General features: G+C 61.3%; 213 protein-coding genes, 13 tRNA genes and 1 pseudogene (1 of these 227 cut by a window edge). 151 read left to right on the top strand and 76 right to left on the bottom strand.

The features are described 5' to 3' along the window. Positions 1–537: 537 nt before the first annotated feature. From ACYQ2T_RS13560 to gpt, 9 genes are all read right to left on the bottom strand, one after another. Positions 538–1,020, bottom strand: coding sequence for a GNAT family N-acetyltransferase (locus ACYQ2T_RS13560; protein ID WP_459901276.1), 483 nt, complete (start codon positions 1,018–1,020; stop codon positions 538–540). 240 nt (positions 1,021–1,260) lie between these two features. Beyond that, positions 1,261–2,409 carry a tRNA guanosine(34) transglycosylase Tgt gene (tgt, locus tag ACYQ2T_RS13565; protein WP_459901278.1) on the bottom strand — a complete coding sequence of 383 codons (1,149 nt, stop codon included), beginning with the start codon at positions 2,407–2,409 and terminating at the stop codon, positions 1,261–1,263. After that, a complete protein-coding gene (nth, locus tag ACYQ2T_RS13570; protein WP_459901280.1) occupies positions 2,409–3,047 on the bottom strand; it encodes an endonuclease III in 639 nt (212 codons plus the stop codon). Before nth ends, tgt begins: the two co-directional genes overlap by 1 nt. Before the next feature lie 257 nt (positions 3,048–3,304). After that, positions 3,305–5,053: an ARMT1-like domain-containing protein gene (locus ACYQ2T_RS13575; protein WP_459901282.1), complete on the bottom strand. Its 1,749-nt coding sequence runs from the start codon at positions 5,051–5,053 to the stop codon at positions 3,305–3,307. A 191-nt stretch (positions 5,054–5,244) separates the two neighbouring features. Next, positions 5,245–6,747, bottom strand: a complete 1,503-nt coding sequence (locus tag ACYQ2T_RS13580; RefSeq protein ID WP_459901283.1) for an ABC transporter ATP-binding protein — start codon at positions 6,745–6,747, stop codon at positions 5,245–5,247. Positions 6,748–6,753: 6 nt separating this feature from the next. After that, positions 6,754–7,680 (bottom strand): ABC transporter permease, encoded by a 927-nt coding sequence (locus ACYQ2T_RS13585; RefSeq protein ID WP_459901284.1) that lies wholly within the window; start codon positions 7,678–7,680, stop codon positions 6,754–6,756. Then, complete coding sequence (locus tag ACYQ2T_RS13590) at positions 7,680–8,750, bottom strand: ABC transporter permease (protein ID WP_459901286.1); 1,071 nt, start codon at positions 8,748–8,750, stop codon at positions 7,680–7,682. The genes ACYQ2T_RS13585 and ACYQ2T_RS13590 overlap by 1 nt, the downstream gene beginning before the upstream one ends. Before the next feature lie 17 nt (positions 8,751–8,767). After that, a complete protein-coding gene (locus ACYQ2T_RS13595) occupies positions 8,768–9,835 on the bottom strand; it encodes a BMP family ABC transporter substrate-binding protein (protein WP_459901288.1) in 1,068 nt (355 codons plus the stop codon). 110 nt (positions 9,836–9,945) lie between these two features. Next, the gene (gene gpt, locus ACYQ2T_RS13600) at positions 9,946–10,437 is read right to left on the bottom strand and encodes a xanthine phosphoribosyltransferase (RefSeq protein ID WP_459901290.1); all 492 of its coding nucleotides are present in this window, start codon (positions 10,435–10,437) and stop codon (positions 9,946–9,948) included. Between the two features lie 478 nt (positions 10,438–10,915). Between gpt and glnD the strand changes: the two genes are divergently transcribed. The 3 genes from glnD (at position 10,916) to ACYQ2T_RS13615 (ending at position 15,918) form a co-directional block, all read left to right on the top strand. Further along, positions 10,916–13,525: a [protein-PII] uridylyltransferase gene (glnD, locus tag ACYQ2T_RS13605; RefSeq protein WP_459901292.1), complete on the top strand. Its 2,610-nt coding sequence runs from the start codon at positions 10,916–10,918 to the stop codon at positions 13,523–13,525. A 223-nt stretch (positions 13,526–13,748) separates the two neighbouring features. Beyond that, positions 13,749–14,120, top strand: a complete 372-nt coding sequence (locus ACYQ2T_RS13610) for a TraR/DksA family transcriptional regulator (RefSeq protein ID WP_459901293.1) — start codon at positions 13,749–13,751, stop codon at positions 14,118–14,120. 148 nt (positions 14,121–14,268) lie between these two features. Further along, the gene (locus ACYQ2T_RS13615; RefSeq protein WP_459901294.1) at positions 14,269–15,918 is read left to right on the top strand and encodes a gamma-glutamyltransferase family protein; all 1,650 of its coding nucleotides are present in this window, start codon (positions 14,269–14,271) and stop codon (positions 15,916–15,918) included. A 68-nt stretch (positions 15,919–15,986) separates the two neighbouring features. Here ACYQ2T_RS13615 and lhgO read toward each other — a convergent pair whose 3' ends face one another. Continuing rightward, positions 15,987–17,183, bottom strand: a complete 1,197-nt coding sequence (gene lhgO / locus ACYQ2T_RS13620; protein WP_459901296.1) for an L-2-hydroxyglutarate oxidase — start codon at positions 17,181–17,183, stop codon at positions 15,987–15,989. A gap of 195 nt (positions 17,184–17,378) precedes the next feature. Between lhgO and ACYQ2T_RS13625 the strand changes: the two genes are divergently transcribed. From ACYQ2T_RS13625 to ACYQ2T_RS13640, 4 genes are all read left to right on the top strand, one after another. After that, entirely contained in the window at positions 17,379–17,915 is a 537-nt protein-coding gene (locus tag ACYQ2T_RS13625) for an OmpH/Skp family outer membrane protein (protein WP_459901298.1), read from the top strand. Positions 17,916–18,024: 109 nt separating this feature from the next. Next, positions 18,025–19,284: a DNA polymerase IV gene (locus ACYQ2T_RS13630; RefSeq protein ID WP_459901300.1), complete on the top strand. Its 1,260-nt coding sequence runs from the start codon at positions 18,025–18,027 to the stop codon at positions 19,282–19,284. Further along, positions 19,281–20,687: a class II fumarate hydratase gene (locus ACYQ2T_RS13635; protein WP_459901302.1), complete on the top strand. Its 1,407-nt coding sequence runs from the start codon at positions 19,281–19,283 to the stop codon at positions 20,685–20,687. Before ACYQ2T_RS13630 ends, ACYQ2T_RS13635 begins: the two co-directional genes overlap by 4 nt. 127 nt (positions 20,688–20,814) lie before the next feature. After that, positions 20,815–22,629: a DegV family protein gene (locus tag ACYQ2T_RS13640; protein WP_459901303.1), complete on the top strand. Its 1,815-nt coding sequence runs from the start codon at positions 20,815–20,817 to the stop codon at positions 22,627–22,629. Between the two features lie 86 nt (positions 22,630–22,715). Here the strand turns inward: ACYQ2T_RS13640 and ACYQ2T_RS13645 are convergent, their stop codons facing one another. The 4 genes from ACYQ2T_RS13645 to ACYQ2T_RS13660 all read right to left on the bottom strand — a co-directional run bounded on the left by ACYQ2T_RS13645 (position 22,716) and on the right by ACYQ2T_RS13660 (position 26,976). Beyond that, positions 22,716–24,110, bottom strand: coding sequence for an NAD(P)(+) transhydrogenase (Re/Si-specific) subunit beta (locus tag ACYQ2T_RS13645; protein ID WP_459901305.1), 1,395 nt, complete (start codon positions 24,108–24,110; stop codon positions 22,716–22,718). A gap of 4 nt (positions 24,111–24,114) precedes the next feature. Further along, entirely contained in the window at positions 24,115–24,396 is a 282-nt protein-coding gene (locus tag ACYQ2T_RS13650) for an NAD(P) transhydrogenase subunit alpha part 2 (RefSeq protein ID WP_404843249.1), read from the bottom strand. Between the two features lie 11 nt (positions 24,397–24,407). Further along, positions 24,408–25,598: a Re/Si-specific NAD(P)(+) transhydrogenase subunit alpha gene (locus tag ACYQ2T_RS13655; protein ID WP_459901306.1), complete on the bottom strand. Its 1,191-nt coding sequence runs from the start codon at positions 25,596–25,598 to the stop codon at positions 24,408–24,410. 151 nt (positions 25,599–25,749) lie between these two features. After that, positions 25,750–26,976: an EAL and HDOD domain-containing protein gene (locus ACYQ2T_RS13660; RefSeq protein ID WP_459901308.1), complete on the bottom strand. Its 1,227-nt coding sequence runs from the start codon at positions 26,974–26,976 to the stop codon at positions 25,750–25,752. A gap of 461 nt (positions 26,977–27,437) precedes the next feature. On the opposite strand from ACYQ2T_RS13660, the gene ACYQ2T_RS13665 reads away from it, so the two are divergent. Next, on the top strand, positions 27,438–29,261 hold the full coding sequence (locus tag ACYQ2T_RS13665) for a methyl-accepting chemotaxis protein (protein ID WP_459901310.1): 1,824 nt from the start codon (positions 27,438–27,440) through the stop codon (positions 29,259–29,261). 63 nt (positions 29,262–29,324) lie between these two features. Here ACYQ2T_RS13665 and ACYQ2T_RS13670 read toward each other — a convergent pair whose 3' ends face one another. The 3 genes from ACYQ2T_RS13670 to ACYQ2T_RS13680 form a co-directional block, all read right to left on the bottom strand. Further along, positions 29,325–30,056: a tetratricopeptide repeat protein gene (locus tag ACYQ2T_RS13670; protein ID WP_459901312.1), complete on the bottom strand. Its 732-nt coding sequence runs from the start codon at positions 30,054–30,056 to the stop codon at positions 29,325–29,327. Between the two features lie 130 nt (positions 30,057–30,186). Further along, positions 30,187–30,262, bottom strand: a tRNA-Asn gene (locus tag ACYQ2T_RS13675). A gap of 332 nt (positions 30,263–30,594) precedes the next feature. Further along, a tRNA-Asn gene (locus ACYQ2T_RS13680) sits at positions 30,595–30,670 on the bottom strand. Positions 30,671–30,959: 289 nt separating this feature from the next. Here ACYQ2T_RS13680 and lysS point away from each other — a divergent pair. The 9 genes from lysS to ACYQ2T_RS13725 all read left to right on the top strand — a co-directional run bounded on the left by lysS (position 30,960) and on the right by ACYQ2T_RS13725 (position 40,860). Then, positions 30,960–32,477, top strand: coding sequence for a lysine--tRNA ligase (gene lysS / locus ACYQ2T_RS13685; RefSeq protein WP_459901627.1), 1,518 nt, complete (start codon positions 30,960–30,962; stop codon positions 32,475–32,477). Continuing rightward, the gene (locus tag ACYQ2T_RS13690) at positions 32,474–33,709 is read left to right on the top strand and encodes a lipoprotein-releasing ABC transporter permease subunit (RefSeq protein ID WP_459901314.1); all 1,236 of its coding nucleotides are present in this window, start codon (positions 32,474–32,476) and stop codon (positions 33,707–33,709) included. Before lysS ends, ACYQ2T_RS13690 begins: the two co-directional genes overlap by 4 nt. Further along, on the top strand, positions 33,702–34,391 hold the full coding sequence (locus ACYQ2T_RS13695; RefSeq protein ID WP_404843242.1) for an ABC transporter ATP-binding protein: 690 nt from the start codon (positions 33,702–33,704) through the stop codon (positions 34,389–34,391). The genes ACYQ2T_RS13690 and ACYQ2T_RS13695 overlap by 8 nt, the downstream gene beginning before the upstream one ends. After that, entirely contained in the window at positions 34,375–37,059 is a 2,685-nt protein-coding gene (gene bamA / locus ACYQ2T_RS13700; RefSeq protein ID WP_459901316.1) for an outer membrane protein assembly factor BamA, read from the top strand. Before ACYQ2T_RS13695 ends, bamA begins: the two co-directional genes overlap by 17 nt. A gap of 109 nt (positions 37,060–37,168) precedes the next feature. Then, positions 37,169–37,684, top strand: coding sequence for an OmpH/Skp family outer membrane protein (locus ACYQ2T_RS13705; RefSeq protein ID WP_459901318.1), 516 nt, complete (start codon positions 37,169–37,171; stop codon positions 37,682–37,684). A 17-nt stretch (positions 37,685–37,701) separates the two neighbouring features. After that, positions 37,702–38,748, top strand: a complete 1,047-nt coding sequence (lpxD, locus tag ACYQ2T_RS13710; RefSeq protein WP_459901319.1) for a UDP-3-O-(3-hydroxymyristoyl)glucosamine N-acyltransferase — start codon at positions 37,702–37,704, stop codon at positions 38,746–38,748. After that, entirely contained in the window at positions 38,741–39,214 is a 474-nt protein-coding gene (gene fabZ / locus ACYQ2T_RS13715) for a 3-hydroxyacyl-ACP dehydratase FabZ (RefSeq protein ID WP_404843238.1), read from the top strand. Before lpxD ends, fabZ begins: the two co-directional genes overlap by 8 nt. After that, complete coding sequence (lpxA, locus tag ACYQ2T_RS13720; protein WP_404843237.1) at positions 39,214–40,023, top strand: acyl-ACP--UDP-N-acetylglucosamine O-acyltransferase; 810 nt, start codon at positions 39,214–39,216, stop codon at positions 40,021–40,023. Before fabZ ends, lpxA begins: the two co-directional genes overlap by 1 nt. Before the next feature lie 9 nt (positions 40,024–40,032). Next, entirely contained in the window at positions 40,033–40,860 is an 828-nt protein-coding gene (locus ACYQ2T_RS13725; protein WP_459901320.1) for an LpxI family protein, read from the top strand. Positions 40,861–40,952: 92 nt separating this feature from the next. On the opposite strand, the gene ACYQ2T_RS13730 is transcribed toward ACYQ2T_RS13725, so the two are convergent. Both ACYQ2T_RS13730 and ACYQ2T_RS13735 read right to left on the bottom strand, forming a co-directional pair. Beyond that, entirely contained in the window at positions 40,953–41,663 is a 711-nt protein-coding gene (locus tag ACYQ2T_RS13730; RefSeq protein WP_459901322.1) for an N-acyl homoserine lactonase family protein, read from the bottom strand. 29 nt (positions 41,664–41,692) lie between these two features. After that, on the bottom strand, positions 41,693–42,298 hold the full coding sequence (locus tag ACYQ2T_RS13735) for a nitroreductase family protein (RefSeq protein ID WP_459901324.1): 606 nt from the start codon (positions 42,296–42,298) through the stop codon (positions 41,693–41,695). 256 nt (positions 42,299–42,554) lie between these two features. Between ACYQ2T_RS13735 and ACYQ2T_RS13740 the strand changes: the two genes are divergently transcribed. From ACYQ2T_RS13740 to ACYQ2T_RS13795, 12 genes are all read left to right on the top strand, one after another. Continuing rightward, positions 42,555–43,766 carry a PSP1 domain-containing protein gene (locus ACYQ2T_RS13740; protein WP_459901326.1) on the top strand — a complete coding sequence of 404 codons (1,212 nt, stop codon included), beginning with the start codon at positions 42,555–42,557 and terminating at the stop codon, positions 43,764–43,766. 27 nt (positions 43,767–43,793) lie between these two features. Continuing rightward, positions 43,794–45,767 carry a methionine--tRNA ligase gene (gene metG / locus ACYQ2T_RS13745; protein WP_459901328.1) on the top strand — a complete coding sequence of 658 codons (1,974 nt, stop codon included), beginning with the start codon at positions 43,794–43,796 and terminating at the stop codon, positions 45,765–45,767. Positions 45,768–45,822: 55 nt separating this feature from the next. Continuing rightward, positions 45,823–46,848 carry a glycosyltransferase family protein gene (locus ACYQ2T_RS13750; protein WP_459901330.1) on the top strand — a complete coding sequence of 342 codons (1,026 nt, stop codon included), beginning with the start codon at positions 45,823–45,825 and terminating at the stop codon, positions 46,846–46,848. A 190-nt stretch (positions 46,849–47,038) separates the two neighbouring features. Next, positions 47,039–50,272, top strand: a complete 3,234-nt coding sequence (carB, locus tag ACYQ2T_RS13755; RefSeq protein WP_459901332.1) for a carbamoyl-phosphate synthase large subunit — start codon at positions 47,039–47,041, stop codon at positions 50,270–50,272. 39 nt (positions 50,273–50,311) lie between these two features. Next, positions 50,312–51,700 carry an amidophosphoribosyltransferase gene (purF, locus tag ACYQ2T_RS13760; RefSeq protein ID WP_459901334.1) on the top strand — a complete coding sequence of 463 codons (1,389 nt, stop codon included), beginning with the start codon at positions 50,312–50,314 and terminating at the stop codon, positions 51,698–51,700. 29 nt (positions 51,701–51,729) lie between these two features. Next, a complete protein-coding gene (locus tag ACYQ2T_RS13765; RefSeq protein WP_459901336.1) occupies positions 51,730–52,722 on the top strand; it encodes a KpsF/GutQ family sugar-phosphate isomerase in 993 nt (330 codons plus the stop codon). Positions 52,723–52,819: 97 nt separating this feature from the next. Further along, positions 52,820–54,373: an ArnT family glycosyltransferase gene (locus ACYQ2T_RS13770; protein WP_459901629.1), complete on the top strand. Its 1,554-nt coding sequence runs from the start codon at positions 52,820–52,822 to the stop codon at positions 54,371–54,373. A gap of 2 nt (positions 54,374–54,375) precedes the next feature. After that, on the top strand, positions 54,376–54,945 hold the full coding sequence (locus ACYQ2T_RS13775; RefSeq protein ID WP_459901338.1) for a zinc/iron-chelating domain-containing protein: 570 nt from the start codon (positions 54,376–54,378) through the stop codon (positions 54,943–54,945). Beyond that, a complete protein-coding gene (locus tag ACYQ2T_RS13780; RefSeq protein WP_459901339.1) occupies positions 54,942–57,323 on the top strand; it encodes a penicillin-binding protein 1A in 2,382 nt (793 codons plus the stop codon). The genes ACYQ2T_RS13775 and ACYQ2T_RS13780 overlap by 4 nt, the downstream gene beginning before the upstream one ends. Before the next feature lie 402 nt (positions 57,324–57,725). Continuing rightward, on the top strand, positions 57,726–58,619 hold the full coding sequence (locus ACYQ2T_RS13785; protein WP_459901340.1) for a flagellin N-terminal helical domain-containing protein: 894 nt from the start codon (positions 57,726–57,728) through the stop codon (positions 58,617–58,619). 472 nt (positions 58,620–59,091) lie between these two features. Beyond that, the gene (locus tag ACYQ2T_RS13790) at positions 59,092–61,494 is read left to right on the top strand and encodes a PAS domain S-box protein (protein ID WP_459901341.1); all 2,403 of its coding nucleotides are present in this window, start codon (positions 59,092–59,094) and stop codon (positions 61,492–61,494) included. A gap of 36 nt (positions 61,495–61,530) precedes the next feature. Next, positions 61,531–61,878: a phenylpyruvate tautomerase MIF-related protein gene (locus ACYQ2T_RS13795; RefSeq protein WP_459901343.1), complete on the top strand. Its 348-nt coding sequence runs from the start codon at positions 61,531–61,533 to the stop codon at positions 61,876–61,878. Between the two features lie 158 nt (positions 61,879–62,036). Here the strand turns inward: ACYQ2T_RS13795 and ACYQ2T_RS13800 are convergent, their stop codons facing one another. Next, positions 62,037–63,164: a (Fe-S)-binding protein gene (locus ACYQ2T_RS13800; RefSeq protein WP_459901345.1), complete on the bottom strand. Its 1,128-nt coding sequence runs from the start codon at positions 63,162–63,164 to the stop codon at positions 62,037–62,039. A 193-nt stretch (positions 63,165–63,357) separates the two neighbouring features. Further along, complete coding sequence (locus ACYQ2T_RS13805; protein WP_459901347.1) at positions 63,358–65,403, bottom strand: peptidase U32 family protein; 2,046 nt, start codon at positions 65,401–65,403, stop codon at positions 63,358–63,360. A 109-nt stretch (positions 65,404–65,512) separates the two neighbouring features. Here ACYQ2T_RS13805 and ACYQ2T_RS13810 point away from each other — a divergent pair, with 109 nt between their 5' ends. The 4 genes from ACYQ2T_RS13810 (at position 65,513) to ACYQ2T_RS13825 (ending at position 68,533) form a co-directional block, all read left to right on the top strand. Beyond that, the gene (locus tag ACYQ2T_RS13810; RefSeq protein ID WP_459901349.1) at positions 65,513–66,271 is read left to right on the top strand and encodes a dihydroorotate dehydrogenase electron transfer subunit; all 759 of its coding nucleotides are present in this window, start codon (positions 65,513–65,515) and stop codon (positions 66,269–66,271) included. A gap of 19 nt (positions 66,272–66,290) precedes the next feature. Then, positions 66,291–67,202, top strand: coding sequence for a dihydroorotate dehydrogenase (locus ACYQ2T_RS13815; protein ID WP_404843219.1), 912 nt, complete (start codon positions 66,291–66,293; stop codon positions 67,200–67,202). 60 nt (positions 67,203–67,262) lie between these two features. Continuing rightward, entirely contained in the window at positions 67,263–67,709 is a 447-nt protein-coding gene (locus ACYQ2T_RS13820; protein ID WP_459901351.1) for a DMT family transporter, read from the top strand. Positions 67,710–67,774: 65 nt separating this feature from the next. Continuing rightward, positions 67,775–68,533, top strand: coding sequence for an AsmA family protein (locus ACYQ2T_RS13825; RefSeq protein ID WP_459901353.1), 759 nt, complete (start codon positions 67,775–67,777; stop codon positions 68,531–68,533). Positions 68,534–68,638: 105 nt separating this feature from the next. Here the strand turns inward: ACYQ2T_RS13825 and mutY are convergent, their stop codons facing one another. The 3 genes from mutY to gpmA form a co-directional block, all read right to left on the bottom strand. Then, positions 68,639–69,739, bottom strand: a complete 1,101-nt coding sequence (mutY, locus tag ACYQ2T_RS13830) for an A/G-specific adenine glycosylase (protein ID WP_459901354.1) — start codon at positions 69,737–69,739, stop codon at positions 68,639–68,641. Between the two features lie 72 nt (positions 69,740–69,811). Beyond that, positions 69,812–73,621: a class I adenylate cyclase domain-containing protein gene (locus ACYQ2T_RS13835; protein WP_459901355.1), complete on the bottom strand. Its 3,810-nt coding sequence runs from the start codon at positions 73,619–73,621 to the stop codon at positions 69,812–69,814. A gap of 60 nt (positions 73,622–73,681) precedes the next feature. Beyond that, positions 73,682–74,425 carry a 2,3-diphosphoglycerate-dependent phosphoglycerate mutase gene (gene gpmA, locus ACYQ2T_RS13840; RefSeq protein WP_459901357.1) on the bottom strand — a complete coding sequence of 248 codons (744 nt, stop codon included), beginning with the start codon at positions 74,423–74,425 and terminating at the stop codon, positions 73,682–73,684. A 188-nt stretch (positions 74,426–74,613) separates the two neighbouring features. Between gpmA and rpmE the strand changes: the two genes are divergently transcribed. The 53 genes and pseudogenes from rpmE to rplQ form a co-directional block, all read left to right on the top strand. Continuing rightward, positions 74,614–74,847, top strand: a complete 234-nt coding sequence (gene rpmE / locus ACYQ2T_RS13845) for a 50S ribosomal protein L31 (protein WP_404843213.1) — start codon at positions 74,614–74,616, stop codon at positions 74,845–74,847. A gap of 174 nt (positions 74,848–75,021) precedes the next feature. Then, positions 75,022–75,969 carry a DUF1385 domain-containing protein gene (locus ACYQ2T_RS13850; protein WP_459901630.1) on the top strand — a complete coding sequence of 316 codons (948 nt, stop codon included), beginning with the start codon at positions 75,022–75,024 and terminating at the stop codon, positions 75,967–75,969. 17 nt (positions 75,970–75,986) lie between these two features. Then, a complete protein-coding gene (gene prfA, locus ACYQ2T_RS13855) occupies positions 75,987–77,060 on the top strand; it encodes a peptide chain release factor 1 (protein ID WP_404843212.1) in 1,074 nt (357 codons plus the stop codon). After that, on the top strand, positions 77,057–77,947 hold the full coding sequence (gene prmC, locus ACYQ2T_RS13860; RefSeq protein WP_459901359.1) for a peptide chain release factor N(5)-glutamine methyltransferase: 891 nt from the start codon (positions 77,057–77,059) through the stop codon (positions 77,945–77,947). The genes prfA and prmC overlap by 4 nt, the downstream gene beginning before the upstream one ends. Before the next feature lie 131 nt (positions 77,948–78,078). Beyond that, a complete protein-coding gene (gene lpxC, locus ACYQ2T_RS13865; protein WP_459901360.1) occupies positions 78,079–79,002 on the top strand; it encodes a UDP-3-O-acyl-N-acetylglucosamine deacetylase in 924 nt (307 codons plus the stop codon). A gap of 226 nt (positions 79,003–79,228) precedes the next feature. Next, positions 79,229–79,304 (top strand) — tRNA-Thr (locus ACYQ2T_RS13870). A 9-nt stretch (positions 79,305–79,313) separates the two neighbouring features. Beyond that, positions 79,314–79,399, top strand: a tRNA-Tyr gene (locus tag ACYQ2T_RS13875). Positions 79,400–79,466: 67 nt separating this feature from the next. Then, positions 79,467–79,543, top strand: a tRNA-Gly gene (locus tag ACYQ2T_RS13880). Between the two features lie 55 nt (positions 79,544–79,598). After that, positions 79,599–79,674: transfer RNA gene (locus ACYQ2T_RS13885), tRNA-Thr, on the top strand. A gap of 69 nt (positions 79,675–79,743) precedes the next feature. Beyond that, positions 79,744–80,937: an elongation factor Tu gene (gene tuf / locus ACYQ2T_RS13890; protein ID WP_404843209.1), complete on the top strand. Its 1,194-nt coding sequence runs from the start codon at positions 79,744–79,746 to the stop codon at positions 80,935–80,937. 3 nt (positions 80,938–80,940) lie between these two features. Further along, positions 80,941–81,090: a 50S ribosomal protein L33 gene (gene rpmG / locus ACYQ2T_RS13895; RefSeq protein WP_404843208.1), complete on the top strand. Its 150-nt coding sequence runs from the start codon at positions 80,941–80,943 to the stop codon at positions 81,088–81,090. Positions 81,091–81,212: 122 nt separating this feature from the next. Beyond that, positions 81,213–81,289 (top strand) — tRNA-Trp (locus tag ACYQ2T_RS13900). A gap of 24 nt (positions 81,290–81,313) precedes the next feature. After that, a complete protein-coding gene (gene secE, locus ACYQ2T_RS13905; RefSeq protein ID WP_404843207.1) occupies positions 81,314–81,565 on the top strand; it encodes a preprotein translocase subunit SecE in 252 nt (83 codons plus the stop codon). 30 nt (positions 81,566–81,595) lie between these two features. Further along, complete coding sequence (nusG, locus tag ACYQ2T_RS13910) at positions 81,596–82,150, top strand: transcription termination/antitermination protein NusG (protein WP_404843206.1); 555 nt, start codon at positions 81,596–81,598, stop codon at positions 82,148–82,150. 61 nt (positions 82,151–82,211) lie between these two features. Continuing rightward, the gene (rplK, locus tag ACYQ2T_RS13915; protein WP_404843205.1) at positions 82,212–82,637 is read left to right on the top strand and encodes a 50S ribosomal protein L11; all 426 of its coding nucleotides are present in this window, start codon (positions 82,212–82,214) and stop codon (positions 82,635–82,637) included. Between the two features lie 11 nt (positions 82,638–82,648). Beyond that, positions 82,649–83,356, top strand: coding sequence for a 50S ribosomal protein L1 (gene rplA / locus ACYQ2T_RS13920; RefSeq protein ID WP_404843204.1), 708 nt, complete (start codon positions 82,649–82,651; stop codon positions 83,354–83,356). Positions 83,357–83,549: 193 nt separating this feature from the next. Then, positions 83,550–84,080: a 50S ribosomal protein L10 gene (gene rplJ / locus ACYQ2T_RS13925; RefSeq protein WP_404843203.1), complete on the top strand. Its 531-nt coding sequence runs from the start codon at positions 83,550–83,552 to the stop codon at positions 84,078–84,080. 50 nt (positions 84,081–84,130) lie between these two features. Next, complete coding sequence (gene rplL / locus ACYQ2T_RS13930) at positions 84,131–84,514, top strand: 50S ribosomal protein L7/L12 (RefSeq protein WP_404843202.1); 384 nt, start codon at positions 84,131–84,133, stop codon at positions 84,512–84,514. A gap of 338 nt (positions 84,515–84,852) precedes the next feature. Then, positions 84,853–88,965 carry a DNA-directed RNA polymerase subunit beta gene (gene rpoB, locus ACYQ2T_RS13935; protein ID WP_459901364.1) on the top strand — a complete coding sequence of 1,371 codons (4,113 nt, stop codon included), beginning with the start codon at positions 84,853–84,855 and terminating at the stop codon, positions 88,963–88,965. 135 nt (positions 88,966–89,100) lie between these two features. Next, a complete protein-coding gene (gene rpoC, locus ACYQ2T_RS13940) occupies positions 89,101–93,198 on the top strand; it encodes a DNA-directed RNA polymerase subunit beta' (protein ID WP_459901366.1) in 4,098 nt (1,365 codons plus the stop codon). Between the two features lie 401 nt (positions 93,199–93,599). Continuing rightward, positions 93,600–93,971, top strand: a complete 372-nt coding sequence (gene rpsL, locus ACYQ2T_RS13945) for a 30S ribosomal protein S12 (RefSeq protein WP_404843199.1) — start codon at positions 93,600–93,602, stop codon at positions 93,969–93,971. Positions 93,972–93,988: 17 nt separating this feature from the next. Then, positions 93,989–94,459 (top strand): 30S ribosomal protein S7, encoded by a 471-nt coding sequence (gene rpsG / locus ACYQ2T_RS13950; protein WP_404843198.1) that lies wholly within the window; start codon positions 93,989–93,991, stop codon positions 94,457–94,459. Positions 94,460–94,474: 15 nt separating this feature from the next. Continuing rightward, positions 94,475–96,544: an elongation factor G gene (fusA, locus tag ACYQ2T_RS13955; RefSeq protein WP_459901369.1), complete on the top strand. Its 2,070-nt coding sequence runs from the start codon at positions 94,475–94,477 to the stop codon at positions 96,542–96,544. A 13-nt stretch (positions 96,545–96,557) separates the two neighbouring features. Further along, complete coding sequence (tuf, locus tag ACYQ2T_RS13960; RefSeq protein WP_404843196.1) at positions 96,558–97,751, top strand: elongation factor Tu; 1,194 nt, start codon at positions 96,558–96,560, stop codon at positions 97,749–97,751. 3 nt (positions 97,752–97,754) lie between these two features. Next, on the top strand, positions 97,755–98,072 hold the full coding sequence (gene rpsJ, locus ACYQ2T_RS13965) for a 30S ribosomal protein S10 (protein ID WP_167942579.1): 318 nt from the start codon (positions 97,755–97,757) through the stop codon (positions 98,070–98,072). A gap of 15 nt (positions 98,073–98,087) precedes the next feature. Further along, entirely contained in the window at positions 98,088–98,717 is a 630-nt protein-coding gene (gene rplC, locus ACYQ2T_RS13970) for a 50S ribosomal protein L3 (protein ID WP_404844102.1), read from the top strand. Between the two features lie 13 nt (positions 98,718–98,730). Further along, the gene (gene rplD, locus ACYQ2T_RS13975; RefSeq protein ID WP_404843195.1) at positions 98,731–99,351 is read left to right on the top strand and encodes a 50S ribosomal protein L4; all 621 of its coding nucleotides are present in this window, start codon (positions 98,731–98,733) and stop codon (positions 99,349–99,351) included. Beyond that, the gene (gene rplW, locus ACYQ2T_RS13980; RefSeq protein ID WP_404843194.1) at positions 99,351–99,641 is read left to right on the top strand and encodes a 50S ribosomal protein L23; all 291 of its coding nucleotides are present in this window, start codon (positions 99,351–99,353) and stop codon (positions 99,639–99,641) included. Before rplD ends, rplW begins: the two co-directional genes overlap by 1 nt. A 2-nt stretch (positions 99,642–99,643) precedes the next feature. Beyond that, the gene (gene rplB, locus ACYQ2T_RS13985) at positions 99,644–100,474 is read left to right on the top strand and encodes a 50S ribosomal protein L2 (protein WP_404843193.1); all 831 of its coding nucleotides are present in this window, start codon (positions 99,644–99,646) and stop codon (positions 100,472–100,474) included. A gap of 8 nt (positions 100,475–100,482) precedes the next feature. Next, complete coding sequence (rpsS, locus tag ACYQ2T_RS13990) at positions 100,483–100,764, top strand: 30S ribosomal protein S19 (RefSeq protein WP_404843192.1); 282 nt, start codon at positions 100,483–100,485, stop codon at positions 100,762–100,764. 18 nt (positions 100,765–100,782) lie between these two features. Next, positions 100,783–101,112 carry a 50S ribosomal protein L22 gene (gene rplV, locus ACYQ2T_RS13995; protein WP_404843191.1) on the top strand — a complete coding sequence of 110 codons (330 nt, stop codon included), beginning with the start codon at positions 100,783–100,785 and terminating at the stop codon, positions 101,110–101,112. A gap of 10 nt (positions 101,113–101,122) precedes the next feature. Then, on the top strand, positions 101,123–101,761 hold the full coding sequence (gene rpsC / locus ACYQ2T_RS14000; protein WP_404843190.1) for a 30S ribosomal protein S3: 639 nt from the start codon (positions 101,123–101,125) through the stop codon (positions 101,759–101,761). A 2-nt stretch (positions 101,762–101,763) separates the two neighbouring features. Beyond that, positions 101,764–102,177 (top strand): 50S ribosomal protein L16, encoded by a 414-nt coding sequence (gene rplP / locus ACYQ2T_RS14005; protein WP_404843189.1) that lies wholly within the window; start codon positions 101,764–101,766, stop codon positions 102,175–102,177. Next, on the top strand, positions 102,177–102,371 hold the full coding sequence (gene rpmC, locus ACYQ2T_RS14010) for a 50S ribosomal protein L29 (RefSeq protein WP_404843188.1): 195 nt from the start codon (positions 102,177–102,179) through the stop codon (positions 102,369–102,371). The genes rplP and rpmC overlap by 1 nt, the downstream gene beginning before the upstream one ends. A 3-nt stretch (positions 102,372–102,374) precedes the next feature. After that, complete coding sequence (gene rpsQ, locus ACYQ2T_RS14015; protein WP_404843187.1) at positions 102,375–102,638, top strand: 30S ribosomal protein S17; 264 nt, start codon at positions 102,375–102,377, stop codon at positions 102,636–102,638. Positions 102,639–102,649: 11 nt separating this feature from the next. Beyond that, positions 102,650–103,018 carry a 50S ribosomal protein L14 gene (gene rplN, locus ACYQ2T_RS14020; RefSeq protein WP_404843186.1) on the top strand — a complete coding sequence of 123 codons (369 nt, stop codon included), beginning with the start codon at positions 102,650–102,652 and terminating at the stop codon, positions 103,016–103,018. Between the two features lie 11 nt (positions 103,019–103,029). Continuing rightward, the gene (gene rplX / locus ACYQ2T_RS14025; protein ID WP_404843185.1) at positions 103,030–103,353 is read left to right on the top strand and encodes a 50S ribosomal protein L24; all 324 of its coding nucleotides are present in this window, start codon (positions 103,030–103,032) and stop codon (positions 103,351–103,353) included. 10 nt (positions 103,354–103,363) lie between these two features. Beyond that, positions 103,364–103,903, top strand: coding sequence for a 50S ribosomal protein L5 (gene rplE / locus ACYQ2T_RS14030; RefSeq protein ID WP_404843184.1), 540 nt, complete (start codon positions 103,364–103,366; stop codon positions 103,901–103,903). Positions 103,904–103,915: 12 nt separating this feature from the next. Further along, a complete protein-coding gene (locus ACYQ2T_RS14035) occupies positions 103,916–104,101 on the top strand; it encodes a type Z 30S ribosomal protein S14 (protein WP_404843183.1) in 186 nt (61 codons plus the stop codon). 11 nt (positions 104,102–104,112) lie between these two features. Then, positions 104,113–104,496, top strand: coding sequence for a 30S ribosomal protein S8 (gene rpsH, locus ACYQ2T_RS14040; RefSeq protein WP_404843182.1), 384 nt, complete (start codon positions 104,113–104,115; stop codon positions 104,494–104,496). Between the two features lie 12 nt (positions 104,497–104,508). Then, positions 104,509–105,042, top strand: coding sequence for a 50S ribosomal protein L6 (gene rplF, locus ACYQ2T_RS14045; protein WP_404843181.1), 534 nt, complete (start codon positions 104,509–104,511; stop codon positions 105,040–105,042). Positions 105,043–105,056: 14 nt separating this feature from the next. Further along, positions 105,057–105,419 (top strand): 50S ribosomal protein L18, encoded by a 363-nt coding sequence (gene rplR / locus ACYQ2T_RS14050; RefSeq protein ID WP_404843180.1) that lies wholly within the window; start codon positions 105,057–105,059, stop codon positions 105,417–105,419. A gap of 17 nt (positions 105,420–105,436) precedes the next feature. Continuing rightward, positions 105,437–105,961, top strand: coding sequence for a 30S ribosomal protein S5 (gene rpsE / locus ACYQ2T_RS14055; protein ID WP_404843179.1), 525 nt, complete (start codon positions 105,437–105,439; stop codon positions 105,959–105,961). Between the two features lie 10 nt (positions 105,962–105,971). After that, positions 105,972–106,148 (top strand): 50S ribosomal protein L30, encoded by a 177-nt coding sequence (gene rpmD, locus ACYQ2T_RS14060; protein WP_404843178.1) that lies wholly within the window; start codon positions 105,972–105,974, stop codon positions 106,146–106,148. Then, on the top strand, positions 106,148–106,594 hold the full coding sequence (gene rplO, locus ACYQ2T_RS14065; RefSeq protein ID WP_404843177.1) for a 50S ribosomal protein L15: 447 nt from the start codon (positions 106,148–106,150) through the stop codon (positions 106,592–106,594). The genes rpmD and rplO overlap by 1 nt, the downstream gene beginning before the upstream one ends. A gap of 6 nt (positions 106,595–106,600) precedes the next feature. Continuing rightward, positions 106,601–107,914, top strand: a complete 1,314-nt coding sequence (secY, locus tag ACYQ2T_RS14070; RefSeq protein WP_404843176.1) for a preprotein translocase subunit SecY — start codon at positions 106,601–106,603, stop codon at positions 107,912–107,914. 2 nt (positions 107,915–107,916) lie between these two features. Next, positions 107,917–108,687 carry a type I methionyl aminopeptidase gene (gene map, locus ACYQ2T_RS14075; protein ID WP_404843175.1) on the top strand — a complete coding sequence of 257 codons (771 nt, stop codon included), beginning with the start codon at positions 107,917–107,919 and terminating at the stop codon, positions 108,685–108,687. A gap of 83 nt (positions 108,688–108,770) precedes the next feature. Further along, positions 108,771–108,884 carry a 50S ribosomal protein L36 gene (rpmJ, locus tag ACYQ2T_RS14080; protein WP_404843174.1) on the top strand — a complete coding sequence of 38 codons (114 nt, stop codon included), beginning with the start codon at positions 108,771–108,773 and terminating at the stop codon, positions 108,882–108,884. Between the two features lie 16 nt (positions 108,885–108,900). Next, positions 108,901–109,272: a 30S ribosomal protein S13 gene (rpsM, locus tag ACYQ2T_RS14085; protein ID WP_404843173.1), complete on the top strand. Its 372-nt coding sequence runs from the start codon at positions 108,901–108,903 to the stop codon at positions 109,270–109,272. A gap of 79 nt (positions 109,273–109,351) precedes the next feature. After that, a complete protein-coding gene (rpsK, locus tag ACYQ2T_RS14090) occupies positions 109,352–109,741 on the top strand; it encodes a 30S ribosomal protein S11 (protein WP_404843172.1) in 390 nt (129 codons plus the stop codon). 27 nt (positions 109,742–109,768) lie between these two features. Continuing rightward, entirely contained in the window at positions 109,769–110,395 is a 627-nt protein-coding gene (rpsD, locus tag ACYQ2T_RS14095; RefSeq protein WP_404843171.1) for a 30S ribosomal protein S4, read from the top strand. A gap of 11 nt (positions 110,396–110,406) precedes the next feature. Further along, a complete protein-coding gene (locus ACYQ2T_RS14100; RefSeq protein WP_459901380.1) occupies positions 110,407–111,450 on the top strand; it encodes a DNA-directed RNA polymerase subunit alpha in 1,044 nt (347 codons plus the stop codon). Beyond that, positions 111,440–111,811: pseudogene (gene rplQ, locus ACYQ2T_RS14105) on the top strand (50S ribosomal protein L17); the annotation flags it as partial. The gene ACYQ2T_RS14100 and the pseudogene rplQ, both read left to right, overlap by 11 nt. A gap of 712 nt (positions 111,812–112,523) precedes the next feature. Here rplQ and ACYQ2T_RS14110 read toward each other — a convergent pair. After that, positions 112,524–113,009, bottom strand: coding sequence for a hypothetical protein (locus tag ACYQ2T_RS14110; RefSeq protein WP_459901382.1), 486 nt, complete (start codon positions 113,007–113,009; stop codon positions 112,524–112,526). A gap of 141 nt (positions 113,010–113,150) precedes the next feature. Here ACYQ2T_RS14110 and ACYQ2T_RS14115 point away from each other — a divergent pair, with 141 nt between their 5' ends. The 3 genes from ACYQ2T_RS14115 to ACYQ2T_RS14125 all read left to right on the top strand — a co-directional run bounded on the left by ACYQ2T_RS14115 (position 113,151) and on the right by ACYQ2T_RS14125 (position 116,891). Beyond that, positions 113,151–114,074, top strand: a complete 924-nt coding sequence (locus tag ACYQ2T_RS14115; RefSeq protein WP_459901384.1) for a selenium metabolism-associated LysR family transcriptional regulator — start codon at positions 113,151–113,153, stop codon at positions 114,072–114,074. A gap of 66 nt (positions 114,075–114,140) precedes the next feature. Further along, a complete protein-coding gene (gene selD / locus ACYQ2T_RS14120) occupies positions 114,141–115,187 on the top strand; it encodes a selenide, water dikinase SelD (protein WP_459901386.1) in 1,047 nt (348 codons plus the stop codon). Between the two features lie 138 nt (positions 115,188–115,325). Beyond that, entirely contained in the window at positions 115,326–116,891 is a 1,566-nt protein-coding gene (locus ACYQ2T_RS14125) for an ASKHA domain-containing protein (protein WP_459901388.1), read from the top strand. 429 nt (positions 116,892–117,320) lie between these two features. On the opposite strand, the gene recJ is transcribed toward ACYQ2T_RS14125, so the two are convergent. The 17 genes from recJ to rfbB all read right to left on the bottom strand — a co-directional run bounded on the left by recJ (position 117,321) and on the right by rfbB (position 135,856). Beyond that, on the bottom strand, positions 117,321–119,018 hold the full coding sequence (gene recJ / locus ACYQ2T_RS14130) for a single-stranded-DNA-specific exonuclease RecJ (protein WP_459901390.1): 1,698 nt from the start codon (positions 119,016–119,018) through the stop codon (positions 117,321–117,323). 152 nt (positions 119,019–119,170) lie between these two features. Continuing rightward, positions 119,171–120,058 carry an HDOD domain-containing protein gene (locus ACYQ2T_RS14135; RefSeq protein WP_459901392.1) on the bottom strand — a complete coding sequence of 296 codons (888 nt, stop codon included), beginning with the start codon at positions 120,056–120,058 and terminating at the stop codon, positions 119,171–119,173. After that, a complete protein-coding gene (locus ACYQ2T_RS14140) occupies positions 120,055–120,918 on the bottom strand; it encodes a tetratricopeptide repeat protein (RefSeq protein WP_459901394.1) in 864 nt (287 codons plus the stop codon). The genes ACYQ2T_RS14135 and ACYQ2T_RS14140 overlap by 4 nt, the downstream gene beginning before the upstream one ends. 19 nt (positions 120,919–120,937) lie before the next feature. Beyond that, positions 120,938–121,642, bottom strand: a complete 705-nt coding sequence (pyrF, locus tag ACYQ2T_RS14145) for an orotidine-5'-phosphate decarboxylase (protein WP_459901396.1) — start codon at positions 121,640–121,642, stop codon at positions 120,938–120,940. A 13-nt stretch (positions 121,643–121,655) separates the two neighbouring features. Next, positions 121,656–122,282, bottom strand: a complete 627-nt coding sequence (gene gmk / locus ACYQ2T_RS14150) for a guanylate kinase (protein WP_404843162.1) — start codon at positions 122,280–122,282, stop codon at positions 121,656–121,658. Further along, a complete protein-coding gene (locus ACYQ2T_RS14155; RefSeq protein WP_404843161.1) occupies positions 122,275–122,541 on the bottom strand; it encodes a DUF370 domain-containing protein in 267 nt (88 codons plus the stop codon). Before ACYQ2T_RS14155 ends, gmk begins: the two co-directional genes overlap by 8 nt. A gap of 30 nt (positions 122,542–122,571) precedes the next feature. Continuing rightward, positions 122,572–123,453, bottom strand: a complete 882-nt coding sequence (locus ACYQ2T_RS14160; protein ID WP_459901398.1) for a YicC/YloC family endoribonuclease — start codon at positions 123,451–123,453, stop codon at positions 122,572–122,574. A gap of 165 nt (positions 123,454–123,618) precedes the next feature. Continuing rightward, positions 123,619–124,971 carry a tRNA (N(6)-L-threonylcarbamoyladenosine(37)-C(2))-methylthiotransferase MtaB gene (mtaB, locus tag ACYQ2T_RS14165; RefSeq protein WP_459901400.1) on the bottom strand — a complete coding sequence of 451 codons (1,353 nt, stop codon included), beginning with the start codon at positions 124,969–124,971 and terminating at the stop codon, positions 123,619–123,621. After that, a complete protein-coding gene (gene mnmA / locus ACYQ2T_RS14170; RefSeq protein ID WP_459901402.1) occupies positions 124,968–126,002 on the bottom strand; it encodes a tRNA 2-thiouridine(34) synthase MnmA in 1,035 nt (344 codons plus the stop codon). The genes mtaB and mnmA overlap by 4 nt, the downstream gene beginning before the upstream one ends. 76 nt (positions 126,003–126,078) lie before the next feature. Next, positions 126,079–127,548: an Asp-tRNA(Asn)/Glu-tRNA(Gln) amidotransferase subunit GatA gene (gatA, locus tag ACYQ2T_RS14175; RefSeq protein WP_459901404.1), complete on the bottom strand. Its 1,470-nt coding sequence runs from the start codon at positions 127,546–127,548 to the stop codon at positions 126,079–126,081. A 37-nt stretch (positions 127,549–127,585) separates the two neighbouring features. Continuing rightward, positions 127,586–127,870, bottom strand: a complete 285-nt coding sequence (gene gatC, locus ACYQ2T_RS14180; RefSeq protein ID WP_404843156.1) for an Asp-tRNA(Asn)/Glu-tRNA(Gln) amidotransferase subunit GatC — start codon at positions 127,868–127,870, stop codon at positions 127,586–127,588. A 35-nt stretch (positions 127,871–127,905) separates the two neighbouring features. Further along, positions 127,906–130,101 (bottom strand): ABC transporter substrate-binding protein, encoded by a 2,196-nt coding sequence (locus ACYQ2T_RS14185; RefSeq protein ID WP_459901406.1) that lies wholly within the window; start codon positions 130,099–130,101, stop codon positions 127,906–127,908. A gap of 146 nt (positions 130,102–130,247) precedes the next feature. Beyond that, the gene (gene dnaK, locus ACYQ2T_RS14190) at positions 130,248–132,149 is read right to left on the bottom strand and encodes a molecular chaperone DnaK (protein ID WP_459901408.1); all 1,902 of its coding nucleotides are present in this window, start codon (positions 132,147–132,149) and stop codon (positions 130,248–130,250) included. 147 nt (positions 132,150–132,296) lie between these two features. Then, positions 132,297–132,845, bottom strand: coding sequence for a nucleotide exchange factor GrpE (grpE, locus tag ACYQ2T_RS14195; protein ID WP_404843153.1), 549 nt, complete (start codon positions 132,843–132,845; stop codon positions 132,297–132,299). Positions 132,846–132,878: 33 nt separating this feature from the next. Beyond that, a complete protein-coding gene (hrcA, locus tag ACYQ2T_RS14200) occupies positions 132,879–133,907 on the bottom strand; it encodes a heat-inducible transcriptional repressor HrcA (RefSeq protein WP_404843152.1) in 1,029 nt (342 codons plus the stop codon). A gap of 39 nt (positions 133,908–133,946) precedes the next feature. Further along, positions 133,947–134,834: a dTDP-4-dehydrorhamnose reductase gene (gene rfbD, locus ACYQ2T_RS14205; RefSeq protein WP_459901410.1), complete on the bottom strand. Its 888-nt coding sequence runs from the start codon at positions 134,832–134,834 to the stop codon at positions 133,947–133,949. Then, a complete protein-coding gene (rfbB, locus tag ACYQ2T_RS14210) occupies positions 134,831–135,856 on the bottom strand; it encodes a dTDP-glucose 4,6-dehydratase (protein ID WP_459901412.1) in 1,026 nt (341 codons plus the stop codon). The genes rfbD and rfbB overlap by 4 nt, the downstream gene beginning before the upstream one ends. A 272-nt stretch (positions 135,857–136,128) precedes the next feature. On the opposite strand from rfbB, the gene ACYQ2T_RS14215 reads away from it, so the two are divergent. From ACYQ2T_RS14215 to ACYQ2T_RS14230, 4 genes are all read left to right on the top strand, one after another. Continuing rightward, a tRNA-Val gene (locus tag ACYQ2T_RS14215) sits at positions 136,129–136,205 on the top strand. A 129-nt stretch (positions 136,206–136,334) separates the two neighbouring features. Next, a tRNA-Val gene (locus tag ACYQ2T_RS14220) sits at positions 136,335–136,411 on the top strand. 420 nt (positions 136,412–136,831) lie between these two features. Further along, the gene (locus ACYQ2T_RS14225) at positions 136,832–137,446 is read left to right on the top strand and encodes a GNAT family N-acetyltransferase (RefSeq protein WP_459901414.1); all 615 of its coding nucleotides are present in this window, start codon (positions 136,832–136,834) and stop codon (positions 137,444–137,446) included. A gap of 6 nt (positions 137,447–137,452) precedes the next feature. Continuing rightward, positions 137,453–137,911, top strand: a complete 459-nt coding sequence (locus ACYQ2T_RS14230; RefSeq protein ID WP_459901415.1) for a tRNA (cytidine(34)-2'-O)-methyltransferase — start codon at positions 137,453–137,455, stop codon at positions 137,909–137,911. Positions 137,912–138,002: 91 nt separating this feature from the next. Here the strand turns inward: ACYQ2T_RS14230 and ACYQ2T_RS14235 are convergent, their stop codons facing one another. Continuing rightward, positions 138,003–138,989 (bottom strand): TAXI family TRAP transporter solute-binding subunit, encoded by a 987-nt coding sequence (locus ACYQ2T_RS14235; protein ID WP_459901417.1) that lies wholly within the window; start codon positions 138,987–138,989, stop codon positions 138,003–138,005. Positions 138,990–139,176: 187 nt separating this feature from the next. On the opposite strand from ACYQ2T_RS14235, the gene cbiB reads away from it, so the two are divergent. From cbiB to ACYQ2T_RS14255, 4 genes are all read left to right on the top strand, one after another. After that, entirely contained in the window at positions 139,177–140,136 is a 960-nt protein-coding gene (cbiB, locus tag ACYQ2T_RS14240; RefSeq protein ID WP_459901419.1) for an adenosylcobinamide-phosphate synthase CbiB, read from the top strand. A 141-nt stretch (positions 140,137–140,277) separates the two neighbouring features. Beyond that, positions 140,278–140,607, top strand: coding sequence for a hypothetical protein (locus tag ACYQ2T_RS14245; RefSeq protein ID WP_404843125.1), 330 nt, complete (start codon positions 140,278–140,280; stop codon positions 140,605–140,607). 451 nt (positions 140,608–141,058) lie between these two features. Further along, entirely contained in the window at positions 141,059–142,465 is a 1,407-nt protein-coding gene (locus tag ACYQ2T_RS14250; protein ID WP_459901422.1) for a UTP--glucose-1-phosphate uridylyltransferase, read from the top strand. A 25-nt stretch (positions 142,466–142,490) separates the two neighbouring features. Next, on the top strand, positions 142,491–144,221 hold the full coding sequence (locus ACYQ2T_RS14255; RefSeq protein WP_459901424.1) for a bifunctional sulfate adenylyltransferase/adenylylsulfate kinase: 1,731 nt from the start codon (positions 142,491–142,493) through the stop codon (positions 144,219–144,221). Positions 144,222–144,614: 393 nt separating this feature from the next. On the opposite strand, the gene ACYQ2T_RS14260 is transcribed toward ACYQ2T_RS14255, so the two are convergent. The 5 genes from ACYQ2T_RS14260 to ACYQ2T_RS14280 form a co-directional block, all read right to left on the bottom strand. Further along, positions 144,615–145,619 carry a hypothetical protein gene (locus ACYQ2T_RS14260; protein ID WP_459901426.1) on the bottom strand — a complete coding sequence of 335 codons (1,005 nt, stop codon included), beginning with the start codon at positions 145,617–145,619 and terminating at the stop codon, positions 144,615–144,617. Between the two features lie 463 nt (positions 145,620–146,082). Further along, positions 146,083–147,189, bottom strand: a complete 1,107-nt coding sequence (locus tag ACYQ2T_RS14265; protein WP_459901428.1) for a tyrosine-type recombinase/integrase — start codon at positions 147,187–147,189, stop codon at positions 146,083–146,085. An 11-nt stretch (positions 147,190–147,200) separates the two neighbouring features. After that, the gene (locus ACYQ2T_RS14270) at positions 147,201–147,506 is read right to left on the bottom strand and encodes a hypothetical protein (protein WP_459901430.1); all 306 of its coding nucleotides are present in this window, start codon (positions 147,504–147,506) and stop codon (positions 147,201–147,203) included. A gap of 158 nt (positions 147,507–147,664) precedes the next feature. Then, a complete protein-coding gene (locus ACYQ2T_RS14275) occupies positions 147,665–148,348 on the bottom strand; it encodes a helix-turn-helix domain-containing protein (protein WP_459901432.1) in 684 nt (227 codons plus the stop codon). Positions 148,349–148,863: 515 nt separating this feature from the next. Further along, positions 148,864–149,160, bottom strand: a complete 297-nt coding sequence (locus tag ACYQ2T_RS14280) for a hypothetical protein (protein WP_459901433.1) — start codon at positions 149,158–149,160, stop codon at positions 148,864–148,866. 86 nt (positions 149,161–149,246) lie between these two features. Between ACYQ2T_RS14280 and ACYQ2T_RS14285 the strand changes: the two genes are divergently transcribed. From ACYQ2T_RS14285 to ACYQ2T_RS14325, 9 genes are all read left to right on the top strand, one after another. After that, positions 149,247–149,513: a hypothetical protein gene (locus ACYQ2T_RS14285; protein WP_459901435.1), complete on the top strand. Its 267-nt coding sequence runs from the start codon at positions 149,247–149,249 to the stop codon at positions 149,511–149,513. A 44-nt stretch (positions 149,514–149,557) separates the two neighbouring features. Further along, a complete protein-coding gene (locus ACYQ2T_RS14290) occupies positions 149,558–150,085 on the top strand; it encodes a phage regulatory CII family protein (RefSeq protein ID WP_459901437.1) in 528 nt (175 codons plus the stop codon). A gap of 10 nt (positions 150,086–150,095) precedes the next feature. Then, a complete protein-coding gene (locus ACYQ2T_RS14295) occupies positions 150,096–150,335 on the top strand; it encodes a hypothetical protein (protein WP_459901438.1) in 240 nt (79 codons plus the stop codon). A 182-nt stretch (positions 150,336–150,517) separates the two neighbouring features. After that, a complete protein-coding gene (locus tag ACYQ2T_RS14300; RefSeq protein ID WP_459901439.1) occupies positions 150,518–151,099 on the top strand; it encodes a hypothetical protein in 582 nt (193 codons plus the stop codon). Further along, complete coding sequence (locus ACYQ2T_RS14305) at positions 151,086–153,707, top strand: toprim domain-containing protein (protein WP_459901440.1); 2,622 nt, start codon at positions 151,086–151,088, stop codon at positions 153,705–153,707. Before ACYQ2T_RS14300 ends, ACYQ2T_RS14305 begins: the two co-directional genes overlap by 14 nt. Before the next feature lie 392 nt (positions 153,708–154,099). Continuing rightward, positions 154,100–154,579, top strand: coding sequence for a hypothetical protein (locus tag ACYQ2T_RS14310; RefSeq protein ID WP_459901442.1), 480 nt, complete (start codon positions 154,100–154,102; stop codon positions 154,577–154,579). Between the two features lie 3 nt (positions 154,580–154,582). Further along, a complete protein-coding gene (locus tag ACYQ2T_RS14315) occupies positions 154,583–154,792 on the top strand; it encodes a hypothetical protein (RefSeq protein ID WP_459901443.1) in 210 nt (69 codons plus the stop codon). Then, positions 154,792–154,998, top strand: coding sequence for a hypothetical protein (locus ACYQ2T_RS14320; protein WP_459901445.1), 207 nt, complete (start codon positions 154,792–154,794; stop codon positions 154,996–154,998). Before ACYQ2T_RS14315 ends, ACYQ2T_RS14320 begins: the two co-directional genes overlap by 1 nt. 133 nt (positions 154,999–155,131) lie before the next feature. Continuing rightward, complete coding sequence (locus ACYQ2T_RS14325) at positions 155,132–155,791, top strand: BRCT domain-containing protein (protein WP_459901447.1); 660 nt, start codon at positions 155,132–155,134, stop codon at positions 155,789–155,791. Positions 155,792–155,868: 77 nt separating this feature from the next. Here ACYQ2T_RS14325 and ACYQ2T_RS14330 read toward each other — a convergent pair whose 3' ends face one another. The 3 genes from ACYQ2T_RS14330 to ACYQ2T_RS14340 are packed head-to-tail and all read right to left on the bottom strand — an operon-like array spanning position 155,869 to position 158,945. After that, a complete protein-coding gene (locus ACYQ2T_RS14330) occupies positions 155,869–156,126 on the bottom strand; it encodes an ogr/Delta-like zinc finger family protein (protein WP_459901449.1) in 258 nt (85 codons plus the stop codon). Positions 156,127–156,159: 33 nt separating this feature from the next. After that, positions 156,160–157,182 carry a phage portal protein gene (locus ACYQ2T_RS14335; protein WP_459901451.1) on the bottom strand — a complete coding sequence of 341 codons (1,023 nt, stop codon included), beginning with the start codon at positions 157,180–157,182 and terminating at the stop codon, positions 156,160–156,162. Between the two features lie 8 nt (positions 157,183–157,190). After that, the gene (locus ACYQ2T_RS14340; RefSeq protein WP_459901453.1) at positions 157,191–158,945 is read right to left on the bottom strand and encodes a terminase large subunit domain-containing protein; all 1,755 of its coding nucleotides are present in this window, start codon (positions 158,943–158,945) and stop codon (positions 157,191–157,193) included. A 113-nt stretch (positions 158,946–159,058) separates the two neighbouring features. Between ACYQ2T_RS14340 and ACYQ2T_RS14345 the strand changes: the two genes are divergently transcribed. The 24 genes from ACYQ2T_RS14345 to ACYQ2T_RS14460 all read left to right on the top strand — a co-directional run bounded on the left by ACYQ2T_RS14345 (position 159,059) and on the right by ACYQ2T_RS14460 (position 176,609). After that, the gene (locus ACYQ2T_RS14345) at positions 159,059–159,922 is read left to right on the top strand and encodes a GPO family capsid scaffolding protein (RefSeq protein ID WP_459901455.1); all 864 of its coding nucleotides are present in this window, start codon (positions 159,059–159,061) and stop codon (positions 159,920–159,922) included. Between the two features lie 10 nt (positions 159,923–159,932). Beyond that, positions 159,933–160,958, top strand: coding sequence for a phage major capsid protein, P2 family (locus ACYQ2T_RS14350; RefSeq protein ID WP_459901456.1), 1,026 nt, complete (start codon positions 159,933–159,935; stop codon positions 160,956–160,958). A gap of 60 nt (positions 160,959–161,018) precedes the next feature. Continuing rightward, positions 161,019–161,714 carry a phage terminase small subunit gene (gene gpM, locus ACYQ2T_RS14355; protein WP_459901457.1) on the top strand — a complete coding sequence of 232 codons (696 nt, stop codon included), beginning with the start codon at positions 161,019–161,021 and terminating at the stop codon, positions 161,712–161,714. An 81-nt stretch (positions 161,715–161,795) separates the two neighbouring features. Next, positions 161,796–162,266, top strand: coding sequence for a head completion/stabilization protein (locus ACYQ2T_RS14360; RefSeq protein ID WP_459901459.1), 471 nt, complete (start codon positions 161,796–161,798; stop codon positions 162,264–162,266). Next, positions 162,263–162,730: a phage tail protein gene (locus ACYQ2T_RS14365; protein WP_459901461.1), complete on the top strand. Its 468-nt coding sequence runs from the start codon at positions 162,263–162,265 to the stop codon at positions 162,728–162,730. Before ACYQ2T_RS14360 ends, ACYQ2T_RS14365 begins: the two co-directional genes overlap by 4 nt. Before the next feature lie 3 nt (positions 162,731–162,733). Beyond that, the gene (locus ACYQ2T_RS14370; RefSeq protein ID WP_459901463.1) at positions 162,734–163,450 is read left to right on the top strand and encodes a phage virion morphogenesis family protein; all 717 of its coding nucleotides are present in this window, start codon (positions 162,734–162,736) and stop codon (positions 163,448–163,450) included. A 13-nt stretch (positions 163,451–163,463) separates the two neighbouring features. Then, positions 163,464–164,594, top strand: a complete 1,131-nt coding sequence (locus ACYQ2T_RS14375) for a DUF2586 domain-containing protein (RefSeq protein WP_459901465.1) — start codon at positions 163,464–163,466, stop codon at positions 164,592–164,594. Further along, complete coding sequence (locus tag ACYQ2T_RS14380) at positions 164,595–165,053, top strand: phage protein (protein WP_459901467.1); 459 nt, start codon at positions 164,595–164,597, stop codon at positions 165,051–165,053. After that, complete coding sequence (locus ACYQ2T_RS14385; RefSeq protein ID WP_459901468.1) at positions 165,053–165,268, top strand: TraR/DksA C4-type zinc finger protein; 216 nt, start codon at positions 165,053–165,055, stop codon at positions 165,266–165,268. Before ACYQ2T_RS14380 ends, ACYQ2T_RS14385 begins: the two co-directional genes overlap by 1 nt. Continuing rightward, positions 165,265–165,831 (top strand): glycoside hydrolase family 108 protein, encoded by a 567-nt coding sequence (locus tag ACYQ2T_RS14390; RefSeq protein ID WP_459901470.1) that lies wholly within the window; start codon positions 165,265–165,267, stop codon positions 165,829–165,831. Before ACYQ2T_RS14385 ends, ACYQ2T_RS14390 begins: the two co-directional genes overlap by 4 nt. 8 nt (positions 165,832–165,839) lie before the next feature. Next, positions 165,840–166,328: a hypothetical protein gene (locus ACYQ2T_RS14395; protein ID WP_459901472.1), complete on the top strand. Its 489-nt coding sequence runs from the start codon at positions 165,840–165,842 to the stop codon at positions 166,326–166,328. After that, positions 166,325–166,561, top strand: coding sequence for a hypothetical protein (locus ACYQ2T_RS14400; RefSeq protein WP_459901474.1), 237 nt, complete (start codon positions 166,325–166,327; stop codon positions 166,559–166,561). The genes ACYQ2T_RS14395 and ACYQ2T_RS14400 overlap by 4 nt, the downstream gene beginning before the upstream one ends. Positions 166,562–166,568: 7 nt before the next feature. Continuing rightward, positions 166,569–166,838: a putative phage tail assembly chaperone gene (locus ACYQ2T_RS14405; RefSeq protein ID WP_459901476.1), complete on the top strand. Its 270-nt coding sequence runs from the start codon at positions 166,569–166,571 to the stop codon at positions 166,836–166,838. Positions 166,839–166,870: 32 nt separating this feature from the next. Further along, positions 166,871–167,014 carry a DUF6890 family protein gene (locus tag ACYQ2T_RS14410; protein ID WP_459901477.1) on the top strand — a complete coding sequence of 48 codons (144 nt, stop codon included), beginning with the start codon at positions 166,871–166,873 and terminating at the stop codon, positions 167,012–167,014. A 1-nt stretch (position 167,015) separates the two neighbouring features. Then, positions 167,016–168,806, top strand: a complete 1,791-nt coding sequence (locus ACYQ2T_RS14415; RefSeq protein ID WP_459901478.1) for a phage tail tape measure protein — start codon at positions 167,016–167,018, stop codon at positions 168,804–168,806. Further along, positions 168,807–169,139: a DUF2590 family protein gene (locus tag ACYQ2T_RS14420; protein ID WP_459901480.1), complete on the top strand. Its 333-nt coding sequence runs from the start codon at positions 168,807–168,809 to the stop codon at positions 169,137–169,139. It begins immediately after the preceding gene. Continuing rightward, complete coding sequence (locus tag ACYQ2T_RS14425; RefSeq protein ID WP_459901482.1) at positions 169,136–170,302, top strand: baseplate J/gp47 family protein; 1,167 nt, start codon at positions 169,136–169,138, stop codon at positions 170,300–170,302. The genes ACYQ2T_RS14420 and ACYQ2T_RS14425 overlap by 4 nt, the downstream gene beginning before the upstream one ends. A gap of 6 nt (positions 170,303–170,308) precedes the next feature. After that, positions 170,309–170,884 carry a phage tail protein I gene (locus ACYQ2T_RS14430; RefSeq protein WP_459901484.1) on the top strand — a complete coding sequence of 192 codons (576 nt, stop codon included), beginning with the start codon at positions 170,309–170,311 and terminating at the stop codon, positions 170,882–170,884. A 13-nt stretch (positions 170,885–170,897) separates the two neighbouring features. Next, positions 170,898–172,835, top strand: coding sequence for a phage tail protein (locus tag ACYQ2T_RS14435; protein ID WP_459901485.1), 1,938 nt, complete (start codon positions 170,898–170,900; stop codon positions 172,833–172,835). 9 nt (positions 172,836–172,844) lie between these two features. Then, entirely contained in the window at positions 172,845–173,336 is a 492-nt protein-coding gene (locus tag ACYQ2T_RS14440) for a tail fiber assembly protein (RefSeq protein ID WP_459901487.1), read from the top strand. Between the two features lie 45 nt (positions 173,337–173,381). Next, complete coding sequence (locus tag ACYQ2T_RS14445) at positions 173,382–174,242, top strand: hypothetical protein (RefSeq protein ID WP_459901489.1); 861 nt, start codon at positions 173,382–173,384, stop codon at positions 174,240–174,242. Next, a complete protein-coding gene (locus ACYQ2T_RS14450) occupies positions 174,239–174,838 on the top strand; it encodes a baseplate complex protein (protein WP_459901490.1) in 600 nt (199 codons plus the stop codon). Before ACYQ2T_RS14445 ends, ACYQ2T_RS14450 begins: the two co-directional genes overlap by 4 nt. Next, positions 174,835–175,512 (top strand): hypothetical protein, encoded by a 678-nt coding sequence (locus tag ACYQ2T_RS14455; protein WP_459901491.1) that lies wholly within the window; start codon positions 174,835–174,837, stop codon positions 175,510–175,512. The genes ACYQ2T_RS14450 and ACYQ2T_RS14455 overlap by 4 nt, the downstream gene beginning before the upstream one ends. After that, positions 175,506–176,609, top strand: coding sequence for a bacteriophage T4 gp5 trimerization domain-containing protein (locus ACYQ2T_RS14460; protein ID WP_459901492.1), 1,104 nt, complete (start codon positions 175,506–175,508; stop codon positions 176,607–176,609). Before ACYQ2T_RS14455 ends, ACYQ2T_RS14460 begins: the two co-directional genes overlap by 7 nt. Positions 176,610–176,647: 38 nt before the next feature. On the opposite strand, the gene ACYQ2T_RS14465 is transcribed toward ACYQ2T_RS14460, so the two are convergent. Continuing rightward, positions 176,648–177,376 (bottom strand): hypothetical protein, encoded by a 729-nt coding sequence (locus ACYQ2T_RS14465; RefSeq protein WP_459901494.1) that lies wholly within the window; start codon positions 177,374–177,376, stop codon positions 176,648–176,650. A gap of 533 nt (positions 177,377–177,909) precedes the next feature. Further along, positions 177,910–177,986 (bottom strand) — tRNA-Pro (locus tag ACYQ2T_RS14470). Positions 177,987–178,285: 299 nt separating this feature from the next. Here ACYQ2T_RS14470 and ACYQ2T_RS14475 point away from each other — a divergent pair. The 8 genes from ACYQ2T_RS14475 (at position 178,286) to ACYQ2T_RS14510 (ending at position 187,558) form a co-directional block, all read left to right on the top strand. Beyond that, positions 178,286–179,365, top strand: a complete 1,080-nt coding sequence (locus ACYQ2T_RS14475; protein WP_459901495.1) for a protein-glutamate methylesterase/protein-glutamine glutaminase — start codon at positions 178,286–178,288, stop codon at positions 179,363–179,365. A 52-nt stretch (positions 179,366–179,417) separates the two neighbouring features. Beyond that, on the top strand, positions 179,418–181,349 hold the full coding sequence (locus tag ACYQ2T_RS14480) for a HEAT repeat domain-containing protein (RefSeq protein ID WP_459901496.1): 1,932 nt from the start codon (positions 179,418–179,420) through the stop codon (positions 181,347–181,349). Position 181,350: 1 nt separating this feature from the next. Continuing rightward, a complete protein-coding gene (locus ACYQ2T_RS14485) occupies positions 181,351–182,226 on the top strand; it encodes a CheR family methyltransferase (RefSeq protein WP_404843117.1) in 876 nt (291 codons plus the stop codon). 41 nt (positions 182,227–182,267) lie between these two features. Beyond that, positions 182,268–182,660 (top strand): PilZ domain-containing protein, encoded by a 393-nt coding sequence (locus ACYQ2T_RS14490; protein WP_404843116.1) that lies wholly within the window; start codon positions 182,268–182,270, stop codon positions 182,658–182,660. 87 nt (positions 182,661–182,747) lie between these two features. Next, positions 182,748–183,530 (top strand): ParA family protein, encoded by a 783-nt coding sequence (locus ACYQ2T_RS14495; protein ID WP_459901498.1) that lies wholly within the window; start codon positions 182,748–182,750, stop codon positions 183,528–183,530. Next, positions 183,517–184,200 carry a chemotaxis protein CheW gene (locus tag ACYQ2T_RS14500; protein WP_459901500.1) on the top strand — a complete coding sequence of 228 codons (684 nt, stop codon included), beginning with the start codon at positions 183,517–183,519 and terminating at the stop codon, positions 184,198–184,200. Before ACYQ2T_RS14495 ends, ACYQ2T_RS14500 begins: the two co-directional genes overlap by 14 nt. A gap of 9 nt (positions 184,201–184,209) precedes the next feature. Continuing rightward, a complete protein-coding gene (locus tag ACYQ2T_RS14505; RefSeq protein ID WP_404843113.1) occupies positions 184,210–184,581 on the top strand; it encodes a response regulator in 372 nt (123 codons plus the stop codon). Positions 184,582–184,666: 85 nt separating this feature from the next. Next, positions 184,667–187,558 (top strand): chemotaxis protein CheA, encoded by a 2,892-nt coding sequence (locus ACYQ2T_RS14510; protein WP_459901502.1) that lies wholly within the window; start codon positions 184,667–184,669, stop codon positions 187,556–187,558. An 89-nt stretch (positions 187,559–187,647) separates the two neighbouring features. Here ACYQ2T_RS14510 and ACYQ2T_RS14515 read toward each other — a convergent pair whose 3' ends face one another. Then, complete coding sequence (locus ACYQ2T_RS14515; RefSeq protein ID WP_459901504.1) at positions 187,648–188,607, bottom strand: hypothetical protein; 960 nt, start codon at positions 188,605–188,607, stop codon at positions 187,648–187,650. Positions 188,608–188,809: 202 nt separating this feature from the next. On the opposite strand from ACYQ2T_RS14515, the gene ybgF reads away from it, so the two are divergent. Genes ybgF through ACYQ2T_RS14530 form a run of 3 tightly spaced genes read left to right on the top strand, consistent with a single transcriptional unit; the run spans position 188,810 to position 191,918 of the window. Then, positions 188,810–189,616 carry a tol-pal system protein YbgF gene (ybgF, locus tag ACYQ2T_RS14520; protein WP_459901506.1) on the top strand — a complete coding sequence of 269 codons (807 nt, stop codon included), beginning with the start codon at positions 188,810–188,812 and terminating at the stop codon, positions 189,614–189,616. A gap of 17 nt (positions 189,617–189,633) precedes the next feature. Further along, a complete protein-coding gene (gene dprA / locus ACYQ2T_RS14525; protein WP_459901507.1) occupies positions 189,634–190,941 on the top strand; it encodes a DNA-processing protein DprA in 1,308 nt (435 codons plus the stop codon). A gap of 53 nt (positions 190,942–190,994) precedes the next feature. Then, entirely contained in the window at positions 190,995–191,918 is a 924-nt protein-coding gene (locus ACYQ2T_RS14530; RefSeq protein WP_459901508.1) for a tyrosine recombinase XerC, read from the top strand. Positions 191,919–192,111: 193 nt separating this feature from the next. On the opposite strand, the gene ACYQ2T_RS14535 is transcribed toward ACYQ2T_RS14530, so the two are convergent. From ACYQ2T_RS14535 to ACYQ2T_RS14570, 8 genes are all read right to left on the bottom strand, one after another. Continuing rightward, the gene (locus tag ACYQ2T_RS14535; RefSeq protein ID WP_459901509.1) at positions 192,112–192,426 is read right to left on the bottom strand and encodes a hypothetical protein; all 315 of its coding nucleotides are present in this window, start codon (positions 192,424–192,426) and stop codon (positions 192,112–192,114) included. 295 nt (positions 192,427–192,721) lie between these two features. After that, positions 192,722–195,625, bottom strand: a complete 2,904-nt coding sequence (locus ACYQ2T_RS14540; RefSeq protein WP_459901510.1) for a PD-(D/E)XK nuclease family protein — start codon at positions 195,623–195,625, stop codon at positions 192,722–192,724. Beyond that, positions 195,613–196,068 (bottom strand): 2-thiouracil desulfurase family protein, encoded by a 456-nt coding sequence (locus tag ACYQ2T_RS14545; RefSeq protein ID WP_459901511.1) that lies wholly within the window; start codon positions 196,066–196,068, stop codon positions 195,613–195,615. The genes ACYQ2T_RS14540 and ACYQ2T_RS14545 overlap by 13 nt, the downstream gene beginning before the upstream one ends. Beyond that, complete coding sequence (locus ACYQ2T_RS14550; RefSeq protein ID WP_459901513.1) at positions 196,061–199,315, bottom strand: UvrD-helicase domain-containing protein; 3,255 nt, start codon at positions 199,313–199,315, stop codon at positions 196,061–196,063. Before ACYQ2T_RS14550 ends, ACYQ2T_RS14545 begins: the two co-directional genes overlap by 8 nt. Before the next feature lie 39 nt (positions 199,316–199,354). Continuing rightward, the gene (locus tag ACYQ2T_RS14555) at positions 199,355–200,233 is read right to left on the bottom strand and encodes a DMT family transporter (RefSeq protein ID WP_459901515.1); all 879 of its coding nucleotides are present in this window, start codon (positions 200,231–200,233) and stop codon (positions 199,355–199,357) included. A 173-nt stretch (positions 200,234–200,406) separates the two neighbouring features. Continuing rightward, a complete protein-coding gene (locus tag ACYQ2T_RS14560; RefSeq protein ID WP_459901516.1) occupies positions 200,407–202,563 on the bottom strand; it encodes an AsmA family protein in 2,157 nt (718 codons plus the stop codon). Between the two features lie 121 nt (positions 202,564–202,684). Then, positions 202,685–203,155 (bottom strand): chemotaxis protein CheX, encoded by a 471-nt coding sequence (locus tag ACYQ2T_RS14565; RefSeq protein WP_404843101.1) that lies wholly within the window; start codon positions 203,153–203,155, stop codon positions 202,685–202,687. Positions 203,156–203,299: 144 nt separating this feature from the next. After that, positions 203,300–204,934 carry a glycoside hydrolase family 3 protein gene (locus ACYQ2T_RS14570; protein ID WP_459901518.1) on the bottom strand — a complete coding sequence of 545 codons (1,635 nt, stop codon included), beginning with the start codon at positions 204,932–204,934 and terminating at the stop codon, positions 203,300–203,302. A gap of 298 nt (positions 204,935–205,232) precedes the next feature. On the opposite strand from ACYQ2T_RS14570, the gene ACYQ2T_RS14575 reads away from it, so the two are divergent. Then, positions 205,233–205,472: a hypothetical protein gene (locus tag ACYQ2T_RS14575; RefSeq protein WP_404843099.1), complete on the top strand. Its 240-nt coding sequence runs from the start codon at positions 205,233–205,235 to the stop codon at positions 205,470–205,472. 373 nt (positions 205,473–205,845) lie between these two features. Here ACYQ2T_RS14575 and ACYQ2T_RS14580 read toward each other — a convergent pair whose 3' ends face one another. The 5 genes from ACYQ2T_RS14580 to ACYQ2T_RS14600 form a co-directional block, all read right to left on the bottom strand. Beyond that, complete coding sequence (locus ACYQ2T_RS14580) at positions 205,846–206,346, bottom strand: hypothetical protein (protein ID WP_459901520.1); 501 nt, start codon at positions 206,344–206,346, stop codon at positions 205,846–205,848. Between the two features lie 11 nt (positions 206,347–206,357). Beyond that, the gene (locus tag ACYQ2T_RS14585; protein WP_459901522.1) at positions 206,358–207,365 is read right to left on the bottom strand and encodes a zinc dependent phospholipase C family protein; all 1,008 of its coding nucleotides are present in this window, start codon (positions 207,363–207,365) and stop codon (positions 206,358–206,360) included. Between the two features lie 121 nt (positions 207,366–207,486). Then, a complete protein-coding gene (locus tag ACYQ2T_RS14590) occupies positions 207,487–207,909 on the bottom strand; it encodes a hypothetical protein (protein ID WP_459901524.1) in 423 nt (140 codons plus the stop codon). A 152-nt stretch (positions 207,910–208,061) separates the two neighbouring features. Continuing rightward, positions 208,062–209,393, bottom strand: a complete 1,332-nt coding sequence (locus ACYQ2T_RS14595; protein ID WP_459901526.1) for an ATP-dependent 6-phosphofructokinase — start codon at positions 209,391–209,393, stop codon at positions 208,062–208,064. 194 nt (positions 209,394–209,587) lie between these two features. Further along, a complete protein-coding gene (locus ACYQ2T_RS14600) occupies positions 209,588–209,983 on the bottom strand; it encodes a cytochrome c3 family protein (protein ID WP_459901527.1) in 396 nt (131 codons plus the stop codon). A gap of 311 nt (positions 209,984–210,294) precedes the next feature. On the opposite strand from ACYQ2T_RS14600, the gene cbiM reads away from it, so the two are divergent. Then, complete coding sequence (cbiM, locus tag ACYQ2T_RS14605) at positions 210,295–210,909, top strand: cobalt transporter CbiM (RefSeq protein ID WP_404843093.1); 615 nt, start codon at positions 210,295–210,297, stop codon at positions 210,907–210,909. A 199-nt stretch (positions 210,910–211,108) separates the two neighbouring features. Further along, positions 211,109–211,393 (top strand): hypothetical protein, encoded by a 285-nt coding sequence (locus tag ACYQ2T_RS14610; protein WP_459901529.1) that lies wholly within the window; start codon positions 211,109–211,111, stop codon positions 211,391–211,393. 140 nt (positions 211,394–211,533) lie between these two features. Here the strand turns inward: ACYQ2T_RS14610 and ACYQ2T_RS14615 are convergent, their stop codons facing one another. From ACYQ2T_RS14615 to ACYQ2T_RS14625, 3 genes are all read right to left on the bottom strand, one after another. Then, positions 211,534–211,785, bottom strand: coding sequence for a hypothetical protein (locus tag ACYQ2T_RS14615; RefSeq protein ID WP_459901531.1), 252 nt, complete (start codon positions 211,783–211,785; stop codon positions 211,534–211,536). 135 nt (positions 211,786–211,920) lie between these two features. Continuing rightward, the gene (locus tag ACYQ2T_RS14620) at positions 211,921–212,211 is read right to left on the bottom strand and encodes a hypothetical protein (RefSeq protein ID WP_404843090.1); all 291 of its coding nucleotides are present in this window, start codon (positions 212,209–212,211) and stop codon (positions 211,921–211,923) included. Positions 212,212–212,435: 224 nt separating this feature from the next. Then, entirely contained in the window at positions 212,436–212,849 is a 414-nt protein-coding gene (locus ACYQ2T_RS14625; protein ID WP_459901532.1) for a response regulator, read from the bottom strand. A gap of 310 nt (positions 212,850–213,159) precedes the next feature. Between ACYQ2T_RS14625 and ACYQ2T_RS14630 the strand changes: the two genes are divergently transcribed. Continuing rightward, positions 213,160–213,342 (top strand): ferredoxin, encoded by a 183-nt coding sequence (locus ACYQ2T_RS14630; protein ID WP_459901533.1) that lies wholly within the window; start codon positions 213,160–213,162, stop codon positions 213,340–213,342. A 96-nt stretch (positions 213,343–213,438) separates the two neighbouring features. On the opposite strand, the gene ACYQ2T_RS14635 is transcribed toward ACYQ2T_RS14630, so the two are convergent. Together ACYQ2T_RS14635 and ACYQ2T_RS14640 are read right to left on the bottom strand one after the other, a co-directional pair. Then, positions 213,439–213,657, bottom strand: a complete 219-nt coding sequence (locus tag ACYQ2T_RS14635) for a hypothetical protein (protein WP_459901535.1) — start codon at positions 213,655–213,657, stop codon at positions 213,439–213,441. Positions 213,658–213,702: 45 nt separating this feature from the next. After that, positions 213,703–214,527, bottom strand: coding sequence for a tetratricopeptide repeat protein (locus tag ACYQ2T_RS14640; protein WP_459901537.1), 825 nt, complete (start codon positions 214,525–214,527; stop codon positions 213,703–213,705). A 213-nt stretch (positions 214,528–214,740) separates the two neighbouring features. Here ACYQ2T_RS14640 and ACYQ2T_RS14645 point away from each other — a divergent pair, with 213 nt between their 5' ends. From ACYQ2T_RS14645 to ACYQ2T_RS14655, 3 genes are all read left to right on the top strand, one after another. Next, positions 214,741–217,506: an ABC transporter substrate binding protein gene (locus tag ACYQ2T_RS14645; protein ID WP_459901539.1), complete on the top strand. Its 2,766-nt coding sequence runs from the start codon at positions 214,741–214,743 to the stop codon at positions 217,504–217,506. 73 nt (positions 217,507–217,579) lie between these two features. Then, positions 217,580–218,686 carry a cobalamin B12-binding domain-containing protein gene (locus ACYQ2T_RS14650; RefSeq protein WP_459901541.1) on the top strand — a complete coding sequence of 369 codons (1,107 nt, stop codon included), beginning with the start codon at positions 217,580–217,582 and terminating at the stop codon, positions 218,684–218,686. A gap of 65 nt (positions 218,687–218,751) precedes the next feature. Beyond that, on the top strand, positions 218,752–219,666 hold the full coding sequence (locus ACYQ2T_RS14655) for a GGDEF domain-containing protein (protein WP_459901543.1): 915 nt from the start codon (positions 218,752–218,754) through the stop codon (positions 219,664–219,666). Between the two features lie 27 nt (positions 219,667–219,693). Here the strand turns inward: ACYQ2T_RS14655 and ACYQ2T_RS14660 are convergent. The 4 genes from ACYQ2T_RS14660 to ACYQ2T_RS14675 all read right to left on the bottom strand — a co-directional run bounded on the left by ACYQ2T_RS14660 (position 219,694) and on the right by ACYQ2T_RS14675 (position 220,792). Next, a tRNA-Arg gene (locus tag ACYQ2T_RS14660) sits at positions 219,694–219,770 on the bottom strand. A gap of 91 nt (positions 219,771–219,861) precedes the next feature. Beyond that, on the bottom strand, positions 219,862–220,353 hold the full coding sequence (locus tag ACYQ2T_RS14665; protein WP_459901544.1) for a DUF3124 domain-containing protein: 492 nt from the start codon (positions 220,351–220,353) through the stop codon (positions 219,862–219,864). Positions 220,354–220,528: 175 nt separating this feature from the next. After that, positions 220,529–220,605 (bottom strand) — tRNA-Arg (locus ACYQ2T_RS14670). Between the two features lie 110 nt (positions 220,606–220,715). Continuing rightward, positions 220,716–220,792, bottom strand: a tRNA-Arg gene (locus tag ACYQ2T_RS14675). A 177-nt stretch (positions 220,793–220,969) separates the two neighbouring features. On the opposite strand from ACYQ2T_RS14675, the gene ACYQ2T_RS14680 reads away from it, so the two are divergent. From ACYQ2T_RS14680 to ACYQ2T_RS14690, 3 genes are all read left to right on the top strand, one after another. Then, entirely contained in the window at positions 220,970–221,686 is a 717-nt protein-coding gene (locus tag ACYQ2T_RS14680; RefSeq protein ID WP_459901545.1) for a phosphoadenosine phosphosulfate reductase family protein, read from the top strand. A 110-nt stretch (positions 221,687–221,796) separates the two neighbouring features. After that, positions 221,797–222,894: a flavodoxin-dependent (E)-4-hydroxy-3-methylbut-2-enyl-diphosphate synthase gene (ispG, locus tag ACYQ2T_RS14685; protein ID WP_404843080.1), complete on the top strand. Its 1,098-nt coding sequence runs from the start codon at positions 221,797–221,799 to the stop codon at positions 222,892–222,894. Further along, a protein-coding gene (locus ACYQ2T_RS14690; protein WP_459901547.1) for a proline--tRNA ligase crosses the window boundary here: on the top strand, positions 222,895–223,638 show its beginning. 1,017 nt of this gene lie beyond the right edge of the window; only the first 744 of its 1,761 coding nucleotides appear in the window; its start codon is at positions 222,895–222,897; its stop codon lies off the right edge, out of view. It abuts the gene before it with no gap.

Raw genomic sequence — 223,638 nt, forward strand, 5'->3', positions numbered from 1 at the left:
CTGGGCAGTTGCCCGCGTGGGTGCGGCTCCAGTGCCGGGGCCAGAGAGAGGCCGTACGTCTGGAACGATGAACTGGCGTATAAACGGGATCGTTAAGGGCCCACGGCCCTTAACCCTGCGGAGCAATATCCTTTTTTGCTGGGCCGGGTCGTAACGCAGGGGGCAAGAGGATAGCTTAAGAATCCCGAGGTTTTTCGGTCTGGAAGCCAGACCGAAAAAAGGGTGGTGGGGCTGTGTTGAAAGGTCTGGGCAGTTGCCCGCGTGGGGACCGCTCCAGTGCCGGGGCCAGAGAGAGGCCGTACGTCTGGAACGATAAACTGGCGTATAAATGGGATTGTTAAGGGCCCACGGCCCTTAACCAGCTCTGCTATCTTTATCTCTAAAGCTCTTCGTCCTTTCAGGCCGAACAACTTAAGAGCTTAAGTCGCCGGAGGCAAAAAACACCCCGCCGAAGGCGAAAAAAACGCTCCTGCCCCCCCCGCCGGAGGCGATACGTCGTGTGGCCCTACCTCTTACTCTTGGTAGGGCACTTCCATCCTATTGGGCCATGAGGCCGTGTTCTTCGTGCACGATATTCCGTGGCAGGAATCCGAAGTCGCTGTAGAAGCGGTAGTCTCGGTCGCGGTCTGCGCCGAGTTGGCGGGAGCGTGTTTGCACGCCCATGTCGTCGAGCCATTGAATGGCGTCGCGCATGAGTCCTTCGGCGATGCCGCACTCGCGGTATTCGGGGAACACGAACAGGCAGTTGATTTCGCCGGTTTGGCGGGGGACGCCTGTGCTGAGGCAGAAGCCAGCCAGCTCGCCGTTGTCTTGGTCCAGCGCGAGGGTAACGCGCAGGCGCGAGGAGCCGGGCTTACTGGCGAGCAGGGCGCGCAGGTCGGCGAGATCCTCGGGGGGGAAGGCGTTGGCGAGGTCGTCGGCGGAGGGGCCGTCCTGCGTAAAGTTCATTTCCCACAGGGGGCGGATGGCTTTGAGCAGTTCCGAGCCGCCGGTACGATACAGTATGGAGCTTCCGGGCATTGTGTTCTCTCCTTGTGCCGCGTTGCCGTCAGGAACAGTCGTGATGGCGATGGGGCATCTTATGCACATTGACTGCGTAGCGTCCAGTTCAAGAACAAAAACGTATGATATGTCCAGTACGTAGAACAACACCACACTTTTGCATAAGCCGTATGGTGTTTTATAAGAGACAACGCCCACCCGGAGCATCCGGGTGGGCGTTGGTATGTGTGGTGTCTGGTAGGGAAAACTGCGGTGAAATTAGCCGTTTTTTCCGTACACGGCTTCCACTTCAGCCTTGAAGGAGGCGAAGCGCGACTCGCGGATGGCTTGGCGGGCCTGCTGGGTCAGCTTGAGGAAGTAGGCGAGGTTGTGAATGGTGTTGAGGCGCGCGGACAGCAGCTCTTTGGCGGTGTACAGATGCCGCAGATAGGCCTTGGAAAAGGTGCGGCAGGTGTAGCAGTCGCAATTGGGGTCAAGGGGGCTGTCGTCTTCCTTGTACTCGGCGCGTTTGATGTTCACTTTGCCCATGGAGGTAAACAGCGTGCCATTTCGGGCGTTGCGGCTGGGCAGCACGCAGTCGAACATATCAATGCCGGCCTCAATGCCGTCCAGAATATCCAGCGGCGTGCCCACGCCCATGAGGTAGCGCGGCTTGTCCTGCGGAAGCAGGGGGGCGCTGTGGCGGAGAATATCCAGCATTTCGTTTTTGGGTTCGCCGACGGAAAGTCCGCCGAGGGCGAAGCCTTCAAAGGGCAGTTGGGTGAGTTCTTCGATGCTGCGTTCGCGCAGGTCCTTGAAGAAACCGCCCTGCGTGATGCCGAACATCAGCTGGCCCTTGTGGCCGGGCTCGTGAAATTCGCGGCAGCGGCGGGCCCACTTGGTGGTGAGGTTGAGGGCCTTTTCGGTGTACTCGCGGGTTGCGCCGTAGGCGGCGCATTCGTCGAAGCACATCATAATGTCCGAGCCAAGGTTCTGCTGGATGGAGATGGCCTTCTCGGGCGTGAAGAAATGCTTGGAGCCGTCGATGTGTGAGCGGAATTCCACGCCGTCGTCGGTGATTTTGCGCAGGCCGCTGAGGCTGAACACCTGAAAGCCGCCGGAGTCCGTGAGGATGGGGCCGTCCCAGCGGTTGAACTCGTGCAGGCCGCCGCGGCGGGCCACCAGTTCGTCACCGGGGCGCAGGTACAGGTGATAGGTGTTGCCGAGAATGATTTGCGCGCCGATGTCGTGCAGGTCGCGCGGGTCCACGGCTTTAACGCTGCCGACGGTGCCGACGGGCATGAAGACGGGGGTCTTGACCAGCCCGTGGGCGGTCATCAGGTAGCCCTGACGCGCTTTGCCTTCGGTGGCGGCGACGCGGAAGTCGCCGGGTGCGGTAAGTTGGTCGATGATATGCTGATGAGTCATTATGACGTGACGCCTTCTTTAGGGCAGATATCGGCGAGTTCGCATTCGGAGCAGCGGGGGCTGCGGGCGTTGCAGACCGCGCGGCCGAACAGAACCAACCTGTGGTTCACATCCCCCCACGTTTCGCGGGGGAACAGCTTCATAAGGTCTTTTTCAATGACGCTGACGTTGGTGGAGGTTGTCAGCCCCATGCGGAAGGACAAACGCTTCACATGGGTGTCCACGGCCACGCCCTCGTGAATGCCATAGGCGTTCGAGAGGACGATGTTTGCCGTTTTGCGCGCCACGCCGGGCACCTTGACCAGTTCCGCCATGGTGCGGGGCACGTCGCCGCCGTGCTGGTCCATGATGAGGCGACCGGCGGCAACGAGGTTCTTGGCCTTGTTGCGGTAAAAGCCCGTGGAGCGGACCACCTCTTCCACCTCGGCGACGTCGGCCGTAGCCATTTCGGCGGGGCCGGGCCAGCGGCCGAAGAGTACGGGCGTCACTTTGTTCACCCGGGCGTCGGTGCACTGGGCGGCAAGGACCGTGGCGACCATCAGCTCCCACGCCGTTGTCCACGTCAGGTCCGACTCGGGAGCCGGGAAGCGTTCGGAAAGTCTGTCATAAATGATGATGGCGCGTTCTTTCGTGGTCATGGAAGCCTCTTCGGTGGTGTGATTCTCGCGCGGGGCGCGCACAGAGCGTGTAGCGGATTCGGCCGGAATTTTCCAGCGCCGTGTTGCGTGCGGCCCGGGCGCGGGGCGGGGATGCAGGCAAGCCCGCGGAACAGACTGCCGCTAACGGCCTTGCAGGACTGGGCGCGTGGCGGACTGCTTGGCGCAAAGGCCCTTCATGGTGCAGGGCGGGAAACATGCGCCGTCCGCCGCGTAGGCTGACGGACGGCGCGTGGGCATTAGACGTTATCAAGGACGGCGTCGCTGAATTTGCCGACGCCGTACTCGCTGCGGCGGAAGAAGCGCTCCGCGGCGGGGCCGATGATTTGCATTTCCGGATTTTTGCGCTGCATGTCGAGGGCGATGCGCATCTCTTTGGTGCAGCCGGTGGAGAAGGTGGAGTCCTTGCCCGCCCAGATGGGGGGCACGCGCATGCCCATGAGCTCAAAGCTGCGCTCAATGTCGGACACGGTCTGGAAACGCCACACGTCCAGCATGCCGCTGCGCTGCACCTTTTCCCACATGTACATGAGGTCGTCGGCGTCCATGCCTTCCTCAAAGTGCTCGGCGGGGTTGATGATGTAGGTATTTTCCAGCCGCTCGCGCAGATGCCGCACAAAGGTGTCCACAACCTTGATGGCGGTGGTCACCTGCCCGGGCAGGGAGCCGATGATGGCGCTGTAGAACATGACGCTTTTGCCCTCGGCGTGGGCGACGCGCATTTCGGCGATGATTTCGTCGGCTTTGGCCTGCAGGTCCTTCTCCGAGAAGGTGATAATGCTTTCGGGGCGGCGCTTGAGGTTGATTTTAAAGGTGCCTTCCTCGTCGCGGCCCCAGCAGAGGATATCGCGCGTAAAGGTGGTGCTGGTGTCGATGAGGCGGCGGTAGTGCTGGTTGCCCGTGGCCATGATGAGGTCGGCCTCCTTCCATGCGCGGGCGAAGGTGACGGACGTGCGGTAGAGGTTCAGGTCCTCGCGCGTGCCGTCGGAGATGACCACCAGCGGATGCATACGCTGCTCGGCCAGCAGGGCATTTTTGCTGATTTCGCTGTCCTGCAGGTAGTGCGCGCCCTCAAGGGCCCTCGCAAGGGAGGGGTCGTGCTCCCAATCCCAAAACGAGACACTCTCGAAATGGAAGCCCTCTTTGACGGCGAGGACAATGCGGTGCCCTTGCCGCATAAGGGCGCGGATGATGAGCAGGTCAAAGATGATGCCGCCGGAGGTGCCTGGCAGGTAGAGGATTTTCTTGGGGGCCTGCTTGCCGTTGCGGAAAACCTGCTCCAGACACTGCATGGCCGCGGGCGAGGCGAGGTCGCTGGAGGTCATGCGTTCTAGGGCGGCCTGATAGTACACATCGGTCCAGATGCCTGACACGGTGGACAGAATGATAAGGCGTTCCAGCTCCAGCATATCCAGCTCAAAGCGCAGGTCCCGCAGGCGGCGGCAGACCATGCGCTCCTCCGGGCAGATGTTGAGGAGCCGGTCGATTTCCGGGGATTCAATGGCTTCTAAGGCCTGCCTGTTGTAGCGCGCCTTGCGCCCACGGTAGGGGTCCATGATGCCGGACTGCGTCATGAAGATGGTGATAAAGCGCTTCATCATGCGCGAGGGGATAATGATGGGCGAGGCCTGAATCTGCCGGAATTTGTGGCGGCACAGGTGCAGGATGCGCTTTCGAATGTAGCGGTCCGGCACGTACCCGCGCACGAGGTCCACAAGGGCGCACCACTTTGCGTTGTAGCGCCGCCCCAGCTCGTCATTCATGCGCGAGCTTAACAGATGCGGAACGAGCTTGTCCGAGCAGGGCAAAAACACCTGCCCCTCGTCCAGATGGACCATAAAACGGAGCTGTTCCCCGGACGCATTCTTGTGCGGATGGATGGAGTATTCAAGGTCGTTTTCAGTGAGAAAGTGCAAGAGCCATGCATCAAGGCGGGCTGACTGGCCGAAACGAAACGAATTGGTCGTTGTGTCCTGTATATCCTGCATTACACTCCCTTTTTATCTGGGTGGTTTTATGGAGCATACAAAGAAACGGGCCGGACATGAACCCTGTAGGCAGGAGAATTTTCCGTGTCGGGACGGTGACGGGGGCGCGGCGGTCCTGCCCGCCCACAACAAAAACGCCGCCACCCAGAAAGGGCGGCGGCGTGGGGAAAGCGGGAGTTGGCGCGCGGTGGCTACTGCATGCCAGCCATCATCTGGCCGATGCGGTCCACCTTGGCGGTGTCCGACATATCGAACACATCCATGAAGCGGCCCTCAAACATGACGGCAACGCGGTCCGCCAACTGGAAGGCTTCGTTCAGATCGCCGGTGATGAGCAGAACGCCGGACTTCATGCGCGCGTTGAGCAGGCGGTGCCAGACTTCCTCAGTGGCCGAGATATCAAGGCCCTGACTGGGCTGCTCGGCCACAATGATCTTGGGCTGGCGGAAAAACTCGCGCCCGAGGACGAGCTTTTGCAGGTTGCCGCCGGACAGCTGCCGCGCGCGGATTTCCGGGATGGGCGGCTGCACGTGGTAGCGGCGGATGATGCTCTTGACCGCGCCAAAGGCGCGCTTTTTGTCAAGGAACAGCCCCGGCGCGAAGGCCTGACGCGTGGTGAGCAGGACGTTGTCGATAAGGTCCAACTCCGGGCAGGTGCCAAGGCCCAAACGGTCCTCGGGGATATAGCTGATGGTGTTCTTCCATGGGGTGCGGGTGTAGAAGTCCTTCCACTGCTTGCCCAGAAGGCGCACGCTGCCGGATTCGGGCGCGCGTTGGCCCGTCACGGTCTGCACAAGGGCCTTCTGCCCATTGCCCGCCACACCCACAATGGCGACGATTTCGCCGCGCGTGAGGGTGAGGGAGATATCCTCCAGCCCATTGCCGGACAGGCCGTCAATCTCCAGCACGGCCTTGCCCTTGGGGGCGGGGGCTTTTTCAATCTCAAGGATAACCTCGCGTCCAACCATGCGGCTGGCGAGTTCCTCGGTGCTGGTGATGTCGGTCTTCTGCATGGAGTCCACAATGCGTCCGCGCCGCAGGATGGCGACGTCGTCCGCAATGTCCATGATTTCTTCCATCTTGTGGCTGATGAAGACCACAGCCTTGCCCTGACGCGTCATCTCGCGCATGGCGTCGAAGAGCTGGGGCGTTTCCGTGGGGGTGAGCACTGCGGTTGGCTCGTCAAAGATGAGCACGCGGCTGTCGCGCATGAGGAGCTTTAAAATCTCCACGCGCTGGCGCTCGCCCATGGACAGGTCCGCCACCAGTGCGGCGGGGTCGATGCGCAGGTTGAACTGCTTGGCAAGCTCGCCCACACGGCGCTGCATCTGCTTGGGGTGCAGGATGAACGAGTCCTCCTGCCCCAGCAGGACATTTTGGGTCACGGTCATGGAGTTCACCAGCATAAAGTGCTGGTAGACCATGCCTACGCCCGCGTCGATGGCGTCCTTGGAGGAGTTGAACTCGCAGGGCGTGCCGTCCACGTGGATGGTGCCCGCATTGGGCTTGAAGCGCCCGGAGAGCATGTTCATCAGCGTGGACTTGCCCGCGCCATTCTCGCCCAGCAGGGCAAGGATGCGTCCGGGGTGGATGTCCAGAGAGATATCCTGATTCGCCTTCACCGGCCCGAAGGATTTGCAGATGCCCTCAAGCCGGACCAGCGGATGGGTGCTGGGTGTGGTTTGCGTGGTCATCGCGGTCTATCCTTCCGGCTCAATGTTAACGCCAAGGGCGGCGGGGGCGGCGGAGCTTTTGCCCTTGCCGCGCATGGCGGAGAACAGCAACACAAAGATGGTCAGGGCGTAGGGCAGCATCAAGAGCAGGGACGAGGGCAGGTTGGTGCCCGTGGCCTGCAGCCGCAGCTGAAACGCCATAACGCCGCCGAACAGGTACGCGCCGAACACGGCGCGGCCCGGACGCCAAAAGGCGAAGATGACCAGCGCAACGGCAATCCAGCCGCGTCCTGCGCTCATGCCGTTGGTCCACAGGTGGGTGTAGGCCAGCGACAGATACGCGCCGCCAAGGCCCACCAAAAAGCCGCCCACCAGCACGCCGACCCAGCGCAGACCCACCGGATTGAGACCCGCGGCCGCGGCGGCCTTGGGGTACTCGCCCGTGGCGGTCAGCGCCATGCCCGTGCGCGTTCTGTGCCAGAAGAACCAGAACAGCAGCGGCGCACAGTAGGACAGGTAGACCATGGCATCCTGTTTAAAGAAAATATCGCCCAGCATGGGGATGGTCGACAGCACGGGCACGTCAAAGGCGTAGAAGCCCGGTGCATTCTGGCCGATAAAGGGCGTGCCGAGGTAGTTGGCAAGGCCGGTGCCAAGGATGGTCAGCGCAAGGCCCGACACCGTCTGGTTGCCAAGGAACTCAAGGCAGACCAGTGCGTGGATGCCGCCCAGCGCCGCAGCCGCCGCGCCGCCGGCCATAAGGCCCAGCCATGGCGAGCCGGTGAACTTGGCGGTCAGGAACGCGGCCAGCGCGCCCACCATCATCATGCCCTCAACGCCAAGGTTCAGGACGCCGGAGCGCTCGGTGAACATTTCGCCAAGGGTGGCAAAGAGCACTGGCGTACCGGATTGCACAGCCGCAGCCAGCAGGGGGATGATCATTTCAGGACCCATCAGGACACCTCCCGGGAGCGGACAGTGATGGCGTAGGCCAAGAAGAACTGCCCCGCGATGACCGTAACCAGAATAAGGCCTTCCATGATGTGCCCGAAGGCGGCGGGGACCTGAAGCTCCAGCATCAGGTTCTCGGTGCCAACGCGCAGGGCGGCCAGAAAGATGGAGGCAAGGCCAATGGCCCACGGCTTCAGCCGGGCCAGCCACGCCACAACAATGGCGGTGTAGCCGTAGCCCACCATGATGGAGGGCTGCAGGCGGCCCACAACGGCGGAGGTCTCCAGCAGGCCAGCCCAGCCCGCCAGTGCGCCGCACACGCCCATCACCATCACCACCAAAAAGCCGTAGGGCATGCGGGCATAGCGCGCGGTGCCAAGGCTCTCGCCGCTGGCCTTCAGCTCAAAGCCAAGGCGCGACCGGGTGAGGAATATGGTCATCAGAATGCCCGCAATAATGCAGATAATGACGCCCCAGTGCAGTCTGGTCCCCGGCATGGCGGCAACGATGGCCGCGCTGGGGAACTCGTTCGTCATGGGGAAGCCAAAGCTGGCGGCGGCCTTCCACGGGCCGTACACGAGATACTGCAAAATCAGGATGCCGATGTAGTTGAGCATCAAGGTGGTGATGATCTCGTTGACCTGCAGGCGCAGCTTGAGCAGGGCGGGGATGATGCCCCACACCGCGCCGGCAACGGCGGAGGACAGGAACATCAGCGGCATAAGCTGCCATCCGGGCAGTCCCGGAAAGGTGAGGGCGGCCCACGCCGCGCCCACCGCACCAAGGGCAAATTGGCCCTCGGCGCCGATGTTCCACACCTGCATGCGGAAGGTGATGGCAACGCCAAGGGAGCACAGGAAGATGGGCACGGTCTTGAGGATGGTGTCCTCAATGGCGTAGCCCGCACCAAAGGCCCCCTGCCACAGCATAATCATGCCCGTGATCGGCGGCTTGCCCTGTGCGGCCAACAGCAGGCAACTGATCCCAAGGGAGATCACAATGGCTGCCGGGTAAATGAAAAAGGAGCCCCACCGGGGAGGCTCCTGTCTTTTTACGACATGTAGTCCGAACATTTCCGTATTCTTTTTGGCTATTCGGTGGTGCCGATGACACCCTTCACGAACCAGGTCATGCCGAGGAGCTCATCGTCGGTGGCAACCTTGCCGGCCGGGATGCGCTCTGCACCTTTCTGGTCAGTGATGGGACCGGTAAAGACCTTAAACGCACCGTCGTGGATGTCCTTTTTGCGGGCGTCCACTTTGTCGCGCACGGACTGGGGAACCATCTTGCCGTAGGGGGCAAGACCGATGGTGCCTTTGTCCATGCCCATCCAGTAGCTGCCGCTCTTCCACTCGCCCTTGCGGACCTTGTCCACAACTTCGGTGTAGAAGTTGGTCCAGTTCCACACGGCGGCGGTCAGGTGAGCGTTCGGGGCAAACTGGGACATGTCCGTGTTGTAGCCGATGGAGTACACGCCACGTTCCTGTGCGGCCTCCTGCGGAGCCGGGGAGTCCTGATGCTGGGCGATGACGTCACAGCCAACGTCCAGCAGGCTCTTGGCGGCTTCCTTTTCGGTTGCGGGGTCGTACCAGGTCTTGGACCAGACCACGCGGACTTCGGCGTCCGGGTTCACGGCCTGTGCGCCAAGGGCGAAGGCGTTGATGCCGCGGATGACTTCAGGGATGGGGAAGGCGCCAACGTAGCCAAGGGTGTTGGACTTGGTCATGGAACCGGCGACCATGCCAGCAAGGTAGCGGGCCTGGTACATGCGGCCGAAGTAGGCGCTCATGTTCTTGTTGGTCTTGTAGCCGGAGCAGTGCATGAACTCCACGTTGGGGAAGCGCTTGGCAACCTTGAGCACGGAATCCATGTAGCCGAAGCTGGTGGCGAAGATGAGGTCGTAGCCCTTGCGCGCCATGTTGAGCACAACGCGTTCGGCGTCCGGGCCTTCAGCAACGGACTCAACGTAGGACGTGGTCACGCCCGGCATTTCTTCCACGGCCTGACGGCCAAGGTCGTGAGCGTAGGAATAGCCCGCGTCACCAATGGGAGAGACGTAGACAAAGCCCACCTTCATGTCTTTGGCGTGGGCCGTGGCGCTCATGGCCGGTACGGCAACCATGGCGGCCAGCAATACGAGATACCAGAACTTGCGCATCCTTCCTCCTCCGCAGAGTTCGCTATGATTGAAAACGTAGCCCGGCCCGGCGATTCAGGCAAGGCGTCACACGCGTATTCTCGGGTCTTCGGCTGGAATGAAAAAACGCTCTAGTCGTCGCTGTTGACGATGTTGATGAGCGGTTCGGTAAACTGTGTGGAAGCGTCCCACGGGAACAGGACCCAGGTGTCCTGGCTGACTTCGGTGATGAAGGTGTCCACGCAGGGGCGGCCCTTGGGCTTGGCGTACACCGTGGCAAAGTGGGCCTTGGGCAGCATTTCGCGGATAACCTGCGCGGTGCCGCCGGTGTCGACGAGGTCGTCAACGATGAGCCAACCGTCGCCGTCGCCGTCTACGCCCTTGAGGATATTGGCTTTGCCTTGCTGCTTCCAGTCGTAGGACGAAATGCACACGGTGTCGATGTGATGGATGTCGAGCTCTCTGGCAATAATGGCAGCCGGAACAAGGCCGCCGCGAGTGACTGCGATAATGCCCTTGAACGGGCCGTTCTCGATCAGCCTCCAGGCCAGCGCTTTACCGTCGCGGTGCAGCTGCTCCCAGGAGACCGGGTACATCTTTTTATACCTGTCACTTTTCTTCATCGGATCCTTCCTGAATCGCGATTTGTAAAAAACCGCACTTTTATAAATTTTTCCGTGGAACGCAACCTTTTCATGAATGCTTTGGCGCGGGGGCGAATGTGGCCCATGTACTGCTTTGCGCGCTGTTACGCCATGCGGAGCGGGGCGTGAAACCATGTGCGCTGCACTGTGCATAGTGGTGCGTCACAGACCTCAGGCGTCCCGCGTTGCCTTTTATGGTGCTTGTGGAGCGTCACGGTAACGAATGAGAAAAAGGGTCTGTAAGTGAGGTGGCATGAGAAATCAAGCTTTTTGTGTTTTTCACATTAATGTAGATTTCTGCGTGAGCTGACGGCGATACGTGTGTATTGTCCTTATGGAAAATGTTTCGTACAAGGTCGCAGGTTCGCACGGTGCGCCGTGTGGGCCGGTCCGGCCCGGTCGCCATGGCGACCGGGGTGCGGACCGCAGGACGACACCACCGAGATGCAGGAGACACATGTCCGGGAAGAACGAGTCACAAGCCGCGGGAATTTTACAGCGCGAGCGTGAAGGCTTTGGCACCCTACAGCCACGGCCGGAGGAGCACACGCGCATTCTGGATGCCTACTTTGCCATGCGCCTTGAGGAACTCCTCTCCGGCGCGGAGGCCGCCGACGATGGCGCGCCCTTTGCGCTGGCGGCGGTTGGCGGGTATGGCCGCGGCGACGTGTGCCTGCGTTCCAACGTCGGCGTGGTGCTCTTGTATGAAAAGACCGCGCCGCCCGAGGCCTTCGACCTTGCCCAGCCGCTGTTCTATCCGCTGTGGGACATGGGGTACGAGCTGGACCACGCCTTCCGCAGCATCAAGGAAATCCTCAGCGAGTCGCGCAAGGACTTTCAAACCTTCACCGCGCTGCTGGATGCCCGCTACATTGGCGGCTCGCGCGCGGTGTTTGATTCCTTTGCGGAGCAATTCTCCCGCAAGGTCGTCGCCAAGAAGAAAAAGGCTTTCCTCTCCTTCCTGAATAAGAATAACGCCGCGCGCCTGCGGAAGTTTGGCGACGCGTCGGCCCTGCTGGAACCGGACGTCAAGGAGGGCCTTGGCGGCCTGCGCGACTACCATCAGGTGCTGTGGCTGGGGAAGGTCTTCTACGGCGCGGACGGTGTGGAGGCGCTTCGCGCCGATGGCCGCCTTGCACAGGCGGAGGTGGACGTTCTGCTCCGCCACGCGAGCTTTTTGTACGATGTCCGCAACGCACTGCACGCCCGCTGCGGCGCTCGGCAGGACCGCCTGACGCGTGAATTGCAGCCGCAGGTGGCCGAGGAACTGGGCGTGTTGCCCACGGACAGCGCCACCGCGGTGGAGCGCTTTTTGGGCCGTCTGCACCGCGAGATGGCGGCGCTCAAGTCCCTGCGGGCATCCTTTACGGCCTCGCTGCCTGACGAGATGGGGCGTAAGCGGCGGGTGGTACGCATTGCCCCCGGCTTTGTCGCCATTGGCGGGGAACTGCATTTTGACGCCACCGACGCCCGCCTTGATGCCGAGGATGTTGTGCAGGCCTTTCGCCTCTCCGCCGAGCGCGCGCTCCCTCTGTCGTGGCAGGCGCGCAACCTTGTGGCGGCCCACCTTGCGCAGGTGCGCAGCGACCTGCAGGCCTCGCCCGAGGCCGTGGGCGCGTTTGAGGACATCTTGACCTCGGGCCGCGCGGCGCAGGTCGTGGAGCAGATGTTGGAGACGGGCTTTTTGGCCGCCTTCATCCCTGAATTTTCCACGTCGCAGGACTATGTGCAGTTCGACGCGTACCACATCCATCCTGTGGGCCAGCACACGGTGCGTATGCTGGCCACGCTGGAGCGCTCCGTCTCCTCCGCGCCGGAGCCGTTTGTGGTGCTGGGGCGGCGCTTTGCCGGGGACATCGTGCTTATGCTGGCCGCTGTGTTCCATGACATCGGCAAGGGGCAAGGCTCCGGGCACGCGGCTCGCGGCGCGGCAGTGGCGGAGCAGGTGCTGACCCGCTGGGGCATGGATGCCGACCGCATCCGGCAAGTGAGCGCCCTTGTACGCGACCATCTTATTCTGCGGCATACGGCAACCCGCCGCGACATCGGCGACGAGTCCGAAGTGGCGGGATGCGCCGCTGTGGTGGGGACGCCGGAGCGGCTGGACATGCTGCATCTGTTTACGTGGGCGGACTCCGTGGCCACGGGGCCGGGGGCGTGGACGCGCTGGACCTCGCGCCTTGTGGGCAATCTTGCGGACCGTGTGCGGCGCATGATGGAGCAGGGCGGCCCGGACGGGGCGCAGGCCGTGCGCCGGGTGCTGCGCATCCGCGACGCCGTGCGCGCCGGACTGGAGGAGGACAGCGGCGACGCCACCGTGGACGCCGTGCTGGACGCCATGCCTGCGCGCTACGCCATGGCCGTGGACGTACCGGATATTTTGCATCATGTGGATATGCTCCGCCGCCTGCGGGGCAGTGTGGACGAGGACAAGTGCATCAAGCCCGGCGGCAAGGGCGGGGACGGCATCTTTATCCGCGAGTCCCGCTACCTGCCCGACGGCGAGGCGTGGGAAGTGTCCGTTGCGGCCATGTCGTCGCCGGGGCTGTTTGCCTGTGTGACGGGTGTGTTGTCGCTGCTGGAACTGAATATTCTGTCGGCGGAGTCCTACCAGTGGCGCAACGGCATGACCGTTGACGTGTTTATGGTCAATGGACTGCCCGCGGCTGAGGCCGACGAATTGTGGCGGCGGCTCGATTTTTCCCTGCGCGCGGCGCTGACCGGACGCCTTGGGCTGGAGGCCCACCTTGCCGAAAAGCGGCAGGCCGCGCAGTCCGCAAGCCCGGCGCGGCATACGACGCAGGTGTCCATCGGCAGTGATGCGTCGGACTTCCACACCGTTATCGAGGTGGTCACCACGGACCGCCTTGGCCTGCTGTACGACATCGCCTGTACCCTGCGCGACGCCCGCCTTGATGTGGTGTTTGCCAAGGTGCTGACGCAGGGCGACAAGGCCTCGGACGCCTTCTACGTGCGCGATGGCGGCAAGAAGGTGACCTCCCCCCAGCGCCTGCGCGAGGTGGAGCGCGCCCTGCACGAGCGCCTTGACCAGCGCGAGGGAGCATAACAGGCTGGTCTGCTGCCGCAATCCGCGACGTGTTTTGCCCCCGGACGCCCGATCCATCGTTTCACGATGGCGGGCGTCTTTTTTTGCGCCGTGCTTTGCGTAGCGGGCTGTGGGGTGTGGCGGGCAGAGTGGTCTGTGGCGACGTCGCGCGATCGTCACCGGCCCACAATATGGCTGTCAGACATGGTGGATAGGGTGCCCCAAAATCTCATGGAGGTACCGTATGACTGCCAAGGACCGATTCACTATCCGTGTTTTTCTGCAGCAACTGCTTCGCGACCTCGAACGGGAGAACGTTGACGTTCGGACCGCAAGCTGCCCTGATGACAACGAGTATGCGTCCCTTCTGTCCCATGTTCACACCAACCTCTCCCTTGGCCGCATCCGCGATGCGCGCCTTCGTGAGATCCGCGCCGCCCTGCACCGCATGAGCGATCCGGAATTTGGCCTGTGCGAGGAATGCGGCGAGCCCATCGGCCTTGCGCGCATGAAGGCCTATCCCGCCGCCACCCTGTGCGTGCACTGCCAAAGCGCCACCGAGGCCCGAACGGCCCGCCGGATGCCCAGCGCCGCTTTTGTGGCCGCACCGGCCTAGCCTGTGCGTTTCCCCCCCCTCCTCAGTAGAGAATAGCGCCCTTGCCCGCTTCGGGCCGGGGCGCTGTGTTTTTGCGCGGCCCCTTGCAGGGCGCGGGGGAACAGGGCATCCTGCGGACATCACGCAATCAACATTCATGGAGTCAACCATGTCCGCATCTTGTGCTTCTGCTCTTCCGGGATTTGGCGGCCCCCGGCGTTCGCCTGTGTCTGCGCGTCATGCCATGGCTGCGGCCAGCCAGCCCGTTGCCGTTGAGGCCGGTCTTGCCACCCTGCGCGCGGGCGGGACTGCCGCTGACGCCGCTGTGGCCATGGCCGCCGTGCTCGCGGTGGTAGAGCCGTGTTCCACGGGCCTTGGCGGCGACGCCTTTGCCCTGTACTTCGACGCCTCGCGCGGTGAGGTTACGGCGCTGAACGGGTCGGGCCGTTCGCCGCGCGCCCTTGATTTTGCCTGCCTTGCAGACCGCACCGGCGGCGAGCTTCCTCCGCGCCATCCGCTGAGCGTTACCGTGCCCGGTGCGTGCGATGCGTGGTGCCGCCTTGTGGAGCGCCACGGCGTCCTCCCCCTTGGCGAAAGCCTCGCCCCGGCGCGGGAGTTGGCGGCGGACGGCTTCCCCGTTGGGCCGGTGACGGCCAACCTGTGGGAGGAAGGGGCCGACGCGCTGCGGGACGCTGGGGGCGACGCTCTCCTGCGCGGCGGCAAAGCCCCGCGCTTTGGCGAACATATGACCAATCCGGGCATGGCGCGGGTGCTGGATATCCTTATGAACGCAGGGGACGTGCAGTCCGCGCGCGAGGCATTCTATACCGGTGAGATAGCGCAGGATATCGTCACGGCCGTCCAGGAGCGTGGCGGCGTGCTGGATGCCTCCGACCTCGCGGCGCACCATGGCGACTGGACGCGGCCCATCAGTACGACCTACCGCGGCAAGCAGGTGGTGGAGTGCGCCCCCAATGGGCAGGGCATCACGGCGCTGATGGCGCTGAATATTTTGGCCGAGTTGTCGCCGTATACGCTGGGCGCGACCGGTTCCACGCGCCGCACTCACGCCATGGTGGAGGCCCTGCGCCTCGCCTTTGCGGATTCACGCCGGTATGTGGCGGACCCGGACGCGGCCGAGGTGCCTGTGCGCGGCCTGCTTCGCCCGGAGTACGCCCGCGAGCGCGCCAAGCTGGTCACCCATATCCGCGCGGCGGACATCACCCACGGCACGCCGCCTGCCTCGTCGGACACGGTCTATTTCTGCGTGGTGGACGAGCGCGGCAACGCCTGCTCCATGGTCAACAGCTGCTACATGACCTTTGGAACGGGCATCGTCCCGCGCGAGACGGGCTTTGTGATGCAGAACAGGGGGCATAATTTCTCTCTGGACCCGCAGCACCCCAATGCCCTTGCGCCGGGCAAGCGCACCTACCACACCATTATCCCCGGTATGCTCCTGAACAAGGACGGCTCGCTGTATGGGCCCTTTGGCGTGATGGGCGGATTCATGCAGCCGCAGGGGCATGTGCAGGTGGTGAGCGCGCTCCTTGATGATGGCGTGGACCCGCAGGCCGCGCTGGACCGCGCACGGTTCTGCCTTGAGGACGGGACGGCCGGCGCGGCGCTGGCTGTGGAGGACATTACAGCGCCCGAGGTGCTGGCCGGGCTGGCCGACCTTGGGCATCCGGTGAAGATGGTGTCCGGCTACGACCGGGGGCTGTTCGGGCGCGGGCAGATTATCCTGCGCGATGCGGCCACGGGCTGGCTCACGGCGGGCAGTGACAGCCGCGCTGACGGCTGCGCCTTTGGCTATTAGGCCGGGCGCGTTGGCATTGCATTTGAGGACGGGGACGCCGCGCGGCGTTCCCGTTTTTTCTGGCGGGGCTACACGTCGGGGATGGCGGTGTCAGCCACGGTCTGGGCAAAGGCCATGGAACTGGTAAACGCCGGGGAGATGGCGTTAAGAATGTGGGTGGTGTTGCCCGCAGTCTCCACCAGAAAGTCCGTGACCAACTCCCCGGTGGGGATGTGCACCAGTTGGGGGCGGATGCCCACCTTGGGGCTGGGCTGGATGTCCCGTGGCCGCAGCCCCCGCACAAGGCGGCGCGCCTCGCGGAAGAAGTGGGAGAAGGCGTACTTCTTTGTCTCCTCCACCGCCACGGTGCGGAAGGCGTCGTTGGTGCAGAAGAGGATGGCGTCGCGGTAGAGGATGCGCAGGGTTTCGGGGCCGGTGCCCGTTATGCCGGAGTAGTTTTCGCGGCCAAAGGCCGGGGCCGCTGTGGGGCCAACGTACACCGCGCCAGAGACCCCGCGGGTAAAGTGCACGCCAAGAAAGGGATTGCGCGGGTCGGGCACAGGGTAAATGCTGCCGCGCACCTGCACGTCCGCATCCGGGGCAAGGCGCTTGTATGCGCCCTTGAAGGGGATAAGCTGGTACTGCTTGCCGACGCCGAAGACGTGGGCGAGGGTGTCCGCGTGCGCGCCAAGGGTGTTGACGAGGCGGCCAAAGCCCACAGGGCCGTCCGTGGTGGCGACGGTACCCGGTTGCCCCGTCCCGGTGACGCGGACGCCGTACAGAATGCGGACTTTGCCGGAAGTGGTCAGCTCGTCCGTCAGCCGGTTGAGGATGGCCTGAGGGTTCACCACAGCGGTGGTGGGGGAGTGGATGGCGCGGTCCACGGTGCGGGCGTGTGGCTCAATGCCGGCAAGCTCGGCTTCGTCAATAAGGCGGACCTTGGCGCCGTTGGCTGTGGCGCGCTTATGCAGGCTGTCCAGCGCGGGCAGCTGCTCCGGGCTGGCGGCAACGATGACCTTGCCGTTTTCCTTGAGGGGGAGGCCGTTTTCAAGGCAATACTCGCGCATGAGCGCGCCGCCGTGTCTACATGTGGCCGCGCGGGCGGAGCCGGGGGCGTAATAGATGCCCGCATGCAGGACGCCACTGTTGCGGCCCGAGGCATGCGCGCCGGGGGCGCGTTCCTTCTCCAGAATCAAAATGTCCGTATCGCCGCGCCGGAGCAGTTCGCGCGCCAGTGTCAGACCGAGTATTCCCGCGCCGCAGATGACAGTATGGGCATGTATCATTGGGCCACGTCCTTGTTGAAGGCGAGGGGGCGGAGTCTTTATGACGTTGTACGGGGTTTGGCGTGTCTGTACAAGGGGAGGCGTAAGTGGGATTTTCTTTCCACTCCCCTTGCCATGGCTGGCGGGGAAAGGTATGAATTGGAACTTTGAGAACGCAAGAAAACTTTGCATTCACTTTCAACGCTGGAGTACCTAATGAAACTGAAACTGATGTTCGCCGCCGCGCTGATGTTGGCTCTTACCGGACTTGCCGGCTGTCAGCAGCAGTCCGCAGACAAGATTGCCATCGTCGACCCCGCTGAAGTCTTTCAGTCCTGCGAAGCCTGTGTCGCCGGTGGGGACTACCTCCGCGGCATGGGGCAGCAGTTGCAGGGGCGTCTGGCCGAAATCCAGAAGCCCGCAGACGATTCCGCCGATGACGGCGCGCTGAAGAAAGCTCAGGAAGAGTTCATGCAGATGCAGGAACACATGAGTGGCGAACAGCGCCGCATCGTCGAAAAGCTCAACGAGGAATTCAGCGCCGTGCTGGATGAATACCGCGCCGAAAACGGCATTAGCGTTGTTCTGAACAAGCAGCAGGCCCTGTCCTACGGCGACAATGCCGATATCACCAAAGCCGTTGTGGAGGCCATGAACGCCCGCAACATCGACCTCGGCATCGTCAGCGAGACCGCTGAGCCTGCCGCTACGGCCGAAGAGACGGCTGGCGACAACGCCGAATCCGCCGAGTAGCCAGAACTGGCCCAACTCGCCCTGTAAGCCCGCACGGTTCGCCGTGCGGGCTTTCTTGCGCTCTGGCCGCGGCATTGACACCTGCGGGCGCGGGTGCGAAATGAAGGGGATGGACCAACCTCGCCGCATCATTCTGCATGTGGACATGGACGCCTTCTTCGCCAGTGTGGAACAGGCTGACCACCCCAGCCTGAAGGGCAAGCCCGTTATCGTGGGCGGCTCGCACCGTGGCGTGGTGTCTGCCGCATCATACGAAGCCCGCACCTATGGCGTGCACTCCGCCATGCCTATCGCCACCGCGCGCCGCCTGTGCCCGCATGGGGCCTATCAGCCCGTGCGCATGCACCGCTACAAGGAGGTCTCCGCCGTGGTGATGGACATCCTGCGTACCGTGTCGCCCCTTGTGGAGCAGGTGTCCGTGGATGAAGCCTACATAGATGCCACAGGCACGGAGCGCCTGTTTGGCGAGCCTGCCGCCCTTGCCGCTTACCTCAAGGCCGAGGTGCACGCCGCCACGGGGCTGACCTGCTCCGTTGGCGTGGCCCCCAACAAATTTCTGGCGAAAATCGCCTCGGATATGGAGAAGCCGAACGGCGTGTTCATCCTGCACGAGGATGACGTGGCCGCTTTTTTGGAAACACTTCCAGTGCGCAAAATTCCCGGCATTGGTCCTAAGTCGCAGGAGACGCTGCGGCGCTACGGCGTCAGTGTGGCAGGGGACATCCTCAAGCGCCCGGCCACGTTTTGGGAGCAGCGCCTTGGCAGTATGGGGCGCAAGCTCTACGCCCGCGCCCTTGGCGAGGACGACAGCCCCGTGGTCCCCGAGCACGAGCCCAAGTCCTCCAGCGCGGAGAATACGCTGGACGATGATACCTCGGACCTTGCGGTGCTGCGGCAGTGGCTGCTGGTGCAGGCCGAACGCGTGGGCGCGGACCTGCGAAAGCACGGCCTGCGTGGGCGAACCATCACCCTTAAGATCAAGTTCGACAACTTCACCAACCGCACCCGTAGCCGGACGCTGGACGACTGTATGGACTCCACGTCCCTCATCTACGAGACGGCGTGCGAACTCCTCGCGGCGGAGCGTTTGCCGCGCAAGGTGCGTCTTATTGGCGTCGGCGTGTCCAACTTCCGCCAGCCACAGCGCCAACTGAGCCTTTTTGAGATAGAATCCACACAGGCCGCGCCGGACCGTGCGCCGCGCCTTGACCGCGCGCTGGACGCCATACGCCAGCGCTTTGGCGGCGGGGCTGTGCTGCGCGGGGATGTGCTGGCGCTGAAGCACGACGCCGCGGCGGATACCCCCGTGGATGCTTCAGATGCTCCCCCCAATGCATCGCCAGACAATGCCGACAAGGAGACACTATGAGTAGACCCGCACGCGGCGCTGTCCGCATGGAATCCGACACCCTTGGCGAGGTGGCCGTCCCGGCCGATGCGCTGTGGGGCGCGCAGACCCAGCGGGCCATCCAGAATTTTCCCGGCGGCGAGCCGCTGCCCCGCGCGCTGCTGCATGCGCTGTGCGCCATCAAGGGCGCGGCGGCTGAGGTGAACGCGGACCTTGGCCTCATTCCCGACGATGTGGCGGGATGGATTGCCACCGCCGCTGAGGAGGGCGAGCGGGGCGACCTTGACGCGCAGTTCCCCCTGGGCGTTTGGCAAAGCGGCAGCGGCACGCAAACGAATATGAATGTCAACGAGGTGCTGGCCAACCGCGCGGCGCAGCTTGCCGGGGCCGAGATGGGCCGCAAGGATCCTGTGCACCCCAATGATCATGTGAACCGGTGCCAATCCACCAACGATGTGTTCCCTGCCGCCATGCACGTGGCGGCGGTGGGGCTGTTGAGTGAACGCGTTGTACCTGTGCTGGAGGAACTGTCGCGCACTCTCGCCGCCAAGGCCGCCGAGTGGGATGATGTGGTCAAGATTGGCCGCACGCACCTGATGGACGCTGTGCCCATGACCCTTGGGCAGGAGTTTTCCGGCTACGCGGCGCAGGTGCGCGCTGCGGCGGCGCGCCTTGAGGGGTGCTTGCCGGACCTGTTGGAACTGCCGCTGGGTGGAACCGCCGTGGGCACGGGACTCAGCGCGCATCCGGAATTTGCCCGGCGGGTTATTGAGCGCCTTGCCCGGTCGCAGGAGCATCCGTTTGTTCCTGCGCGGAGCCGCTTTGCGGGCATGGCCGCCCATGACGCCATGGTGGCGTGCTCCGGGGCACTGCGCGGGGCGGCGGGCGCGCTGTACAAGGTTGCCAACGACATCCGCTGGCTGGGCAGTGGGCCGTCCTGCGGCATTGGCGAATTGCTCCTCCCTGCCAATGAGCCGGGATCCAGTATTATGCCCGGCAAGGTGAACCCCACCCAGTGCGAGGCCCTGACCATGGCCTGCGCGCAGGTGATGGGACAGGACGGCGCCGTGGCCTTTGCCGGAACGCAGGGCAATTTTGAGCTGAACGTGTTTAAGCCGTTGATTGCGGATAACGTTCTGCGCAGTATGCAGACGCTGGCGGATGTGACCGAATCCTTTTGCCGCGGCACGGTGACGGGGCTGACCCCGCGCCGCGACCGCATCGCCGCCTTTGTGGAGCGCTCGCTTATGCTGGCAACGGCCCTTGCACCGAGTATTGGATATGACGCTGCGGCCCGTGTGGCGCACCATGCGTGGGAGCATGATGTAACGCTTCGGGAAGCCTGTATTGCTTTGGGGGTGATAGCAGAGGAAGAGTTTGATACACTTGTGCAGCCCCAACACATGACTGGCAGGATGGAGTAGAGACACAACGAGTTTTGTTGCGTGCGCAGTATTCGCATTGCTTCAATCGCAGAAAAGCGCTATGAGGCCTGTGCGGAGGGGTGTGCGTTCCCTCCGGTGTGAAATTGCAGTGCACAGAGGAGAACTCATGGCTCATACGCCACAGAGAATACAGTACATAGACGGCATCCGCTTTAAGCGGATACTTTGCGCCGCCGCCAAGAATCTTATCGACAAGCATCGTCACCTCGACGAGATCAATGTCTTCCCCGTGCCCGACGGGGATACCGGCTCCAATATGGCCGGGACCATGCGGTCCATCATCGACGGGGTGTCCCACTCTCTCGACCAATCCATCGACAAGATGAGCAAGATTATTGCCGAGTCCGCCCTGCTGGGCGCGCGTGGCAATTCCGGCGTCATCCTTGCGCAGTTCTTTTGCGGCTTCTCCGAAGGCGTCAAGGACCTGTGCCGCATCACCCCGCGCGAGTTTGCCGACGCCGCGGTCAAGGCCGCAGAGCGCGCCAAGGAGTCCATGTCCTCGCCCAAGGACGGCACAATTTTGACCGTCATCACGGACTGGGCCAACCACCTGCGGGACAATTGCGAAAAGTATGGCGATTTTCCCGAACTGCTGAACGACTCCCTGACGAACGCCCGCAAGTCCCTGACCGGGACCACTGAGCGCCTTGCCTCCCTGAAGGCAGCGGGCGTTGTGGACGCCGGAGCGCAGGGGTTTGTGTACCTGCTGGACGGCATTGTGGAGTTTGTGGAGCGCGGGCGGCTGGACACCAGCATCGAGCGGCAGATTCTGTCCAAGGGCGGCTCCAGCAGCGGGCAGGTGCAGGAACGTGTGGCCGTGGAGGACCTGACCTTCCGCTACTGCACGGAGTGCCTCATCAGCGGGACGGACATCGACCGCAATGCCCTGCGCGGCGAGCTGGCATCCCTTGGCGACAGCCTTATTGTGGCTGGCACCTCGGAGACGGTGCGCGTGCACGTGCACACCAACGAGCCGGACGCCGTGTTCAAGATTGCCGCAACTTACGGCGAGATTTCCCGCGAAAAAGTGGACGACATGCTCCAGCAGCACCGCGACCTCGTGGCCAAGGCCAAGATGGAAGTGGGTATCGTCACCGATTCCTGCTGTGACCTGCCGCAGGAGTTCCTGAACAAATACGGCATTGGCATCGCGCCGCTGACGCTGAAGCTGGACGGGCAGGAATACCTGGACAAGGTGGACATCAGCCCCGAGGAGTTCAACGACCGCCTCAAGGTTTCCACCTCCGCCAAAACCTCCCAGCCTGCGCCTGCGGAGTTCCGCAGTATTTATGATTCCATGCTCGACCAGTACCAGAACGTGGTGGCCGTGCATGTGACCGCAGGCAGCAGCGGCACCTATCAGGGCTCGCGCGCCATCGCGTCCAATCTGGACAGCGAGCGCATTCAGGTGGTGGACGGCAACAACCTCACCGTAGGCCTTGGCCTTGTGGTGCGTGAGGCCGCCCTTGCCGCCAAGCGGGGCCTGTCCGCCGAACAGGTGGCCGACGTTGCGCGCGACGCCGCCAAGCGCGTGCGCATCTTCGTTACGCTGGATACCCTCGATTTTGCCGTGCGCGGCGGTCGTGTGTCCAAGAGTCAGGGCGCGGTTGCCAAGACCCTGAACATCAAGCCCGTGCTGACTTTCTCCCCGGAGACAGGCAAGGCCGAAGTCATCGGCAAGGGCCTTGGCGAACGCCACGCCCGCCGCAAGCTGATGCAGGAAGTGCAAAAGGTCGCCAACGGCAAGCATAACCTGCGTTTTGCCGTGGCCCACGTTGCCGCGCCGGAAACCGCCAAATGCTATGGCGAGATGCTGTGGAGCACCTTCGGCGTTGAGCCGCTGTTCTCCATGGAGGCCTCTCCTGTGCTGGGCTGTTACTCCGGCCTTGGCGCTGCCGCCGTCGCCATCCTCGGCGACTAGACGCCAGCGCCCACTGATACAGACGACAAAGCGCCCCGGTCCTTGCGGACCGGGGCGCTTTTTTTGCGTTCTCTGGCGGGCGGGGCTTAGGCTTCCTTAAGGGCCTCGCAGATGTTTTGCGCGGCCTTTTTGCCGTCCTCAAAATACATCAGCGCGTTATCCGCCGCAAAGAGGGGGTTGGGAATCTTGGCAAAGCCCGGAGACAGGCTGCGCTTGATGACAACCACGGTGCGGCATTCGTCCACGTTGATGATGGGCATGCCCGCGATGGGGCTGCCCGGGTCGGTTTTGGCCAGCGGGTTCACCACGTCGTTGGCGCCAAGGACGATGGCGACGTCAATTTGGCTCATCTCCGGGTTGATGGCGTCCATCTCGCGGAGTTTGTCGTAAGGGACTTCGGCCTCGGCCAGCAGCACGTTCATGTGGCCGGGCATGCGTCCGGCCACGGGGTGGATGGCAAACTCCACATCCGTGCCGCGCGCTTCGAGCAGGTTCATCAGGTCGCGCACGGCGTGCTGGGCCTGCGCCACGGCCATGCCGTAGCCGGGGACGATGGCAACGCGCTGGGCGCTGTCCAGAATCATGGCGATTTCGTCGCCGGAGGTGGCCTTGACGTTGCCCGCGTAGATGTCGTCCTGCGTATCGCCTTGCTGTTCCACCGGGCCAAGCGCGCCGCCAAACAGCACGTTGGCCAGCGAGCGGTTCATGGCCTTGCACATGATTTTGGTCAGGATAATGCCCGATGCGCCGACAAGGGAGCCGGAGATAATGAGCATATTGTTTTGCAGCACAAAGCCCGTGGCCGATGCCGCAAGGCCGGAGTACGAGTTCAGGAGCGCGATGACCACGGGCATGTCCGCGCCGCCGATGGCGACGGTGAGCAATACGCCAAGGATTGAGGCCGCGCCCACCATGGCCCAGTAGGCCATGTGGTTCTCCGGCGAAACAGCCACCACCGCGCCAAGGCCGATGGCGGTGGCAAGCAGGAGCACATTGACCACGCGCTGGCCCGGGAAGGAGCAGGCGTTTTCCAGCAGCAGGCGCTGGAGCTTGGAAAAGGCCACAAGGCTGCCCCAGAAGGTGACGCCGCCAATAATGCCCGACAGGGCCGTGGCGATGGACATTTGCAGGCTGGGCGATGCGCCGGCGCCCGTCGCCTGTACCAGCGCCGCACCGGCCACCAGCACCGACGCGCCGCCGCCAAGGCCGTTGAACACGGCCACCAGCTGCGGCATGGCGGTCATTTCGATGCGGACGGCCAGCAGCACGCCAATGGCCGCGCCCACCACAATACCCGCAAGGATGTACTCAAAGCTGAGGATTTGCGCATCAAAGAGCGTGACCACCACCGCCAGCAGCATGGCCAGCGCGGACATGATATTGCCGCGCACGGCGGTGCGTGGGTGGGTGAGGCCCTTGATGCCAAGGATGAACAGAACCGAGGCCAGCAGGTAGATGAGGTTGATGATGGAGAGCGTCATGCGGTTACCTCTTCTTCTGGAACATTGCGAGCATTCTGTGCGTGACGAGGAACCCGCCCACCACATTGACCGTAGCAAAGACCAGCGCCGCAAAACCAAGCGCCGTCGCCAGAGTGGAATGCTGACTGCCGGAGGCAAGCAGCGCGCCCACAATGGTAATGCCGGAGATGGCATTGGTGCCGGACATCAGCGGCGTGTGCAGCGTTGGCGGAACCTTGGTGATAACTTCAAAGCCGACGAAGACCGCCAGCACAAAGATGCTAAGCCCGATAACGAAGGTATCCATATGCGGCCTCCTTAGCTGGCTGCGGTTTTGCTGATGGCGCTGGCGTCTTCATCGGGGAACAGGCGCTCCAGCACGGTTGGGTGGATGATGCGCCCGCCGTGCGTCACAGTGGTTCCGGCGATGACCTCGTCATCAAGGTCCACCTGCACCTGCCCGTCCTTGGTCATGGCAAGCAGCAGGGTGGTGATGTTTTTGCCGTACATTTGGCTGGCGTCGCGGGCCAGCGTGGCCGGAAGGTTGGTCGGCCCAAGAATGGTGACCCCGTGGTGGCGCACTGTGGTGTCGGCCTGCGTCAGCTCGCAGTTGCCGCCGGTTTGCGCGGCAAGGTCAATAATCACGGACCCGGCCTGCATGGACTCCACCATCTCGCGCGTGACGAGCATGGGCGCGGTTTTGCCGGGGATGGCCGCGGTGGTGATGACCACGTCGTTGGCCGCCACAACGCGCGCCATAAGCTCGCGCTGTTTGCGGTAAAAATCGTCGCCAAGGGCCTTGGCGTAGCCGCCGGAATCCTCGGCGTCGTCGGCGTCCAGCTCCATTTCAACGAATTTGGCCCCAAGGCTTTGCACCTGCTCCTTTACGGCGGGGCGGACGTCGTAGGCCTCTACCACCGCGCCAAGGCGCTTGGCCTGCGCTATGGCCATCAGCCCGGCCACACCAACGCCCACCACAAAGACGCGCGCCGGGGCAATGGTGCCAGCCGCCGTCATCATCATGGGGAACATTTTAGGGAGCGTATCCGCCGCCATGAGCACGGCCTTGTAGCCGGACAGCGTGGCCATGGACGACAGGGCGTCCATGCTCTGGGCGCGGGTGATGCGCGGGATAAGCTCCATGGACAGGAGCGTGGCCCCGGTTTCGGCAATGCGGCTGGTTTCATCGGCAGAGGTGAACGGTTCGCTCAAGCCGATAATGCACTGCCCCTGCCGCAGCAGGGGAATGTCCTCGGCCCCGCGTTCTGGGTTGGCACCGGGGGTGCGAACGCAAAGGATAACGTCGGCCTCGGCCATGAGGGCGGCCTTGTCCGCGACGATGCGCGCGCCTTTGGCTTCGTATTCTGTGTCGGAGAATCCGGCGGCGTCACCGGCTCCCGCTTCCACAAGCACGCCGAGGCCGGCCTTCATAAGCGGGGCAAGCCCCGCCGGAGGGACGGCCACACGCGCCTCGCCCGGATAGGTTTCCCTTGGAATAGCAACGTTCATGTGCTGCACGCTCCTTATGGACTAAAGACTCCTGGATGCAGTGCATCTGTAAAACATTTCATGAAAAATAACCACATGTTGCATGCGGTTTGTTTGGGAGGAGCAAGGCGAACAGGGGAAGGCCGCGCAAAAGGTGCGCGATATGAGGGGATTATCCGGCGGCGTTGCGGGTGAAGGCGTCGGCCCACTCCAGCGCAGCGGTGTACGCTGTTGCCGCCGCATCGGGGGCGATGCCCAGTTCGGACAGGGTGGCGTCAATGGTGTCCCACGAGGCAAGCTCATAGGCCGAGGCAAGGGTGAGCCAAATGGTATTTGGCGTGTCGCGGCCCAGCAGGGCGTCCTTGAGGTCCTGCTCAAGGGGAAGCCGCCCGATGATGTCCTGCATGGGCATTTCGAGGATGGATTCCAGCATGGAGAACAGGCCGAGCAGGAACAGGCTGTCAGGATCCGTGCCCGTCGGCCGTTCACGCGCGAGGGTTTCAAAGAACTTGGCGCGCTTGAGGGCCGTGATGAGCAATTCCTCGGTGCGTACGTCGGGGTTGAGGTCCGTAAAGACGATAATGCGCAGCCAGCGGCGCAGCTGTTTCCAGCCTAGGAGCACCACGGCCTGCTTGATGGTGTTGATTTTGTCGGGAAAGCTGAATGCTGCGGAATTGAGGTAGGTGAGCAGACGGTAGCTGAGGGCGGCGTCGTTTTGGATGGTGTGGGCCAATTCGTCAAAGTCGCCGGAGGGGTGCTCAATGATTTGCAGCAGGCGGAAGCGCGAGGCTTCGTGCGAGGTCATCTCGCGGCGGTCGAGATTTTCGGGGATGGCGAAGAAGGGCCCTTGAAAAAGCGAGCACCCGGCTTCGCGCGTTTCGGCAAGCTGAAAGCGGTCCTGAATGTGGCGGGCGATGACGTTCGCGCCGATGGTGTCGCTTTCCCCGGCTATTTCCTCTACTTGCTCCAGCGAGAGCAGTTCGGAGTTGACCAGCACATAGTCCGCCAGCGGCGCGGAGCTGTCCTGCATGGAGGTGTAGAAGTCAATCTCCACCGCCACTTTGTAGCCGCGGCGCCGCAGCAGGGTGAAGACCATTTCCATGTCGTTGCTGTGTTTTTGGTCGGGAACGATGATGATGGTTTTGTCCGGGGGCAGGGCGGACAGGGCGTTTTGGCGGAAGTCCACGCAGATCATTTTTCCGGCTTCGCACAGGCTGGTGATGGTGGAGCGTGTGTCCGGGTCGGAGGGGCCCATGTCCACCAATGCGTCAAGTTCATGCCCCTGCGAGGTGCTAAAGAGCAACTCGTAGCCCCACACCGAATAATCGCTGGAAAAGATGGGCTGACGCGTGAAGTAGGTCGTCATCACCTCATTGGATGTGGGCGCGGGCTTGGACATGCATCCTCCACAGAGTGCGTTTTGGCTATCGTTTTCAACATACAGCATATGCATATTCCGGGGCAAGGAATTCACCAAAAGGGGTGAAAGTTGTTCAATTGCAACGGAATGTGACGGTTGCAACCTGATTGTAACAAAAGATGTGTAGTGGTTGTCATAAGCTGTGAGAACTCCTCGCCAAACGGCACCTTACGCTGTGTGACGCGCGTGTGTGGCAACTGGCGCGCTCCGGTGGCGGGATTCGCCGTATGGCACGCGGGGAGGGGCTTGACGGGTGGTGATATGCCGCAGGGAAGGGTCTGCGTCTGTTCTATACTGCGCTATCAATAATGTGTGGCGCAACAAAGACGTATGCCATCTGTGACTTGGGGGGTGGTGAGAAACAGGAAAAACGTTGTGGCAGAAGGGTCGACGCGGTATATGTAATACTAGGGAACAAACCACTTACAGGGGGAAGCGGCATGCTGCGCAAAGTGTCTATAGGGGTACGAATAACCATCGTCATGTGTGTGATGGTGCTGTTCATTGTCGGAATTATACTGGCCTTTATGTATAATTCCTCGAAGGTGGAGCAAATTAGCACGCAGGCAGTCCAAAACATCATGTTCCGGGGGCAGAAGACCAAAATATCCGTGGCCGCAAATTCTTTGGCCCGGTCCTTTGGCGATACGCTCCAGGGCAAGTCTCCTGAGGAAGCCGCCGCATTCATGCGCAAGGCGCTCAAAAACATCCGCTTCGAAGATGATGAATCAGGTTACTTTTTCGTGTACCAAGGCACGACAAACGTTGTGCATCCCACCCGTCCTGACTTTGAGGGCACGGAGCGCGGCGACTCGCGCGACCCCACCGGCAAGTATTACCTGAAGGAAATGGCTAAGGAGGCAGACAAGGGCGGCGGCTACGTGCAGTACGTCTTTGATAAACCCGGCGCTGGCGAACAGCCGAAAATCAGTTACGCCACACCTGTCCCCGGTACCCCCTACTGGATAGGTACCGGTGTGTACATCGACAACATTCAGCGCGAAAAAGAGCGCATTTCTGCAAACATTGATGACGTGGTGTCCAAGAACACGCGCTTTATCGTCATCATCATTGTCATCGGCCTCGGTGTGGGTATTCTTCCTGCGCTGTTCCTTATCATCCGGACAATCGTCCTGCCCATCAAGGCCGCGACCGACGCCGCGGCTGGCATCGCCAATGGCGAGTACGACGTGCATCTGGACGAGCGCGGCCGCGACGAGGCGGCCCAACTGAGTGAGGCCCTCAATTCCATGGCCGCAACCCTGCGCCAGAATATTGAGGAAATTACCCGCAAGACGCAGGAAGCCGAAGACAAGGCCCACGCCGCAGAGGTCGCCATGGGCGAGGCCGAAGAGGCCCGCAAAGAGGCCACCCGGGCCAAGGCCGAGGGGCTGTTGCAGGCGGCCATGAGTCTGGAGCAGGTGGTGACGCGCATCTCCGCCGCGTCCGAGGAAATCTCCGCACAGTCCGAGGATATCCGTCAGGGCTCGGATGTGCAGAAGGAGCGCATCCAAACCACGGCCACAGCCATGGAAGAAATGAACGCCACCGTGCTGGAAGTGGCGCAGAACGCCGGTTCCGCCGCGGAGCGCGGCGCAGAGGCGCGCGAAAAGGCCCAGCACGGCGCAAAGGTGGTCAACCATTCCGTGGAGGCCATGAACACCACCTACAAGCAGGCCGAACAGCTCAAGGAAAATATGGCCCAGCTGGATGAACAGGCACAGGCCATTGGCAACATCATGAGCGTGATCACGGACATTGCGGACCAGACGAACCTGCTGGCGCTCAATGCGGCCATTGAGGCGGCGCGCGCTGGCGAGGCAGGCCGCGGCTTCGCCGTTGTTGCTGACGAGGTGCGCAAGCTGGCTGAAAAGACCATGGGCGCCACCAAGGAAGTGGGCGACTCCATCGACTCCATCCAGCGGGTGGCCGAGGAGAACGTCAGCTCCATGGAACGGGCGCTGACCGACCTTGAAAAGGCCGTGGAGTACTCCAACCAGTCCGGCACGGTGCTGACCGAAATCGTGCAGGAGACGGAATCCTCCGCCGAGCAGATTCAGGGCATCGCCGCCGCGGCGGAAGAGCAGTCCGCGGCGAGTGAGGAAATCAACCAGTCCATCGAAGAGGTCAACGTCATCACTGGCGAGACGGCCCAGCGCGTGGGTGAAACCGTTGAGGCCCTGCGCGAGCTTGCCGAGCAGGCCGAGACCTTGAATACCCTTGTGGCGCAGCTGAAGGAAGAAGGACAGCGTAGCGACGACTAGCCGTTCCCCTTGAAGCAGTAGACGAAAGCGGGCCTTCTCCGGCAGGAGAAGGCCCGCGTGTTTTTAGGGCGAGTTTTTGAAGAGTTTGAGGAACTTTTGGGCTTCGGCAAAGTCTGGCCGCAGGCTGAGGGCGCGGCGCAGGTGCTTTCCGGTGAGTTCGGCGTCCTCTGGCTCGCCGCGGGCGTAGTAGGCGCGGGCGATGTTGAAGTGCAGGTTCTCGTCGCCGTCGTTATAATCGAGGGCCTTGGCATAGTAGGCGATGGCCTCTTCGTGCAGGCCCTGCTTGCGCAGGCTGATGCCAAAGGTGTTGAACATGTGGCGCTGCTCTTCGTTAAAGGTCTCGTCCTTGCTGAGCAGGATGTCCAGCACCTGCTTGAGCTTTTGGGCATCGCCGCTTTCGCTGTACACGGTGCCAAGGCCAAGGTTGGCCTCCACGTTTTCCTCATCAATCATCGTTGCCTTGAGGAATTCGCGTTCGGCGGGGCCGAAGAGGCGCTTGTCCAGATACTGCGCGCCAAGTTCCAGCTTTTTTTGCAGCGATTTCAGCTGGGGCAGGGTGCGCTGCTCATAGAAGCCCGGCTCCGGCGTGAAGTCGCGCATAAAGTCGCCCTTGGAGACTTCATGCCGCATGCCCGAGGGGACGTTATTTTCATTGAGGGGCTGTACTTCGTAGGTGTCGTCGCTCAGGCGGCGGGCGTACCAGTAGGTACTGGACGCCTTGTCAGACAGGGTCGTGCCCACGCCGGTTTTGCCGGCGGCGGCCTTGGAGTAGATGCCGAGGGTTCGTGGATACATTGCGCGGTACCTCCGCAGGTTCCAGTGAACGTCCACTGTACCACGGATGGCGCGGTGATGGCGAGGCGGCGGGGCAAAAGCGAGAAGGCATGAAAAAAGCCCTCACCATTATGGTGAGGGCTGAATTCTCTGGCTCCCCGGGACGGACTTGAACCGCCAACCTAGTGATTAACAGTCACCCGCTCTGCCGATTGAGCCACCGGGGAATGCTGGACGGCGTTGCCCGCCGTCGAGAATGGGATTTAAGGAGATTTGCTCTGCCCGTCAAGCGGAAAAAGCACTTTTTTTGTTTTCCACCCGGATTTTTGAGCGGGCGGCGAGTGCTGGGGCCGGGGGCCAAGGCGCCAAAACCACTGCCATACACCGCTGCGGGGGGTCAGCGAGGGGCTTGAGGCCTGATTCGCATGGGGAGTTCTGCTTTTGGTGTGCAGGTGGGAGAGGGGTGGGGCAGGGCGTGTTGGTCTGCGGCGCGTGGGCTCACAGTGCACGCCTGTCACACAAAAAAAGCCCTCACCATGATGGTGAGGGCTGTACTCTCTGGCTCCCCGGGACGGACTTGAACCGCCAACCTAGTGATTAACAGTCACCCGCTCTGCCGATTGAGCCACCGGGGAATCTTGCGTGAACGGTTTCGCCGTCCGCGGATTGGGTTAATAGGGATTTCGCAAATGCCCGTCAAGAAGAAATTTCCAATTGCTGGCAAAAAAGTTTATGTGGGTGCTGGAAGGCGGCGCTGGTGGGCCTGTTCTTGACGCCGCGCCCCAATGCGAATACACCTCACGGGTTCTTTCACGATGAACGTCACGGTTTGGAGAGATTACCTTGAGTAAGAAAGGCAACCAGCCTCAGCAAAAGCAGATAAAGCTTCCCGTTAAGTCCCCGTTCGTTGAGCAGTTTCAGCCTATGCTCCGCGCTATGCAGGAGTCCGAAGAGCTGAACGAAGTGCTCAAGAACCGCGTCGGCAAGGCCTGTACCCTCCTTGATGAGGGTCTTAGCCTGTTCCCGAATACATTTCGCAAGGACACCGACGTCGCATACATCAAAAAGAATTATGATGCCTACGACGGCGAAGCCCTAGAGGCGATGGAAGACGAGTTTGCCATAGCTGGCCGTATCGTCGCGCACCGCTCCTTTGGCAAAGTGACCTTCTTCCACCTGCAGGACGGCACCGACCGCATGCAGGTTTACGTTGCCCGCGACGAACTGGGCGCGGACGACTACAAGGTCTTTAAAAAATACGACCTTGGCGACATTGTCGGTGTGCGTGGCGGCCTGTTCCGCACCAAAACCGGCGAGTTGACCATCCTTGCGAAATCCGTGGAACTGGTCACCAAGTCCATGCGTCCGCTTCCGGAAAAATACCATGGTCTTAAAGACGTGGAGACCCGCTACCGCCAGCGGTACGTGGACCTCATCGTCACCGAAAAGACCAAAAAGATTTTCGAGACGCGCTCCAAAGTCGTGCGTGCGTTCCGCAACTTTATGGATTCCAAAGGCTTCCTTGAAGTGGAAACGCCCATGCTGCAGCCCATTCCCGGCGGCGCAACGGCCAAACCCTTCGAGACGCACCATAATGCGCTGGATATGAAGCTCTACATGCGCATCGCGCCGGAGCTGTACCTCAAGCGCCTGCTCGTCGGCGGTTTCGAGAAGGTCTACGAGATCAACCGAAACTTCCGTAACGAGGGCATCTCCACCCGTCACAACCCGGAGTTCACCATGTGTGAATTCTACTGGGCGTTTGCCAACTTCCATGACCTCATGGACCTGACGGAAGAGCTGTTCTCCTACGTGGCAGAAGAAGCCTGCGGCACCACCAAGGTTCCGTATCAGGGTGATATCATCGACCTGTCCCGCGGAGCATGGACGCGCCTGAGCTTCCATGAGTCCATCGAGAAGGTGGGCGGTGTTGGCCCTGAAATCTACAACGACTACGACGCCGCCGTCGCCCTTGTGAAAAAGGAAGGCGAAAAGGTTGTCGAAGGGGAAAAGCTGGGCAAGGTGCAGGCGAAGCTGTTTGACATCTTCGTTGAGCCCAAGCTCATCCAGCCTCACTTCATCTACGGCTACCCCACGGAGATTTCTCCGCTGTCCCGCCGCAATGACGAGGACCCCACCATCACCGACCGCTTTGAGCTGTTCATCACGGGCCGCGAGATGGGCAACGCCTTCTCCGAGCTCAATGACCCCGTGGACCAGCGCATGCGCTTTGAGGATCAGGTGGCGGAGAAGGAAGCAGGCGACGAGGAAGCCCACTTCATGGATACGGACTACGTCCGCGCCCTGGAGTACGGCATGCCCCCGGCGGCTGGGCAGGGCGTTGGCATTGACCGACTGGTCATGCTGCTGACCGACTCCCCCAGCATCCGCGAGGTTATCCTCTTCCCGCTGCTGCGTCCGGAGGTCGGTTCCGGATCATGAGTTTTGAATCCTTCGTTGCCCTGAGGTACCTGCTTGCCCGTCGCGGGCAGGCATTCATCTCGGTCATCTCGGTCATCTCCATTCTTGGTGTGGCCCTTGGTGTGGCCGCCTTGATTGTGGTCCTTGGGGTGATGAACGGGATGAGCACCGATATGCGGGATAAAATCCTCGGCGTGAACGCCCACCTTGTGGTCGCCAGCGCCGAAGCGAAAATCCCGGACTACCAAGCACTTGGCGCTAAGGTTGCCGAGGTGGAGGGCGTCACTGGTGTGACGCCCTTTGTGTACTATGAGGTTATGCTCAGCACCCGGCACGGTGTGAAGGGCGCAGTGCTCCGCGGCATCGACCCGGACAGCGCGCGCGACGTGCTGACCCTCTCCCGCGACCTGAACCAAGGCTCCCTTGAGGACCTGCGCCTTGGCGCGCGTCCCGGCCCCCCCGGCATTATTATTGGCTCCGAGCTTGCCGCGCGCCTGAGCGTGCGCAAGGGCAGCCTCGTGAACATGCTCTCTCCGGCGGGCAAGCGCACCGCGGCGGGCTTTACCCCCACGGTGAAGGTGTTCCGCGTGGCGGGCGTGTTCAAGACCGGCATGTACGAGTACGACTCCTCGCTGGCGTACGTGGCCATTCCGGCCGCGCAGGACCTGTTGGGCCTGAAGGACGATGTGGTCAGCGGGCTGGAGCTTCGCGTCAGCGATGTGGACCGCGCCACGGAAATCGGCAAGGGCGTGCGCGAGGTTGTGGGCGGCTATCCGTTCTATGTCCGCTCATGGCAGGAAATGAACGCCAACCTCTTCGCCGCGCTCAAGCTGGAGAAGGTGGGCATGTTCGTCATCTTGGTGATGATTGTGCTGGTCGGTTCGTTCTCCATCGTCACCACGCTGGTGATGCTGGTGATGGAAAAGACACGCGACATCGCCATCTTGATGTCCATGGGCGCCACGCGTGAGAGCATCCGCCGCATCTTTACCATGCAGGGGATGATTATCGGCGTGGCGGGGACGGTGCTCGGCTACGCGCTGGGGCTGACCCTGTGCTGGCTTTTGCAAAAGTACCAGTTCATTGAGCTGCCCAAGGGCATCTACTCCATGGACCACCTGCCCGTGCTGCTTGATTGGCTGGATATGACCCTAATTGGGGTGAGCGCGCTGACGCTGTGTTTCCTCGCAACGATCTACCCGGCGCGGCAGGCCGCGCGTTTGGTTCCCGCAGAGGCGTTGCGCTATGAATAATTTCCCGTTGTATGAATTGCGGGGTGTTGGTAAGGAGTTCTCCGGACCTGGCGAACGCGTCAGCGTGCTTCGCGGGGTGGACTTGTCCATCCAGTCCGGCGAGAGCCTTGCCATTGTGGGGGCTTCCGGCTCTGGCAAGTCCACGCTGCTGCAACTTCTTGGTACGCTCGACACGCCTTCGGCTGGCGAGATTTTTTTTCTTGGCAAGGACTTAAAGCGCCTTGGCGGACGCGACCGCGCCGCACTGCGCAACCGTGAGGTGGGATTTGTTTTTCAGTTCCACCACCTGCTGCCGGAGTTCACCACTCTGGAAAACGTAGCTATGCCGGGCATTATTTCCGGTATGGCGCGTGCTGAGGCGCTGGAAAGCGCACGGCAGGCCCTTGCCCTCTCCGGACTGACGGGGCGCGAAAGCCACCGCGTGACCACCCTCTCTGGCGGCGAACGCCAGCGGGCGGCCATTGCGCGGGCCATTCTGCTCCGGCCCAAAGTGCTCCTTGCCGACGAGCCCACGGGCAGTCTGGACGAGACCAATGGTGAAAACGTCGGCTCTCTGCTTCTCGACCTGAATGTTGAATTGGGAATGACGCTGGTTGTGGTGACGCATAATCACGACCTGGCTGGAAAAATGGAAAGACGGTTGGAACTGCGCTCCGGAGAATTGTATGAACAAGCTGATTGAGCGGATGCGGCTCATCTGCGCGTGCCTTGTGGCCTGCGCAACCATCGTTGGCATCTGCCCGGCTGCAAAAGCCGCCGATGCGTCCAAGGTCAAGGTGATCGTGCTGCCCTTTGAGGTGCGCGCCGATCAGGAACTTGATTACCTCAAGGACAGTCTGCCCGAACTGCTCAATGACAAGCTGAAAGCGTTCGGCTTCGAGGTGGTCGGGCATGATGATATGTACTCCCTGCTGGAGGAAAACGACATCGATTACCTCGATATCGCCTCCGCCAAGGACCTCGCGCTGCTTGCTGGCGCGAATTATGCCGTTTACGGCAGTTTCAACCAGGTCGGGGAAACCCTCAGCCTGGACGTTCGGCTGGTCGAGGCCTTTGGCCTCAAGCAGGCCAAGCCGCTCTTCGTGGTGAAGGAGGGCCTCATCAATGTGGTCCCCGCCATTGAAGATCTGGCCGAAAAGGTGAAGATGGAACTGCTGCGCAAGCAGAGCATCTCCGACATCAACGTCGAGGGCACGCGCATCCTTGAAAAGGACGTCGTGCTCATGCGCCTGCGCACCCGCAAGGGCGATATTTACGACCCCAAAGCCGTCAACGACGAGGTCAAGCGCATCTACGACCTCGGCTACTTCCGCGACGTGCAGGTCCGTATGGACGACCTTCCTGATGGCATCCGCCTTACCTTCGTGGTGGAGGAGCGCCCCCGCATTCAGGCCGTCAGCATCCTTGGCAACGAGGAGCTGGAGACCGACGAGGTGCAGGAGCTTATGTCCACCAAGACCGGCGCGGTTTTGAACCCCAAGGTCCTGTCCGACGACCTCGGCAAGATTAAGGAAGAGTACCGCAAGGAAGGCTACTACAACGCCAAGGTCAGCTACAATCTGGAGCAGTCCGACGGTCAGGCCCGCCTGAACATCACCATCGACGAAGGCAACAAGCTCTACATCAAGGGCATCGCCATCGAAGGTGCGGAGCAGGTGGACGAGGACGACCTCAAGGACGAACTCGCTCTGGACGAACGCGGCATCTTCTCGTGGATTACGGGCAGCGGCGTGCTGAAGGAAGACCTCCTCACCCGCGACACCGCCGCCATCGAGGCCTACTACGGCAACCACGGCTTCATCGACGTCAAGGTCGGCCAGCCCGAGGTGGACTACCGCGAGGACGGCATCTACATCACCTTCAAGGTGGAAGAGGGCACCCGCTACAAGGTGGGCCATGTGGCCTTCACCGGCGACATCCTCGAAACCGAAGACACGCTGTCCAAGGTCATCGCCATCGACGACCTCGCCGAGGAAGACGAATTCTTCAGCCGCGCCGTCCTGCACAAGGACTCCCAGCGCCTGACCGAATACTACTCCAACTACGGCTACGCCTACGCCGAGGCCGATTACCGTCTCGCCCCGGACCGCGATACCGCCACCGTGGACGTGACTTTCGACCTCAAGAAGCGAGACAAGATTTACATCCGCCACGTCACCATCGAGGGCAACTCCAAGACCCGCGACAACGTCATCCGCCGCGAGATGCGGCTCTCCGACGGCGACCTGTACAGCGGCTCCAAGCTGCGCCGCTCCGGCCAGCGTCTTGGCTACCTCGACTTCTTCGAGAACGCCGACATCGAGCCCGTGCCTACAGGCACCCCCGGCGAGATGGATCTCAAGGTCCGCGTGAAGGAGAAGAACACCGGACGCCTGTCCGCAGGTGTTGGCTACTCCAGCGCCGACGGCGGCTTCTTGACCGGTTCCATCGAAGAGCGCAACCTTTTCGGCAAGGGCTACTACACCGGCTTCACCGGCACCATTGGCGGCTCGGACTCCAGCTTTAAGGTGAGCTTCACCAACCCGCACGTCGATGACGGCCCGTGGTCCGCTGGTGGCGACCTGTACATGACCCGTGTGGACTGGGACGACTACGACAGGGATACCTTTGGCGGCCGCGTCCGCCTTGGCTACCCCCTTGGCGAATACACAAACTTCATCTGGAACTACCGCCTTGAGAATTATGATGTCAGCGACGTTGACGACGACGCCGCGTGGCAGATTCGTGAGGTGGAAGGCAACCATTGGCTCAGCTCCATGACCTTCGGCGTCAAGCGCCGGACCACCGACAAGCGCTTCGACCCGTCGAAGGGCTCCATTTCCAGCCTGTCTCTGGAATACGCCGGTGGCGTGCTCATGGGCGACGACGAGTTCGTGAAACTGGTGGGTGACCATAGCCAGTACATCCCGCTGTGGCTGGACACCACGTTCCACTTCCACGGCCGCATGGGCTACGCCTTCGAGAACGGCAGCGACGAGATTCCGGTCTTCGAGCGCTTTTACCTTGGTGGCATCAGCTCCGTGCGCGGCTACAAGTCCCGCCGCATTTCGCCCATCGATCCCGAAACGGGCGACCGCATCGGCGGCGACAAGATGGCCTTCGTGAACGTGGAATACATCTTCCCGCTGCTTGAAGACCTGGGCGTTAAGGGCCTTGTGTTCTTCGACGCAGGTAACGTATGGGATGATGACGAATCCATGGATCTGGATTGGAAGAAGAGCATTGGTGGCGGCATCCGCTGGTACTCCGCCTTCGGTCCTCTGCGCCTTGAGTACGGCTACGCTCTTGACGAGGTTCCCGATCAGGGTGGCAAGGGCAAGCTCGAATTCTCCATGGGCCAGTTCTTCTAGGCAAAACGGTAAACCCGCGCCCCGAGGCCCGACGTCGTGTGACACCGTGCCCGGGGCGCTTTTTTCGGTGTGAAATCGGAAACAACTTTCTCCCAAAAGGAGTCGAATCATGCGTAAGATGCTTCTCGCCATTGTCGCCGTCATGCTGCTTGCCCCCACCGCCGCGTGGGCTCAGGGCAAAGTTGCCGTGGTGAACATGCCCCACATCATTAAGAACTGCGAACCCGGCCAGAAGGCTCTGGGCTCCCTGCAGAACAAGTTCAAGGGCGTGAAGGACGAGCTGGACAAGCAGAAGAAGGACATCGAGCAGATGCGCAGCGAGATGCAGAAGCAGAGCCTTGTGCTGTCTCAGGAAGCGAAGATGGACAAGGAAATCGAGTTCAAGCGCAAGGTGCGCGACTTCCAGGACGCCCTGCGCAACTACCAGCGCAAGATTAAGACCGAGGAAGAGCGCCTCTCCCAGCCCATCATTGAAACCATTTTCAAGGTCATGGAAGACTACGGCAAGAAGCACGGCTATTCCATGATCCTCGACGGCAAGGCTGCCGGTGTGCTCTACGTGGACGACGCCAGCAACATCACCAACAAGATCATTGTTGAAGTGAACAAGGCTTCCCGCAAGTAGAACAAACAGGACGCATCATGGAATTCACCCTTTCGGAACTCGCCTCCAAGCTGGGGCTGACCCTGCGCGGCGAGGACTGCACCGTCTCCGGTGTCGGCACCCTCGAATCCGCAGGGCCGAACGACGTGACCTTCCTTGCCGATGTCAAATACGCAGAACTTCTGGAGACCACGGCCGCAGCAGCGGTCGTGGTCTCTGAGGACTTTGCGGGCAAGGTCGAGCGCGCGCTGGTCAGCGCCAACCCCTACATGGACTTCGCGCGGTTGCTTATGCTCTTTACGCCGCCGCAGGGCTGCCTTGAAGGGCAGGGCGTCAGCGAGATGGCCTACGTGCATCCCGATGCTGACGTGCACCCCGATGCCGACGTCTATCCCTTCGCCTTTGTGGCGGCGGGGGCGAAGGTGGGGGCGCGCACGCGCCTGTTCCCCAGCTGCTATGTGGGCGAGGGCTGCATCATTGGCGAGGACTGCACCGTGTACCCCAGCGCCACCCTGATGGCCGGATCGGTCCTTGGCGACCGCGTTATGGTGCATCCGGGCGCTGTGCTGGGCAGTGACGGCTTTGGCTACGTCCCAACGGAGGACGGCCGCCAGAAGATTCCGCAGGTGGGCCGCGTGGCGGTGGAGGACGACGTGGAAATCGGCGCCAACACCACCATCGACCGCGCCATGCTCGACACCACGCGCCTTGGCCGTGGCACCAAGGTCGACAATCTCGTGCAGATTGCCCACAACTGTGATTTGGACGAGCACTGCACCATCGTGTCGCAGGTGGGCATTGCGGGCAGCACCAAGGTGGGCCGCAATGTCATCATGGCCGGACAGGCGGGCATTGCAGACCACGTGACCATCGGCAACGATGTTGTGGTTGGCCCCCAGTGCGGCGTGCGTACGGACATTCCGGAAGGCAAACGCATGGGCGGGCATCCGGCCATGGACTATGGAACATACATGCGCAACATGTCGCTGGCACCGAAGATGCCGGACCTGTTCAAGCGCGTGAAGAAATTGGAGAAGGAACTGGCAGCGCTCAAGGCAGCCTGTCAGGGAGGCACCGATGAGTAATCTTGACCTGAACAGCGTGGACATTCAGGGCATCCTGAAAATGCTCCCGCACAGATACCCCTTTTTGATGGTGGACCGCATTACGGATTTCACCCCCGGCGAAACCATTTCCGCCTACAAGAACGTCAGCTTTAACGAGCCGTTCTTTCAGGGGCACTTCCCTGAGCTTCCCGTCATGCCCGGCGTGCTCATTTGCGAGAGCCTCGCGCAGGCTGGCGGTCTGCTCGTGCACCTGTCCGATTCCTTGAATCAAAAGGACACCTCCGACGGCGTCTTTATGTTCACGGGCATGGACAAGGTCCGCTTCCGCCGCCCGGTGCGCCCCGGCGACAGGCTGGAACTGCGCGTCACCGATGTGCGCCGCAAGATGCATCTGGTCAAGATGACCGGTACCGCGCTGGTTGATGGCGAAGTGGCCTGCCAGGGCCAGATGAGCGCCGCGCTGGTCAAGAGGGAGGACATCTAGTGCCCACCGAGATTCATCCTTCCGCTGTGGTCGACCCGAGCGCGCAGCTCGGCGAAAACGTTGTTGTCGGTCCTTACGCCATCATCGAAAAGAACACCGTCATCGGCGACAACACCCACATCGACGCCTTTGCCCAGATTAAAAGCTACACCACCCTTGGCCGCGATAATCAGGTGCACTCCAATGCCCTGCTCGGCGGCGACCCGCAGGACATCAAGTTCAAGGGCGCAGATACCAAGCTGGTGGTGGGCGACGGCAATATCATCCGCGAATTTGTCACCATCCACCGCGGCACTCCTGAGGGCCGCGGCGAAACGCATATCGGCTCCAAGTGCATGATTATGGCCTACGCCCACGTCGCGCACGACTGCACCCTCAGCGACCACGCCATCCTCACCAACTGTGTGATGCTGGCGGGCCACGTTGAGCTTGGTCTGCACTCTGTTGTGGGCGGCATGTGCGGCGTGCATCAGTTCAGCCGCATTGGCGACTACGCCTTTGTTGGCGGCATGACCGGCGTGACCATGGACGTGCCCCCGTACTGCATGGCCGCCGGAACGCGTGGCTCCCTGCGCGGACTCAACACCATCGGCCTGCGCCGTGCGGGCATGAACCGCGACGTCATCCGCGCCCTCAAGCACGCCTATACGCTCATCTTCCGCTCCGAGCATACGCGTCAGGAAGCGCTGGAAATGCTGGCCGCCGAGGAAAGCGAGATTCCGCAGGTGCAGCACTTTGTGGAGTTTATCCGCTCCAGCGAGCGCGGCTGTCTGTCCGACGTTGGCAAGAACTGCAAGCACGGAGACTAGCGGACGCCCATGACCACTGAAACCATCGGCATCATCGCCGGCGGGGGCCAGTTCCCGTTCCTTGTGGCGCAGGGCGCACGCGAGGCCGGGCTGCGGGTCGCCGCCGTCGGCTTCTCCGGGCATACGGATATGTCCCTTGCCGAGAAGACCGATGCGTTCCGCGAGCTTCATATCGGGCAGCTTGCCAAGCTCCTTGCCTTTTTCCATGAGAACGGCGTCACCCGCGTGGTGCTCGCCGGCGCTATCAACAAGCCCAAGGCCCTGCAAATCCGCCCGGATTTCAAGGCCGTGAAATTGCTCTTTAAGCTCAAGACCAAGGGCGACGACGCCATTTTGAGCACCGTTGCCGCGGAGCTTGAGGCCGAAGGGCTGCACGTGGTTTCCGCCTTGACGCTGGTGCCGAACATTGGCACCCCCGCAGGCGTGCTCACCCGTACCGCGCCTCCGCAGGAGGTGCTGGACGACCTGCGCTATGGCTGGCCCAAGGCCAAGAGCATAGGCAGCATGGACATCGGCCAGTCCCTTGTGGTGAAAAGCGGTATGGTTGTGGCCGTGGAAGGCCCGGAAGGCACGGACGCCGCCCTGCGCCGCGCCGGTGAGCTGGCGGGCGAGGGATGCGTGCTAGTCAAGGTGTACAAGCCCGGTCAGGACGACCGCATTGACCTGCCGGCGGCGGGTCTGCAAACGGTGCGCACCATGATAGACATCGGCGGCGCCTGCATCGGCATTGAGGCAGGGAAAAGCCTGTTCTTTGACCTTGGGGAAGCCATTGCCCTTGCCGATGCCCATGGCATCAGCATTGTGGGGCTGACTCCGGAAGAAATGGAGCGCGCCTAGCTTTTGCGACGCAGCAGTATCAGCATAGGGCCGGAAGGGGCGAATCGTTTGCATTCGCCATTTCCGGCCCTTTTTGCGCGTAGGGGGCGGGGCTAGTAGGTCTTGCCCGCTATGCTCAGGCCGTGCATGGGCAGGATGGTGCCCTCCATGGCGCCGACCTTTTGGGCGGTATCATAGGCGAGAAAGGCGTCACAGTGCACGCCGGGGCAGACGACCTTGCCGCTTTGCTGAAAGTTCTTTTCGTTACAGCAGAATCCGGGCACGATGACGGGGCCGTCCGCCGTGTCGATGGTCACGGTCTGGATGCCGGGAGTATGCCCGGGCGTCAGTTCCACCCGGATGCCGGGACGCACCTCGGCCTTTCCGTCCACGGTGGTGAACTCGACATCCTCGATAAAGTAGGTGTCGTAGCGGTGGTCCAGCGGATGCGGGTGACGGCAGAAGTCCAGCTCCTTCTGCTGGACAACGTGCTGGGCCTTGGTGAACAGGCCGTTATTGCCGCAGTGGTCGTCGTGCAGATGGGTGTTGATGACAAGGGAGATATCGTCCGGCGTCAGGCCGTGGTCTTCCAGACATTCGGTGATGGTTTTGACCTCAAGGCCGGTTTCCTCGGCAAAGCCGCGCGGAATGATGACTTCGTCTTCATCAAGGCCGGTGTCGATGAGAATGTTGACGCCGTCGCCGCGGACAAGAAAGGCATAGATGGGCAGCCAGATGGGCTTTCCGTAGCCTTGCTGGTAGGTCATGATGCCTTGGTCCGGGTTGCGGACGCCGGTGAGCAGGGGAGTGATGGTATACGTCATGCGATCTCCGGTGGGTTGAAGCTGGCGCGTCAGTCGGCGAGGGGGGATGGTTGGCCGAAGTGGCCGCCAAAGGCCATCTCCGAAAGCGGCTTTCGCGTGCGCGGGGCGAGTTCTGTTTCGCGCAGGTCCGGGGGCAGAATGTCCGGTGAACCGGGCGTGCCAAGGGCGATGGCGGCCACCGGGGCGTATTCGTCGGGGATGGAGAAGGCCGAGCGGGCTTTGTCCACCGAGAATCCGGCCATTTGGTGCACGCTGAGGCCCATGGCCATGCCTTGCTGGATAAGCTGCGAAACGGCCAGCCCTACGTCATGGACGGCGTGCCTGTTGGACTTGCCGTTGTGGGAAAACACCGTGTGCGCCACGGACAGAAGCAGCACAGGTGCGGACCCTGCCCAGAGCTGATTCTTGGGCATAAGGCAGTCCAGCAAGCGGGCGTGATCGTCGTCGCCCTTTCTGGTAACGACGAAGGACCATGGCTGCTCGTTGAAGCACGAGGGCGCCCAGCGGGCGGCCTCCAGCAGTATGCGCAGCTGCTCGTCAGTGACGGGGATTGTCTCGTCAAAGGCGCGGGGGCTCCAGCGCTGCGCCAAATTTGCAATGATGTCCGGACCCGCGTTGGTTCGCTCTGCACTCATGGCATGTCCTCCTTATCCATGTGGCTGACACGGGAAATAGTGTGCCTGTGGCCGCAGCAAGTCAAGGGGGCCGCAAGCGGGGAAATGGCCTGCGGGTGCGCAGCGGCGGCCGCAAATCCGCCCGGGCGGCGGTCCGAGGCGGCGGGGCAGAGGGCGACGGCGCCCGCCAAACAGGCCAAGCCGGCATTTGAAGTTCGCGCGGAACTGATTTATACAGGCGCGTTGGACAATACATGAACACAGATAGGAAGGCGACATGGGCCACGCACTTGGATTGAAATTCAGCGATTACGGCCAGATTTATTATTTCGACTCGGGCGCGTTCGTCGTGAACAAGGACGACAGCGTCATCGTCAAGACCGACCAGGGCATGGGCCTGGGCACGGTTATTACCGTGTCGCCGGAAGCTCCCAAGGATATTCCCGAGGAGGAGCTCAAGCCCATCTTCCGTCTGGCGACGGAGGAGGACATGGTCACCGCCGGGGAAAATGACACCCTTGCGCGCGAAGCCTTCTCGTTCTGCCGTCGGTGCATATCGGAACGTGGTCTGGAGATGAAACTCGTTGATGTGGAAGTCTTCTTTGACCGCGGCAAAATCATCTTCTACTTTACCGCGCCCGGACGCGTAGACTTCCGCGAGCTGGTCAAGGACCTCGTCAAAAACTACCGCACGCGCATTGAGCTGCGGCAGATTGGCGTGCGTCATGAAACCCAGATGCTCGGCGCGGTGGGCAACTGCGGCATGGTGACCTGCTGCCGCAGGTTCATGCGCAAGTTCGCCCCGGTCACCATCAAGATGGCCAAGGAACAGAACCTGTTCCTGAACCCGACCAAAATCTCCGGCATCTGCGGCCGCCTGCTGTGCTGCCTGAGCTTTGAGGAAAAGAACTACGCGGAGTTCTACCGCCAGTGCCCCAAAATCGGCAAGCGGATGGAGACGGACGACGGCATCCTTAAGGTGCTGCGCGCCAACTTCTTCCGCAACAGCATCGCCGTGCTTTCGGAATTTGGGGAGGAGCGCGAACTGACGCTGGACGAATGGCACGCCCTCAATCCCCGCCGCATCGACCCGCAGGAGCTGCAACGCCGCTTGCAGGAGGCGCAGGCCAGCATGCGGTCCAAGCCCCGCCCGCCGCGTCCGCGTGGCAAGGGCGGCAAGCCGCCGCACCGCCCCGAAAAGGGCGCGCCCAAGCAGGACGAGGCGGCCCCCAAGCCCGAGCAGGACGCCGCGCCGGCCGAACAGCCCAGCCAGCCCGATGCGCCACAGCCCGCCGAGGCGGACGACGCGCAGAGCAGCGACAAGCAGGGCAAGGACGCGCCAAAGGGCAAGGGCAAAAAGCGCCGCCCCCAGCAGCGCGCCAAGGGCAAGCCCGCTGGCGACAGCCAAGGCGGCGACCCGCGCCAAAAGAACAGACCGCGCCGCAAGCCCCGCCGCAAACCGCGGCACAAGGGCAACAAAAGCGAATAGCGAAGAGATAATTCAGGAGGAACCAAGTTGAGCCGGTTTTATATCACCACGCCCATCTATTACGTGAACGCCAAGCCCCATCTGGGCCACGCCTACACGACCATCGTGGCAGACAGTGTGGCGCGCTTTCACCGTATTTCCGGTGAAGAGGCGTTTTTCCTGACCGGAACCGACGAGCATGGTGATAAAATCATGCAGGCCGCCGAAGCCGCCGGAAAGACCCCCAAGGAATTCGTGGATGACATCAGCGGAACGTTCCAGAACCTCTGGCCCAAGCTGAACATCCAGAACTCCGACTTCATCCGCACCACCCAGCCCCGCCATATCAAGACGGTGCAGAAGGTGCTCCAGCAGGTCTACGACAACGGCGATATCTACCAGAGCGAGTATGAGGGGCTGTACTGCTACGGCTGTGAGCAGTTCCTCACCGAAAAGGACCTCGTGGACGGCAAGTGTCCCGACCATGACAAGGAACCCGAGGTTATCCGCGAAAAGAACTACTTCTTCCGTATGTCCAAGTATCAGGACTGGCTGAAGAAGCACATCGAGGACAACCCGGACTTCATCCGCCCGGAGCGCTACCGCAACGAGGTGCTCTCCATGCTGGACATGGGCGTGCTGGACGACCTGTGCATCTCGCGCCCCAAGACGCGCCTGTCGTGGGGCATTGAGCTGCCCTTTGATACGGACTACGTCACCTACGTGTGGTTTGACGCGCTGCTCAACTACATCACCGCGCTGGACTGGCCCGAGGGCGACAAGTTCGACCAGTTCTGGCCCAGCGCCAACCACCTTGTGGCCAAGGACATCCTGAAGCCCCACGCCATCTTCTGGCCCACCATGCTCAAGGCCGCAGGCTTCGAGCCGTACCAGCACCTGAACGTGCACGGCTACTGGCTGGTCAAGGACACCAAGATGTCCAAGTCCATCGGCAACGTGGTGGACCCGTTGTCCATGGTGGGCACCTACGGGCAGGACGCCTTCCGCTACTTCCTTCTGCGCGAAATGCGCTTTGGCCGCGACGCGTCCTTTTCCGAGGACGCCCTTGTGGGCCGCCTGAACGCGGACCTTGCCAATGACCTTGGCAACCTGTTCTCCCGCGTGCTGTCCATGACGCACAAGTACTTCGGCGGCGAGGTGCCAAACCCCAGCCGCAAGCACGAGAGTGTGGACCTTGAGGTGCTCCAGCTGGCCATTGATTCCTTTAAGAACTACCAGCAGCTGTTTGGGACGTTCGAGTTCGGACGCGGCATCGAGTCCCTGTGGGAGCTGGTGCGCGGCCTGAACAAGTACGTGGACAGCACCCAGCCGTGGGCGCTGTTCAAGAACGGCGAAACCGAGCGCCTCGGCGACGTGATGTATGTGCTCCTGATGCTCATGCGCAAGATTGCCCTGCACATCTGGCCCGTCATGCCCACCACGGCGGAGACTATGCTGGAGCAGCTTGGGCAGGGCATGGACTTTGATCCTGCCGCCGTGAACATCAAGGACGAGGTGGAGACCTTTGGCCGTTTGGAGCCGGGACTGCACCTTGCCAAGGCGTCCAACCTCTTCCCCCGCGTGGACCTGAAAAAGAAGCAGGAAGAGGACGCCGCCAAGGCCGAAAAGCAGGCCGCCAAAAAGCAGAAGAAGCAGGACAAGGCCGCCAAGGCTGCCAAAGCCGGGGCGGAAGACGGCATCATCGACTTTGCGGACTTCCAGAAGGTTGATATGCGCGTCGGCACCGTGGTGTCCTGCCAGCCGCATCCCGATGCGGACAGGCTGCTCCTTGTCAAGGTGGACCTTGGCGAAGACGAGCCGCGTCAGGTGGTGGCCGGTCTGGCCGAGTACTTCAGCCCCGATGACCTCGTCGGACGGCAGGTTGTCGTTGTGGCGAATCTTGCGCCGCGCAAGCTGCGCGGGCAGGTCTCGCAGGGGATGATTCTTGCCGCCAAGACTGATGGCGGTATGCAGCTGTTGACTGTTTCCGGCGCCACCGGGAACGGTACCAAGGTTTCGTAATTCTTTAATCACATTGCCGGAAACGCCATCCGGCGTTTCCGCAAGATGGCGTTTCATGCGAATACTGAATATTGACGGTACGTACTTCGTGCCCGAGTTTCGACGGCTCGGGCACGAGGTCCTCGCCATCGGCCCTGCGGGCCGCCGGGGGCTGGATGTCGAAATCGACACCACCATGTCCCTGCAGCGGCTGACGCAGGTGCTGGACGCCAACGGTTTTGTGCCGGACCTTGTGTTCTGGTGCGATACCTCCATTCCTCCCTGTGTTGTTGGGCTGTCGGAACTCCCCGCGCCCACCATCGCCTATTCCATCGATCAATACCTCAATCCGTGGCACGTGCCCTACAGCATGGGGTTCGACCTCGTGCTGGTGGCCCAGAAGGACTATCTGCCCCTGTTCGAGCATGTGGACCACCCCCGGCGCATCCGCTGGTTCCCGCTGTTCTGCAAGCCGGACGTGGATGTGGACCCCGGCGGCGAACGGGATATTCCCGTCAGCTTCGTCGGCACGGTGGAGGGCACCATCAATGCCGCCCGTAAAGCCTTTCTCCAAGGCTTCAAGCGCCTTCATCCGCTGTATGTCACGCAGGGCGCGTATGCTCCCGTGTTTGGGCGCAGCCGCATTGTGCTGAACCAAAGCGCGGCGGGCGAGTTGAACTTTCGCCTTTTTGAGGCCGCGGCCTGCGGCGCCGCCGTGCTGACGGAAGCCACCCAAAACGGCCTGACGGACCTCTTTGCCGTGGACGAGGAAATCCTTGTCTATACGCGCGGGGATGCGGCCTCGGCGGCGGGCGTGGCGCGCCTGATGCTGGACCAGCCCGGACGGCTGGCGGAAATAGCGGCGGCGGGGCGGGACAAGGTGTTGCGGCGGCACAGCGTGGCCAGCCGTGCACGGACCATCGTCAGCGAAGGCGAAGGGCTGTTGCGCAAGGCCTCGTGGAAGCAGCGCATGAAACGCCGGACGTTGATAGAGGCGGAACTTGCAAAAACCTGCATCGCCCTCGCAACGGATGACACCCTTCCGCTGCCGGAAGAACATCGCAGGCACTACGCGGAGCTGGCCCACTTGTATACGAGGTAGGCAGTGGGACGAGACGCTTTTTGCTGGACTCCGAAGGCGTGCTCAACTATAACACGCGCATCTCCGCTTCGGGAGATCGGTTCCAAAGCAATCTCTCATCTCCACCTTCCAGGCAATTCAACTGGCGTGCCCCTGCGGGCCGAACCCTCTGGCACGCACGATTTATAACCTGAACCATACCGAAAGCGACATGCCCAAACGTACCGACATCAAGAAGATTATGCTGATCGGCTCCGGGCCCATCGTCATCGGCCAGGCCTGTGAGTTCGACTACTCCGGGACCCAGGCCCTGAAGGCCCTCAAGGAAGAGGGATATGAGGTGGTGCTCGTCAACTCCAATCCGGCAACCATCATGACCGATCCGGAGTTGGCCGACAGAACCTACATCGAACCCATCGAGCCGGAAACCGTGGCCCGCATCATCGAGAAGGAGCGCCCGGACGCCCTGCTGCCGACCCTTGGCGGACAGACCGGCCTCAACACGGCGCTGGCCGTGGCGGAGATGGGCGTGCTGGAGAAGTGCGGCGTGGAACTCATCGGCGCGGCGCGCGACGTCATCGAAAAAGCCGAAAGCCGCGAGCTGTTCCGACAGGCCATGGAAAACATCGGCCTCAAGGTTCCCGTCAGCCGTATTGCCCGCAACCTCGACGAGGTGCGCGAGGCCGCAACCGTTATTCCCTTCCCCATCATCATTCGCCCCGCCTACACCCTTGGTGGCACCGGCGGCGGCGTGGCCTACAACATGGAAGACCTGCTGGAGATTGCCGACCACGGCATCACCGCCAGCCGCACCAATGAGGTGATGCTGGAGCAGTCCGTGCTGGGCTGGAAGGAATACGAGATGGAGGTCATGCGTGACAAGAATGACAACTGCGTCATCATCTGCTCCATCGAAAACATCGACGCCATGGGCGTGCACACTGGCGACTCCATCACCGTTGCCCCGGCCCAGACCCTGACCGACGTTGAGTACCAGGCCATGCGCGACGCCTCCATCGCCGTAATGCGCGAAATCGGCGTCGAGACCGGCGGCTCCAACGTGCAGTTTGCGGTGAACCCCGAGGACGGCGACTTGGTCGTCATCGAGATGAACCCCCGTGTGTCGCGTTCCTCCGCGCTGGCGTCCAAGGCGACGGGCTTCCCCATTGCCAAAATCGCCGCCAAGCTCGCCGTGGGCTACACCCTCGACGAACTCCCCAACGACATCACCCGCGAGACGATGGCCTCCTTTGAGCCGTCCATCGACTACGTGGTCACCAAAATTCCCCGCCTCACCTTTGAGAAGTTCCCCGGCGCAGAGGATGTGCTGAGCACCGCCATGAAGAGCGTTGGCGAGGCCATGAGCATAGGCCGCACCTTCAAGGAGTCCCTCCAGAAGGGCCTGCGCTCCCTCGAAATCGGCATGCCCGGTCTGGGGAAGGACTTTGTCAGCCAGTGCCGGGACAAGGACGAGATTCTGGCCAAGCTCAGAAAGCCGAACTCCAAGCGTATCTTCTACATCCGCTACGCCATGCTCTGCGGCCTGACCGATCAGGAGATTTTCGACGCCTCCTTCATCGATCCGTGGTACCTGCGCCAGATTCGCGACATCGTGGATGCGGAAGAGGAACTGCGCCGCTTCGGCCTGCGCCAGACCATGTCCGCCGAGAGCGCCGAGCTGCGCACCATCCTGCGCAAGGCCAAGGAATACGGCTTCTCCGACCGCCAGCTGGCTACCCTGTGGAAGATGGAAGAAAGCGACGTGCGCCGTCTGCGTGAAGACGCCGGCGTGAAGCCCACCTTCTACCTTGTGGACACCTGCGCGGCCGAGTTCGAGGCGCATACCCCGTACTTCTATTCCACCTACGAGCACGGCACGGAAGTGGAAGCCGAAGCGGGCAAGAAGGTCATGATCCTTGGCGGCGGTCCCAACCGCATTGGTCAGGGCATTGAATTTGACTACTGCTGCGTCCACGCGGCCTACGCCCTCGGTGAGGAGAACGTGACATCCATCATGGTCAACTCCAACCCCGAAACCGTCTCCACCGACTACGACACCTCGGACAAGCTCTACTTTGAGCCGCTGACCTTCGAGGACGTCATGAACATTGTGGAGTTCGAGAAGCCCGAAGGCGTCATCGTGCAGTTTGGCGGCCAGACGCCGCTGAATCTGGCGACGCAGCTGCTGCGCGCCGGCGTGCCCATCCTTGGCACCCATCCCGACTCCATCGACCGCGCCGAAGACCGCGAGCGCTTTCAGGCGCTGCTCAAGAAGCTGGGCCTGCGCCAGCCGGACAACGGCACGGCCATGAGCGTGGAGCAGGCTGTGGAAGAGGCCAAAACCGTTGGCTATCCCGTTGTGGTCCGCCCCAGCTACGTGCTCGGCGGCCGCGCCATGGACATCGTCTACGACGAAGAGGGCCTGCGCACCTACTTCCGCGAGGAAGTGCACGCCGCGCCCGAACATCCCATCCTTATCGACAAGTTCCTTGAGAATGCCGTTGAGGTGGACGTGGACGCCCTGTCCGACGGCCGCGACGTGTACGTTGCGGGCATTATGGAGCACATCGAGGAAGCGGGCATCCACTCCGGCGACTCCGCCTGCGTTATCCCGCCCATCACCCTCGGCGGTCTGATTGTCGAGGAAATCCGCCGCCAGACCATCGCGCTGGCGAAGGAGCTGGGCGTTGTGGGCCTCATGAACATCCAGTTCGCGGTCAAGGACGGCGTTATCTACATCCTTGAGGTGAACCCCCGCGCCAGCCGTACGGCTCCCTTCGTCTCCAAGGCGACGGGCGTGCCGCTGCCGAAGCTGGCCACCAAGGTCATGCTGGGCCAGCGCCTGAAGGACATCGACCCGTGGTCCATGCGCAAGAGCGGCTACGTGGCGGTGAAGGAGAGCGTGTTCCCGTTCAACCGCTTCCCCAATGTGGACATCCTGCTCGGACCCGAGATGCGTTCCACCGGCGAAGTGATGGGCATTGATTCCTCCTTCGGCATGGCTTTCCTCAAAGGCCAGTTGGCCTCGGGCCAGAAGCTGCCGGACAGCGGAACGGTGTTTATCTCCGTCAACGAACGCGACAAGGAAGGCATCGTCGACGTTGCCGCCACCTTCTCGCAGCTGGGCTTTAATATCCTCGCCACCAGCGGCACGGCGGAATTCCTGTCGCGCCGGGGTGTCGATACCCAGACCGTCTACAAGGTCTACGAGGGCCGCCCCCACGTGGTGGACCGCATCAAGAATGGTGAAGTGGACCTTGTCATCAATACGGCGTCCGGTAAGAAGACGGTGGGCGACTCCTCAGTCATCCGCCAGAATACGCTCCTGTACGGCATCCCCTACACCACCACGGTGGCGGGTGCCCGCGCCATGGCCCACGCACTGCGAGAACTCAAGCAGCGTGAACCCGGCGTGTGCAGCCTGCAGGAATACTACGGTCTTTAATCTCAACTACGCCGCCCAAGGGACGGCACCAGCATCACCATGAAGAAGGAATACTGCGGACTGTTCGGTATATACAATCATCCGGAAGCGGCACGGATGACCTACTTCGGCCTCTACGCGCAGCAGCATCGTGGACAGGAAAGCGCTGGCATCGTCACTTGGGACGGCAGCAAACTGCGCGAGCAGAAGGGTATGGGTCTGGTGGCTGACGTGTTCAACGAAAGCCACCTTAGCCGTCAGCTGAAAGGCGAAACCGCCATCGGCCACATCCGGTATTCAACCACCGGTGCCTCCCTTTTGCGCAACGCGCAGCCGTTTATGGTGCGCTTTGGCGACACCATGCTCGCCATCGCTCATAACGGCAATCTGGTGAATGCCCACGAACTGCGCCTGGAACTGGAGCGGGGTGGGGCGATCTTCCAGACCACCATGGATTCCGAGGTCATCGTGCACCTCATCGCCCGCTACATGAATGTGGAGGGCGACGACGTTGAGGAAGCGGTCGCCAAGTCCTGCGCACGCGTCAAGGGCGCCTTTGCCCTGCTGGTGCAGGCCAACGACAAGCTCATCGCCGTGAAGGACCCGTGGGGCTTTAGGCCCCTGTCCCTCGGCCGCGTGGGCGACGCCTACGTGCTGGCCTCCGAAACCTGCGCCTTTGATCTGCTTGAGGCTGACTGTCTGCGCTCCCTGCGTCCGGGCGAGATGCTCGTTCTGGACAAGGACGGCCAGCGCAGCCGCCTGTATGCCAAGCCCAACGGCTGCAAACAGTGCATCTTTGAGCTGATCTACTTTGCGCGTCCGGACTCCGACGTCTTTGGGCAGAATGTGTACGAGCGGCGCAAGGCCATGGGTATGGCTCTCGCAACGGAAGCGCCCGTTGACGCCGACTTCGTCATGCCGTTCCCGGATTCCGGCAACTACGCCGCTGTGGGCTATGCGCAGGCGTCCGGCCTGCCCTTTGAGCAGTGCATGATCCGCAACCACTACGTGGGCCGTACGTTTATCCAGCCCTCGCAGGATATGCGCGACTTCGGCACCCGCGTGAAGCTCAACCCCGTACGCAGCATGGTCAAGGACAAGCGCATCGTGGTGGTGGAGGATTCCATCGTCCGAGGCACCACCATCCGTACCCGCGTGAAGAAACTGCGCGAGCTTGGCGCGCGCGAGATTCATATGCGTGTGGCCTGTCCGGCCATTAAGTTCCCGTGCTATTACGGCATTGACTTTTCGAGCAAGGGCGAGCTTATCGCGGCCAACCACGCCGTGGACGACATCGCCCGCTACATCGGACTGGACTCGCTGCATTATCTGTCTATTCCCGGCCTGCTTTCCTCCGTGGAAGGCCCGGATAACTTCTGTTTGGCCTGCTTTGACGGCAACTACCCCATCCCGCCCTGCGAGAATGGCGGCAAGCTGTGCATGGAGTAGGTCCCTAACCTGTAGGTAGAACGAATCAGATGACACCCAAGTCACAAGAACGCGACTGGCTGGCCCTTGGCCGCGAGACGCTTGATATCGAAATCGAAGGCCTGAAGGCCGTTCAGAACAAGCTGAACGGCGGCTTTGTGGCCGCGCTGGAACTGATGGGCGGCTGCTCCGGCCGTGTGGTGGTGACGGGTATTGGCAAGTCCGGCCTTGTGGGCCGCAAGATTGCCGCAACCCTCTCCAGCACCGGCACGCCGTCCTTCTTCCTGCATCCGGTTGAGGGGGCGCACGGCGACCTTGGCATGCTCCGCGCCGAGGATGTCGTCCTTGCCATCTCCAACTCCGGCGAGACGGACGAACTCAACGCCATTCTTCCGGCCCTCAAGAAGATTGGCATCCGCATCATCGGCATGACCGGGCGCGAGGATTCCTCCCTCGGCCAGCTGTCCGATGTGGTCCTGGACAGCGGCGTCCCGCGTGAAGCGTGTCCGCTGGGCCTTGCACCAACGGCAAGCACCACCGCAACGCTGGCCCTTGGCGATGCGCTGGCCGCTTGCCTCATTACGTGGAACCGCTTTGAAAAAGAGGACTTTGCCACACGGCATCCCGGCGGCTCCCTCGGCCAGCGCCTCAAGGCCTGTGTCCGCAACTTGATGCATACCGACGACCTGCCCGTGGCCGACGTGGAAACGTCCCTTGGCGAGGCGCTTATCGCCCTCAACGAGGGCGGCCTTGGCGCCCTTGCCCTCACTGATGCGGCGGGCCGCCTGCAGGGCATCCTGACGGACGGCGACGTCCGCCGCGCCCTGTGCGCAGGGGACACCGATCCGCAGGCCTCCGTGACCAACGTCATGACCAAGAATCCCTCGCATGTGTCGCCCGCCATCGCGGCCGCTGAGGTGTTGGACATGATGGAGGCGCGCGAGATTACGGTTATTCCCGTCGTTGACGACGACGGCGTGCTCCTCGGGATGGTGCACCTGCACGACCTGCTGGGCAAGGGACACCTCAAGTTCTCCGCGTAGGCGGAGCATGGAAGAGTGCATGGATCAACAGACATTCACAACTGACAATCGCGTATTGGGATGCCGGCCTGGTGTATTGGCCGGCGTTCTCATTTTGATGACGACCGTGGCGCGCATCGCCTTTATCCTGTCCGGCCAGCTCGACCTGGTGCAGGACGAGGCCCAGTATTGGGACTGGTCGCGCACGTTCCAGCTGTCCTACTTCACCAAGGGTCCGCTCATTGCGTGGATCATTGGTGCGGGCACGGCGGTATTCGGCGATACGGCCCTTGGCGTGCGCATTGGCGCCGTGCTTGGCGCGGCGGCGACACAACTGGTGATGTACCTTGGCGTAGCGCGCCTGTGGGGCCGCCCCCGCTTGGCGCTGTTGTCCATCGTGGTGCTGAACTGTTCGCTGCTTGCCATGGCGTCCGGTATTTTGATGACCACGGACAACCCACTGCTGGTGTGCTGGCTGACGGCGCTGTTTAGCCTGTATTGGGCCTCGCGCGAGCCGGACCGCTGGCTGTCGTATATTCTGCTGCTGCTGGCCATGGCCGTCGGCACGCTGGCGAAGTACATGATGCTGGCCTTTGTGCCCGTGGCGCTGGTGTTCATGTGGCTGCTGTCGCGCAACGGGCTGACCACGGGCACCTTTGTGCGCCGTGTGCTCGGTTGCTGCATTCTCGGCGGCGTGCTTGGGATGCTGCCCATCATGATCTGGAACGTGCAAAATGATTTTGCTGGCGTGCGCCACGTGCTGCACCTTGGCGGCATGTCCGGCTCCCGCGCCGAAGCCTTTGTGCGTTTTGACAAGTTTCCGGAGTACATCGGCAGCCAGATTGGCCTGCTGATGCCGTGGTGGTTTGCCTTTATGCTCATGGGCGCGGCTGGCGTGGTGACCTCCCTGCGCGATGCGCCCGGCAAGGCCGCGCGCAACGTGGAGACGCTGGGCTACCGGCAGAAGGCGCTGCTGGCCGCAGGATTCTGGCCCATCTGGGGCTTCTTTATCCTGTGGTCGTTCCACACCAAGATTAATCCCAACTGGTCGGCAGTCAGCTACGCCAGCGGGTTCATCCTTGCCGCCGCCGCGTGGGACGCGGTGTGGCGCCGCCGGGGTGGGCGCAACTGGCGTGTGTGGCCGTGGCCCTTTGTCGGGCTGGCGCTCATGACCATGCTCATGGTGCATGATCTCTTTCCCCTGCCGTGGCGCTATGAAGGGCGCGTGCCCTTTGCCGGGCAGGTGCACATTGAGAATCCCATCCTGCACCTGAAGGGCTGGGACGACCTTGGCGACACCGTGGACGAGATGCGCCGCACCCGTTTTGACGACCCGGACAAGGTCTTTCTGTTTGGCGAGAACTACGACGTGACCTCGGCCCTGTCGTGGCACGTTCCCGGCAAGGAGCGGGCCTACTGCCTGCCCGGTGGCCGCCGCCTGAATCAGTACGACCTGTGGCCCGGCCCGCAGGCCAAGGCCGGGTGGGACGCCATCTTTGTGCGCAAGAAGTTCAAGGGACCAAACGACGGCTTGCTCAAATATTTTGCAAGATATGAAACAATCCAGTACCAGTCTCGTCACGGGGGACGCCCTGCGCGGCGTTTCACCATCTATCTGTGCTATGACTATAACGGGACATGGCCAGCCATTAAAGGATCGGACGGGTACTAACGATGACGGACCCCCATGTGTGCGAGCGATGCGGGCAGCAGGGCACATCCTGCTGCGTGCTGACGCCGGGACAGGAGCAACACTGCTTTCCGCTTTCCGCTGCTGAGCGGGAGCGGATTCTGTCGTACTGCGGCGACGCCGGAGCCTTCGCCCTGGAGGTGAACACCGGTGCGTTCGTCCTTGGGGTAAAGCACGCCTTTCCCGGGGATGAGGACGCCATTGCGGCGCTCTTTCCCGTGGATGGGCACAGCACGCACTACCGTCTGGCGACCCATGCAGGCGGCTCCTGCGTCCTGCTTGGGCCCGAGGGCTGCGTACTGCCCCGCGAGGTCCGTCCGTACTACTGCCAGTTGTTTCCCTTTTGGGTTGCCCGTGGACGGGTGATGATCTTCGCTTCCCAGACGTGCCTTGCGCAGCAGACATCCACGGCCTTTGGCCGGTTGTCCGCCATGCTGGGCACCACGGAAAAGGAGGTCCGCCGCCTGCACGGGCAGCTTCGGCTGGCATGGGGGCTGGACCCACAAGACGGGGAGCCTACCGACTCAAAACGGCATAAACGGTTCGACATATGAAGAAAGTTCTCATTGCGATAGCCATCATCTGCGGCATAGGCGCCGTGTGTGGGCTTGGCGCGCTTGGCGGCCTGTATTATTGGGCGTCCAAGGATTTGCCGAGCTTTAAAAACATCACGGACTACACTCCGCCCCTCGTCACCACCGTCTACTCGGAGGACGAGCAGGTTCTGGGCTACTTCTACAAGGAAAAGCGTTTCCTCGTGAAGCTGAACGACATGCCGCACTATGTGCCGCAGTGCTTCCTCGCCGCCGAGGACTCCAGCTTCTACGAGCACGACGGGGTGGACCTTGTGGCCATCTTCCGCGCGTTTGTGAAGAACCTGCAGGCCGGGCACGTTGTGCAGGGCGGCAGTACCATCACCCAGCAGGTCATCAAGTCCCTGCTGCTGACGCCGGAGCGCAGCTACCAGCGCAAGCTCAAGGAAGCCATCCTTGCCTACCGTCTGGAGCGTCACCTTTCCAAGGATGACATTCTGACCATCTATCTGAACCAGATTTTCTTTGGCGCGCGTGCCTACGGCATCGAGGCCGCGGCGCGGGCCTACTTTGGCTGCCATGTGCAGGAGCTTACCCTTGCGCAGTCGGCCATGCTGGCGGGCCTGCCCAAGGGCCCAAGCGCCTACAATCCGTACCACAACATGGCCGGCGCCAAAAAGCGCCAGCGCTATGTGCTGGGCCGCATGCTGGAACTCAAGTGGATTACCCACGACCAGTATGAACAGGCCCTGAGCGAAGAGATTGTCCTGCGCCGCATGGAAGACCCCTCGTGGCGGCAGGGCGCGTACTACCTTGAGGAAGTACGCCGCCGTCTCATCGACCGCTACGGCGAGGATTTCGTCTACAACTCCGGCATGCACGTGTACACCGCCGTGAACCTGACGCATCAGTTGGCGGCGGAGAAGGCTGTGCGTGACGGGCTGCTCGCCTCGGCTAAGCGCCGCGGGTGGACAGGCCCCAACCAGCATCTGGACAACGCCCAGTGGGAAGGCTTCCTCAAGGAAAATCCCTACGTGGTGGACGCCCTTGATGTTGGTGAGTGGGTGGAAGTGCTGGTGACGGATGTCACCAAAGAGCGCGCCAAGGTCCGCTTTGGCGACTTCCACGGCGTTGTCACCGTGGAGGACGTGCACTGGGCGCGTCAACTTGACCCAAGCAAGGCCACCGACGAGGTGCCGAGCGTCAAGGACTGCCGCCTTGTCCTGCATGAGGGCGACATCATCTGGACCTCGGTAAAGGCCATTCCCGATGGCGTTGCCGACGGCTCCGCTCCGGCGGAAGAGGTCATCTGGCCGCTGGACCTTGAGCGCATGCCCGAGGTGCAGGGCGCACTGGTGTCCATGGTGCCTCAAACCGGCGAGGTCCGCGCCCTTGTGGGCGGCTACAGCTTTGAGACTAGCCAGTTTAACCGCGCCACGCAGGCCAGCCGCCAGCCCGGTTCCGCGTTTAAGCCCATTGTGTACTCCGCCGCCATTGATAGCGGCATGACGCCGTCCACGGTGCTGCTGGACGCCCCCATCGTCTACACGGACTATGAAAACGACCGCACGTGGAAGCCCGAGAACTTCGAGGGCGTGTTCTACGGCCCGACCCTGCTGCGCACCGCGCTGGTGAAGTCGCGCAACCTCGTGACCATCCGCATTGCCCAGCAGTTGGGGATTAGGACTATCATCGACCGCGCGCGGACCCTTGGCCTTGAGAGCGAATTCCCCGAAGACCTCTCGGTCAGCCTTGGCTCCTCGCCCGTGACGCCCATCAATTTGACGCAGGCCTACTCGGCCTTTGCGCGTGGGGGCAGCTGGATTAAGCCGCGGCTTATCCTGCGCGTGGAAAGTGCGTGGGGCGAAGAGCTTTACGTGAACAAGCCCCAGGTGCACGAGGCCATCTCGCCCGAGACGGCCTACATCATCACCAGCCTGCTCAAGCAGGTGGTCAGCGATGGCACTGCATGGCGCGTGCGCCGCGCCTTCTCCCGCCCCATGGCGGGCAAGACCGGCACCTCCAACGAGGAGCAGGACGCGTGGTATGTGGGCTTCACCCCGGACCTGCTGACCACGGTCTACGTGGGCTTTGACAAGATGACGCCCATGGGCAAATGGGAAACCGGCTCCCGCGCGGCGTCGCCCATTTGGATTGGCTACCGGCAGGCCGTGGAGGCGGAGTATCCCGTCCGCGACTTCCAGCAGCCTGCGGGCATTGTTATGGCCCGTGTGGATGCGGCCAGCGGCCTGTTGGCCGGGCCGGGCACCGAGAAGACCTTCACCTTGCCCTACAAGGCGGGCACCCAGCCCACGGAAACTGCGGAGCCGTCCACGGCGTCGCCTTCCGGCGGGGCCAAGGGGGCGGCGGGAGAGGACCTGCTGAAGCAGATTTTCTAGCCCGTCGGCCTTTTCCCGACTCTACAGCGCACCATGCCTTGGCATGGTGCGCTTTTTTGTGTGATGGCCAATGCGGGGTATCCGTCTGAGATATGGGGCGATTTGTCTGCAGTGGGTGGCGTCTGTGTCGTTGTGTGCATAATGCTTTCGTTGCTTTTCGGCTGTAAGGCGCTAAAAGGAATGCATATTTATGATGCGCTGAGTTTTTTTAAGAAAAATGCAATGCATTTTCGGCGTGTTGTGGTGTTTTGTTGAATGTTGTGTATTGGCCGGTATAAAGTGACGCCTTGTAAAGGTCGATACATCTTGCAAGTGGGGAGGGGCAACAGGTCCACTTTGGGGGAAGATAAGGACACTGGCCCCTGACGGCAAGGAAGCCTTTGCATTCAAGGAGGAAAGGCTATGTCACTTATCATCAATCATAACTTGATGGCGATGAACGCCGCCAGAAACCTGGCTGTGTCGTTCGGGGCCCTTGGGGTGTCAACACGGCGCCTGTCGTCCGGACTGCGTGTGGGGATGTCGTCCGACGACGCGGCAGGATTGGCCGTCCGCGAATTGATGCGGGCGGACATTGCGTCCCTGAATCAGGGGGTGCGAAACGCCAACGACGCTATCTCCCTCATCCAGACGGCAGACGGCGCGTTGCAGGTCATTGACGAAAAGCTCATCCGTATGAAGGAGCTGGCCTCGCAGGCCGCGACAGGCTCCTACAGTTCGGAGCAGCGCCTGATCATTGATTCGGAGTACCAGGCCATGGCCTCGGAGATTACCCGAATCGCCAACGCGACGGACTTTAACGGCATTGCGCTGTTAAACGGCAACCTTTCGACGACAACACACGACGGGTCGGGGTTGCAATCGACGGGAAAGCTCAAGATCCACTTCGGTACGGCGAATGACAGCGCCGAGGACTACTACTACATCCAGGTCGATACGGCGACCGCCTCCGCTCTTGGCATCGGCAACGGTGCCGGGTCCTCCAGCGAAGGGTACACCGTATCCACCCAGTCCGCGGCGCAGAATGCCCTCGAGGGCTTGCAGGATGCCATTGTCTCCAAGGACAACATCCGCGCCAAGCTCGGGGCCATTCAGAACCGTTTGCAGAACACGGTCTCCAACCTGCAGATTCAGGCCGAGAACCTGCAGGCGGCCGAGTCCCGCATCTCCGACGTGGACGTTTCACAAGAGATGACGGAGTTCGTGAGAAACCAGATTCTCTCACAGTCGGCCGTAGCCATGCTCGCACAGGCTAACGCGCTGCCTCGTATGGCCATGACTCTGCTCAGCGCATAATTGAACGTTCCGGCATGATGCCGGATGGCTGTGACCGGCTTGTTTGTCGTCTGACCTGATGCATCCCCCGCGTAAACAAGGGGCGAAACCGTAACGGTTTCGCCCTTTTGTTGCGTATGGTTCCAGTTGTGATTTTTGCATTGAAAGATTACATCACGGTGTGAATGCCAGTGTTGTCCCAGACCTAGAGTTGTCCCTGACGCCAGTTTTTAGAAACACGGTGCGGTGCGTGCGGCGTTCATGATGCCGGCGGCGTTTATGGCGCTGCCGAGGCCGGGGCATGCGTTCGGCGTCATCAGAGCCAATGGCGCACGCGATGGGCGGGGACAGTGGGGCGCTGGCGCGTGCTCGGTGATGGCGGCTTGAGGGGGCCGCCCGTACTCGACATCCATTTCCGCCAAAGAGCGGACACACCCAAGGGGGAACAAGAGGGGTTATGGGGTTTTCATCGGAGTCTCGCATAGGCAGGGATTTGGTTTGGCTTGCAGGCTGCGCCATCGTGTGCTGCGCTGTGCTGCTGTGGCTGGTGGCCGTGCGCGGCATCGGCACGGTTGGCGAATTTGCCGCGCAGGTCAACGCGCAGAACATCCACTCCCTGGCCACGCAATATATCGGGCGTACGGTGGAGGAGAGCGCCATGCGCTACGATACCATCGCCCGCAGCGCGCAGGCATTGGCCGAGGCCGCCGCGATTCAGGCCGCGCGTGCTTTGGACGTGCGTCATGCGGTTGGCTCTGCGCCGGAACGGCTGGAGCTGGATGAAAGGCGCGGCGTGTACAACTCCCCACAGGATGCGGCGGTCACCTGTCTGTATTGGGGCGCGCCGCAACAGTTGCCGCAGGCAAGAGAGCGCCTTGGCGCGCTGGCTTCTGTGGATTCCATCCTTGTGCAGGCGACCCGCCGGCTCCCCGGCGTGAAGAGCGCATGGGTGATGCTTGATGACGGCAGCGCCCGCTTTGCGCCGGTGGGGACACTGTTTGCCGACGTGCCGCACCCCGGCGATTATGATTTCCGTAAGCTCACCAGCTACAGCCTTGCCATGCCGGATGTGAATCCTGACGGAAACAGCGTGTGGAGCGAGGTCTATCGCGATACCGCCGACCATGGCGCGTACGTGGTGACAGTTGTTGCGCCGGTCATTTCCTCATCCGGCGCCTTTCTTGGCGCGGCAGGCGTCGATTTTTCCCTTGATCTGTTGGTGGACGATATCCGCGGCCTGAGCCATCGGCCCGGTGAGTTCAGCTTTTTGCTGGACGGACAGGGGCGTGTGGTGGTGATGCCCATCGGCCATGCCTCGGTACTGGGGCTGTCCCCGGAGGTTGGCGCGACAGGCACCCCGCAGGATGCGGACCTGAACCAAAGCGGTGAGCCCGCCATGCGCACCGCAGCGCAGGAAATGATACTCGGGCGCTCCGGGGTGCGCACGGTGGGCCTTGGGGGCAAGGACTATCTGCTGGGCTTTCATCCATTGCCTTCCACCAAGTGGAGCTTTGCGACCATTGTCCCGTGCGCGTCCATTTTGTCGTCCGTTTCCGTGACCCGCGCGGCCATGAGCAACACCGTGGGGACGGCGCGTGTGACGCATACGCTGTTGGCGGTGGGCGTTGGCGGCATGATGTTTTTCATCCTGACAGGCTTTGTGCGGCGGCGGGTGCTGACGCCGGTGCGCAAGCTCGTGGATGCCACGGAGGCCGTGGGCGCCGGACGCCTTGAGCACCGGCTGGAGGGCTTTCGGGATGACGAGTTCGGCCAACTGGCCCGGGCGTTCAACTCCATGACCTTTGAAATCGCCAAAAACCGTGATGCCTTGGCACAGGCCGAAAGCAGCTACCGCAGCATTTTTGAGAACGCGGTGGAAGGCATCTTCCAGACGGACCTCAGCGGGCGGCTGCTCAGCGCCAACCCGGCCTTGGCGTCCATGCTTGGGTACGCGTCGACAGAGCAGATTTTGGCCGAGGTCAGCGACGTGGGACAGCAGGTGTACGCAGACCCCAAAATGCGTGAGGAATTTATCCTGGGCGTTGTTGAGGGGATGGAACCGTTTGTCTTTGAGGCGCAGCTTATACGGCGCGATGGCACACGCTTTTGGGCGCGGTGGCAGGGCAAGAGCACCCGGGACGACACGGGCGCGGTGGTGTGCTTTACCGGCCTACTGGAAAACGTGACCGAACGCCGCAATGCGCAGGAGCGCATCCACGCCCTGAATAAAGAATTGCTCATGGCGCAGGAGCACGAGCGAAAGCTTCTTGCCCTGCATTTGCACGACAACATCGCCCAAAATCTGTCGTATCTGAAAATTCAATCCCGCATCATGGCCGAGCGTGCCTCGGGCGGTGATTCCTCCCTGCATGAGGAATTTGCGCGCGTGCTTTCGGAAACCATCGACGCCGTGCGCAACATGGCCTACGAGCTGCGCCCCTCCGGGCTGGATGAATTGGGGCTGGTGCGCACGCTGGAGCTGTTTTGTTCCGAGTTCGAGCAACGCTATAGCGTGCCGGTGTCATTTTCCGCCGCAGGAATGGAGAGCGTACCGGTTGCGCCGGAGGTGCAGATTAATATCTTCCGCATTGTGCAGGAAGCACTGCGCAACGTGGCGCGGCATTCGCGGGCCAGCAAGGCCAGCGTGAAGCTGGTCGCCTCGCACCCCAACCTTATTGTGCGCATCCGCGACGACGGTATGGGCTTTGACCCGGAGCGCCAGCAGGAGAACGCTGTCCGCTCGCGCCGTATGGGCGTGCAGGGCCTCAAGGAGCGCGCGCGGCTTATGGACGGGGAGTTGCAGATTGTGTCCCGCCCCGGCAAGGGGACGTCCATTTCTTTGGAGGTGCCCATAGACAGGGCGTGGGACGACGCCACCATGCCCCGATCCCTGTAACGCGGGCAAACACCGCAAGCCCCAAGGAGGCGGAATATGCCGTATGTGAGTGTGGCGACTAATGTGCCGATGGACGCTGGCGAGGCCGGGCGCGTGGCCCGCCTTGTGTCGCAGTGCGCCGTTCAGGCCACGGGCAAGGATGAACAGTGGGTCATGGCGCGCGTGGAGCCGGGACAGGCGCTGTGCTATGGCGGCACAGACGAACCGGCCGCGTACGTGGAATTCAAAAACGTGGGGCTGGATGCCGACGCCTGTGCGTCCATTACGGACAGCCTGTGCGCCCTGCTGAGCGCGCAGTGCGGGGTGCCGCCGGAGCGCGTGTACGTGGAATTTAAGAGCCTGGAGCGCCGCCTGTTCGGATGGAATGGACGCACGCTCGGATAGTGCGCCAGCCAGCGCGGCGCGGCAATCCGTCCTAAGAGGAAGGCTGCTGCCGTCCGAAAAGTGCCGCGCGATATGACCACGAAAAAAGGCCCCTGCAGAGATGCGCTCTGCGGGGGCCTTGTCATTATCAGGGGCAATCTGTCGGGCGCCGCGGCCTGTTAGAACGTCTTTTGCCGCCGCCGGGAGGTGTGGGTGGTCAGGGTCTTGCGCAGGCGGCGCTTGAGGCCAAGGCGGTTCAAGTAGGTGACGGGCGCGCGGGAGATGCGTGCGTAGCCCAGCATGGTGCGCTGGGGCCAGAAGACAAGGTCCAAAATGTGGACCGTCGGCGCGCTGCGCATCAAGGTGTTCACACATCCGGCGCAGAAGGTGACAATGGTGCGTCCGTCAGCTTCCTTGGCGCGGCGGGTGGTCCATGTCTTGCCCATGTCTGCCGCCACAAGGGGCACGGCGCCGCCTTCGCCGCAGCACAGGGTCTTTGCGCCGTGGTGGGGCATCTCCTCAACATCCAGCCCCCGGCGCTCAAGCAGGGTGCGCACCGCCTGCTGCGAGGACGGGTGGTCGCGCAGGACGCAGGGGTCGTGCACCGTGACCGTGCCGGAAACGGCCTCCTCCGGCGGTAGGGGATTGGCGGCCAGAATTTCATAGACCGTGACAGGCGTCAGACCCTCGCCGTAGCGCGAGAACATGGCGTGACAGCTGGGGCACGCCGTCAGCACGGTGGTGACGCCATTGTCCACAAGCCACTGCCGCAGGTCGCCGAAGGCGTCGTCAAAGTCCTGCGCGCACCCAAGGTCGTGCGAGGGCTTGGAGCAGCAGTCAAGGACAATGCCAAGGCCGGGAATATGGCTGGCAAGGTGCTCGTAGAGGGTGTTGGTCAGTGCCGGACGCGTTCCGCTGAGGGTGCAGCCCGGGAAGAAGACTGTGTCGCATCCTTCGGGCAGGCCGTACCATGAAAAAAGGGGCGAGGTGCCTGTGCGCTCGTAGCTGAGAATGCGCTTGTGCTCACGCAGGGGACCAACGCCGCGTCGCACGGCCTCCTGCCGCAGGGTCAGGAACATGGTTCGGGGGTTCAGGTCCACGGGGCAGACCTCGGCGCACAGCCCGCACAGGCTGCACTGGTAGGCGCTTAGGGTCTTATGGGCGGTATCGACGCACCGGGCGATGGACCCCGGGGTACCGGACGCCGTTAAAAAGGCGCACTCGTCCACACATTTGCCGCAGTCGATGCATGTGTCAGCCACGGCGGCGATGGTGGCGGAGGCGTTCATGAGTGAAGACGGGGACATACTGGCTCCTGCTTATGCTTTGACCGCCGAGTATAGGCCGGGACAGGACGCAGGGCAAGACGTTGCACAGCACATTGGCCCCAACTCCCCCAGAAAATCGCGCGACTTGGACTTTTCGCGCGCCTGCGCAAAGAAAACGCCGCCCCGCATGATTCATGCAGGGCGGCGCTGTCGTGCGGTATGACAGGGACGGCTACAGGAGCTTGAGGTCCCAGTTGAAGGTGCTCACGCGGTTGGCGCGGGGCACGTCGCGGGGTTTGGACTCGTGCAGGTGCACAAAGGCGCTGTAACCGGACTTGGACAGCTCCTGTTCCTTTTCGCGAAGGTCAATGCCCCAGCTGGGATAAATCCAGTGGTTCTGGCCGTAGCGGCGCGCGTAGCAGACTTCCTTCATGGGGCTGATAAAGGGCTTTTCCGCCTTGAAGCCCGACGGCTCGATGCGCGTGATGCCAAGGGGCCATTGGCCCGTGGTCACGAAGCCCAGCGGCAGCGGCGCGGCCTTGCCAAGGGCAAGGGCGTCGTCGCGGCTGAGTTCGGTGCTGGCGATGGCGCCGTCAAAGCCCATCTCACCCAGCCACTCAAGGGCAAGGGGATTGGCGATGTTGCAGAAGGGGCCAGCCCACATGATGAGGCGGTCTTCCTTCTCGCGCTGTTTGGCGCCGGGCTTTTTGGGCTTGCGCTTAATGGCCACGGCGCGGGGCAAGCGGGGCAGTTCCGTGGGGAACAGGGACTTCTGCCACGGCGCGCCAAGGACAAAGCGGCGCGCGCCGCCCTTGACGAGGCGGGTAATGCAGTCCTGCCAGTCCTGCTCCTCGTTGGGCCAAATGACGGGCGGCAGCCACCACCACAGGCGCATGGCAAGGCCGGGTTTGACCTCGCGCGCGGCCTTGGGCGTCAGCCATACGCCGGAGCCGTCATTGAGCTTGTTATTGCCCTGCCTGCGCGACACATGCAGATGCAGCGGGCGCGCGGCGGGTTTTGCGGGCTTAGGCATGGTCGGCTCAAAGGAGGACGACTGGCCGGTTTTGACCTTGATGGCGGACAGGCGCTTTTCCAGCGCGTTCAGCTCCTTGCTGAGTTCCGGCTCGCGGCGGTCGATGAGGAACACCGGGCTGCTGGGGCGCGGCGGACGGCCCTTGGCCAAAAAGTCCAGCCGGCCACCTTTGGGGATGGATTTGCGGACCTTGATGATTTGGTGCCCGGGCTCATCCTCGTACCCCACGCGCACCAGGTCGCCGGGGATGAGGGGAATGCGGGGCGAAAAGCTGAGCTTGCGCGTTTTGGCCTTGCCCAGCTTGTCGATAAGCAGGCCGGACGCCGTGGGGCGGTCCGGGTCCGTGGGCACGTAGGGGCGCTGGGGCAAAAAGGCGTAGTGGGTGCCGCGGCGGCCAAGGGCCTGCTTCAAAAAGTCCACGGCCATCTTTTTTGCCTCGGGGTCATTGCCGTGATCGCGCAGCATCTTGTAGGCTTTGACGGTGTAGTAGACGTAGTGCGGCCCCTTGCGGCGGCCCTCAATCTTCCACGAGCGGACCTCGGGAACTTCGCGCAGGGTCTTGACCAAAGTATCCAGTGTGAGATCGTTACAGGAGAAGAAGCGACCTGTGGTACTCTTTTGGGTGTAGACGCGGCGGCAGGGCTGTACGCAGCGCCCGCGCAGGCCGCTCTTGCCGCCAAGGTAGGAGCTCCAGTAGCAGCGGCCGGACACGTTGTAGCACAGCGCGCCGTGGACGAAGACCTCAAGGTCCAAATCGTCCGGGCAGGCCTTGCCGCAGGCGCGGATCTCGTCGATGTTCAGCTCACGCGGGAGGACGACGCGGTCTACGCCTAGGGATTCGCGCATGTGGGGCAGTGCGGCGGGGGAACCGGCGTTGGCCAGCGTGGACAGATGGAGTTCGCCAGCGAATCCGCTCTGTTTTGCGAGCTTGACCATGCCGGGATCCTGTAGAATAAGTGCCGCCGGACGCACGTGCTTGTTCAGCCGGTCCAGCAGACGACCTGCGGCCTCGGCTTCGCCGGGCTTGAGCATGCTGTTCATGGCGACGTGGACGCGGCAGTTCTTTTCTGCGGCCAGCTCGGTGAGCGCCGCAAGTTCCGCGATGGAAAAGTTCCCGGCTTCCGCGCGGGCGGAGAAATGCTTCAGGCCAAGGTAGACCGCATCTGCACCAGCGGCGAGCGCCGCCAAAAATGCAGGACGGTCCCCGGCAGGAGCGAGGATCTCGGGTTGTCTGGATATATTCATGTTGCTTCGCCTGAGTTTTTACGGTGGAGCGTTCAATTAACGCGACGGCGACCAATAAGGGATTGCATCGATGTTTGCAAATGCATGTACTGACGTGAAGGTACGGTCCTTGCTCCGATTCGGCACGCAAGGCGCCGACGGAGAGTTTTACGAGCTTACGCTTGAACATCCCGGTTCCGCAAGCACAGCGTGGCAGAACTGGAAGCCCGGCCAGTTCGTAATGGTTCGTCCCACGGCGTGGGAACACAACCCGCTTTGGGGACGTCCTTTTTCTATTCATAAGGCCGATGGCGACACGCTATCGGTCTTTTTTCAGGTCATTGGTCGCGGCACACGCGGGCTTGCCCGCCTTGCGCCAGGTGATGAGGTAACCGTCTGGGGGCCTCTTGGCAACGCATTTGCGGTGCGCGATGACAGGCCGACCCTTGTTTTGGCTGGCGGCATCGGCATTGCGCCGTTTTATGAGTACCTGCGCAGGCACCCCAGCCCCGAGAAGCTGCGGCTGGTCTTTGGGCACCGCCCCCCGGCGGAAAGCTACCCCCTCGGCATCATGGAAAAGTACGTGAAGTGCGAGGCCTACCGCGAAAAGGGCCCCGAGGACCTGAAGGCCTTTATTGGCTTGCTGGGCGATATTGTGCCTGAATACGCCACGGACGGACATATCGTGGCCTGCGGGCCGCTTCCCTTTTTGAAGACCATCCAGACCATCGCCGCCGAGGCTGGCGGCAGGGCGCAGCTGTCGCTTGAAAACCGCATGGCCTGCGGCGTAGGGGCGTGCCTTGGCTGCGTGTGCGAGCATAAGGACAGCGGTCCCGTTTCCGTCTGTGCGCGCGGCCCGGTGTTCTGGTCCGACGAAATAACGTTCTAAACAGGGAAGTTTCACTACTATGGATATGCACGTTTCCTTCGGCGGTCTGGACCTGAAAAACCCCGTTATGACCGCCTCCGGCACCTTTGGCTACGGCCTTGAGTTCTCGCGCTTTGGCGACCTTGAAAAATTGGGCGGCATTGTGGTGAAGGGCCTGTCCCTGTCCCCGCGCGCAGGCAACCCCATGCCGCGCATTGCGGAGACGCCCTCCGGCATGCTGAACGCCATTGGCCTGCAAAATATCGGCGTGGAAAAGTTCCTGTCCGGGCGGCTGAACCGGCTGCCTGCGGACAACCTTGCCGTGGTGGCCAACCTGTACGCATGCAGCGCCGATGAGTTTGCGCAGCTGGCCGAGGTGCTGGCCGATCAGCCGGGCATTGCCGCCCTTGAGGTCAACATCTCCTGCCCCAACGTGAGTTCCGGCGGCATCCTGTTTGGGCAGGACCCCAAAATGGCGGCCAGCGTGACCGAGGCGGTCAAGCGCCGCGCCGGGGACAAGCCCGTTATCATCAAGCTGTCCCCCAATGTGACGGACATTACGGAGATTGCCCGCGCTGCCGAAAGCGGCGGGGCCGACATTCTCAGTTGCATCAACACGCTGTCCGGCATGGCGGTGGACGCGCGCACCCGCAGAACGCGCCTTGCCAACGTTATTGGCGGGTTGTCCGGACCGGCGGTGAAGCCCGTGGCCCTGCGCTGCGTGCATCAGGTGTGTCAGGCTGTTGATGTGCCGGTCATTGGCGTTGGCGGCATTTCCTCGGCTGAGGATGTGCTGGAGTTCATCCTTGTGGGCGCGCATGCCGTGCAAGTGGGCACCGCCAACTTCCTGCGTCCGGATTTTGCCTTCCGGCTTGTGGACGAACTTGCCGAACTCTGCGATACCTATGGCATTTCCTCATGGGATGCGTACCGCGGGAGCCTCCAGCTGTAGCGGACGCGTCCTCAGACGCTGGGAGGCCAAGGGAATGCAATGTGAAGCAGGGGGCGGGGCATGTCTGCCGTAACCGCCCTGACGATGGCCTTTGGGGCCGGAGTGGCAATGGCCGTGCAGCTTGGCGTCAATGTCCGGCTGGGGTCGTGGACCAAGGACGCTGTTTTGGCGGCGTTTGTGTCCTTCTTTGTGGGGACGCTGGCCCTTGCGGCCTACGCCTTTGCCACCCGCATTCCGCTGCCTAGCCTGTCCGATGCGGGCAAGTTGCCGCTGTGGTACTGGTCCGGCGGCGTGCTGGGCGCGTTTGTGGTGGCCTCGGCCGTTATAGTGGGCCCGCGCATTGGGTCCGCCACGATGTTTACGCTGATGGTGGCCGGGCAGGTGTCCATGTCGCTGATTTTGGACCACTTTGGCCTGTTCGGTCTGCCGCAGCATTCTGTGAGCCCGCTGCGTATTGCGGGCGTGGTACTGGTTGTGCTTGGTGTGGTGCTCATCCGCAAGTTCTAATGCCGCCGCCTGCTCCGCTGCCGTGCGGGGCGGGCTGTTTCGTGTTCAACCGGAGGTTCGCGCTGATGAAAAAGTTTTTCTATCTGCTGGTGGCTGTGTGCGTCGTGTTTGTCGGCGTTGTGGTGTTTGGCCTGTTGTCCGTGAATCCCTTGGTCAAAAAGGGCGTAGAGTACTTTGGGCCGCGCTATGTGGGCGCGGACGTGCGCCTTGCGGAGTCCGACCTGTCGATTTTGAGCGGCGAAGGGGAACTGCGCGGGCTGTTCGTGGGCAATCCTGCGGGCTACAAGTCCGAGAGCGCGGTGCAGGCCGATTCCATCCGCATGAAGCTGGACACCTCCAGCCTGTCCGAACCCACGGTGATCATTGAGGCCATTGTCATTGACCGGCCGGTCATCACCTACGAGCTTGCGGGGCGCACCAGCAATCTGCAAACCTTGGTGGACAATGTGACCCGCTCGGCCAAAGGCGGCGACGCCGGCTCCGGTGGCGGCGAAAGCGCCGAAGCGGGCGATGCCGGCGGCAAGTCCGTGGTCATCAAGCATATTGTCATCCGCAATGCGCGGGTGAACTTTGGCATTGCGGCCCTTGGCGGCGAGCTTGCCCACGCGGAGTTGAACGACATCCACCTGCGCGACATTGGCGAGAAGAAGGACGTCTCCATGGCTGATGCGGCGCGGCAGGTGCTGACTGCCATAAACCGGGCTGTTGCCCAGCGCTTGCCCGGCGTAACGCGCGGCCTTGAGGACGGCGTGAAAAAGGGCGTGGATGCCATCAACGGCACCTTGCGCTCCGTGGGTGAAGGCCTGCGCGGCATTTTGAAGTAGGCCGCCGCGGCAGAGTCCGGCGTGATGCTTGCGCTCAACCAAGCGCTTTCTACGTCATTAAGAAAAGCCACAGGGCGGTCCGTTGCGTAACGGGCCGCCCTGTTTTTATGCTGAAAAGAGGTGGGCGTAACGCAGGTCGGTGCGCATGATGTCGATGAGCTTGCGGTGCCCGCCGGGAAAGGCGAGGCCGTCCAGCCCCTCGGACGTGGACCAGCGGTACTCGGACGCGGCGGTAAGGTAGGGCGTGGTGCCTGTTCCCTCGAGGGAGAGCAGAAAGCAGTGCAGGGTGATGCGGTAGCGCGTGTAGCCGTGGCGGACCACGTCTATCTTGTCCACCACGCTGACGCGGAAGTCTGTTTCCTCACGGAATTCACGCACGGCGGCCTGTTCAGGCGTTTCGCCGTCCTCAATGCTGCCGCCGGGGAATTCCCAGAGTCCGCCCCACACACTGTCCTCCAACCGCTTTTGGATGAAGAATCGACCCTCGTGCAGCAGCACGCCCGCCACGATGCTCAGCGGGGTGATGTCCTGCCGTTTTCCGGGCACAGGACGGTGCGCCACAATGCCGAGGCGATAGGCCTCGCACTGCGCGCTGAGGGGACAGGCGTCACAGCGCGGGGCGCGCGGCGTGCAGACCAGTGCGCCAAATTCCATCACCGCCTGATTAAAGTCCCGCGCGCCGCGCGGTGGCAGCAGGCGGTCGGCGTGGTCGGCCACGGCGCGCTTGGCGTCCTTTTCCTTCACCGGGGTGTCAATGTCGAACAGGCGGGCAAACACGCGCTCTACGTTGGCGTCAATGGCCGGGACGTCCTGCTGGTAGGCAAGGCTGGCAATGGCCCCGGCGGTGTAAGGCCCAACACCGGGCAGGGCCAGCAGGCCACCTACGTCGGCGGGGAAGACGCCGCCGTGCTCGTCCATGATGATGCGCGCGGCTTTGCGGATGTTGCGGGCGCGGGAGTAGTAGCCCAGCCCCTCCCAGTATTTGAGCACGTCGTCTTCACTGGCCGTGGCTAGGGTGGGGACATCGGGGAAGCGCGTCATCCAGCGTTCAAAGTAAGGCACGGCGCGGTCCATCTGGGTTTGCTGGAGCATAATCTCCGACACCCAAACATGGTAGGGCGAATAGGTCTTGCGCCACGGCAGGGGGCGCTGGTTCGCGTGGAACCAGTCCACCAGCGTGGCGGCGATGTGGTGGTGTGTGGTCATGGTCTGTCTCCTTGGAAGGTGGCAACAGAGCATGACCCGCCGGGTTTGGCAAGGCTGACGGGGCGGTGGCGGCTAGCGCCGTGGCTGTGGGCTGCTGCTGCGGTCCGGCACAAAATAGTCCAGCACCGGCGGCTCCGCAAACTCCTGCTCCACATTGTTCAGCAGAAATTGCACCGGGTTGTCGATGACTTCGTTGTCCTCGGCGGAGACGGTGCGGCAGAACAGTTCCCCCCAGTTGGTGCTGTACACCACGGAAACCTCCGCAATGCGCGCCAGTTCCCGCTGTTTGGTGAGGTTCAGGATGAAGAAGGCGCGGACGATGCGCTCCGGGTTCAGCATTTCCGCGATGTCCGTATTAAAGGTCTCCTTGGGCGGAAAGAAGTCGAGCAAGGCATTCAGCAGGCGCTGGATGTCGCGCACGGTGACCGGGGAGATGGTGGGGTCGCCGCGGATTTCGATGTCTTTGTGGGAGATGCCATTGGCCGCCAGCCACACAAGGTGTTCGGCAAGGTCCGACCCCTGCCGCAGATTGACGAGGTCAAGGCGCTGCGAGGTCGCCACCTCCTGCGCGCCCTGCACCTCCCATGATGACGGTTCGCCCAGCTTTTTGGCCTGCGCCTGAAAGTGCAGGACCCGAAAGCGCGTGCCGCCAAGGGACACAAAGGGGATATGCTCAATCTTGTGCCTGCGCCGTGAAAAGGTGGAAAAGATTTTACGCCCAAGCTTGGTGATGTCCTCGGGCGAGATGCTGACGTCGGTGTGTTTTTGGCTGTCGCGCACACGCATGTAGGTTTGCACGATGAACCGGTTCACGGACGAACCAATGCTGACCAGCTTCTGGAAGGGCCACTCGGTGCTTTTTTGCAGGGCGGCGGGCATGGTGGCGGCAATCTGCGCGCCTTCGGCTTCTTCCCGCCGTGTGGGAACCGCAAGGGCGGCTTTGGCGCCGAGTTTGGTTTTAAGGAAGAACGACAGCCGGATGAGGTTGGCGGAGTCCTTGTCGCCGCTTTGGGCGTAGTGGAGCAGAACCTCCTTGTACATAAGGACGTAGGGGTCCACGGCGTCAAGGCGTGGGTCGCCGGAAAGGATGCCCGCCTTGAGGCGCTCGCAGAGGAGTGGGCTTTCGGAATCGGCGTCTGGGGCAATGTATTTTTCCAACAGGCCAAACTTCATAATGGACTTGAAGGGACTCTTCAGCGCCTTCACAATCTGCCACAGCGACGCGCCAAAGAACTCCTGCGGCGGGATGCGCAGCAGGTTGCCGAGGTCGATGAACGGGGCATCCCACGGCGCGCGGGCGAGCAGTTCCATATTTTGCGCGTAGTCGGCATCGGTACTGCCTGCCGGGGTGGTCCACCACATGGGCAGGCTGCCCGCCACGTGCAGGACGGAGCGGTAGAATTCCTCCTTGAGCAGCAGCGCCTGCGCCGTGCCGGAGCTTTCCGCATCGCTGACGCCGAAGTTGTTGGCGCGGATGCGCTCCACGTCCATGGTGAAGAAGTGTACCTCCAGCCCAAAGGTGGCGTCCGCCCACTGTTCGATGGCCTCAATCTTAAAGGCCAGCCCGTCCACCAAGATTTCCGGCATGTCGTCGGGGTCGTAGCACAGCCAGTAGTCAAGGTCCGACGCCTCGGACTGCGCAATGGTGCCCACACTGCCTATGGTATACAGCGCGCGGAAGGTGATGGGGTCCGGCGCGCGCGGAGGCAGTGTGGCGTCCGGAAAGTGGCGGCGCGCGGCCTCGATGGTGGAGTAGTCCGGACAGTAGTTGCCCATGCGGCAGGCCAGGGGCAGTGGTTCAAGCTCCTCGCTGCTTCGTTCAAAAATTTCCGTATGCAGAAAAAATGGGGCAAGGCGGACAAAGTCGCGCCGGGGCGCGCCGAGCTTTTGCATACACCAGTGTTCGCGCCGGGCGTTGTTGCCCATAAACGCTGCGGCCCGGCGGATGATGTCCCACAGGCCGTACCACGCATCCATGGCCAGCTTGGCTTTGGCCCCGGCCTGCGGCGGCAGGGGCGGTGGTGGTGTTGTGTCTGCCATGGCGCGCGCCGCGTGGGTGCGCAGTTGCAGGCGCAGGGCGCAGGGGCAGGACCCGTGCGGCCCGGTGATGGTGATGTCCGAGAACAGGCACGCGTGCACAGTGCTGGAGATGATGGAACAGTCCAGCAGTTCAAGGCCGGTGCCCGAGCAGTGCCGAAGCTCCGTCCCCGCAAGGGTGACCGCCTCCATGCGCGAGTCCGTAAGGTCGCAGGCGGTGACGCGCAGGGCCTCCAGCCTGCCGCCAAAGAGGTGCAGGCCACGCAGTTTGGTGCCCTGAATGTCGATGAGGCCGCAGGTGCAGTCCGTGAGTTCGGTCTGTTCCGCGTTGCCGCAGGTGATGGTTATTTCCCGCAGCGAGCAGTCGAAGAACCGGGTGCCGTTCATGGTACAGCCGGTGAAGGTGCACCCGGAAAAGCGCGTCTTGTGGAAGATGGTTCCCGAAAAGTCAGCGTCGACGAAGGTGCAGTTTTCAAAGGTGGCGCTTTCGATAAGGGAGTCCGTGAACGTGGTGCCACGCAGGGTACGCTCCTCGTAGATGGGGGAGAAACGCCGCCCGGAGTGCTCGCTCTGCAGGACCATATCGCCGCCAAACTGAATGGAGATGGCTTCCCCTTCGTCTCCGCTGAACAACCCGCCAAGGAAACCTTTCTCCTTCTTCTTGGGCTTCTCCGCCGCGTCATCTTTCTGGGGGCGCTCGGTAAAGCCCGCCAGTGCGGCCTCAACGTCGGGCTTGGGCGAGGTGCTGGGCGGAATGGCGTCAATGAGCGCCTGCGGGGCGTCCGGGACGGCGGCGGCAAGGCTCACGCGCGCCATGGGCGGATCAAGGGCCGCCATGAGCGGAAAGACCATGGCCGCGAAGGCCTCGGGCTTCTCCCCGGTGGCTTTGATGTAGAACGCGGCTTCCTCCGACGGCATAAGGGGAAGCGCCGCGGTGATGGTCTCCTGAAGGGCGGGGTCGCGCTTGAAGCAGGCGGCAAGGATGCGGCCGATACTGTCCGGCATAATCTGCGTGAGGCAGGCGACCACGGCGGTTCGCACGCGCAGGTCCGGGTGCGTCAGCGAGGGCAGCAGCGCCTTGACGTAGCGCTTGTCGTGGCGCGGGGCTACGGCGGCTATAGCGTCCAGCAGGGTGCGCTGCGCACCGAGGTCACGCGTGACCAACAGGGGCAGCAGGCGCAGGTGCAGGTCCGGCGCATCCAGCATGGCCAGCGCCGGGATGTAGGTATGCAGGTCGTCATCCGGACGGCGCGAGGCTTGAAGCAGGGACTCCTGCGCGGTGATGGCGGCATCGACGGCGCTGCCGAAGGGGCCGGTTGCCAGCGCGTGGGACAGGGGATAGGCGAGGACGCCGCCGCTGGCACGCAGCGCCTGCAACTGCGCGGCAATCTCCTTGGGCGGCAGGGCCGCAAGGTCCGGCAGGGCGGTCATGGCGATGGGGCGCAGGGCTTCGTAGCGGCCCGTATCGTCCAACAGCAGGTGGTTGACCACGGCCAACCGGAACTCGCCGGGGAAGAGGTCCAGCACGCCCGCAACATCAATGCCCTGCGTCATCGCCAGCAGGGATGCGGCCAAGGGCGCAGCAAGGGGGCCAAGGTCCGCCAGCAGGCCAATATAGTAGACCTGTAATTCGGCGTCGTTTGATGTTGCGGCGCGCCAGTGCAGGACAAGGGCCGTCTCGTCGCCCATGCGGCGCGCCTCGGCAGGGCCGGCTGCCGCGCACTGCGCCCGGATGCGGTCCACCAGGCTGGTGATGTCCGTGCGCGTGCGTTCCGGCGGCGGGTGCGCCGTCAGGCTGGTGAGTCGTTTTAAAGACTGCGGGAACGTGAACTGCTCTGGGGCCATGGCGGTCCCCCCGGGCCGGGCCGTCCCAAGGGCGAAGTCCCTTGGGCGGGGACGGCGCGCTTAGCCCTTGGCCTGATTGGCCACGGCCTGCGCCGCCCGTTTTGCGGCTTCCGGATCGCCGAGGTAAGAGTGTTTGATGGGCCTGAGCGTTGCGTCCAGTTCATAGACGAGGGGAATGCCGGTGGGAATGTTCAGCCCGGTAATGTCGTCCTCGGACATATCGTCCAAATATTTGATCAGCGCGCGCAGGCTGTTGCCGTGCGCGGCAATGAGCACGCGGCGTCCGGCGCGGATGTCCGGCGCGATGACCTGATGCCAGAAGGGCAGCACACGCTCCACGGTGAGGGCGAGGCTCTCCCCGGCTGGCAAGTCGCTGGGCGGAATGTGCGCGTAGCGCGGGTCCAGCGAGGGGTGGCGAGGGTCGTCGGCCTCCAGCGGCGGCGGGGGAATGTCGTAGCTGCGCCGCCAGGTGAAGACTTGCTCGTCGCCGTATTTCTGCGCGGTTTCGGCCTTGTCCAGCCCTTGCAGCGCGCCGTAGTGGCGTTCATTGAGCCGCCAGCTTTTGATGACGGGCAGCCACATATTGTCCATTTCGCGCTGGATGATCCACAAGGTTTCGATAGCGCGTTTGAGCAAAGACGTGTAGCACACGTCGAAGACGAAGCCGCTGTCGTGGAGCAGCTGCGCCCCGGCCTGCGCCTCGGCCTCGCCCTGCGGGGTCAGGCCGACATCGGTCCAGCCGGTGAAGCGGTTTTCAAGGTTCCATTCGCTCTGCCCATGACGGACGAGGACGAGCTTGTGCATGATGCCTCCGAATTGTTGGCTGAGTGCTCCTTGCTTATTCCACGCCTGTCATTATATACATGAGAGCCGTGGCCGTGAAAAGGCAGCACGCCCACGCAGGACGTCCGGTCCAGACATTATGTGCTTGCCAAACGTTTGCAAACAGGGTATCCATGCCGTCTTTTCGGAACCCTGTGGAGGAATACACCATGAAAAAAGATATCCATCCTAAGACTTACAAGGCCAAAGTTCAGTGCGCCTGTGGTCACGAGACCGAGCTTTTGACCGCCAAGGGTGAAGAAGTGCATGTGGAAATTTGCTCCAACTGCCATCCGTTCTTCACCGGCAAGCAGCGCTTTGTTGACACCGCTGGTCGTATCGACCGCTTCCGTAAGAAGTTCGGCAAGCTTGGTGAGAACAAGGGCGCTGGCAAGGAGAACTAGCATCTCCCTTTTTCGCGAGCCATGGAGCTCGCCCGGCAGTCGCCTCCGTCAGGGATCGTACCTGTCGGAGGCGTCTTTTCATTTAAGCCGGACCGTGCTGCATGACGCCGTGTCCGGTAGGAGGCGGGTATGTCATCAGCTCAGAGTGCATCCGTGATGGGCGCTTTCCGCGCCATGCGCCGGGCCGCCGTGCACGGTGTTTCGTTGTTTTTGCGCGGGGCCACTACCGTTGGTGGGCAGGCCGTTGTGGAAGGCGTCATGATGCGCAATCAGGACCGTTTGGCCATCGCTGTGCGTAAGCCGGACGGCAGCATTGCGCTGGAGACGCGCCCCTGGTTTACCCTGCTGCGGGCCGACTGGATGAAGCGCCCCTTTGTGCGCGGATTCTTCGTCCTCATCGAAACCTTGGTCAATGGCATCAAGGCGCTCAACTTCTCGGCGCAAACCGCGCTGGAGGAAGAGGGCGAAGAGGAAGTGAAGCCGTGGCAGCTGGCCCTGACCGTTGCCGTCTCCATTGCGCTGGCGCTGGGACTGTTCGTTGTGTTGCCGCACATGTTTTCCCTTGGCATCAAGGTGCTGGGGCTTGGCGGCGGAACGGAGTCCTTTAGCTTCCACGCATGGGATGGGCTGTTCAAGCTGGCCGTGTTTGTGGGCTATATCGCCGCCATTTCCCGTATTCCCGATATTAAGCGCGTGTTCCAGTACCATGGGGCCGAGCATAAAACCATCTGGACCTACGAGGAAGGCGGGGAGCTGACTCCCGCAGCGGCGCGCGGCTACAGCCGCCTGCATCCACGGTGCGGGACGGCGTTTTTGCTGTTTGTCCTGTCCCTTTCCATCGCCCTGCATGCCGTGCTGATTCCGGGCATGCTGGCCGTGTATACCCCAGACGCCGCCGTAGCCAAGCAGGCGTATGTGGTTATCGCCAAGTTTTTCATGATGATTCCTATCAGCGCCGTTGCCTATGAGCTTATCAAGTACACGGGCACTAACGGCAACGCCCGGCTGTGCCGGGTACTGTGCTGGCCGGGTCTCATGCTGCAATATCTGACCACTGGCGAGCCCGACGACGGGCAGCTGGAAGTGGCCATCGCCGCGCTGAAAGGCGCGGTTGATAAATGATTTGAGAGGTCGTCACAATGTTCGCCAAGCTCGATAGCATAGAGCGCCGGTTCGAGGAACTTGAGCGCGAGTTGTCCTCTCCCGATGTGTTCAACGATCAGGATCGCTACAGGACGCTCACCAAGACCCATTCGGACCTTGGTGAAATCGTCAAGGCGTACCGGGAGTACCGCACACTGGAGGAGAACCTTGCCGAAAGCCGTGAGATGCTTCACGACGACGACAAGGACATCCGCGAGATGGCTGCGGCCGAAATCGCGGAACTGGAAGAGCGTCTGCCCGGTCTGGAGCATGACCTGAAGATTCTGCTCCTGCCCAAGGACCCCATGGACGAGAAGAACATCATTCTCGAAATCCGTGCGGGGACGGGCGGTGAGGAAGCCGCGCTGTTTGCCGCGGACCTCTTCCGCATGTACATGCGTTTTGCCGAGCACAACGGCTGGCGGACCGAAATGATGAGCGCCAGCGAGAGCGGCAGCGGCGGCTACAAGGAAGTCATCGCCGCCATCTCCGGCGAGCGCGTCTACAGCCGCCTCAAGTACGAGTCCGGCATCCACCGCGTGCAGCGCGTGCCCGCCACCGAGTCGCAGGGCCGTATCCACACCTCCGCCTGCACCGTGGCGATTATGCCCGAGGCCGAGGACGTGGAGATCAACCTCAGCCCCGACGAGCTGCGCATTGACGTGTACCGCTCCTCCGGCCCCGGCGGCCAGAGCGTGAACACCACGGACTCCGCCATCCGCGTGACCCATCTGCCCACCGGCCTCGTTGTGACGTGTCAGGACGAAAAGTCCCAGCACAAGAACAAGGCCAAAGCGCTGAAGGTTCTGCGTTCGCGCCTGCTGCAGATGGAGCAGGACAAGCAGCATCAGGAGCAGGCCGACGCCCGCCGCGCACAGGTTGGCTCCGGCGACCGCTCCGGACGCATCAGAACCTACAACTTTCCGCAGGGCCGCGTCACCGACCACCGCATCAACCTGACCCTGTACCGCCTCGACGAAGTCATGCAGGGCCACATTGACGAGCTTGTCGAGTCCCTCATCAGCCACTATCAGGCCGAGGCACTCCGGCAGCAGGCGGAGGACTCGTGATCCGGGAAAACCCGACACTGCGCGCGGTCATCACCGAAGCCCGCGCGCAGCTTGAGCGGGCGGGTGTCGACAGCCCAGCCCTCTCGGCAGAAATTCTGGCGGCGCATACCTTGGGTATGCGCCGCCTCGACGTTCTGGTGCATCCAAATAAAGTCCTCACCCCCGCCGAAGCTGTGGCCGTACAGGTGGCTATCACCCGCCGCGCCGCAGGGGAGCCGGTTGCCTATATCCTTGGAGAAAAGGAATTCTACGGTCTGGACTTCACTGTCAGCAGCGCCGTCCTTGTGCCGCGTCCAGAGACGGAACACATTGTTGAGGATGTGGAAGCGCACTTTGCCGCGGATGCGCAGCTGCGCTTTGCGGACCTTGGAACGGGCAGCGGCTGTCTGGCCGTGACTGTGGCGCACCTGTTTGCCAACGCGCGCGGCGTGGCGCTGGATATGAGCGCCGACGCACTGGCCGTGGCGCGCGCCAATGCCGTCCGGCATGGTGTGGCCGATAGGGTGGCCTTTGTGCGGGGCGACTTTGCCCAGCCCTTTGCCGCGGCGGGGAGCTTGGACCTTGTGGTGTCCAATCCGCCCTATGTGAGCGAGGCCGAATACCGCGAACTGGATCCCGAAGTGTCGCAGTTTGAACCGCGGACCGCGCTGGTCCCTGATGGGCACGTGGAGTCCGATGGTCTGGAGTGCGTGCGCGCGCTGCTGCCGCAGGTGGCCCGTGCGCTGCGACCGGGGGGACTCTTCCTGATGGAGTTTGGCTGGACGCAGGGCGAAGCCGTGCGCCGCATCCTGGAAGGGCAGGGCGCGTTTTCTTCGGTAACCATCCGCCGCGACCTTGCCGGAAAGGACAGATACGTGCTGGCCCTGCGTAGCGAAAAGTGTGTGTGAAAACACACGAGTGTTGCTTATTTGTAACACTTGCACCACAGGGCTCTTGGCGCAAAGTCCAGTAATTTCAACATGTTATAACTTTTAAAATTCCGGCACGTATTTTGCTGTAAGCGTGGCGGAGGCTATGAATGCAACAGACGACAATCCAAAAATCAGTCAAATGCTCCGGCATCGGCCTGCACAGTGGCCGCAAGGTGGAACTTGTTCTTCGTCCCGCGGACGAGGATACCGGCATCGTCTTCGTCATTAAGAACGAAAACGGCACGCGCTTTCTGACCCCCACGCCCGAGAGCGTGATCGGGACCGGACTCGCCACCACCCTCGGACAGGGCAAGGACTCCGTTGCCACCGTTGAGCACCTGATGGCCACCACGCGTGGTCTTGGTATAGATAATATACAGATTGAAGTGACGGGCGGGGAAGTGCCCATCATGGACGGCAGCGCCGGATCCTTCGTATTTCTGCTCAAGGGAGCGGGAATCCGCAAGCAAGGCAAGCCGCGCCGCGCCCTCGCCGTGGCCAAGCCCTTTTCCCATAAGGATGAGGAGAAGGCCATCCGCGTCAGCCCGTACGACGGGTTCCGCGTGGACTATATTATTGACTTTAAGCATCCGCTCATTGCCGAGCAGCGCCGCAGCTTTGAATTGACGCCCGAAACCTTCGAGGCGGAAATTGCCAAGGCGCGGACCTTCGGCTTCCTGCGCGATGTGGAATATTTGCAGAAAAATGGCCTTGCCCTGGGTGGCTCGCTTGAAAATGCCGTGGTCCTCGACGAGTACGGCGTGGTGAATGCCGAGGGGCTGCGCTTTGAGGACGAGTTCGTCCGGCACAAAATTCTCGATTTTATTGGCGACATGGCCGTGAGCCCGCTGCCGCTTCTTGGGCATTTTGAGGTGCGCTGCTCCGGCCACGCATTTAATAATGCCTTTTTGCGCGAACTTATCGACAACGGCGCGTCCTATTTGCGCACGGTGGAAGCCGTGGAGCCGCAAATGGCTGCCCGCAGCGCCGAAAAGGAGTCCGAGGCCGTGGGTATTCCCGCGTTAGCCTAGGCCCTGTCTGGGTTTCGTCAAAAAAGCCGTCCCGCTTCCGGGGCGGTTTTTTTTGTGATAAGCTCCGGGATCGGTGCGACGGACAAGGGGGAAAACCACTTTTTTGCAGGGAAAATCAAAAAAGTTGAAAAATTCGCTTGACCCCGGTGGCAGTTCCAGATAGTTCTGCTCCTCGCCGACGGGGAGAGCGAAACGCACTCACCGACGGCACTTTGAAAATTACTGCGCTGGTGTAGCTCAATTGGCAGAGCAGCTGATTTGTAATCAGCAGGTTGTGGGTTCGATTCCTATCACCAGCTCCAGCAGAGAATGGAGGGGTTCCCGAGTGGCCAAAGGGAACAGACTGTAAATCTGTCGGCGATTGCCTTCGGAGGTTCAAATCCTCCCCCCTCCACCATCAATATTTAGCGCTAAAAGAACTGTAGGAGACAGGGTGGACCTGTTGCTTGACTGCAGAGTAGTGCGCGGGAATAGCTCAATTGGCTAGAGCATCAGCCTTCCAAGCTGAGGGTTGCGGGTTCGAGTCCCGTTTCCCGCTCCATCTCTACATACCCTGCCCACCCCCTCTTTATTTTTCCCTACAGTTTTTTTATAAAGCCCACGTAGCTCAGTCGGTAGAGCACTTCCTTGGTAAGGAAGAGGTCACCGGTTCAAGTCCGGTCGTGGGCTCCATAGTCTATTTTTTTATTGTCCCTAGACCATCAACCAACCGTAAACGAATTTTCTACGGGGGAAAGAGTCATGGCCAAGGCAAAATTCGAGCGTAAAAAGCCGCATGTAAACATTGGTACCGTCGGCCACATTGACCACGGTAAGACCACCCTGACCGCCGCCATCACCAAGGGCTCCGCCCTGCTGCGCGGTGGTGACTTTGTCGCTTTCGACGAAATCGACAAGGCTCCTGAGGAAAAAGAGCGTGGCATCACCATCGCCACCGCTCACGTCGAGTACGAGACCGACGCACGCCACTATGCACACGTGGACTGCCCCGGTCACGCCGACTACATCAAAAACATGATCACCGGTGCTGCCCAGATGGACGGCGGTATCCTGGTTGTCGCCGCCACTGACGGCCCCATGCCCCAGACTCGTGAGCACATCCTGCTCGCCCGTCAGGTTGGCGTGCCGTCTCTGGTTGTCTTCCTGAACAAGGTTGACCTCGTCGACGACGAAGAGCTGCTGGAACTCGTTGAACTCGAAGTTCGTGAGCTGCTCTCCAAGTACGACTTCCCCGGCGACGACATCCCGGTCATCAAGGGTTCCGCTCTGAAGGCCCTGGAAGCTGAGTCCGCAGACGATGAGGCCCTGAAGCCCATTCAGGAACTTCTGGACGCTTGCGACTCCTACATTCCCGCTCCTGAGCGCGACATCGACAAGCCCTTCCTGATGCCCATCGAGGACGTGTTCTCCATCTCCGGCCGCGGCACCGTTGTGACCGGTCGTGTGGAGCGCGGTGTGATCAAGGTTGGTGAGGAAATCGAGATCGTCGGTATCCATGACACCACCAAGACCACCTGCACCGGCGTTGAGATGTTCCGCAAGCTGCTCGATCAGGGCGAAGCTGGCGACAACATCGGCGCGCTGCTCCGCGGCGTGAAGCGTGACGAAGTCGAGCGTGGCCAGGTTCTGGCAGCTCCCGGCTCCATCACTCCTCACCGCAAGTTCAAGGCTGAGGTGTACGTGCTGAACAAGGACGAAGGTGGCCGCCACACTCCGTTCTTCTCCGGCTACCGTCCTCAGTTCTACTTCCGTACCACCGACATCACTGGCGTGGTTACCCTCGCCGACGGCGTCGAGATGGTCATGCCCGGTGACAACGCAACCTTCGGTGTTGAGCTGATCGCCCCCATCGCTATGGAGAAGGGCCTCCGCTTTGCTATCCGTGAGGGTGGCCGCACTGTCGGCGCTGGCGTTGTCTCCGAAATCGAGGAGTAAACAATGCAAGTCAAGATCCAGCTCGCCTGCACTGAATGCAAGCGTCGGAACTATTCGACGGTTAAGAATAAGAAGAACACCACTGGCCGCCTGGAAGTGAAAAAGTATTGTCCCTGGGACAAGAAGCACACGCTCCATCGCGAGACCAAGTAGTGTAGCAGGCTCCTTGCGGGAACATACTGTACCCGCGAAGGGCTGGTCACGACAGCGATTGACAGGGACCGGGCCCCGGTCCGGTCCCTGATACAAATCCACGGCGTGACCGCAAGCGATGCAGGCCAGTAGCTCTAACGGCTAGAGCGCCGGTCTCCAAAACCGGATGCTGTGGGTTCGAATCCCTCCTGGCCTGCCATTTTTTTTACCATCGGAAGGAATCATGGCGAAAAAGAAGTCCAAATCGGCTGGCGCCACGAAGACTGCACCAGAATCCGGAGCTGTTGGGAAGCTCAACCAGCTCAAGGAATTCTTTGACCAGTCCAAGGTGGAGATGAAAAAGGTCACCTGGCCTACGCGCAAGGAGACCATTGCCACGAGTGTGGCCGTCTTGGTCCTGGTCGTGGTCATGGCGGTCTTCCTGGGTCTTGTGGATGCAGGATTGACCAAAGCCATCGAGGCCATCTTGTCTTAAGCGGCTCACGCCGCAAAGGTTTGGTGAACTATGACCGAGCAGATCGATAGCCTCCCGAAAGCCCGCTGGTACATCGTCCACACCTACTCCGGCTTTGAGCAGCGCGTTGAGCAGACCCTCAAGGAGATGATGCGCACAGGGCAGGACAACGGCCTTATTTTAGAGGTCGTGATGCCCACCGAGAAGGTGATAGAACTGGTGAAAGGGGAGAAGAAAACCTCCACCCGCAAGTTTTATCCCGGCTACGTAATGCTCAAGATGATTCTAACCGATGATTCCTGGCACCTGGTGCAGTCCATCCCCCGCGTTACGGGGTTTGTCGGCGGGAAGACCCGTCCGGCACCAATGCGCGACAGCGAGGCGGAGAAGATTCTCTCCATGATGGAACAGCGTCAGGAACAGCCCCGCCCCAAGTTCAACTTTGACCGTGGGGATGAAGTCCGGGTCGTTGACGGTCCGTTTAGCGGCTTCAACGGGGTTGTGGAAGATGTCAATTACGACAAGGGAAAGCTTCGGGTTTCGGTATCCATTTTTGGCCGCCAGACCCCGGTGGAACTGGACTTCGTCCAGGTCAGCAAAGGGTAGGACGACTCCCGGTCCGCCGAAGCATGCCTGATTTCAAATACGTAGACATGAGGATGTAGCAATGGCCAAAAAGGTACTGGCGAAAATTAAGCTCCAGATTCCCGCCGGAGCTGCCAATCCGTCCCCGCCGGTCGGCCCCGCACTTGGTCAGCACGGCCTGAACATCATGGAATTCTGCAAGGCGTTCAACGCCAAAACGCAGGACCAGAAGGGTATGATCATCCCGGTGGAAATCACCGTGTACCAGGATCGTTCCTTCACGTTCATCACGAAGACGCCTCCGGCATCTGTGCTGATTAAGAAAGCTATCGGTGTAGACAAGGGTTCTGGCGAGCCCAACAGGAACAAGGTCGGCAAGATCACTCGCGCTCAGCTCGAGGAGATCGCTAAGATCAAGCAGCCCGACCTCACTGCAAATGATCTCGACGCCGCGGTGAGCAATATCGCCGGAACGGCTCGCAGCATGGGAATCGACGTCATCGATTAAGGGGAACAACTATGCCCAAGCATGGAAAGAAATATCGCAAGGCTATCGAGGGCATTGATCTCTCTGCCCGCTATGAGATGCCCGAAGGAGTTGAACTGGCGCTGAAGACTGCTGTCGCCAAGTTCGACGAGACCGTTGACGTTGCCATGGTGCTCGGCGTCGATCCCAAGTACTCCGATCAGATGGTGCGCGGAGCTGTCTCCCTGCCTCACGGTCTCGGCAAGGAAGTTCGCGTCGCTGTGTTCTGTCAGGGCGACAAGGAAGCCGAAGCCAAGGCCGCCGGCGCCGACTTTGTCGGTGGCGACGACCTGGTGGAACAGGTCAAGGGTGGCTGGCTGGAGTTCGACAAGGCTGTCGCTACTCCGGACATGATGGGCAAGGTCGGCCAGATTGGCCGCATCCTCGGCCCGCGTGGCCTGATGCCTAATGCCAAGACCGGCACCGTCACTTTCGACGTTGCCCAGGCTGTCCAGGAAGTCAAGGCCGGTAAGGTGGAGTTCAAGGTCGACAAGGCCGGTGTTCTGCACGCTCCTCTCGGCAAGGTGTCCTTTGGCACCGAGAAAATTCTTGACAACCTCAAAACTTTGATGGATCAGGTTATCCGCCTTAAGCCCTCCGCGGCCAAAGGCACGTACCTGAAGAGCATCACCCTGGCCACCACCATGGGCCCGGGAATCAAGGTCGACACCGCAAGCGTGCGCAAGCACGTGGAAGGCTAGACAACGACGACATCGAGCGGATGCCACGCCCTCGCGGCGTGGCAACCGTTTTATGTATATTGCAGTCCGGTTTCGGCCGGACTATCGGTTGGAAGAAGAGTCGGAGACAACAGGTGGGGCAACCCTTAATTTCCTGTAGAGACCACTTTGGCCCTTCTTCTTGTGGACGAAACCTTCAGCCAAGGAGTTAACGGTGAACAGGGCACAGAAAGCTGAGCTTATCAGCCAGCTGAAAGCCAAGGCCGATGAAGCATCCATCGCGATCGTCACCGACTTCAAGGGCCTCAAGGTGGAAAACATGACCGAACTGCGCGCCAAGCTCACTGAAGCTGGCGTCAGCTACAAGGTCGTGAAGAACACCCTGGCCCGGATCGCGCTGGATGGCGGAGTGCATGAGAACCTTAAGGACAACCTTAAGGAAAACTGCGCTATCGCTTTCGGCACCGAAGACCCCGTGGCCGCGGCTAAGGTTCTCAGCGAGTTCGCCAAGTCCAACGAGAAGTTCATCATCAAGTCCGGTAGCCTGGACGGCAAGCCGCTCGACGCAGCAGCTATCGCCGAACTCTCCAAGCTCCCGAGCAAGCCTGAACTGCTTGGTAAGCTTCTGGGTACCATGAACGCCGTGCCCACCAACTTCGTTTGTCTGTTTGCTAACCTGCAGCGCAATTTCCTGTACGCTCTTTCGGCCATTAAGGACCAGAAAGAAGACAGCGCCGCTGCTTAACAACAACGCACATTGCGAAGAGCCAAAGTACTTTTTAGGAGGAAATCCAAATGGCAGACATCACCAAAGATCAGGTAGTCGAGTTTATCTCCAACATGACCGTCCTCGAGCTCTCCGAGTTTATCTCTGAGCTGGAAGACAAGTTCGGCGTTTCCGCTGCTGCTCCGGCCATGGCCGTTGCCGCTGCTCCCGCTGCTGACGGCGGCGCCGCTGCTGAGGAGAAGACCGAATTTGACGTTGTGCTGAAGGGCGCCGGCGGCAACAAGATTGCCGTCATCAAGGTTGTCCGTGCACTCACCGGCCTCGGCCTCAAGGAAGCCAAGGCTAAGGTTGACGAGCTTCCCTCCACGCTGAAGGAAGGCATTTCCAAGGAAGACGCCGAGGAAGCCAAGAAGCAGCTCGAGGAAGCCGGCGCTGAGTGCGAAGTTAAGTAGCACAGCCATATCACGGCTTTTTGGGAGCGTAGCGACGTATGGAGCTACGCTCCCTTTTTTTGTATTCTTTGTCGAATTTCCCCTTGCCCTCGGTGCCGTCTTTTGATAAGTATTTTCTCTTCGTGTCGACAATGAATACCACATCCCCCGTATGGCTCATCTACAATGCATATCACCACAGGTGCACGTGTATTCTTTTGGTGCGTTCATTTCCTGCCGCCCAGCGTTGGGCATTGTGAAGGCATCCTTTAACAACTTGATTCATTTACCATTTTAATCGGTTTGTCTGAGGGCCGCCGCCCCCGCCAACGGTCAAATTTCTCGCTTGAGAGGGAAAAATGGTCCAACTCACAAAAAGATTTGGCAAGATCGCCAGCACGCATTCGGTACCTAATCTCCTGAATCTCCAGGTCGATTCGTACCGGAAATTCCTGCAGCTTGACGTTCCTCCGGCTAGCCGCGCCGATGAGGGACTGGAAGGCGTGTTCAGGTCCGTGTTCCCCATCGAGGACTTCAACCGGACCGCCAGCCTTGAGTACGTTAGTTACGAGGTTGGCACTCCCAAATTCGACGAGGCGGAATGCATCGCCAAGGGCCTCACCTTTGAGGCGCCCATCCGCATTACCGTTCGTCTTGTTGTCTATGACGTGGATGAAGAGACGGAAAGCCGCACCATCCGCGACATCAAGGAACAGGATATCTATTTCGGCACGTTGCCGCTTATGACCGACAAGGGTACCTTTATTATTAATGGTACCGAGCGCGTCATCGTCAACCAGCTCCAGCGTTCACCCGGCATCATCTTTGAGCACGACTCCGGCAAGAGCCATTCTTCCGGCCGCGTGCTCTATAGCAGCCGCATCATCCCCATGCGCGGTTCTTGGCTCGATTTTGATTTCGACCATAAGGACATCCTGTATGTCCGCATTGACCGCCGCAGAAAAATGCCCGCAACCATCCTTTTCAAGGCGATGGGAATGTCCAAGCAGGACATCCTCAACTACTTCTATGAAAAGGAATACTACGTTATCGGCGACGGCAAGCTGCAGCGCGAAGTCGAAGCCGACAAGTTTTGCAAGGAAGCCGCGTTTGTCGACATCGTCAACAGCGAAGGCGACGTGCTCGTCAAGGCTGGCAAGCCCCTCACCAAGCGTGTCCATAAGAAGATGGTCCGCGATGGCGTTAAAGCCTATGAGGTGGACCCGGCCATGCTGCCGAACATGTTCCTCGCCGAGGACATCTTCGACGCCGAAAGTGGCGAGGTTCTCGCCGAGGCTGGCGAAGAAATGCACGCCGAGCTGGTGGAGAAGTTCCTTGAAGCCGGTGTGACCCGTCTGCCCGTGCTCTACACCCGTGGCACGGACGTCTCGTCCTCCATGCGCGATACGCTCATGCTGGACAAGACCACGGACATGTCCTCCGCGCAGATTGAAATCTACCGCCGTCTGCGTCCCAGCTCTCCGCCGACCCCGGAGATTGCCGGAACGTTCTTTGAGAACCTGTTCCGCAACGCCGACTACTACGACCTCTCCGCCGTTGGCCGTTACAAGCTCAACACCCGTCTGGGCATTGATGAGCCGCTGGAACTGCGTACCCTGACCAACGAGGACATCCTCAAGGCCATCACCACGCTGTGCCAGCTCAAGGACTCCCACGGTCCCGCCGACGACATCGACCACCTCGGCAACCGCCGTGTGCGTCCCGTTGGCGAACTGGTGGAGAACCAGTACCGCATCGGCCTCGTCCGCATGGAGCGCGCCATTAAGGAGCGCATGAGCCTGCAGGAAGTGGCCACTCTGATGCCGCACGACCTCATCAACCCCAAGCCGGTCGCTGCGGTGCTCAAGGAGTTCTTCGGTACTTCTCAGCTCTCGCAGTTCATGGACCAGACCAACCCGCTTTCCGAGGTCACCCATAAGCGCCGCCTGTCCGCTCTCGGACCCGGTGGCCTGACCCGTGAGCGTGCTGGCTTCGAAGTCCGTGACGTGCACACCAGTCACTATGGCCGTATTTGCCCCATCGAAACGCCTGAAGGCCCGAACATCGGTCTGATCGTTTCGCTGACCACGCATTCCAAGGTCAATGACTTCGGCTTCATCGAGACGCCGTACCGTATCGTCAAGGACGGTCACGTGACGGACGAAACCCGCTACATGGACGCCTCTCAGGAGTCGGATCAGGTGGTGGCGCAGGCCAACGCGCCTCTCGATGAGAACAAGAACTTCGTCAACGATATGGTCAACGCCCGTATCCGCGGTGAAGTGACGGTTGTGCCCAAGGAAGAAGTCACGGCCATGGACATCTCGCCCAGCCAGATCGTTTCCGTGTCGTCCGCGCTTATTCCGTTCCTGGAGCATGACGACGCGAACCGCGCTCTGATGGGTTCGAACATGCAGCGTCAGGCTGTGCCGCTGCTGCGCAGCGAGCGTCCCCTTGTCGGTACCGGCATGGAAGACCGCGTGGCGCAGGACTCCGGTAGCTGCCTGCTGGCCGAAGGTGACGGTATCGTTCACTATGCCGACGCCCAGCGCGTTGTCATGGCCTACGACGATCCGGCCATCGGTCACAATTCCGGCGGCTGCAAGTCCTACGACCTGCTGAAATATCATAAGTCCAACCAGAGCAGTAGCTTTGGCCAGAAGCCCACGGTTGTCCCCGGACAGCGTGTGAAGAAGGGCCATGTGCTTGCTGACGGACCGGCCATCAAGGACGGCGAGCTGGCGCTCGGCAAGAACCTTGTGGTCGCGTTCATGCCCTGGTGCGGATATAACTTTGAGGACTCCATCCTCATCTCCGAACGGATGGTGAAAGAGGACGTCTTCACTTCGGTACACATCGAGGAATTTGAACTCGTTGCCCGAGACACCAAGCTCGGACCGGAGGAAGTCACCCGCGATATCCCGAACGTCGGCGAGGACATGCTGAAGAACCTCGACGAGTCCGGCATCATCCGCATTGGTGCGCGCGTAGAACCCGACGACATCCTCGTCGGTAAAATCACCCCCAAAGGTGAAACGCAGCTCACCCCCGAAGAGAAGCTCCTGCGAGCCATCTTCGGCGACAAGGCGCGCGACGTCAAAAACACCTCCCTCAAGGTTCCGCCGGGAATGGAAGGTGTGGTCATTGACGTCAAGGTCTTCAACCGCCGCTCCGGCGAGAAGGACCAGCGCACCAAGAACATCGAAGACTACGAACTTGCCAAGCTCGACCGCAAGGAAGAGCAGCACATCGCCGCCCTTGTGGACTCCACCCGCGAAAAGCTTCGCGACGTGTGCCTCAACAAGCAGGTGAGTGCGAACATCAGCGGCAAGCGCAAGGGTGAAGTGCTCGTTGAGGCCGGTCAGGTTATGACCGAAGACGTCCTCTTCGAGCTGCCGCTCAAAAAGCTTGCCGGTGTGTTCAAGGACAAGGATACCAATGATGCCGTCATGGCCATGCTGGATGCCTACGACCGTCAGGTCATGTTCATTCGCGAAGCCTACGACATCAAGCGCGAGAAGGTCACCGAGGGTGACGACCTGCCTCCGGGCGTGATCAAGATGGTCAAGGTCCACCTCGCTGTGAAGCGTAAGCTGAACGTGGGTGACAAGATGGCTGGTCGCCACGGCAACAAGGGTGTTGTTTCCAACATCCTGCCGGAGGAAGACCTGCCGTTCTTCGCCGATGGCCGCACTGTGGACATCGTGCTGAACCCCCTCGGCGTGCCGTCTCGTATGAATATCGGTCAGATCATGGAGACCCACCTTGGGTGGGCCGCCAAGGAGCTGGGCCGCCAGCTTGCCGAAATGCTCGACAGCGGCGCCCACATGGACGTGCTCCGCAGCGAAGTTAAGGACGTGTTCAGCAACCCGGTCATTGCTGACCTTGTTGACGACCTCGACGACGAATCCCTGCAGGGCGCGGTCAAGAAGCTCCAGAACGGCATCGTGTGTAAGACTCCGGTCTTCGACGGCGCCGAAGAGGATGAAATCTGGAACTGGCTCGAAAGGGCGGACGTGCCCCGAGACGGCAAGATGATTCTCTTCGACGGCCGCACCGGTGAGCCGTTCAAGAACAGGGTGACGGTGGGCGTGATGTACATGCTCAAGCTCCATCACCTTGTTGACGAGAAGATCCACGCCCGTTCCACCGGTCCGTACTCCCTCGTGACCCAGCAGCCGCTTGGCGGTAAGGCCCAGTTTGGTGGCCAGCGTCTGGGTGAGATGGAAGTGTGGGCCCTGGAGGCCTACGGCGCAGCGTACCTGCTTCAGGAGTTCCTCACCGTCAAGTCTGACGACGTGAGCGGCCGCGTGAAGATGTACGAACGGATCGTCAAGGGCGATAACTTCCTCGAAGCCAACCTGCCCGAGTCGTTCAACGTTCTGGTCAAGGAGCTGATGGCTCTGGGACTGGACGTGAAGCTGCACCAGGACGAACCCGTCCGCAAGCAGCTGCCGACCAAGGCGGAATAAGAGCGTAACCGGGGCAGGTGCAGCACGCGCCTGCCCCGGATGAAACTTTAACAACTAGTACCGCGAGGTAGATCAATGTCTTTGGATGATCTGTTCGCAACGCGAGGGGCTGCCGCAGACGGTCAGGCGAGCCGTATGCTGAAGTCCATCCAGATTGCCCTGGCGTCGCCGGAAAAGATCAGGGAATGGTCCTTCGGCGAAGTCAAGAAGCCTGAGACCATCAACTACCGGACCTTCAAGCCCGAACGCGACGGCCTGTTTTGTGCCAAGATCTTCGGTCCTGTGAAGGACTATGAGTGTAACTGCGGTAAATACAAGCGCATGAAGCACCGCGGCATCGTCTGCGAAAAATGCGGTGTTGAAGTCATTGCGTCCAAGGTGCGCCGCGAGCGCATGGGCCACATCGATTTGGCCGCGCCCGTTGCCCATATCTGGTTCCTCAAGACCCTGCCCTCCAAGATCGGTACCCTGCTCGACATGACCATGGCCGACCTTGAGAAGGTTCTGTACTTCGATTCCTTCCTGGTCATGGACCCCGGTCAGACCAGCCTGCAGAAGCATCAGATCATTTCTGAGGAGCAGTACTATCAGGTCATGGACCACTACGGCGAAGACGCTGTAGAGGTCGGCATGGGCGCCGAGGCCATCAAATCTCTGCTCGAAGAGCTGGACCTGCAGACCCTGCGGACCCAGCTGCGTGAAGAGACCCGGACCACGCGCTCCCAGACCAAGAAGAAGAAGCTCACGAAGCGCCTCAAGATTGTCGAGGCCTTCCTTGAGTCCGACAATAAGCCCGAGTGGATGATCATGGACGTTGTTCCTGTCATTCCGCCCGAGCTGCGTCCTCTGGTGCCTCTGGACGGCGGCCGCTTTGCGACCTCCGACCTGAACGACCTGTACCGCCGCGTCATCAACCGTAACAACCGCCTCAAGCGCCTCTTGGAGCTTGGCGCTCCGGATATCATTATCCGGAACGAAAAGCGTATGTTGCAGGAATCCGTTGACGCGCTGTTCGACAATGGCCGCCGTGGCCGTGCCATCACCGGCACCAACGGCCGCCCCCTGAAGTCCCTGTCTGACATGATCAAGGGTAAGCAGGGCCGCTTCCGTCAGAACCTGCTCGGTAAGCGTGTCGACTACTCCGGCCGTTCCGTCATCACCGTGGGCCCGCACCTGAAACTGCATCAGTGCGGTCTGCCCAAGAAGATGGCTCTGGAGCTGTTCAAGCCCTTCATCTACTCCAAGCTGGAGGCGAGGGGACTGGCCAGCACCATCAAGAGCGCCAAGAAGATGGTTGAGCGTGAGGATTTGGTGGTGTGGGATATCCTCGAAGAGGTTGTCCGCGAATACCCCATCCTGCTCAACCGCGCGCCCACGCTGCATAGACTCGGTATTCAGGCCTTTGAGCCCACCCTTGTTGAGGGTAAGGCCATCCGCCTGCATCCGCTGGTCTGCGCCGCGTACAACGCGGACTTTGACGGCGACCAGATGGCCGTCCACGTTCCGCTTTCCGTGGAAGCACAGATCGAGTGCCGTGTTCTGCTTATGAGCACCAACAACATCCTGTCTCCGGCCAACGGTTCGCCTATCATTGTGCCGTCTCAGGATATCGTTCTCGGCCTGTACTACATGTCCTGCATGCGCTCCTTCCAGCGCGGCGAGGGCAAGGTGTTCCCGGACAAGTGGGAAGTCATTTCCGCGGTGGACGCCGGTGCTGTCAGCGAACATGCCCGCATCAAGGTGCGCATGGACGGCGAGCTTGTGGAAACCACCCCCGGCCGCATCCTCCTCAGCGAGCTGCTGCCCGAGGGCGTTCCCTTCGAGCTGGTCAACTGCGTGCTGGACAAGGGCAACATCAAGCGCCTTGTGGGCGAGACCTACCGTCACGCCGGAACCAAGGCGACGGTCATCCTTTGTGACCGTATCAAGAACTTCGGTTACGAGTACGCCACCCGTGCGGGTGTGACCGTTGCTGTTCAGGACCTCAAGATTCCTGAACGCAAGGTCCGCATCCTGGGCGACGCACAGGACGAAGTGGACTCCATTGAATCCCAGTACCGTGATGGTATCATCACGCGTACAGAGAAATACAACAAGGTCATCGACGTCTGGACCAAGTGCACCAACGACATCTCCCGCGAGATGATGCAGGCCATGTCCATCGACGTCGTTACCGACCCGAAGACCGGCAAGACCGAGGAAAATCCCTCCCTCAACCCGATCTTCATGATGGCGAACTCTGGTGCTCGTGGTAACCAGGACCAGATGCGCCAGCTGGCAGGTATGCGTGGTCTGATGGCTAAGCCTTCGGGCGAAATCATCGAGACGCCGATTACCTCCAACTTCCGCGAAGGCCTCTCCGTGTTGCAGTTCTTTAACTCCACTCACGGTGCTCGTAAGGGCCTTGCGGATACCGCGCTCAAGACCGCGAACTCCGGTTACCTGACCCGCCGACTCGTCGACGTTGCTCAGGATATGACCGTCAGCGAAATGGATTGCGGCACGGTGGACGGTCTGGAAATGACCGACCTCATCAAGGCCGGCGAAATCCAGGAAAAGCTGTCCAACCGCGTGCTTGGCCGCGTGACGCTGCACCCCGTGCATCATCCGGACACCGGCGAGGAGATTATCCCCGCAGGTTCCCTCATCGACGAGAAGCTTGCGCAGCTCATCGACGAGACGGGCGTGTCGTCCATGACGATCCGTTCCGGCCTGACCTGCCAGAGCGAGCACGGCGTTTGCGCCATGTGCTACGGCCGCGACCTTGCTCGCGGACATCTGGTCAACGTCGGCGAGACGGTCGGCATCATCGCCGCCCAGTCCATCGGCGAGCCGGGAACGCAGCTGACGATGCGTACCTTCCATATCGGTGGTACCGCATCCAAAGAAATCGAACAGTCCTCGCACATTGCGACCCATCCGGGCCGCGTGACCCTGTCCCGTGTCAAGACGGTTAAGAACCGCGACGGCATGTACATGGTCCTCGGCAAGTCCGGTCAGGTCGGCGTTGTTGACGACGAGGGCCGCGAGCGTGAAAAGCACGTCCTGCCTTCTGGCGCTGTGCTGCACGTTGTGTCCGAACAGGAAGTGAAGAAGGGCGAACTGCTCGCCGAGTGGGACCCCTTCAACGAACCGTTCGTCACCGAAGTCGGCGGCTCCATCAAGTTCAACGACATCATCGAGGGCAAGACCTATCAGGAGAACGTGGACGAAACCACGATGAAGGCCTCTCAGACCATCATCGAGTACCGTTCCACCAACCTCCGTCCGTCCATCTCCGTCGTGGATGAGGACGGCAACGTGAAGATGCGTCCGGGCAGCTCCATCCCGGCCACGTACTCGCTGCCGGTCGGCGCCATTATCATGGTGCGCGACGGTGACGACGTCATGGCTGGCGACGTGCTCGCACGTAAGCCGCGTGAGTCCTCCAAGACCAAGGACATCGTCGGTGGTCTGCCGCGCGTTGCGGAACTCTTTGAAGTCCGTAAGCCCAAGGACCTCGGCGTCGTCTCCGAAGTGGACGGCATTTGCAGCTATGGCCCGGAAACCAAGGGCAAGCGCAAAATCATCGTCACCCCCGAAACCGGCGAGCCGCGTGAATACCTCATTCCGAAGGGTAAGCACGTTACCGTCACCGAGGGCGACTTTGTTGAAGCGGGCGAACTGCTCACCGAGGGCAGCGCCGACCTGCACGACATCCTCAAGATTAAGGGTGAGAAGCACCTCGCCAACTACCTTGTGGACGAAATTCAGGACGTGTACCGCTTCCAGGGCGTTGGCATCAACGACAAGCACATCGAAATCATTGTGCGTCAGATGCTGAAGAAGGTGAACGTCGTCGATACCGGCGAGACCCACTTCCTCGTTGGCGAGCACGTGGACAAGACCAAGTTCCACGCCGAAAACGCCAGCGCCATCGCTCAGGGCCTCAAGCCCGCCGTCGCCGAACCGCTGGTTCTGGGTATCACCCAGTCCTCGCTGTCCACGGAGTCCTTCATCTCCGCGGCATCCTTCCAGGAGACCACCAAGGTCCTCACGGAAGCCTCGCTGCAGGGTAAGGACGACAACCTGCGCGGTCTCAAGGAGAACGTCATTGTTGGTCGCCTCATCCCGGCTGGTTCTGGTTACCGCCGGTACATGGACGCCGACATTGCTGTTCCCGAGCAGTCCGAGCGCGCCGACAAGTTCCTTGAGGAGCTTGAAAGCGATCCGCTGCTCATCGAATCTCGATAGAAGCAGGGCACTTGAAGAAATGGGCGGAGGGAGTTGGCTCCCTCCGCCTTTTTTGGTATAAAGACCTGTCTTGCGGTGTGGGAAAAAAGATTTCCCAATACGCTTGACAAATGTGCTCGTGTGGGATTATCAAACCCGAGCTTTCGAACATAAACCGCCTTCCGCACTTGCGGGAAGGTGAGCGTCCACGCGCAATGACCTACGGGTCCTCTGGTGATGGAAGATATAACTTCGTAGGAAAGCGAGGGGAGTCTTCCCCTCGCTTTTTTTTATACTGTTTAGGTGTTTAGCGTCGAATGGCCGGGTGCCCGGGACCAGAGAGACGCTGTCGGAGGACCGGGTGGGCGCGACATATAACGCAAAACCCGTACCCGGGACCCAAAATACGACGGAGGAACTGAATGCCTACCATTAACCAACTTGTCCGCGGTGCTCGTAAGAAGCGCACGAAGAGCAAGAAGACTCCTGCTCTTCAGGCTTGCCCTCAGCGCCGTGGCGTGTGTACCCGCGTGTACACCACTACCCCGAAGAAACCGAACTCCGCTCTGCGTAAGGTTGCCCGTGTGCGCCTGACCAACGGTATTGAGGTGTCTTCTTACATTCCTGGTGAGGGCCACAACCTGCAGGAACACTCTGTGGTGCTTATCCGCGGCGGTCGTGTCAAAGACTTGCCCGGTGTGCGTTACCACATTGTCCGTGGCTCCCTCGATACGGCCGGTGTTGCTGACCGTCGACAGGGCCGTTCCAAATACGGCGCCAAGCGACCGAAGTAAGCTGGGAGAATTAAGTAATGCCGAGAAAAGGTCCCGTACCAAAAAGAGAAATTCTGCCTGATCCGAAGTTCAACAGCGTGCTTGCTTCCAGGTTTATCAATCGCCTGATGCGCGACGGTAAGCGTAGCATTGCTGAGAAGGTTTTCTACTCCGCTCTCGACACCCTTGCCGAGAAGTCCGGTGAAGAGCCGATCAAGGCGTTTGAAAAGGCTCTGGACAACGTGAAGCCGCAGCTGGAAGTCAAGTCCCGCCGTGTTGGTGGCGCGACCTACCAGGTGCCGATGGAAGTCCGCCCCGACCGTCAGGTCGCGCTGGCTATCCGCTGGCTCATCACCTACGCCCGCTCCCGTGGCGAGAAGGGCATGACCGCCCGCCTCACCAACGAACTGCTGGATGCTTACGGCAACCGCGGTGGCGCAGTGAAGAAGAAAGAAGATACCCACCGCATGGCCGAAGCCAACAAGGCTTTTGCCCATTACCGCTGGTAGTATTGGAGTAAGAAAGTGGCACGCAAAGTCCCCATCAAAAAACAGAGAAACATCGGTATCATGGCCCACATCGACGCGGGCAAAACCACGACTACCGAACGTATTCTCTTTTACACTGGTGTTTCCCACAAGATCGGCGAGACCCATGATGGCGAGTCCACGATGGACTGGATGGAGCAGGAGCAGGAGCGAGGCATCACCATTACCTCCGCTGCGACCACCTGTTTCTGGAAGGAACATCGTATCAACATCATTGATACTCCCGGCCACGTTGACTTCACCATGGAAGTTGAGCGCGCACTGCGCGTGCTTGACGGCGCTGTGGCTGTGTTCGACGCCGTTTCCGGTGTTGAGCCCCAGTCCGAGACGGTGTGGCGTCAGGCTGACCGCTACAACGTCCCCCGCATCGCCTTCGTCAACAAGATGGACCGCATCGGCGCTGACTTCTTCCGTTGCGTCGAGATGCTGAAGGATCGCCTTGGTGCCAAGGCTGTTCCGCTGCAGCTGCCCATCGGCAACGAAGACCAGTTCCGTGGAATGGTCGACCTCATCACCGGTCAGGCTATGCTGTTTGACGACGAGACCCGCGGCGCTGAATTCGCCGTTGAGCCCGTCCCTGCCGATCTGCAGGAACAGTACGAGACCCTGCGTACCGAGATGATCGAAGCCATCGCGGAAGAAGACGAAGCCCTGATGGACAAATACCTCAACGGCGAAGAGCTGACTGAGGAAGAGATCATCAACGGCATTCGCGTCGCCACCACGAACATGGCCATTGCGCCGGTTCTGTGCGGCACCGCGTTCAAGAACAAGGGCGTTCAGCCTCTGCTCGACGCTGTCGTGAACTTCCTGCCTTCTCCGCTCGACATCGAGCAGATGGTTGGTCACGCTCCCGGCACCGAAGACGAGATCGAGTGCCCCTGTGACGATGACAAGCCCCTCGCCGCTCTGGCGTTCAAGCTTGCCACCGACCCCTACGTTGGTCACCTGACCTTCCTGCGACTCTACTCCGGCACCATCGAGTCCGGTATGACCGTCATCAACGCCGACACCGGCAAGAAGGAACGCATTGGTCGTCTCCTGAAGATGCACGCCAACGATCGCGAGGAAATCAAGTGGGCTGGCGCTGGCGACATCGTCGCTGCTGTTGGCCTGAAGACCGTGTCCACCGGTGACACGCTCTGCGAGCCCGGCAAGGCTGTTGTGCTCGAGTCCCTGGAGATTCCGGATCCGGTTATCCAGGTTGCCATCGAGCCCAAGTCCAAGGGCGACCGCGACTCCCTGTCCGAAGCACTCGTCAAGCTCGCCAAGGAAGATCCGTCTTTCCAGGTGTCCTCCGACGACGAAACCGGACAGACCCTCATCGCCGGTATGGGCGAGCTGCACCTTGAAATTATCGTTGACCGCCTCCTGCGAGAGTTCAACGTTAACGCCAACGTGGGCGCCCCCCGCGTTGCATACCGCGAAACCATCACCAAGGCTGCGAAGGTGGACCACAAGTACGCCAAGCAGAGTGGTGGTCGCGGACAGTACGGCCACGTTGTCATCGAGGTCGAGCCGAATCCCGAACAGGGATACGAGTTCACCAACGCCATCACTGGCGGTGTCATTCCCAAGGAATACATCCCCTCGGTTGACAAGGGCATTCAGGACGCTCTGAAGAACGGCATCATGGCCGGTTACCCGGTTGTGGACGTGAAGGTGAAACTTGTTTTCGGTTCCTTCCACGAAGTCGACTCTTCCGAGCAGGCGTTCTACATCGCCGGTTCCATGGCCATCAAGGAAGCTGCAAAGCAGGCCTCCATGGCTCTGCTGGAGCCCATTATGGCAGTGGAAGTCGTCACCCCCGAGGAATACCTCGGCGACGTGATGGGCGATCTCAACTCTCGCCGCGGCAAGGTGTCCAGCATGGACTCCCGCGCCAATGCCCAGGTCGTTTCGGCCATGGTGCCGCTGAGCGAGATGTTTGGTTACGCCACCGACCTGCGTTCCAACACGCAGGGCCGTGCCAACTTCACCATGCAGTTCGACCACTACGAGAAAGTGCCGAACAGCGTGGCTGAAGAAATCATGAAGAAGAACTAGGGAGTAGTCAGTCATGGCTAAAGCTAAATTTGAGCGCAAAAAGCCTCATGTAAATATCGGTACCGTTGGCCACATTGACCACGGTAAGACCACTCTGACCGCCGCCATCACCAAGGGCTCCGCTCTGCTGCGCGGTGGTGACTTTGTCGCTTTCGACGAAATCGACAAGGCTCCTGAGGAAAAAGAGCGTGGCATCACCATCGCCACCGCTCACGTCGAGTACGAGACCGACCAGCGCCACTATGCACACGTGGACTGCCCCGGTCACGCCGACTACATCAAAAACATGATCACCGGCGCCGCTCAGATGGACGGTGGTATCCTGGTTGTCGCCGCCACTGACGGCCCCATGCCCCAGACTCGTGAGCACATCCTGCTCGCCCGTCAGGTTGGCGTGCCGTCTCTGGTTGTCTTCCTGAACAAGGTTGACCTCGTCGACGACGAAGAGCTGCTGGAACTCGTTGAACTCGAAGTTCGTGAGCTGCTCTCCAAGTACGACTTCCCCGGCGACGACATCCCGGTCATCAAGGGTTCCGCTCTGAAGGCCCTGGAAGCCGAGTCCGCAGACGATGAGGCCCTGAAGCCCATCCAGGAACTCCTGGACGCTTGCGACTCCTACATTCCCGCTCCCGAGCGCGACATCGACAAGCCCTTCCTGATGCCCATCGAGGACGTGTTCTCCATCTCTGGCCGCGGCACCGTCGTGACCGGTCGTGTGGAACGCGGTGTGATCAAGGTTGGTGAGGAAATCGAGATTGTCGGTATCCATGACACCACCAAGACCACCTGCACCGGCGTTGAGATGTTCCGCAAGCTGCTCGACCAGGGCGAAGCTGGCGACAACATCGGCGCACTGCTCCGCGGCGTGAAGCGTGACGAAGTCGAGCGCGGCCAGGTTCTGGCAGCTCCCGGTTCCATCACCCCTCACCGCAAGTTCAAGGCCGAGGTGTACGTGCTGAACAAGGACGAAGGTGGCCGCCACACTCCGTTCTTCTCCGGCTACCGTCCTCAGTTCTACTTCCGCACCACTGACATCACCGGCGTGGTTACCCTTGCCGACGGTGTCGAGATGGTCATGCCCGGTGACAACGCAACCTTCGGTGTTGAGCTTATCGCGCCCATCGCTATGGAGAAGGGCCTTCGCTTCGCCATCCGTGAGGGCGGCCGCACTGTCGGCGCTGGCGTTGTTTCCGAAATCGAGGAGTAAGTCATGGTTTCCATGCAGAGCGATCGCATCAGAATCAAGCTGAAAGCGTACGACTACAGGATTCTGGACAAAGCCGTAGCCGAGATCGTCGACACGGCCCGGAATACCGGCGCCAGCATCGCGGGCCCCATTCCCCTTCCGACCAATATCCACAAGTACACCATTCAGAAGTCGGTGCACGTGGATAAGAAGTCCAGGGAGCAGTTCGAGATGCGCGTGCACAAGCGCCTTCTCGACATTCTCGAGCCCACGCAGCAGACCGTGGACGCGCTGGGTAAGCTCAGCCTCCCCGCCGGCGTGGACGTAGAAATCAAACTCTAGAAAGAGGATATCATGATGGCTAAGACGCTTGGCATCATGGGACGCAAGCTGGGCATGACCCGCATCTTCGGTGACGACGGCACTGCTATCCCCGTCACCGTCGTTGCCGCCGGGCCGTGCCCCATCCTTCAGACGAAGGACGATGCGACCGATAGATACGCCGCTCTTCAGATCGGTTTTGAAGAAGTTGACGAGAAGAAGGCCAATAAGCCCACCAAGGGCCACATGGCCAAGGCAAACCGTGGCTGCTACCGTCACCTCAAGGAAGTCCGCGTGGACTCCATTGAAGGCTACGAGCTCGGCCAGGACCTGACCGTCAGCATGTTTGAGCCCGGAGAGAAAGTTAAGATCTCCGGCACCTCCAAAGGTAAGGGCTTCCAGGGCCCCATGAAACGGTGGAACTTCCGTGGCCTTGCCGCAACTCACGGCGTGGAAAAGGTACACCGTTCCCCCGGTGGCATTGGTCAGTGCGCTTGGCCCGGTAGGGTTTTCAAGGGCAAGAAGATGGCCGGCCAGATGGGCAACAGGAAAGTCACCTGTACTAATGTCGAAGTGCTCGATGTCCGCCCCGAGGACAACCTGCTCATCCTCAAAGGTCAGGTTCCCGGTCCTAAGAACGGCCTTGTGATGGTCCGCAAGCAGTAATGAGGATGATATCATGGCTGTTTTGAAGATATACGACCAGGAAAAGAAGGAAGTAGGCGAGCTGACCCTCGCTTCCGAGGTCTTCGAGGTTCCGGTCAAGCCCGAAATCTTGAACCTTGTTGTTCGTGCACAGCGTGCGCAGCAGCGCGCTGGCACCCATATGGTGAAAAACCGCGCCCTGTCTCGCGGCGGCGGTGCGAAGCCTTGGCGCCAGAAGGGCACCGGTCGCGCACGCGCCGGCTCCCTGCGCAGCCCCATCTGGAAGGGTGGTGGCACCACGTTCGGCCCTCAGCCCCGCAGCTACGAGTTCAAGGTGAACAAGAAGGTTCGCCGTCTCGCTCTGCGTATGGCCCTGTCCGCCAGGGTTGCTGAGGAGAGCATGACGGTGCTTAAGGGCTTCGAATTGAAGGAAGTGAAGACCAAGGAATTCGCGCAGATTCTCAAGAACCTGGGCCTCAAAAAGGCCTTGATTGTTACCAATGGCGACGATAAGGTTCTGGGTCTCTCCGCACGCAACATTCCCGGTATCACCATCCTTCCGCAAGCCCAGCTCAATGTCTACGACGTGCTCAGGCACAACCAGCTCATCATGCTGGAAGATGCCGCTAAGGCCGTCGAAGAGAGGTTGAAGTAATGGATTACACGAAGGTTATCATCAAGCCGCTCATCTCTGAGAAGGCCGCCGAAATGCACGAAGCAGGCAACCAGGTTGTCTTCTACGTGCACCCCGAGGCCAACAAGATTGAGATCGCCAAAGCGGTTGAGAAGGCATTCGATGTGAAGGTTACTGGCGTGAACGTTGTTCGTCGCCGTCCCCGTGTCCGCAGCCGCTTCGGCCGTCGCGTCGGGACGGAATCCGGCCACAAGAAGGCCTACGTCACCTTGGCCGAAGGCCATAAGATCGAACTGTTCGAAGGAGTCTAGGCATGGCAGTGCGCAAATTGAAACCCACTTCTCCGGGTCGCCGCTTCCAGACGATCTCCACCTTCGAGGAGATCACCAGCACGACCCCTGAGAAATCCCTGACCAAGGGCCTGACCAAGAAGAGCGGACGCAACCACTTTGGTCGCGTCACCTCCAGGCGCCGCGGTGGCGGGCACAAGCGTTTGTACCGCGTGATTGACTTCAAGCGGAACAAGGTCGACGTGCCGGCCAAGGTCGCTACCATTGAGTACGACCCCAACCGTAGCGCGCGCATTGCCCTCCTGCATTATGCTGACGGCGACAAGCGCTACATCCTGGCCCCTGTGGGCATCAAGGTTGGCGACACCGTGCAGGCTGGCGAGAATGCCGACATCAAGGCCGGCAACGCTCTGCCCCTGTTCCGTATCCCTGTTGGTACCACGGTTCACAACATTGAGCTGCAGCCCGGCGTGGGCGGCCGTTTTTGCCGCGCCGCCGGTACGTATGCCCAGCTCGTTGCTAAGGAAGGCAAGTACGCCCTGCTGCGTATGCCCTCCGGCGAAGTCCGCAACGTGCTGGCTACCTGCTGCGCCACCATCGGCCAGGTTGGCAACGTCCACCACGAGTCCGTGACCGTCGGTAAGGCTGGTCGCTCTCGCTGGCAGGGCCGTCGCCCCGAAGTCCGTGGCGTTGCAATGAACCCCGTTGACCACCCCCTCGGTGGTGGTGAGGGTCGTAGCTCCGGTGGTCGTCATCCCGTTACCCCCTGGGGTAAGCCGACCAAGGGTTACAAGACTCGTAACAAGAAGAAATCCTCTTCCCGGCTCATTATTAAGCGCCGCGGTGAGAAATAGGAGTTGTCATGCCTAGGTCGCTGAAAAAGGGTCCTTTCATTGATGACCACCTGATGAAGAAGGTTGTTCAGGCAGGCGAGACGGGCGACCGTCGCGTTATCAAGACCTGGTCGCGTCGCTCCACGATCTTCCCCGAAATGGTTGGTCTGACTTTTGCCGTTCATAATGGCCGCAAGTTCATCCCCGTGTTCGTGAGCGAAAACATGGTCGGGCACAAGCTCGGCGAGTTCGCCCCGACCAGGACGTACTTCGGTCATGCTGCGGACAAGAAAAGCAAGGCCAAACGATAAAGGGTTAAGGTGACTTCGATGGAAACCAGAGCTGTTGCCAAGCATACGCGTATCTCCGCACAGAAGGCTCGTCTCGTTGCTCGCAACGTTGAGGGCCGCTCCGTGGAGGACGCAATCAATATTCTGACTTTTACGCCCAAGAAGGCCGCGAAGCTGATCAATAGGGTCCTTCACTCTGCTGTTGCCAATGCTGAGCAGACCGGGGTGGAAGTCGATAACCTGGTTGTGAAGCAGGTGATCGTCAATGAGGGTCCGACCCTCAAGAGGATCATGCCCCGAGCCATGGGGCGCGCGAACCGAATCCTGAAGCGCACCAGCCACATCACTGTGGTTGTGGCCGAGGCCTAAGGAGGCAGAAGTGGGTCAGAAAGTACATCCCTACGGATTCCGGTTGGGCTACAATAAGAATTGGTTGTCCCGCTGGTTCGCGAACAAGAACTACGCGGACAACGTTTTCGAAGACGACCAGATCCGTAAGTTCGTTAAGAAAAAACTCTATCACGCCGGTATTTCCCGCCTGGAGATCGAGCGCGCTGGCGGCAAGGTCCGCCTGCTCGTCTTCACCGCTCGTCCCGGTATCGTTATTGGACGTAAGGGCGTAGAGATCGAGAAGCTGCGCGGTGAGCTGCGTCATAAGTTCGGTCGCGACTTCGCCATTGAGGTGAACGAAGTGCGCCGTCCCGAGACGGATGCCCAGCTTGTTGCAGAGAACATCGCTCTCCAGCTTGAGCGTCGAGTTGCCTTCCGCCGCGCTATGAAGCGTACTGTGAGCATGGCTCGCAAGTTTGGCGCAGAGGGCATCAAGATCAACTGCGCTGGCCGCCTGGCCGGTGCTGAGATCGCTCGCACTGAGTGGTACCGCGAAGGCCGTGTGCCTCTGCACACCCTGCGCGCCGATCTGGACTACGGCTTTGCCGAAGCCCACACCACCTATGGTGTCATCGGCGTGAAGGTCTGGATCTTCAAGGGTGAAATTCTGGATCAGGAAGGTGAATAGTCATGCTTTCTCCGAGAAAGACTAAATTCCGTAAGCGCCAGAAGGGCCGTCTGCGTGGCAAAGCCACCCGCGGCAACACTGTTGCTTTCGGTGAAATCGGCCTGAAGGCGCTGGAGCACGGCAAGCTCACCAACCAGCAGATTGAATCCGCTCGTGTGGCCATGATGCGTCACATCAAGCGTGGCGGTAAGGTCTTTATCCGTATTTTCCCGGACCAGGTCCTTACCTCCAAGCCTGCCGAAGTGCGTCAGGGTAAAGGTAAAGGTGCTCCTTCCGGCTGGTACGCTCCCGTCAAGCCTGGCAGGATCATGTACGAAATCAAGGGTGTTGACTTGGCTCTGGCCAAGGAAGCCCTGGTCAGGGCATCGCATAAGCTGCCCATCAAGACCGCCATTGTTGTCAGGGAGGGCCTGTAATGACTGCCAAAGAACTCCGGGAACTGTCCGTTTCCGAGCTCAATGAGAAACTCGGCGAGTTTCGGCAGGAGCTGTTCAACCTTCGTTTTCAGCATGCCACGGCCCAGCTGGAGAATACCCAGCGTATTCCCGAGGTGAAGAAGGCCATCGCGCGTATTCTCACCATCCTTCGCGAAAAGGAAACTGGAGCGTAAGCAATGTCTGAAGTGAAGAATTCCAACAAGCGTATGCTGACCGGCATCGTTGTCTCCGACAAGAACGACAAGACCATTGTCGTTCGTGCGGAGACCCTGGTAAAGCATCCTCTGCTGAAGAAGTATATCCGTCGCCGCAACAAGCTCATGGCACACGATCCCAACAACGATTGCAAAGTTGGGGATAAGGTGCAGATCGTCGAGCATCGCGCACTGAGCGCTCGTAAGCGGTGGCATCTCGTCAACATCGTTGAAAAAGCCGTCTAGGAGCTTACAAGATGATTCAGGTCGAATCCAAGCTCGACGTTGCGGATAACTCCGGCGCCAAGAAGGTGTCCTGCATCAAGGTGCTCGGCGGCAGCCGTCGTCGTTATGCATCCGTTGGCGACATCATTATGGTTTCCGTTAAGGAAGCCATGCCCCACTCCAAGGTGAAGAAGGGTGATGTCATGCAGGCGGTCGTCGTTCGAACCAAAAAAGAAGTTGGTCGTCCGGACGGAACCTACATTAAGTTCGACAACAACTCCGCCGTTCTGCTGAACAAGCAGAATGAGCCTGTCGGGACCCGTATTTTCGGCCCCGTGGCACGTGAGCTGCGTCAGAAGAACTTTATGAAGATCGTCTCCCTGGCGCCCGAAGTGCTCTAGAGGTTTGCCCCATGAAAAAGTTCAAGATCCGCAAAGATGACAAAGTCATGGTCATCGCCGGTAAGGATAAGGGCAAGGTCGGTAAGGTGCTCAAGATCATGCGCAAGAAAGACAAGGTTCTTGTCGAGAAAGTGAACATGATCAAGCGCCATACCAAGGCCAACCCTTACACCCAGCAGGCCGGTGGCATCATCGAAAAGGAAGCGCCCGTTGCAATTTCCAACGTGGCCGTGATTTGCGATGCATGCACCAAGCCGACCCGCATCGGGTACAAGGTGACTGCAGACGGAAAGAAAGTCCGCTTCTGCAAAAAATGTAACGAAATCATCGACTAGGGGAGCATCCATGACTCGTCTTGAGAAAGTATACAATGAGAAGGTTGCTCCCGCCCTGCAGAAAGAGTTCGGGTACAAGTCGCCCATGCAGCTCCCCGAGCTGAAGAGCGTGAGCCTGAACATCGGACTGGGCGAAGCCAGCCAGAACAATAAGCTCATTGAGGATGCCGTTGAAGAGCTGAGCCGCATTGCCGGCCAGCGTGCCGTCCCCACCCGCGCCAAGAAGTCCATTGCGGCCTTCAAGCTGCGCGAGGGTATGGCCATCGGCTGCCGCGTGACCCTTCGTGGCGATCGCATGTGGGACTTCTTCGACAAGCTGGTCAACTTCGCTCTGCCTCGTGTCCGCGACTTCCGGGGTATCCCGGACCGCGGTTTTGACGGCCGTGGCAACTTTACCCTCGGTATCAAAGATCACACGATCTTCCCCGAGCTGGAAGTTGACAAGGTTGAGCGTGTGAAGGGCATGAACGTGACCGTCGTGACCAGCGCCGGCACTGACAAGGAAGGCAAAGTCCTGCTGCAGATGCTGGGCATGCCTTTCAAGAAGTAATGGAGGAGCGAAGTGTCTCGTAAAGCTCTCATGAATAAGGCTGGCCAGAAGCCCAAGTTCTCGGCCCGCGCCTACAACCGCTGCCCCATCTGCGGACGTCCCCGCGCTTTTATGCGGAAGTTCGGCATCTGCCGTATCTGCTTCCGTAACAAAGCACTTGCCGGCGAACTGCCCGGGGTCCGTAAGTCCAGCTGGTAAGGAGTAACACGATGTCTGTTATTGATCCCATTGCGGATATGCTGACCCGTGTGCGCAACGCCTACCAGGCGTTGCACCAGGAGGTCCTCATCCCCAAGTCCAACATGAAGGAGTCCATCGCGGCCATCATGAAGGACGAAGGATATATCACCGACTACAGCGTTGAGGAGCGTGACATCCGTCTGACCCTCAAATACGCTGACGGCCAGGCCCTGATCGCTGGTATGAAGCGCATCAGCAAGCCGAGCCGTAGAGTCTATGTTGCCTCTTCCGAGATTCCCCGTGTTCAGAACGGCCTCGGAATCTGCGTTCTGTCTACCTCTCACGGTGTGATGGAAGGCACTGTGGCACAGGAAAAGAACGTCGGCGGCGAACTGCTGTTCGAAATTTGGTAGTGAGGAAGGAACATGTCCAGAATCGGTAAAAGGCCTATCGCCGTCCCTTCCGGGGTGGAAATCACGGTCGGCAAAAGCCAGGTTGATGTGAAGGGCCCCAAGGGCTCCCTCTCCACGCCGCTGCATCATAAGATTGAGGTCAAGCAGGAAGGCTCGGAGCTGGTCGTCACTCGTGTCGACGACTCTGGCCTTGCCCGTGCCCAGCATGGCCTTCGCCGCTCCCTCTTGGCCAACATGGTCGAGGGTGTCACTAAGGGCTTCGAAAAGACGCTCGAAGTGGTTGGCGTTGGCTACAGGGTCAATGTTCAGGGCAAGAAAGTTGTCCTGAACGTTGGTTACTCCCACCCGGTCGAGTTCGATCTGCCCGCGGGCATCGAAGCGAAGGCCGAGGGAACCAAGCTGACTATCTCCGGCTGCGACAAGCAGGCTGTGGGCGAAGTCGCTGCACAGATCCGCCGCGTCCGTAAGCCGGAGCCGTACAAGGGCAAGGGCATCAAGTACGTTGACGAGGTCATCCGCCGTAAGGCCGGTAAGTCCGCCAAATAGAGTAGGGTGATACGATGAAAATGACCAAAGAGCAGGCACGCGCCCGCCGCAAGATCCGCATCCGCAAGAAAGTTAGCGGCACTCCGGATCGTCCCAGGCTCTGCGTTTTCCGCTCCAACTTGCATATCTACGCGCAGCTCGTCGACGATGTCGCGGGCGTCACTCTGGCCTCTGCCTCCACTCTTGCTCTGAACAAGAAGGACGGCGAGACCCTGAAGTGCAATAAAGAAGGCGCTGCACGGGTTGGCCAGGAGATCGCAAAGCTGGCTAAGGAAAACAATATCGAGAGCGTGGTCTTTGACCGTGGTGGCTATATCTACCACGGCAAGGTCAAGGCTCTGGCCGACGGCGCCCGAGAGGCCGGGCTTAAATTCTAAGACTGCGGAAGGTAACAATGGAAAAAGGCCCTCGCAGAGACTCCCGTAGGGAGCAGCAGGAAGAACTCGGCCACATTGAGAAGCTTGTCTACCTCAATAGGGTGGCCAAGGTTGTCAAGGGCGGCCGCCGCTTCAACTTCAGCGCACTCGTTGTAGTTGGTGACGGCAAGGGTTCTGTCGGCTACGGTCTCGGTAAGGCAGTGGAAGTCCCAGAGGCTATCCGCAAGGCCACCGAGAAGGCTCGTAAGACCATGAAGCCCGTCGCCCTTGTGGACGGCACGCTTCCTTACGAGACCCTCGGTCGCTTCGGCGCCGCCCGTGTTGTCATGAAGCCCGCATCCAAGGGTACCGGCATCATCGCCGGCGGCCCGGTGCGTGCCGTCATGGAGGCTGTGGGTGTTCACGATATCCTGACTAAGGCCATCGGTACCAACAACCCGCATAACGTGCTTAAGGCTACCGTCGAGGGGCTGACCTCTCTGCGCAGCGCGAAGAATGTCTCCGCACTGCGTGGTAAGGAAGTCAGCACCCCGAGGAAGTAGAGGGAGCGACATGGATAAGATCAAAGTCAGACTCGTTCGGAGCTTGATCGGCTGCACTCCCAAGCAGCGCAAGACCGTCGCTGCCCTGGGCCTGCGCAAGATCCGCCAGGTGAACGAGCTTCCCAAGAACGATAGCACCCTTGGCCAGATCAAGGCTGTGCACCATCTTGTTGAGGTAGTTGAATAATGAGACTTCACGAATTGTACCCCTTCGATGAAGAGCGCAAGAACAGAAAGCGGGTCGGCAGGGGCGCAGGCTCCGGCTGGGGTAAGACATCCGCCAAGGGCCATAAAGGGCAGAACGCCCGCTCTGGTGGTGGTGTCCCCGCTTGGTTCGAAGGTGGCCAGATGCCCCTCGCCCGTCGTCTGCCTAAGCGTGGTTTCAAGAACCGTTTCCGTGAGTCCTACGAGGCTGTGAACCTGGACCGTCTCTTCGCTATGTTCGAAGGGAAGTCCGAGATCACCCTCGACGACATCTATGCCCGTGGTCTGGTCAAGGCTGGTAGCCTGGTCAAGATCCTCGGCAACGGAGAGGCCAAGGCCGCTGTGACGGTTGAGGCACATCGGTTCAGCAAGTCCGCTCAGGAAAAGATTACCGCCGCTGGCGGCACCGCCAAGGCTCTGGAAGGGTAAATAGACGTGGCGCTTACTGGGGTTGAGAATCTCACCAAGTTACCGGAGTTGAAGAAGAAGCTCCTGTGGACGTTCCTGCTGTTGGCGGTTTACCGGATCGGCATTCACGTGCCGACTCCGGGCGTCGACACTGTCGCGCTGCAGGACTTCTTCGATAGCGTTCAGAACACCTTGTTCGGTTTGTTCAACATGTTCTCGGGCGGTGGTTTGAGAAATCTCTCCATCTTTGCTCTTGGGATCATGCCCTACATCTCCGCTTCGATTATCATTCAGCTGCTGACCGTGGTCAGCCCCGAGCTGAAGCGATTGTCGAAGGAAGAGGGGCAGGCCGGACGCAAAAAGATTACCCAGTACACCCGTTACGGGACGGTGCTCATCACCATCGTACAGGGCCTGGGCATCGCAATCGGTTTGGAGAGCATGACCAGCCCCACCGGCGCTCCCGTGGTCCTCGACGCAGGCTGGAGCTTCCGTCTTGTGACCATTATTACCCTTACTGCCGGTACCGTGCTGATCATGTGGATCGGCGAGCAAATCACGGAACGGGGACTCGGAAACGGCATCTCGCTCATCATCTTCGCCGGTATTGTCGCTGGGCTTCCTGGCGCCATTGCCAACACATGGCGACTGATGACCACGAACGAGATGTCCCTGTTCGTGCTGCTGCTGGTACTGGCGCTCATGGCCGGTGTGCTGGCGCTCATCGTGTACATGGAACGTGCGCAGAGGCGCATCCCCATCCAATATGCCAAGCGCATGATGGGTCGGCGGATGTACGGTGGTCAGACCACCCATCTGCCTCTGCGAATCAATACCGCAGGCGTTATTCCTCCCATTTTTGCCTCTTCCATCCTGATGTTCCCGGCAACGCTGGCGAACTTCTCCCGGGTGGAGTGGCTTCAGGAGATTTCCGCCTGGTTCACACCTGCTTCGGTGTTGTATAATGTGCTGTTTATCGGAATGATCTTCTTCTTCTGTTTCTTTTACACAGCCATTATCTTCGACCCGAAGGACATTGCGGACAACATCCGCAAGCAGGGCGGCTTCATCCCCGGCATTCGCCCCGGTGCCAAGACCCACGAGTACATCGATAGGGTTCTGTCCCGGATCACGCTGTGGGGCGCTCTGTATATCGCTGCAGTCTGTGTGCTGCCGATGCTTCTGATTAGCCAGATGCATGTGCCGTTCTACTTTGGCGGCACCAGCCTGCTTATCGTCGTCGGCGTGGCTATGGACTTCATGTCCCAGATCGAGTCGCACCTCATCAACCGTCAGTATGAAGGTTTGATGGGCAAGACGAAGGCCAAGGGACGGCGATAGCATTGAAAAAGTTTCGCGGAATCTTTTTGAAGAACGATGCGGAGATCGCCCTCCTGAGGAAGGCGAACCGCATCGTCTCCGTGATACTTGATGAAATGGGCGAAGCCGTGCGGCCGGGTGTTCCGACCATGCGGTTTGAAAACATCGCTCAGGAAATGTGCAGGAAGTTCGACGTCACGCCCGCTTTCCAGGGCTACGGCGGCTTTCCCTACGCACTGTGCTGTTCCGTCAATGAACAGGTTGTCCATGGGTTCCCGTCTGACCGGGTGCTGGAAGAGGGCGATATCGTCAGCTTTGACATGGGCGTCATTTATGACGGATTCTACGGCGATTCGGCCCGCACCTTCGCGGTGGGAGCTATCCCCGAGGAAACGCAGCGCCTCATTGATGTCACGCGTGAGTCCCTCATGCGTGGCATTGAGCGCGCCGTGGTCGGTAACCGCCTTTACGACGTATCCAAAGCAATCCAAGAATTTGTGGAGCTTAACGGGTATTCTGTGGTAAAGAGGTTTGTCGGGCACGGTATAGGCCGGAATCTTCACGAAAAGCCGGAGGTCCCCAACTTCGTCCCTCGGGGCGCGACGGGGCCGCCGATTAAGGCCGGAATGGTCATAGCGGTGGAGCCGATGGTCTGTTTAGGATCGCCAGATGTCGAGGTCCTGGAAGACAAGTGGACAGCAGTGACAAAAGATCGTAAACTCTCTGCCCACTTTGAACACACTATCGCTCTGACCCACAACGGGCCAGAGATATTGAGCAGAAGCGATCATTAAGGTTCGTGCTTGCATATATACCTTAGTTTCCTGGTTGTCCCGAGGACCGGGGTGCTCAATAAGGAAAGAAGCGGGAGAAGGTCATGAAAGTTAGACCCTCAGTTAAAAAGATGTGCCCGAAGTGCAAGTTGATCCGCCGTAAGGGCGTGCTCCGGGTTATCTGCGAAAACCCCAGGCACAAGCAGCGCCAGGGCTAGGTAAAGGGGATTTATCGTGGCTAGAATTGCAGGTGTTGATTTGCCCAAGAATAAGCGTCTGGACATTGGTCTGACGTACATCTACGGCATCGGTCGCACCACAGCCCTGAAGATTCTGGATTCTACCGGAATCGATTGGACGAGGAAGACCGACGATCTGACCGCTGATGAGGTGAACACCATCCGCAAGGAGATCGAGACCAACTTTAAAGTTGAAGGCGATCTCCGCCGCGAGGTGACCGCCAACATCAAACGCCTGATGGACATTGGCTGCTACCGCGGCCTGCGCCATCGCCGTGGTCTCCCTTGCCGTGGTCAGCGCACCCACACGAACGCTCGTACCCGTAAGGGCCCCAAGCGTTCTGCGGTTGGTAGAAAGAAAAAGTAGTTATCAGTTTGCATCCCCCGCCTAGGGATTCTCCTTGGGGGATGCAGAACTGAACACTTCAGATTTACGGAGAAAGGTTATGGCCAACCCCCGACGCTCCGGGAAAAAGAAAGAGAAGAAGAACGTACCTGCGGGCATTGCCCACATCCAGGCGACGTTCAATAACACTATTGTCACCTTCTCTGATATGAAAGGTAATGTGATCAGTTGGGCGTCCGCTGGTGGCACCGGGTTCAAGGGCTCTCGTAAGAGCACTCCCTTTGCTGCCCAGGTTGCTGCTGAGCGTGCCGCACGCACTGCTCAGGAGCACGGTATGCGTACCGTCGGCATCTTCGTCAAGGGCCCCGGCTCTGGACGTGAGGCCGCTATGCGCGCCATCAACAATGCCGGCTTCAAAGTCAGCTTCATGCGCGACATCACTCCCATTCCACACAATGGGTGCCGTCCGCCTAAACGCCGCAGGGTCTAACCCGGCTGTTCACTAGGAGGAAACGTTTTGGCAAGATACACTGAAGCGAAATGTCGCCTTTGCCGCCGAGAGGGGCAGAAGCTGTTCCTCAAGGGTGACCGTTGCTATACCGATAAGTGCGCTTACGAGCGCCGCCCCTATGTTCCGGGCCAGCACGGTCGCGCACGCAAGAAGACCAGCGACTACGCCATCCAGCTGCGCGAGAAGCAGAAAGTGCGCCGTATTTACGGTGTGCAGGAGAAGCAGTTCCTCTCCTACTTCCATCGCGCTGACATGAAAAAGGGTGTGACCGGTACCAACCTGCTCGTCCAGCTTGAAACCAGGCTCGACAACGTCGTGTACCGTCTCGGATTTGCGAATTCCCGCACTCAGGCCCGTCAGCTGGTCCGCCACGGCATCTTCCAGCTCAACGGCCACAAGGTCAATGTCCCCTCCTTGCAGGTCAAGGAAGGCGACGTGATCAACGTGCGCGAAAAGAGCAATAAGATCCCCGTGATCCAGGAAGCCCAGGAAGTGATCGCCCGCCGCGGTTGCCCTGATTGGCTGGAGGTTGATGGAACTGCTCTGAAGGGCACTGTTAAGGCAATGCCTGTCCGCGAGGACATCCAGTTCCCCATCAATGAACAGCTGATCGTCGAATTGTACTCCAAGTAACAGGTGTAGTGATGATCATCCAAGACGGCGACAAATTGATCAACACCCGGAATTGGTCCGAGCTGGTCAAACCAGAGCAGATTGTACGCGACCCCAAGAGCAACGACCGCTATGGCAAGTTCATTTGCGAGCCCTTGGAACGCGGCTTTGGTACGACCATCGGAAATGCCCTGCGCAGAGTTCTGCTTTCTTCGTTGCAGGGCGCCGCAGTTGTAGCGGTGAAGATCGAGGGCATTCAGCATGAGTTTACCACCATGCCGGGTGTGCTCGAGGACATTACGGACATCGTCTTGAACCTCAAGCAGGTCAGGTTCATGATGACCACCGAGGAGCCGCAGCACCTCACCCTCACCGCCGACAAGAAGGGCGAGATCACCGCTGCCGCCATCTCGGAGAACCAGAACGTCACCGTTCTGAACAAGGACCAGCACATTGCCACGCTGACCGAGGACATCCCCTTCAGGGCTGAGCTCGAAGTCAGAATGGGCAAGGGATACGTCCCCGCTGAAATGCAGGAAGGGTTGAGCGACGAAATCGGTCTTATCCGCCTCGACGCCAGCTTCTCCCCCATCAAGAAGGTTGCCTACAGCATTGAGCAGGCTCGTGTGGGTCAGATGACCAACTACGACAAGCTCATTCTGGAAGTCTGGTGCGACGGCTCCGTCATCCCTGAGGATGCCGTGGCTTACAGCGCCAAGATTCTCAAGAACCAGCTGTCGGTGTTCATCAACTTTGATGAGCAGACCTCCGATGAGGAGCAGACTGGATCGCAGGGTGGTGTCGATCTGAACCCCAACCTGTTTAAGAGCATTGACGAGCTCGAGCTTTCCGTTCGTGCTACCAACTGCCTCAAGAGCGCAAACATTCGTTTCGTCGGCGAGCTTGTGCAGCGTTCCGAGGGAGAAATGCTCAAGACCAAGAACTTTGGTCGCAAGTCCTTGGATGAGATTCGCAGGGTCCTTGCCGAAATGGAACTTGAATTCGGCATGACCATTGAGAATTTCGACGAACGCTACCAGGAATGGCTGAAGAGGAAAGAAAGCGATGAGGCATAGAAAAGCCGGAAAGAAACTCAACCGCTCTGCGTCCCACCGCAAAGCGATGTTCCGCAACATGGCCAAGGCCATGATCACGCACGAGTCCATCCGTACCACGGAAGTCCGTGCCAAGGAACTGCGCCGAGTTGTTGAGAAGCTGGTGACGCTTGCTCGTAAGAACGACGTCCCCGCTCGCCGTCAGGCATATAAGGTTCTTGGCAACCACACTCTCGTCAAGCGTCTGTTCGACGAGATTGGCCCCCGTTTTGTCGGTGTCCCCGGCGGCTACACCCGTGTAGTCAAGCTGGGTCAGCCCCGCACGGGCGACTGCGCTCCCATGGCAATCATCGAGTTCACCCGCACCGCTGGTGAAGTTGAGGAGAAGAAGGAAGCGCCCAAGAAGGAAGCCCCTGCAAAGAAGGCTCCCGCCAAGAAGGCCGCCCCTAAGAAGGCTGCTGAAAAGAAAGAGGAGAAGGCCGAAGAGGAGAAGCCCAAGAAGGCTCCTGCCAAGAAAGCCGCTCCTAAGAAAGCTGCCGCCAAGAAGGAAGAGAAGGCCGACGAGGAGAAGCCCAAAAAGGCTCCTGCTAAGAAGGCCGCTCCCAAAAAGGCTGCCGCCAAGAAGGACGAAGAGAAGAAGGAAGACTAGCTCTTCACTCTCTCCCTTCACCTTACGTATAGAACAGGCCCCTCGGGGCCTGTTTTTTTTGGTTTGTCGTGAGGTGGGTGTTTTCCTGCGGTGGCGCGGGACGCTTAGGGCGCGTATCCCTGTGGTTTCGGCCGCGTGGGGGACGCGCTTTTTTGCGGCGCATGGCGGTGACCGGCGGGGCGCTGGGTTCTCTCTGCTGTCGTCAGAGAGAGTCCGGGTGGTTTGGCCGGTCCGGCCGGTCCGGCTGGTCCTGTAGGGGCTGGCGGTGCGGTTGGGTTTGCAGCGGGGCGGGCCGGAGGTGCGGGCTGCACTGAGATGTCCCGAATGGTCCGTTATGGTGCCATGTGTCCCGCACGGGCGACGCCCAAAACGGTGATGCCCACCAATGTTGGCGGGATGGAGGCAGAGCGGGATAGCGAAGCCCGCTGTCCGCGCGGCACAAGGGCTACCCCAGAGGCAGCCCAGAGGCGCCTGCGTCGTGCTTTACGGCGTCAAACCCGCGCCACATTTCCATGCGCCCTGTTTGCGCGCCGATAATGCAGTGCTGGTCGCCTGTGCGGAAGTTCCACAAGGGTTCGTCGCATTGGGTGGTCATGGGCCACGCAAGGGTGAGTTCGGTGAAATAGCGCCAGCGCTTTGCCGCATGAAAACGGTTGATGGCTTCCGGCATCTCTACGCTGATGGAGCGGATGAGGCGCACGCCCATGGGGCAGACGGAGGGGCGCGGGATGGTGTGGCCTTCAAGCGGCGGCATGGCGGCGTAAAAGGTCAGACATCCACTCTCCCACCGGACGGTGAAGTCGCATCCGGCGATGTGTTCGGTTTTGGTGGCGCAAGGGACACTGAGGCGTGCATGGAGGCTCAGCAGACCATGTGGCGTGACGCCAAGATGCGTTTCCACCATATGTCGGACGTTGTGAATGAGGTCCATTCTCTCCCCCGCAGGTCTGTTTCAGTGAATGTATATAGCATGCCCTATATTGCCTGCGGTGTTGGGTCAACCCCTTTTCTGCCCGGTGTGGCCAAACGGCCCAGTTTCCAAACGTTGGCAAATGTATTACGTATTTCCATCATGGACATCAGGAGATTAGAAGCCTTTTCAAAGGTCTATGAATGCCGCAGTTTCTCCCGCGCGGGGCAGGAGCTTTTCCTGTCGCAGCCGACTATTTCGGCGCATGTTTCCGCGCTGGAGGAAGAGCTGGGCGTTCGGCTGTTTGACCGCATGGGGCGCGTTGTGCTGCCCACGCAGGCTGCCGAGATTTTGTACACGCATGCCCAGCAGGTGTTTACCTGTTTGGAGCAGGCCCGCACCGAGATATTGCTGGTGCAGGACCGCGTGGCGGGCAACCTGACTGTGGGTGGAAGCACGATTCCTGCGCATTTTGTGTTGCCGTCGGTGTTTGCGGGGTTTGCCGCCTCGCACCCGGATGTGCGGCTGCACCTGAGCGTGGGTGATACGCGCGACATCATCGCGGGCATTTCGTCAGGGGAGTACCTGCTTGGAATGGTGGGTGCCAAGGCCCCTGCGCCGGACGTTCGGTTTGAGCGCATTCTGGATGACGAACTCATCGTTATTGCCCCGCCCGGCCGGTTTGGCCTGAGTGGCCGGACCGTGCGCCTTGCCGAGGTGCTGGAGGTGCCGTGGGTGATGCGCGAGCAGGGTTCCGGCACGCGCAGGGCGCTGGAAGGCGCGCTGATGCAGCGTGACGTGGACCTGCGCAGCATGCAGGTGGCCGTGGCCGTGGAGAGCACGCAGTCCGTGTTGCACTATGTGCAGGCCGGGCTTGGCGTGTCTGTGACCTCGCGCCTTGCGGCAGGAAGCATGCTGGAGCGTGGCGAGCTGGTTGAGGTAGAGGTGCCGGAGCTTCGCATTGAGCGCAGCTTCTACCTTGCCTACAACGACCGGCGGCACCTGTTCCCGGCCTCGCGCTACTTTATGGAGTACCTGCGGGAGCGTTGCCGCGCGGGCATCGGCGGAGTTCGTCAGGGCGCGTAAGCGTCGCGGAAGGGGGCGCGGAGCCCCACGATTTTTTGTAACCCCAACACAAGACGAGGAAACGTCATGGCCGAGAAAAAGCTGGTCGAGACCGTACGCGCTGCGGGTTGAGCCGCCAAAATTGCTCCGGGGGACTTGGAGCAGGTTTTGGCGGGGTTGACGCAGCGCCCGGATGACCGGCTATTGGTCGGTGCCGGGGATAATGAGGACGCGGCTGTACTGCGCTTTCCCGCGGGGAAGGCCATGGTGCAGACCGTGGATTTCTTAACGCCAGTCGTCAACGATCCGTATCTGTTCGGACGCATTGCAGCTGCCAATGCGCTGTCGGACGTCTATGCCATGGGCGGTGAGCCGTGGTCGGCGATGAATATTGTCTGTTTTCCGGTGAAGAATCTGCCCAAGGAGATGCTCCGCGACGCGCTCCAAGGCGGATATGATGCTATACTGGAAGCCGGAGCCGTTCTTGCCGGCGGGCATAGCGTTGAGGATGAGGAATTCAAATATGGCCTTGCTGTGACCGGATGCATCAATCCGGACCATATGGCCACCAATCGCGGCCTGCGCGCCGGAGACCGCCTGTTGCTGACCAAACCCATCGGCACGGGCGTGCTGGCGACGGCTGTGAAAGGGCGCTGGGAAAACAGCGCGGAACTTGAGGCCTGCCTTGGCCGCTGGGCTGGGCGTCTGAACAAGGCGGGTGGCGAAGCCATCCAGACCTTTGGCCTGCTTGGGGCAACGGATGTCACCGGCTTTGGCCTTGGCGGGCATGTGCTGGAGATGGCGCGTGCGTCCAAGGTTGGCGTGGAGCTGACCCTTGCGGACGTGCCCATTATGGATGGCGCACTGGACCTTGCGGGTATGGGACTTGTGCCCGCCGGCAGCTTTGCCAACAAGAACTTTTGCAGTTCGCAGGTGGCGGTTGCCCATGGCCTTGATGCCGTGCGTGTGGACCTTGTGTTTGATGCGCAGACATCTGGCGGGCTGGTGCTGGCTGTGCCGGAGGAGCGCGTGGAGGCTGTGCAGGCCTTCCTGCGCGAGCGCGGCGACATGGCCGCGTGCATCGGCAGGGTTGTCCCGCGCGAGGACGCGGGCGCCAGCTTGAACATTGTATAAAGGGGAGGAGCGTATGTTGGCGCATTGCAATCACCGTGGGCGAATTGGCGCTGCAACTGTGCGGCGTCAGCCGCGCTGCGTGACGCCATGCGCCGCATACGCTCCTGCCGTGGTCGTGCCTGCTGTGGGTGCGGCTTGATGGCGGGCTGGCTGACGGTGCACGACGCCTCCGGGCGCGGACTCTCCGTGCCTGTGGTCAGTGGGCGAACCCTCGCGCAGGCGGTGTACGTCAGCGGAGAGTGGGAAGCCCCGGCGCTGTGCTCGGGCGTTGGCCGGTGCGGCCTGTGCCGGATGCGCTTTCTTTCTCAGCCGCCGCAGGCGCTGGACGAGGAGGTCCGCCTGCTTGGGCAGGATGCGGTGGACGATGGGTGGCGGCTTGGATGCCGGCATCTCGCCGCGGATGGGATTGAAATCGAAATTCCGGCGCGCCCGCGAGCCCGGGCGGCAAACGGCCAAGGGCATGAAGCCGGCGAGCCCTTGTGCCTTGCTGTGGACCTTGGGACGACCTCGGTCCATTGGTCGGCCCTGCGCGGGGGGCAACGTGTTGCCTCCGGTGTGTTTTTGAACCCGCAGATGGGCGCTGGCAGCGAGATTATGTCCCGGCTGGCCTTTGCCCGGTCGACCAGTGGCGCCGAAGCCATGCGCCGCCTTGTGGTGGAGCGCCTGCAGGAGTGCATTGCGCAGTTGCCTTCCCCCGTTGCCCGCATTGCCCTTGCCGGAAACCCGGCCATGACCTCGCTGCTCTTGGAGCGTCCGTCGGAAGGGTTGTGCGCCGCGCCGTACTGTCTCTCCCACCTCGAAGGGGAAATTGTCCGTGTGGCTCCCGGCGTGCCCCCGGCGTATGTTTTCCCGCACATCGGTCCCTTTATCGGCGGCGATATCACTGCGGGCATGGCGTGGCTGTTGTCAGCCGACACGCCCCCGGAATTCCCTTTCCTGTTTGCGGATATGGGCACGAACGGCGAATTCATCCTTGCCCTGTCGCCTACCGAATTTTTTGCGGCCAGTGTGCCGCTTGGCCCCGCCCTTGAGGGGGTGGGGCTTGATTGCGGCACGGTTGCCGCTCCCGGCGCGGTAACCAGCTTTGCCTTAACGCCGCGTGGGCTCCAGCCTCGCCGCCTTGGAGCGGGCACCACGCGGGGCATCAGCGGCACGGGATACCTCGCCCTGCTGTCGCAGCTGCGTTCCAGCGGGATGATGGACGCTGGCGGGCAGTTTTCGCCTGGAGCAACGCCGCTGGCGCGGGTGCTGTCGCGTGGGCTGCATACCGTTGACGGCGAGGCGCGCCTTGACCTTGGCGAGGGGCTGTATTTGTCCGCATCGGATGTTGAAGAAGTGCTGAAGGTGAAGGCGGCGTTCAATCTTGCCTTTGCGCGGCTGTTGCGCGGAGCAGGGCGGCGCGCCCATGAGCTTGCGGGAATATACCTTGCGGGCGCCCTTGGGGAGCACATGCCGCCGGGCGTCCTTGAGACGCTGGGATTTTTGCCGCCGGGAGCGGGCTCCCGCGTGACCATGGTGGGCAACACCGCCCTTGCCGGGGCCGAGCGCCAATGCGCGGGCATTGTCCTGCGCGAGACCGCGCGCGATGTCTCCACGTTCACCAAGGTGGTGGAATTGTCTGGAGACGCTGAATTCAGCGCGCAATATTTGGCCTGTATGACCTTCGACCACGTGACCCTCCACGCTGACGCCAGCGAGTCGTGACGGGCGGCGCGGTGTCCCTGCGCGTCTCGTTATTGTGCGCCGCACGGGCGCACCTGTTCCTCCCGTCAATCTGGCCGGGGTGACGTCCAGACGGCGTGTGCGTGTCCCTCCCTTTTCTTTTGCCCCTTTCTTTTCGGCAGTCTTTGCCCTGAAGATGTGGTGCAGGCGCGCAAGCCTGCGCGGCCATGGTGTGCGCCTGTGCGCCACGCATGAGCATGAAAAAGCCGCCGTCCCGGTGAATCGGGGCGGCGGCTTGTGCGTGTGGTAAGAGGCGCCAGCGCGGCGGATGCGCTGTGCGCGGGCTGATTTGGGCTTTTCCCACAAGGAGGAATGTCCGGTGTGGGAGAGGAGCGCGGCGGACGCTGTGGGGCGCCGCGCGGCGTACATGCCGGGCGTTGCGCCGGAGGCGCCGGACGCTCCACCCGCCAGCTAGACGGTCTTCCAGTCCTTGATTTGCAGGTCGATGGAGGCCGTGCCGCGGTAGCGGTCAATCTTGGGCGTAAAGGCCAACTGTACGGATGCGCCCTCGATGTGTGGCGGGATATGCTCGGCCTGCCGCCACGCCTTGGCGCTGAGGCAGACGCCGGAGTCCGGTTCCACAAGGTCCAGCTTGACGTGGTTCTTGCCGAACACGCGGCGTCGCTGCACGCGCACTGCGCGGGAGGTGAACACCGGTTCGGCGTTGCCCATGCCGTAGGGCTGGAGGAGTTCCAGTTCCTTGAGCAAGGTGAAATCGATGTCCGCAAAGGCCAGCTCGCCGTCCACGTAAAGGGTGGGGGTGAGTGGCTCATCGCCGCACTGTTTGGCTACGGCGGCGTCAAAGGCGTCCCGCAGGGCGTCCAGATTGGCTTCCTCAAGGGAGAGCCCCGCGGCCTGCTTGTGCCCGCCAAAGCCGAGGAGGGTGTCTGCGCAGTCGCAGAGTCCGGCGTAGAGGTCGAATTCCTTGGTGCTGCGCCCGGAGCCTTTCAGGTGGCCGTTTTCCTGCGTGATGATGAGCGTTGGGCGGTAGTGCGCCTCCACAATGCGCGAAGCCACAATGCCGATGACGCCGGGGTGCCAATCCGGGTGGTAGAGCACCAGCCCGAGGCGGTCCAGCTGCTGTTCGGCTTGCTCCTTGGCCTGCTTGAGGATGGTGTCCTCAGTGGAGCGGCGCTCAGTATTGAGGGTATCCAGCTTGGCGGCAAGGGGGCGCGCGGTGTCGTAGTCTTTGGCCAGCAGGAGCTTCAGGGCGTTTTCCGCTTCGCCGATGCGGCCTGCGGCGTTGATGCGCGGGCCAAGGCCAAAGCCCACCTGACCTGCGCCAAGGGCGGCGGACGGCGAGAAGCCGCTGGCTTCCTTGAGGGCGGCAACGCCGGGGCGGCGCGCTTCGCCCAGCAGGAGCAGGCCGTTTTTGACGAGGATGCGGTTCTCGCCCTGCAGTTTGACCACGTCGGCCACGGTGCCGAGGGCGACAAGGTCGAGGAATTGGCGCACGTCAATGGGGTCGCCGGGCAGCAGGCGGTTGAGGGCGGCCATCAGCAAAAAGGCCACGCCCACACCGGCAAGGTCCGGGCAGGGGCAGTCCGCAAGGCGCGGGTCCACCACAGCGTCAGCCGCGGGCAGGGTATCGCCGGGAAGGTGATGGTCGGAGACGACAACCGTCATGCCAAGCTCCTTGGCGCGGGCGATTTCGTCAATGCTGGTGATGCCGCAGTCCACGGTCAGCAGCAGGTCGACGCCTTCGGCGGCGAGGGCTTCAAGGCCTTCGATATTCAGGCCGTAGCCCTCGGTGAAGCGGTTTGGCAGGTGGTGGCGCGCGGTGTAGCCCCGGCGCTCCAAAAAGTCCGTCACCAGCGCTGTGGAGGTGACGCCGTCCACGTCGTAGTCGCCCCACACGGCAAAGGTCTTGCCGGCGGTGAGGCCATCGGCCAGTACCTGCGCGGCGTCCATGAGGCCGGGCAGGGCGTCCAGCGGGGCCAGATGTTTGAGTCCGGGAGTCAGAAAAATATCCATATCCTGCAGGCTGTGCTGGCCGCGTTGCCACAGCAGGTTGGCGATGAGGGGCGTCACGCTGAGTGAGTCGGCCCATGTGGCGATGTCCGAAGGCGCTTCGGAGCCATTGGGGCGGGGAATCCATATTTTCGACATTGATGAAGCCTCGGTGAGTCGTTCGTTATACCGTCACTAGCGGTGTAGTGGTCCTGCGCTGTGGCGTCAACCAGCTGCGGGCGCGGGCGTGTGGCCGTGCGCCGCCGTTGGGGATGGCGGGCCACTGGTACGCTCTGGATGGATGCGGGGCGTTAGGTGAGGGCGCGCAGCAGGTCGCTGATGCCTTCGTCTTCGGCGAGTTCGGCAACGTCGGCCATTAGGGCGTCCATGTCGAGGTCGAATTCCTCAAGGATGCCTTCCCATGGTCCGGCGACTTTGCGGTCCGGGCCGTCAAAGCGCACGGCCATGGCGTCCGCGAGGCACAGAATCTTGGCGTGGAGGACGTGGTCCGGGGCATTGGTTGGGGCGTGGTGCCAGTTGACCGGTTCGGTCAGCGACGGCGGCAGATTCATGGACCGCAGAGCCATGGCGCCAACCACGCCGTGCTCCAGCCCCCAGTATTCGTCCTCGGCTTCGGCGATGGAGAGGGATTCGTCCTTGGCCAACTGGGTGATGCGCTCCCAGTCCTCTGGCCGCAGTAGGGCGGTGAGCAGTTTGCCAAAGTCGTGGAGCATCCCCGCCGTGAAGATTTGGTCCGGGATGAGCGGTTCGGCGTCCTTGGCAATGGGCAGGGTGCTGACGTGGCAGGCGATGTGCTTGGCCGTGGCGGCGGTAATAAGCTGATGCCGCCAGTATTTCTTGAGGTCCAACACGCCGCGTTTCATCTTGGCGGCCAGCCCCTTGACGCCAATGCCCAGCACCAGACAGCGGATGGTCTCCAGCCCCAAAAGGGAAACGGCCCGCGCCGGGGATTCTACCTCGGACTGCAGGCCGTAATATGCGGAATTTGCCATGGAGAGGACCTTAACGGTCAGGCCCTGATCGGCGGCGATGCTGTCTGCGATGTCACCAAGGGATGCCTTGGAATCTTCGTCCGTCTGGGCGAACAGGGTCGTGAGAATCTGCGGCGAGAACGGCAGATCGTCCTTGAGCGCTGTGACACTGGACAGAAGTTCGGAGCCCTTGTCATGTGACATCATAGTTGAACATTATAATTCGCGCTGGATTTTTTTGCACCTTTTTTCTTGGGAGCAGGGGGTGTTGCCCCCTGAATGGCGTTGCCTTCGCTGTCCACAAGGCCCTTTTCCTTGAGCCATTCAAGGAACTTTCCGGCCTCTTCGAAGTTGGCGTTCAGTTCAAGGGCCTGCATCAGGCTCTTGGCCGCGCCGCCCCAGTCTTCCTTGTCGAAGCAGACCCGCGCAATATTGTAGTGCAGGTGCTCATCCTCGGTAGAAAGCTCCAGCGCGCGGGCGTAGTAGTCCACGGACTGGTCGAGCATCTTGTTCTTGCGCAGGTTGATGCCGAATTCGTTGAACAGGTGCTTGTGCTCCGGTTCAAAGGCGGCGTCCAGCTTGACGAGGCGCTCGAAGATGTCGTTGGCCTTGGCGTCGTCCCCGCGTTCGAGGTAGGTCAGCCCAAGGCCGAAGTTGGCGCGGACGTTTTCCTCGTCGATGCTCAGGGCGTTGTTGAACTCCAGCTCCGCGCTGAAGGTTTCGCCCTTTTCGCGGTGCTTTTCGCCGCTTTCCACGCTCTGCTGGAGCTCCTTCATCTTGGGGAACACGTTGGAGACGTAGAATTCCGGCTCCGGCGAGAACTTCTCAAGGAATTCATCGCGCGGGACGCTGCGCTTGGCGCCGGCGGGGACGTAGTTGACGTTGAGCGGCTGCACGAGAACCGTGCCGTCGTCACCTTCTACAGCGTACCAGAAGGTTTTCTTGATGGTTTTACGGGTGGTGGTTCCGGTGCCAACCTTCTGCACGGTCTGGGACGAGAACACACCCTTGATGTGATCCTTGTGCCCGGGAGCGTGCGAGCTGTGTTGTGTATGCTCATCAGTCATGACGTACCCCTTTCGTGCGTTATAAAACGACAGACGCCATCTGTTCAAGGAAAACCGCAGTCGCCTCGGCCGGGGAATCTGCGCCAGTGATGGGCCGCCCGGCAACAAGGAAGTCCGACCCGGCGGCAACGGCCTTGGCGGGCGTCATAACGCGGCGCTGGTCGTCGCCTGCTGCGGCAAGGCGAATACCCGGCGTCAGGCACATGAAGTCCGCGCCGCAGGCGTCTTTGATGGCGGTGGCCTCGTGCCCGGAGCAAACCACGCCGTCCAGTCCGCAGTCTGCGGCAAGGCGGGCGTAGCCAAGCGCCACATCGGCAACGGTGACGCCGTCCGGCAGGGCGAGGTCCGTTTCGTCCATGCTGGTCAGCACGGTGACGGCAAAGAGCAGCGGGGAGCGCCCGGAGATCTGCGCGCCGTCGCTCAGGCCTTCACGCGCGGCCATGAGCATGCGGCGGCCACCGCAGGCGTGCACGTTGACCATGTCCGCCCCGGCCACAACGGCGGAGCGGACCGCGCCACGCACGGTGTTGGGGATGTCCATGAACTTGAGGTCCACAAAAACCTTAAAACCCATATCCGTCAGGGCCGTGATGATGCCGGGGCCGGTAGCTGTATACAGCTCCAGGCCGACCTTGACCCATGTCAGGCGGCCCTTGACGCGCTCTGCCATGGCAAGGGCGCTGTCGCTGTCGGGGAAATCGAGGGCGAGGACGAGTTCGGCCATGTACGTTCCTTGTCTATTCGGCTTCGGGTTTGACGTGGAGGATGCGCTCCAGCAATCCGGGCATCAGGCGCGGGCGCGTTCCCTCGGCGAGGTAGACGCTTTTGAGCAGCCTGTAGGCAGAGTCGAGGTCATCGTTGATGATCCAGTGGTCGAACTCCGTCGCCTTGGCGATTTCGCCGGGGGCGTTGTCGATGCGGCGGCGGATGGTGTCGTCATCGTCGGTATTGCGGTTTTCCAGACGCTGGCGCAGTGCGGTCATGGTGGGGGGCAGCAGGAAGATGAAGCTGCCTTCGCCCGTGTTCTGCCGCAGCTGGCGCGCGCCCTGCACGTCGATGTCGAACAGGATGTCCTGCCCTTCTTCCAGCAGGTCAAGGATGGCCTGCTTGGGGGTGCCGTAGCAGTTGCCGTGCACCTCGGCCCATTCGGCAAAGAAGCCTTCTGCGGCCAGTGCGCGGAAGCGCTCCATGCTGACGAAGTGGTAGTCCACCCCGTCCCGTTCGCCTTCGCGCGCGGGACGGGTGGTGTAGGAGATGGAGAATGAAATACGCGGGAATTCCTCGCGCAGTCGGCGGATGAGCGTGCTCTTGCCGGTACCGGAGGGGGCGCAGATGACCAGCATCAGCCCGCGGCGGTTATTCATTCTCTTCGTCCTCCTGGCTGAAGCGCTGTCCAATCGTCTCGGCCTGAATGGCGGAGAGGATGACATGGTTGGAATCGGAAATGATGATGGAGCGGGTCTTGCGGCCCTGGGTCGCGTCGATAAGGCGGCCCGCCTGCCGTGCGTCTTCGCGCAGTCTGCGCATGGGCGAGGACGACGGGTTGACAATGGCGATAACCCGTGTGCTTACGACAAAGTTGCCGAAGCCGATGTTGAGCAGACCGTTTTTTTGCATAATCATAACTCGTATGTGTTGTGAAGGTTGGCTGTGTTATTCGATGTTCTGGACCTGCTCGCGGCATTTCTCGAGCTCGGCCTTAAAGTCTACCACAAGGCGGCTGACGTCGGTGTCCTGCGCCTTGTTGCCACAGGTGTTGATTTCGCGGAAGCACTCCTGAAGGATGAAGTCCAGCCGCTTGCCTGCGTCGCCGCCGTTTTGCATCACTTCGTCAAGGCGCACGAGGTGGGCGTCCAGACGGGTAAGCTCTTCGGTGACGTCGATGCGGTCGGAAATGACGGCGATTTCCTGCAGCAGGCGGTCTTGATCCAGTTCCACGCTGTATTTGTCCAGCACGGTCTGCATGCGCTTTTCCACGGTTTCAAAGCGGGTTTCCTTCACCTGCGGAGTGCGCTCCTTGAGCTGGTCCAGCCAGCCGGAGAGGCGCTTAACGCGCACGAGGAGGTCGTCCTTCATGGCTTCGCCTTCGATGTGGCGGGCGTCGTTCCAGTCATCAAGGGCCTTGATGAGGCCTTCTTCCAGACCGGCCTGCAGGGTGGGGTCCGGCTCGCTGGAGCTGTCTTCCCACAAAAAGGACATGCCCATAAGGCGCATGTAGTCCGGCGTAAAGTCGTCGCCGCGCTCGGTGGCGAAGGCGCTGATTTGGTCGAGCATGGCGGTGGCCATGGTGCTGTTCAGCGAAAGGCCAAGGATGTCCGGGCGGGAGATTTGCAGGTTAAGCTGCACATTCACGCGGCCACGGGTGGCGTGCTCGCGGACGATTTTTTCAAACCGTGTCTCAAGGGAGCGGACGCTGGACGGCAAACGCCACTTCAGGTCCAGATGGCGGCCGTTGACGCTGCGGATTTCCCATGCCTGCGACCAGCCGTCACCCTGTGATGCGTAGCGGCCGAAGCCTGTCATGCTTTTGATCATTCTACCCTTTCCTTTGGGGAGGGGAGGCGTTCTCCCCCGTCGTATGTGCTGAAGACGCCCACTGGCGGACCATTGGGCGTCGTGTTCTTTGGATGTAGTGGTGTGGGTGTGTTAGTCGCCTTTTCCCGCGATGTCCATAGGTGTTGGCGCTTTGACACTACAGGCTCACTCTGCGGGGTGAACCAGCAGGGTGGTGCCGTCTACCCCCACGGGGCGCGCCGCCACCATGCGGCGCAACGCGCCGCCCGGAACATCGGCCGTAAAGCGGCAGTCTGCGTAATATTGGCAGATGCCGCGCGCCGGGGACAGCTTTTCCAAAACCACGTCAAGACGCTCCTGCCCGGCCAGTGTGGCAAGGAAGGCCGCCTTCTTGTCCGCCGCCACCTCTCGCAGCTGGCGCGCGCGGTCTTTCTTAACCGCTTGCGGCACCTGCTGGGGATAGCGCGCGGCCGGGGTTCCCGGCCTTTGAGAATACGGGAAAACATGCGCGTAGGAAAGCGGCAAGGCCCTGCAAGCCGCAAGGGTCTGCAGGAAGTCCTCGTCGGTTTCACCGGGAAAGCCTGCGATAAGGTCCGTCCCAAGGCCAAAAAGCGGCCACACGCCGCGCAGGCGCTCCACCCATGCGGCGACCTCGTCCGGACCGTAGTGGCCACGGCCCATGCGCCGCAGCACCGCCGGAGCAAGGCTTTGCAGGGAAATATGCAGTTGCGGGCTGGTCAGACGCGAGGCGGCCAGCACCTCAAGGGCGCGGTCCGTGAGCTGCGCCGGGTCCAGCGAGCTGATGCGCAGGCGCGCGTTGCCGGCCCAGTCCGGCGCAAGTTCGCCCTCCAGATATTCAAGCAGGTCCCAGAAGTCCGGGGAGCCGGGCAGGTCGCGCCCGAATTGGCGCAGGTTGATGCCCGAGAGCGTGGCCTCGTGCCATCCGGCTTCGAACAGGCGGCGGACCTCGTCGGCAACGCCTTGCATGGGGCGGCTGACCGATGCGCCGCGCGTGCTGGGGATGATGCAATAGGTGCAGCGGTGGGTGCAGCCGTCCTGCACCTTCACCACCGCGCGTACGCGGTTGTAGCCCGTGATGGAAAACTCGGGGAAGTGCGGCGCGGCTGTGTCTGCGCCGTCCGCATGCTGCTGCGCGCAAGAAGGCTCGGGCGTGCAGGATGGCTGGGCGGCGTCGTGAGCCATGGGCAGGGTGAGGAGTTCTTCCTTGCTCGACTGCGGAATGATGAGGGCGTCCTCAAAGTCCTTGGCAAGGTCATCCTGCATCACCTGCGCGGCGCAGCCGGTGATGATAATGCGGGCCTGCGGCGCGGTGCGGCTAAGCTTGCGGGTGCGCTGGCGCAGGTCGCGCACGGCCTGCGCGGTAACGGCGCAGGAGTTCAGCAAAATGATGTCCGCCCCGGCGGGGTCGGCCGCTTCGGCGTAGCCCGCGCTGGTCCATGCCTCGCGGATGGACTGGCTTTCGTACTGGTTGATTTTGCAGCCGAGGGTGGAAATATGGAACGTTTTGACGCTGTTCATGCTGTGATGATGCCACCGGCGAGAACGGTGCCGTCAGCGTCGTAGACGGCGGCCACCTGTCCGGGCGTTGGGCGGGTATGGGGTTCAATGAAGGCAATATGCATGGCGTCCTCGCCAAGGGTCACCGCCGCAGGCTTGGGCCGCTGGCGGTAGCGCGTCTGCACAAGGACCGTCTCCGGCCACTCGTGCGCCGGGACGAGGATATTCACGTCAGTAACGTCGCAGCCGGGGGCGGGAAGCTCGTCCTTGGAGCCGACGATAAGCGTGTTGGCGGCGGTGTTCTTGCCCACCACGTAGAGCGGCTCGGACCATGCCACGCCAATGCCCCGGCGCTGGCCTAGGGTGTAGCGCCACAGGCCGTTATGCCTGCCGAGCGCCGTGCCGTCCGCAAGGGTGATAGGACCGGGACCGGGCAGCGTATCCACGCGCGACTGCAAGAAGGCGCAGTAGTCGTCATCCGGCACAAAGCAGATTTCCTGACTCTCGGACGGCAGGGGCGGGGTGATGCCGCGCTCAACCAGCGCGCCGCGCACGTCGGTCTTGTGCCACTCCCCAAGGGGGAGGACGGCGTGGGCCAGCCGGTTCGCCGGGACGAGGGAGAGGAAGTAGCTTTGGTCCTTCACCGGGTCCTCGCCGCGCCGGAGCACCTGCCTGCCGCCTGCGTGGACCATGCGGGCATAGTGGCCGGTGGCGATGCTGTCCGCGCCCATGCTTCGCGCCGCATCAAAAAGCAGGCCGAACTTCATGGCCGGGTTGCACCGGGAGCACGGATTGGGCGTTTCGCCGTCCACGTAGGACTGGACAAAGGGCGAGATGACCTGCTCGTCAAACTCCCGCGAGAGGTCAACGGCGGTGAAGGGGACGCCGAGGCTTGCGCACTGGCGCTTCAGCCCCTCAAGGGCCTGCGCCGTGGCGGGCGAAGGCGGAAGAAAGTGGGCGTGCACGGCAAACAGGTCCAGCCCACGCTCCTTGAGCAGAACGAGGGTGAACAGGCTATCCGTACCGCCGCTGACGGCTACCGCTGTCTTCATATGCAGTTCGTTTCTTTTTGCACGTTGTGCAGGATACGTCGAAGCCCCGCAGAGCGGGGCTTCGTGTGATGTCGTTTTATTCCAGGCCCTTGGGCGCGGGCAAGGGGTCCAGTCCGCGCATGAGCGCGCCCGACGCGGCAAGCAATCGGTCTTCCGCAAAGGCCGGGCCGAGAAGCTGGAGGCCAACGGGCATACCCGTGTCCTCGCCAAGGCCAACAGGCAGGGAAATGCCGGGCAGGCCCGCAAGGTTCAGGCTGATGGTGTAGACGTCCATCAGGTACATCTGAAGCGGGTCGTCCGTCTTTTCCTCAAGGCCCCACGCCGTAACGGGCGAAGCCGGGCCGCAGATGATGTCGCACTGTTCAAAGGCGTCGAGGTAGTCCTGACGGACCAGACGGCGCACCTGTGCGGCCTTGCGGTAGTAGGCGTCGTAGTACCCGGCGGAGAGCACGTAGGTGCCCAGCATGATGCGGCGTTTGACCTCGTCGCCAAAGCCTTCGCTGCGCGAGGCGGTGTACATGTCGATGAGGTCATGTGCGCCCTGCGCGCGCTTGCCATAGCGGACGCCGTCAAAACGCGCAAGGTTGGAGCTGGCTTCGGCCATGGCGATGATATAGTAGCTGGCGATGCCGTACTTGGTGTGCGGCAGGTCCACGGGCACCAGCTCCGCGCCAAGCTCTTCGGCGCGCTTGATTGCGGCGCGGCAGCCTTTTTCGACTTCGGGAGCGAGGCCGTTGGCCCAGTATTCCTTGGGCATGCCAAGGCGGACGCCCGTCAGGTCCTGCCGCTCGTTGGCGGCGGCCACGTAGTCCGGCACCGGGCAGTCCACGGAGGTGGAGTCGCGCTCGTCGTAGCCCGCAATGGCGGAGAGCAGCAGCGCGGCGTCCGGGACGGAGCGCGTCAGCGGCCCAATCTGGTCAAGGCTGGAGGCATAGGCCACACAGCCGTAGCGCGAGACGCGTCCGTAGGTGGGCTTGAGGCCCACGCAGCCGCAGAAGGACGCAGGCTGGCGGATGGAGCCGCCTGTGTCCGTGCCGAGGGAGCCAAAGCACTGCCCTGCGGCCACGCTGGCGGCGGAGCCACCGCTGGAGCCGCCGGGGATGCGGGTGGTGTCCCACGGGTTGCGGGTGACGCCAAAGGCGGAGTTTTCCGTGGAGGAGCCCATGGCGAACTCGTCCATATTGGTCTTGCCGATGATGACCGCGCCGGCGTCGCGCAGGCGGGCCACGGCGGTGGCGTCGTAGAAGGGCGTAAAGTTTTCCAGAATCTTGGAGGCGCAGGTGGTGGGGGCATCCTTGGTGGCAAGGATGTCCTTGACGCTGACGGGCACGCCCCACAGGGGCTTGTTGGCCTGCGGGCCTTCGGCGTCGAGGGCCTTGGCGTAATCAAGGGCGGCCTCGGCCTGAACGGAGGTGAACGCGCCGACGCGGTCCTCTGTGGCCGCGATGCGGTCAAGGCAGGCCTGCGTGGCTTCGGTGGCGCTGATGCTGCCGCTGGCAAGCATGTCGCGCAGTTCTGTCAGTGTCTTTGTGGTCAGCTCGGACATATGTGAATCCTTAAAAAAGAGTCTGTTTGCCGTGGCTCTAGACGATGCGGGGCACGATGAAGGAACTGCCGTCGTGCTCGGGCGCGTTGCCAAGGACGTCCTCGCGCTCGCAGTCGCGGCGGACTTCGTCCTCACGCAGGCGGGAGACGTGCTCCACCGGGGAGTACAGCGGCTCCACGTTTTCGGTGTCGGCTTCGCCCAGCTGGTCCATGTAGTTCAGAATATCGTCAATCTGCCCTGCAAAGCGGGCGAGTTCCTCGTCGCCCAAGCTAAGCCGGGCCAGACGGGCCACAGAAGCGACCTGTTCGGGACTGATTTTCATAACGTGGTCTCCTTAGGGGGGCGTAGACGCCCGTCTTATTGCAGGCTGTCCTGCTGCGCATCTGCGCCGGTTTCGTCGGCGCGGCGATTGAGTTTCTCAAGCAGTGTGCGGACGCGCTGGTCCAGCGTGCCGCTGGTGTTGCCGTTCTTGAGCAGCTTTTTCAGCTCCTCCAGCTCGCTTTTGTCCTTCAGCATCTGCACGCGCTCGGCATGCTGGGCGCGCACGCGGTCAAGGCGGGCCTTCAGGCGGTCCTTGTCCACGGGCACAAAGCCGCTGGACGTGGGCTGGAACAGGAACATCTGCTGATGGGCCTTGCCCGCGTCGTCCCACTGGATGGGAGCCATGCTCCATGTGATGGACTGCGCGTCGTGCACGGCGGAGTTGACGCGGGAGGACCACGTGCTCTTCACCGGGCCGAGGGCCTGCGCAAAATGGACGAAATCGTAGCCGAGGGCAATCCAGAAATCCGGAGCGCCTAACCCGTCCTGCTCAAGGGCGGTGCGCAACTGCTGCGCGGCCGGGGAGGGATTGTCGTCCCACCATGCGCCGGGGAACACCGCAAGGCGGAAGTAGCGCGCCTCAATATCATTGTCCCGGGCGATGCCCTGCGCCCACAGGGACGGCCCCATAAGCAGCAGGCGGTCTTCGTCATAAAAGAACAGCTGCGGCACCAGCTGCTCGGCCTGCGCCCAGCCGTCCGGCATGAACAGCGCCTTGAAGGGCGGGTTCGGGGGCAGCGGGTCGCCGTTGGCGAGCACAGGTTTTTGCTGTTCTTCGCCGTTTTCGTCAAGCTTTGGCGTGTTCACAAGGCGGCGCACCGGCGCGCCCCACTTGGTGGGAGCGGACGGCGGATAGCTTTCGGTTGCGTTCACGCTGGCGAGACGCGCTTCGGCCTCCGCGCGGAAAATCTCCGTCAGGCGCGTGCCGAACGGCTCATCCGGGTGCAGGGCCGCAAGGTCGGTGATGCCGTAGGTATCAACGGCAAGGTCCAAGAGGGTGCTGACCTGATCCTGCGGGCTGGAGAAAAAGCGCCATGCGTCGCGGCCCTCGCGGGCGCTGCCGAGGCTGGGCAGAAAGGCAAAGTAGGGCCTCTCGTCCGTCAGGCCGTTGGCGTGGATGGTCTTAAAGGTGCTGATGCGCAGGGGACCGCCCACCACGCGGATTGTGTCCGGCAGGGCCGCCAGCTTCTGCTGCCAGCCATGGGCGGCGGTGTTGATGACACGGATGTTCATGTGCCCACCCTGCATCAGGATGCGCCACTGGGCCACGCCCGCGCCGCGCAGAATCTTCCAGCCGATTTCGCCGTAGGGGCCGGAGAGGGGCAGGGCAAGGGCGATGCCGCCGGCCTCTTCGGGCACGTCGCGCTGCTCCAGAAGCGGGGCAAGGATGCTGCTGACCAGCCCCTTGTCCGCAAAGTTCCCCTCGCGGGAGAGGCGGCTCAGGCTATGCCACGCGCTGGACCACGTGTCCTCATTCAGGGCGAGGCGGCGGGCTTTTTCCAGACGGATGATGGTGTAGGGAAAGTCGTTTTGCCGGGAGGGGGGAATGATGTCCACGAGGGCGTCAAGGATGTCTGCCCGCTCGTCGCGCAGTTCCACGGCAAGGGCGCGTTCCAGCTGACCATGGGACAGCTCCGCGGGTTCGGGGGAGTTGGCGTAGATGCCATCCAGCGTGCGCATGGCATTGTCTAGCTCCTGATCCACCCACTGGAGGCGCGCCAAGGTGATGCCCGCCTTAAAGCGCAGTTCCCACGGGCGGCTGTCGTCGTGCAGCAGGCCGGTGAGGTGTCGGCGGACTTCGGCGCGCTTGCCCAGCAGGTCCATGGCGTCGGCAAAGATGATGTGCCAGTCCCACGCGTCGCGGACCGTGGGGTCGGTGGTGGCCAGCGTGTCCAGTGCGTCCAGCGCAATGTGGGCGTGGCCGTTTTTGACGGCGCTCTGCCCAAGGCGCATCAGGGCAAGGCGCTCATCAGCGGCGGCAAGGCCGCCACGCTCCAAAAGGCGTGCGTAGAGCATTTCGCTCTCGCTGTAGTCCTTGGCCTTCCATGCGTTTTCGGCCCGCTGGTCCAGCGGAAGGGCGCGCGGCGTACCGGGCATGGGCTCTGGTGTGGTGGGGAGGGATTTCTTGCCACAGCCAAGGGCCGTCACAAGAAACAGGAGCATCAGAAACAGGGCGGCATAGCGGGCCGCTGGCGAATATGGGGAACGGTCGCGTGCGTTTTTCATCGGCATAAGTGGTGTTCGGGGTGTCGCCGCTATGGGCTGGATATAAAAATCGGCCTGTCCGCCCATGATGAGCGGACAGGCCAAGCTATACCCGTTCCAGAGCGAAGGCAAGCGCGGGGCCGGTGGCCCCGCGGTACTTCGCCGAATGGTTTTTAGACTTCTTTGTAGTCGGCATCAACGACGTCATCGTCGTCCTTGGCTGCGCCGCCAGCCTGTGCGCCGCCAGCCTGAGCACCGGCGTCCTGACCGTCCTGCTGCTGGGCATAGAGCTGCTCAGCCAGCTTGTGGGAGGCTTCGGCGAGGGCGCTGGTTGCGGCTTCAATTTCGGCGAGGTCGTCGCCTTCCATGGCCTTCTTCAGCGCTTCAACCTTGGTCTCGATGTCGGTCTTCACGGCGTTGTCGAGCTTGTCGCCCAGGTCCGTGATGGACTTCTCGGTGGTGTAGATGAGGGTGTCGGCCTGGTTGCGGGCTTCGATGAGCTTCTGCTTGGCCTTGTCCTCTTCTGCGTGGTTTTCAGCTTCCTTGACGAGGTTTTCAATCTCGTCCTCGGACAGACCGCTGGAGGCGGTGATGCGGATGGACTGTTCCTTGCCCGTTCCGGTGTCCTTGGCGGAAACGTTGACGATGCCGTTGGCGTCGATGTCGAAGGTGACCTCAATCTGCGGCACGCCGCGGGGGGCGGCCGGGATGCCGGTCAGCTCGAAGCGGCCAAGGGTCTTGTTGTCCGCGGCCATGGGGCGCTCGCCCTGCAGCACGTGGATGGACACGGAGGGCTGGTTGTCAGCCGCCGTGGTGAAGACCTGGCTCTTCTTGGTCGGGATGGTGGTGTTGCGCTCGATGAGCTGGGTACACACACCGCCAAGGGTTTCGATGCCGAGGGACAGCGGGGTGACGTCGAGGAGCAGCACGTCCTTCACGTCGCCAGCGAGGATGCCGCCCTGAATGGATGCGCCCATGGCGACCACTTCGTCAGGGTTCACGCTGCGGTTGGGCTCCTTGCCAAAGAACTCGGTGACCTTCTGCTGCACGAGGGGCATGCGGGTCATGCCGCCGACGAGGATAATCTCGTCGATGTCGGACGCGGACAGGCCGGCGTCAGACAGGGCCTTCTTGCAGGGCTCCACGGTGCGGGCCACAAGGTCTTCCACCAGACGCTCCAGCTTGCCGCGGGACAGCTTCACCAGCAGGTGCTTGGGGCCGGTCTGGTCAGCGGTGATGAACGGCAGGTTGACCTCGGTCTCCATGGAGGAGGACAGTTCCTTCTTGGCCTTTTCTGCGGCTTCCTTGAGGCGCTGCAGGGCCATGCGGTCCTGAGAGAGGTCGATGCCGTTTTCGCGCTTGAACTCCTCAACGAGGTAGTCGATGACGCGGTTGTCGAAGTCTTCGCCGCCGAGGAAGGTGTCGCCGTTGGTGGCGCGGACTTCCACGACGTTGTCGCCGACTTCGAGGATGGAAATGTCAAAGGTGCCGCCGCCAAGGTCGAACACAGCGATCTTTTCGTTGGCCTTTTTGTCGAAGCCATAGGCGAGGGACGCGGCGGTCGGCTCGTTGATGATGCGCTTCACCTCAAGACCGGCGATGCGGCCTGCGTCCTTGGTGGCCTGACGCTGCGAGTCGTTGAAGTAGGCCGGAACGGTGATAACGGCCTCGGTAACGGTCTCGCCGAGGTAGGATTCGGCGTCGGACTTCAGCTTCTGCAGGATGTTCGCGGACAGCTCTGCGGGGCTGAGCAGCTTGCCGTCGAGTTCAACGTAGGCATCGCCGTTGGAGTGCGCGGCAATCTTGTAAGGGCAGTTGTCGGCCCAGCCCTTAATGGCCGGATCCTCGAACTTGCGGCCCATCAGGCGCTTAACGGCGAAGACGGTCTTGTCGGAGTTCGTGACGGCCTGGCGCTTGGCCAGCTCGCCCACGAGGCGTTCCTTATCGGTGAAGGCGATGATGGACGGGGTTGTGCGGCCACCCTCAGGGTTGGAGACGCACTTGGGGTCCTTGCCTTCCATCACATAGACACAGGAGTTTGTGGTTCCCAGGTCGATACCGATGATTTTGCCCATATTATGAATTCCTCCTCTTGGAAAAAACTTTCGACGTGAAAAGTCGTTTGTCACTTACGCTGTTCAAAGTAATGCGCCTGACCCGGCTGTAAAGAGGGGAGTGAAAATTTTTTCACCAAAAGCGCAGGCGACGGGGTTGGTTGGGGGCTAGTTGCTCACCACAACCATGGCCGGACGCAGCAGGCGACCGTTGAGCCTGTAGCCCTTTTTCATCAGCGTTGCGACGCGCCCGGCCTCCATGCCTTCGCGCTCTTCCTGCCCCACGGCCTCGTGGATTTCGGGGGAGAATTCCTCGCCCACTTCGCCCACAGGCTCAAGGTTGTGCCCCGCCAGGGTGTCGAGGAACATCTTGTGCGTCATCTGCACGCCAAGGACGAAGTTCTTGCAGGCTTCGTCGTCTGGTGCGTGCTGCAGGGCAAGGTCCAGGTTGTCCAGAATGGGCAGCATGTCGCCCAGAATCTTGTCGGCGGCGAACTTGCGGAACTCGTCTTTGTCGCGCTCAAGGCGCTTGCGGGTGTTTTCCATATCCGCAAGCAGGCGCAGACGCTCGTCGTCGGCGTGTTTCTTTTCCGGACATTCGGGGCAGACGCGCTCGGCGCACAGGGCACTCAGCTCTTCGTCCGTGAGTTCGATTTCCTCCACTTCGGGAGTTTCCTGCTCGGTTTCGGCAGGTTCAACATTCTGCTTCTTTGTCATTGCGGTCTCCAGGATCGCTTGGATGTGCTGGTGTTAGCGATTGCTGAGAAGTTCAGTAAGCATCCGGGCGGTGAAGTCAACCACCGGGAGGATTTTTGCGTAGTCCATGCGCAGCGGACCGATGACGCCAAGAGCGCCCTTGCTGGTGTCCGCCGCGCCGAATGGCGCGGAAATGAGGCCGTAGGGGCCTTTGGAAATGGCGGGGTCGTGTTTGGCGAAGGTGACGTTGGTGTGCCCGGCGTCGATGGTGCCGTCCAAAAGTTCCAGCAGGCGCGAGCGCTCGTCCAGAAGCTGGAGCAGTTCGCGCATGGTGTCCACGTCGGCAAATTCGGGCTGCGTCAGGACGTGGGCGGTGCCATCAAGGTAGAAGTCGCGCTCCGCGTCCATCTCAAAGGTGTCGCGCGCAAGGGTCAGCGCTTGCAGGTACAGGCGGTTCAGGCGGCGGTGGGCGCTTTTGAGTTCCAGATGGATATGGGCGCGCGCTTGCCCGAGGGTTTTCCCTGCGTAGTGGTGGTTCAGGTAGTTGCTGAACGCCGTCAGGTCGTCGCGGGTGACGCCGTGCTCCACGGGCACAAGGCGGTGCTCCACCATGTCGCCTTCCATAATCAGCACGGCCATCACCAGCCCCGTGCGCACGGGGACAAAGTCAAGGCTGCGCCAGCGCACGTCGGAGTGTCCGGGAGCAAGGACCATGCTCACCTGTTGGGACAGGGCGGCTAAAAGCCGCGAGGATTGCCGCAGGATGTCGGCAATCTCCAGCCCGGCCTTGTCCAAACTCTCGCGGATGACTTCGCGCTCCGTGCCCGCCAGTTCCGGGGGCGTGAGGACCGTATCCAAATACAGGCGAAAAGCGCGGGGCGTGGGAACGCGCCCCGCGGACGTGTGCGGCTGGGCCAGAAAGCCCTTTTCCGTGAGGTCGGCCATGGTATTGCGGATGCTGGCCGCAGACAGGCCAAGCCCACAGCGCCGCGCAACGGTGCGCGAGCCTTGGGGCGTGGCTTGCCGTATGTAGTCCTCGACAATGGTGGTCAGGACTGCTGTCTCACGAGAGCTTAGGGGCATGGTGGTTTTCCGCTGCGGACGGCTGGCGTCCGGTGCTGTCTAGTCTATGGGCGTTTCCGGTGCCGTTTCACTGTACACGTATTCTTGCACGGCATGCACCCACGGCCGGGGCGTGATGCCCGTGGCCGCGGTAAAGCGGCTGGTATCGAGTACGGAGAATGCCGGGCGCGTGGCCTTTTGTGGGTACTCGTCCGTGGCAATGGGCGTGACCGTGCAGGGTAGGCCCGCCGAGCGCACGGCCTCGCAGGCCAGTTCGCACCAGCTGGCGCGTCCGGAATTGGTGATGTGAAAGATGCCCGTTTCGCCCGATGCCACAAGGGCGAGGGAATAGACCGCAAGGTCCGGCGTGTACGTGGGCGAGCCCACCTGGTCGTGCACAACGCCGAGGGTGTCGCGCTCCGCGCACAGGGACAGCATGGTGCGCACAAAGTTGCGTTTGTCCGGGCCAAACAGCCACGCGGTGCGGATGATGATGAGGCGGTGAAGCTCCTCGGCCAGAAGGGCCTGCTCTCCGGCGCGTTTTGTTTCGCCATAGACGGAGCGCGGGGCCACGGTATCGTCCTCGGCGTAGGGCGTTTCCTTTTTGCCGTCAAAGACGAAGTCCGTGGAGTAGTGCACGAGGGTGACGTCCATATCCTTTACAGCGCGGGCCAGAATGCCCGGCAGTATGGCGTTGACGCGGCGGGCTTCCTTAGGTTCGTCCTCGGCTAGGTCCACCTGTGTGTAGGCCCATGTATTGAAAATAACGTCCGGGCGCGCGGTGGCAATAAAGTCCCGCAGCCGCTCCACGTCAAAGGCCCAGTCGCCGGGACGGGGGGTGGTGGTGACGTCCCAGCCTTTTGCGGTCAGAGCGCTTTTCAGGGCCATGCCCAGCAGTCCGGTGGCACCGCCCAGAACAAGCGCCCGTGGTAATTGCTCTTCGCTCATCGTCTTTCCCCGTACCAGTCGTCCATAAAGGAGCGGTACTCGCCGCTTTGCACGCTGTCGCGCCATGCGCGGTGGTCGGTGTACCACGCAAGGGTTTCGGCAAGGCCGCGCTCAAAGTCGTACAGCGGCTCAAAGCCGAGTTCGTCCTTGGCGAGGGAATAGTCCATGGCGTAGCGGCGGTCATGCCCGGGGCGGTCCTTCACATAGGAAATAAGGTCGTCGGGCTTGCCCATGGCGGACAAAATGGCGCGCACCACGTCGAGGTTGGCCTTTTCCGCATTGCCGCCAAAATTGTACACCGCGCCGGGGCGTCCGGCCTTGAGCGCCATTTCCACGCCGCGGCAATGGTCGGTGACGTAAATCCAGTCGCGCACCTGCATACCGTCGCCATAGATGGGCAGGGGCTTGTTCTGCTCGGCAAGGGTAATCATCAGCGGGATGAGCTTTTCCGGGAACTGCCACGGGCCGTAGTTGTTGGAACAGCGCGTGATCACGGCGGGGTAGCCGTAGGTCTTCCAAAACGAGCGGACGAACAGGTCCGCCGAGGCCTTGGAGGCGGAATACGGACTGTTTGGCTCAAGGGGGTGGCCTTCGGTAAAGGCGGGCGCGTCCGGGGCGAGGGTGCCGTACACCTCATCCGTGGAGATGTGCACGAACCGTTCAATTCCGGCGTCCATGGCGGCGGTCATAAGCGTCTGCACGCCGAGGACGTTGGTGGTCACAAAGGGAGAGGGGTCGTGGATGGAGCGGTCTACGTGCGATTCCGCGGCAAAGTTGACCACGGCATCGGGCTTGTGCTCGGCGATGATGGAGCGCATGGCGTCCATGTCCGCGATGTCGGCCCGGCAGAAGGCGTAGCGCTTGCCTTCTTCGGCCTGCTCCAGCGGAATCATGTTCGCTTTGTTTCCGGCGTAGGTCAGCTTATCAACGTTGACGATTTCGACATCCGGGTTGGTGCCGAGCATATGGTAAATGAAATTGGTACCGATGAATCCGCATCCACCGGTGACGAGCAGTCGCATGTCCAATCCTTTGCTTGCTGGTTGCCGCTGGCATGTGCGCCAGCCCCGCCCCGTGCGGGAGTCCGGACCATATCTCCGGTACAGCGCAGACTCTAGCGTAAAATCGCCCGTCCGCAAAGTCCGGCAATTACGGAGGAAAAAAGGTCCATTTGGGGAAAATTGAAAAAATCCCTTGACCCTTTGGGGCTGTGGAGCTATCAACCATTTCCCGCAGCGACACGAGCACGAAGTCATGCAATATTGACAGGGTGCAGTTGCATGCATGGCAAAGTGGGCGATTAACTCAGTTGGTCAGAGTGCCATCTTCACACGGTGGAAGTCACTGGTTCAAATCCAGTATCGCCCACCACTTTACACCCCGGGCCCCGACGGTCCGTCCCCGCATCGGGGAAAAGGCCGCAGAAGCCAATGCAGTAGCATTGACAACCTGCAGCTTGTCGGGCATAAAACATTCTCGGCTGAATGCCGTAGAAAATACGGGCGATTAACTCAGTTGGTCAGAGTGCCATCTTCACACGGTGGAAGTCACTGGTTCAAATCCAGTATCGCCCACCATCGATTTCAAAACCCCGGTCTGAAAAGGCCGGGGTTTTTTTGTGGCCTGTGGACAGGCCGTATCGCTGCGCCGGGTTCAAGAGGGGGCCTCCGGCGGTTTAAGGGGTGCGACCCCTTAAAAATCCCGAGGTTTTCGGGCTGGAAGCCAACCCGAAAATATGGGGTCGGCGGGTTCGTGCCTTATATAGGGGCGTTGGCCCGTCGTGCACGTGCCAGCTGTGGGGGCGTGATTGCAGCTGTGTGGCGCGAGAGAGGCGTGGCGTATTATCAGGATTTTTAAGGACGGGAGTCCTTAAGCCTGCGGAGCAAAAGACGTTGGGCCTTTGCCTCCCCCCTCCGGCCAGTCGTCCAAGTTTTACAAAACGTCCGTTGCTCTTCTTCTCGCAGTGGGTGATGCTTACCGCCGACAAGGAGGCGCGCATGCTTTTGACATGGCTGGAGAATGCCGGTGTGCATGTGGCGGGATTCGTCTGTAATGACGGCTCTGTTCGGGAGTGGTTGTTTATGCGGACCAGCGGCGGGACGACGGAGGATGGATGCCGTGTGGCGGTGACGCCGTTGGCACTGGGGAGTGTGGACGGTGGGCGCGCTTGGGCGCAGCGGGTGCGGGCCAAGGGTTTTGAATTGGCTGTACACCGGGGCAAGGCGTGTTTTGGGCGGGAGTTTTTGTTGCCGCCGTGTTTGCGGGGCAAGGGGCTTGGGACCTACCTGCTGTGCCGCTTGGTGCGCTTTGGCGTTGCGCATGGATGCGGCGATGCCCATGTGCGCTCGCTGAATCTTATTGCGCGGCAGGATACCCCGCTTCGTAACGCCTTTTATGAAAATATGGGGTTTCGGCTGACGGTGTACCGCGACGGCGCAGGGTGGGCGAGGAGCGCGCACCTGCGCCTGCTCCGGCAACGCCATGATCCTGCAAAGGTCTGCGACATACCCCTTTCCGGGTGTCCTGCAGCTGTCATCCGGGCGACATTTGAAGGCTTGCGCCACGGCGGAAATGCCAGTAAACGGCATACAGCCGTATTTGGCGAGGGGTGACATTGCATGGAAATTGTTCTTTACGAACCGGAAATACCGCCTAATACAGGCAACATCGCGCGGCTGTGCGCCGCCACCGGAACGCGTCTGCACCTTGTGGAGCCGCTGGGCTTTAGCCTGGAGGACCGCTACCTCAAGCGTGCGGGGCTCGACTACTGGCCGCATGTGGATGTGACCGTCCACCCGGACTGGCCGTCGCTGCTAGCGGCGGCGGAAGGCAAGCGGTTGGTGTGCACCAGCTCCAAGCAGGGCGAGCGTTATGACCGCTTTTCGTACACTGCGGCGGATATGCTCGTGCTTGGCCCGGAGACGCGGGGACTGCCCGTGGAGGTTATTGACGACATCGGACAGTGCATCACCCTGCCCATCAGGCGGGGCAAGGTGCGCAGCCTGAATTTGTCCACATCGGCGGGCATCGTGCTGTATGAGGCGATGCGCCAGACGCAGACTCTTCCTGTAGGATAACGCCGCGCGGCGGTGTGCCGCGCCAATGAAGACGCCTCCACATCTGTCATGATGCGGAGGCGTTTGGTCCAATTGCGCCGGGCGGTGCGGGTTAAGGCGGCGTTGGGATGTTCAGCCCCTGTTCTTCCCAGAAGCGCGCGGCGCCGGGATGGATGGGGATGGAGAGGCCTTTGAGGCCGTCTACGATGTTCATGGCTTTGGCAGTCTGGTTGACGGAAGTCATATAGCGCAGCCCCGCTGCGGAAAAGATGCTGGACAGCGCGCGGTGGACGATGTGGTTGGAGACGCGGGCATTGGCGCACCAGTAGGCCGCGTCCTGAAAGCTCTTCACCGGCGAATCAAGATTTCTGTAAGTGCCGCCGGGGATTTGGATAGGGGTGTAGAACGGGTAGACGTCGTAAAATCCTGTGGCAACTGCGGTTTTGTGCAAGTCCACAAGGGCGATGGGGCTGCGGGCCGATGCCTCGATGACGGAGGCGTTTGGCTCGCCGGCCAGCACCCAGAAGGCGTCGATTTTTTTTGCGCTGAAGGCCGTAGCGGCGGCGGAATAGCCCATGTTCAGGCGCTTAATTTTGTCCCAGATGCCGATGTGACGGAAAAAGCGCTCCGCAGCGGCTGCGGCGCCTGACCCGGCGTTGCCGATGCCGACGCGTTTGCCCACAAGGTCCGTGGCGGCGGTTATGCCGCTGTCCTTGCGCACCACAAGGTGCGCGGGTGCGCCGTAGAGGTAGGCCACAGCGCGGGCGTTGTCGTAGCGGGTGGTATCCTGCGGCAGCCGTCCGTGGCGGCCAAGGTACGCGTCGCCGGAGTAGACGATGCCGAATTCAATGTGTCCCTTGTGCAGGCGCTTGAGGTTTGACGCCGAACCGCCGGACCCTTCCGGTGTGATTTCCAAATCGTCATAGGTCTGCGAAATGTGGTTGGCCATGGCGTTGGCGAAGTAGTTGAACGTGCCGCCAACAGGTCCGCCGCCAAAGGCAATGTATGATTTTTTGGCCAAAGCCGGGGACGCCGCCAAACAGGCGACGACGGCAAGGGCCACAAGACAGCGCGCTACGCGCCAGATGCCACCTTTCATGACCGACTGCTCCTGAATACAGGTTTGAGCACACCCCGCCAGCATACCACGCAGGCGGTGAGGACCGTCAAGGCCTTGCGACGACTTTACAACCGGAGCAGGGAGGGAGCGCGTTGCATGGGCGCCTTTGCCATGTGTCGCCAGCGCATCATTACATAACTGACGAGTTTGCATACGGTGGGAGAATATGATCGTACATCAGGATTTCCTAGTGGCTCTCTTTCTGCCTGTGGTTGCCGTTTTTGCGGATGTGCTGATTGGTGACCCGCACCGTCTGCCGCATCCGGTGTGCCTGCTGGGCTGGGTTGCGGCCCGTCTGGAGGAGGCCGCCCGCCGCACCACCGGCGCGATGCGCCTGAAGGGCGTGCTTGGCGTATGCATTCTTGCCGGGGGCAGCGGGGCCGCAGTGTGGGGGCTTATTCATCTGCCTGTCATCGGAATGGCAGTGGGCCTCTATCTGGCGTATGCGGGGCTGGCCCTTGGGCAACTCCTGCGCGAGGCGCGCAGCGTTGCGCGCCTGATGGACGGCGGCGACTTGGACGGCGCGCGAATGGCTCTGTCCATGCTGGTCAGCCGTGACACCGCCCATTTGAGCGAGGCGGAAGTGCGCTCCGGCCTTGCCGAGACGCTGAGCGAAAACCTTAACGACGGCTTTGTTGCGCCGTTTTTCTATTTGGCCCTTGGCGGTCCTGTGGCGCTGTGGGTGTACAAGGCCGTGAGCACGCTGGATTCCATGTGGGGATACATGACGCCGCGCTATCGGCAGTTTGGCTGGGCGGCGGCGCGTCTTGACGATGTTTTGGCATGGGCGCCTGCGCGGCTGACAGCCGTGGTGATGGTGCTGGTTGCCTGGTGCATGGGCGCGCGGACCAAGGGCGTGTGGGCGCGCATTGCCGCGGACGCCGGGAAAAGCTCCAGCCCCAACGCGGGGTGGCCCATGGCCGCCGCGGCGTGGCTTATAGGGGCGTCCATGGGTGGTCCGGCTATTTATTTTGGCCAGCTCAAGCATAAGCCTCAGCTTGGCCCCAAGCGTTTGGACTGGGATACCGAAGCCACGGAGCGCCTGATGCGGTTGGTGCTGCTCTCGGGGCTGGCGTGCGCCGCGCTGGTGCTTGGCGTTTTGGGGCTGACGCACTGCCTCGTTTAGGCGGGGGAGGGGGCCCTTTGGGCTGCAGGGGTGTTGCCCTTCGGGCGGAATGCGTATAGACCGTTCGGTTCTGGCCGCAGTGTCGCCACCCGGTCAGAAGAGCGGCAGGGAATCCCCTGAAAAAAGATTGGAGTAAGAGCCATGCATTCAGAGCTGGATGAATATCCTGAATTCGACTACTTAGTGTTTATAGAGGGGTTTCTTGTTCCCATCGCCCATATCAAGGCCATTGGCTGGGTGGAGAAGACCTTTCCCGACCCGGCGCGTCCCTACGAGAAGGAACAGTACTATTTCCGCGTGCACCTCGATCAGCCCGTTGGTGACAGCGGAGACGGCGTCGCCCGCGATTTAGCCTCCTTCTTCGAGACCGAGGACGAGGCCGAGGCCGCCCGCATGGAGCTGGCCGAACGAGTGAACGATTTTTATAAAAGCCTCTATGCCAATATGATGTTCACCAGCAACATCCACTGACGCTTCAACGCGCCGCAGAGTTTGCGGCGCGTTTTTTTTTGCGTTTTTTCCGTTTTTTCTATATTCCCCAAATCCTTTGCGAAATGCATTGCTTCCGACCCTGCAAATCCGTAGGGGGCGGGGCTTTTGTCGCGTCCGGGTACATTCAGTGCATCCGTACGCTCATGTGGGCACTTTCGTCCGGGTGACAGGGGCCCACAGGAAAAATACAGCCGGTGTGGCGCAAGCCAGCAGAGTGCGGTAAGATGTGATGCCTTTGTCCTACGCAAGGCGGCGAAGTGTACCGCTATTCTGCCGAAATGGCATGGATTTTTGGTGCGAGGCCGAGGCGCTGGCAGGCCGCCCCGAATGCGGGGCAGAGCGCGGCATTCTCGCCGCGGGAAGGAGAAAACCCGGACGGAATGTCTGGTCGCTCGGGGCGCAGACCCCGGCAACCGGACAGGGAGACGGCATGAACGCTTTACGGGATTTGCTCGCCTATTCGGGCAACGATTTGCATAGCAGGTTCCGCCCCTTTGCGGAGCGGATGGAAGAGGCGGGGCAGCACCCCATGGTCCTCAATGTTTTCAAGTCGCTGTATGCGCGGCTTTTGGACGGCGACCCGGGTTCGCTGGCTGAGTCGGACATCACGCCACTCGCTGGAGATGAGCTTGCGCGCTACGGCAGTCTGGATGGGTATACCCGGCATGGGATGGACCATCTGGGCAAGGTGGCCATCATTAAACTTAACGGCGGCCTTGGGACCAGCATGGGGCTGGAGAAGGCCAAGTCGCTTATCCCTGTGCGCGATGGCATGTCCTTCCTCCAATTGACGCTGGCGCAGGTGGACGCCCTGCGCACCCGCTATAATGTGCCGGTGCCGCTGCTGTTTATGGACAGCTTCCGTACCCATCAGGATACCCTTACCGCCACGCGCAATTGCAACAATGGCAGTTGCGGCATTCCGCTCACCTTTGTGCAGAACAAATTCCCCAAGGTGCTGGCGGAGACGCTGGAGCCTGCCGATTGCCCGGAGAACCGTTCCCTTGAATGGAATCCGCCGGGGCACGGCGATATTTATACGGCGCTTATCACCTCGCATATTTTGCCCCAGCTCTTGGATTCCGGCATCCGGTATGCGTTTGTGTCCAATGTGGATAACCTTGGCGCGCTGTTTGATCCGTCTTTGCTTGGCTATATGGTCAAGGAAGGGTTGCCGTTTGTCATGGAGGTGGCCCGCAGGCAGGAGACGGACCGCAAGGGCGGGCATCTGGCGCGTTTGAAGGATGGCCGATTGGCCCTGCGCGAGATTGCCCAGTGCCCGGAGGCCGACCGGCAGGCGTTTCAGGATATAAGCCGGCATAGCTATTTCAACACCAACTCCATCTGGCTGGACCTTGCCGCCGTGCGGCAGGTGATTCTGGAGGAGGGTATGGTGCCGCTCTCCCTTATCCGCAATGAAAAGACCCTCGACCCGCGCGATGCATCCTCGCCGCGCGTTATTCAGTTGGAGACCGCCATGGGCGCGGCCATATCGTGTTTTGCCGATGCCGCCGCCGTGGAGGTGCCCCGCCGCCGCTTCTCCCCCGTGAAGACCACCGCCGACCTGCTGACCGTTATGTCCGATTGCTACGAATTGCGCGACGACTACGCCCTTGTCCCGCGTGAGGAGCGTTCCGAGGACTTGCCGCAGGTGTCATTGGACGGTGACTACTATAAGTGCATTGACGATTTTCTGTGCCGGTTCCCGGAAGGGGTGCCGTCGATGATGGATTGCTCGTCGCTGGATGTGTGCGGCGACGTGACGTTTGCCGCCGATGTTGCCTTGGAGGGTGACGTCCGCATCAATGCAGAGGGGGCCGCGTCCGTGTTCCGTTGATTGTCCCGCGCCCAAGGGAGGAGGTATGCATCCCGCACCGCCCATGACGCCGTATTCCGAGAGTCTGCTTGTGCACCCAAGGCGCATTGACGTCCTGCGGCGCGAAGCCGTGGGATTTGCCTCGGTCGACTTGGGGCGGCGTCAGCTGTGCGATTTGGAACTTCTGCTCACGAGGGCGTTCTATCCGCTGGAGGGCTACCTCGGGCAGGTGGATTATGAGCGCGTGCTGGACGATATGCGTCTGGCGGATGGGGCGCTTTGGGCTATGCCGGTGTGCCTGGATGTACCGGAAGCCGTCGCGCAGACGCTTCGGCCCGGTGTGCCGCTGGCTCTGCGTGACAGCGAGGGCTTTATGCTGGCGGTACTGCACGTGCAGGACGTGTGGAAGCCGGACAAGGCCCGCGAAGCCCGCGCACTGTACGGCACGGATGACCCCGCCGCCCATGATGGGGTTCGCCGCCTGTATGACGAGGTGGGTGAATGGTACGTGGGCGGACGTGTGGAAGGCCTGCACCTCCCCCAACACTATGATTTTCCTGAGCTGCGGCTCTCTCCCGCCGATGTGCACCGCGCCTTTGCCCAGCGTGGGTGGCGGCGCGTAGTGGGCTTTCAGATGGCGTCGTGGCCGCATTGCGCCCACCATGACATGATGCTCGCTGCGGCTCGCGAGGCCGAAGCCAATATTTTCATTATGCTCGATGTCAGTCCCGGCCGGGACCGACGCGCCGAGACCTTCCCCCTTATCCGCAGTTACCGAAAATTCCTTGAGCGCTTTCCGCGCAACATGGCGGCCTTGGCGCTGCTTCCGTATGCCGGGCGCGGCGCTGGCCCGCGTGAGGCCCTGTGGCAGGCGCAGATTCGCGGTAATTATGGCTGTACGCATGTGCTGTTGCAGGGGCAGGAGCAGGAGCAGGGGCAGGATGACGCCTGTGCGGAGGGCGGCCTGCGTCCTGAAAGTGGCGGGGACGACGCGGCGATGGAGCTTGTACAGCGCTACGCCGAGGAGGCGGGGGTGACGCCCCTTGCGGAACGCCCCCGGTGCTATGTGGAGGATAGGGCGGAATATGTGCCGCTGGACGCCGTCACCAAGGACATGCGCGTGAGGGAAATTTCCTCGCGCGAGCTGTGGCGGCGGCTTGAACACGGGCTGGAGATTCCGGAGTGGTTCCTGTTTCCCGAGGTGGTGGACGAACTGCGCAAGGCGCATCCGCCCCGGCACAAGCAGGGTTTTACGGTTTTCATCACCGGGCTGTCCGGCGCGGGCAAGTCCACCCTCGCCAAGGTGCTGCTGCATAAATTCCTGGAAATGAATGGCCGTCCGGTCACGCTTCTTGATGGCGACATCGTCCGCCGCAACTTATCCAGCGAACTGACGTTCTCCCGCGAACACCGCAACCTGAACGTGACCCGCATCGGCTACGTGGCGAGTGAAATCACCAAGAACCGTGGCATTGCCCTGTGCGCGCCCATCGCGCCCTATGAGGAGTCGAGGCAGGCGGCGCGGCGGTTGGTGCGGCAGTACGGCGGCTTTGTGGAGGTCTATATGTCCACGCCGTTGGCCGTGTGCGAGCAGCGCGACCGCAAAGGACTGTACGCCAAAGCGCGGGCGGGGCGTATTGCCGGGGTGACTGGTATTGATGCGCCCTACGAGCCGCCGGTGAAGCCCGACCTTGCAATTGACACAACCGAACGCACGCCCAAGGAAGCCGCGCACGAGGTGCTGCGCTACCTTGCCGTGCAGGGGTATATCGTCTAGCCCCAGCCATATTGCCGCGAAACGAAAAGCCCCCGTCTGTCATGCAGGCGGGGGCTTTTCGTTGCAAAAAAGGGGGGAGGGCGGCGCGTGAGGCTCCTGCGCGATGTCGTTCCGGGGTGCTCCGCCCGGGAGCATCCAGCCGCGGGAGAGGTGGCGGATCGCGGGCTTCGGAACACGGGCGAAAGCGAGTCGCGCCGTGGCGTATGAAAGAGGCGGCCAGTGGGTAAGGAGCCGGAGGAAATACGGGAGAAGGAACGGGTTGGTGCAGTGTGGGGGCTGTGCTGGTGAACTGGGAGGGAAGCTGTCCTGACTCGGCGCGAGCGCTGCATCAGCGTTTCCCTCCCCCGCTTTCTACATAAGACACCTGCCAGCTTTGGCAAGGGGAATTTTGGCCTATGCCGGGGCTTCTTCTCGATTCTCCTGTTGAGCTGGCCCTCTGTGGCGGTGACTCTTTGGCAGAAGTTTTGCGCTGGCATATACCGACACCGGATGCGCGTTGTTGTGCAGGACGGTGCCGCTGAGTCCCAAGAGACATACCGTGGTGCCAATGAGGGGGCTGAAACTTTTACCGGGGATGAGGGAGAGGGACGCTAGGCCCATGTGGAGGATGCTGAAGGCGATGCCCGCAACGCACAGGGTGCGGGTGCGGTGGAGGTCCATTTCGGTGCCGAGGGCGGAGATTATGGGAGTGCCGCAAAAGACTTGGGTTGCAGTGGAGGCGGTGCGGGACCACCGGGCGCTGAGGAAAAGCACACCGCACAAGGCCACGCACGTTGCCCCGCAGATGCCGACCATGAATGAATACGTGGGCAAATACGCCGAAAAAATGGCTGTCATCCCCTGAGCGGCAATGGACGCGATGATGACGGCTCGGCCAAGACGGAATCCTCTGCTGCGTAAGCGGCGCGCGCTGGGCGCGAGAAGGGGCGGTGTTGTCTTGGATATGAAGGCGAACAGCGGAACGAGGTAGAAGGGAAGAGCCAAGTCCGGGAGGGCATCAGATGGGGCCACCATGTGCCCTTTGCGCATTGTCATAAGCATGGCTTCGATATCGATGGAAAAGAACAACGCGGTGGTCGCCCCGACGGAAAAGGCGAGAAAGGCGTCCTGCTGCGGATGAAGCCACGCAGGAAGGCCCCCGCTTCGCTTGTGCCCCGCTTCCCCAGTTTCGTCGTATCGCTGGGCAAGCTCACTGGCTTTCCGGGCGTTTGCGTGGCTCAGGAAAACCGTCAGAAGCAAAAAGCACAACGTGAGGCCTGAGGTGATAAAGAAAAAAGAGTTCCACAGCGCAGGAACAAAGAGCGTCCCGTAACACGCGCCAATATAGACCACCGCGCCCAAAACAAGCGCAACGCGAGTCCAAGTAACCTGATCCGAAAGGCGAGGTGGCGCATCCATGCAGGGAGTCCTTGAAAAAAGTGTGGTGTTTCAGTGCGATGCGGAGTGCGGTATCGGATAGGCGTTTTGGTTCGTGTTGTCAATAATGGTGTACGGAGGGTGCTGTGGAATGCAGGAGAAAGCCTTTGGGGCGGGAGGGCGCACGTGGTGAGATGACGCTGTGGGGAGATGGGGTGCGTCGTTATGTCCCATGGGACAGGAGGGGCCGCGTGGACAAATGGGGGAGCTGTCGGTTCTGGGGAGGGGCGGCGAGTGTGTATGCTGGCTAAGTAATTTGGATGCCCCGGCTACCAGACCAAAAGGAAAAAGGGACGTAGAGTTGCCTCTACGTCCCTATATTCTCTGGTCGGGATGGCGCGATTTGAACGCGCGGTCTCTGCGTCCCGAAGGCATGGCGCCATTTCCAACATACTGAAAATATTGAGTTTTCATTTTTAGGGGATACCGAGTGTGTCGATATCCCCTAGAAGTGATCTTCGTCGCTGTGTCCCATCTGCAATTTGGGCAGGTGGCGGGAGGCCTCTTTGCGGTCTCGCGTGTTGGTGTGTTGGTAGATCCGCGTGGTGGTCGTGGTATCAGAGTGTCCGGCCAACTCACTGGCGGCCTTGAGGTTTGCGCCTTGAGCAAGCAGTTCTGTCACAAAGGCATGACGCAGGGAGTAAGGCTTGCAGTACGGGATAGGTGGGAGGTTGCGCTTGCCCCTTGTTTTGTTCACGCGGTCAAACAGGTTGCGCCACGCCTTCTTGAACGTCGTAATGGGCTTGCCACGATAGTGGATGACGTAGAGGAATCCCCCGGCCATATCTGCTGCGCACCATTGGGACAGCAAGTGCCAGATTTCGTTGTCGTCTATGTAAATATCCCGCCACTGGATTTCGTCATTCTTATTGGCTGAGTGGATTCTGACGAAGCGTTCACGAAACGCGACATCTTCCCACTTGATTCGGAGCAGTTCGGACGGCCCGGTCCGCGCCCCAGTATAGTAGCCGAGGACGATGGCGCGGCAGATGTGGGGCGGAGCTGCTTCAAGTAACTCCGCAATCTGGTTAGGTGTCGGTGGCGGCGTGCGTTTGTCCCGACCGCGTTTGCATCGATACTCAAGGGGGTTGATCGGAATGGAGTCAATAAGGCGCTGGTCCTTTGCCCACGTCATAGCAGCCAACACGATTCCAATTTTGCGATTGATGCCGGGCTGCGCGTAGCCGTCTGTGCGCAACCGCCGTTCAATGTTGGTCATGTGTGCGGCGGTCAGCTCCTGAACGGTTAGTCCGTCCATGAGCTTTGCAACTTTCTTGAGATGATAGAAGGTAGACTTGCGAGTGCTTTCCGTGAGGTTTGCGCCCGTTAGGTATGCGGCGAGGATATCCGTAACCAGTGCTGACGACGCGGGGACAGCAACTTCAAAAGACTCCGGCTCATATTTGAGGCGGAACTTCATTTCTTCGGAGAGCTTCTCGGCCTTTTTATGGGTGGTCCACGGGCCGCGTTCAATCCGTCTTGTTGCTGGGTTTCTCCAGTATGCACGGTAAGAAACGCGGCCCGATTTATTTTTACGTTTTTCTACAGCCATAATGGATGAGCCTACTGCAATTTATCGTGCGCCTTCCCTTGAAGGTCTTTGTATGAGCCGTTGAATATATTGCTCGACTTGCGCTTGATCTTCTTGGGCTTGGCTTGTGGTTTTGTCTTGGGACGCAAGGACTCTATGAGGTCTTTGATCTCGGATGAAAAGAAACGTAGCCCACGGCCAGCTCCACGTCCAAAGTTGATGGGGACAATGCCGTGGTCTGTTAGGAACTTGGTTGCACCTGCGGGGTTTGGGGTTCCGTCGCGGCGAAAGATTTTGAGGAGTTGTGCAGCTTCCTTGGCAGTGAGTAGTTCGTTCATTGGAGGATCCTTTGCTTGCGAGTGTGATTGGAGGCACCAGTCGTTGGCTCTTTCGCTAGCCAGATTCCGGCTTCCAGTCAACTGCTAGATAGCCATATTCCGGCTATAAAGATGCAGGAGAATCGGGCTTCCCCGTGTAAAGATTGGCTAAATATTAGCTAGGGGTCTGCAATAATCTTGGGGCCGTGGCCCGTGTAGAGCCAGTGCACAGAGACTCGGTGCTTGAGGTAGGTTTCTATGAGCCAGCCGGAGGGGACGGAGTCCCGCGTGCGGTATTTGGAAATGGTGGAGCGGTCTATGTCCATGGCGCGGGCGAGTGCTGCGTACGAGTCCACGCCCCATGCCTCGCACATGCGGGCGATGATTCGTCCGCCAAGAGGCGACGTGGAGCGCGTGGAGAGAATCCAACGTTGGGCGCGGCCGGGGACGTAGGTCACGGCGGAGGCCATGCGGACAAGTCCTCGCCGGCGGTGGATACGTAACTCTATGCGCGTGGGGGTGGTGGGGTGCTGCTGGCTGATCCGCATGGCGCGGAGCAGCACGTTCGCGTCGTCTTCGTGGATAGCTTCCAGCAGCTGGCGGTCTGTGGCGTCTGCGCCGTAAAAGAGTGAATCGCTATCAACCTCGCATGTAACGATGGATAAGTCTTCGCGTAGGATGAAGAGGTTGTCGCCGGGCGGGCTAATCTGTCTGGCGTACGCCAGTTCGATGTCAGGACGATGCGGCGGCTCTGTGCAGACCGTTAGGATATACAGCAGTGTCTGTTCGACAAAATAGGGGATGCTATGCGTTTCGATGTAGCCGAATCCAGCGCGTCCTGCGTCTATTTCTGCCGTCACCACGGCGCCGCGCCTTTGTACCAGAGTCGCAATTTCCGCGTAGGATGCTGAGATATGCGGGAGGAATACACCCACTGCGTGGTCTTGTCCGAAGAGTTGCTTCCACGGATCATTCGCGTACGCGACCCGGCCGGATGGCTCGTATATGACAGCCGGTTCATGCGCCGTGGCAACTGAATTTACTGCGACGCTTAGTATGTATTCGCTATCAAGAATCATATGTGTGTTGCATACAGGTCAACGAAGTTTCATACAGTGCAACAAAACCCGAAAATGACCGTAATTCCTTGACGATACGGGAAGGGCGTTCGTACGTCTTAGGCGTGAAAAACGTACGGAGGAGCTATGCCCGATCCTATCTCAGAATTGTACGATATTGCGGATACCCTGCAAGGGTTGGCGGACTTGCGTGAACCGCTACAGGGGGAAGAGTATGTGCTGAAACTATTGAGGGGGCGGCTGGTTAGGGCCGCAAGGGGGTTGGAACAAAAAGAAGAGCAGGAGGAGCGCTCCGCACGTTATGCGGACTGCCCCTCCTGCTGATCAATCTTTAAGCGCTGCTCAACGATGAAGCAGAGTTCGGCGTATGACTTGCCGAGGGCTTCCGCCATTCTTACGGCGTCCGCCTGATAGATTCTTTGAGGGCGGCCTTCGCTAGACTTCCAAGCGTTGCGCATCCTGCGCCACTTAGCGACAGGGCCGCCCATGTCTTTTAGAGCGATTTTCGCAAAGTCACTGTGATTCATCCCTGAATCAAGCACCAACTCAGACACGACCTGAATAAATTTCCGTTCGAATTTGTCGGCGTATTGCATGGTTTTCCTATAGGCCAAAATCCGTCCGTACAAAATAACCGAAATTTTTCTTGATTAGATAGCCGGATTCCGGCTATCTAGCACGCATGAGCACACAGACATTTCACAAGCAATTGGGCGTGATCCTGAAAGCATACAGGACACATCGGCTTGTGCGGACCCTGCTGGGCTACAAGACCACAGCGTGGAAAAGCACACGTAAAAAGCCAACGCCGTGGGCGAAAGCCGCCGTGCGTTTGGCGTACATCAACATCTGTCTGCGGGCCAAAAATCGTGAACTGAAGCAGCAGCTTGCGAAGACCGCAGCCAAGACAAAATCACAGGCTAAGGGCCGCCGTTCTACCAAGAAATAATCCCCCACAACAAACCATACAAACTCAAGTCATGAGAGGCAGACATGAAGACACTGGAACAAACGAACTCCGCCTGTTTGCAGCGCCTAGAAGCCGTGGACATCGTCAAGCTGGCTTTCTCCAATAGCGGCAAGACCATGCAGCAGATAGCCGAGGAAATGGGCTGGAGCATGGCCCACGCCCGTAGGGTGTGTTCCACCGCCCGTTACTATCCGTCGCTGGAAGATATGCCCAAGCTGTGCGCGGTATTGGGCAATACATACCTGCCGCAGTGGATTCAGATCCGCGCCATGATGCAGGGCATGCAGAACGCCCACGCGTCTGTAGATTGCCAGTCCCTCGTCCTGCGGATTGGTGACTTCTTTGGCGAGGTCGCCGACGTGGGCAAGCAGGGGCAGGCGGCGATTGAAGACGGAGTGCTGGAATCGGCCGAAATGCGATCCATAATCCGGGAACTGTACGACGTCATCGACATGGCCAGTGCCCTGATTGGCGATCTGCGCGAAGAAGAACGCCGACTAGCTGCGGAGGAAAAGGCCAAGGACTTCAACGAAAACGAAAGCGCAGAGTAGGGAGCCGCCCATGCTTAACATCACAGCAGCACGCAACACCATATACGACGTCACCACCGCAGAAGGCCGGGAGGCCTTGGCGAGGCTCGCTGAGAGGGCGCAGTTTGCCGAGGGGCTTTTGACTGGCGGGGCGGAAGGGTTGGCCCGGCCCGAGGATATCGCCGCGCTAACTGAGTACACCAGACAGGCCCGGGCGCAGCTGCCTGTTCTGCTGGCCCAAGTCTCTGAGCAGGGCAGCGCCTATGCCTAAGCCGGGACACAGCCGTACGCCGGGAGTCCATGCCCTGTTCATGGGCAGGACTCTTGGTGGACGGGCCTTCAAGGAAATCCGCTCATACATCCAGAAGCTAGAGAACGATAACGCGAATCTCCGCGCACTGATCCGCGCCCAGCCTAACGCAGACCACGCCGAGTAAACACACAGGAGCAGGTATGCACGCTTCGACCCCTCACACGGACAACGGTCAGATTTTGACCCCTCAACACAAATCGGGTATGGAAATTTCAGGTGCTAAACACACCCCGTCCAAAGGCGGCTCCATGGCCGAAAAACATGGTTCCTTTTGTGTTCTTTTCCCGTCTAAACAGCGGGCCGAACACAATGCTTCCCTGCCAGTAGTGCATCTACTGATTGGCAACCATGACATTTTTTTTGCCGGGAGTGCGGAGAATACAAGACCCCTCAGGACGCTGAGGGGGAATAATCCCGCGGCTTCCTTTGGGCCGTGTTTAGCTCCCGGCCCTCTTTTCTTTGAAGAGGGCCAACTAAACAAAACCAAAGGAGCTGCCATCATGGCACGCGCGCTCACCCCAGAGCAGGCCGTTTCCGACCTGTTCCCCATCTCTGACGCTCTGTTAGAAATCGCTTCCACTCTCGACGCAGACCGCCCCGGCGTGACTGCCCTCGTGCTGTGCCTCGCGCACCAGTTGAGGGACTGCGCAGAAGCACTGGACACCGCCTTCCCCGGACCTATCGAAGATGCTGGAAAGGAGGGTGGCCATGCTCGTTCCTAATGAAGAAATCCTGCAAGCCCTTCTGAGTAGCTCCCGTTTCCAGTTCAAGTCGAATAACAACAAGTACCTGTCTGGGGGCAAATGCCCCCAGTGCGGAGGCAAGTCCTTATGGGTGAACAAGGACAAGCCTTTTTATCTGAACTGCAATCACAAGAATTCCTGCGGCTACGAAGGTACGGTCAAAGATGAAATCCCCGAGTTGTTTACGGGCTGGGAAGAACGCTTCCCCGCCACGAAGGAAGAACCGGAACGGACAGCCAATGTCTATCTGTCCATGGACCGGGGCTTCGACATTTCGAAGCTCCGGGGTTGGTACACGCAGGAAGCGTGCAGGCTGGATAACGGCAAGTATTGCGCCACGGTCCGCTTCTATCTGGATGAAAAACGGACGCGCTTCTGGGAACGCCTGATTGGTCATACTTGGAAAGACGGACAGCAGCGCGCCAAGTTTGGCGGCAAGCGCAAGGAAGATGGAACTCTCTACGCCGGAGACGCATGGACGCCCCCCGGGCAGGAGCTTGTCCAGGGCGAACGTTGCTACATAGTAGAAGGGATTTTCCACGCCATTGCCTTGCACATGACGGGGCGCAAGGTGGCGGCAGCCTTGAGCTGCGGCAATATGCCAGTCAATTACATCAAGGAGCACAAAGGAAAGGGCATCCGTTGGACACTGGCCCTCGATGGCGACAAAGCCGGACGTCCGGCCATGCGCAAGCATGTTAAGCGAATCAGGGCTATGGAAGAGACGGCGCAGGTTTGCTTGCTCCCGAATAACGGACAGGACTGGGATGACCTGTATAGGGCCGGGAAACTGACAGACGACTTCATGGCGGAGCGGCTGCACTGGGGGCGCGTGTTCTTGGCTGAAAGTGTGGAGGAGTCCGCGTACCATCGCTATTGCAAGAAGAAACGCGAAAGCATGATTTTCGCTTTTAAGAATCAGATATATGAAGTGCGCGTCCCCATGACCACGCTGGATGATGAGTTGGCCAAGCAGGAAGCTGCGCTGGAATCATCTGATGGGAAGCTGATCTTCTATGCGAATTGTGCAACGAAGATGCTGTGCAACGTCTATCCCGAATGCCTGTACCGTGAGGTAGACGAAATCGCGAATGCTCGGTGGTACGTCTTCCGCATCAACTATGAGCACTTAGACCCGGAAATCATTAGACTCGAAGGTTCTGAACTGACGTCCTCTGCGGTGTTTAACGCTGCGCTTATCGATAAGACGGCGGGTGGATCGTGGACCGGAGACGCCGGGCATTTCAGATATCTGTCCCTCAAGTGGTTCAAAAAGGCGCAGCACCGCCTTGTGAAGTCCGTTCCTTATCAAGGCTACGTGCGTGAATTTGAGGCGTATGTTTTTGAGGGGAAGGCGTTCTACAAGAACCAAGAGGTCTTCCCAAACGATGATGGCCTTTTCCGTGTTGGCAAGCATGGCATCAAGACCAATCTGTCCTTGTCCCTGTGCATGAAGGGGAAGTTCGACCCGAGCTGGGTGAATGATTACGTAACGGCGTTTTCTATGCCGGGCCTTTCGGTTCTGGCCTTCTGGCTGGGTTCTCTTTTTGTGGGGCAGATTCGTGCCCAGCAAAGCTCGTTCCCATTTCTTGAATTCACCGGTGACGCCGGGGCAGGCAAGACAACTGTCTTGGAATTCCTGTGGAAGTGCTGTGGCCGAGACGACTACGAGGGGTTTGACCTGTTGAAGGCGACGGATGCAGGTGGGCGCCGCTCGTATAATCAGTTGTCGGGCATGCCCACCGTTCTTATTGAATCAGACCGCGACAACGGCAACCCGCACACTAAGGCCAAGCAGTTCGACTTTGACAACCTGAAAGCATTTTACAATGGGCGCTCAACCGGAACCCTCGGTGTGGCTAAGCGTGGCAATGACGTGGAAGAGTCGCCGTTTCGTGGCACTATCATCATCAGTCAGAACGCTGAGGTCGATGGCAGCCAAGCGCTTCTGCAGCGCATTGTCCATTGCCATGCCGACAAGAGCCACCACGGCCCCGGGACGCGTGACGTTGCCCGCTGGTTCGAACGCCAGACACCGGAGACCGTGGGCGGCTTTATCCGTAAGGCGCTTACCAACGAAAGCACTATCCTCAAGCGCTACTATGAATGCTTTGACATCATGGAAGCCCGCTTCACTCCGCACCTGCGAAATGAGCGTGTGTGCAAGAACCACGCGCAGGTGGCCGCCTGCGCGTGTGCCTTGCCGATTCTCTTTCCTGATCTGAAACAGGAAACCATAGATCAAGTTGCAGACTACTTGCTGGAACGTGCACAGGCCCGTGAACGTCGCCTTGATGCAGATCATCCGGAAGTCGAACGCTTCTGGGAGCTGTATCACTACCTGAATGAGGAAAGTTGCAAGGTAGGTGAAGGGCGCCTCAATCATTCCGGAAACGAGGATGAGATAGCACTTAGCCCCAACGAGTTTGAGGCAGCGTGTCGAAATGAAGGTTTGAAGATCCCAGATATGCGCCAAGTGAGGAAGCTCTTGCCAAACTCTCAGAGGCATAAGTTCATCAAGAAGAACGCTTCTGTGTGGAGCACACACACGAGAAGTAGCAAAAAATGCTGGGTTTTCAGAAGCTAGCTGAAATGATTGGCAAATACGCGCGTGCGCTTGCGCGTGAATTTTGCGAGGTCATTTAAGTTTGGAGGGGTAAAAGATAGGGTCAGGATGGGCAGGATTGCAAAATTGGCTTATAAATGCCTGATATATATAATATATTTCCTAACCATAAATAGGGCAGGATAAGGGCAGGCCTAACTTTGAATCCTCACCTTTCGCCTACTTTTTACCCCTTCGAAAGCCACAGATAACTAGCTGATTTTAAAGAACTATTTTTTTAAGGGTGAGAACCTCACCTCTTTAGGGGCAGGATTAAAGCCTTTAAAATCAGTGGTTTATAGCAGAAAAAAGCTATTCTGCCCTCATCACCTAAGTTGATTTTTTTTTCAGCGTGACCTTTGAAGGAGTAGGACATGAAGACGGTAAATCCTGAGGCAAAAATCGAAGGCGTTTTGGAAACCTACGACGAAACTGTTGAGCGGCTGGCGGCGATGTGGTCGGCGTATTTACAGCGTAGACTCACGACGAAGGATGTAGAGAATATGCTTACTATGCTTTCGATGTCGCGCGGTGTGAAAATATTGCCTGTTGAAGAGATTACGGAGCATCCCATTGTGGCGCTCTTTTGGGCAGACGTGGAGCGGATTGTTAATGAGCATGATCTTGATGTTTCTTCCGAGCCGAAGGAAATTGCTTTTCATATGCAAACGGTCAAGAAGCACTTGATTGCTTCGGGCTGGAGTGAGCGTGATTTCAATAAGGCCCGTAAGCTGTTGGGCGTGTCGCCCCGCTATAAGCTGCTGGAAAAGAACCGTTGTCGCCATAATTCCAAGCTGTACAAAACACAGCGTTGCTGGTGCTTTCTCCGACCTCAAGAAGACGCGGAGGGCTAGGCCATGACAGAACAGACCATCCACCCCGGTGACTACCTGTGCATTAACGGCACGCCCTGTCGTGTGCGCTTTGTCAGTATGCGTGATGTGCGGCTTGAAAATGGATTGGTTCTTTCGCATGAGCAGGCGGGGCAGTATCCGCATTGTCCTGTATCGACCGAGGAGCCGCGCGGCAGCTTCGTGCCGAAGGCCGCGCAAGGGAGGTTGTTTTGATGGGGGAGGGGATACGCGTTATCACCATAGAGCATCGGCTAGAGGACGCGCGTTTTCTCCTACGCACACTTGCCCAGTCGAGTGAGCTGCACCCCGCCGAGCGTGCGGCGCTGCGTGGGTGCGCCAAGAGCGTGAACCAGATCCTCGGCGCGGTGAACTGCCGAGGGCGGGAAAATGACGCCCAACCGGACTACGCCAGAGCCTAACGCCATCTACAAACAAAGCCCCCGACCAGAACGGCCGGGGGCTTTGTTTGTGGATGGCGGTCAATATCTGACCCTTTATATTTACTTGTTCGCCGTTTGTTGCTATCGGGCAAAAAACGTAAGGGGGCAGAATATGACTGATATTTGGACTGATATAGATGGGCAGCCTGCGCGCTCCGTTAATAGAGCGCGGGTATCGGACAGAACGGTTGATGAACTTATTGGCATGGCCAAAGGGTTTATCGCAGACGGCGAAGTGAGCGAGGGGGAGGCCGCGGCTTTGGTGCAGTGGCTCAAAGTGAATCACCTGCTTGCATCCAATGACTTTGTGGTTTCTCATTTAAGCAAGCGAATCGCCGCCATGCTTGAGGACGACGTGATTGATGCAGAGGAACGCAAAGAGCTTTTCGAGATATTGCGTGACATTTGCGGGCAAGATGCCGCACCGGAGTGTGCGCACTCGCTGAGTTGCAGCTTGCCCCTTGATGACCCCTTGCCCAATATCCAATTTGAGGATGCGTGCTTTTGTCTTACTGGCAAGTTTGCGTGTGGTACGCGCAGCAAGTGCCAACATGTGGTGACAAGCCTTGGCGGGTTTGCCCAGTCGAGTGTCCGGCTGAATACGGATTACCTTGTGATAGGTTCCATTGGGAGCCGCGATTGGATCCACTCCACCTATGGCCGCAAGATTGAAAAGGCGATGAGCTTCAAGGCCGAAGGCAAGGCGCAGATTGCCATTGTTTCTGAGGAGCACTGGGCTGATGCTGTTTGGAAGTGTTCGCAGGCGTTGTAACTCTGACCAGCTACAAACAAAGCCCCCGACCAGAACGGCCGGGGGCTTTGTTTGTTCGTGGTTTTGCCCGTACGTGGTTACGCCGAGCAACATGCGAACAGCATTTTTTGTTCTGACGCTGTTGCCTTTTGAAGCCGCTTCCGCACAGCTGCCGGCAGGTCCAGCGCGGATGGGCTGAGTGTGTGGGAGAAGGCGAGGTCCATCACGAAGGTGTGCCCGCATTCTAGGTTGCGGCAACTGCAATAGAGCTGCTTCAACTCCCCGCCCAGTTCCTTGGAGCTTTCCACCCGCGCCACGTAGCCGCACTTGTTGCATCGAACTCTGATTGCACTCATTGTCTCAACCTCACGAATTGGTGACAATGTACACTATTCCCCGTCGGTTATAAAGGAAACGCGCCCCTGCTGTGGCAGTATTTCGTTCACTTCCAGCAGGAGTTCCCGGACGGGTTGCACCTCGTTCCGCTGGTACACGCTGTCGATTTTCTCCACGTCGCCAAAGCCGCCCGTGTTGTTCGGGATGATGGCGGCCAGCGCGGGCGGGACGCGGTGGGCGGCGATGATGTCGTCCCGCGTCAGGTTCTTGATCTTCTCCAGCTCGTCCCGCGTGGAGAAGTCGCCCACGGGCAGGATTTGGAGCTGGTCCTTGCCGCCTTGTGGCATGTGAATGAACATGTTCCGGAAGTTGCCCGCGCCCTTGGTGTTCTTCATGGCGGCTTCTATCTGCTCCTGATAGCGCTGCTCCATGTTGCCGCCCGCGTAAAGGATGTAGCCCATGTGCGCGCCGTTTTTGTAATACTTGCGGCGGAACAGGGTGGCGTCCTCATTGAGCAGCATAGACTGGATTGCGCCGAGGTAGCCGGGCACGCCGTAGATGGACTGGGACACGTCGTAGTTGCGCAGGTGCAGCACCTCGCCGGGCTGGAACTCCGTGATGTTTCCCGTCAGGCCCAGCTGGCAATAGTGGTCCGGATCCTTCATCCGGCGCATGTTGATGGCGGGCAGGTGGCGCAGGCCTATCACCTCGCCCATCCAGTTGCGGATGATCTGCGCGTAGGCGTTGGCGAAGGTGACGAAGTCCGTCACCATGGCGTGCATGGCCTTGCGCGGCAGCATGGCCGAGCCGTGAAAGCCGCGCATGATCATGTTGGCTTTGAACTCCAGAAGCGGCCCATGGTAGGCGTTGCTGCGCGTGAGGCGCGTTAGCCCGATGAGCGGGACGGGCGTCTGGTAGTAGCGGCCATTGTCCAGCAGCCACACACCAAGCGAGTCGTATATTTGGCCGGAAAGGACCGGCTCCGGATCCCCGAAGGTGAAGTGCATGGCGTTTGCGGCTGAGGCCTGCGGGGCGTCCGTGGCTCCGTCCTGCGTCCTATTCTTCTTCCTGCCCATGAATGCTCCTAGGAGACGACCACGCGGCCGCCTTTCTGTTCGGTGAGGGGTTCGTGTGCGAGGGCGTGCATGATGGCCCACGCGACGTCAGCGTGCCCGGTGTTGGCCGTGCGGCCCGCGCTGTAGGTCATCTGGCCACTGTTCGTCAGTCCCTGCCGGATGGTCAGGAACGCGTGCCCGATGTCGGACCAGACGCTGTTCCATTCCAGCCTGCCGTTTTCGATGACGTCCTTGGCCTTGAGCACAAGCATGTTCTTGGCCTGCACGCTGTAGTGGATGCTCTGCGCCATGGGGAAAAAGCCCTTGATGGCGTCGTACACGCCAATGCCCGGCCCGGTGGTATCCACGCCGATGTGCTCGAAGTTGTAGCGCTCCGTGAGTTCCTTGATGCGTTCCGCCTGCCACGTGAAGGATTTGTCCGTCCATTTGTAGCGCTCCAGCACGCGGAAGCGGCCGCCGGATTCCAGCGGTGGCGCGAGGATGACAAAGGACGCATCGTCCCGGCTGCGGCTGGGATCGTAGCCGCCCCACACGGGAGCATTGCCGAAGGGACGCTGCGCGCCGGGGGTGAAGTCCGGCCACTCGTCGTCCGGATCCACGGGGCAGAGTTCCAGATCCGCCAGCCGGAAGACGCTCCACGTGTCGTCCACGAACTCGCACATAAACAGATTCCGGAATTCATCCGGGCTGTACTCCAGCTTGAGTTCCTTTACGTCGAAGAGGTCGCAGCCTCCGGCCTCGGCGTCCTCAAGGGTGATGATCTTGCGCCATGTGTTGTCCGGGCACAGGACGCCGCCCTGCGACTCCTTAAAGCTGGGAAACTGCGCGCGCTTTTTCTTGTACCGCTTCTGGAAGCGCTCGCCCGTCCAGAGATCATAGGCCTCATGCGTGACCGCCGAGGGTGTGGAGAAGAGCGTGCGCCGCCATTTCTTGTGGGCCGCCATGCCTGTGGCGACCTTGTAGAGGTCATTGAAGCGGCAGATCCAGAAAAACTCGTCTATGTAGACATGGCCGTGGTAGGACTGCGCGCTTTTGGAGTTGTTGGACAGAAAGTAGAGCGTGGCCGGACCGTGCGCGGTGTGTAGCTGCAACTTGTCCTTGCCCTTCAGCTCAAGGTCAAAGGCCTCGCCCGCAATGTTCACGATGTATTCCCGGAACACGTCGGCCTGTGCGCGGGTGGCGCTCAAAAAGATTTGGTTGTCCCCAGTGAGGCACGCGTTCTCGAAGGCCTCCTGCGCGAAGTACCACGTTGCGCCGATCTGGCGGGACTTGAGTATCTGGCGGTTGCGGTGGTGGCGATTCGCGTACAGCTCCAACTGGTATTGGAAATAGTGTTGGTGGAGCTTTTGGAAGTCATCCGCCGTCAGATGCGAGACGTCGTTTTTCGTTTTGCCCTTGCCGCGTTTGTTCGGGCGGCCCTTGTTCCTTTGGCTGGACTGCGCCGGGGCGTCGCCTGCGTGCTCCTGCGCTGCCTTTGGGCGCTGCGCCAGCCGCGTCAGGCGTTCCAGCCCGGAGACGAGACAGTCTATTTCCTTCAACTCCGCAGGTGATTTGCCGTCACGCTCCGCCAGCAGGGCCAGCCGACGCTGGATGGCTTCTTCTGCCGTCTGGTGGGAGACAAGGTCTTCCCAGTCTTCAGCTTGCGCCCAGTGGTAGACGGTGCGCTTTGGTACATTCAGCGTTGTGGCGATCTCCTTTATCTTGTAACCACGCAGGTACAAGGAGCGCGCCGCGCGCCTGACTTCATCCGGATAGTGTGCCATACACTATCAATACATGTTCCCACCATTGCATTCCCGTATCTCTGTTCCGATTGAGCGCCAATCGGAATTCACTTTGTTGTGCGCGCGTTACTGCGTGGCGTAACATCATTCCTATGAAACTCACCACAGACTTTATCAAAGTTGGGCAGTCCGGCCCGACCTGTGACGGTCGCGAGATTGACGCGCAGTGGCTGCGCGAGGCCGCTGAAACGTATGACCCCAAGGTCTATACGGCCCTCATTTGGCCGGAGCATTTCCGCTTTCTCGGCAACTCCGGGAAGGTTGTGGCCCTGAAGGCCAAGGACGAGGGCGACGGCATTGTTGGCCTGTACGCGCAGTTGGAGCCGAACGTTCGTTTGCTCCAGTCAATCAAGGATGGCCAGCGCATGTACACGTCCATGGAGCTGACTCCTAATTTTGCCGGGACGGGCAAGCACTATCTTGCCGGCCTCGGCGTGACCGACAGCCCCGCGTCCCTCGGGACGGATGAGTTGAAGTTTTCGCAGAGGAAGCACGCCCCGGAGAACGAATTTTACGCAGGCGTGGAGCTGGCGCAGCTGGAGGCGGATGCAGAGGGCGAGGAAGAGGCCGCCACCTTGTTGAATAAACTTTTTCACCTGCTTGGCTTTGGCAGCAAGGGCGCGGCCCCGGCGCAGGAACCCGAACAACACGAGGAGAACAACGTGGACAAAGAGCAGTTTGATGCGCTGAACGGCGCGCTGGCTGGCCTCACCGCAAAGGTGGAGGAGCTGGGCGACAAGTTCACTGCGCAGGGCGCAGAAGGGAAGCAGCCGGAGCCGGAAGCCCCGACGCCCGCCCCCGAGGAAAAGGCCGACGCCAGCAAAGAAATTTTCGGCAAGCTGGAAGCGCTGACGGATTCCGTCACCAAACTGACCCAGCGCATGGAAGCCGCCGCACCCGGCACCCCCGCTTCGGAAAACTCCGGACCCGCCGATCTCTCCGGCGATGTGATGTAGGGGGCGACGCATGAGAAACGCAACCAGACAGCAGTATAACGCGCTGGGCCAGCAGATTGCCCGCGTCCACGAGGTGGACGACGTGAGGCAGCAGTTCAGCATTGCGCCGAGCGTTGAGCAGCGCTGGCAGGACAAGATTGTGGAGCAGTCCACCTTCCTGCCCCAGATCAACGTCATCACCGTGGATGACATGGAAGGCCAGAACATCCTTGGCTTTGCCGCCGGTCCTGTTTCTGGCCGCACGGACGTGTCCGTGGACGGCAACGAGCGCACCCCGCGCAATGTGCTGGGCATGGCGCAGTATGGCTACAAGCTGGCCCAGACGGACAGCGACGTCTACTTGCCCTATTCCACCCTTGATGCGTGGGCGCGCTTTAAGGACTTCGCGCAGCGCTACACCCGCTACGTGCAGGACCGCATTGCCAATGACCGTGAGCTGGTCGGCTGGTACGGCGAGCAGGTTGCGGACACCACTGACCTTGCCACCTATCCCATGCTTCAGGACGTGAACAAGGGCTGGCTCCAGTACATGCGCGAAAAGTGCCCCGGCAATGTCCTGCAAGAAGGCGCGACCGCCGGAGAACTGCGCATCGGCGAGGGCGGCGACTACATCAACCTTGATGTCGCCGTGAACGATCTGCTTCAGGGGATTCCCCTGTACCTGCGCAAAGATCTTCAGGTCTTGGTGGGGGACGAGCTGATCGCACAGGAGCGGGCCGCACTGTTTGCCGCCGTAGGTGGCAAGCCCACCGAAAAGAACGCGATGAACACGGCGCTGGCCGTTCTGGGTGGCCTGCCGTGGCAGACGCCGAGCAACTTCCCCGGCCGTGGACTGGTCATCACCAGCACCAAGAACCTTTCCATCTACACGCAGGGCAGCAGCTGGAGGCGCAACCTCAAGGACAAGCCCGAGAAGAACCGCACCGAGGACTACAACTCCCGAAACGAGGGGTATGTGGTTGAGAATCCGAAAGCCATGGTGGCTTGGGACTTCAAGAACGTGATGGTCAAGAGCGCCGACGGTTCGTGGAGTTAGGCGATTCCTTCTTCCAACAGGGGGCGGCGTGGTGCCGCCCCCGCTTCTCAGGGGTGAAGCATGAGTCTTTTTTTAGAGCATAAGCGGCGCGTTGAAGGCGACCCGCAGGCGGCAAAGGCTGTGGCGGCTCCCTCTGCGCCGACTCCGGCGACCAGTGGGCGCATTGGCAAGCAGCAGGCGGACGGTATGCTGATGGATTCCGTGGCCGAAGACCTGCGCCGCTTGGGGGACACCAAGAGCGTAGAGCGCAAGATTACGTTCAAGCGCGAGCAGCTGGTCCCGAAGTACCGCGAACACGTGGCGCGGCTGCGCGAGTCCGGCGAGCTCCACCCGCTACTGGGACAGTATTTCGTCTGGCTGTGCGACGTGGGCGACATGGAAGGGGCGCTGGATTTGGGCCTGTATTGCGACGAGCAGGGCATTCCCATGCCGGAGCGTTTCAACCGTGACCTGCGCACGTTCTTGGCGGACGCCGTAATGGACTGGGCGGAGCGTGAGCACGACGCCGGGCGCAGCCCCCAGCCGTATTTTTCTACCGTTCTGGACCGCGTGACCTCGGACGCACCCGACGCATGGGATGTGCCCGACGCCCTGCGCGCAAAGTATCTGCGCCTTCATGGCTTCCTGCTGGAAAATCAGGGCGAGGACGCCGCTGCGCTCAATGCGCTGAACAAGGCGCTGGAGCTTGGCGCCCAGGTGAAGACGCGCCGGGACAAGCTGGCCAAGAAGATCAAGGCCGCAACCGAAACGAGCTAACCCACACCCCTGCCAGTTCCGCCGGGCCGGTGCGGCCTCGCGCCAACACGCGGCCCGGCGGGAACTGGTCAAGAGGCTTCTATGTCGTTCTCCGGCTTCACAGATACACCCCAGACGGAAGTGGTGCACAATGACGGATTCTGGCCGGACGTTGATCTGGCTGACTTCGCCGCATCCTACCGCACGCCAGCCGAGCACGAGACACCAACCCTTGCCACTGCCATCACCCGCGCCATGGACTGGGCCAACCAGCAGCTTGCCGACTTTCAGGCAGAGCAGCGCGCCGCAGGCTACGCCACCCTTGCCGAGGTTCCCGCCAGTACGCTGGCCGGGCAGAGCAGGCTGGTGGGCTGCTACCTGCACGCCGTTTCCTGCCGGGCTGTAGCGTTTTTGACATGGGAATTTCGGCCGCTGACCCGTTCCAGCTCCGCCAAGGACACGCTGGCCGACGCCGAGGAAACGGCGCTGACGGAAGGGAAGTGGCTCCAGTACGCGGAAGAGGCTCTTGCAAACCTGCGGGGCCATGACCGCGTGAGCGTGAGGCTCATATGAAAAAGCTGCAAGGGCTGTGTGACTATCTGCTGCGCCAGACGGGGCTGCCGAGGGGCAATTTTGACGCTTGGGCCAGCCTTGGGGAGATCGATGTGGGCGGTGTGGATCTGGGGCAGGGCGTTGTGGTCTGCCACTTCAAATATGAAGGGCAGATCATCATCAAGCGTTACCCCGGCGACGCCGCCGAACTGCTGGCGCATATTTCCGTGTGGCTGCTGGAGCATGACGCGGAGCGGAACGCACAGGGGCTTGAAATGCCGGACGTGGACGTGGCCCTGAATGACGATCATTCGGCGGATGTGTCCTTTGGCATTCCGTTCAAGGAGCGGGTGGAAATTGTGCAGGACGAGTCCGGGCGCGTGCTGTGGAACGGATCGCGCTGGAGCGTCGCGCCTGTTCCGGTGGATGTGGCCGAGCAGCTGGACGACATGCAGGGGAACGCGACCGCCGGGGTGGAGAGCTAGGGCATGGGGGAACTGCTGGAGTTTAACGTTTCGCGCAAGAGCCAGTTGCGCCTGCATGAGCAGCTGGACGTCCTGACCCTGCCGCCCGAGAGCCGCCGCAAGGTGGCGCGGGCAGTCGTCATGCAGGTGCGTAAGGAGTCGCGCAAGAACGTACGGCAGCAGCGCTGCGTGGACGGCGCACCATTTGCCCCGCGCAAGAAGGGCAAGAGCGGCAAGCCCCGCCCGGAGCAGAACAAGCGCATGCTGATGGGGCTGGCCCGCTTGATGAGCATAGACGCCGAGCGCGTGGGCGCGGGCAGGGTGAGCTGGCGCAACAGCTACACCGCCAAAATTGCGGACAAGCACCAGCACGGCAAGGAAGAGCGCTACAGCGGCCGGGGCGGCAAAGCCCATGACAAGGATTTCTACACCGCCAAGGCGAAGTGTGAACGCTGGCTGGCGCGGGAGATTATCCGTCTCGGTTACCGCAGGGAAAAACGTCTCCCGTCCGGAAAGGTCCGCCGGGTGCGCGTGCCCCAAAAGTGGATCATGGAGCACATGCGGCAGGACGAGGCGGTCAAGGTGTGGCTGGATCTTTCCGGCTACAACCCCAAGGACGATTGGACCATAGGCACCCCGGCGCGGCCGTTCCTCGGTGTGAATCCGGATCAGGCGCACGACATACTGGATGAGATGGCGCGGCAGGCTCTGAGCAAGCTCCGCAAGAAAGGCAAGATTTAACCAAGGAGTTCCCATGGCACTGGGTAAAGTGCAGGTCAACAACCTGAATTTGAATCAGGGGCAGCTGCCGGACATTGAGCGCTATTTCCTCTTTGTCGGGCTGTGCGCCACGAACGCGGGCCAGCTCCTGACCGTGACCCCGGATACCGATCTGGACGAGGTTCTGGGCGCTGAAACCAGCCTGCTGAAAACGCAGGTGGAGGCGGCCAAGCTGAACGCCGGGCAGAACTGGAGCGCCGCGGTATATCCGCTGGCCGAAGCCGCCACATGGGAGGACGCCGTGGACGCCGCCATGGAGGAAACGTCCGTGGAGGCCGTTGTTGTGGTGGATCCCGTGCAGAGCGCGGTGGAGCTGGAGGCCATGCAGGCCAAGGCTGCCGAGATCATGGGCAAGTACATGCGTCCGCTGTTCTTCATGGCCTACACCCGCGCCATCGATCCCGCGCCCGACACGGGCGAGGACTGGGCCAGCTATGTGGCGGATATCAAGGCGCTGACCGATGGCATCGCAGCGAATCAGGTGCTCATTGTTCCCCAGTTGTGGGGCCATGAGCTGGGCACGCTGGCGGGCCGTCTGTGTGACCGTTCCGTCACCGTCGCGGATTCGCCCATGCGGGTGAACACGGGGGCGCTGGTGGGCGAGTGGTCGCAGCGCCCGGTGGATAATACGGGCCGCAAGCTGGACATGGCTATCCTTCAGGATCTGGACCGCGCTCGGTTCTCGGTGCCGCAGTGGTATCCGGACTACCCCGGTATGTACTGGGGGGACGGCAACATGCTGGACGTGCCCGGCGGTGATTATCAGGTGGTGGAGAATCTGCGCGTGGTGCAGAAGGCCATGCGCAAGGTCTACCCCTTGGCGGTTGCGCGCATCGCGGACCGTCGGCTGAACTCCACCCCCGCGTCCATTGCCCAGAATTCGACCTATTTCATGCGCCCGCTGCGCGAGATGTCGCACAGCGTGAACATCCTTGGCCAGACCTTCCCCGGCGAGGTGAAGCCGCCGCAGGATGGAGACATAAGCATCACGTGGCCTACGCGCACGGCGGTGGAACTCTACATGGTGGTGCGGCCTTACAATTGCCCGAAGTCCATCACCTGCAACATCCTGCTGGACCTCACAAATTACGGGGCGGAGGCATAAATGGGACAGAGAATCAGCGGAAAGGATTTTGACGTCACGGTGGGAGATCTTGCCATCCATGTGGACAAGGCCACCTTGTCCATCACGGATAACACGGCGGTGGCCAAGGACCGGGGCGTGCCCAATGGCTGGGTTTCCGGCGATGTGGAGGCCTCGGGAGAACTGGAGCTGGACGCCCTTGACCTCAAGACCATGAGCGAGGCCGCCAAGGCCGCCGGATCGTGGCGCGCGCTGGAGCCGTTTGACCTCGTCTTCTTTGCCCGCACCCTGACGGGCGAGGAAATGAAGGTGGAGGCCTTCAGCTGCAAGGTTAAGGTGGACAGCCTGCTGGATTTCGACGGCAGCGGGGGCGAGAAGCACACCACCAAGATTCCCTTTGACGTAACCAGCCCCGACTTCGTGCGCATCAACGGCGTTCCGTACCTCGACGCCGCCGAAACTGAGGGGCTGACGGCGTAATGGACGACATTGACCGCGCACAGGAGCTTGAAACCCGGCAACGCCGCGCGGCCTTGGCCCGCCTTGGACGCGCCGCGCGCCGCGCGCTGTCCGCAGGGCCAAGCCGGACGCATTGCCTACGTTGCGGGGAGCCAATCCCGGAGGCGCGCCGCAAGGCCGTGCTGGGCTGCCAATACTGCATAGACTGCCAAGCCGACATGGAGGCACACGCATGAATTTTGAAAAAGCCGTTGATTTCGTACTGAAGCACGAGGGCGGATTTGTGGACCACCCGGACGACCCCGGCGGAGCCACGAATTTTGGCGTGTCCCTGCGGTGGCTGCGCGGCCAGAACCCGGACGCCGCTGACATCGATGGGGACGGCGACGTGGACGCCGACGATATCCGCGCCCTGACGCCGGACACCGCGCGGGAGTTCTACCGCCAGAAATTTTGGGACGCCACACACTGCGGCCAGATGCCTGCCCCTGTGGGCGCGGCCGTGTTTGACTCCGCCGTGAACTGCGGCCCGCGCCGGGCCGTGCGCTTTCTGCAGGCGGCCATCCGAACCATTGACCCGGATATGGCCCTGACCGTGGACGGCCTCATGGGGCCGAAGACGCTGGAGGCCGTACGCCTGACCAGCGCCCGGAAGGGCTATGAGCGGCTGGCGGACGCCATTCTGTGGGAGCGGCAGAGCTACTACAACCGCCTTGCCGGGCAGAAGCACTTCCGCACTTTTCACCTTGGCTGGACGCGCCGCGTGTGCGCCCTGCGTGATCTGCTGCACGCCGCATAGGAGGGCGCATGGGATTCTTTGACGCAGTGAGCAACTTTTTCGGCGGCGGTGTGGTCAAGACCATTGCGGACACGGTGAAGGACTACTTTCCCCCGGACATGAGCGAAGCCGAGAAGGCGAAACTCTCCGCCAAGATCACCGAGGCCGAGCTCCGCCGAGAGCGTGAGCTGATGGCGCTGGCCATGGAGGCGGACAAGGAAGTGACGCGCCGCGCGGCCCAGCTGGAGGGCACGGCAAAAGACCTCACCGCGCTGCCGTTCGTCGGGCGGTTGGTGATCTTCCTGCGCGGGTGTCAGCGCCCTGTGTGGGGCTTTGCCGCCCTGTACATGGACTGGCTGTGGTTTTCGCAGTGGAGTCTGACCGACAAGCAGGAAACGGCGCTGATCGTCATCAATATGCTGGTCCTTGGCTTCCTGTTTGGCGAGCGCACCGTGAAGAACCTGCAACCGCTGCTGGTGGAGATCTTCGGCGGTAAGCGGAGAACGGGGCGGGCATGACGTGGCCTGAAATTATGGAGCTTTTCGCCCGGCATGTGTGGCCTTTTCTGATCCTTTGGAATTGCTACCTATTTCAGGTCGCCCAGACTTCGCAGACAAGGTTGCAGAATTTTCAGCTGTATGTGGCCCGAAACTACACATCGAAACAGGATCTGGAAAAGATGCTGGAAGGCTTTGAAGACCGCTTTGACAAGCGTTTCGAGCAGCTTTTCCAGCTCATAAACACAAAGTGAGGATGCAATGCCCCGCGCTATCGAACTGACCGTGAATGACAAGGAACTGATCTTTAACGTCACCCTGCATGACTTCAACGCCTACGTGAACGCCATGACGCCCACCAGCAAGGTTGCCCCGGCGCAGAATTTTCTGACGCGCACCGCGGACTCGGGCAGCCGCGAGGCGCTGCGCGAGCTGCTGGAGATTCCGGGCGCGGTGCTGGAGATCGCCGGCGCGGTGCTTGAGCAGTACAAGCCGGACCTGAACATCACCGTGGGAAAGTCGAGGCCGTAGCCGAAGGGCTGCGGGATAACACGCTGGCCCAGATGGTGGCCCTGTCCCGCAAGTGGTTTCCGCAGCGGGATCTGGACGCCGAGAGCATGGGCGAGGCCTTGTGGCTGGAAGAGGACTACTGGAAGAAAATGACCATCTCCGTGCAAAACGGCATCGCCAAGGCCTTTAAGGGGTAGCATGAGCGCCATTCTGGAAAAGTTGACCTTTGGCTTCAACTTGCAGGACCGGGTGACCGGACCCATAGGCAAGATTCAGAACAAGCTGACCACCATGGCGGACTCTGCCCAAAGCGCCTTTATGCAGGTGGGCATGGGCGGGGCCGCCGTGGCGGGAGCGGGCTTCGCCCTTGATGCCCTCACCGCGCCGGCGCGCGAGATGAGCAAGGCCATGGGCGAGGTGGCCAGCCTTGGCGTTGCCGATGACGTGCTTGCAGGCCTTGGGGACGAGGCGCTGCAATTCAGCACCAAGTACGGGGCTTCCGCCAGCGAGTTCACGCGCTCCGCCTATGACATTCAGTCCGCCATTGCCGGGCTGGAGGGCAACGAGCTGGCCGCGTTTACCAATGCGTCCAACGTGCTGGCCAAGGGCACCAAGGCCGATGCCGGCACGATCACGTCCTACATGGGCACCATGTACGGCATCTTTAAGAACAAGGCCGACGCCATGGGCAAGGCCGAATGGGTGGAACAGCTGTCTGGCCAGACGGCCACCGCCGTACAGATGTTCAAGACCACGGGCATGGAGATGAGCGCCGCGTTTACGAGCGTGGGCGCGAACGCCACGGCGGCGGGCATCGATGCCGCCGAACAGATGGCTATCCTCGGCCAGCTGCAATCCACCATGAGCGGCAGCGAGGCGGGCACAAAGTACAAGGCCTTTCTGGCGGGAGTAGGACAGGCACAGGAAAAGCTGGGCCTGTCCTTCACCGATGCCGAAGGCAACATGCTGGGCATGGTGGATATCCTCGGCAAGATTAAGGGCAAGTTTGGTTCGCTCAAGGCCTTGGAAGACAGTGACGCGCTGAAAAAGGCCTTCGGCTCCGAAGAAGCCTCGTCCATGATTAAGTTGCTCTTGGCGGACTCTGAAGGGCTGGCCAAGAATATTTCCACCCTCGGCAACGTGCAGGGCATGGAGAAGGCGCAGGAGATGGCGCAGGAGATGGTGGACCCCATGGACCGCTTCAATTCAGGCGTCACCGCCATGCGCATCGGCTTTGGTCAAGCGCTCCTGCCTGTCATCAATCCCGTCATTGACAGCCTTGCCGACGGTGCGGCCGTGCTGACGCGTTGGACCAAGGAGTTCCCCACCGTCACCAAGTGGATTGGCTATGGCGTGCTGACCATCCTGTCCATCACCGCGGCCATGGGCGCGTTTACCATGGCGGCAGGGCTGGCGCGCGTGGTGATGATTGGCTGGCAAGCGTCCATGCTGCTGGTGAGTGGTGTCATGAAACTTTTGCGCGGCGTCATGGCCGTATTTCGTATTGCCATCCTTGCCACCAATGCCGCTATGTGGGCCAACCCTGTGGGCATCATTGTGGGGCTTCTTGTGGGCCTTATGGCTGTCATTGGCGCAGTGATCTACTGGTGGGACGACCTCAAGGCCGCGTTTTTGGATTCCTCATGGGGCAAGGGCTTCATGAAGGTGGTGGAGTCAGTGGTGGGGTGGTTCAAGAACCTTGGCGGCATGGTGGAATGGGTGCTGGATAAGCTCAGCTACCTGCCCGGCTTTGGCGGTGATTCCGACGCGGCGGAGCCGAAGAAGGCAGCCCCCGCGCCGCCGCGCGCCCTTGAAGCCCCTACGCAATCCGCCGTACCCGCCGGAGGCCTGACCAAGTCCATCACCAAGAACGTAGCGTCCTCGTCGTCCCAGTCCTCGGCCATGCACGTGGGAACAGTCAATATCAATTACGCAGGCGACATGGACCCGCAGGAGCTGCGGGAACTGCTCCTGATGGAGGTGGGCTAGATGCCGCAGCGCTATGTGGACCTGTGCATCACTGACGACGATATGACCCTAGACCATGGCGGGCAGCCCCTCATGGTGGATGGTCGGGCGTCCATCGCGCAGGACATCAAGCACATGATCCGCGAGACGGGGATCCTTGTGGAGCTGGTGGGCAACCGTGATGCCGGCACCAAGGAATCCGCCGTGGTCCGCCTGACCATTGAGGTGGAGGACGACGACCGTATCGTGCCCGGCTCCGTGCAGATTACGGAGCCGCGTTCTGGCCAGTTCTATCTGCTGGCGCAAACCGTAGCGTTTGGCGACCTCGCCATGCAGCTGGAGGCCGAGGGATGAAGCTGTTCGAGCAGATGCTACAGGACGCAGACGTCCCCACAACGCGCGAGGCCATGCAGGCCCGCTGGGACGCGATCAACGACGAGCAGGGCGGGCAGATCACCAACAACAGCAAGTGGTCCCCGTTCTGGCGGCTTATTTCCGCCATTGTCACCGAGCCATGCGTGCAGTTGGTTGGCGTGCTGAAAGACCACGCGCTGCCCAACGTGTTTCTGCGCTACGCCTCGGGGCGCTGGCTTGACGTGTACGCATGGGGCGTGGACCTCACGCGCAAGCCCGCAACCCATGCGGCCGGAAGCGTGACCTTCACGCGGGAGACGGCAGCGGGGGAGCTGCTTATCCCTGCTGGGACCGTGGTGGAAAGCCCCAGCCTTGGCGGCTACGTCTACAGACTGACCACCACGCAGGACGTCACCGCCGTGGATGGTCAGCTGACCGCTACGGCCCCCGTGCGCGCGGAGCGGGCGGGCAGCGCTTACAACCTTGGGCCGGGGTACTATTCCATTCTGCCCCAGCCCGTGCCCGGTGTGGCGTCCGTCACCAACGCGGCGGACTGGCTGGGTACCCCCGGCGCGGATGAGGAACAGGACGACGAGCTGCGCCTTCGGTGCCGCACCCAGTTCAGCGCCGTGGGCCAGTACCACCACGACGCCGCATACACGGCGGACATCGCCACCTTTGCGGGTATCCGGACCGATTACATCTATTTCAGACACGATGCCCCGCGTGGCCCCGGCAGCGCGGACTGCTTCATCATGCTGGAGACGGGCACGCCCTCGGCGGAGTTTATCGACTCCATCAACGCCCACGTGCGCGACTCCGGCAACCATGGGCACGGCGATGACCTGCGCTGCTGGCCCATGGCGCAACGCTCCATTGACCTGACGGCCACCGTGCATCCGGTGCCCCACCTGCCCGCAGAACGGCAGGACGCCCTGCGCCAGCGCGTGGCGGACATGATCCGCGCCGCGTTCCGTGAAAATGCGGATTACGACGTTACGCGGACGTGGCCGTTCTCGCGGTTCTCCTTCTCCCAGCTGGCGGAGGAGCTGCACGCCGCATGCGCGGATCTGCGCTCCGTGGAGTTCTCGCAAGGGGACATCCTCACGGACATGGAGTTGCCCGTTTTGGGCACGCTGTCCGTCGTCATGGGGGCCGAGTAGATGGGCATGGGCAAGCTGCCGTTTTGGCTGGCCGGGCCGGAGAACGCCGCGCTGGAGCGCGCAGCCGCTGTATGGTTTGCCCAGCTGTGCGAGTGGGCGCAGTGGCCCGTCATGCAGATGGACCCGGAAACCTGCACGGAAAGCGTTCTCGGCCTGCTGGCGTGGCAGCGCGACATTGACCGCTTTGCCGGGGAGCCGCTGGAGCTGTTCCGCCGCCGCGTGAAGTACGCCTACGCCAACGCGCGTGACGCCGGGAGCGTAGCCGGTTTTAGGCGCATCTTTCAGCGCCTTGGCATCGGCTATGTGGAGATTGACGAGCGTATGCCGGGCCGGGATTGGGACGTGGTGGCCATCCGGCTGACGGATAGCCAGCTGGCGGGCAATCAGGCGCTGCTGGACGTACTCATCCAGCACTATGGCCGCACCTGCCGCCGCTATGAGTGGACCGTGATTGCACCGGTTCCCGTCGGCGTGCGCGCCGTGGAGTTCGGCAACAGCTACAGCATGGACCATGCCGCCGTGCCGCCCTGCGCCGTGGGTGCGCGGGCCAGCGAGTTCGGCAACGATTTTGCGACTCTGTAACCAAGGAAGAACCATGGCAACAGTCATCACCTACGCAGGGGAAAGCCTCATTGCTCAGAAGCAAGCCGCAGGCGCGCCCCTTCTCCTTGACCACTTCGTCTTGGCCCTTGTGCCGGGGCAGGATCCGGACCAGCCCGTGGAGCGGGCGGAGGGCATGCCCCCGGCCGAGCAGATCGTGCACCAGTACGTCATTCCCGACGAGTTCAAGGGCTACGTGAATCCGAATCAGGTGGTGTATTCCATGCTGCTCGGCAGCGACGTGGGGGACTTCACCTTCAACTGGGTGGGCCTTGCGGCGCAGGACGGCACCATCGTGACTGTGACGCACCTGCCCGAGATTCAGAAGAGGCAAACGGCGGGGGAGACGCAGGGCAACAACCTGACGCGCAACGTGCTTGTGGAGTTCACGGGCGCACTGGGCACCACGGGCGTCACCGTGGAGGCGAAGACGTGGCAGGTGGACTTTACCGCACGCCTTAAGGGCATTGACGAGCGCGAACGCCGCGCAAACCGTGACCTGTACGGGCGGCAGTGCTTCTTTGGCGACGCTGCCAAGCTGGTGGCGGACGGCGAGGCCTACGCGCTGCGTCCGGGCACGGGCTACGTGGAGGGCGTGCGTGTGGAACTGACGGGCGCACACCCCATCACCCCCGGCGCGCTGCCCAAGAGCGTGTGGCTGGACGTGGCCCTGATGCCCGAAGGCTCCGACATCGTCCCCCGCGCCGTGCCGGTGCTGGGCGAAGACAAAAGCGACTACACCGACGCCGCAGGTGTGCAGCACTACGTCCAGCGCCTTGCCGACATCGATGCGGCCGGGCGCATTACGGACGCCCGCCGGGTGGAAGACGTACAGACCGATGTGGTTCGCTATCTGCTGGAGAACGGCGGCAAGAAGGAAGTGCAACAGCACCTCGACGACGCCGACCCGCACGGTATGCCCCTTGGCGGCGGCGAGCCGGGGCAGGTGCTGGTGAAGCAGGAGGACGGGAGCGTGGCGTGGGACAATGTGGCGGGCGTCCCCGTGGGGCAGCTTTGCTGGTCCTCGCTCGGTGTCCCCCTGCCCGGAACCGTCCCCGCCAACGTCAAACAGAAGTTCCAGCGCGGCCTGTACCCGCAGTTGGACGAGGCCGTCCTTGCCGCTGGGAACTACCTGACCGACGAATCCGCATGGGACGCGGAAGCGGCGGCGCAGGACGGTTCGTGCGGGCGGTACTGCGTGACGGTGGAGCATATTATCCTGCCGTGCTACCGCCACTACATTGCGGCGGCGCGGCCGGGGGAAGCGGGGAAAGAGGCTGGGGATTGGGCTGGTGATGCGATTCGGAATATTACGGGCGACTTCGGTCACCGCAGTGACTTAGGTGCGGGTGATTATCTCGGAGGAGACCATGGTGTTTTCTACAATGAGGAAATCTCAGGTAAACCGGCACATGCGAGTGCTTCAGCTAATGCATATAGAGTGTTTTTTGACGCTTCCCGTGTTGTCCCCACCGCCGACGAGAACCGCCCCAAGACTAGCTACGCTCTGCCCTGCATCAAGGTCGCCGACGTCGCGGTGAACGCCGCGCAGGTGGACCTGCTGGCGCTGGCTGACCAAGTGGCCAGTATCAACGGGAACAAGGTGGACCGGGGCGAGTGGACGCAGAGTCTTGGTGAAAGCGGATGGCAGAAACTACCCAGTGGGTTGATTTTGCAGTGGGGAAGCTTTCTGACGGGAAATATAGGCAACGAAGCAGAAGGGAATTGTCTTTTCCCTGCTACATACCCCAATACTTGTCTACAAGTGTTGATCGGTAGTCACGTCGGGAAAACGAACAGCGGCGCTTCCAGTGAAGGGATGTGTGTTATGTCATTCACATCACAGGGATTCACGTGGCGCTCAAGCTGGGATAGCCGAGCTAGTGCGGACGGTATAACTGGACCCATACAATGGTTTTCATTAGGGAAATAGGAGGTCGCTGTGAAGTACAGTTCAACAACAAACGGCTTTTACACCACAGCACTACACGGCAACAACATACCCGCCGACGCGGTGAAAATCACCGATGCCGAACACCGCGCCTTACTGGACGCACAGGCACGCGGCAAGCTCATCCAACCTGACGCCAACGGCCGCCCCGTTGCCGTGGACCCGCCCCCGCCGCCAGAACCCACTGAGGCCGAACTCGCAGAGCGCGCCCGCGCCGAGCGGGACCGCCTTATGCGCGAGGCCTACGACCCCGCCGTGATGCAGCTCCTGCGCAAGCGTCGCGTTGTCGTGGCTGCCTCGGGCGACACGGCGGGCATCGATGCGCAGCTTGCCGCATGGGATGCCTACGCCAACGCCCTTGAATCCGTTCCGGACCAGCCCGAGTTTCCTCGCGTCATTGATTGGCCCACCGCCCCCACGGCAGCCCCGGAGGTGGAGGTTGCTCCGGAGCCGGAGGGCGCGGCGGCAGGTGTGGAGGTTTAGGGTATGGTCTGGGCGCGAGGTGGGTTTGCTTTGCCGCAGGAGGCGGTGGCGATACATGATGCAGCGGGCGCCGCGCTGGCCGGGGCTGGTGAGGCCAGCGCGGCCAGCGCGGGGCGTCTGGGCGTTGTGCGTGGTCGGCTCCCCCTTACACCGTCGCCCGTGGCCGGACAGGCTGCGGGCGCTTTGGCGCTCCGGGCGCGGTTGGCGGAGTTGGTGTCCGTGGGCGGCGTGTGTCTGGCCATACACCCCTACGTGCATACAGTGGGCGACCGCCGCGGCGTCCCCGCGTATCTGACGCCGGAGGCCGCGGTGGAGTGCTTGGCCACCAAGCTGGCCGACGCCGAGAACTCGCCGCCGGGCGGCGCGCTGGAGGCCGTGGGCCTTATGGTCTGCGGCACCTCGCACGCGGGTTTCCGCGACGCCCTGCACACTGTGAATGCGGTTTTTCCGGTGACGGCCATGCAGATGGCGGAGCGCCGCGCGGGGTGGTTGGTCACGCTGGAGCGGGACAAGTTTGTGCGTCCGGTGGCCCCGGCGCAGCCGGAGTGGGGTGAACAGGATCCGTGCCGGCACACGTCGGTGGACCAGTGCGCCCGGACCCTTGGCGCGCGCCTTGCGCAGGTGGACGGCTTCGACGCCGAGAACACGCGTCCGGAGGATGAATTGACCGCCGTCATGGAGCGCTGCAGCGCGCGGCTGGCCGGGCAGGACGGCGCATGGCAGCGTCTGCTGAAGCTGATGCAGGGGGACGCCGGGCATGTGCTCCACGCTCAAGGGAGTGCGGCGCAGATTCGGCGCGACGTGCTGGCCGCCCCGGTCCCGGCGCGAGGGTACAAGTTGACCGCGCTGCTCTGCTGGCTTGCTCCGCCGGAACATATGCGATTTTTTCGGGAGATGCTGACGTGAATACGTTGTTGCGGCTGGATGATTTCACCGTGCCGGGCTACGGCCTGCGCGTTTCCGGTGATCTGGAGATCAAGACGGCGGACCTTTCGGGCGAGACGAGCGGCACGGCCACGGCGGAAAAGGGCGTGAAGCCCAAGAAGCTGCGTGTGTCGTGCACGGTGCCCTTTGCCGAGTCCCACGCCTTGCGGGGGCTTATCCGCATTGCCGAGGCCAAGGACGAGGACGGTACGCTGCACATCTACACCGTTGCCAACCTGACGGCCAATGCGGCGGGCGTGCGGCAGGCGCAATTCTGCGACCACGTGCAGTGGCAGGAGGTGGACGGCCTTGCCGCGTGGTCCGTGTCGTTCACTCTGCGCGAGCACATGAGCGTGCCCGAGCGCGTGGAAACACGCCAGAAACCAAAGCAGAAGACCGTGGAGCAGCAGAGCGAAGGAAAAGCCGTCACGCCGGAGGGCGAGGGCGTCCCCGCGCCTGCGCCGGATACGGAACAATCCCCCGCCACTGGCGACATCCTTGGCGCGGCAGAGCGCGCCGCGCAGACTGCGCTACGTTTTGACGGAGTTGTGCAGTCCTTTGGGAGGGCGCTGCGGTGAAGCTCGCCAAGTCGCTGGCCGTGGGCGGAAAGGTGGTTCCGCTGGTGTCGGAGGATATCCGGTTGCAGCTCCACCAGCCGGGGCGGGCGGTGTTTCAGGTGCAAGCTGCTGCGCCGCTGTCCGGGCTAGTGCGTTTTGAGATGGGATACACCAGTGACGAGGCCGTGGCGTTTTTCATGGGCGTGGTGGAGGCCTCGCACACCGTGGACGACACACAACAGCGCATCATGTGCCGTGAGCTGGCCGCCGTGCTGGCCGCGCCCCTGCCCGTCAGCCTGCGTCACCCGGACCTGCATGACGTGTTGGCCGCGTATACGGGGCTGACCGGGCTGGAATTCGTGCTGCCGGATGCCCCATACACCCGCCGCCGCGTGCCGTACTTCCAGACCTTGGGCCGCGGGTACCACGGCATGGACCAGATCGGCGCGGTGTTCGGCATCAAGGACGCCATGTGGCAGCAGCAAGGAGACGGCGCGGTCTACGTGGGCGCGTGGCAGGACTCCCGCTGGGCGTCGCGCCCGGTGGAGCTGGCGGAAAAGTGGTTCAGCCGCGTCAGCGCCGACGGCGGCAAAAAGCTCCCCGCAATCCCACACCTTCGCCCCGGCGTGCAGCTCAACGGCCGCCGCGTGGCGAGTGTGCAATTTTCTGGGCATGAAATGGTGGTGCAATGCTGAAGACAATCAAGCGGGCCGTGCTGGCCCTGTTCCCGGAACTCTCGGCGGGACTGCATCTTGACCGCTATGCGCGCGTGCTGGCCGTAGCGGATCCGCCGGGGGGCGGCGCAGCGTGTGACCGCTTCCGGCCGCGCTACGCCGTGGATATTGAGATCCTGACGCCGGAAGGCGAGCGGGACGCGGCTTTTCCGGTCTATGAAGCCGTTCCGCTGCCCGTTGCCGTGGGGGCGGGCATGGAAGCGGGCCTGTACGGCGCTCCGGAGCCGGGGGCGTTGCTGGTTGTGGGGTTCGCCTACGGGCGGCCTGATTGCCCGCTTGTGCGTCAAATTTATCCGCAGGGGCTATCTTTGCCCGACTTGCGCCGAGGCCAGCAGAGATGGCAGCAGAACGCGGCGGTGTTTCAGGAAGTCGATCCCGGCGGCAACTGGAGGCGCGTCACGGACCGGGGCATCACGGACGAAAGCCTGCGCCGCACCGTCCGGACCGGGGAGGCGGTGGCCGATCTCGGCCGCGAAACCCGGCGCATCGAGGAGGAGAGTTCGGAAGTGGTCGGCGGCGTGAAGCACATAGAGGCCCACGGCGCGCTAAAACTCCTGTCTGGCGGCTGCGCGAATCTCTCCAGCGCGGATAACCTGAATCTGACCACGGCAAGCGACCAGCGCGAGACAGTAGCGCGCGACGCCCTCAAAGTGGTGGGCAAGGACGAAAATACGACAATCAAGCGCAACCGCGCGGAGATGGTGGAAGGCGACGAGCAGAAGACCATAGGCGGCGAGAGTACGGTCACGGTAGGCGGAGGGCGGAGCGTGACCGTGGGGGCGGATTCAAGCGAGGCCGTGAGCGGCGACAAGAGCCTACAAGCCGCCCACATCGCCATGACGGCGGAGACCTTCGCCATAGTCAGCACGGACGGCACAGTCAGCTTCCTGCCGACGGTTTTGGGGTTTATGGAAGAGACACGCGAGGCACTGAACAAACTGGCCACCCACACCCACCCCGCAGGCATAACTACCCCGCCAGACGTGCAAAGCGGGGTGGCTGGTCATGCCGGGAATGTCGGTGATCTGCGGGGGGATTTGGAGAGTATTTCGGGATAGGGGAAAGGCGGACCGAGAGGCCCGCCTTTTTTTTGTGGCTATGCTGCCGGTGTGGCGATGATATCAAGCACTTCATTTGCCGTGTAGGTCACGACGAGGTCCACTCCCGCGACGGTGGCCTTCTGTGCCTCTCCTGCTGTAGCTTTTGCCTGTTTCAGGAGAGAACCGAACGCCTTAGACGCTGCCGACTTGTCGGAGAACGGGGCCGTCTGAACAAGGGCAATTACAGCTGTGGCGTAATCGTCCGCCGTATCCTTCCTAAAATAGCCATTCAGGTTGATCTGCGTCACCTGCCCGCCTTGCTCCTCAATGTTGAGCAAACCAAAGTCGCCGAGTTTGTAGCTGCGGTAGATATCCTTCTTGAAGGGTACAGGAGCCACGGCGCCACCGAAGTCTTGCAGGAATTTTTGATAGGGCAGTGCAAAGGCCGCTGCGGTTTCAATGGCTTCACCGTCAATGGCCCTCGTGATGGTTGAGGCAGAGATGGACGGTGGCGTGTCGGGCAGGTTGGGGGCCAGCATTGCTGCGTAGCCGTCGGCCGCCATCACTTTGCCGTCCGGAGCAAGCCAAAAATGCGCGTCATCGGCAAGAACCGCAGTCCCGCCGAACAAGGGCGCGGTTTTCCATTGCTCGACATTCTCGGGCTGGTTCATCATCTTTGCCACGGCCTGCACAGCCGGATCCTCTGGCAAACCACCACCGCACGCGGTCAACATTACTGCGGTCAGCGCCGCAAACATTCCCAAGACAAACATTCTGCGTAACATAAGTTCCTCCTGTAGTTGGGTTTCGATCTTGCCTATCAGCTTCACGAACTCACAGGAAGTCCTAACGCTTGGCGCGTTAAAAGTTGCGTACGCACCGACCCCGCCGAAAAAACGAACTGCCCTGACCCCCGCCTGCGGTGTTTTTCGTCGTTTTTTGGCAAGTTCGGTGTGTGGTGCAATGGGGTGCGGAGGCAGCCGTGGTCAGTGCTTCCGGAGAGAAGGGCCGCTTGCACGGTGTGCAAGGTTTGGCAGGTTTGTGCAAAGCTGAACGGTATCGAAGATGTCAGTGACACGGCCGGGGAGGCCTATGGAATAAAGGGGAAGATGTCGTTTTTTTGAAAATTCGAAGTGGCGTGGAGTCGGCTTGTATCCCAACGGGATACAAAAATGGCGCGGGCGAATACTAGGCGTTCCGGGAGGATAAGGGGATTTCGTCAGGGGGATGGCGTTGCACAAGGCTGCATTTGTATCCCACGGCTGTATCCCACGAAAAAAGGGTTTAGAGGAAAAAGCCTCTAAACCCTTGTAATCCTTGGTCGGGATGGCGCGATTTGAACGCGCGGTCTCTGCGTCCCGAACGCAGCGCTCTACCAAACTGAGCCACATCCCGTCGACGGAGAGAGTGATTAGGTGTTTTATCCCTGTTTGGCAAGTACTTTTTACGATTATTTTGAAAATTTCGTCGAGACTTTTTGCCCCGCCAAGGGGGAAGGGGGCAGAAAGTGAGTTGTGTGGCACCTCTGTGGCGGAAATTGGAGTTGTCTCCACCTCGTATTTCTTTTACACCCTTGTCTTAAACCATTTTTGCTGTGATTGATGTCCTAATCATGGTACGATTCGCCTTGGTATCCGCTCGTTCTGTGCCAGAGGCGTCGTGTCATAGCCTGCTGTTGAAAAGGAGTTCCCGACGTGGTGACGGTCGTAGTGGTGGATGATTCCGCCTTCATGCGCAAAGCAATCCAGACCATGCTCGAAAAGGACCCCAGTATTCGTGTTGTGGCGACTGCCCGCAATGGCGAAGAGGGGCTTGAGATGGTGCGCAAGCATCAGCCAGACGTGGTAACCCTCGATATCGAGATGCCCCGTATGGACGGATTGACTGCTTTGCGGCATATTATGATGGAGATGCCCAGACCTGTGCTTATGGTCAGTTCTCTGACAACCGAAGGAGCCGAGTCCACCCTGAAAGCCATGGAGCTTGGGGCTGTTGACTTTATTCCCAAGCAGCTCTCCAAGGTTTCCTTGGATATCATCAAAATCGAGGAAGACCTGCGGAAAAAGGTGCTTACCGTTGGCCGCCGCAAATTCCGCGCGCCAAAGGCCCCCGTCCGGGCCAAGGCCGCACCGGCGGCGACCCCCGCGGCAACTCCTGCCGCTCCCGCAGCCCCCAGAAAGCCCAGAATTGGTGGTAGCCTAAAGCGTGACGTGGTCGCCATTGGCGTATCCACCGGTGGCCCGCCTGCGGTGCAAAAAGTGCTGTCGCAGCTGCCTGCGGACTTCCCCGCTGGCATACTGATTGCTCAGCATATGCCTGCCGCGTTTACCGGGCCCTTTGCCAAGCGGCTGGACAGTGTCTGCCCGCTGCGTGTGAAGGAGGCCGAAAACGGCGAGCGTTTCGCCCCGCGTACGGTGTACGTCGCCCCCGGCGGCAAGCATCTGCGCATTGAACAGAAGGTGAGCCGCATTGATGTGGTCGTGTCCGAAAGGCCGGCCGAGGCGCTGTATAAACCGTCGGCGAATGAACTGCTCGCGTCGGTTGCCGGAGGGGTAGGACGGCGTGCTCTCGGTGTCATTTTGACCGGTATGGGCAATGATGGCATGGAAGGTATGAAGGTCCTAAAACAGCGCGGCGGACGGGCCTTGGCCCAGAGTGACGCAACCTGCGTTGTGTATGGAATGCCCAAGGCGATAGTCGACGCGGGCCTGGCAGATGAGATTGTGGACATCGACGACATGGCCAGTGCCATAATCGACAATCTTTACAAGTGACCCATATGCCGCCCCGGGCGTCAACCCGGGAGAATGATGCAAGGATGGGAGAATGATGGAGAACTGCAAGGAGATAGCCAAAGTCCTGCAAACCGGCGAGGTGGAGGACAAGCGCGAAGCCGCTTTCCTCGCGGGAGACAAGGAATGCCGCGAGGCCATTCCAGACCTTGCCCAGCTTTTGCTGTCGGACAACTTGGGGTTGCAGGAAGCCGCGGACATGGCGCTGCGTAAGCTGGGGGGCGTAGAGACGGCAGAGGCCGTCATTCCTCTCTTGCGTTCCGATGATGCTCCCGTGCGAAACCTGTCCATGGACATCCTCCGCGAGATAGCGGGGGAGGCCATGTCGTCGTTGACCAAACTGGTGCACGACGAAGACCCGGATATTCGGATATTTGTGTCCGACATTCTCGGCTCCAGCGGCAGTTCCCAGGCGGTGTCGCCGCTTGGCGACATGTTGCTGAAGGACCCCGAGGTGAACGTGCGGTATCAGGCCGCGGTCAGCCTTGGCGAATTGCAGCTGAAGCATGGTGCCAAATATTTGAACCAAGCCCTCAAGGATGAGGAATGGATTCAGTTCGCCGTCATTGAGGCACTGGCCAAGGTGCGCGACGACAGTTCCATTGGCGCACTGGCCAAGGCTATGGGCCGCAGTTCCGACCTCGTGGCGTCCATGATTGTCGAGGCCCTCGGCGAGATGGCCAACGTCAAGGCCGTGCCGATGCTGCTGTCGCAGATGGATTCCTCTCCCACCGCTCTGCGCAATAAAATTGTGAAAGCCATCGTCAACATCCTTGGCGGCAAGTCGCTTAAGCTGCTGTCGCAGAAGGAACGAGAAAAATTCCGGCAGTACCTGCTCATCGCCATCCATGATGAGGAAGAGGACATTCAGGACGCCGCCATCCTTGGCCTCGGCTTTGTGGGCGGCGAAAAGGCCTCGGCAGAGGTTCTGGAACTCGCCTCGCACATGGACCCCGAGCGCGTGCCGGAGCGCCTTGGCATTGCCGTGGACGCCCTTGCCAACATTGGCCTGACGGAGGCCCTCAAGGACGGCCTGCACGGCAAGGACACCCACAGGGCGCTGGTGGCTGTTGAGGCGCTGGGCCGGACCGATGATGAAGCGGTCTGCTCGCTGATGACCGACGTCTTCTGGGACTGCGAACGCGACGTGCAGCGCGCCCTGATTACTTCCCTGACCAATTGCGGCGCGGTGGTGAAGGACTTCTTCCTTGATGTGCTCCAAAAGCACAACGACGGCACCGTGCTCAAAGGGGCGCTGGCCTACTTCGGCACCGTGCTCAAGGACGAAGACACCGGCGAGGTGCTCTTCGGCTTCCTCGAACATCCCTACGACGACGTGAAGGAAGCCGCGCTGGAAGCCTGCGTGAACGTGGGCGGCGAGGCGATGAACGAGCGCTTCCACACGCTGTTCCGCAGTCCGGAACCCATCCACCGGCTTATGGCCGTCTACGCCATGGGCAAGCTGGATATTGCCTCCAATATCGAGGACATCAAGCTCGCCCTTGAGGACGAAATTCCCGACATCCGCAAGGTGGCCCTTGAGGCCTTCTCCCACATGTGTGCAGACCTGCAAACGTGGCTCCCGGTTATCGAAAACCGCCTGAGCGACGAAAACCGCGAAGTGCGGCTGGCTGTTGTGGACCTTATGGGCGGCTGTGACGATGACGCCGTGGTGCCCATGCTTCTCGTTGCGCTGGATGACGCCGACGACTGGGTCCGTGTGCGCGCTGTGGAGGCGCTGGGACAAAAGGCCGCCAAGAAGGCCATCCCCCGCCTGATGGACCTCGCGGAGGATGAGTCCCCGCTGGTGCAGATTAAGGTCGTGGAGACGCTAGGCTCCATTGGCGGCGAAAACGCGTTCCGCGCGCTTTTGGAAATCGTCAATTCCGAGAACCCCGAACTTTCCGCGGCAGCCGAGGACGCGCTCGCTCGAATTCAGGATGAACAAGGCGGGGAGGGTAGCTAACATGTCTTCTCTCTTCTCCAAGACCATCTCCCTGAAGAAGGAGTTCACGATTTCTCCGGAGGAGTTCAAACAGCTCCGGGATTTCATCTACGATAAGTGCGGCATCTATATTGCAGATAACCGCAAGTATCTGTTGGAAAACCGACTCCGGAACCGGTTGAAGCACCTGAACCTCAAGTCCTTTGGCGAGTACTATTACTACTTGCAGTACGACGCGCAAAAACGGCAGGAGCTGAGCAAACTCTTTGAGGTGGTTACCACCAACGAGACGAGCTTTTTCCGCAACCCGCCGCAGCTTAAGGTCTTTCAGGAAAATGTCCTGAAGGAAATCCTTGATGAGCAGCGCAAGAAGGGCACCAAGAAGCTGCGTATTTGGTCGGCAGGATGTTCCACGGGCGAAGAGCCCTACACCATGGCCATCCAGCTGCATGAAACCTTGCGCAGTGAAATAAGTTCTTGGGATATTCGCATCACCGCCAACGACCTTTCGGACGCGGTGCTGGCGTCGGCGCGCCGGGGCGTGTATACGGAGTATGCGCTTCGCACGACACCGAAGGAAATTATTCCCAAGTACTTCGATGAGGAAGACGGCAAATTCAAGGTGAAGCCAGAGCTGAAAAAGCTCATCACCTTTGGGCAAATCAACCTCAGCGATCGTATGCAGCTTAAGCGTGTGGAACGCTCTCACATCGTCTTCTGCCGCAACGTCATCATCTACTTTGATGATGCCATGAAGAAGAATGTCATCAGTTCATTCTACGACAATCTTCTGCCCGGAGGGTTCCTGCTGATTGGACACTCCGAGTCGCTGCATAACATCACCCGTGCATTCAAGCCGATGCACTACACCGGAGCCATTGTCTACAAGAAGGGTTAACGTGCCTCGTGGTACTTGCATGCAGGAGGAAATCCGTCGCGATGAATGCAACCGAGAGACGCAGGGAAGTCCGACTCCCCAAGAATTTTCGTGTGGAGCTGCGAGAGTTTCGCTTTCCTTTGGCACGGCAGAAGAAACATGAAGTCAGCTGCGCGGACATCAGCGCAAGTGGAATGAGCGTCGTCTGCGGGCAGAAGTTCAAGGACGGGGACAAGTTGCAGGTGAAGATTTTTATCCCAAGCCTCAACAAGTTCCACTCCGGCTACTTCAAGGTCTTTGAAAGTGACGCAGGCCAGTACCTGCAGGCCATTGCCGAGGTTGTCCGCATTGAGGAAATTATGCCTCTGACGCGCTACAAGCATGGCATTCGCTTTTTGGATGTGGACTTTGACGACCTGCAGGCACTGAGGAGATTTATCTCAAGAGCAGTGTAAGAGGGGACAGGCCCGGAAGAAAAGTCCCGCGCTGACGCCACAATGCGCCCCATGCGGGACGGGCGCGTACACGACGAGGGAAAAACGTTGGGTATTAAGGTGCTCGCCGTCGCCAACCAAAAGGGTGGCGTAGGGAAGACGACAACAGCGCTGAGCCTCGGGGCCGCGCTGCACAGGCTGGGGAAGAAGACCGTGGTCATGGACCTGGACCCCCATGCCTGCGCCTCCATCCATCTGGCGCACTACCCGGAGGACCTGACCCACACTGTTCTCGACATCTTTTATGCCGAGAAGGACGACGTCCCCGAGCTGTGGAAAAAGATCATCCACCAGGAGCAAAAACCGGGGTTTGATTTTGCCGCGGCAAGCATCCGCCTCTCCGAATTGGAGATGGACCTGAAGTCCCGCCCCGGGCGCGGGGCAATATTCAAGGATGCGTTGGAGCCGCTGCGGGATGAGTACGACTACATCGTTTTGGACTGTCCACCGCATGTCGGTGTGCTTCTGGTCAACGCCTTGGTGGCATCGGATCTGGTGATTATCCCCATCCAGACCGACTTTCTGGCCCTGCATGGACTGCGGCTGCTCTTTGACACAATACGCACGCTGAACCGGGTGCTGGCCCGCCCCATCCGGTTTCGGGCCCTGCCGACAATGTTCGACCGCAGGGCTGGCGCGTGCAGACGGGTGCTGAATCTGCTGAGAAAGAAACTCGGCGACAAGATGTTTGAAACGGTCATCAATCTGGACACCAACTTTCGCGAGGCGAGCGCCAAGGGCAAGGTTATCTACGAGATAGATGAAAACTCCCGCGGCGCCATCGAATACTCCCTGTTAGCAAAAGAGATCGTAGCGAATGAAGACGCCTGAGGAATACTTTCTGGAACGCAATTTTCTCCCGGAGTCCGATGAGAATCTGACGGAGGCCGAACAGGCCTTTCTGAAGAAATACATGGGGCACGGGGAAAACGCGGACGCCGCAGGACAGAGCCTGCCGGACCCTGCACAGGTGCAGGCGGCCCCGGGCTTTGCACGGCGTTCTGATGACGGGCAGACGGCGCAGGACTCCGTAGACGAACCAGACCTGATGGAAAGCCTCAAGAACGAGCCTTCCCTCCAGCTGGTTGCCTTCTCGCTAGGCGGGCAGGAGTTTACGGTTCCCATCGACACCGTGCAGGAGGTCATCAAATATGTCGCTCCGACCAAGCTTCCGGCGGCCCCGGGATTTATCTCGGGCATCGTGAATCTGCGAGGCCGCGTCACGCCACTGGTCATGACCGGCATGCTGATGGGCATCCCCGTGGCGAAAGAAGACTGCCGTTTCATTGTCGTCTGTAAACGCAAGGGGTTGCAGGTGGGCCTTCTGATTGAATCGGTGAAGACGATGTATAGGGTTGAGCAGGACAGCATCGACTGGGGAGTGGAAACCCACCTCGGCGGCAACGTCGAATACGTGGCAGGGCTCCTCAAGGCTGAGGACGCGAGGCTGGTAGGCATCCTTTCGGTTGACCGCATCGTGGACAAGGTTCTCAAGGGATAGGGAGAGAAAATGTCTAAACATATTCTTATTGTGGACGATTCTAAGACTGTGCGGAATCTGGTTGCCTTCATCATGAAGAAGGAAGGCTTCAAGGTGACGACCGCCGAAGACGGGCTGGATGGTCTTGAGAAGCTGTACTCCGCAGAGCATGTGGACCTCATCATCTCCGATGTGAACATGCCACGCATGGACGGCTTCACCTTTATCAAGACGGTCCGCGAGCAAGATACCTACAGGGACGTGCCCATCGTCGTGCTTTCCACGGAAGGTCAGGACAAGGACATCCAAACCGGCCTGAACCTTGGTGCCAACCTGTACATGGTCAAGCCCGCTCAGCCCGATACCATGGTGAAGAACGTCAAAATGCTCCTTGGCGCGTAATCGGCCGATTTGCGCCTGGACTGTTTCCAACGGGTGTCCGGTTGGTCTTTCTCACTCCGGAACGCCGAACTTTTGAGGTAGGGCAATGAGTCAGGAGTTCATGGATCCTGAAATATTTGCAGATTTCATCATAGAGGCCAAAGAGCATCTAGAGACGATTGAGCCAAATCTGCTTGAGCTTGAGAACAACCCCGAGAATCTGGACCTCCTGAACGAAATCTTCAGGCCCATGCATTCCCTCAAGGGGGCATCGGGTTTTCTTGGGCTGAACACCATCAATATGCTCGCCCACCGCGCAGAAAACGTCATGGACGAACTGCGCAAGGGCAAGATGGTGGTCACGTCTGAGATTATGGACGTTATCCTGAGCTCCACGGACCTCTTACGGACCATGATTGATAATCTGGAGACGGAGGGCGGTGAAGGCGATGTGGATATCACCAACACGGTGAACACGCTGGACGCCCTGCTTGCGGGTGGTGAAGCTCCGGCCGCCCCCGCTGCGCCCGAGGTCGATGAGACCCCGGCGGTCGCCGAGCCGGGCACCCCCGCGCCGCCAGCCGCCGAGCCGGAGGAGGAGCTGGAACCCTTCGTGGTAGAAAGGTACACCCTCACCGTGGCGGCCAAGGAACACCTTGAGGACTTCCTCGAAGAAGCCCGAGAGATCGTCCAAAATCTCAACGAAGCCTTGCTCGGTTTGGAAAAGGATGAAACGCCCGACGAGACCGTCAACGACATCTTTCGGTACTACCACAACCTGAAGGGCAACAGCGGCATTGTTGGCTTCAAGGACCTCAATTCCCTGACGCACGAGGCCGAGACGCTCCTCAACATTGTGCGCCGCGGCGAGATGAAGGTCTCGCAGCCGCTGGTTGATCTGTTGCTCATGGTGGCCGACGCCATTGAAACCCTCATCGGCAACGTGGACTCCGAGAGTGCCGAGGCGGAATCCTTGGACACGCGTAAGCTGGTGCACGCCCTGCAGCACGCCGAGAAGACCGGCGAAATCCTTTTGCCCCAGACAGAAGGCGACGAGGAATCCAAAGCGCAGGACGCCCCCGCGGAGGTGCCCGCCCCCGCGCAGGAGGAAAAGCCCGCGCCGGCCGCCAAGCCCGCCGCCGAGCCTCAGCCCAAGCTGGAGGTGGACGAAGAGGACGCAGGTATCTTCATCGCCACGGTGGACCAGCAGATTGCCGCCATCAACCTCTCCCTTGAGGAACTGGGCAAGGACCCCTCGCAGTCCAGCTTTGTGGATGCGTTGTACCGCTCGCTCATCACCGTGCAGAATTCCGCCGGATACATGGGCTTTGAAGACATCAAGCTCAATGCAGGCCGCACCGCAGGACTGGTGGATCAGGCCCGTACGGCGGATATGGATTTTTCCCTGATGCTGGACATCCTGCGTCAGGAATGTGGCATCCTGAGCGACCAGATTCAGGGTATCGTGACTCGCCTGAAGGGCGGTGGCGAAGAGGAACTGGCCGCCGCTGCCGAAGAGGAGCTGGAGCATGCTCCCGCGGCTGAGCCGCAGCCTGAACCGGAGGCCCCCAAAGAGGAGCCTAAGGAAGAGCCTAAACCTGAGCCTAAGCCTGAGCCCAAACCGGAGCCGAAAGCCGAGGCAAAGCCGGAACCCAAGCCCGAGCCAAAGGCTGCTGCCAAGCCCGCGCCCGCCCCGGAGCCCAAGAAGGCCCCCGCCGCCAAGCCCGCGGCCAAAGCTGCCGCCAAGGACGCGCACAAGCCCAAGGTCTCCTCCACCATCCGCGTGGACCACGAGAAGCTGGACCACCTGATGAACCTCATTGGCGAGTTGATCATCAACCGCAACCGGTTCACCATGCTGGCCCGGCACTTGGAAGAGGGCGGCGAAAGCGGCGAAGGCGTGGACCTGCAGGACGTGGCATCGAATCTGACGGAAACCACTTACGCAATGGCCCGCATTTCTGATGACCTGCAGGACACCATTATGAAAGTGCGCATGGTGCCCGTGAAGACCGTGTTCACCCGCTTCCCCCGCCTTGTCCGCGACTTGTCGCGCAAGAGCGGCAAGAACGTGGAACTCATCATGGAAGGCGAAGAGACGGAACTGGACAAGAGCGTCATCGAGGAAATCGGCGATCCGCTTGTCCACCTTATCCGAAACTCCGTGGACCACGGCCTTGAGTCCCCGGCGGAACGCAAGGAGACCTCCAAGCCCGAAACCGGCAAGGTCTACCTGCGCGCCTACCACGCGGGCAACTCCGTGAATATTGAGGTCGAGGACGACGGCAAGGGCATTGACCCCCAGCGCATGCGCGAAGTCGGCGTCAAGAAGGGCGTTATCTCGCCCGAAGAGGCCAAGGCGCTGGACGACCAGCAGGCCATTGAGCTGATTTTCGCTCCGGGCTTCTCCGGCGCAGAGAAGATTACGGACATCTCGGGCCGAGGTGTCGGCATGGACGTCGTAAAGACGAACATCAAAAACCTCAAAGGCTCCATCAACGTGCAGACCGACGTCGGCAAGGGCACGCGCTTTACCCTGTCCCTGCCGCTGACGCTCGCCATCATCGACGCACTGATGATTACCGTGGGCGGTCAGGTCTACGCCATTCCCCTTGAAGCCGTGTCCGAGACCACCAAGTTGGATGCCGACCTCCTCACCGAGGTCAACAACCGCAAGGCCGTCACCATGCGCGGCGAGGTCCTCGGCATTCTGGAACTCTCCGAGATTCTGGAAATCGACTCCGACTCAGGAGGCGAAGAGGATACGCGCAAGCAGTTGCCCATCGTGGTGATTCAGGACGGCAACCGCCGCCTTGGCATCATTGTGGACAGCCTGCTGGAGCGGCAGGAAATCGTCATCAAGCCCCTTGGCGACTACCTTGGGGAGAAGGAAGGCATCTCCGGTGCCACCATCATGGGCGACGGCTCCGTGGTGCTTATCCTCGACCCGCATGAAATCTACCGCATGTCCACGAGGGCGACGGCGGCTGTTCCCTAACCCGTAGGTCACATCGCAATACAAAAACGCCGGAGTGCAGTGCACTCCGGCGTTTTTCTTGTGGCGTACGAATGGTCCGTGCTGGCGTATTACGGCGTGGCGGCCAGCAGGGTCATGGCCCATGTTTCAAACATGCCCATGGCGGCAACAAGCAGGCACAGGGCGGCGATAACCATGGTCGGCTTATGGCGCATGGGGGTTGCGGCCTTGAGGACCACAGCCCACAGCAGGCTGGCCAAGACGGCAAGGCCCGCGCCGCCCATGGTGAAATAGCGCGTCATTTCGCCGAGGGATGCGGCGGCGACGGTGGGCTGGATGGTATAGAACAGCCACCCGGTGCAGGCGGCAGCGGCAACGCTGGCCGCAGCGGCCCAGCCCGCACAGTAGCGGCTGGCGTAGCTGTAGTAGTCGCGGCCCCAGTCATCGCGGCCACGGCGCAGAATCATCCACACAAGGCCGAAGGCGGCGGCAAAGGCCACGGCAAGGGTCAGCGTCAGCAGAAAGAGCGGCGCAAAGAACAAGCTGCCCATGCCGGAAAGCAGAAAGGTGCTCAGCTCCTGTGCGGTGCCCGGCAGGGGGCGGTTGGCCATGGACATCAGCTGGGTGCTCAGGGGACAGGCCAGTGTGGCCAGCGCGCCAAGGCTGGCCAGCACGCCCCACAGCTTGTGCAGGCCCGGCACCTTGCGGGAGCCTTTCCACGTAAAGGCGTAAATGGTGGCGAAGAGAGCCATGACGCCAAGGGAGCCAAAGTTGGCAGAGGTGATGGGGCGCAGCGTGGTCAGCCATGGCCGGATGTCCTGCGCACCAGTGTAGTGCAGGTAGGCTATGGAGCCGAACACGGACAGCAGCGCGGCGAAAACAAACAGCACGCCCATCAGGCTGACCTGCTGGGCAAACTTTTTCAGAAATACTTTCTTTTTGGCGCCAGCGATGTATTCACTGACAACGGCAAGGGGAAATGCGCCGAGACCGGTCAGTACCACTGCAAAATGGATGGCCAGCAGTGCATGCCCCCCCAGCAGCCGGGGATTGAAATCCGCAAACGTCATTGCAAGAGGCTCCTTCGATAGGGATACGGACGATTCATATTGTGTACAGGCGGGTTTTACTTGCCCTAAAAACCGCCTCAGGGCAAGGTTGCCGAAGTTCTGCGGGCATTTCTTTTCCGCCGGGACACCTTGAGTTTTCCTTCGTTGTCGCCTATTTAATATGCGCAACCAATGCGGAGAACCACATCAACAGGAGGCGGAAATGGCCCTCAGCGTTCGGGCAACACTTCTTACCGCGGCGCTCGTTGTTCTGCTTGGCGGTTGTCAGACCGGCAAGCAATGGAGCAAGAGCGAGGAATGGCGGCTTCAAAACCTTGAGGAAAAAGCCCTCGGGTTCAAAAACACCCAGCTGAGCCACGCGGAGCGGCTGGACATCGTTGAAAAGCGTTTAAACCAGCTGGAAAGCCAGCCCGGTGACGACGCGCCTGCCGAGCAGAAGGACCAGCCCCTGCTGAGCTCTCAGGACCTGCCGGAACCCGGCCCGGTCACCACGAATGCCGCCGAAACGCCGCAGAGCGATAAGAAGTGGGACGCCTATCCGGAAGTGAAGGGTAAGAAGCGAGCGCGTACGGTCAAGGTGGAAGCACCGAAAAAGGTTGCCAAAGCCGCACCCGCCAAAGCGTCTGCCTCCGCCATGAGCGCCAAGGCGCTGTACGATGCGGGCCTGAAGCACGTTCTGGCAGGCAAGACCAAGGAAGGCCGCGCCGAACTCCAGCGCTTTATCGCCACCTACCCCAAAAGTGCGCTCCAGCCCAATGCCCGCTATTGGCTGGGGGAAAGCTATTATCACGAAAAGCGCTACCCCGAGTCCGTCGTGGCCTTTAAGGACGTGCACCGTCTGTACCCCAAGCACGAAAAGGCCGCCGCAGCGCTCCTGAAGCTGGGCTATGCCTACGCCGCCCTTGGCGACAAGGGCAACGCCCGTTTTTACCTGAACGTGCTGCTTGACGATTACGGCTCCACGGACCCCGCCGCCCTTGGCCGCAAGAAGCTCCGGGCCTTGCGCTAGCCGGAGCCGTTGCCGCCATGAACGCCGAGCGTCTTGCCGAGTACCGGGCCTGTCTGTCTCTCCGCCACTGTTTGCACATTGGCCCGCGTACATGGAAGCGTCTTTTGGACCACTACGGCTGCGCCCGCGACGCCGCCGATGATGTCCGCCAGTGGTGCGGGCTTGGCCTTGCCTCCGTCAGACAGGTGGAGAGCTACGTCCGCGGCGCGTGGGAAGCCGCCGTGGACGAAGAGCACGAGGCCGCCCGCAAATGCCGCCAACCCGTCCTGCTTTACGACGACCCCCGTTTTCCGGACCTGCTCCGCAGGCTCCCCGACCCACCCCTTTTGCTGTACTATTCCGGCGCCGTGGACTTGCTTCGCGGCGCCTGTGTTGCCGTGGTCGGCTCGCGCAGTTGCAGCGGGACGGGCATCTCGCACGCGCGGCGCATCAGCGCGGAGCTATCCGGCGCAGGCGTGACCGTGGTCTCCGGGCTGGCGTGGGGCATTGACAGGCAGGCGCATTTGGCCGGGCTGGATGGTCCCGGTTCGTCCATTGCCGTGCTTGGCACCGGGCTGGACCGCACCTATCCGCCGGAGAATGCCGACGTGCGCGCCCTGCTGGAGCAGCGCGGGCTTCTTGTCTCCGAGTTTGCCCCGGGCACAGGCCCGGCGGCGCAGAATTTTCCCTACCGCAACCGCATCGTCAGCGGACTGTCCCTTGGCGTGGTGGTTGTGGAGGCCGCGCGGCGCAGCGGCTCGCGCATTACGGCGCGGATGGCCCTTGAACAGGGGCGCGAGGTCTACGCCGTGCCCGGACCGGACGATATGCCGTCCTTTGACGGCTGCCGGGGGCTTTTGGACGAGGGCGCAACCCCTGCGGGCCATGCCTCGGACATCCTGCGCGACCTTGCCCCGCAGATCCGCGCGGTGATGGAAGGCGGCGCGGTGGCTGTGCGCCCCCAAAAGGCCGCCACCCCGCACGAGGGCCCAAAGCCGGAGCAGGGACGGCTTGCTGACGCCTTGGGCGCGCCCGGCGGGGCTGGCGCGGTCCCGGTTGTTGGTTCGGCTACGGACGCCGTTGTCCCCCGCAGCCCCGCACGCGTTGTGGCTGCCACGGGCGGCGCGGACCCTGAAGGCGCCGTGCAGGACGGGGACCGCTTTGCCGGGCTGGATGAGGATTCCCAGCTGGTGGTGGACGCCCTGCGCGGCAACGACCGCGTGCATATTGATACCCTCTCGCGCGATTTGGGCTGGCCTGCGGCGCAGACCAGCAGCGTGCTCCTGCTCCTTGAGGTGCAGGGGCTGGTGCACCAGTGGCCGGGCATGGAATATAGCCTTGAGTGATGCGCCCCGCGTTGGCGGCGCGCCTGCGCGCAAGGAGACAAGGACCACACAGCATGGACACGTTTGACGATTTTGCACTGCCGGATACGGCCATGGCCTTTCTGGGCTGGCTTGCCGTGGAAAAGGGCTACAGCACCGCCACGGTCAGCGCCTATGGCCGCGACCTTGAGCAGTTTGAAGGTTTTTTGGACGGCCGGGGCCTTAGCCTTGCCGAGCCGGACAGCGTGGACCGCACGCACGTACGCTCATTTATGGCGGAACTGCACCGCCGCAAGCTGGCGAAGACGACCGTGGGGCGCAAGCTGTCCAGCCTGCGGGCGTTTTTTAAGTATATGGCCAAGAATGGCATGGCGATGTCCAACCCTGTTGCGGGTGTGAAGAACCCCAAGCAGGAGGTGCATCACCCCAAGGCGCTGAATGTGGATCAGGCCCTTGCGCTGATGGAAGCCAAAACCGGGGCTGACCCGCGCTCCCTGCGCGATATGGCGCTTGCGGAACTTTTGTATGGTTCGGGCCTGCGCATTAGCGAGGCGCTGGGGCTGTCCGTGGATGATGTGGACACCGGCTCCGGCGTGGTGCGCGTTCTGGGTAAAGGCTCCAAGGAGCGTCTGTGCCCCTTGTCCGAGGCCGGAGCGCGGCGGCTGGATGAGTATATGGCCGTGCGGGACGAGTTTACGCAGAGCCTGACGCAGACGGCGCTGTTTCTTGGCGACCGCGGGGGCGCGCTCCAGCGGCGGCAGGCGAATCGCATCCTTGAGCGGCTGGCGAAGCTGGCGGGACTGCCAGAGGACGTGCACCCGCATATGCTGCGGCACAGCTTTGCCTCGCACCTTTTGGAGGCCGGGGCCGACCTGCGCAGCGTGCAGGAACTGCTTGGGCACTCGCGCCTCACCACCACCCAGCGCTACACCCACCTCACCATGTCCAAGATCATGCAGTCCTACGACAAGGCGCATCCTTTGGCGCGCAAAAAGTAATACGAATTTGGGCGCGTTGTGTGCGCGCCCTGCGCCCGCATGGCGGCTGTGGTGGCCGCCGTGCTACGGCGCGGGCTGTTGTCCGCGCTCCTTGCGCTCTGGAGCGCCGTACGCCACAGACAAGGCCGCCCGGCACCATCCACTGGATGGTGCCGGGCGGCCTTGTCTGTCCTTGGGGGGAAGAGTGGGGGAATTAGGACGCGTTGCAGGACCGGGGGGGCGGCGGAGCGTCCAGCGGCTCCAGCACGTCGCCAAGGGTGCTGCCAAGGATTTTCCCCGGCCACTTGTAGAAACAGTAGCCGTCCTCTTCAATGGTTTGCTCTATGCGGTGCTGTCCGCCCTTGGCAAAGGGCAGGTGCGAGGCATTGATGGAGCCTTTGGAGAGTGTCAGCGGCCCGAAGAGGTACAAAATGTTAAAGGGGACGATTTTTTCGGGCACGTCTCCCTTGCGGACGACGAGGTAGACCTTTGGAAAGTGTTCACCGCTGTAGGTCTTGTAAAGCGTCATACGCTTTGGTTCTCCCTTGCGGTCCCCCATATGGCCCCGAGACGGTGGCGGTCGAGGGGTGGCCGTCTTTCACGCGTGTGATGAGATATACGAAATACGGCTTGGTGCTACACATCACGCATGGTTTGCTTGATTTGTATCCCTACGTGTGAAGATAGACCAAAAGTCGCGTCGAGGCAACGGGTTGATGGGATGGAATTGGGTAAATCTGCGGGAAGGGCCGTGGGTGAAGGGAATATTTTTGCTGATAAAAAACGCGCCCCAAGCCATGTGGCCGGGGCGCGCGTGAGGTCCGTTATGATTTGGGGCAGGCAAAGCCGTAGGGGCACCAGTCGCAGTGCCGCCCGGGCCGCGCCTCAAAGCGTTCGCACGCGCTCATGTGGCGCAGCAGAAAGCGCACCGCCGTTGGCGTGAGGTCCGTGATGACGGCCTCTCGCATTTCGTCGTCGGCCCTTTGGGCGTTGAAGAGCGGGTTTTCCGCGCCTTGCGAGCGCAGTTCCACCCACGCGGCATTGGCGGGGAGGGTGCCCGTGGTTTTGGCGTAAATGGCGCAGTAGAGCGGCAACTGGATGCTGGGCAGGCGGTCTGCAAGGTGTGGCAGAGGGGAGTCCTCGCCCGGTTCCCATGTGGCGACACGGTCCCACAGCTCGTCGTCCGTCCACAGGCCGTGGGCGGGCACGCCCATGCCGCCGGTCTTGTAGTCAAGGATGAGCACGTCGCCGTCGCGCTCGTCCACGCGGTCGAAGACGCCGTTGATGAGGACGGAGGTCTCGTCCACCTCAAACGGCGTTTCAAAGCGGTCCTCCAGCTTGAGGATGGTGGTCATGCCCTGCCCGGCAAGGAAGCGCCGCAGGCGTTCGCGCCCGGTGCTTTCAAGGGCGGTGCGCATGTCCCACGGCATCTGCGAGAAAAAGGCCGACGCATGCAGCTGCTGGGAGAACAGGTCCATCAGCTCGCTTGCGGGCAGGGCGCCGATGTCCGTCGGTGTTCCCACATAGGGCGTTAAAAAGCTCTGGAGGACGCCGTGCACAAGGGTGCCAAGCTCTGCCGGATCGCCGTCCTCGCTGACTTCGTCCACAGGGCGCAGGGGCGTAAGCACCTGATAAAAGAAGCGCACCGGGCACCGCAGATAGGCGTCCAGCCGCGAGGCGGAGATGGATTTGGTAGCCAGCATGCGCTCCAGCGCGTCCTGAATGGTGGCGGTCTTTTCAATGGCATGCTCCGCTGTGGGGATGCCGCGCACAGGGAAGGAGACGGTCTCCAGCGGCGGCGCGCCACTTTCGATGCGGTGGCCGCGTTTCTTTTCCTCCTGCCACAGCAGTTCCTCCACAAAGCGGCTGCGTACGCTTTTGCCGCCAAGGGGACCTGCGCCGTCGGAGCCGCTTTGGTAGTAGATGCGCACGCTCTTTGCCCCGGCGATGAGGCGGTGGAAGTTGTGCGCGGAAACAAGGCTCCGGTGGCGGCCGTCCGGCAGGTTCAGTTCACGCCGCAGCGGGTCCGGCAGCAGCGGATCGTAGGCGGGCGCGCCGGGGAGCTTATCATCCGTGGCGTCCACGATGTGCACGGTGGAGAATTTCAGCAGGCGCGATTCCAGCATGCCCAGCACCTGAAGGCCCGTGAGCGGTTCTGCCTCAAAGGGGACGCGCTCGCGCCGGATAAGCTGGCGCAGGATGGAGAAGAGGACACTGCGCGAGGTTGGGTCGTGACTGATGGCGCAGTCCGTCAGGTCCGGGATGGTGCTTTTGACAAGGCGGAACAGGCACTCCGCGTCAATGGGGAAGCGGTGCCATGGGCCTGCGCCGTCTTCGGGCACCAGCACGGCGGCCACGCCGAGCAGGGCGTCGCCAAGGCCCGCAAGGTCGCGCACGTGTTCAAAACGCGTCAGGCAGGCGGTGAGCACGTCGCGCAGGCAGGCAAGCTGGACGTTCTTGAAGTGTTGGTCCGCGTCCTCGGGCCACGCGTCCGGCTCCGGCGCCCAGTCCAGCGGGTCCAGAAAGGTGCCGCCCGAGCGGATGGATTTTTCAAAGTGCCGCAGAATGCCGCGCATGGGCGCGGTGTCCCCCGGCTCCAGCATTTTAAGGTACGGATGCCGCAGCAGCGCGACAACCTCGCGCCAGTAGTAGCGGCCCGGCCCCTGCGAGGTCTCCTGCAGGCGCAGGATGATTTCCACAAGGCGGTGCACGCTGGAATGCGACAGCGGGTAGCCCATGGAGACGTTCACGTCCTTGACGGGCAGATGGTGGAGCACGGGCATCAGCGAGGCGGTGTCCGGGATGACCACGGCGGTGTCGCGCGGTTCTGCGCCGGTGAGGGTGTCCTCTAGGGCGCTGAGCTGCGAGTGCAGGTCAAAGCCCTCTACAAAGGACAGTTCCGGCTCTGCGATGGGCGCGGCGGAGTCCCGGCATTCGGGGATGGCGCTCCAGCGTTCCAGCCAGCGTTGGTGCTCGCTGCACGTCCAGTGGGCCTGATCGGGAAAGGTCGCCAACTGTGGGTCCGTATGCAGGACCACGTCGGCCCCCGCATGCTCCCACATGGCGCGAAAGAGGGCGTCCTCGGTGCCTGTGGTGGCGTAGAAGCCCGCAAGGATGATGGTTTTGCCGTCCATGAGCCGCGCCGCCTCTTCCCCGTGCTGGGCCACATAGCGGGCGTCGCGCCCCGGCGTGGTCCAGCCGCGCTCGGTCAGGCGGGCGTCATAGGCCTCGTGAATGCGGGCGAGGTGCTCCAGCAGTGCGGCGGCCATGGGCTGCACTTCCGTGGAGAGGTGGAGCAGGTTGCGCGGCGTGCGGGAGTGGCGGAACAGCTCCTCCAGCAGTTCGGCAAGGCGCGCGCCCCACGGGAAGAAGCGCTCGCGCTCAACGGGCAGTTCGCCAAGCAGGCCGCCCTCGGTCTGGCGCAGTTCGGCCACCACGTTATAGAGCAGGCCCGCCCGGTCAAGCAGGTTCACCGTGCGCAGGGGGCTGGGGTCCAGCTGGTGGCGCAGGTCCGTTATCCAGTCGTTCACGGATAGGGCCTCGGGCAGAAAGAGCGGCTTGGGCAGGCTCTCGTCGGCGCAGAGCAGTTCCACAAGGTGGCGGCGCGGGCGCTGGTGGGGAAAGACCACCACGGCGCCGCGCATGTCGCCGCCGGTACGCTCCACAAGAATATCGCGCAGGGCGGGGATGAAATCCTGCCGCCAGTCAACAAGGATTACTCGGGACATGCGGCGTCCTTGGCGGTGAACGTCTCTTCATTCATGACGGTGATGCCCTCGGCCTTGCACAGGGCCGCAAAAATACCGTCACCGGGGATGAGTGTGCCGGAGAAGGTGCCGTCATAAATGCGGCCCGCCCCGCAGGAGGGGGAGCGCATCTTGAGGACGGCGGTGCGGCATCCGGCAAGGCGGGCAAGGCGCAGTGCCTCGCGCGCGCCGCGGGTGAACTGTTCTGTGACGTCCTCGCCGCCGTCGGTTACCACGCGTCCGTCGCGGCGCTCCGAGCAGGGGCGCGGGGTGGGCAGGCCGCCCAACTGTTCCGGGCAGACGGGGATGGCGCGGCCCTGACGCACCAGTTCCACTACGGCGTCGCAGGCGTTGTCCTTGCCGTCGTAGCGGGTGGCGCACCCGGCAAGGCAGGCGCTGACGATGAAGATTTCAGAATCAGGCATTGGTCGGCTCCTGACGACGCGGACTGACGTCGACGGTGATTTTGCGGTCCAGATAAATGATGGTGCCGTGGTGCGGCGCGGGCAGGGCGTCCATGGCCGCCACAAGGCGCAGATAGCGGCGGACCTGCTCCTCGTGCGCAGGGTCTGGCGCGCCGGTTTTGTACTCCACAACGTGGGTGCCCTCAGGGCCAGTAACCAGCAGGTCCGGGCGGTGCTCGTTGCCCTCGGCGTCGAGGATGGGGCATTCGGGCGCGCCGTTCTGGCGCCAGCTGAGGAAGCCGGGCACGGTGACCACCCAGCGCAGGATGTCTTCGGCCTCTGCGGTGATGGCGGAGCGGGCCTCAGCGCCAACGGGCAGGATGTCCGCATGCGTTGCCACGGCGCTTTCTGCGGCGCGGCGGGTGGCGGCGTCCATGTCGTCTTCAACGCGCAGGCGGTCGAGGGCGGTATGCATGAGGGTGCCGCGTGCGCGCTCGTCCCATGTGCGCCCGGCCAGCAGCTCATCGTGCGAAAGGTCGTCCTCAAAGTGGCGGTGAATCTTGAGGCGCGGCAGCCACGCCATGGGGCGCGCTGGGGTCTCGGCGGTGTGGCGGTCCTCGGCGGACAGGGGCGCGATGTCGCCGCCTTCGGGCTGGGACCCGGCAAGGGTGTCCGGCAGGGGCGCGTCCGGGATGCGTGGCCGCACGCCGTGTTCGCGGAATTCCGCATCATCCGCCGTTTGCCACAGGTCCGCGCCGACGAGGGCGTCCACGCCCTTCACAAAGGGGTAGCCCTGAAAGCGCTTGGTGGATGTGAGCAGGCAGTAGAGTTCCTCCACCGGGCGCGTCCACGCCACGTACAGCAGGTTCAGTTGCTCCTGCATGACCTTGGCGGTGTGGTTCCAGTACAGGTCGTCCAGCTCTTTGCGCAGGTGGACCAGCAGGCGGGTGGCGCCTTGCTCCACGGCCACAAGCTCGTTGCGCGGGTCCGCGTTCCAGTGGTGGAAGGGCACCACGCAGACGGGAAATTCCAGCCCCTTGGACTGATGGATGGTCATTACGCGCACGGCGTCAATGCTCTCCGGGAGGGGCACTTTTTCCTCGCCGCCGGATTGCGTCCAGTATTCAAGGAAGGCGGACAGGGACTGCCTGCCGGATTCCTCGGCGGCGTGGACCACTTCCATAAACCGGCGCACGAACAGCTCGTCCTGCGGGTGGCGCTCAATGATGTGAAAGTGCGCGGCCACTTCGCGGACCATGTCGTAGGGGCTCATCAGCCCGGCCTGCTGCTGGAAGGGCGCAATGTGCCTGTCCCATGCCTCGGGAAAAGCCTCGCGGAAGCGCGGGAACAGCGGACCGCGCTCGCAGGTGGCCAGCCAGTCCGTCAGGGTGTCGATATCCAGCCCCGTGTGGCGCAGGAAGATTTCATGCCCGGAGACGAACTCCCACAGGGCAAGGTCGTCAAAGGGATAGTCGAGAAAGGTCATCAGCGCGGCAAGCTGGCGGATGATGGGGTGCTCGGCAAGGCTGAGGCTGTTTTCGGTAATGACCGGAACGCCCCATTCAATGAGCCAGCGCGACACTTCCGACGCCTCGGCATTGGAGCGCACCAGCACCGCCACGTCGGAGCACGGACGGCGGCGCAGCAGGTCGCCAAGGAACATGTCGTGCAGGCGGTCGCGCACGGCCTCGAAGAGTTCGGCCTTGTCGTCGCGGAAGACGCGCTCAAGGCGCACGTAGCCGCCGGAGCCGGCCTTGGGCGGGGCCACTTCCTGCGCGGTGCCGGTAAAGGCCGTGATGAGGTTTTCCGCAAAGGCTTCACGCGCGTGCTTGGGCGCGCCGTCCTGCATGGCGTTTGCCACAACGCGCGCCGTGGCAGGGTCCGCCAGCCGCTCAAAGACCTGATTGTTGAAGTCGACAATGACTTCGCTGCTGCGCCAGTTGCGGGGCAGGGTGGCGCGGGTGGCCTCCACCATGGCCGAGAGCTCTTCGTCCTCTGGAATTTCGTCAAACAGGCGGGCGTCGCCGCCGCGCCAGCCGTAGATGGCCTGCTTCACGTCGCCCACAAAGAACATGCCGCCGCCCTTGGCGACGCATTCCGCCGTCAGTGGGCGCAGCGCCAGCCATTGGTCGCGGCCCGTGTCCTGAAATTCGTCAATGAGCATATACATAAGGCGGGTGCCCATGCGGCAGTAGGCATCGGGCACGCCCGTTGCGTCGTCCAGCAGGCGGTGGGCAATGGCGGGGCACTGCCCATTGAGGAGCACGCCGGAGTCTTCCTCCAGCTTTTTCAGCCCATCCAGCAGGCGGTCCGCCAAGGGGATGAAGGGCGCAAGGTTGCGCGCGCTTTCGAAGACCGGGCGCAGGTCCTTATAGACCGTCCATGCGGTTTGCAGCGCGGCAAAGGCGTCCTCTGCGGCGTCCGGCACGCTGTTCTTGGCGGCTTTTTTGACGCAGTCCGCAAGGCAATCCTTTTGGATATAGGCGGACTTGGGGACATCGCCGCGTTCCGTGTGGGCGACGCACTTGTCCAGAAACTTGGCAAAGTTGGCCAGCACGTCCACGTTGTGCTCCGCAATGACGTCCTGCATGGAGCGTGCGGCATCCGTGAAGCGTTGGCGGTGGGTCACGACCACATCGTGCAGGATGCGCGGGTCCGTCTGGAAGGGCGCGGGGTCGCCAAGGCGGTAGCGCAGTACGGCGGTGAGGCGCTCGCGAAAGCTCTGGCACAGGTTAAAGCCGGGCTTATTCTCCATATGGAGCATGGCGCTCAGGGCTTCGCGGATCATTTGCTGTTCATCCTCGCCGCCATCCTCGGCGCGGGCGGTGAGGCCGTCGAACAGTTCCGCAAAGACCTCGTCCACGTCGAAGATAACGTCAAAGTCCGGCGCAACGCCGATTTCCAGCGCGAAGATGCGCATGAACATATTCAGCAGGCTGTCGATGGTGCGGATGTTCAGCTGGTGGTAGTGGCGCAGGATGCGGGTCAGCCACAGTGCGGCTTCGCCCTTGCTCCATTCCCCCGCAGGGCCGCCCGTTTCGCCGAGGGCGCGGTCCTTGAGGGAGGAGACCACGCGTTCTTTCATTTCTGCGGCGGCCTTGTTGGTGAAGGTGACGGCCAGAATTTCGGACCAGCCGTACCCTTCGCCGGGGACAGCGCCGCATGCGGCGGGCACGCCGTCGCTGGCCTGCTGGAGCAGGCGCAGAAAGCGCGAGGTGAGTTCAAACGTCTTGCCGGAACCGGCGGAAGCCTTGACTTGTACGAGCATAGCGTCTTTGCGGATGCGGGTTGTGGGTGCGTCCGGGCGTTAGTCCGGAAGGGGCGCTTCGGCGCGTCTGCCGTCGAGGATGATGAGGATGACGGCGCCAAGGATGAGCGCGCTTCCCATATATCCCATAACGCTGAAACTTTCATCCCACCACACAAAGGCGATGGACGAGGCGACAACAGGCTCAATGGTGGCGGCAATGGATGCCCGCGTGGCCTCCAAATGCTTCAGCCCGGCATAATAAAAGGAGTAGGCAAGGTAGGTGGACAGGATGCACACCGCAAAAATGGCCGCCCATGCGCCGGGGGTTTTGTCGTGAAAGTCCACCATGGGGAACAGCACCAGCGCGCCAACAGGCAGGCCGTAGAAAAACAGCTGCGGCGTGGTGTAGCGCGGCATGAGGCGCTTTCCGAAAATAAAATACATGGCGTAGGTCATGCCCGAGGCAATGCCAAAGACAATGGCGGTGACGGACAGCGTGGCCGCGTCCGCGCCGGAGAAGACGCCGCTCACGCCGGCCACGCCCACAAGGGTGGCAACCACGGCGGCGACCTTGGCGGGCGTCATTGTTTCGCCCAGCACCAGCCACGCCATGATGGCGACCCATGCCGGTGCGGTGTACATCAGTACGCAGGCCATGGCCGCGCCGCCAGCCTCAATAGCCAGCTGATACACGCCATAGAACGCCGCAACGCAGATCAGGCCAAAGGACAGCACAGCCATCCTGTCGCCACGGTCAATGCGCAGGCTTCTGCCGCGCAGGGCTTGGAAGGCGAAGGGAACAAACGGGATGGCGCAACGCCAGAAGGCGATTTCCAGCGGCTGGACGCCATAGGAGAATGCATATTTGGCCAGCGGGCCGGTAATGCCCCACAGCGTGGCGGCGATGATGACGTAGAGGTAGCCTTTCGCGGTCATTGGTCTTTTCCGGGCGTAGAGGTTCACAAGGTGTGGTCATCCGTATGCGTTGGCAAACGGGGAACCATGCCTTTGAAGCCGGAGAAAAGCAACCGGGAAGACGCCCGGCGCGACAGGGAAAAATGGGGTGCGCCAGGCGGCGTGGTTGGATGGAAAAGCCGGGGCGGTGGGGACTATTCTTCGATGCGCTTTTTGCCGCCAAAGATGGAGTCGAGGCCCTTGCCTATGCCTTTGCCTATGCCCTGAATAACGTCTTTGCCGATGTCGAGGGTGCCCTTGCCCACATCACCGCCGATGTCGAGGGCCTTTTTGCCTACATCCAGCGGGCTGGTGACAAGATTTTTGAGGAACGCCGTCTTGTTGAGGGAGAAGGACGGGTCCGTGACCGGGCCGCTGATGCTAAAGGGCACACTGGGCAGGGCGGAGATGCTTATGGCGGTGTTATAGTCCACCCAGTTGCGCGACAGGTCCAGCGTGCCATTGCCCACGCCCTTGAGGTGTGGGGCGGTGAGCACGGTGTCGTTGGTGGAGACCAGTCCGTCGCGGACCTTGAGGCTGGCGCTGAGGCTCTGGAAGGGCTGCTGTTTTTCGATGTTTTTTTTGGTGCGGTTTTGCGGGTCGTGCTGCGCGGCTGCGGCCCGCACCGGCTCCGGAATAATCTGGAAGCCCTTGAACACGCCGTCGCGCAGGGTGACTGCCGCCACGCCGTCGAGGGTGCGGCTGAGGGTGGACCAGCTTTCCCCCGTGCCGGAAACATCAAGGCTGGCGGTGGTGGTCCCCGTCACGTAGTCCTTGCCCGCAAATTCCGTGAGCACGGAACCAAGGTTCAGCCCGTCCACGTTGGCCTTGAGAGAGGACGTGGTGGTGTCCGTGCGCATGTCTGTGGTGAAGGCCGTTTGCAGGCGGCCACCAAAGGCTCCGGCGGAGAACGGATTGATGCGGATGAGGCCGTCAAGGGCCTGCACCTTCACCTGCACGTCGTTGAAGCGCAGCTTATGCACCTTGAGGGTGCCGACCTTGAGGGAGCCGTCCACCTTGAGGGAGCGTAGGAAGGCTTTGTCGATGCCTGCGCCGTCGCCCTCGGCAGAGGTCGCGTTTTTCCCGCCGGTGGACGCTTTGCCGCCGCCGTCCTCTTCCTGAGCCGGAGGCAGGTAGCGGTTCACATCCAGTGCGTCCGCCACAAGGTTGAATGCCACGTCCGGCGTGTCAAAATCCCTGACGCGGGCAGAGCCGGACAGGGACGTGTCGTCCAGCACAAGGTCCAGCCTTGGCACATTCACCGACGTTGGCGTTACCGAGGCGGTGATGTCCAGCTTGGCGCTTTGCAGCGTGGTGGGGTCTGCCGTTTCTGGCTCCGGCAGGTCCAGCGTGCGCATAACCTGACGCGGGTTGAACTGTTTGAAGGACAGATCCGTGTCTACCTGCGGTGTGGCGTCAAAGTGCTTGATGTCCACCTTGCCCGTCACGTCCAGCCCAGCGGCCTTGAGCGCCAGCTGTTCAATGGAAATGTTGCCTTTGTTCAGGTCAATCATGATGTCGGCGGAGACGGCGGCTTCGATTTCCTCGCCGGGGATGTCCTCTCCCGCTACGGCCAGATTGAGCGAAGCGTTCTTGAGCGTATGCCGGGTGAAGTCCGGCGAGACCTCGGCCTGCGCCGCAAGGCGGATGTCGCCGCTGAGGGCGGGCTTGTTCGCCGCCGCCGTGGTGGCAAAGGTAAAGTCAAAAGGACGCCCCGGCGCAAGGGGACCGGTGCTGAATTGCAGACTGCTCAGGCGGTAGCTGTCGCCGGTTGAGGCATCGTCCCATGCGATGCGCGCGTTACTCAGGGACACACTGCCAACGGCAAGGGAGGAAACGGGAAGCGCCGAGCCGCCCGCATCCGTCTGCGGGGCGGGGCTGGCTGGTTCGACAGCTGGCGCCGCCTTCTTGGCCTGAAGGTCTGCCCAGTTGGTTGCGCCCTTGGCGTCGCGCGCAAGGTGCAGGGACAGGCCGTCAACGTTCACGTGTTTGACGTGGACGTCCTTGCTCAAAAGCGGCAGCAGCTTCACCTGAATGGACGTATGTGCGGCCTCGGCAAAGGGGGCTTCCCCAAAGCCCTGCGCGTTGGACAGCGCAACAGGGCCAAGCTCCACCCCAAGCCACGGGAACACGGACAGGCCGATATCACCATTGAAGGTGAGGGTCCTGCCGGTGTGCTTGTGGACAAGGTCGGCGATCTCGTCCTTGTAGTCGTTGGGGTTCAGATAAATGGGGGCCAGCACGGTTGCTAGGGCGACGAGCGTAACGAGCACCGCCCCGATAAGGCCGAAAATGATAAAGGTCTTCTTCATGATTAAGCCTCACTGCCGGAGGAAGTTGTGCCGGAGATGCGCATGGGCGTGTGAGCAACGGGGAGAGGGCAAGGCGCCGCCGACAAACCGGCGCAAGAAGTCAGCGCGCGTGCGCGTGGCATCACTCCAAGGAGACCTCGACGGTGAAGTCCCCTTGATCCGTGGAAAAGGGGATGGCGAGGATAGGTTCCTTGGAAATGTGGGTGATGGTGTGATTTGTGCCCATGATGACCGTGGGGATGCCGCCTTCAAACGTCATGCCTACTTCGGCAAGGCCCTTGCGTGCCTGACCGGAAATCATATTGGTGATTTCGCCCACAGCGTCGCGGATGTCCTGCCCCATTTCGGTGATGGGTTCACCCAGCATATTGCTGACGATGGTCAGAATGCTTTTTTCCGTAAAGGTGACGGAGATGGTGCCGTTGCGCTCACCGGACATGCTGATGACGCCGGTGACGTCTCCCATGGCGACCGTGTCGCGCTTGATGTAGGGCTGGCCGGATTTAACCTCGATCATAGCCATGGTCGAGATGACGCTTTTTACTGCGGCCAGGAACGGTTTAACTATTCTCACATCGTCCTGGATGCTCATGTGCTGTTTCCTTGCTCGGTTGTGGGAATGATTGGGAGTCCAGTAAATGTACCAGCCATGCGTGGTGGAATCAATGACCAGAGCGTTTCTGGTGCGGCTTTATCGCGCGCATGGCATTGGTAGGGGCAAATGCGCCGCCCGTCGCTATTTGGCGTGGAACAGGGTTCGTGCCAAGGCCCTGATGCTGGCCGGAACCGATGACCACGTGGCCACCATGCAGGGGATGTCCGTCTCTGCAAGCACCGCGTGGGGCATGTCCAGCGCAGCGGCAACCACGGGCGCCTGCGCACCCGCCTTTTGCACAAGGGCGCGGAGAAAGGCAACCTGTTTCGGGGCCTTCCCCGTCTTGCCAATGAGTACAATGATGGGGCGCTCGCCTGCCCGCGCCGCCACTGTGGCGGCATCCTGCTCCGCCGGGTGCGCGGGGATGCGGATAAGGCATGTGCCGCTTGGAAAGGCCGTTAGGATATCGTCAGCCGTGGCGACGCCCTTGGGAAGGACCACCACCGGCGCGGAGCTTTTGGGCAGGGGCAGCAGGTTTTGCGTGTCCCGCAGGATGCGGGTTCCGGCCAGAGCAATGGCGTCTGCGGCGCGGCGGCTGCCCAGCGTGCCAACACGGCGCGCCGCGGCCTTGGCATCCACCAGCCGTGGCTGCAACGCGCCAAGCTGCGCCTTGACGTGCAGGATGCGGCGTACGGATGCGTCCAGCCGCTGCCGCGAGATATCACCCCGGCGCGCGGCGCGCAGGACCGTGTCCATGGCGTCCAGCGCCTCCTGAGGCGAGTGCCCCTTGTCCGCGCCAAAGAGCAACAAATCCGCCCCAGCCTGAAAGGCCCGAAGCGCAGCATCGCCCGCACCAAAGGTGTTGGCAATGGCCCCCATACCGAGGGAGTCGGTCACAACAAGGCCTGCAAAGCCCAGTTGCCCACGCAGGACGTCCGTCAGCACCCGGCGCGAGAGAGTGGCCGGAACATCCGGGTTCGGCTCAAGGGCGGGAACGGCAACATGCGCGGTCATGATGGCCGGTGCCGCTTGGGCAAGCTCCCGAAACGGGGCCAGTTCCACGGCGTCCAGCCGCTTGCGAGGATGCGCCACGCGGGGCAAGTGCAGGTGGGAGTCAAATCCCGTATCCCCATGCCCCGGAAAATGTTTCAGCACCGGCAGAACACCGTGTTCCATCGTCGCCTCCATGGCCGCGCGGGCCATGGCCGTCACCTGCGACGGCGTGCCGCCAAAGGAGCGCACCCCAATAATGGGATTATCCGGATTGGAATTGACATCCGCGTCCGGTGCAAAGGTGACATTAATCCCCACCGCGCGCATTTCCTGCGCCATGATGCTTGCCGCGCGCGCCGCATGGTCCGGCGAGCCGCTGGCCCCAATAGCCGCCGCGGACGGCAACACGGTGAAGCCGTTCTTCAGCCGCACCACGGGGCCGCCTTCCTGATCAATACCAATCAGGAGGCCGACGCCCGCACCAGATTTCGCCGCCATACGCTGCGCCGCATTGGTCAGCCGGGCAACCTCCGTCGGCGTGCCAACATTGTCCGTAATATCATACAGAATAATGCCGCCAGCGTGGCGGCGGGTGATGGCTTCACGCAGCAGCGGCGCATTCTCGCGCCCCTCGAACCACACCATGAACAGCTGGCCCACCTTTTCCTCAAGGCTCATGTGGGACAGCGTGGCGTCCACAGTGGACTGCGCCGCTGCGTGCCCTACGGTGGGCGGCCAGAAAAGGACAGCACACAGGATGAATGTCAGGAAAAATCGTTGCATGCGCCAACAATCTGGAAAAGCACAGGGTTCGTCAACCCCCTTTGGCGCATTCTCGCAACGTCGTTTCAGGAACTGTTAAACCCGCTTCATGGCCCAGTATGGTTGTACAATACCAATGCGCAGCATGCATGTTGCGCCTCATCGCGCGTGTACTGGCTCTGCTATGCGCGATGAGGCGGACGGTAAAACAAAATCTCCTAATGCGCTGGTATGCTTTTGGATTGCTTGAATAAGTATTGTGTTTTCTTTTTGTGGGGGTATAGTGGAGGCGTCCCCCGGTGGTGCTCGGAGGTGAACCATGGAATACAAGGAATCCGATCTGCCCGTTGAGATTCATCACGGGGAGATACTGACCTTAGACGACGGGACGGCCTTGCGCTTCGAAAGCAACGGCGAAGCCAAGGATGTCTTCCTAGGCGATGCCTGGTCCCCAACCGTGCAACTGTTTCCCGCCAACGAACATACGTTCGAGGCCGGAGGCAAAACCTTCAAGCTGACCGCCTTGTTCGAAGACGCGCTTAAGGTCGAAAAAGCCTAGCGCCCTGAACTCTTTACCTCCCGGGGGAAGAGTGAAGGCCCGCCGCACCGCGGCGGGCCTTTTTTTGGGTGCCATGTGATGGGCCGGGTCGTTACGCCGTGAGTCGAGAGGGGGCCTCCGGCGGCTTAAGGGCCGTGGGCGCTTAAGAATCCCAAGGTTTTCGGGCTGGAAGCCAGCCCGAAAAAAGGGGGTGGGTATGGCCCTTACGTTGGGGCGGTTGCCCGCGTGGGCGAGGCGTTGTCGGGGCCTGATAGAGGCTGCGTGTGTGGGACGCAAGACTGGCGTATAAATGGGATCGTTAAGGGCCCACGGCCCTTAACCCGCCGGAGGCTTTTCCCTTTGCCGGGTCGTGTCGAAGCGCCGGAGGCCCTCTTTATTTCCCTGTGCCTCGACGCCCCCGTTTGCCGGGCAGAAAGGTCCGGCTGAGGAAGGAAGGTGAGAGGGCGAGCCATGGGCGGCGGATGAAGGCGTCTGGGAGGAGGTGGTACCAGCGGTAGCCGAGGCTGTGAAAGTAGGTACGGGTGTGCTGGGCGAAGCCGGTTTCGTCGGCGGCGCGCAGGGCGGCATCGCGTTGGCAGCGGGAGCGCGCGACGTGGTGCACGATGCGCGGATGGAAGCCGAAGCGCTCGAAGGCATCGCGCAGCCGCTGGTATTCGCGATAGCGCGTCATGGCGTCGGCGGCGGCGAGAATGCTGACGCCGAGGGCGGCGAAGGCGGAGAACCAGAGGAGGATGGCGAGGGCGACGCGGCCATGGGCGATGGCGTCTATGGCCTCGATGCCGCTGAGGCACGAGAGGAAGAGGAAGACGCACTTGGTGGCGTGGGGGAGCGGTGTCGCCCGAACGTAGGAAACGCTTCGTCGCCAGAGTCGCATTGTGGTGAGGGCTAGCCGGTGGTGCCGGTGGGCGGCAGGGACTGCGAGCCGGCGCGGCGGCGCGTCCCGCGCAGGCGGCGCGGCGGATGATGTTTCAGAAGCAGGGCGGCGTCGATGTGTGCACTGCGCCGGGGCGGGCGAACGCCGACGAGGTCGGACGGTACGGGATACATGGTGCCAAGCCGCCGCGGTCCGTGATGGAGCTTGCGGCGGTAGCGTTTGCGCATGATTTGTTTGACGCTCCACAGGGCGCGGGTGCCCACGGGGTCATGGGCGAGGGCGGCGGCGGAGTCGGGATTGCGGAGCACTTCGCCGACGACGTTGATGCTGAGGGCGAACATGTCGTGAAAGTAGGGCTGCACGCCGGTTGGCGCGAGATGCCGCCGCGCAATGTCGAGAGAATGGCCGAGGCTTTTGCGCTCGGTCAGCCGCAGGCTGTTGTGGACGAGGTGCTTCTTGAGCACGAAGGGAAGCTTGGTGCAGCCCATGGCGGCAAGCAGGGTGACGTCGGCTTCGGCGTTTTGACGGCGCAGCAGGCGGCGGGCCTTGCGCTTGTCCCAGCGGACAAGGTTGTCCGCCAGCATCTCTGTATAGACATGGCTGAGCTTTCCGGCCATGGGCATGGCGGAGAGCATGTTGGGCACGTAGTGATTATGGGCGATGGTGTCCGCAGCAAGGTGCGACAGATAGCCCAGCGCGTAGGCCTGCACCTTGGGGCTGGGCGCGGAGGCGCGCAGGGTCTGGGCGACGTTCCAGTTGTGGCTGTGCGTTGGGTGCACGGTGGAGCCTTTGCCGACGAAGATGTCGGCGCTGAGCGCGCCATACAGAAACGAGCTGGGATACGTCCGCAGCAGCTCCGCAACAAGGGGCGGCAGCAGGGACAGATTGCTCAGAAAATACTCGCCAATGGCGATGTGCACGCCGGGCCCCCACGCCAGTGCGTCGCGGTCCGGATAGAGAATGACGCCAATGCAGGCGACAAGGGCCACAAGGGCCCTGAGGAAATGAGTGTTGCGCATCCCCATACAATAGCCATAGGTGAGCCCTTGTCAATTCGGGCCATAATAGCCTGAGATGCATGGCTTTTTGAGCATATGGGCGCGGTGGTGGGAGTGCGGGTGAAATGCTGGAACGATGCCTCTAGGGCGTTTTGCGTGGCGCGGCGCGCTGTTGGGGGCTGTTGCCGTGCGGCGCAACAATGACCACAAAGGCAATGGTGTCGCCAAAAACTTCGTAGAACGTGGAAATTGTGTAGTGCGAGGGCGGATGGCGAAGGCCGATGACGACCTGAACCTGCCCGCCGACGCGGCGGTAGGCGCTGGTGAGGTGCGTGAGATGCTGGCCGTCAAGGTCTTGCCGTGCGGGGGCATTCCAGCGGTCTGCGCCAGTGACGTCGAGCACGATGCGCGGCTGGGCGCCATCAAGGACGGTGAGTTCAGGGATGGAGACGTCCGGGCCGTGAAATTTCATGGTGACGCGTTCCTCCTGCGCGTGGGCGGCGCGGGGGATGGCGGCGGCGCAGAGGGCGAGCACCAGAAGGAGCGTGGCGAGGCGTCGAAGCATAAGTCACCATAGAAAGAGGCTGTGCACGTGGTGGTCAACTGAGCGTATATGGGACCGCGGCATCCTTCGGGCCGCTTTGTGAAGGCGGCGTGTGGCGGGACGCGTGGCTCTGTGTTTTGCCCGCCCGGTGCGTGCCGGGCGGGCAGGGTGAGCTATTTGCGCTGTCCGCTAAAGCAGGACGGCATGTACATAAATTGGCCCGTGGATTCGAGGACGGAGCGCCAGTAGTCGGAGTCCGTCTTGATGGTGCGGCGGTTGGTGGTGACAAGATGCAGGGGCAGATGAATGTAATGCCCGCGCATTTTGCTGATGACCATGCCGGTTTTGCCTGCCATGGCGGCGTGCACCGCATGCTGGCCGAGGAAGCCGCAGTAGACGCGGTCGTTGGCGTTGGCCGGGACCGAGCGGATGATGTAGCTGGGGTCGATGAATTTGAGGGTGAGCGGCAGGTCCTTTTCCTTGAAGTGCTCACCAATGCGGTTGCGCAGAATGGTGCAGATTTCGCCAAGGATGGGGTTGCCGGAGGCGTCGGTGTCTCCGGAGGTTTCGCACAGGTCCTGCCCTGCGCCTTCGGCCACGACAATGACGGCATGTCCGCGCTTTTCAAGGCGTTTTTCAAGGGCGTCCAAAAGGCCGCCTTCGCCTTCCAGTGGGAAGGGGGCTTCGGGGACGAGGACGAAGTTGACGACCTTGAGGGCCAGGGTGGCCTGCGCGGCGATAAAGCCGGACTCGCGCCCCATGAGCTTGACCATGCCGACGCCATTGTAGGCGCCGGTCGCCTCGGTGTGGGCGCAGTCGATGGCGAGGGTGGCGGCCTCGACGGCGGTGTCGAACCCAAAGGACTGATAGACGAAGTTGATGTCGTTATCGATGGTCTTTGGGATGCCGATGATGGAGATTTTGAGTTTACGGCGCGTTACTTCCTCAAGGATGCTTTCGGCGGCGTGCATGGTGCCGTCCCCGCCGATGAGGAAGAGGACGGAAATATTCATGCGCTCCAGCGCGTCTACAATTTCCTCCGGCGGCTGCGGCCCGCGTGAGGAGCCGAGCATGGTGCCGCCAAACATGTGGATGTCCGAGACGGACTCGGGGGTGAGTTCCTCGATGGGGTGGCCGTACTTGGGGATGAAGCCCTCAAGGCCGTAGCGGATGCCGAGGGTTGCGGCCACGCGGTAGTTGTGGTGCGCCTCCATGACGATGGCGCGGATAACGTCGTTAATCCCCGGGCACAGTCCGCCGCAGGTGACAATGGCGCATTTGGTCTTGGAAGGGTCGAAATAGGTGTGCTCGCGCGGGCCGGCGAGCTCCAGCTTGAGAATTTGGTTGGGCGCGGTGCCGTGGTCCAAATCCTGCGCGATGTTGATTTCCGTGGTGGCGGAGTCGTCCGTGAACCGGCAGTAGGGCATGTTGGACGGTATTTTTGCCGGACCGAGAGTGGGAATCTTGGTATCCAGACGCTTGCCGCTTTTCTTGGACGTCGGCATGAGGGGTGTTCCTCCGGGGTTGCCAGTGCGTGGCCAGACGTTGGCCTGCTTGTGTGTTGGTCGTGGGCGTCTTGTTTCTGTCTAGCATACTCCGCGTGCTTGGAAAACTCCGGCGCGTCCGGGAGTGGAAAAAAGCGCATCCGGGGAGCGGCGCTTGCGCGTCCCCGGATGCGGATACGTGGCGTTACGCGGAGCTACTCGGCGTGGCACTGCTTACAGCTGGTGGGGCCGTACGGTTCCTTGGCCTTGCGCTTGATGCGGTGACAGCCGAGGCAGCTGCGCTCGGTGCTGGCATGATAGGACCGGTAGTAGGACTGCTCGCCCTTCTTGTCCGGGTACAGGTCATGGCAGCCCGAGCTTTTACACTTCATGATGTCGGAAGAGCCGTCCCACGTGTGGTGGCAGGCTGTACACTCAAGGTCGCCGTGGTTGGCATGGGGAAAGACCACCGGCGGCTTGGTGGCTTTTTCGCCATCAGGCACCATGAGGGTGATGGGGTCCTGCGGGGCTTCCATCCCGGCAAAGGCCGGGGCGAAACACAGGCCCACAAGGGCGAGAATGCCCATGAAAAGAACAGCTGTGCGCGACATGTAAACCTCCGTTCTGTACCATAAAAGGTGAATACGTCATAAAACAGACAAAGAAACGGAAATCCCGCACACAATATCAGCAAGCGGTTACTCCGTGCAAGTGCAACCATGCATGAATCTATTCCTTTTACCAGAGGCGGTACAGAGGCGCGTGCCGCTAAAAATCCGCTCCGCAGAAACACTTTTGCGTCAGAGCCGCAGCGGTGGAGTCAACACCCATAAATTGATTGACGAATTCCGCCCCCGCCGCATCGACGCGTGACACGTGCCAAGGGTTCGTGTAATCCGGTGGGAACCATCAGGGAGGATGTATGCATATTTCCGAAGGCGTGCTGACGGCCCCGGTTCTGCTTGGCGGCGCGGCACTGACGACCCTTGGTACGGCGCTTGGCCTGCGCGCTGTGGATTATGACAGGCTGATGCGCGTGGCCATACTTTCCGCATTCTTTTTTGTTGCCTCGCTGGTGCATGTGCCGGTGGGGCCATCCAGTGCGCACCTTGTCCTGAATGGCCTGCTGGGGCTTTTTCTGGGCTGGGCGGCTTTCCCTGCCATCCTTGTGGGGCTGACGCTTCAGGCTGTGCTGTTCCAGTACGGCGGCATTACCACCCTTGGGGTCAATACCTTCACCATGGCCGCGCCTGCGGTGCTGGCGCATTACGTGTTCCGGCGCTTTGTGACGCGCCCGGGCGGGTGCCGTGTTGCGGCGTTTTTGTGCGGCGGGACGGCAGTGCTGGGCGCTGGCGTGCTGGTGGCCGTGGCCCTTGCCCTGTCCGGCGACGCGCTGCTTCCGGTCGCGCAGATGATTCTTGTGGCGCACCTGCCTGTGGCCGGTGTTGAGGGGGTTATCGCGGCCCTGACTGTGTCCTTTCTGCTTCGGGCGCGCCCGGAGATGCTTGCGCCACTGCACCGGCATGGGGCGCTGTAGCCCGAAGGGCCGCACTGCGTCTTTCGCGGCATAGGCAAGGTGGTGTGCTACGTTCTTCCGGTGGAATTCAGCGGCGACGCTATGCTCCATCCTGTTGAAAAAACAGGCTTTGGGCCTTGGGCAACTTCGTGCTAGGGTGCGTTCACGGCAGGTCGTCGGGACCGCGTGGACAAGTCAGACCCACAGCAAGGAGTGAGGCATGGGAACGGAACAGGGACTGCCGCTGGAGGAGTTGAGCAAGGATCAGCTTCTGGAGCAGCTTGAAGGTGGGCTGTATTCGCTCATTACCGAGAATCCGAAGTACGAGCAGTTGGCGCAGATGGCCATTGCCCTTGGCATTAAGGACTTTGTGCGCAACACCTATAGCGAGGCCGCCGCTGACGACATTGCCGACGTGTTTGCCGATGGCGAGACGGCGCTTGTGCGCTTCGTTTCCTTTGTTGGCGAGCGTGGTCTGCTGGACCTCGACGGCGACGACGAATAGTCCCGGCCGCTGTGCGCGGGGCACCATCCCGCCGGACCTGCTGGGTGCCGGCGGTACGGGGCGGCCTGTGGGGCTTGCCCTTTTCTGTTAATGACGCTTTCCGTCCGTATGGGCGGGAAGCGTTTGTGTTTTGTAGGGGGCTAGTCGCTTGTGAGGGTGTAGCCCTTGGCCTTCATGCAGCGGCGGACAAAGGCGTCCTGCTCTTCAGCCGTTCTTTCGGATTGGTGCCAGCTGCCGTCTTCGGCCTGCTCGTGGGCGGCGTCCCAGCGGCAGTTTTCCAAATCGACGTTCAGGTTTCGTTCGCCTTTGGGGTGGGTGTAGTGCTGGCCGCCGCATGCGGCGAGCAGCAGCGTGCCCGCAAGGGCGAGGGACAGGGCAAGGTGCTTGGTCATGGGGCCTCCGCTGTGATGCAGTGTATCGATGCTCGCTTGTCGTATAACGTCATGCGATTGTTGTAAATACGACGAACACCCCGCCGGGGCGGGGTGCTCATGATGGGGCGTTCTTTTCATCCGGTGTGCGTCGGACTAGGTGTTGGTATTGAAGACAGTGCCCTTGCCGACGGTTGCCGCCTGCAGGACATCCTTTTGGAAGTCATAGTCCGAGTTGCTTCCTCCGCCAAAGGGCTTTGCGTTCATGAAGTCGAGGGTCTTGGTGACGACCTGTGCCCCGAAGGTCGTCTTGTCCACGGGGGCGAGAGGGTTGGGGGAGGAGGACCCGGATTGGTTCATGTAGTCCAGCGTTTTGGAAACAACTTGTGCGCCAAAGGTCTGCCGCGCCATCTTGGATGCCGCGTTGCTGATGCTGAAATTGGACATGCTCGTCCCTCCCCGTTTGCAAGACGAAAACAACGCCTTATCTGCTCTATCGGCAATTGCGCGGGGAGCTTTAGCCCCGGCGCGCAGGGAAGAGGGCGGCGCGCAGAGAGCACACAGCCCGCCCGCCGGGGAAAAAGCGCGCTACGGGTGGGCCGCATGCGTTGTGTGTTGCGAAAGGGTGTTGGTTGCTTTCGGAGGCGAAGACGGCAGGGGGGCGAAAGGGGCTATTCAGAATCGGTACAGAGGGAGTGCGGGGCTGCCGCGGGCGGACAGTCGTTGACTGGGGCGGAGGTCTGGACGGCGTGGATGAGGTCGTATTTTGTGTAGGGTTTGATGAGGTACCCTGCAAAGCCTGCTTTGTTCTGCCTGCTGATGTCGTGCCGCGCAAAGGCGGTGACGGCGATGATGGGCGGACAGTAGTCCTCGCCAGCGTCCCGGCGGATGTGGGTGGCGGCCTCTATGCCGTCCATGACGGGCATCTTGATGTCCATAAGGATGACATCAAAGACCGCGGCGTGGGCAGCCTCAAGGGCCAGCATGCCATTTTCCACGGCCGTGACGGCATGCCCCTCGTCTTCAAGGGTAAGCCGCGCGCTTTCGCGTGTAATGCATTCGTCCTCAACCAGAAGAATGTGCATTGCAACTACCTGTTTATACAATGGAAAAAGGACATTTTCGCCGCCGCTTAACACAGATGGATGGGACATCGTATGAGGCGGGAAATAACCTGTCAAGAGGGTTTGTTAAACCAAGGCGGTCAGTTGCGGATGCGGGAAGTGCGCATGCGTGCACAGCGCGCAGTACGCCCCCCGCAAAAGTGGCACGTAGCAGGCGCAATTGAGCGTGCAGGGTGAAAAGGGCTGTGTCTTTCAAATTTTACTGGTCAAATGTTTGGAGAAGATTGTAAGAAGAAGGAACGTCTATTCCAAACATATGGAGGCATTGCATATGGCTGTTGTCATCGATGAAGAAGCATGCATGGGTTGTGAGTCTTGCGTAGAAATCTGTCCTAATGTCTTCAAGATGGATGATGAAGGAGAGAAGGCCATCGTCATCAAGCCAGACAGCACGGAGGAATGTGTGGAAGAAGCCATTGATTCCTGTCCTGCGGAGGCCATTTCGCAGGAGTAGGAGCGGATTTTTTACGTATGTCATGAAAAAGGCCGGGGGAACCGGCCTTTTTCATGTGCTGCAAAGATGGTGTGGGGGGGATGGGCGTGGCGCGGGCTACTCTCCCTGCGCGATGAATTCCGCCACCCTGTCGTGGTCCTCGGGATAGCGCAGGCCGTTTGGCGTTACGATGATGCTGGGGCGCATCATGTCGGAGCGCGAATCCTCCAGCGGCAGGATAATCCAACCGCTGTCGCCTTCCTTGCCGACTACCATGTCTCGTTCGTCGTCACGTGCGGTGCGCCACGCGCGGGCGATGCTTGCTTTCAGGTCCATAGGCGTCGTGTATCCTGCTGATTGGTGATGGTGATATGGGTTTGGTTACTCGGTCTTTTCCATAATTTTACGCGCTTCGTCCAGTCCCGGGTCGGCCTCCAGGGCGCGGCGGGCGTACTCGTAGGCGTCGTCGCGCTTGCGCCATGCAAGGTAGAGCTTGCTCAGGTTTAGCAGCGTGCGGGGATGGTTGCCGAACTGGCGCAGGGCGTCCTTGTAGACGGTTTCCGCCTTGGCGTACTCCTGCATGCCCAGATAGGCGTTGACGCAGTGCTGATAGGCGGCGGCGTCGCCGGGGAAGCGGGCGCGGCTTTCCTCCAGCACCTCTGCGGCCTCCACAAACAGCTCCGCGTCCAGCATACGTTTGCCCACATCGGTGATGACGCCGGGGGTGTCGCCGTATTCATCCACCACCCGCCGCAGGTAGGACTTGGCGCGCGGGGTTTCCCCGGTGCGGAAGTATTCCTCGGCGTGCGCCAGATATTCCTGCCGCTTTTGGTCCATGGCGGCGCGGGTTTGCTCTTCCTTTTCGCGCTCCAGGTCTTCGATGCGCGTTTGCAGAATATCCAGCCGGTTGACGATAAGGGCCGGGTTGCCGTCGTACTTGATGTACGGTCTGACGCGCATGTGCATCTTGGCCAGAATGTCCAGAATACCGGGGTTGGTGCTGAATGTGCCGCAGAAGTCCTCCAGCATGAACTTGAGCTCAATTTTTTGCTGCCCGTAGAGGTTGCGGCACTTGGGCACGGTTTGGAACGCTGTTTTGGCGGCGGCAATAGCCTTTGTGTAGTCCTCTTTCTGCAGGGCGTGGGAGGCGCGGGCGATGTTGCGCCGGACACGCTGAAACGGGGTACCTTGTTGGCCTTGGAGCATGACCTTCCCTCGGATGATGCGGTTTGGTCGCCTGCTGTGCTGGCCGCTGCGGCGACAGTCTATATCCCAGAGACACCCTGATGGCAACGCTGTTAACGGCTTGGAGTGTTGTCGAATTATCGGCTTTGCGATAGCGTGTATGTATCGATTCTTGTGTCAATTTGACGTGTCTATCGTTAGCCGGCGTTGTGCTCGCTGTGGAGGCTGTAATCCATGAATCCAAACACGTTGCGCGTGGCGCGTGTTCCATTTGGGCTGTTTGTTTTGGGGCTGGTCGCCTGCGGCGCGCTGTTGTGCGCTACCTCCAGCGCTGCGCAGGAGTCCGTCGCCCGGCGGAATGTTCTGACCCTACACTCCTACCACCCTTCGGTGTGGACCGACAATATCCAGCGCGGATATCAGGCTGTGCTGGGCGATTACGCCGATGTTGATATCGCCGTGGAATATATGGATGCCAAACGCGACAGCACGCCTGCCTACCAGCACGCGCTGTTTGCGGCCTATCAGCGCAAGTACCGCAAAACACGGTTTGATGTGGTGCTGACATCGGACAATATCGCCCTAGAATTTGCCTTGCAGTACCGGCGGGAGCTTTTTCCCGATGCGCCCATTGTCTTTTGCGGGGTGAACGGATTCTCGCGCGGTATGCTTCGGGGGCAGTCCGGGGTGACGGGGGTGATTGAGCGCGGCGACTTTGCAGAAAACATCAAGGTGGCCAGAACGCTGTGGCCGCAGGCCAATACCGTCTACGTGGTGGCGGACCGGACAACGACGGGCGAGATTAACCTTGCGCGCTTTCGGGATATTATGGCGCTGAAGCATCCGGACCTTGCGGTTATCGTCCTGCGGGACTTTATGTCCGATGACCTGCTGCGCAAGCTGTCGAGCCTGCCGCAGGATTCCTTTGTCTTTCTCCTCTCCTTCTGGCGGGATATGCTGGGAGACTACATCTCCGAGGACCGGCTGCATGATGTGTTGCAGGCGAGTTCGGTGCCGGTGTTCAGCCGCACGGAGTGGTTTATTGGTGCGGGCGTGATGGGCGGCAAGTGTGTGAGCGGATTTGACCAAGGCCGCAGGGCGGGGCTTATGGCCGCGCGGATTCTGTCCGGCGATGCTGTGGCGGACATCCCCGTAGAGCACGAGGGCCGCGCCCGTTTTCTTTTTGATCAGAGCGAGATGGAACAGCATGGCATCAACGCCGAAGCGCTTCCACCGGGGAGCGAGGTCCTCGGCGGGGACGACAAGGGCATGCGTTTTCGCCCTGTGACGGTGATGCTGTTTGGCGGCGCATTTGCGGCGCTGTTTGTCCTTGTGGTGGGCTTTGGCGGGGTGCTTGTGTCGCTGTACCGCTCCCGCCGGGCGCTGGAGGCCGAGCGTGACCGCTCCGCGCGCATTATCGAGAAGACCCCGGCCATTATCTGCGGTGTTACCGCAAGCGGCGAGACGACATTTCTCAACCCATTTGGCGAGGCCGCCACGGGCTACCATCAGGAGGAGCTTGTGGGGCGCAATTGGTGGACCACCTGCTATCCCGGCGAAAGCTACGCGCAGGTGGAAAAGCTGTTTAGGGAGATGCAGGGGCTGGATGTCTCCGGCTACGAGATGGACCTCACGGCGAAGGACGGCACCACCCGCACCATTATGTGGACGTCCATGAACCGTTTTGCTCCAACAGGTGAACTGCTGGAGGTGGTCGGCTTTGGTGATGACGTTACCGAGCGCCGCGCGGCGGAACGCGCCCTGCGCGAGAGTGAAGGCCGTTACCGCCTGCTTTTCGAGGCCGCGCATGATGGCATTTTTATCCTTCGCGGCGGGCGGCTGTGGGACTGCAATCCGAGCTGTGAGGAGCTGATGGGCGTATCGCGCGAGCAGATTCTTGGCACAACGCCGACAGATTTTTCGCCCCGCAGGCAGCCCGGAGGGGGGCTTTCATCGGAGCAGGCGGCGGAGCTGCTGGAGGCGGCGGAGCAGGGCCACAGCCGCGTGTTTGAGTGGCGTCACCGCCGGGCCGATGGGACCATGTTTGATGCGGAAGTGTCTCTGTCTGGCTTTGTGGTGGATAACGTGAATTACGTGCAGGCCATCGTCCGCGACGTGACCGAAATGCGCCGCATGCGCGAACTGATGACCCAAAACGAAAAGATGCTCTCCCTTGGCGGCCTTGCGGCAGGCATGGCGCATGAACTGAACAATCCCCTCGGCGCGGTACTGCAAAGTGTGCAGAACATTGAACGCCGGTTTTCGGAATCGCTCCCGTCCAATACGCAGGTCGCGGGTGAGGTGGGCGTCAACCTTGATGCTGTGCGGCAGTATTTGGAGCGCCGGGGTATAGACAGAATGCTGACGGGCATCCGTCAGGCTGGGACGCGGGCGGCGAGCATTGTCCGCAATATGTTGGAATTCAGCGATTCCGTAGACGGCGGGCGCGAGCCGTGCCGCATTACGGAGTGCGTGGACAGGGCCATAGACCTGCTGGCGGCGGAAATGCGGCAGAAGCAGACGGACCTGCTTTCCGGCGTGCGCATCGAGAGGGAGTTTGACGCCGCGGCCCTGTGCGTCCCCTGCAACCGTGCGGAGCTTGAGCAGGTGCTCCTGAATGTGTTGCGCAACGCCGTGCAGGCCGTGCAGGAGACCGTGCGCGAGGGCGAGGAAGGGACGCTCCGCCTGACCACGCGGCTTGAGGGTGGCTATGTGGTGGTGGAGGTGGAGGACAACGGACCGGGTGTGCCCGAGGCGGACCGGCGCCGGGTGTTTGAACCATTCTTCACCACGCGCGACCCCGGGGAGGGGACGGGTCTTGGGCTGTCCGTGTCGTATTTTATTGTGACGCAGAACCATGGCGGCGAATTTTATGTGGAACCAGCCGCCAGCGAAAAAGGGGCGAGGTTTGTCATCCGCCTGCCCTACGGCGATGCGTGCCGCGTGGACGAAGGGAAGACGCAACACGGGGATGTTGGCAGCGGGCGTGCGGCCCACTGAACCGCGCGACGTGTGATGGCATGCAAGGGGGACGCTTATGATTTCCGGAGCAGGTGAGTGGTGGAAAGAGACGATGTCGCAGTTGGTTGAGGAGTCGAAGGGGCTGCCTCATGTGCCGCCTGATGTTGTGGAGGAATATCTGCGGCAGTCGCCGCGTATGGCGGAAGCGGTAAGCCGGTCTCTTGGTCAGCGTGATGACCTTGGCCTGCTTATTGGGGCTGCGCCTGTGAGTATGATGCATGACAACCACCGTCATCACGGCGCATTTATGGCGGATGTGTTTCTGCTGCGCGCGACAACGTTGCTGGTGAACATGATGCCGTGGGTCTACCGGGCGTACTCGGGGCAGGGCTTTGCGTATGAGTACTTTCGGGTGGAGCTTGAAGCGTGGCGCACGGTTCTTGCCGAAACCTTGGGGCAGGAGCAGGCTCGCGAAATAGTGGCGTATTATGACTGGCTGCTGGACAAACACGACGATGTGATTCGTCTGGCCGAGGCGGCAACCCCATGGACGCCGGAGCTTCCCGGTGCGTGGCAGTCGGTGTATGAGGAATTTTTGGAATGCCTGCTGACGGCGGACAGTCCGCGCTGTATCGCCATTGGGCGCGAGGCCGTGGGCGGATTGGAGCCGGGGCCGTTTTATCTGCACGTGGTACAGCCCGCGCTCTATACCGTTGGGGAAATGTGGGCCGAGGGCAAGGTGACCGTGGCGCAAGAACATTTGGCCTCTACCCTCACCGCGCGGACGCTGGCGTCGCTGTTTGTGGATGGCATCTATGTGCCCAAGGTGCGCGGCAAGGTACTGGTAACGGCCTCGCCCAACGAGTTTCATGAAATCGGGGCATGGATGGTCTCCAGCTGTTTGGAATACGACGGATGGAACGTGTTGTACCTTGGCGCCAACACCCCGCATGAAGCGCTCATCCGCATGGCACGGGCGGAGCAGCCCGATATTATCGCCATTTCCATGACCACTCCGTTCAACTTTCGCAGTATTTATCAGTTGATACAGGACGTGCGGGCTATGCCGGAGCTTGCGGAGTGCCGCATTATGGTTGGCGGGCAGGCCTTTGGCTGGGATGAATCCATCGCGGAGGCGATGGGGGCGGACGCCTACACACAGGACTGCATACAGGCCGTGGAGTGCGCCAGACGCTGGTGGCGCGAGGCAGGACAGTGACGCTGTTTGAGGCGTGGCGCAGAAATAGTGACGTTGTGCACCAGTTCTGCGACGCGTCGGAAACCATGCTTTTTGCATTTATTGACGCATCGGAGCGCATTGTGGAGTGCAGCGATGGCTTCCGCCGCGCGTCTGGCTCCCATCAGCCACTTGCGGGGCAGCCCCTTGAGGAGGTGTTCTGTATGCCCGGCGGTGAACCTGTCGAGCTTGTTCCATCCATTCCGCCCACCTTGTCCTTGCCTGCGCTGTGCCGGTTCCACGGCGACACGCGGCTGTTTCGTGTGGTGCTGTTTGCTGTGGACGGTGGATTTTTGCTGCTTGGGGAGTTTGTGGGCAGTGCGGAGCGCAAAACGCTGGAGAATCTTGCGCTGTTGACCGGGGACCTCGTGAACATCAGCCGCGAGATGGCCTCGAAAAACCGCGAGCTGGAGGCCGCCAACGCCAAGATTGAAAAACTCAGCCGGACGGATGAATTGACGGGCCTTGCCAACCGCAGGGCGTTTTTTGAGTATTTGGAAAGCCTGCTGGCGCAGGCGGCGCGGCAGGGGGTTGCGCTGTCGGTGATTATGATGGACATCGACCACTTTAAATCCATCAACGATACCTACGGCCATGATGTCGGCGATGTGGTGCTCCGCCATGTGGCGGGGATTCTGGCGGCTGGGTGCCGCCGGGAGGATTTGGCCGGGCGCTTTGGCGGGGAAGAGTTTGTGGTGGCGTTGCCGCACTGTGATGCTTCGGACGGCTACGCCTTTGCCAGCCGGGTCCGTGAGGCATTGGAGGCGAGCGAGGTCGTCCCCGGTGAATCCCGCCGCGTGACGGCGAGCTTTGGCGTTTCGTCGTACAAGCAGGGCGATGATAGAGGGGCCATGGTCCGCCGTGCGGACGAAGCGCTGTATACAGCAAAGACGAGAGGGCGCAACCGCGTGGTGATGGAGCAGGGCACGGGGCCGACATCAGACGCAACAAAAAAGCCCTGAAGCATATGCTTCAGGGCTGTACTTACGTGGTGGGCCCGGCAGGATTCGAACCTGCGACCTACTGGTTCGTAGCCAGGCACTCTATCCAGCTGAGCTACGGGCCCACGTCGTTGGCGCGAAAACGTGTCTATGGTTTTCAGCCGTTACCGTCAAGCACTTTTTTGAAAAAATTCCGCAAGCTGCCTGAAAAATCCGCTACCGCACGGCGTCCTTTTCCGAGAGGATGCGCCCCGGCCGTACGAAGGAAATCCCGAGGCTGGATTCCGTACTAATCATCAGCGCCTCCACCACAGGGTTAGAGACGCGCGTTGCGGCTTCCCACTCCACAATGAAGTTGGCCCCGGACCCGCCGGTTGTATCCTTGAGGCTGACGATGAATTCCTGCGTGGCCATGGACGGAATGACGATGGGTTCCCGCACGTAGGAGCGCACAAGGTGGCCCTTGGTGTCGTAATAGCGCACGGCGGTGAGGGTGATATCCTCGCGGCGGTTGGTGTTGCGGATGCTGACCATGGTGGTCATCTGCACCGCGCGGTTTTTGGCGCCGTGGTACACGTGGGAATAAACGGGAACGTACACGCTCTGCCCCTTGCTGGCCCCCAGCCGCTCGGCGGCAAAGGCGGAAGCCGTGAAAAGAACGCAAAGCGCCACAAGGGCAAAAGTCATGAAGCCGGAGCGGAAACGCATGGCTGCCTCACTGTGTCTGCGGTTGAACCGGATAAAGTAGGGCCACAGTAGCAATGCTTGGCGCGGTTGTCATGATGGAGCGGAGAAAAGTTTTGGGGAGGGGGCCGCTTCGGCGCGAGGGGCGCTGTAGGGCAATAAAAAGCCCTGAAGCATATGCTTCAGGGCTGTGATGTCGTGGTGGGCCCGGCAGGATTCGAACCTGCGACCTACTGGTTCGTAGCCAGGCACTCTATCCAGCTGAGCTACGGGCCCACATCGTTGGCGCGGGAAGGTGTTTATGGTTTTCAGCCTTCACCGTCAAGCACTTTTTTGGAAAGGAAAAGAAAAAGCCCTGAAGCATGTGCTTCAGGGCTGTACTTACGTGGTGGGCCCGGCAGGATTCGAACCTGCGACCTACTGGTTCGTAGCCAGGCACTCTATCCAGCTGAGCTACGGGCCCACGTCGTTGGCGCGAAAAGGTGTTTATGGTTTCCGGCCTTCACCGTCAAGCACTTTTTGGAAAAAAATCCCGGTCAGTCGGCATTCATTTGAGCGGCGGCGCTTGTCAGGGGCTTTGGTGGTGCGGTATTGCACCCCCCGCGCAGGCTCGGCAGAGCAGGCGTGAAGGAGGACTCCCATGACACACCAAACCCTACCGCAGCTTGAGGCGTCTGCCAAGACGCTGGATGAAAAGGTTGCCTCGGCCATCAGCTTTATGACCCAGCTGGCCGAAACGTTTGACCCCACGCGCATTGCCGTGGCGTGGACGGCGGGCAAGGATTCCACCGTGGCCCTCGCCCTGTGGCGCGAGTGCCTTGGCGCGGTGGCCCCAGCCGTCACCCCCCGTGCATTATCTATAGATACTGGATGCAAGTTCCCCGAAGTGGTGGCCCTGCGCGATGACGTCGCCGCCGCGTGGGGGCTGGACCTCACCGTGGCGCGCCCGGACGTGGACCTTGCCGCCTACCCGCTGGCGCAGGACAAGGTGGCCTGCTGCCGCGACCTCAAGGTCGCCCCCCTAGGCCGCGCCATTTGCGAGCAGGGCGTGGACCTTGTGCTGTCCGGCGTGCGCGCGGACGAACATCCCTCCCGCGCCCAGCGCCCCAGCTGTGAGGCGCGCCATGACCCGGACCACGTGCTGGCGCACCCCGTTTTGCATTTTACGGAGATGGACGTGTGGGCGTATATCATGGACCGGGGATTGCCGTATTGCACCCTGTATGCGGACGGCTACCGCTCTCTTGGTTGCGTGCCCTGCACGGCCCGGGCTGACGCCGCCGCCCCGGAGCGCGCGGGACGTGATGCGGAAAAGGAAAGGAATCTGGAAGTGTTGCACAGTCTGGGATATTTCTAGCTGTGGCGCTGTTTTTCCATTGCGGCCAAGGCTTCGCTGGTCTGCGGGCGCTCTTGGCTTGTGGATGGAAATCGTATAACAAGTGTACGCTTCCAAGGAGGCGCTGAAGCATGGAAAACACAATCCTGTCCGCGCGGCGTTCGTCGCGCGTTATCCGTGTGGGCAATGTGCCCATCGGCGGGGGGCACCCCGTTGTGGTGCAGAGCATGACCAACACGGACACACGCGATATTGACGCCACTGCCAGACAGATTGACGAACTGGCCGCCGCAGGGTGCGAGATTGTCCGGCTTGCCGTGCTGGATGATGACGCCGCCCGCGCGCTGGTGGAGATTAAAAAACGCGCCGTAGTGCCGCTGGTGGCCGATATTCATTTTGACCACAGGCTGGCGCTGGCCGCCGTGGATGCCGGGGTGGACGCCCTGCGCATCAACCCCGGAAACATTGGGGATGAACAGGCGGTGGACAGCGTGGTCCGCGCGGCCAAGGCCGCCGGAGTGCCCATCCGCATCGGCGTGAATTCCGGCTCCGTGGAAAAGCCCCTGCTGCGCAAGTATGGCGGCCCCACGCCGGAGGCTATGGTCGAAAGCGCCCTTGGTCATGTTCGCCTGCTGGAAGAGCGCGACTTTTTCGATACGAAGATTTCCCTGAAGTCCTCGTCGGTCCTGAACACCATCGCGGCCTATCGCCTATTGGCGCAGCGCTGCGACTATCCGCTGCACATTGGCGTAACCGAAGCCGGAACACTGACCCGCGCCACGGTGAAGTCGTCCGTTGGCCTTGGCATTTTGCTGGCCGAAGGCATTGGCGACACCATGCGCGTTTCCGTCACGGGCGACCCCGTGGATGAAATGGGCGTGGCGTGGGAGATTCTGCGCTCCCTCGGGCTGCGGGCGCGCGGGCCGGAGATCGTCTCCTGCCCCACGTGCGGGCGTACGGAAATTGACCTCGTCGGCCTTGCCGGTGAGGTGGAGCGCCACCTGCGCGCCGTGACCGAGGTGTTCACCGTGGCCGTTATGGGATGCGTGGTCAATGGACCCGGCGAGGCCCGGGAGGCGGACATCGGCATTGCCGGTGGCCGCGGTCTCGGCATCATCTTCCGCAAGGGTAAGGTCATCCGCAAGGTGAAGGGCGATGAGCATCTCGTCCCGGCCTTCCTTGAGGAATTGGACACATTTCTTTTAGAACGACGAAACGAGGAAAACTGAATGCGCCTGAGCAGAATGTACGTCCCTACGCTGAAGGACGCCCCGGCGGACGCCGAGGTCATAAGCCATAAACTGTTGGTCCGTGCGGGCATGATCCGCAAGCTGACCTCCGGCATCTATACCTTCCTCCCCCTTGGTCTCAAGAGCCTGAACAAGGTCAAGACCATCGTGCGCGAGGAGATGGAACGCGCCGGCGCGCAGGAAATTTTCATGCCCACGGTCCAGCCCGGCGACCTGTGGAAGGAATCCGGCCGCTGGGAGTTCTACGGCAAGGAACTGCTGCGCTTTCAGGACCGCCACGGCAGGGATTACTGCCTTGGGCCCACGCATGAGGAGGTCGTCACCGACCTGCTGCGCGGCGAAGTGCGCTCCTACCGTCAGCTGCCGCTGAACGTGTTCCAGATTCAGACCAAGTTCCGCGATGAAATCCGTCCCCGCTTCGGCCTGATGCGTGGCCGCGAATTCATGATGAAGGACGGCTACTCCTTCGACGCCAACGACGCCGGCGCGGATGAAAGCTACAAGGCCATGTTCGAGGCCTACAAGCGCATCTTTGCCCGCATGGGCCTGCGCTTTAGCCCGGTTGAGGCCGACTCCGGCGCCATTGGCGGCAGCTTCTCCCACGAATTTATGGTCTTTGCCGATACCGGCGAGGACACCATTGCCGTGTGCCATGGCTGTGGCTACGCCGCCAACCTCGAAAAGGCCGAAGTCTGCGCCGCGTGCGAGCCGTGCGGCGAGACC

Source organism: Desulfobaculum senezii (assembly GCF_054657395.1).

What these genes read in the sequence shown, in the direction of transcription:
- ACYQ2T_RS13560 (WP_459901276.1), bottom strand. Translation starts at nt 1,020, where the DNA reads ATGCCCGGAAGCTCCATACTGTATCGTACCGGCGGCTCGGAACTGCTC.
- tgt (WP_459901278.1), bottom strand. Translation starts at nt 2,409, where the DNA reads ATGACTCATCAGCATATCATCGACCAACTTACCGCACCCGGCGACTTC.
- nth (WP_459901280.1), bottom strand. Translation starts at nt 3,047, where the DNA reads ATGACCACGAAAGAACGCGCCATCATCATTTATGACAGACTTTCCGAA.
- ACYQ2T_RS13575 (WP_459901282.1), bottom strand. Translation starts at nt 5,053, where the DNA reads ATGCAGGATATACAGGACACAACGACCAATTCGTTTCGTTTCGGCCAG.
- ACYQ2T_RS13580 (WP_459901283.1), bottom strand. Translation starts at nt 6,747, where the DNA reads ATGACCACGCAAACCACACCCAGCACCCATCCGCTGGTCCGGCTTGAG.
- ACYQ2T_RS13585 (WP_459901284.1), bottom strand. Translation starts at nt 7,680, where the DNA reads ATGGGTCCTGAAATGATCATCCCCCTGCTGGCTGCGGCTGTGCAATCC.
- ACYQ2T_RS13590 (WP_459901286.1), bottom strand. Translation starts at nt 8,750, where the DNA reads ATGTTCGGACTACATGTCGTAAAAAGACAGGAGCCTCCCCGGTGGGGC.
- ACYQ2T_RS13595 (WP_459901288.1), bottom strand. Translation starts at nt 9,835, where the DNA reads ATGCGCAAGTTCTGGTATCTCGTATTGCTGGCCGCCATGGTTGCCGTA.
- gpt (WP_459901290.1), bottom strand. Translation starts at nt 10,437, where the DNA reads ATGAAGAAAAGTGACAGGTATAAAAAGATGTACCCGGTCTCCTGGGAG.
- glnD (WP_459901292.1), top strand. Translation starts at nt 10,916, where the DNA reads ATGTCCGGGAAGAACGAGTCACAAGCCGCGGGAATTTTACAGCGCGAG.
- ACYQ2T_RS13610 (WP_459901293.1), top strand. Translation starts at nt 13,749, where the DNA reads ATGACTGCCAAGGACCGATTCACTATCCGTGTTTTTCTGCAGCAACTG.
- ACYQ2T_RS13615 (WP_459901294.1), top strand. Translation starts at nt 14,269, where the DNA reads ATGTCCGCATCTTGTGCTTCTGCTCTTCCGGGATTTGGCGGCCCCCGG.
- lhgO (WP_459901296.1), bottom strand. Translation starts at nt 17,183, where the DNA reads ATGATACATGCCCATACTGTCATCTGCGGCGCGGGAATACTCGGTCTG.
- ACYQ2T_RS13625 (WP_459901298.1), top strand. Translation starts at nt 17,379, where the DNA reads ATGAAACTGAAACTGATGTTCGCCGCCGCGCTGATGTTGGCTCTTACC.
- ACYQ2T_RS13630 (WP_459901300.1), top strand. Translation starts at nt 18,025, where the DNA reads ATGGACCAACCTCGCCGCATCATTCTGCATGTGGACATGGACGCCTTC.
- ACYQ2T_RS13635 (WP_459901302.1), top strand. Translation starts at nt 19,281, where the DNA reads ATGAGTAGACCCGCACGCGGCGCTGTCCGCATGGAATCCGACACCCTT.
- ACYQ2T_RS13640 (WP_459901303.1), top strand. Translation starts at nt 20,815, where the DNA reads ATGGCTCATACGCCACAGAGAATACAGTACATAGACGGCATCCGCTTT.
- ACYQ2T_RS13645 (WP_459901305.1), bottom strand. Translation starts at nt 24,110, where the DNA reads ATGACGCTCTCCATCATCAACCTCATCTACCTGCTGGCCTCGGTTCTG.
- ACYQ2T_RS13650 (WP_404843249.1), bottom strand. Translation starts at nt 24,396, where the DNA reads ATGGATACCTTCGTTATCGGGCTTAGCATCTTTGTGCTGGCGGTCTTC.
- ACYQ2T_RS13655 (WP_459901306.1), bottom strand. Translation starts at nt 25,598, where the DNA reads ATGAACGTTGCTATTCCAAGGGAAACCTATCCGGGCGAGGCGCGTGTG.
- ACYQ2T_RS13660 (WP_459901308.1), bottom strand. Translation starts at nt 26,976, where the DNA reads ATGTCCAAGCCCGCGCCCACATCCAATGAGGTGATGACGACCTACTTC.
- ACYQ2T_RS13665 (WP_459901310.1), top strand. Translation starts at nt 27,438, where the DNA reads ATGCTGCGCAAAGTGTCTATAGGGGTACGAATAACCATCGTCATGTGT.
- ACYQ2T_RS13670 (WP_459901312.1), bottom strand. Translation starts at nt 30,056, where the DNA reads ATGTATCCACGAACCCTCGGCATCTACTCCAAGGCCGCCGCCGGCAAA.
- lysS (WP_459901627.1), top strand. Translation starts at nt 30,960, where the DNA reads ATGCTCCGCGCTATGCAGGAGTCCGAAGAGCTGAACGAAGTGCTCAAG.
- ACYQ2T_RS13690 (WP_459901314.1), top strand. Translation starts at nt 32,474, where the DNA reads ATGAGTTTTGAATCCTTCGTTGCCCTGAGGTACCTGCTTGCCCGTCGC.
- ACYQ2T_RS13695 (WP_404843242.1), top strand. Translation starts at nt 33,702, where the DNA reads ATGAATAATTTCCCGTTGTATGAATTGCGGGGTGTTGGTAAGGAGTTC.
- bamA (WP_459901316.1), top strand. Translation starts at nt 34,375, where the DNA reads ATGAACAAGCTGATTGAGCGGATGCGGCTCATCTGCGCGTGCCTTGTG.
- ACYQ2T_RS13705 (WP_459901318.1), top strand. Translation starts at nt 37,169, where the DNA reads ATGCGTAAGATGCTTCTCGCCATTGTCGCCGTCATGCTGCTTGCCCCC.
- lpxD (WP_459901319.1), top strand. Translation starts at nt 37,702, where the DNA reads ATGGAATTCACCCTTTCGGAACTCGCCTCCAAGCTGGGGCTGACCCTG.
- fabZ (WP_404843238.1), top strand. Translation starts at nt 38,741, where the DNA reads ATGAGTAATCTTGACCTGAACAGCGTGGACATTCAGGGCATCCTGAAA.
- ACYQ2T_RS13725 (WP_459901320.1), top strand. Translation starts at nt 40,033, where the DNA reads ATGACCACTGAAACCATCGGCATCATCGCCGGCGGGGGCCAGTTCCCG.
- ACYQ2T_RS13730 (WP_459901322.1), bottom strand. Translation starts at nt 41,663, where the DNA reads ATGACGTATACCATCACTCCCCTGCTCACCGGCGTCCGCAACCCGGAC.
- ACYQ2T_RS13735 (WP_459901324.1), bottom strand. Translation starts at nt 42,298, where the DNA reads ATGAGTGCAGAGCGAACCAACGCGGGTCCGGACATCATTGCAAATTTG.
- ACYQ2T_RS13740 (WP_459901326.1), top strand. Translation starts at nt 42,555, where the DNA reads ATGGGCCACGCACTTGGATTGAAATTCAGCGATTACGGCCAGATTTAT.
- ACYQ2T_RS13750 (WP_459901330.1), top strand. Translation starts at nt 45,823, where the DNA reads ATGCGAATACTGAATATTGACGGTACGTACTTCGTGCCCGAGTTTCGA.
- carB (WP_459901332.1), top strand. Translation starts at nt 47,039, where the DNA reads ATGCCCAAACGTACCGACATCAAGAAGATTATGCTGATCGGCTCCGGG.
- purF (WP_459901334.1), top strand. Translation starts at nt 50,312, where the DNA reads ATGAAGAAGGAATACTGCGGACTGTTCGGTATATACAATCATCCGGAA.
- ACYQ2T_RS13765 (WP_459901336.1), top strand. Translation starts at nt 51,730, where the DNA reads ATGACACCCAAGTCACAAGAACGCGACTGGCTGGCCCTTGGCCGCGAG.
- ACYQ2T_RS13770 (WP_459901629.1), top strand. Translation starts at nt 52,820, where the DNA reads ATGACGACCGTGGCGCGCATCGCCTTTATCCTGTCCGGCCAGCTCGAC.
- ACYQ2T_RS13775 (WP_459901338.1), top strand. Translation starts at nt 54,376, where the DNA reads ATGACGGACCCCCATGTGTGCGAGCGATGCGGGCAGCAGGGCACATCC.
- ACYQ2T_RS13780 (WP_459901339.1), top strand. Translation starts at nt 54,942, where the DNA reads ATGAAGAAAGTTCTCATTGCGATAGCCATCATCTGCGGCATAGGCGCC.
- ACYQ2T_RS13785 (WP_459901340.1), top strand. Translation starts at nt 57,726, where the DNA reads ATGTCACTTATCATCAATCATAACTTGATGGCGATGAACGCCGCCAGA.
- ACYQ2T_RS13795 (WP_459901343.1), top strand. Translation starts at nt 61,531, where the DNA reads ATGCCGTATGTGAGTGTGGCGACTAATGTGCCGATGGACGCTGGCGAG.
- ACYQ2T_RS13800 (WP_459901345.1), bottom strand. Translation starts at nt 63,164, where the DNA reads ATGTCCCCGTCTTCACTCATGAACGCCTCCGCCACCATCGCCGCCGTG.
- ACYQ2T_RS13805 (WP_459901347.1), bottom strand. Translation starts at nt 65,403, where the DNA reads ATGAATATATCCAGACAACCCGAGATCCTCGCTCCTGCCGGGGACCGT.
- ACYQ2T_RS13815 (WP_404843219.1), top strand. Translation starts at nt 66,291, where the DNA reads ATGGATATGCACGTTTCCTTCGGCGGTCTGGACCTGAAAAACCCCGTT.
- ACYQ2T_RS13820 (WP_459901351.1), top strand. Translation starts at nt 67,263, where the DNA reads ATGTCTGCCGTAACCGCCCTGACGATGGCCTTTGGGGCCGGAGTGGCA.
- ACYQ2T_RS13825 (WP_459901353.1), top strand. Translation starts at nt 67,775, where the DNA reads ATGAAAAAGTTTTTCTATCTGCTGGTGGCTGTGTGCGTCGTGTTTGTC.
- mutY (WP_459901354.1), bottom strand. Translation starts at nt 69,739, where the DNA reads ATGACCACACACCACCACATCGCCGCCACGCTGGTGGACTGGTTCCAC.
- ACYQ2T_RS13835 (WP_459901355.1), bottom strand. Translation starts at nt 73,621, where the DNA reads ATGGCCCCAGAGCAGTTCACGTTCCCGCAGTCTTTAAAACGACTCACC.
- gpmA (WP_459901357.1), bottom strand. Translation starts at nt 74,425, where the DNA reads ATGCACAAGCTCGTCCTCGTCCGTCATGGGCAGAGCGAATGGAACCTT.
- rpmE (WP_404843213.1), top strand. Translation starts at nt 74,614, where the DNA reads ATGAAAAAAGATATCCATCCTAAGACTTACAAGGCCAAAGTTCAGTGC.
- ACYQ2T_RS13850 (WP_459901630.1), top strand. Translation starts at nt 75,022, where the DNA reads ATGCGCCGGGCCGCCGTGCACGGTGTTTCGTTGTTTTTGCGCGGGGCC.
- prfA (WP_404843212.1), top strand. Translation starts at nt 75,987, where the DNA reads ATGTTCGCCAAGCTCGATAGCATAGAGCGCCGGTTCGAGGAACTTGAG.
- lpxC (WP_459901360.1), top strand. Translation starts at nt 78,079, where the DNA reads ATGCAACAGACGACAATCCAAAAATCAGTCAAATGCTCCGGCATCGGC.
- tuf (WP_404843209.1), top strand. Translation starts at nt 79,744, where the DNA reads ATGGCCAAGGCAAAATTCGAGCGTAAAAAGCCGCATGTAAACATTGGT.
- rpmG (WP_404843208.1), top strand. Translation starts at nt 80,941, where the DNA reads ATGCAAGTCAAGATCCAGCTCGCCTGCACTGAATGCAAGCGTCGGAAC.
- secE (WP_404843207.1), top strand. Translation starts at nt 81,314, where the DNA reads ATGGCGAAAAAGAAGTCCAAATCGGCTGGCGCCACGAAGACTGCACCA.
- nusG (WP_404843206.1), top strand. Translation starts at nt 81,596, where the DNA reads ATGACCGAGCAGATCGATAGCCTCCCGAAAGCCCGCTGGTACATCGTC.
- rplK (WP_404843205.1), top strand. Translation starts at nt 82,212, where the DNA reads ATGGCCAAAAAGGTACTGGCGAAAATTAAGCTCCAGATTCCCGCCGGA.
- rplA (WP_404843204.1), top strand. Translation starts at nt 82,649, where the DNA reads ATGCCCAAGCATGGAAAGAAATATCGCAAGGCTATCGAGGGCATTGAT.
- rplL (WP_404843202.1), top strand. Translation starts at nt 84,131, where the DNA reads ATGGCAGACATCACCAAAGATCAGGTAGTCGAGTTTATCTCCAACATG.
- rpoB (WP_459901364.1), top strand. Translation starts at nt 84,853, where the DNA reads ATGGTCCAACTCACAAAAAGATTTGGCAAGATCGCCAGCACGCATTCG.
- rpoC (WP_459901366.1), top strand. Translation starts at nt 89,101, where the DNA reads ATGCTGAAGTCCATCCAGATTGCCCTGGCGTCGCCGGAAAAGATCAGG.
- rpsL (WP_404843199.1), top strand. Translation starts at nt 93,600, where the DNA reads ATGCCTACCATTAACCAACTTGTCCGCGGTGCTCGTAAGAAGCGCACG.
- rpsG (WP_404843198.1), top strand. Translation starts at nt 93,989, where the DNA reads ATGCCGAGAAAAGGTCCCGTACCAAAAAGAGAAATTCTGCCTGATCCG.
- tuf (WP_404843196.1), top strand. Translation starts at nt 96,558, where the DNA reads ATGGCTAAAGCTAAATTTGAGCGCAAAAAGCCTCATGTAAATATCGGT.
- rpsJ (WP_167942579.1), top strand. Translation starts at nt 97,755, where the DNA reads ATGGTTTCCATGCAGAGCGATCGCATCAGAATCAAGCTGAAAGCGTAC.
- rplC (WP_404844102.1), top strand. Translation starts at nt 98,088, where the DNA reads ATGGCTAAGACGCTTGGCATCATGGGACGCAAGCTGGGCATGACCCGC.
- rplD (WP_404843195.1), top strand. Translation starts at nt 98,731, where the DNA reads ATGGCTGTTTTGAAGATATACGACCAGGAAAAGAAGGAAGTAGGCGAG.
- rplW (WP_404843194.1), top strand. Translation starts at nt 99,351, where the DNA reads ATGGATTACACGAAGGTTATCATCAAGCCGCTCATCTCTGAGAAGGCC.
- rplB (WP_404843193.1), top strand. Translation starts at nt 99,644, where the DNA reads ATGGCAGTGCGCAAATTGAAACCCACTTCTCCGGGTCGCCGCTTCCAG.
- rpsS (WP_404843192.1), top strand. Translation starts at nt 100,483, where the DNA reads ATGCCTAGGTCGCTGAAAAAGGGTCCTTTCATTGATGACCACCTGATG.
- rplV (WP_404843191.1), top strand. Translation starts at nt 100,783, where the DNA reads ATGGAAACCAGAGCTGTTGCCAAGCATACGCGTATCTCCGCACAGAAG.
- rplP (WP_404843189.1), top strand. Translation starts at nt 101,764, where the DNA reads ATGCTTTCTCCGAGAAAGACTAAATTCCGTAAGCGCCAGAAGGGCCGT.
- rpmC (WP_404843188.1), top strand. Translation starts at nt 102,177, where the DNA reads ATGACTGCCAAAGAACTCCGGGAACTGTCCGTTTCCGAGCTCAATGAG.
- rpsQ (WP_404843187.1), top strand. Translation starts at nt 102,375, where the DNA reads ATGTCTGAAGTGAAGAATTCCAACAAGCGTATGCTGACCGGCATCGTT.
- rplN (WP_404843186.1), top strand. Translation starts at nt 102,650, where the DNA reads ATGATTCAGGTCGAATCCAAGCTCGACGTTGCGGATAACTCCGGCGCC.
- rplX (WP_404843185.1), top strand. Translation starts at nt 103,030, where the DNA reads ATGAAAAAGTTCAAGATCCGCAAAGATGACAAAGTCATGGTCATCGCC.
- rplE (WP_404843184.1), top strand. Translation starts at nt 103,364, where the DNA reads ATGACTCGTCTTGAGAAAGTATACAATGAGAAGGTTGCTCCCGCCCTG.
- rpsH (WP_404843182.1), top strand. Translation starts at nt 104,113, where the DNA reads ATGTCTGTTATTGATCCCATTGCGGATATGCTGACCCGTGTGCGCAAC.
- rplF (WP_404843181.1), top strand. Translation starts at nt 104,509, where the DNA reads ATGTCCAGAATCGGTAAAAGGCCTATCGCCGTCCCTTCCGGGGTGGAA.
- rplR (WP_404843180.1), top strand. Translation starts at nt 105,057, where the DNA reads ATGAAAATGACCAAAGAGCAGGCACGCGCCCGCCGCAAGATCCGCATC.
- rpsE (WP_404843179.1), top strand. Translation starts at nt 105,437, where the DNA reads ATGGAAAAAGGCCCTCGCAGAGACTCCCGTAGGGAGCAGCAGGAAGAA.
- rpmD (WP_404843178.1), top strand. Translation starts at nt 105,972, where the DNA reads ATGGATAAGATCAAAGTCAGACTCGTTCGGAGCTTGATCGGCTGCACT.
- rplO (WP_404843177.1), top strand. Translation starts at nt 106,148, where the DNA reads ATGAGACTTCACGAATTGTACCCCTTCGATGAAGAGCGCAAGAACAGA.
- rpmJ (WP_404843174.1), top strand. Translation starts at nt 108,771, where the DNA reads ATGAAAGTTAGACCCTCAGTTAAAAAGATGTGCCCGAAGTGCAAGTTG.
- rpsK (WP_404843172.1), top strand. Translation starts at nt 109,352, where the DNA reads ATGGCCAACCCCCGACGCTCCGGGAAAAAGAAAGAGAAGAAGAACGTA.
- ACYQ2T_RS14100 (WP_459901380.1), top strand. Translation starts at nt 110,407, where the DNA reads ATGATCATCCAAGACGGCGACAAATTGATCAACACCCGGAATTGGTCC.
- ACYQ2T_RS14110 (WP_459901382.1), bottom strand. Translation starts at nt 113,009, where the DNA reads ATGGACCTCATTCACAACGTCCGACATATGGTGGAAACGCATCTTGGC.
- ACYQ2T_RS14115 (WP_459901384.1), top strand. Translation starts at nt 113,151, where the DNA reads ATGGACATCAGGAGATTAGAAGCCTTTTCAAAGGTCTATGAATGCCGC.
- ACYQ2T_RS14125 (WP_459901388.1), top strand. Translation starts at nt 115,326, where the DNA reads ATGGCGGGCTGGCTGACGGTGCACGACGCCTCCGGGCGCGGACTCTCC.
- recJ (WP_459901390.1), bottom strand. Translation starts at nt 119,018, where the DNA reads ATGTCGAAAATATGGATTCCCCGCCCCAATGGCTCCGAAGCGCCTTCG.
- ACYQ2T_RS14135 (WP_459901392.1), bottom strand. Translation starts at nt 120,058, where the DNA reads ATGATGTCACATGACAAGGGCTCCGAACTTCTGTCCAGTGTCACAGCG.
- ACYQ2T_RS14140 (WP_459901394.1), bottom strand. Translation starts at nt 120,918, where the DNA reads ATGACTGATGAGCATACACAACACAGCTCGCACGCTCCCGGGCACAAG.
- pyrF (WP_459901396.1), bottom strand. Translation starts at nt 121,642, where the DNA reads ATGGCCGAACTCGTCCTCGCCCTCGATTTCCCCGACAGCGACAGCGCC.
- gmk (WP_404843162.1), bottom strand. Translation starts at nt 122,282, where the DNA reads ATGAATAACCGCCGCGGGCTGATGCTGGTCATCTGCGCCCCCTCCGGT.
- ACYQ2T_RS14155 (WP_404843161.1), bottom strand. Translation starts at nt 122,541, where the DNA reads ATGATTATGCAAAAAAACGGTCTGCTCAACATCGGCTTCGGCAACTTT.
- ACYQ2T_RS14160 (WP_459901398.1), bottom strand. Translation starts at nt 123,453, where the DNA reads ATGATCAAAAGCATGACAGGCTTCGGCCGCTACGCATCACAGGGTGAC.
- mtaB (WP_459901400.1), bottom strand. Translation starts at nt 124,971, where the DNA reads ATGAACAGCGTCAAAACGTTCCATATTTCCACCCTCGGCTGCAAAATC.
- mnmA (WP_459901402.1), bottom strand. Translation starts at nt 126,002, where the DNA reads ATGAAGACAGCGGTAGCCGTCAGCGGCGGTACGGATAGCCTGTTCACC.
- gatA (WP_459901404.1), bottom strand. Translation starts at nt 127,548, where the DNA reads ATGTCCGAGCTGACCACAAAGACACTGACAGAACTGCGCGACATGCTT.
- gatC (WP_404843156.1), bottom strand. Translation starts at nt 127,870, where the DNA reads ATGAAAATCAGTCCCGAACAGGTCGCTTCTGTGGCCCGTCTGGCCCGG.
- ACYQ2T_RS14185 (WP_459901406.1), bottom strand. Translation starts at nt 130,101, where the DNA reads ATGCCGATGAAAAACGCACGCGACCGTTCCCCATATTCGCCAGCGGCC.
- dnaK (WP_459901408.1), bottom strand. Translation starts at nt 132,149, where the DNA reads ATGGGCAAAATCATCGGTATCGACCTGGGAACCACAAACTCCTGTGTC.
- grpE (WP_404843153.1), bottom strand. Translation starts at nt 132,845, where the DNA reads ATGACAAAGAAGCAGAATGTTGAACCTGCCGAAACCGAGCAGGAAACT.
- hrcA (WP_404843152.1), bottom strand. Translation starts at nt 133,907, where the DNA reads ATGCCCCTAAGCTCTCGTGAGACAGCAGTCCTGACCACCATTGTCGAG.
- rfbD (WP_459901410.1), bottom strand. Translation starts at nt 134,834, where the DNA reads ATGAGCGAAGAGCAATTACCACGGGCGCTTGTTCTGGGCGGTGCCACC.
- rfbB (WP_459901412.1), bottom strand. Translation starts at nt 135,856, where the DNA reads ATGCGACTGCTCGTCACCGGTGGATGCGGATTCATCGGTACCAATTTC.
- ACYQ2T_RS14225 (WP_459901414.1), top strand. Translation starts at nt 136,832, where the DNA reads ATGCTTTTGACATGGCTGGAGAATGCCGGTGTGCATGTGGCGGGATTC.
- ACYQ2T_RS14230 (WP_459901415.1), top strand. Translation starts at nt 137,453, where the DNA reads ATGGAAATTGTTCTTTACGAACCGGAAATACCGCCTAATACAGGCAAC.
- ACYQ2T_RS14235 (WP_459901417.1), bottom strand. Translation starts at nt 138,989, where the DNA reads ATGAAAGGTGGCATCTGGCGCGTAGCGCGCTGTCTTGTGGCCCTTGCC.
- cbiB (WP_459901419.1), top strand. Translation starts at nt 139,177, where the DNA reads ATGATCGTACATCAGGATTTCCTAGTGGCTCTCTTTCTGCCTGTGGTT.
- ACYQ2T_RS14245 (WP_404843125.1), top strand. Translation starts at nt 140,278, where the DNA reads ATGCATTCAGAGCTGGATGAATATCCTGAATTCGACTACTTAGTGTTT.
- ACYQ2T_RS14250 (WP_459901422.1), top strand. Translation starts at nt 141,059, where the DNA reads ATGAACGCTTTACGGGATTTGCTCGCCTATTCGGGCAACGATTTGCAT.
- ACYQ2T_RS14255 (WP_459901424.1), top strand. Translation starts at nt 142,491, where the DNA reads ATGCATCCCGCACCGCCCATGACGCCGTATTCCGAGAGTCTGCTTGTG.
- ACYQ2T_RS14260 (WP_459901426.1), bottom strand. Translation starts at nt 145,619, where the DNA reads ATGGATGCGCCACCTCGCCTTTCGGATCAGGTTACTTGGACTCGCGTT.
- ACYQ2T_RS14265 (WP_459901428.1), bottom strand. Translation starts at nt 147,189, where the DNA reads ATGGCTGTAGAAAAACGTAAAAATAAATCGGGCCGCGTTTCTTACCGT.
- ACYQ2T_RS14270 (WP_459901430.1), bottom strand. Translation starts at nt 147,506, where the DNA reads ATGAACGAACTACTCACTGCCAAGGAAGCTGCACAACTCCTCAAAATC.
- ACYQ2T_RS14280 (WP_459901433.1), bottom strand. Translation starts at nt 149,160, where the DNA reads ATGCAATACGCCGACAAATTCGAACGGAAATTTATTCAGGTCGTGTCT.
- ACYQ2T_RS14285 (WP_459901435.1), top strand. Translation starts at nt 149,247, where the DNA reads ATGAGCACACAGACATTTCACAAGCAATTGGGCGTGATCCTGAAAGCA.
- ACYQ2T_RS14290 (WP_459901437.1), top strand. Translation starts at nt 149,558, where the DNA reads ATGAAGACACTGGAACAAACGAACTCCGCCTGTTTGCAGCGCCTAGAA.
- ACYQ2T_RS14295 (WP_459901438.1), top strand. Translation starts at nt 150,096, where the DNA reads ATGCTTAACATCACAGCAGCACGCAACACCATATACGACGTCACCACC.
- ACYQ2T_RS14300 (WP_459901439.1), top strand. Translation starts at nt 150,518, where the DNA reads ATGCACGCTTCGACCCCTCACACGGACAACGGTCAGATTTTGACCCCT.
- ACYQ2T_RS14305 (WP_459901440.1), top strand. Translation starts at nt 151,086, where the DNA reads ATGCTCGTTCCTAATGAAGAAATCCTGCAAGCCCTTCTGAGTAGCTCC.
- ACYQ2T_RS14310 (WP_459901442.1), top strand. Translation starts at nt 154,100, where the DNA reads ATGAAGACGGTAAATCCTGAGGCAAAAATCGAAGGCGTTTTGGAAACC.
- ACYQ2T_RS14315 (WP_459901443.1), top strand. Translation starts at nt 154,583, where the DNA reads ATGACAGAACAGACCATCCACCCCGGTGACTACCTGTGCATTAACGGC.
- ACYQ2T_RS14320 (WP_459901445.1), top strand. Translation starts at nt 154,792, where the DNA reads ATGGGGGAGGGGATACGCGTTATCACCATAGAGCATCGGCTAGAGGAC.
- ACYQ2T_RS14325 (WP_459901447.1), top strand. Translation starts at nt 155,132, where the DNA reads ATGACTGATATTTGGACTGATATAGATGGGCAGCCTGCGCGCTCCGTT.
- ACYQ2T_RS14330 (WP_459901449.1), bottom strand. Translation starts at nt 156,126, where the DNA reads ATGAGTGCAATCAGAGTTCGATGCAACAAGTGCGGCTACGTGGCGCGG.
- ACYQ2T_RS14335 (WP_459901451.1), bottom strand. Translation starts at nt 157,182, where the DNA reads ATGGGCAGGAAGAAGAATAGGACGCAGGACGGAGCCACGGACGCCCCG.
- ACYQ2T_RS14340 (WP_459901453.1), bottom strand. Translation starts at nt 158,945, where the DNA reads ATGGCACACTATCCGGATGAAGTCAGGCGCGCGGCGCGCTCCTTGTAC.
- ACYQ2T_RS14345 (WP_459901455.1), top strand. Translation starts at nt 159,059, where the DNA reads ATGAAACTCACCACAGACTTTATCAAAGTTGGGCAGTCCGGCCCGACC.
- ACYQ2T_RS14350 (WP_459901456.1), top strand. Translation starts at nt 159,933, where the DNA reads ATGAGAAACGCAACCAGACAGCAGTATAACGCGCTGGGCCAGCAGATT.
- gpM (WP_459901457.1), top strand. Translation starts at nt 161,019, where the DNA reads ATGAGTCTTTTTTTAGAGCATAAGCGGCGCGTTGAAGGCGACCCGCAG.
- ACYQ2T_RS14360 (WP_459901459.1), top strand. Translation starts at nt 161,796, where the DNA reads ATGTCGTTCTCCGGCTTCACAGATACACCCCAGACGGAAGTGGTGCAC.
- ACYQ2T_RS14365 (WP_459901461.1), top strand. Translation starts at nt 162,263, where the DNA reads ATGAAAAAGCTGCAAGGGCTGTGTGACTATCTGCTGCGCCAGACGGGG.
- ACYQ2T_RS14370 (WP_459901463.1), top strand. Translation starts at nt 162,734, where the DNA reads ATGGGGGAACTGCTGGAGTTTAACGTTTCGCGCAAGAGCCAGTTGCGC.
- ACYQ2T_RS14375 (WP_459901465.1), top strand. Translation starts at nt 163,464, where the DNA reads ATGGCACTGGGTAAAGTGCAGGTCAACAACCTGAATTTGAATCAGGGG.
- ACYQ2T_RS14380 (WP_459901467.1), top strand. Translation starts at nt 164,595, where the DNA reads ATGGGACAGAGAATCAGCGGAAAGGATTTTGACGTCACGGTGGGAGAT.
- ACYQ2T_RS14385 (WP_459901468.1), top strand. Translation starts at nt 165,053, where the DNA reads ATGGACGACATTGACCGCGCACAGGAGCTTGAAACCCGGCAACGCCGC.
- ACYQ2T_RS14390 (WP_459901470.1), top strand. Translation starts at nt 165,265, where the DNA reads ATGAATTTTGAAAAAGCCGTTGATTTCGTACTGAAGCACGAGGGCGGA.
- ACYQ2T_RS14395 (WP_459901472.1), top strand. Translation starts at nt 165,840, where the DNA reads ATGGGATTCTTTGACGCAGTGAGCAACTTTTTCGGCGGCGGTGTGGTC.
- ACYQ2T_RS14400 (WP_459901474.1), top strand. Translation starts at nt 166,325, where the DNA reads ATGACGTGGCCTGAAATTATGGAGCTTTTCGCCCGGCATGTGTGGCCT.
- ACYQ2T_RS14405 (WP_459901476.1), top strand. Translation starts at nt 166,569, where the DNA reads ATGCCCCGCGCTATCGAACTGACCGTGAATGACAAGGAACTGATCTTT.
- ACYQ2T_RS14410 (WP_459901477.1), top strand. Translation starts at nt 166,871, where the DNA reads ATGGTGGCCCTGTCCCGCAAGTGGTTTCCGCAGCGGGATCTGGACGCC.
- ACYQ2T_RS14415 (WP_459901478.1), top strand. Translation starts at nt 167,016, where the DNA reads ATGAGCGCCATTCTGGAAAAGTTGACCTTTGGCTTCAACTTGCAGGAC.
- ACYQ2T_RS14420 (WP_459901480.1), top strand. Translation starts at nt 168,807, where the DNA reads ATGCCGCAGCGCTATGTGGACCTGTGCATCACTGACGACGATATGACC.
- ACYQ2T_RS14425 (WP_459901482.1), top strand. Translation starts at nt 169,136, where the DNA reads ATGAAGCTGTTCGAGCAGATGCTACAGGACGCAGACGTCCCCACAACG.
- ACYQ2T_RS14430 (WP_459901484.1), top strand. Translation starts at nt 170,309, where the DNA reads ATGGGCAAGCTGCCGTTTTGGCTGGCCGGGCCGGAGAACGCCGCGCTG.
- ACYQ2T_RS14435 (WP_459901485.1), top strand. Translation starts at nt 170,898, where the DNA reads ATGGCAACAGTCATCACCTACGCAGGGGAAAGCCTCATTGCTCAGAAG.
- ACYQ2T_RS14460 (WP_459901492.1), top strand. Translation starts at nt 175,506, where the DNA reads ATGCTGAAGACAATCAAGCGGGCCGTGCTGGCCCTGTTCCCGGAACTC.
- ACYQ2T_RS14465 (WP_459901494.1), bottom strand. Translation starts at nt 177,376, where the DNA reads ATGTTACGCAGAATGTTTGTCTTGGGAATGTTTGCGGCGCTGACCGCA.
- ACYQ2T_RS14480 (WP_459901496.1), top strand. Translation starts at nt 179,418, where the DNA reads ATGATGGAGAACTGCAAGGAGATAGCCAAAGTCCTGCAAACCGGCGAG.
- ACYQ2T_RS14485 (WP_404843117.1), top strand. Translation starts at nt 181,351, where the DNA reads ATGTCTTCTCTCTTCTCCAAGACCATCTCCCTGAAGAAGGAGTTCACG.
- ACYQ2T_RS14490 (WP_404843116.1), top strand. Translation starts at nt 182,268, where the DNA reads ATGAATGCAACCGAGAGACGCAGGGAAGTCCGACTCCCCAAGAATTTT.
- ACYQ2T_RS14500 (WP_459901500.1), top strand. Translation starts at nt 183,517, where the DNA reads ATGAAGACGCCTGAGGAATACTTTCTGGAACGCAATTTTCTCCCGGAG.
- ACYQ2T_RS14505 (WP_404843113.1), top strand. Translation starts at nt 184,210, where the DNA reads ATGTCTAAACATATTCTTATTGTGGACGATTCTAAGACTGTGCGGAAT.
- ACYQ2T_RS14510 (WP_459901502.1), top strand. Translation starts at nt 184,667, where the DNA reads ATGAGTCAGGAGTTCATGGATCCTGAAATATTTGCAGATTTCATCATA.
- ACYQ2T_RS14515 (WP_459901504.1), bottom strand. Translation starts at nt 188,607, where the DNA reads ATGACGTTTGCGGATTTCAATCCCCGGCTGCTGGGGGGGCATGCACTG.
- ybgF (WP_459901506.1), top strand. Translation starts at nt 188,810, where the DNA reads ATGGCCCTCAGCGTTCGGGCAACACTTCTTACCGCGGCGCTCGTTGTT.
- dprA (WP_459901507.1), top strand. Translation starts at nt 189,634, where the DNA reads ATGAACGCCGAGCGTCTTGCCGAGTACCGGGCCTGTCTGTCTCTCCGC.
- ACYQ2T_RS14530 (WP_459901508.1), top strand. Translation starts at nt 190,995, where the DNA reads ATGGACACGTTTGACGATTTTGCACTGCCGGATACGGCCATGGCCTTT.
- ACYQ2T_RS14535 (WP_459901509.1), bottom strand. Translation starts at nt 192,426, where the DNA reads ATGACGCTTTACAAGACCTACAGCGGTGAACACTTTCCAAAGGTCTAC.
- ACYQ2T_RS14540 (WP_459901510.1), bottom strand. Translation starts at nt 195,625, where the DNA reads ATGTCCCGAGTAATCCTTGTTGACTGGCGGCAGGATTTCATCCCCGCC.
- ACYQ2T_RS14545 (WP_459901511.1), bottom strand. Translation starts at nt 196,068, where the DNA reads ATGCCTGATTCTGAAATCTTCATCGTCAGCGCCTGCCTTGCCGGGTGC.
- ACYQ2T_RS14550 (WP_459901513.1), bottom strand. Translation starts at nt 199,315, where the DNA reads ATGCTCGTACAAGTCAAGGCTTCCGCCGGTTCCGGCAAGACGTTTGAA.
- ACYQ2T_RS14555 (WP_459901515.1), bottom strand. Translation starts at nt 200,233, where the DNA reads ATGACCGCGAAAGGCTACCTCTACGTCATCATCGCCGCCACGCTGTGG.
- ACYQ2T_RS14560 (WP_459901516.1), bottom strand. Translation starts at nt 202,563, where the DNA reads ATGAAGAAGACCTTTATCATTTTCGGCCTTATCGGGGCGGTGCTCGTT.
- ACYQ2T_RS14565 (WP_404843101.1), bottom strand. Translation starts at nt 203,155, where the DNA reads ATGAGCATCCAGGACGATGTGAGAATAGTTAAACCGTTCCTGGCCGCA.
- ACYQ2T_RS14570 (WP_459901518.1), bottom strand. Translation starts at nt 204,934, where the DNA reads ATGCAACGATTTTTCCTGACATTCATCCTGTGTGCTGTCCTTTTCTGG.
- ACYQ2T_RS14575 (WP_404843099.1), top strand. Translation starts at nt 205,233, where the DNA reads ATGGAATACAAGGAATCCGATCTGCCCGTTGAGATTCATCACGGGGAG.
- ACYQ2T_RS14580 (WP_459901520.1), bottom strand. Translation starts at nt 206,346, where the DNA reads ATGCGACTCTGGCGACGAAGCGTTTCCTACGTTCGGGCGACACCGCTC.
- ACYQ2T_RS14585 (WP_459901522.1), bottom strand. Translation starts at nt 207,365, where the DNA reads ATGCGCAACACTCATTTCCTCAGGGCCCTTGTGGCCCTTGTCGCCTGC.
- ACYQ2T_RS14590 (WP_459901524.1), bottom strand. Translation starts at nt 207,909, where the DNA reads ATGCTTCGACGCCTCGCCACGCTCCTTCTGGTGCTCGCCCTCTGCGCC.
- ACYQ2T_RS14595 (WP_459901526.1), bottom strand. Translation starts at nt 209,393, where the DNA reads ATGCCGACGTCCAAGAAAAGCGGCAAGCGTCTGGATACCAAGATTCCC.
- ACYQ2T_RS14600 (WP_459901527.1), bottom strand. Translation starts at nt 209,983, where the DNA reads ATGTCGCGCACAGCTGTTCTTTTCATGGGCATTCTCGCCCTTGTGGGC.
- cbiM (WP_404843093.1), top strand. Translation starts at nt 210,295, where the DNA reads ATGCATATTTCCGAAGGCGTGCTGACGGCCCCGGTTCTGCTTGGCGGC.
- ACYQ2T_RS14610 (WP_459901529.1), top strand. Translation starts at nt 211,109, where the DNA reads ATGGGAACGGAACAGGGACTGCCGCTGGAGGAGTTGAGCAAGGATCAG.
- ACYQ2T_RS14615 (WP_459901531.1), bottom strand. Translation starts at nt 211,785, where the DNA reads ATGACCAAGCACCTTGCCCTGTCCCTCGCCCTTGCGGGCACGCTGCTG.
- ACYQ2T_RS14620 (WP_404843090.1), bottom strand. Translation starts at nt 212,211, where the DNA reads ATGTCCAATTTCAGCATCAGCAACGCGGCATCCAAGATGGCGCGGCAG.
- ACYQ2T_RS14625 (WP_459901532.1), bottom strand. Translation starts at nt 212,849, where the DNA reads ATGCACATTCTTCTGGTTGAGGACGAATGCATTACACGCGAAAGCGCG.
- ACYQ2T_RS14630 (WP_459901533.1), top strand. Translation starts at nt 213,160, where the DNA reads ATGGCTGTTGTCATCGATGAAGAAGCATGCATGGGTTGTGAGTCTTGC.
- ACYQ2T_RS14635 (WP_459901535.1), bottom strand. Translation starts at nt 213,657, where the DNA reads ATGGACCTGAAAGCAAGCATCGCCCGCGCGTGGCGCACCGCACGTGAC.
- ACYQ2T_RS14640 (WP_459901537.1), bottom strand. Translation starts at nt 214,527, where the DNA reads ATGCTCCAAGGCCAACAAGGTACCCCGTTTCAGCGTGTCCGGCGCAAC.
- ACYQ2T_RS14645 (WP_459901539.1), top strand. Translation starts at nt 214,741, where the DNA reads ATGAATCCAAACACGTTGCGCGTGGCGCGTGTTCCATTTGGGCTGTTT.
- ACYQ2T_RS14650 (WP_459901541.1), top strand. Translation starts at nt 217,580, where the DNA reads ATGTCGCAGTTGGTTGAGGAGTCGAAGGGGCTGCCTCATGTGCCGCCT.
- ACYQ2T_RS14655 (WP_459901543.1), top strand. Translation starts at nt 218,752, where the DNA reads ATGCTTTTTGCATTTATTGACGCATCGGAGCGCATTGTGGAGTGCAGC.
- ACYQ2T_RS14665 (WP_459901544.1), bottom strand. Translation starts at nt 220,353, where the DNA reads ATGCGTTTCCGCTCCGGCTTCATGACTTTTGCCCTTGTGGCGCTTTGC.
- ACYQ2T_RS14680 (WP_459901545.1), top strand. Translation starts at nt 220,970, where the DNA reads ATGACACACCAAACCCTACCGCAGCTTGAGGCGTCTGCCAAGACGCTG.
- ispG (WP_404843080.1), top strand. Translation starts at nt 221,797, where the DNA reads ATGGAAAACACAATCCTGTCCGCGCGGCGTTCGTCGCGCGTTATCCGT.